Origin of the sequence: Rhizobium esperanzae, assembly GCF_014197615.1 — a bacterium.
Classification (GTDB): domain Bacteria; phylum Pseudomonadota; class Alphaproteobacteria; order Rhizobiales; family Rhizobiaceae; genus Rhizobium; species Rhizobium esperanzae_A.
Genome location: NZ_JACIFY010000010.1, coordinates 57,189 through 237,277 on the forward strand (window position 1 = coordinate 57,189; position 180,089 = coordinate 237,277).

A 180,089-nucleotide genomic window follows, 5' to 3' on the forward strand; every position below is an offset into this window, starting at 1 on the left:
TAACAATTTGCAGAGCTAAACTTTGTTGGGACAGAACTATTGGATGGAGGCATCTCGCTCAGGCGAGGTTCGGCGAGACGCTCACACGTAATCCAATTGCCCTTTGCTGCCGGCTACCGCGCAGCGATTTTAGGACGGTTGCAGCTGTGGTAAAATGTTCCTACATTGTTCTTGTTCCTCCAAGGGTAGAATAAGCGCGCAGACGAACTCCGATAGTAGTGTGAGCCGCCCGACATAGACGAGTTCAATAGATGGAAAATACAATATCGGTGGATGACGTTGTAAGAATGTCGATTGAGGATTTATTCCGTGATCAGTTGATACCTGATGAGATGAACCGCCTTGGCAATGGCAAGCAACATAAAGCCCCGGACCATCTCATCTTAGATGGTGAAATCGCCATCGAAAGGAAATCACGGAACGCTGTTGACCAGTCTCAATTTTACGAAAAGCTGCAAAAAATTGCCGATCAGCAAGGCGCACCATTTTGGGCGGTCGGCAGAATGAATTTCAAAGCGATCATTAGGCAGCTACCAGATCCGGACAGTGCCACAAAGAAGATGACCGACTTCATGATGAACCAAGTCATGAAAACAGTACGCAAATCCGAAAAAAAATTCGAAGAGTACGAAAAATTCGTGCCGAAAGACGGGCAGCTGCGCGTGCTGATTATATCCGACAACACCAAGATTAGAGAAGGAACAGCTTCCATTGAGCACTTTATTGGTCGCAAAGTGGGAGCGCTTAGCTCAACTAATGACCCAGCCCAAATTCTCGATGCGATCTTTTATATAAAGGACCCGCGATATACATTAGACGAGCGAGACAGCTATTGGTTCAAAGTACTTATACGAGAAAGGCTGTCCGCGGACCGACGACAAAGAGCAAACGGGTTAGCAGCGGCGTTACATCACCGAATTTCTCACTATGGACCGTATTTCCAAGCTGCCGGCGCGTTCACGCGTTCATCGTTTCGAACCTGCTTTGTCTGACGCACGCAGGCTCGCGCGGGAACAATATGGGAACGCCCGGTGGGACTTCTCGCTCCCAAAGTCCCACCAGTAGGATTTTTATGCCGATTTGTTCTGTGGGCACGAAAATAAGGGCTTGCATCCGAAAGCCCGAAAGACTAGGGAAATCCTGCTCATAAGAGCTGGTCGGGGCGTAGCGCAGCCCGGTAGCGCACTTGACTGGGGGTCAAGGGGTCGCTGGTTCGAGTCCAGTCGCCCCGACCATTTATCCCCTTGAAATCCAGTCAAAACATCACGTTTCATGTGGCGGCCACTCTCGCAGTCATGGCGAAGAACGGCGGACCTTCAGTGCGGTTTCTGGGCGACCGCGATCATCGATTTTGCCAGCAGCGGAATTCTCCCGACATATTCGAAGTCGACGTCTTCGAAACCTGTGTCCAGCAGCAGCGTGCTCAATGTTCCGGGAGACCAGAATTTGATGTGGCCATGGTCTTTGAGCGGCATGAAATGGTCGTCCATCTTGCCGCTGACGGCCAAGGCCAGATTTTTCCAGTAGCCGTGAAACGGCGTCGACATCACCGCGATGCCGCCGGGCTTCACCAGATCGTACATGGTGGCCGAGAAAGCCTTGGGATCATAAACATGCTCCACCACTTCGAGGCTGATCACCGCATCGAAGGTCCCATACCGGCTGGAGAGATCTTCGTAGCCTGAGCCGATTTCCAGCGGAAGATCGGGGTGGGCCGTTCTTGCTTTGGCAATACCGTCCGCGGACGGATCGACGCCGACGACGTCATAACCTTTTCCGGCAAGCACGGCTGCAGCACCGCCGGTACCGCAGCCGAGGTCGAAGACCGCCGTTTCATTTGCCTCCTGAAAACTGTTCTCGAGAACATCGACAACGGCCGGCAAAATATAGGAATGGGCGGTCGTCTGCTTGGCATGCACATAGGTCGTCGCGTCTAGTTCGATAGACATTTTGCCTCCTGGAGTCGTGGGCCCGTCAACCCGATGATACGCAAACGCAATGGTACGGCGGACTTTGACGGCAGTGTGGTCCCCCTGTGGTATTAAAGTGATTAGCACCGAAGGCGCTCGAAGCGGCTGGGGGCGCCCGGCCGTTGGCTGTGCCGTTTGCGCGGCATCCTCCAGCCCGTTCATCGTGGGCAACTGGCGCTCGAGGATCGCCTTTATGAAAGATCCGAAGCTGATTGACAGGGGGCAGGGAAGGTGCTGAAAACGGGGCCACAATGTTCCCGTCGTGGCTCAAATGGTTGCTGGGTCGATGCCCGCGCTTTAACTATTTAAAATAAATAACGTGATGAAACACCATTTGAAGGTGTATAGTGAATAAATCCAATAGTTCTTTTTTGTGCTGTTTCAATCCAGAAAGGCGGTATTTGTTGAAATTTGTTAAGACTGCATCAAGTCTAGAGTAGATAACCCGTTTTTGACGTTAAGAAAACGTGAAATCTCTTCGCATTCCTGTGAATATGTGTAGATTAACATTATCCTTGGTCACAATAGCCTAGTGCGAACCCATGGCGGATATGAAGCAGAATCTCACTTGCAGACAGGCCCTCTCCAGTGCGTTCCAGGCCCTGTCGGATGAGGCCGTCAAAGCCGGCTGGTCGGAGGGTGATGTCGCCCTGGCGCTCGCCGAACTCGCCGAGGAACGGGTGATCGAGCTTACCGCCAAGGTGATCACCGAAGGCTTTATCCAGCCCCAGTTCGCCGCCGGCGGCCGCCGCAGCTAATCCCACAGCAACAATCCCGCCGTTTTTGCCGCCGTGATGAAGAAGCCCACCGCGCGGGCTGCGCAGCCCGTCGAGCGCATCCAGGCAGTGCCGGCGCGACGATAATGATGCCCTGGCTTGCTTGGCCATGGTTTGAGATAATCGACGGCTTCCCTGACGGTGGAAACGATCAGGCTGCTCCGGAGAAAAGACCCGGACGGGGAGGGAAGGCGTGTTTTACCCAACCTCCGGACCAGCTGGTTTCTGCCTCAAAGGCCGCCGCAACGCGCGAGACGAAATTTTGTTCCCTAATTTTGTTTTGGGGAATTTGCATAGTTGCTAAAGTTCAAGCCCTCGCGCATAATCGTTTTTGCCGGTTGCGGAGGGCGGCCGGCAATGCAAGCGTGAATGCGTTTGCCCTCGGAGGAAATGCGGCGTGATGTTACGATCATCAATCCATCCGCATGATTTACCGCTGTTTTCGGAAGATCTCGATCTGTTGTCTGGGGTGCTCGACAAGGTTTGCGACGAGCGCGGCCTCGTCAGGACGACGCCCGAGGCCGAGCGGATCGGTGCGGTCATTATTCAGCTTTACCGGCAGGGCGTGAAGGACAGCGGTAAACTCGCCGATCTTGCAAAGACCTATCTCTGATATTCAGTTCTGCTCGATCGCTGGCGGATTGGTTCCGTCAGTCGTCGTTGGCGGCGTTGAGGTTTTCCGGCCGGATGCCGTCGTCGCTGGAGGTGCGCGCACGCAACCGAATGCCGGGGCCGCCTTCATCCTGATTGCCGCTCGACAGGAAGATGATGCCGTGCGCCTCGAGCGTGCTGCGCACATCGAACAGCGCATGCGGCTCGCCCGTAAACTCGCCTGTCTCGAGCGCCGCTACGGTCTCGACCGGCAGGCCGCTTGCCGCGGCCAGCTCTTCGATGCTCATGCCGATCATGGCGCGTGCGCCGCGTATCTGTGTTGCTGTTATCATGACCGAAAATCTAGCGCATTCACCGTAGTTCTCAAGTGGTGCGGGCCGATCAGGCGTCCTTCAATTTCACCCCAAACAGATCGTCATGCATGCGCTCGACCGCGATCCCCATGCCTCCCATCAGGGCGGCCCGGTTGCCGAAGCGGCTGATCTCGATGCGCGGCGGATAGGGCGTGCAACGCGGCAGGAAATTCCGGATGGCGTTTACCAGTTCCGGTCTTGCGCCGATGCTGCCGCCGGTGATCACCAGCTCGGGATCGAGAGTTGCGCCGATGGCCGCAATGGCGACCGCCACCAGCCTTGCCGTCTCTTCGATTGCGGCCGCAGCACTGGCCTCTCCTGCGTTGAACGCGGCGAAGAGATCGGCCACGGTGGATGCGTTGCGCCCGCCGAAACCGATGTAGCGGCGCAACATCGCGACGCTGCCGACCGCGCTCTCAAAGGTCCCAAGCGTAAACCCGCCGGGATCGAAAGCATCTCCGCCGATCGGAAGATAGGCGATCTCGCCGGCCGCGCCACGCGCGCCGCGCAACAGGGCGCCGTTGGCGATGATGCCCATGCCGACGCCCGTTCCGAGCGCAATGAATGCAAAATCGCCGGTCTCGACCCCATGTCCCCGCCATCTCTCGCCTTGCGCGGCCAAGTTGACGTCATTTTCGACGATCACCGGTATGCCCATCTTGTCGCTGAAGACCTGGCGCAGATTGATGGCGTCGATGCCGGGAATGTTCGGCGCGACATTGATATGGCCGGTGGCGGGATCGAGCACGCCGGGGCTGCCCAGAACGGCGAGACGGAGCTTGTCGGCAGTGGTCCCGGCCGCAGAGGCGAGTTCGACGATAATGTCGCTGAACTGATTGACGAGATGCATTCCGCCACGCGGATCGGTGGCCACTTTGGTTTCGGCAACCACATTTCCCAAGAGATCGCAGATAGCCGCAGCAATCTTGGTGCCCCCGAGATCGATGGAGGCGGCCAGTCCCGCCCTGGCATTGATCTCGTAGATGATCGCATTGCGGCCGGGGCGACCATCGGTCTGCCCGATCGCTTTCAGCCATCCATCATCCTCGAGGTCGCGCACGACATCGGAGATCGTCTGTTTCGATAGGCCGGTGAGCTTGGCGATATCGGCGCGAGAGATCGACCCGCTCGCCAACACGGTGCGGATCACGGCATTGGTTGAAATTTTTCGTGCGATCGGAGTCTGTACGACAGAAGGGGTCATTGCCATCCCGCTAACTCGGTCCAATTAGTTCGGAGCATATACTTAATTAGGGCGATATTGGCTGGCCATTATCGCGGCACGGCGCATTCTTGGCGTTATCTAAGCGTGCGTACCCATTTTCAGTACACCGCGGCCATCGTTTTGTCTATGTCCTTGACAAAAGGAGGTCGGCCTGTAGGCTGGGATCAAACGTGCGGGGATTGCCAATGATAAAGCCCTCGACTGATGGACAGCTTTTCGCCGAAGACGGCGTTTTACTGCCGATAATGGCGCCACGCCTTCAGGCGGATGTTCATCCGGACGGATATGCCGATCTCGCCCTTTGGGGCGCCGGAAGCCTGGGGCGCGTGAGATTTTCTGCAATCGGGGGCCCTTATAGCTATGCCCCGAACCGTATGGTGTCCAACGATGGCGGCGTCTTCGTCGCGCAGTCGCTGCCGGTGATGTTGATCCGCGGTGTCAGCCTTCAGGGCGTCTATCCCGCACGTCGTTGCGCCTGGTGGCACGAGCCGGATGGGCAAAGTGCGAGGGTGAAGCTCACTCGGACCCAGCATCGGCGGACTTTCGAAATGGCCTGGGGCGTTCTCATTGTCGACGCTCTCGGTCCGGATCTGCGGATTGCCGTCGGCGCTTCGAGAGACGAAGCCGAGAGCGCTCTCAACCTCACCAGCGAAGCGATCATTGCCGAAGCCGCCGAATATGTGGCGCGGTGCGATCTGACGCCCGAGGCCGACCCGCTGATGCGCAGCATGGTCAGCCAGGGGATCCATGCCGCCCTTTCCAGCATCCGGCGCGACGAAAACGGCGCCTTTGCCGGCCTTGCCGCCGGGCAGGCCTATAGTGCTCCGGCACGGACCTATTACCGCGATGGCTACTGGACGATGCAGCCGCTGCTGACGCTTGCCCCCGAGGCGGTGCGCGACGAAATCCGGCTGCTGGCCAAGGGGGTGCAGCCGGATGGAGAAGCCCCAAGCGGCGTGATCTTGACAGGGCCTGCGCAATCGGAGGCCTGGCAGCGTTTTGTCGCCGATAGCAAGGCCAATCCCAAAACCCACAAAAGAGCCGTTCCGGAGTACCATAACCGACCGCAGGATTGGTGGAGCGACCACTTCGACAGCCCGCTTTTCTTCGTTCTTTTCCTGAGCGACTATTTCAGCGCAACGAAAGATTTAGCCGAGGTGCAACTGCACTGGCCAACGGTTCGGGCTATAGCGGATCGCTATCTCAGCCTGGCCGGCCCCGACAGCGTTCTGCCGCTGAAGGCGCGCAACGACCGGGACTGGGCCGACAACGTCTATCGCGAGGGCCTTGTCTCATACGATCTGGGTCTTTTCGTCGGCGCCATGGATGCGATGGCAAGGCTCGGCGAGGATTTCGATCCGACGCTTGCCGAGCGCGCCCGCAGGACAGCGGACCTTGCCCGCCGGGAAATCGAGGCCAAACTCTTCGTCCCGGCGACGGGGGGATATGTCGACTACGGAACGCCCGGCGCTTTTGTCGAGGATCATCTGGCCCTCGACAGCCTGACCTTGTCGCGATTTGCTGCGATTTCGCAGCAGAAGGCCGTCGGCATGCTGAAAGCTTTTGAAAGCAAACTGGAAACGCGCCACAATCAGGAACAGCCCTATGGCAGTTGGGGGGTGATGTGCGCCTATCCGCCCTTCAAGCGGCAAAGCGATCTGCGATCCAAGACCGCGTTTCCCTACCGCTACCATAATGGCTCGGACTGGCCCTATTGGGATGGCGCCTATGCCGAGGAACGCCTTCGTCATGGACTTGGTGGTGCGCGCTATGCGCTGACGCGCTGGTGGGAAACCTGTCTCGACAATGGCTGGATCGGTGCGGTGGAATATTTCTCGCCGCCTTACGGGCGCGGATCCCTGCTTCAGGGCTGGAGCACCATGCCGGCGGCAGTTGTTTTGAAATACGGGCTTGACGCTGCAAATTCGGAGCCAATGTCATGAGCATGACGGCACCGTCGCTTCCAGAGCAATTCCAGCAAAACCGTGCCGCGGTTTTGCCGGGAAAAGCACTTTTGCCCAGGCAAAGCGCGAGGCGCTTTTGCCGGGAATCGCGTGAAAACAAAAGGCTGGAGCGGTTTCGTGATTCAAAGAATGACGGAAAGGCTCTCGCCGGATCCCTCATCGAGCCGCATGGCAAAGGCGACGGAGCCATCGCGCTCGAATTCGGAAAAGCCGAGGTGACGGTAAAAACCTCTGGCGCGTTGGTTGTTTGGATCGACACCAAGATGCACCGCTTTGATCCCGTGCTTTCGAAGCGCCTGAAGCTCGGTGCTGATCATCCTGCGCCCCCAGCCGCCCGACTGAAGACCGGGAAGAATGTTGATGTGAAGATGCGCGGGATAATCTTCTTGAAGCCACGTCGTTCCGCTGCGCGGATTTTGAATGCGTTCCACCACGTCGGCATCGCGCGCACAGGTGGGCGTCAGTCCGGCGATCTGTTGGCGCACGAACGGCCACCAGTTTGCGGCCAGGTCTTTGTCGAACCCGCTGGTATCGGGCGCCCCGACGACATAGCCGACCGGCCGGTTGTCCTCAACGAGAACGAAGGCAAAGTCTCTGGCAAATTTGAGATAGGGTACCGACCAGATGTAACCGGGCAGATGCGGGTCGCTGTAAAGCGCGCTGGCATCCTCGCCGCCATTGGCGGTTTTCAGGCAGATGTCGAAAAGAGCTTCGGTATCGGCTTCAATCGCCGGACGGATGAAGCAGTCGGTGTCCATCGCTTTGCCACCTCCTGCGTGGCGCTTTGTCGTCATAGGTCGCGAGAGAGACTCAATGCGTTGACGATTACCTCAGATTCGCAGGCCCGGCAAAGGCCTGGGCAAGGAAACGTTCGGCCGGTGCCATAGGCAAGGTTCGGACGGGGGAGTGGAGAATAAACCAAATGAGGTGGAGCAGATGAAAAGAACCGTGAAATCGATCAGCATACTGCCGGCATACCGATTGAAAGCCGCTGTCGCGCTTGCTGGCGCGGCGCTTATGAGTTTCGGCCTTTCCGCCGCCCGCGCCGACGATCTGGCCGTGTGGGACGACCAAACCTTCGAAGGCCAGAGCGCCGTCATCGAGCAACTGAACAAGGAGTTCGAAGCCGCGCATCCCGGTGTCACGATCAAACGCACCGCCCGCACCTTCGACGACATGAAGCTGACGCTGAAGCTTGCGGTTTCGGCAGGCGATGGCCCTGTCATCACCAAGGTCAACCAGGGCGCCGGCGACATGGGCGCGATGGTCAAGGAAGGATTGCTCCTGCCGGTCGACGAGTACATCAAGAAATATGGCTGGGATAAGCGTCAGTCGGATTCCGTGCTTGCCCGGGATCGCTGGGACGGACCGAAATTCGGGGTCGGCAAGACCTATGGCATCTCAGGCCTCGGCGAGATCGTCGGTCTCTATTACAACAAGAAGATCCTCGACGACGCCGGCGTGGCGCTGCCGAAGACCTTCGAGGAACTCTTGGCCGATCTCGACAAGCTGAAGGAAAAAGGCGTCGCGCCCTTCATGATGGGCTCGGCAAAGCAGCATCTGGCCCTGCACATGATCGGCGCCATCGATCAGGCACATATCGACGCTGGCAATCGCGCCGAACTTGACGACCTGATCTACGGCAAAGGCGGCTCCTGGAACACCAAGGGCAACATCGAATCGGCCAAACTCGTGCAGAAATGGGCGCAAGGCGGCTATTTCTACCCGGGGTTCGAGGGCATCTCCGGTGACGACGCCGTCCAGCTTTTCATATCGGGGCAGGGCGCATTCCTGATCTCCGGAACCTGGTACTTCGGCGACATGCAAAATAATCCGGATATCGGCTTCATGGCCATTCCCGCTCCGAAGGGTGTTTCCAAGCCCATGAGTGTCGGCGGCGTCGATCTTGCCTGGGCGATCACGAGCCTGGCCAAAGACAAGGCAAAGCAGGACCTGGCCGGCGAATACATCGACTATATGGTTTCGGAAAAGGCCGCTGAAAGCTGGGCCGCTGCCGGTTATCTTCCGGCAACATCGCTGCCGGCGGATGCAAAGCCCAAGCTCACGCCGCTCCTGACCTCCGGCATCGAGATGTGGAAGACGCTCAACGCCAACGACGCGCTCGGCCATTACCCCGATTGGTCCAGCCCGACGATGCTGAAGACGATCGACGACAACACGCCACTTCTTCTGTCAGGCAAGATCACGCCCGAAGCCTTTGTCGATGCGATGGACAAGGATTATCAGGCCTATCTGAAGGACAAGAAGTAATAGCACGGGCGCACGTCACGGCCGCCCGCCCGGCGGTCGTGGCCTGCGTCTCGCCGATCCTGAAAGAGCGCCGAGAGCTCTGGCTTGCCGCGCGACGACCAGAGCTTTGGCTTCATGGAGTACTGGATGAAACGCTCCGCACTTGATGGCTCGCAGCATACCAATTTTATCTATCTATTGCCTGGATTGCTGCTCTACGTGGCTTTTGTCTTTGGGCCGATTATCGCGGCTTTGGGTTTGAGCCTGACCAGCTGGGACGGCTTGACCATGCCCAGGTGGGTAGGTCTCGGCAACTACGCCGATCTCTTTGCCGACAGTCGTTTTTACATCGCCTTGCGCAACAATGCCGAGCTGATGATCTTCTACTGCGTCCTGCCGCTCGTACTCGGCATCACGCTTGCCGCCTGCGTCTGGAATTTGAAGCAACGCGAACAGCTCGCCCTGCGGACGTTCCTGTTCCTGCCCTACATCATGCCGACGGCGGTGTTGGGCATCATCTGGGCATGGCTCTACAATCCTGCATTCGGTCCGTTCAACCAGTTTCTGAGAGCCGTCGGATTGGGCAGCTTCGCATTGCCCTGGCTGGGAGATTTCAATTTCGTGCTTCCCGCGGTCGGGATCGTTGCCACCTGGTATTTCTTCGGTTTTTGCATGGTCATCTTCCTCACCGGAATTCAGCGCATCGACCCGTCTCTTTTCGACGCTGCCAAGGTCGACGGCGCTTCGGCGCGAAAGACCTTTTTCTGGATAACGCTGCCGCTTCTCATGCCCGAGATAAGGGTGGTTTTGCTGTTGACGGTTATCGCGTCGATCAAAAGCTTCGACCTGATTTTTACAATGACCCGCGGCGGCCCCGCCAATGCGACGCTGGTGCCGAATATCTACATGTATCAGCTCGGCTTCGAGCTCAATCGGTTCGGCGCCGCAGCCGCCATCGCCATTGTCGGCGCGTTGCTGACCTTCGCAATCAACTTTGCAATTCACCGGCTGGTGGGCTCAAAAAGTAAAGGATTGGCTTGATGAGCCGTTCGTCCAACATCCCAGGCGCCACGTTATTCCTTCGCATTGTCCTCTGGCTTCTTGCTTTCGTCACGATCACGCCGTTCCTGCTTCTGCTGCTGACGTCGATAAAGAGCAAGCCTGACGTTCTCAGGGGCGCATTCGCTTTGCCGGCCTATCCGCATTTCGAAAACTACGTCGATGCTTGGAATGCCGGGCATTTCAACATCTACTTCTGGAATTCGATCACCGTTGTCATCCCCGTCGTTGCCGCCAGCGTCTTTCTCGGCCTGCTGACCGGTTTTGCCTTCGCCTACCTGTCGTTTCCGTTCCGGCGCACGCTGTTCGCCATTCTGACGCTCGGCATGATGGTGCCGGCGGAGGCCTTCATCATCCCGCTTTATTATGAAATGCGGTATCTCGGGCTGATCAATACCTATGCGGCTCTCATCGTGCCGCAGATCGCGATGTCGATCCCATTCTCGACGATCTTCCTCGCCAGCGCGATGCAGCAATTGCCGGAGGAAGTTCTCGAAGCGGCGGTCCTCGATGGCGCCGGACGCTTCTATATCCTGCGCAAGATCGTGATCCCGCTCATGATACCGGCAATGTCGACGCTGGCGCTCTTCCTGTTCATCTGGACCTGGAACGAGTTTCTCATTCCGTTCATTCTGGTCAATGACGACGCCTACCGGACGCTGCCCCTCGGTATGCTGTTTTTCCAGGGACGCTACACCGTCAACACGCCGGTTCTGACCGCCGGCGCGGTGATCGTGATTTTCCCGCTCATTCTGACCTATCTGGTTTTCCAGCGGCGGTTTATCGTCGGCTTGACGGCGGGAGCGGCGAAATAGACCGACATGCGCTCGGCGCTATTGTCTCTGGTTACGCTTGTGGCGCACTTCCAGCGCCGCGCAGCCCCAGACCGTGCCGAGCAGCAGATAGACGTGGCGCCAGTGATCGATATCGATGACGTTGCCGATCGTCGCATGGCCGAGGACCGAGATCCAGGCGATCATCAGAAAGGGCTGCCACGGCCGGTCGAGCAGCAGGTATCGGAAGCCGAGCGCCAGCGTCCAGGCGAGCATGCCGACATAGCTGACGAAGCCGAGCCAGCCATAGGTGGTGAGCGATTTCAGCCAGATATTGTGCTCGTCCTCGGGAAACATCGTGCCGAACACCAGCGGGCCGATGCCGAGCGGGCGCTCCATCATCATGGTGAAGCCGATCCGGTGGCGCTCGAAGCGGCCGAGATGTTCGCCGTCATATTGCTGCACCAGCTGGGCGCGTGTCGAAAACAGTTCGGCGACCTTGGGGATCTGCAGCGCCACCAGTAGCGAGGCGACCAGCATGATGATCGCCGCCAGCGACAGGACCAGCACCCGCAGGCGAAAGGCGCCGCTGCGCTCTTTCAGCAGCATGATGAAAATCAACAGTCCCACGCCGAGGGCGAACAGCCCCCAGGCGGCGCGGGAAAAAGAAAGGAAGATGCCGAGCGCCAGCACCAGCAGGGCGGCAGCCTTCAGCGGCGATTTCCTCAGGTCGCCGACCAGGATGCCATGGACGAGATAGAGTGACGGCGGCACCAGGAAGGGACCGAAGACGTTGGGGTCCTGGAAGGCGCCCTTGGCGCGGTCGTAGAGCGTGAAGATTTCCGCGCCGGGAAAGGCGTGGAAATAACCGAGTATCCCCAGCGCCGACGTGGCGACGGCAGCAAAGGCCCAGGCGTTGAAGATCAGCGGCAGCCGCTTGTGGCTGTCCTCGATGATCGCCGCGTAGAAGACTGCCGTCAGCGCCAGGAAGGTCGAAACCGCAATATACATCGGCCCCGTCGCCAGATCCCTCATCTGCGTCAGCGACAGCATGCCGCCGATGTTGAAGGTGAGCAGCAGGGCAAGCAGCGGTGCCACGCCGCGGGAGATCTTGAGGCCGAGGATGAACCAGAGGCCGATCAGCCCCGCCATCCAGAGTTCATAGGGCGCCGGCTCGTCGATCACGAAACCGGAGAGGAAGACGCCGAAGGCGACGAAGGCCGAGCCGATCAGGCGCAGCGTCATCCGCTGCGGTTGGGCGACACGGGGATATGTCGCCTCGATCGCGCTCAATAGGCGTTTTCCGTGTTGAGCAGCCGAATCGGCGTCAGGAACAGGATTTTCAGATCGAACCAGAGCGACCAGTTTTCGATGTAATAGAGGTCGTAGGCCGTACGGAACTTGATCTTCTCATCATTGTCGACTTCGCCGCGCCAGCCGTTGATCTGCGCCCAGCCGGTGACGCCGGGCGTGACGCGGTGACGGGCGAAATACCCCTCGACGACATCGGAAAAGGCACGATCGCGGGCCTGGGCGAGAACGGCATGCGGGCGCGGGCCGACCAGCGAGAGTTCGCCCCTCAGCACGTTGAAAAGCTGTGGCAATTCGTCGATCGAGCTCTTGCGGATGATACGGCCGACGCGGGTAACGCGCGGATCGGCCTTGGTCACCGCGGCCTTGCCCGTGGGGTCGGCCATGTTGGTGTACATCGAGCGGAACTTGAAGACGTTGATGACTTCGTTGTTGAAGCCATGCCGCTTCTGCATGAAGAAGACGGGGCCTTCGGAGGTCGCCTTGATGGCGATCGCCGTCGCCACCATCACCGGCCAGAGCAGCGCCAGCGCGACAAGGGTGAAGAAGATATCGAAGCCGCGTTTGGCGACGGAATCCCAGTCGCGGATCGGCTTCTTGAAAATGTCGAGCATCGGCACCGAGCCGACATGGGAATAGGCGCGCGGTCGGAAGCGCAGCCGGTTGGCATGCGCGGCAAGGCGGATATCGACCGGCAGAACCCAGAGTTTCTTCAAAAGGTCGTAGATACGCGCCTCGGCCGAAAGCGGCAGCGCGATGATCAGCATGTCGATGCGCGTCAGCCGCACGAATTCGACGAGCTCGGCCACGGTACCGAGCTTCGGATAACCGGCGACCATGATCGGCGAGCGCTTTTCGCCGCGATCGTCGAAGATGCCGCAGATGCGGATGTCATTGTCATCCTGCTGTTCGAGGATGCGGATCAGCTCCTTGGCCGGCTCGCCGCCACCGACGATGACGGCCCGCCGCTCCATGATGCCGTTGCGCGCCCAGTTGCGGATGCCGTAGGCGACGAGGAAGCGTTCGGCCGCAAGGAAGAGGGCGCCTGCAACGAACCATGGGGTATAGGCATCGATCATTGCCCAGGTGGTGCCGCGAACGAGCGCGAACAGGCCGACGGTCAGAAGAAGTGCGATCGTCCACGACGCCAGAATGCGCGGCATCAGCCGCAGCTTCGCCCGAAGTGCGGGAATGGTGTAGGCATCGGCAAGCTGCAGGCCGATAACGGTCAAGGCCGCAGCGATCGCCGCCATGCCTGCCCGCATCAGCGAGGAATCATTGCCGTCGCCGGACCAGAAAAAGTGGGTGATCAGGGCGATCGAAAAGAGTGCGATGAATTCCAGCAGCCGCAATTGCCCGATGATGATCACAGGCGAATTGGTCCCATCGCGGAACTGTTCGGCGATCTGCCGGGCAAAGGGATTGATTTCGGTCGGATCGGAAGGTTTTTCCTGACCCGTATCGCCGCGCGCCTCGATGTCGGAGACCTGCCTGCGCAGGGCTTCCACGTCGAATTGATCGCCTTTTTCCAGCTTGTTCATGGGGGCTTTTCGCTCGTTGTCAGCAAGCGAGTACCAGAAAGCCCCTAAGAAATATTTACGAGGCGGTGGGCATTGCCCGGCCGGCGTGCGGGATCGACGAGCTCATGGTATAATTTCAACACATCGCGCGCCATGACGGCGGAGGAAAACACCGCTTTCACCGCCTCCGGCTTCGGCATCGTCCTGGCGTGCCAGTCGGGTGTGCTCAGCGTTTCCGCCATGACGCGGGCGAGATCGTCGGAATTGCCGGCCTCGACCAGTGCCGCGCTGTCTGCGCCGAGCACCTCGGGAATACCGCCGACACGGCTGGCGATGATCGTCTTGCCGGCGCCGAGCCCCTCGAGCACGATATAGGGCATGGCTTCGGCACGCGAGGGAACGACGAGGTTCTGCGCCATGGCGAAAGCTTCGTGGACACGCATCGCCGGCAGCATGCCGATGCGCTTGCCGAGGCCGCGTTCGACCATCATCTCGCGGTAGCGGTCGCGATCCGGCCCGTCGCCGATCATCAGCGCCGACAGCGGCCTGCCGAGCAGCCGTTCGGTCTTGGCGAAGGCATCGACAAACAGATCGGGACCCTTGAGGTCCCGGAGCATTCCGACATAGATGAAATGTACGGCATCCGAGCGGGTGGGGATCGGCTCGAAATCGCGCTCGCCGATGCCGTTATAGATCAGTTTGGTCTTCGTCCGCGGTTTGCCCACCTTGCGCGTATAGGTGTCGCGCTCATATTCGCAGATGAAGACCAGCGCATCGGTGAAATATTCCTGCAGGCGCTCCATCCTGAGGACGAACTGTCCCCCGAGCGAGGAGCGCGAATAATGCAGGCTTCCGCCATGCGCGGTATAGAGGCGGGCTACGCGATACCTGTTCACCCGCAGGGCTGAGCCGGCAAGTCGCGCGAGCACGCCGCCCTTGGCGCCGTGTCCGTGCAGCACATCCGGCCGCAAACTTTTGATTTTCTTATACGTATCCCACATCGTCGCAATGTCGGACGGGCTGATCGAGCGCCGGATCGGCACGCGTGTCAGGCCGAGCGAGAGATAGGGACGGATATCGTCGAACAGGCTGTCCTCATATTCGCCGCCGGTCGAGCTGTCGCAGAGGATGCCGATGTCGTGACCGGCCTTGCTGTGCTCCTCGACGAGATCGCGGACATGGCGGAAGATCCCGCCGACCGGCGACCTGAAGCAATGGAGGATGCGGAGCGGCGGCTGTTCTGTCATCGCTCAGAAGAGCCGTTCGCGGACGTAGATCGTGTCGCCGGCGATGATCGGCCCCGATATGTTGATGCGGCCGGTCAGCACCTGTCCGTTGATCTTGCGGGTAACGTCGACCATGTTCTGGTTGGCGCGATTGGTAAAGCCGCCGGCAACGGCAATGGCATTCTGCACCGTCATGCCGGGAACATAGGCATACTGGCCGGGCTGGCCGACTTCACCCATGAGGAAGATTGAACGGTAGCGATCGACATCGATGGTGACGTCGGGATCGCGAAGATAGCCCTGCTTGAGTTTCTGGGCGATCTGCCCGGAGAGTTGCTGCAAGGTCCGGCCGCGGGCAGGGACCTGGCCGATGAGCGGGAAGGCGATATAGCCGGCCTGATCCACCGTATAGGTGTTGGTCAGGCTCTGCTGGTCGAAAACGGTTACACGCAACCGATCGCCGCTGTCGAGCGTATAGGGCTGGATGGTCGCCTCGTTAAAGGCCTTCGGCGCCGGCTTATACGTCGTGCAGCCGCCCAATGCCGCCGTCATGGCAGCAAGGCTCAGGGCCAGAAGAATCTTGGGCTGGACGACAGACATCCGTTCGTGCTCACAGAAAATGAACTTGGTAGAGCCGTTATCGATCCGTTAGGGTTAATGCCGGGTAAATACCGCTTGCAATTTCCCGCGTTCCTTCACCGGAGTTGCTCATTACTCTGTGAGATTGCCATTAACCGTTGAGTTACCATGGTCGTTTACGCTTGCGGCACCTTTGTTGTGGAGTAAGAGCATGTCCGGCGTAGTGCGTGATCAGGATGTGGACATCGACCTCGGCCAGTTGGTCCGCGCTGTCTGGGCGCGGCGGCTCAGGATTTTGACGATTACTCTCGTAGGGGCGGGCGTCGCCTTTGCCGGCGCCAAGATCATGTCGCCGCAATATCGCAGTGAAACCCGCGTCCTGATCGAACCGCGTGCGCCGGCCTTTGCCAGCACCCAGCAGGTCAACGACGCCGGCGCCGGTCCGCTGATGGATGAACTGAATATCGCCAGCCAGGTGCAATTGCTGCAATCGGCCGATCTTCTCAAGAAGGTCATCAACGATCTGAAGCTCTACAATCTGCCGGAATTCGACGACGCCGCCAACGGCTCGGCGATGGCCAGCATCCTGGTGAAGCTGCATCTGAAGAAGAATCCGCTGGAAAATCCGCCGGAAGAGCGGGTGATCGACGCCTTCGTCGAACGCCTGCAGGTCTACCAGGTGCCGGGTTCGCGCGTCATCGGCATCAGTTTCACCTCGAAGGACCCGAAGCTCGCCGCCGCCATTCCGAACGCCATGGCGAATGTCTATCTGTCGACGCAGAGCGGCGCCAAGCTCGATTCCAATTCCGAAGCGACGCGCTGGCTGGAGCCGGAGATCGAGGGCCTGCGCCGCAAGGTCAGCGAAGCCGAGAAGAAGGTCGCCGAATATAGAACCACGCACGGGCTGCTGCAGACGAACGGCACGACCACCTTTCCGGCCCAGCAGCTGAACGATATCTCCGCCGAGCTGACCCGCGTGCGCGGCGACAAGGCCAATGCCGAGGCGAGGGCGCAGGCTGTGCGCAATGCGCTGTCTTCGGGCGAGGCCTCCGATACGCTGCCCGACATCATGTCGTCCCAGGCGATCCAGCGGCTGAAGGCGACGGAATCCGGCCTGCAGTCGCAAATATCCGATCTGCAGACCAGTCTCCTCAACAGTCATCCGCGGCTGAAAAGCCTGCGTGCCCAGCTTGCCGATATCCGGGGCCAGATCCGCCAGGAGACGCAGAAGATCCTGGCGAGCATCGAGAATGAATCCAAGGTCGCGGATCTGCGCGCCAGCGAACTCGAGCGCCAGTCGGTCACGGTGCAGGCCAACAGCGCCCGCGCCGGCGAAGACGAGGTCGGTCTCAATGCGCTGGAGCGCGAGGCCACCGCCCAGCGCCAGCTGCTCGAAACCTATCTGGTGCGCTACCGCGAGGCCGCGTCCCGCGCCGACAGCAATTCGAGCCCGGCGGATGCCCGGATCGTTTCCAAGGCGATCGAGCCGGTCGATCCCTATTTCCCGAAGGTGGTGCCGATCGTCGTTGTCGCCGCCGTCGCGACGCTGATCATGAGCGCCATTATCACCATGCTCGCCGAACTTTTCAGCGGCCGGGCGCTCCGCCCCGTTGCTGCGTCTCCTGAAACAATCGAGGCGGAAGAGGTCGTCGAGGAGAAGGATGTCCCGCAGGCCGCGCCGATCGCAGCCATCGCCAGAAAGCCCGTCCAGCCGAGTATGCTTGCCGTGGTCGCTGACGAAGAGGATACGGTCGAGGATGTGACGGTTGCTGATGAGGCGACCGTGGACGACAACGAATTCTCCGTCGCCTCGGTTGCGGACTATCTCAGCGACAGCCGCGCGCCGCTGGCCATCGCGATATCTCCGACCGGTGATGACGGTTCGGCGGCGACAGTCTCGCTGACCCGCATGCTCGCCGATGCCGGCCGCCGCGTCATTCTGATCGACATGACCGGTTCCGGTTACCCCACGGAACTGATGGCCGAGGATCAGGCCGCTCCTGGCGTCACCGATCTGCTGTGCGGCGAGGCCGCCTTCGGCGACACCATCCACGGCGACCGCCTTTCCGATGCCCATCTCATCCCGCAGGGTCAGAGCGACGTGCGCCGCGCCATGCGCGGTGTCGACCGGCTGTCGCTGCTGCTCGATGCGCTCGCCGCCGCCTATGACCTCGTGGTGGTCGAATGCGGTTCGGCCGATGTCGCCGGCGTCTCGCGGCTGACGCGCAGCCGGGATGTCGAAATCATCCTCTCGCTGCCTGCGCTAGAGGAGACCATTTTCGTGGCGCTGATGACGGAATTTCAGGCGGCGGGCTACGAACGCGTCGTGCTGATGTCTGGCGGCGACGGGGCCGAGCAGATGCTCGGCCAGGCGGCCTAAACTAAAGCGCGTTGCGATCTTTCAGATTCGCTCCTCGCGCTTTAGGTCTTTGTTTTTACGCATGTCGTTATCGTAAAACCGCGGGCCACTTTTGCGCGACATGCTCTAGGTGTGAGCTTCCAATAGGTTGTCCATTCGATTCGGACCGGGAAAGCTGAGGTTGTCGAAGCTTCAGTGATTCTCGGGGGACCGAATGGACATCCATATGAATGCCCGCCTCACGCCGCGCAGTCGAGCGGTAATTGCGCACCGCGTGCTGATCGAAGGACAGCGCCCGATGGCCGTCGCCGCGGCTTTCGGCGTCTGCGTGAAGACCGTTTACAAATGGGTGAGGCGCTATCGACAGGAGGGCGAGGCCGGTCTCGATGATCGCAGTTCCCGGCCGCACCGCCTGTATCATCCGACCTCGCAGGCCACCGCCGCCCGGATCGAGACGTTACGCCGCCTGCGCATGACCGGCCAACACATCGCCAAGGAGACGGGTGTCTCACCAGCCACAGTCAGCCGCATCCTCAAGCGCCTTGGCCTGAACAAGCTCAAGGCCTTGGCTCCGGCTGAGCCAGTGCGGCGCTACGAACGCGACCAGCCCGGCGAGCTCATCCATATCGACATCAAGAAACTCGGCAAATTCAACCGGACCGGCCACCGCATTACCGGCGATCGCACCGGGCAGAGCAACAGCCGCGGCATCGGTTGGGAATACGTCCATCTGGCCATCGACGACCACTCACGCCTGGCCTATTTGGAAATATTACCCGACGAGACGCGACGCTCCTGTCTGCGCTTTCTCTTCAATGCCTTGCGCTTCTTCAAAGCCCATGGCGTCAAGGTGCAGCGCGTCATGACCGACAACGGTACAAGCTTCCGTTCCCATCGATACGCCAAGGCGCTGCGGCGGCTCAGCATCAAACACATCCGCACCAAACCCTATACGCCAAAGACAAATGGTAAGGCCGAACACCTCGTCCAGACCGCGCTACGCGAATGGGCCTATGCCAAGGCCTACGAAACCTCGCAGCAGCGCGCCACCGACCTGCCGCTCTGGCTCCACCGTTACAATTGGCATCGCCCGCACGGCAGCCTACAATCCAAACCGCCTGTCAGTAGACTCGGTCTGATCGGGGACAACCTGTTGAGGCTCCACATCTAGCCGATCCGCGCCCGGATGCTCTGGGCGAATTTGTAGAGCTTGGGGCGCGCCTTGATATGCGCCTTGCCGCGGGTGACGATCCGGTGCGCCGCACCGGCAGCGACGCCCAACGGCGAGACCGGCAGCACCACGTCGTAATGCGCGGTCTCCACCGGCGCCCAGGAACGCTTGTAGGTCTGGTCGCCGAGGCCGAAATCGAACAGCGCGATACCCTTGTCATGCAGTGCCGAGATGGTCTGCCAATAGAGGAATTCGCCGGGGCTTGTATCCGGCACCAGTTCTTCGTCGATCGCGCCGAACTGGCAGATGATGTGGTCACCCTTGCGTGAAATCCCTGAAATCGCGGCGACGCGGCCCTGATGTTCGCCCTTGAGCCGCAGCACATGCATCTGCAGCCCAAAATATCGGTTGGAGTCATCCAGCTTGTCGATAAGGCCGTGCAGGAAGGCTTGGGTCTCCTTGTCGGCGAAGACGTCGGGCAGGCCGAGGCTGGCGAAGCGGGCGCTCTTCAGCCGGAAGAACGTATCGAGCAGGCCGTGCTGTTCTTCCGATGTCTCGGGGACAAGGTATTCGAAGCCGCCGGCCGCCTCGAGACGTTTCGACTGAACACGGAATTTCTTGCGCCGGTTCTTGGCGTTGAGTTGCTTCAGCGTCTCTTCGAAAGTGGAGAGGAACGGTAGTTGGTAGGCGTGATTCTGGTTTTGCACCATCGGCAGCCCCGCAAGCGGGCTCTGCCGCCCACGCCATTCCAGCGGAATGTTCTGCAAGAGCAGCAGATCGGCGCGGCCCTTCAGCGCCTGCTGGAGCCGGCCGGCGAAGTCGTCGGGATCAATGGTTCCACCGGTTTCGGCAAAGCCTTCCGAGAACAGGCCGGTATTGATGTTGCTATGATCGGCGGCGATGAATTTTGCGACGGCAAGCCCACGGGATTTGACGATTTCGACCGGCAGAATGAACGCTGCCTTGCCGGAATAGGTGCCTTTGAGGATCGCAAGCGGCCGCTGAAAGGCGTTCACCCAGGCGGCGCACCAGTCGTAACTCTGATGCAGCGACTGGAGATTGTCGCGCTCCAGCGCCCGCCATTCCTCCTCCAGCGGCTGCATCGCGTCGAAAACACTGATGTCGACTTCGGCCATCGCGAGTTTCATGCTCAGCTGGCGCAGGCGCGAAATGGCCGTTTGGGCCAGCGCCCCGTCCTCCGACGGCTGTTCATGAACATCGAGCTTTTGCGTCTGCACGGCTTTTCTCCGGTCAAGAATGCTGAACGGGAAAGTAGGAATGCAGGACGTATATTTGGTTTACTCGCAGGCGATGGGCGAGGTTTTCCGCCGATCACGGTTATTCGGCCGTTAATGGCCTATTGCTGCCGCGGCCCGGCCATCCATTTGATGATCACCATTGCCGGCAGGACCCAGAGCAGGCCGGTCAGCAGGAAATAGAGCAGGTGTCCCCACCAGGGCGCGTTGCCGAGCGTTGCCACTGCGATCGTATTCGCCACCAGCGCATAGCCGAGCACGAGCACGATGATCAGGATCGTGCCGATGAATTTGCGGAGGTGGACAGGCATCGGTTATCTCTCGGAAGGGACGGGACGAACCGGCGCGACGGCATGCCGCAAAGGTTCGGGGCTTGTTTTGCATGAGCCGGTGGGGCAAATCAACTGCCGGATAGAAGGAGACATCATGGCCGTCGCAAACTTGACCACGGAACAGGCGATCCTGAGCGAAGTGCGCAAGCAGAACCGCGACCGCCGCGCCTTGCGCTTCTGGCTTGGTTTCGTGCTTTTGGCGCTCTTCTGTCTCGTGCTCGTCGGCGGCGCGACGCGGCTGACCAATTCCGGCCTGTCGATCACCGAATGGAAGCCGATCCACGGCGTCATCCCGCCGCTCTCGGCCGCCGAATGGGAGGAAGAATTCCGCCTCTACCAGCGTATTCCCGAATTTCAGCAATTGAACAGTTCCATGACCGTCGACGAGTTCAAGGGCATCTTCTGGTGGGAATGGGCGCACAGGCTGATCGCCCGCGGCATCGGCGTGATCTTTGCGCTGCCGCTCCTCTATTTCTGGCTGACCGGGCGGATCGAAAAGCGCCTGCGCTGGCCGCTTCTGGGCATCCTGGCGCTTGGCGGCCTGCAGGGCTTCATCGGCTGGTGGATGGTGTCGTCAGGTCTGTCCGTGCGCACCGACGTCAGCCAATACCGGCTGGCGACGCACCTCGTCATGGCCTGCCTGATCTTTGCCGGCTGCATGTGGATCATGCGCGGCCTCTCGCCACATTCGGATGATCCGGCGCCGGCCCGCAGTTCGCGCGGTTTTGCCGCCGCGATCGCCGTTTTCGCGCTGTTCCAGATTTATCTCGGCGCCCTGGTGGCCGGGCTCGACGCCGGTTTTTCCTACAATACCTGGCCGCTGATGGACGGCGCCGTCATCCCTTCCGATCTGCTGATTCAGCAGCCCTTCTGGATCAATGCCTTCGAGAACCCGAAGACGGTGCAGTTCATTCATCGCATCGGCGCCTATACGCTCTTCGCGCTGACCTTGATCAACATGGTGATCGCGCTTCGCGCCGCATCGTGGACCACCCATGCACGCCGCGCCGTGCTGCTCTTCTCTCTGGTGACGCTGCAGGCGGCGATCGGCATCGCCACGCTGCTGATGCAGGTGCCCCTTCACTGGGGCCTGCTGCATCAGGCCGGCGCCCTGGTGGTTTTCGGTTTCGCCGTCGCCAACTGGCGCGGCTTTTACGGCGAATACCCGCACGGCACGATGATCGCCGAGCACGATTGAGCGAAGAGCCTTCGTTCTACCGCAGCACCCCATCGAGCAGCGGCATGCCGATGATCGCCGCCGCGGCGATCAGAACGTAGCAGCTGATGCGGAAAGTCCGTTCCTCGGCGAGGCCGAACAGTTTCGAGCCGCCGTAGAGCCCGACCGCATAACTCGGCAGGATGACGGCGGTGAGCGCGAAGACGGCAGGCACGAACAGTCCGCCGACATAATAGCTGATGGCGCTGAAGACGGACGAAATCGAGAAATAGAGCACGACATTCGCCCTGACGCGGGTGAAGTCGCTCTTGCCGCCAAGCCAGTAGGCGACGACAGGCGGTCCGCCGAGCTGTGCCGCGCCGCTGAAAAGCCCGGCGATCAGGCCGACGCCGCTGGTGAGCGGCGCCGATGGGGCGCCGTGGTAGCGCCATCCCGATGCGAGGAGCGCGAGCAGGCTGATCGCAATGACGGTGATGCTCCAGCGCAAGAGCAGTGGATCGAGCAGCGCCAGCATCGCCGTCCCGGCCGGCACGCCGAGCGCAGCACCTGCCGCCATGACGAAAACTTCTCTCCGGTTGGCGCCGCGCCAGGCCGGCGGGATCATTCCGAGTGACGCAATGCCGTCGATGACGAGCAGGATCGGCGAGATCAGTTTTGGACCGACGATCGCGCCGCCGAGCGGAACGAAGATCAGTGCGGCGCCGAAGCCCGAAAAGCCGCGGGCGAGCCCGGCGATGAAGGCAAACGCCATCAGCGCATAGATGCCGTGGTCGGGCGGGGCTGTGGTAAACCATGCGTGCACGCCATCGACGAGCGCATCGAGCGTCATGACATCAGGCTCCGTGATTCTGGGATCGGCGGCGGGGACGGTTTGCTCTCATAGCCCATTCGGCACCGATGATCGAGCCGAAAGCGGTATTGCGGCCGCCGACGAGGCGAGCGGCCGCAAGGAAAATTCCTGAGGAAGAACTCGGCGCAAAGCCCGAGCGGCATCCTTATCGATGCCGCCGCTCACGCCTTACGAGGCGAGCATCAGGTCCATGTTCTGGACGGCGGCGCCCGATGCACCCTTGCCGAGATTGTCGAGCAGTGCCACCAGATTGACCTGCGCAGCGCCCGGAGTGCCGAAGACGAAGAGCTTCATCGTGTCCTTGCCTTCGAGCTCGACGGCGTTGACCCGGGAGAGCGCCTTGCTTTCGGCGAGCGGCACGACGGTAACGATATCCTGGCCGGCATAATGGGCGGCGAGGGCGGCATGAATGCTTTCCATCGTCGTGCCTTCGGAGAGGTCGCCGAGATGCAGCGGCACCTGCACGATCATGCCCTGTGCGAACTTGCCGACAGACGGCGAGAAGATCGGCGCACGGTCGAGCAGGCCGTGCACGGTCATTTCCGGCACGTGCTTGTGGGTCAGCGGCAGGCCGTAGAGGAAATGCGGCGCGGTGATCGCATCCGGGTGATCCGCATTTTCCATCTGCGCGATCATCTGCTTGCCGCCGCCGGTATAGCCGGAGACCGCGTTGACCGTGACCGGATAGCCGTCCGGCAGGATGCCGGCGGCCCGCAGCGGCCGGATGAGGCCGATCGCGCCCGTCGGATAGCAGCCGGGATTGGCGACGAAACGGGCGGCTTTGATCCTGTCGGCCTGCGCGCCGTCCATTTCGGCAAAACCATAGGCCCAGCCGGGATTGACGCGGAAGGCGGTCGAGGTGTCGATGACGCGCACATTGTTGTTGGCCGAAACCATCTGAACCGCTTCCTTAGACGCATCGTCGGGCAGGCAGAGAATGGCAATGTCGGCACTGTTCAGCATGTCCTCGCGCATGGTGGCGTTGCGCCGCTCGGCTTCCGGAATGGACAGAAGCTCGACATCGCGGCGGCCGGCCATGCGCGTGCGGATCTGCAGACCCGTCGTGCCGTGCTCGCCGTCAATGAAGATTTTCGGTGCCATGTTAAACCTGCGCTTTCAAGGGGTTCTGAAGATTTCCGGATTCAATTTCAACGATGATAAATCAGCCTTGTGACACCGCGATGGCGCGTCGCTCGGCATGAAGGCCAAGCATATACATTGCCACCGTTGCCCCCGCAATGGCGGTGATATCGGCATGGTCGTAGGGCGGTGACACCTCGACCACGTCGGCGCCGCGGATATCGAGCTGGTGCAGGCGCTGCAGCACCGAGAGGATCTTGGCGCTCGACGGGCCGCCGGCAACCGGCGTGCCGGTGCCCGGCGCAAAGGCCGGATCGAGGCAATCGATATCGAAGGTCAGATAGGCAGGGGCACCGCGGGTGTGGGAGATGATCGCCGAAGCGATGTCGCCGGCGCTCATCTCCTCGACCTGGTGACCGTAGAGAATATTGACGCCGCAATCCTCCGGCGCATGGGTGCGGATGCCGATCTGGATCGAGCGGTCGGGATCGATGATGCCCTCGCGGACCGCCCGTGCCACGAAGGAGCCGTGGTCGATGCGCCGGTCTTCGTCGAACCAGGTATCCTGGTGCGCGTCGAATTGCACGAGGGCAAGCGGCCCATGTTTTGCAGCATGGGCTTTCAGCAGCGGCCAGGTGACGTAGTGATCGCCGCCAAGCGTCAGCAGAAAGGCGCCGCTGTCGAGGATGGCATTGGCCTGGCGTTCGATGGCCGCGGGCGTATCCTGGTGATTGCCGTAGTCGAGCAGGCAATCGCCGTAATCGATCACCGCCATCTCGGCGAAGAGATCGCGATTGAACGGATATTGCGGATCATTGTCGAAGATCGCCGAGGCGCGCCGGATCGCCTGCGGTCCGAAGCGCGTGCCCGGCCGGTTCGAGGTCGCGGCATCGAAGGGAATACCCCAGACGGCAACGTCGACGCCGGCAAGTTCCTTGGTGAAGCGGCGGCGCATGAAGGACAGCGCCCCGGCAAAGGTCGGATCGCCGGCGGCGGAGGTAAGGCTGGTCGCCGTGAAGGCGTGGTCAATCGATCTGTTCGCCAAGTCATGCTCCTTTTTCGGTCGCAGAACTACAGCCGCGTTCGATGCGGATGATGCGTTGCATGACGCCGTTCGACACCGGAGCGTCGGGCGTCGGGTCTGCGCGACGATTTGGCGATCCGCTCGCGCGCAGAAAGGGGTAGGCGAGGTGCGGGCAGATTTCAAGCAATCGTTCGGATGACGGCCGCTCATTGTCATCGAGCGGCCGTCCTTTTCCGTTTGTCTCAGACCGATTTTCGCAGGCACCGCAGTCCAGCCAGGGTCGTCAGCGCCGTCACGCAGACATAGCCCACGAGTGGCCAGGCGCTGTCGCCGCCGAGCAGAAACACGAAGAGGGTTCCGGCAAAGCCGACGATGATGCTCTCGACGCAGAAATAGATCGCGACCGCCGTTCCTGCCGTATCGCCAAAGGCATCGAGCGCGCCGTTGGCGGTGACCGCCGTCGCAAAGACGATGCCGATCGCGATGACCCACATCGGCACGACGAAGCTGACCAGGGAGGGTGGCAGAAACAATTCTCCAAAGGCAAGCAGGGCGGCGCCGAGGAGCAGTATCGCCATGCCTCTGGCAAGGCTGCCTGCAATGCCCCAGCGCATGACGAAACGTTTGGTGAGCCGAGCCGTCACGATCATCACCAGCGCCACCGTGGCAAAGACGAAGCTGAAGCCGGTGCCGGAGAAACCGGCTTTATCGATCAGGATACGGGGTGCCGTCGAGAAGAAGATGAAGAAGGCGCCCATCGCCGTGCTGAAACCTGATGTATAGACCCAGAAGGGAAAGCTGGAGAGGATCGGGCCGGCAGCGATCTTGGCGGTGACGGCGGGACGAGTTTCATGCCACCGCATGCCGGCGTTGAAAAGTGCGGCAACCGAAAGGAGGCCGATGACCAGGAAGATGGCGCGCCAGCCGAAGTGATCGGCGATCAAGGCTCCGGCGATCGGGCCCACCGCGGGCACGAAAGAGAGGATAGAGCCGAGAAGGCCGTAGATCGTGCTGCTTTCGGGATGCCCGGCATAGACGTCACGCACCGTTGCGAATGTTGCGACAAGGGCCGCCGAGGCGCCGACGGCCTGCAGCAATCGCAGCACGACGAACAGTGGCGCCGACGAGGAGCCGGCAAGCAGGAAAGAAGAGGCGGCAAAGAGTGCCGTTCCTGCGAGCAGCACGGGCCGTCGTCCGACAAGATCGGAAATCGGGCCGAACACGATCTGCCCGGCGCCGAGCACGAGCATGTAGAGGCTGAGGGTCAGTTGGATGACTTCGGGCGAGGTGCCGAGCGCCTCCGGCATAAGAGGCACGATCGGCAGATAGATATCCATGGCCAGGGAGGTCAGAATGTCGAAAGGCGCCATCAGCGCCAAGGTTGCCGGCACGGAATAGGTCCAGCGCCGGATTTGGGAATAAGACATGGGAAAGTACCCGCTCAAATGATTTCATTCGGCGGCGATCTGTCTTTTCATCCATATCGAGATTGGCCGGACAGACGCCGCAACAACAGGGCAGAGTTGTTGCGGCCTATTTGTCTGCGGACTTGGTTGTTCCCATCATGCGCCCCTGCTGCGGCTCCGTTCGTTGCCGAAGCGCTTTGCCCAATTTCTACCAACAGAACCGGATTGCGGCAATGGCGGGCCTTTACGCTTCTGCTTGGGCTTCAAGCCGCGCAAAACAAAAAAAAGGCCGGGTTGCCCCGGCCTTCGTAATTTCGTCTGTCCGAAGCGATTAACGCTTGGAGAACTGGAACGAGCGGCGGGCCTTTGCCTTGCCGTACTTCTTGCGTTCGACGACGCGGCTGTCGCGGGTCAGGAAGCCGCCCTTCTTCAGCACCGAGCGAAGGCCCGGTTCGAAGTAGGTGAGCGCCTTGGACAGGCCGTGGCGAACGGCACCGGCCTGGCCGGAGAGGCCGCCGCCGGCAACGGTTGCGATGATGTCGAACTGGCCGTCACGGGCAGCCGCAACGATCGGCTGGCGCAGGATCATCTGCAGCACCGGACGAGCGAAATATTCCGCGAATTCCTTGCCGTTGACGATGATCTTGCCGGAGCCCGGCTTGACCCAGACGCGGGCGACGGCGTTCTTGCGCTTGCCGGTCGCGTAGGAGCGGCCGAGCGAATCGACCTTGCGGACGTGAGCCGGAGCAGCAGCTTCGGAAACCGTGCCGAGATCCTTCAGGGAGGAGAGGTCAGCCATGATCAGGCGCTCCTTACGTTCTTTTTGTTGAGCGCGGCAACGTCGAGGGCGACCGGCTGCTGGGCTTCATGGGGATGGTTGGAGCCGGCGTAAACGCGCAGGTTCTTCATCTGGCGACGGCCGAGCGGGCCACGCGGAACCATGCGTTCGACGGCCTTTTCGAGGACGCGCTCCGGGAAGCGGCCTTCGATGATCTGGCGCGCGGTGCGTTCCTTGATGCCGCCGGCAAAACCGGTGTGCCAGTAGTAGACCTTGTCGGAATACTTCTTGCCGGTGAAAACCACCTTGTCGGCATTGATGACGATGACGTTGTCGCCGTCGTCAACGTGGGGGGTGAAGGTTGCCTTGTGCTTGCCGCGCAGGCGCATAGCGATGATGGAAGCGAGACGGCCAACGACCAGCCCTTCGGCGTCGATGATCACCCACTTCTTCTCCACCTCTGCAGGCTTCTGGGAGAAGGTTGCCATAGTGAATACTCTCTTTTGAGACCCTTGGCCCGAGGGCTTGAAGGGCGTTTCTTGTTGCTTGGATTGGCAGGCTTGCGGCATGCCAAAAAGAAAGCAGCCCGGACAGGCTGCGTTCTGGGGCGGTCTATAGAGGGAATGTGACATCAGGTCAATATCGGCGCTCTGGAGACCTGGAAAAATGCGCAAGCAAAAACAATAGGTTAGATATATGGTATTATGTTACCACACATTTGTCGGCTGAACGGCTGCCGTGCCTGACACTTTTCGCACCTTTGCAGGGGTTGAAAGAGCATGGCGGCCGCTAATCCTTAAAGGCGCGCAGGCATTTCATCATTTCGCGAAGGCCGCGCGTCAGATGTTTGTCCCGGCGCACGACCATGCCGAGGCGGCGCGTCAGTTTCGGCTGCAGCGATGACGTGGTCACCAGGCCGGCGCGCTCGCGCTTCAGCGCCAGCCCCGGCAGGATCGACCAGCCGAGGCCGACGGCCACCAGTTCCTTGATCGCCTCGATGCTGCCGAACTCCATCGCCGGCCGGATCCTAGCCTCCGGTGCGGCCAGCCACGCATCGATTGCCCGCCGCGTATTGCCGCCCTCATAGAGCAGCAGCGTCCTGTCGCGCATGAAGGCGGCGTCCGGTCCGCCGTCGGGTATGAGACTGCCCGCCGGAGCGACGGCCAGCAATTCCTCCTCGTAGAACGGTTCGATCTCGAAGTTGCGCCCCGCGGCCGGCAGGGCAACAACGGCGATATCGAGGCTGTTGGCCTCCAGATCGCGCAGGACGTCGTCGGCATCGCCGATGCGCACGGTGATTTCGAGGCCGGGCATGGATTTTCTGGCAGCAGCAATGGCGCGCGGCAGCAGGTGGATCGACGCCGTGCCGCCGCTGCCGATGCGCACGCGGCCGCTGGCGCCATCCCTGTAGGGCATCATCGCTTCTTCCGCGGCGGCCGATTCCTGCAGCAGGCGCCTTGCATGGGCGAGCAGGTCGAGGCCTGCGGCGGTCGGCTGCGCGCGCCGCCCGACGCGCTCGATCAGCCGGACGCCGAGCCGCTGTTCGAGCCCCTTGACCTGCAGGCTGACGGCCGGTTGCGTCAGCCCCTCCTTGTCGGCGGCGGCCGTGAAGCTGCCGAGATCGGCGACGTTGACGAAGGTTGCGAGCTGATCGAGGTTCAGCGCCATACCAAAATTTTCCTTATGTAAATCATAATATCCATAAGCTTCCTTCGCAGGGTTTTCCAGCCCATCCTTCAGCCGTTCAAAAAGGTAGAAGAGATGGCCATGGAACTAAGCGAAACCCTTGAGACGCCTCGCGATATCGTTCGATCGAATATACGCCGGACGGCGCGCTGGGGCCGGCTGCTGCTGGCCACCATCGAGCATCGCCTGGAAAAGCGCCGCAGCCGCCGCACGCTTTGCGAGCTTACCGACGACGAGCTTTGCGATGTCGGCCTGACCCGTGCGGAGGCGAAGGCCGAGATATCGAAATCCTGGTTCTGGTCTTGACGTCGCCGCTGCGGAAAGAGTGTATCCCGCTCGAAATTACCGGCGCGTTGTGGCAGAACACCTGTCTGAAAATCGAGCGCAGGGAGCATCATCATGGCCGAAATCGTATCCTTCCCGGACGCAGGCAGGTCGGACGGGTTGCTGCTGCGCTCGCTGCACGACGGCGTGCTGCGCCTGGTGCTGAACGACCCGCCGGCCAATGCGCTTTCGATCGCGCTTCTCGAAGCGCTGACGGCAGAGCTGGATAAGGCCGGACCGGATGCGGATATCCGCGTCGTCGTCATCGCCTCGACCGGCAATGTCTTTTCCGCCGGCCATGATCTCAAGGAACTCACCGCCCATCGCGCCGATGAAGATCAGGGCGCCGCTTTCTTCGAGAGGACCTTTCGGCTCTGCGCCGATCTGATGCTGAAGATCGCGCATCTGCCGAAGCCCGTCATCGCCGAGGTCGACGGGCTGGCAACGGCGGCCGGCTGCCAGCTCGTCGCCTCCTGCGATCTGGCGATCTGCACCGACACGTCGACATTCTGCACGCCGGGCGTCAATATCGGCCTGTTCTGTTCGACGCCGATGGTGGCCGTTTCCCGTGCTGCCCATCGCAAGCAGGCGATGGAGATGCTCTTGACCGGCGAGACGATCGACGCCTCGACCGCCAAGGATTTCGGCCTCATCAACCGTATCGTGCCGAAGCAGTATCTGGCGCAGGTGGTTTCCAAATATGCCGGAGTGATCGCCAGCAAATCGCCGCTGACCCTGAAGATCGGCAAGGAAGCCTTCTACCGGCAGCTCGAACTGCCGGTCGAGGCAGCCTATGATTATGCCGCCAAGGTGATGGTCGACAATATGCTGACGCAGGACGCGCAGGAGGGGATCGGCGCCTTCCTCGGCAAGCGCAAGCCCGAATGGAAAGATAAGTGACTATGCCAGCTTCAGGATCAGCCCGCCGAGCGCGATGACGACGCCGGCGACGTAGCGCCAGACGCTGGCCTTTTCCTTGAAGACGGTGATCGAGATCACCAGCGCAAACAGGATTGCGGTTTCGCGCAGGGCCGCGACGGTTGCGACCGGGGCTTTTGTCATCGCCCAGAGCGCCAGCCCGTAGGAAGCGATCGAGCCGGCGCCGCCGATGAGGCCGCGCCACCAGTTGCGGCGGACGTGACGCGCCACGGCGAAAGCGCCGCGCTGGGAAGCCGCCCAGGAAAACAGCAGCACCGGCGGCAGCAGCGACATCCATAATGTGTAGGAAACCGCATTGCCGGAAAGACGTGCGCCGATGCCGTCGACATAGGTGTAGCTGGCGATGACGCAGGCATTGGCAAGCGATAGCAGCACGGCGCGGCTGCTGCCGCGCCGCGCCTCCAGCGCGAGTGTCAGGACGCCGGCGCAGATCGTCATCGTGCCCGCGAGAGCGCCGGCGGAAAGATTTTCCTTCAGGATGAAGCCGCTTGTCGCGGCGATCAGCAGCGGCGCGCAGCCGCGCATCAGCGGATAGACCAGGCCGATATCGCCGGCCCGGTAGGCAGCGGCGACCAGCTGGAAGTAAGCGAACTGCAGGATGGCCGAGATGCCGATGAACGGCCAGGCCGCGCTGTGCGGCAACGGCAGAAATGCCAGGAACGGCAGTGCTGAAACCGCGCCGCCGGCCGAGATCAGCGCCGCATCGAGGGACTTATCGCTGCCGGCCTTGACGATAGCGTTCCATGTCGCATGCAGCAGTGCGCCGAATAGAACGAGCAGGATGACGTCGAGAGGCAAGGGGGTAATCCGCAAACAGGTAGGGAAGAGAAAACGCCTCGCCTTGGACGGGGCAAACTCTTGAAAAGACAACTGGCATTTGCACGAAAATGTACGGGAGACGGTCCCGGATACGTTCCTATGTCGAATATCATCCTTTCAATATGCAGACAATGTTGGGCTGCCATGGCAATTTTTACGTGCGCGCGATATGCGTTCAATCGGCGCCACGCTTTCAACTATGAGCTGTTTCTAATTTACGTGAGAACGTGAAGGGGGTTTATCATGAACAAAAGAAGAAATGGCTTGGCAGGAATTCGAAGTGGTTTATTCTATGCTACTGAAATACAGATATTATTCTATAACTTTGATATAGGTGAAAAGCAAAGCCGCTGGTTGTGTTATCTTGAATAAATCGCAGCGCGCGATTGAGTTCGAAACGCCCGCAACCGCGAAAGCGTCGCGGTTCGATATCCCGTGCGATGGTGAAAAATATCAGAGCTGATACTGCGGAACGAACAGCATCCCGTCCAGGTTGTCTATGTTCTGGCAGTTCAGAACGGGGCAGCGCGGATCGTCTTTCGAGGGAATGTGGGTCCACTCCGCATAATCGGTCGCATCGCAATAATGGCTGTTGCGCACGTAACGATCATAGAGAGGCAGACCGCGGGGCGACTGGTAACGGAAGATCACGGCGCCCTGATTGTGGATGGCGGCGCGCACGCTGGCGCAGCTCATGGTGAGCGGGTTGTAGCGCGAGATCGCCAGCGCCGGCGAGGCGGCGAGCACGAAGATGAGGGCAAGAGCGATTTTTTTCATCGAATCATCCTCAGAAAGTGTCCAATCATATATACGGAAAAGCCACGCAGCCGGTTTCACGGAAATGCAAAAAAACTGCGGGCCGTGCCGGCGGGCTTTCGGGAATGGAGAAGCGACCATGAACCACGACGCCTATACGGATGATTATCTCGCCGGAATCCTGCATTCCGTAAAGACCATTGCGCTGACCGGAGCCTCGCCCAATCCGGCGCGGCCGAGCAACGGCGTCATGGGCTATCTGCTGTCGCGCGGCTACGAGGTCATTCCCGTCAATCCGGGGCAGGCGGGCAAGCAGATCCACGGCCGCACCGTTTATGCCCGGCTCGCCGACGTTCCCGTGCCGATCGACATGGTCGACGTGTTTCGCGCCGCCGAATATCTGGACGGGGTGGTCGAGGAGGCGCTGGCGCTGCAGCCGCTGCCGCAGATCATCTGGGCCCAGCTTGGCGTCCGGGACGATGCCGCCGCCGCAAAGGCGGAGGCCGCCGGGCTCAAGGTGGTGATGAACCGCTGCCCGGCGATCGAGTACCCCCGTCTCATTGCCTGATCATTGCCTGAGTTGCGGTTCGCTGAGACGGATTTTCCATCGAACGCCCATGGGTTGAAACGGATCGCGATTAACTTTCATTCGCGGCAGGCTATGATCCTGCCCGTCAGCAACAACTGGAGGACGACATGGCCAAGAATGATCCGGGATTCAACACGTTGGCGATTCATGCCGGCGCCCAGCCCGACCCGGCGACCGGAGCGCGGGTGACGCCGATCTACCAGACGACCGCTTTCGTCTTCGATGATTCCGATCATGCCGCCGCCCTCTTCGGCCTGCAGGCCTTCGGCAACATCTACTCCCGCATCATGAACCCGACGCAGGCCGTGCTCGAGGAGCGCGTCGCAGCGCTCGAAGGCGGCACGGCGGCACTTGCCGTCGCCTCCGGCCATGCGGCACAGATGATCGTCTTCCACACCATCATGCGCCCCGGCGAGAATTTCATCGCCGCCCGCAGGCTCTATGGCGGCTCGATCAACCAGTTCGGCCATGCCTTCGAGAATTTCGGCTGGCAGGTGCGCTGGGCCGATTCCGCCGATCCGGCAAGCTTCGAAAGCCAGATCGACGAGAAGACGCGCGGCATCTTCATCGAGAGCCTCGCCAATCCCGGCGGCACCTTCGTCGATATCGCCGCCATCGCCGATGTCGCCCATCGCAACGGCCTGCCGCTGATCGTCGACAATACGATGGCGACCCCCTATCTCATCCGCCCGATCGAGCACGGCGCCGATATCGTCGTGCATTCGCTGACGAAATTTCTCGGCGGCCACGGCAATTCCATGGGCGGCCTCATCGTTGACGGCGGCACCTTCGACTGGTCGAAGTCAGGCAATTATCCGATGCTGTCGAGCCCGCGGCCGGAATATAACGGCATGGTCCTGCATGCGACCTTCGGCAATTTCGCCTTTGCGATCGCCGCCCGCGTGCTCGGCCTGCGCGACCTCGGCCCGGCGATCTCGCCCTTCAACGCTTTTCTGATCCTGACCGGCATCGAGACGCTGCCGCTCAGGATGCAGCGCCACAGCGACAATGCGATCGCCGTCGCAAAATGGCTGAAGGCGCACAGCAAGATCGCCTGGGTGAATTATGCCGGCCTCGACGACGACCCGAACCACGCGCTGCAGCAGCGCTACTCGCCGAAGGGCGCAGGCTCCGTCTTCACCTTCGGCGTCAAGGGCGGCTATGAGGCGGGCAAGGCGCTGGTCGAAGGGCTGGAACTCTTCTCCCATCTTGCCAATATCGGCGACACCCGCTCGCTCGTCATTCATCCGGCCTCGACGACGCACCGGCAGCTGACCGACGACCAGAGGATCGCGGCCGGCGCCGGCCCCGACGTGGTGCGCCTTTCCGTCGGCATCGAGGACGTCAAGGACATCATCGCCGATCTCGAACAGGCGCTTTCGAAGACTTGACTGTCCTGGGCGCGGCGCCGTTTGTAATTTCGCAGACTACGCTTGCCTGACACACCCATAGGATCAGCGTCCGATTCGAGCAGAATTGGGCGCTGATCTCGTTTTGGAAGGGCGGAAAAAGGAGCGACTTGCAATCAGCCGCCTCCTTTGCCGTTGTCATCGGTGAACGACAGTCAGCGCAGCGATTCCGGCTTCATCGGCCGCACGCAGGAACGCGTCCCAAAATTGCTCCGGAGCGATCTGACCGCTGATCGCATCGACGCAAGCCTTCACCGCAGTGACATATTCTTCGCCGTCATCGGAAGGCCAGTCCTTGAGCAGCATATACGCCGCGTCGCCGAGGGTGCGGACGATCCTGTGAGCTGGTTGGCCGCGCAGAGCCAGCCCGACGGGCGTGAATGCAGAGGTTGCGTCCCAATCCATTATCGTCGACCTCAGGGCAGGGGATCGCAATCCCCGAGGGGTAATATACGCGTCTATTCCAAAATGGTAATTGACGATTGGTTACCTGGAGTGACCCGGCGTGAAGGTGTGGCGAACGGGGCTTCGACGATGGGGTCGGACGAACGTACATCATTTGTTACTTCGCATCTGCGGTAATTATCATACGATTCAAAGCGCTAAATAATCACAAAAATCAGTTGCTTGCTCGAAGTTTCTCGACTACGTTTTTTACAGAAGCGTTCCGAAATAACCGGCCCTTGCCGGCGATACTCAGCGGTCGGTTGACCTCGCTTGAGGGAGGATGATGACGTTGTTTGTCCGACTTCGTTTCTTCGCAATGGTGCAGCGAATGCGTGATCTCGTCTCGATCCGATACCGACCTGCGACGGCAATCTGACGCGTCGTAAACCCCTTGTTCCACTTTTTTAAGATGGTGCCCCGTGTGGCGTGCCCGAGGTTTGTTATGCAAAAGCAAGCTGTCGTATTCAATGGTCAGGAAGTCGGGATCGCGGTCCCTGTCGAAAACCGCCTCAAATTCATCGCTGTCCGCTTCAATGTCATCGACCTGGACAACAGGCTCTTCGACACGGTTACCGAAATCCGGCGCGCCATTACGGAGCATCTCGCATCCAGCGGGCGTGCAATCATCTCTCACTGAGTGGCATAAACTCTGACCACCATCCCGAAGGCGGACTTCGAACGCCTTCAGGTACGCCTTCTCGGACGACGATGGCGGGGGCGTGGAGTCACGCTGACCGCGGAAGGAGCGGACATCGTCCTCACCGTGGCAGACAACGGGGCAGGGTGCCCGCCTGACCTTGGGCGGTGGGATTGGATCGAAACTCGTCAAGCTGATGGCGGCGCAGTTCGATGGCGAGGTGATCAGGCATCCCTCGGAGAAGGGGTGCCGTGTCGAGGTCAGGCTGAGGTAGTCGACGAGAAATCGCAGGCTTTGTTCTTTGTATCGAATATGGTTGTCGGGGCAGGGATTCGAACCCCGCGTCACAGCTCGAAAGCTGGAAGCAACCTCGGATACCCGAGGGATGAGGAGAGCGCCGCGCTCCAATTACGCTTACGCCCGACTGAAGCATTAACTCCCGGGCCTTGCGATTGTTCCTGATGGCATATTCTGCTGCGAAGACGGTTGTAAGCTTCCTGCTTGGGGATTTGAGTTCCGATAGCCGAAGTGACGGCGGGCACGACATCGCTGGACTTTGGGAGCCGGTGCGGCGTGTTAAACGCCGCCATGGCCACACAGCAGCGAGGCGCCCCTCTAGCCAACTCTCCTGAGGGACGATGCCTCTGCCGCTTGATCGCTCCCGTCATGTCTAGGACGTCCACAACGGTGGCGTCGTCATATCCGGACATTTCCGAGGGCATTGTCCACGAATTGAGATAGCCACACGTCTTTGTCCGCGCCGATCTCAGCCAGTGGGCCACGCGTTTGCATCAGAGATTTCCACGACGAATGCTCCGTATTCATTTATCGGTGAAAATGGGGAGCACCGCAACGCCGGCACGATGATCTATGCGACGGGATACAGAATCGCTAATGACTTCAAACGATCCCGCGCAAGCATTGGCTGCGAGGGATCCCGGCATCAGAGAGGTCCAAGACGACGATGGCAAATTTCATCACCTTCGATATCGATGGCGTCGAAGCCGAGTTCGGCGCGCCGCAGCCCGACCGGATCATCTCAGGCGATCCGCAGTTCCGCAGCTGGAACCTGGAGGAAGCCGAAGGCGGCCTCTATTCCGGTATCTGGGAGGCGACGCCGGGCAAGTGGCGGATCGCTTACGAGGAATGGGAATATTTCAGCCTGCTGTCCGGCCATTCGATCGTGACGGAAGACGGCGGCGAGCCGGTTCACCTGAAGGCGGGCGACCGGATGATCCTGAGACCCGGTTTCAAGGGAACCTGGGAAGTCGTTGAAACGACTCGCAAGGACTATGTGATCAAGGTCTGAGCCGCGGCTGCACCCGGCTCTGACGATGCCGGGTCTGTGCCGGTTTGCGGCGATTGCGGTTCTTTTTCCCCAAACGGTCGCGCTTCTTTGCCGGATAGGCGGCATTTGACCTTTCCTATTAATGGGACCTACATCGTCAAATGCTAGACCTTATCTGCAGCGCATTGCGGACATGATGTCTCCTGCCGTCACCACAGACATGGCCTCACAATTGATCTTTTCGGGATTGGCATGTCGTCGAATCTTGCGGGTAGGCACGTTCGGACCCAAACGTCTTCCATCATCGCAACAACCGTTTGCTTTCTCGTCGTCGCCCTCGTGCTGACCGGCCTCATGGCCCATGTCGTTGCCACGATGACCCGGTCGGCGAACGAGATCGATGATGCCAGGGCCAGCCGCGCCGCCCATGCGGCGATCGCCGCCTTTGTGGCCCGGCTGGGCTCAACGACGACTGATAATGCAGTGTGGGACGATGCCTATAAAGCGATGTCGTCTCCGACCGCCACCGACTGGGCCTATGAGAATTGGGGAAAGACCAGCGAGGATTACGCGCTCTATGACGGCGCGATCGTCATCGGTCCCGACCGGTCTTCGATCATCTCTGCCTATGCCAAAGGCAAATCCTTCGAGCCGGGCGCATTTTTCGGCGAAGCCTTCTATCGCCAGATCGGTGCTGCGGCCGATCCGGCGCGGGAGCCGGTGGTCAATTTCATCAAGACCGAAAGCGGTATCGCGCTGCTTGCATCGCAGGCGATCCAGCCATTCGAGGCCGCCGGCGAGCTTCCGAAGCTGAGCACGCTGAGCTTCTATAAGGAATTTACCCAGGAAGTTCTCGACACGCTCTCGAACGAACATGAGCTCGATGGCCTGCACCTCGAAGCGGCGCCGAAACCAGGATTTCTGAGCACGCCGATCACGGACATGAAGGGGGCCGTTGTCGGCTATCTCGTCTGGCCCAGCAAAGCGCCGGGAAGCACGGTGTTTCGTCAGGTCACCCCTTATGTCGCGGCCGCTATTGCCATCCTTGTGCTGTTCCTGGTCGCCGTTCTGCTGGCCGGCGCGTCCGAGGCGCGGCGGCTGCGCCAATTGGCGCAAGCAGCGCTTTTCGAAGCGGGCCACGACAGCCTGAGCGGCCTGTTGAACAGGCACGGGCTTCTCAGCCTGCTGGAGGATCTGCAGAGCTCGGATTCCTCACCACTCCAGCTCTATCTGGTCGACCTCGACGGCTTCAAGGCGGTCAACGATGCCTGGGGACATGCGGTGGGCGACGATTTGATCCGGATGGTTTCGAGCGCGCTGACGGCCTGCCACCCCGAAGTCGTTGCCGCAGCCCGGCTGGGTGGCGACGAATTTGCGCTCGTGCATGTTGGATCCGCAACGTGCCAGGATATGGAAAAGACCATCCTGGCGCTGTTTGCCGAGCCCTTCAAAATCGACGGACGGACGATCGAGGTCGGAGCAAGCATCGGCGCTGCGGCGCGCGACGGAGCCGTCGAGCCGTTGGAGCTTCTGCGCAGAGCGGATATGGCTCTCTATCGTGCCAAGGCCAATGGCAGGGGCCAGGCGATTGAATACGACCCGGAACTCGATCAGGAGCGCCAACGGGTCGCCGAGCTGGAAAGCCTGTTGAAGAATGCCATCAGCACCGGCGCCATCGAAGCGGTTTTCCAGCCTCTCGTTTCCGCCTCGACCGGTGCCGTGACCGGCCTTGAAGCGCTGGCGCGCTGGCGAACGGAAACAGGAAATGTCAGCCCGGAGATTTTCATTCCGCTCGCCGAGCGGTGCGGCCTTATCGATGCGCTCGGCGTTCATATGCTGAGAACATCGATCGAGCACGCGAAGAACTGGCCCGATCTGGCATTGTCGGTGAATGTTTCGCCGGTTCAGCTCTGCAATCCGGAATTTGCCGCCGAGGTGATCTCGGTGCTGCAGGAGCTCGATTTCGATCCGAACCGCCTGACGCTGGAGATCACCGAAGGCGTTCTGATGACGAACCCCGATCAGGCCCGGCGCTCGATCGATCAGCTCAAGCGCGTCGGCACCAAGTTCGCGCTCGATGACTTCGGCTGCGGCTACGCCAGCATCGGCGCACTGCGGCAGTTCGGCTTCGACCGCATGAAGATCGACCGCTCGCTCGTCTCGGCACTCGACCAAGGCGCAAATGGCGCCGACGTTCTTCGGGCAACCATCTCGCTGGCGAGCGCTCTCCAGATTCCCGTGACTGCCGAAGGCATCGAAAATTCCCATCAGGCCGCGATCCTGCGAGATGCCGGGTGCGATCAGCTTCAAGGCTATCTGATTGGAAGGCCCATGTCGGCGCACGATATATCCGGAAAGCTGCGGGAAGAGGCGGCGGCGTGATGCCGCTGGGATTTCGGCATCTGCCCGGCTATCGATGGCGTGTGGCTGCTAACTCCCTTCCGAAAGCCTGAAAACGACATTTCCACGCATGGCTGCGGCAATCCACCACAGTCGTGCGTCAATCTATCCCGATGTTTTTGCTAAGGCTTTGTTTCATCCCGCATTCGACGGGAATACGCCAGGCGCAGTGTTTGATGCATGGCCGGCTACGGCCAAAAGCCGTCATCAGACTGTAATAATACGCGCCTAGCCCGCCTGACGTGACGTGAATTTCAGCGCCCCAGACAATGGATACCCCCTCCATGGCGCTGATCTCGTCATCCCGTCAAATCCATTAGGGAAGCGCCTCATATGCTCACCAGGAAACTCCTTTCGGCCTGCCTCGGTGCGGGCCTTGTTGCCGCTCTGGCGGTCTCGGCCTCGGCTGCCGATATCACCGGCGCCGGCTCCACCTTCGTCTATCCGGTTCTGTCCAAGTGGTCTGCCGACTATAACAAGCAGACCGGCGACAAGCTGAACTACCAGTCGATCGGTTCGGGCGGCGGTATCGCCCAGATCAAGGCTGCAACGGTCGATTTCGGTGCGTCCGATAAGCCGCTCGAGCCGAAGGAACTCTCCGATGGCGGTTTCGGCCAGTTCCCGCTCGTCGTCGGCGGCATCGTTCCCGTCATCAACGTCAAGGGCATCAAGTCGGGCGAACTGAAGCTGACCGGCAAGGTTCTCGCCGATATCTATCTCGGCAACGTCACCAAGTGGAACGACAAGGCCATCACCGATCTGAACCCCGGCCTGAAGCTGCCCGACAGCCAGATCGCCGTCGTCCATCGTTCGGACGGTTCGGGCACTTCCTTCAACTGGACCAACTACTTCTCCAAGGTCAACGAGGACTGGAAGAGCAAGGTCGGCGAAGGCACCGCCGTCAACTGGCCGGTCGGCATCGGCGGCAAGGGCAATGAAGGCGTTGCCGCCTACGTCACCCGCGTCAAGGATTCGATCGGCTATGTCGAATATGCCTATGCCCTGCAGAACAAGCTGCCCTACGTTCTGATCCAGAACGCCGCCGGCCAGTATCCGAAGCCGAATGCCGAAAGCTTCTCTGCCGCTGCCGCCAGCGCCGAATGGACCAAGGCCCAGGACTTCTACCTGATCATGACCAACGCTCCGGGTGAAAAGGCCTGGCCGGTGACCGCCACGACCTGGGCGATCATGTACAAGGATCCGAAGGATGCGGCACGCTCCAAGGCTGCCTTCGCCTTCTTCAAATGGGCGCTTGAAAACGGTCAGAAGGAAGCCTCTTCCCTCGATTACGTTCCGCTTCCCGAAACCCTCGTGAAGCAGATCGAGGACTACTGGACGGCTTCCTTCAAGGGCTGATCCCTGCAGGACGCAAGGTCGGGGCGGAAAGCGAGGCTTTCCGCCCCGAACGCCGTTGATACCCACTCAAAGCAGTCGAGCCTATTGATATGAGCGAAGCATTGGCATCGCTGCCCGCCTCCGGAGCGGGCGTGAAGCGTCGCGATGGTGCGACCGGCGATCGTATTTTCTATTGGATAGTTTTGGGCTGCGGCCTGTTCGTTCTGGCGGCATTGCTGGCAGCGGCGATTTCCATGGCCGTGAGCGGGTTTCAGGCGTTCCGGACCTTCGGCCTCGGTTTCCTCACCGGCACGGAATGGGATCCGGTTGCCGGGCAGTTTGCCGGGCTCGTGCCGATCTACGGCACGCTGGTCACCTCGGCGCTCGCCATGCTCATCGGCGTTCCCGTCAGCCTCGGCATCGCCGTGTTCATTACCGAAGTCGCGCCGCGCTCCGTTCGCGGCCCGATCGGCGGCGCCGTCGAGCTTCTCGCCGGCATCCCGTCGATCATTTACGGCATGTGGGGTCTGTTCACCTTCGCCCCCTTCATGTCGGATTACGTCCAGCCGGTGCTGATCGACTGGCTGGGCCCGATCCCGATAATCGGCGCGCTGTTCTCAGGCGCTCCGCTCGGCATCGGCATGCTGACGTCGGGCATCGTGCTGGCGATCATGATCATCCCCTTCATCTCCTCGGTCATGCGCGACGTCTTCCTGGTCGTCCCCGCGCAGCTGAAGGAATCGGCCTATGCGCTGGGTTCGACCCGGTGGGAAGTGGTGCGCGACATCGTCATCCCGCATACCCGCACCGCCGTCGTCGGCGGCATCTTCCTCGGTCTCGGCCGCGCGCTCGGCGAGACGATGGCGGTGACCTTCGTGCTCGGCAACACCCACAATATCGCCGTGTCGCTGATGGAGCCCGGCACGTCGATTGCCGCCACACTCGCCAACGAGTTCGCCGAGGCTTCGGACGATCTCTACCGGTCGTCGCTGGCAGCTCTCGGCCTCATCCTCTTTGTCGTCACCTTCATCGTTCTGGCGGCCGCCAAGCTCATGCTGGTGCGCATGGCAAAGCAGAGAGGGGAGTAATATGGCCAGCTATTCCGGTTCCCTCTACCGCCGCCGCCAGATCCGCAGCGCAATCGCGCTGACGCTTTGCGGCTTCGCGACCGTGGTCGGCCTCATCTTTCTGGTCTGGATCCTGTGGACGACGCTGATACGCGGCCTGTCCGCGCTCAGCCCCAGTCTCATCACCGAAATGACGCCGCCGCCCGGCGAAGACGGCGGCGGCCTCGCCAACGCCTTCATCGGCAGCCTGCTGATGGTGGTGCTGGCCGTCGTCATCGGCACGCCGATCGGCGTGCTCCCCGGCACCTATCTGTCGGAGTTCAGTCGCGGCAAAAAGCTTGGCGAGGCCATCCGCTTCGTCAACGATATCCTGCTTTCCGCACCGTCGATCATCATCGGCCTGTTCGTCTACGAGCTGGTCGTGCGCCCGACGTCACGCTTCTCCGGCTTTGCCGGCGGCATCGCGCTTGCCTTCATCTTCCTGCCGGTCGTCGTGCGCACGACCGACGAGATGCTGCGGCTGGTTCCCGATGTCATGCGCGAGGCGGCACTGTCGCTCGGCATCCCGCGCTGGAAGGTGACGGTCAACGTGCTTTATCGCGCCGCTTCCACCGGCATTCTGACCGGTATCCTGCTGGCGATCGCCCGCATTTCCGGCGAAACCGCGCCGCTGCTCTTCACCGCTCTGAACAACCAGTATTGGAGCCTGGATATGTCGCAGCCGATGGCGAACATTCCCGTCGTCATCTTCCAGTTCGCTATGAGCCCCTATGAGCAATGGCAGAATCTCGCCTGGGCCGGTGCCTTCGTGATGACCGCCGTCGTTTTGATCCTGAGCGTCGTCTCGCGCTCCGTCCTGAACCGAAAAGGTGGGAAATGATGCTTCAGTCCGCAGACACATTCGATGCCGCCGGCAGGACGGAAAAACACCTGGCCAAAGACAAGATCGCGCTGGAGAAGGTCAATTTCTATTACGGCGACGCCCATGCGATCAAGGATGTGAGCCTGAACTTTCCCGAGCGCCAGGTCTCGGCCCTGATCGGCCCGTCCGGCTGCGGCAAGTCCACGCTGCTGCGCATCCTCAACCGCATCTACATGCTCTATCCGAAGATGCGCGCCACCGGCTCGATCAAGCTCGACGGCAAGAACATCCTCGACCCCGGCTTTTCGATGAACGAGCTGCGCGCCCGCGTCGGCATGGTGTTCCAGAAGCCGGTGCCGTTCCCGATGTCGATCTACGACAACATCGCCTATGGCATTCGCCATCACGAGCGCCTCAGCAAGGCCGAGATGGACGTCCGCGTCGAGCAGGCGCTGCGTCAGGCCGCCCTCTGGGATGAGGTCAAGGACAAGCTGAAGGGCAGCGGCCTCGGCCTTTCCGGCGGTCAGCAGCAGCGTCTCTGCATTGCCCGCGGCGTGGCGCTGCGCCCGGAGGTCCTGCTTCTCGACGAGCCGACCTCGGCCCTCGATCCGATCTCGACCGCCAAGGTGGAAGAGCTGGTCGCGCAGCTGAAGGCCGAATTCACGATCGTCATCGTCACCCACAATATGCAGCAGGCAAGCCGCATCTCCGACAATACCGCCTTCATGTATCTCGGGGAGCTGATCGAATACGGCCCGACCGCGCAGATCTTCCAGTCGCCGAAGGTCAAGCGCACCGAGGACTACATCACCGGCCGTTACGGCTGACCTGCGATCCCGGGATCACCACTGCAGATCCAGCCGGTCGAGCCCGTGGAAATGGTAGACGTCCTTGACCACGGGCGTCTTTGCCAGCCTCAGGCCGGCAAGCCTTGCAAACAGGATCGGCAGCACGACGTTGAGTTCCAGCCGTGCCAGCGGTGCGCCGATGCAGAAATGGATGCCGGCGCCGAAGGAGAGGTTGGCTGCCTCGTTGCGGTCGGGGCGGAAGGTGAGGGGATCGGTGAATTTCGCCGGGTCGAGATTGGCGGCGGCGAGAACGAGGCTGACCTTGTCTCCGCGCTGGAAGGAGACGCCATCGATTTCGGCCGGCTCGAGTGCCCAGCGCTGGAAGATGTGGACCGGCGCGCAGATGCGCAAGGTTTCCTCGACGGTGCGCTCCGTCGCTGCTTCGTCGCGGAAGAGTTCCGCCGGATCCGAGCCGCTGTCGAGGATGGTGCGCACCGAATTGCCGATCTGGTGCACGGTCGCCTCATGCCCGGCGTTGAGCAGCACGATCGTCGTCGAGATCAGCTCCTCCTCGCTCAGATACTGGCCCTTGTGCTCGGTGTGGATCATGTGGGTCAGCAGGTCGTCGCGCGGCTCGGCGCGGCGCTCTGCGATCACAGTCCTGACATAGTCGGAAAATTCCTTCGCCGCCCGTTCGGCCTCGTCCTCCTGTTCGCGCGTGCGGCTGAACATGTACATACGGACATAGGCGTGCGACCAGGCGAGCAGTTGCGGTCCCATCTCCTCGGGAATGCCGATCATCCGGGCGATCATCGTCACCGGGATGATGTCGGCAAAGGCCGAGAGCAGCTCGACCTCGCCCTTCTCCGCGAAGCCGTCGATCAGCCGGTTGGCGAGTTCGGCAAGCTCGGGTTTCATCTTCTCGACATGGCGCGAGACGAAGGCGCGGTTGACGAGCGTGCGCAGCCGCGTGTGCTCCGGCGGTTCGAGTTCGAGCAGGGAATAACGCTCCGAGAGGTCGAAACTGGCAAGATGCGGCATCGGCTCGGCAAGGCCGAGTTCCTCGCGGCTGGCGATATGCAGGATCTGCCGGCCGAAGCGGCGGTCGCGCAGCAGTCCGTTCACATGGTCGTAGCCGCTGAAGAACCACTGCTTCTGCTCGCTCCAGTAGAATGTCGGGCAATGGGCGTGAAGCGCGGCATAGACGGCATTCGGATTGCTGTAGAAGCCCGGATTGCGGGCGTCCAGCGAGACGTGGCGGCGGGCAGGGTCGATCGAAAGAAAGGGCGGTATCATCATGCCCCGAGGCTTAGCGGATTTGCCGGGCCTCGAAAAGATGTCGGGGCAGGGGCGTTCTCGACCGCACGTCCAAGGCTCGCGCGGTCGGATGCTTCATCACTTGAAGATTTGCTCACAACCCCGAGAATCGATTCCGGTTTCCGGAATCTTGAGTTAGCCGGCGCGCGACAGCGTGCCCATGCGCCGCAAAGCCTCGACCTGATCGTCGACCGTCGGCACGAGTTCGCCGGCGGTGCTGCTCGGCGTGGCCGGCGCCGGTGCTGCGGCCTCGGCTTCGCCGAAGGTGACCGTACAATTGCGGCCGGCGGCCTTCGCCGCATAGAGCGCCCGGTCGGCAGCCGAGATCAGCTTGTCGATATTGGCGTCGATCGAGGCCGCGAGCGCGATGCCGATGCTGACGGTCGCCGGAACGATCGCCTCGCCGGTGCTGATGGGAAGACGGCAGAATTCGGTGCGGATCGCTTCGGCGATCGCCTCGGCTTCCGTCTGGTCGGCGACGGCGGCAAAGGCTGCGAATTCTTCGCCGCCCATACGGCCGAAGATGTTGTTCGGAATATACTGGCGGGCCATCCGCGCGAAGGCGGTCAGCACGGCATCGCCGGACTGGTGGCCGAAACGGTCGTTGACGCGCTTGAAATGGTCGAGATCGAAGAGCATCACCGCGACCTGGCGCTGGTCGTCATGGGCTTTTTCCTGGATGGCGCCGAAATAGCCGAGCAGACCGCGGCGGTTGAGGACGCCCGTCAGCGAATCGGTCAGGGTGAGGGCGCGCAGGTGCCGTTCGGAGCGTTCCATGATCAGCCGGCAGGTGAAGGCGAAGGCAATGGTCAGCAGGAAGGCGCTTGCCATGGCGGAGGCGCCGCCGAGATTGGTTGCCTCGATATCGCTCGGCAGGGTCAGCGCCATCGTCAGCGCCGAGCCGAAGCACAGGCAGCCCTGGATGACGAACACGCCCATCAGCTTGATCCGCGTGCGCTCACGGCGCATGTCGCCGGCGGCGACAGCGAGCGCCAGCGCCGTCGCACCCGTCGCCGAAGCGAGGTTGTAGAGCACCACCCGGTTTGAATAGTCGTTGTTGACCCAGGGCAGGAAGACACCGGCCAGCCAGATTGCCGGCGGCAGCAGCGCCCACCATTCGATCCGCTTGCGGTCGAGCGCCAGAAAACCTGCCACCCAGGCGCTCTGGCCGAGCAGGGCAATGGCATTGCCGATCTCTATGGACAGCACGCTCGGCACCTGGCCGCGCAGCGCGATCATCGCAAAGCCGATGCCGGTCAAAAGGAAGCCGAGGCCCCAATAGAGATAGGCCTCGTTCCGGACATTGTGGCGCCAGGCGACGAACAGCACCAAAGCGAGCGTCATGGCCTCCGAACACCAGATGGCGAGACCTGTAGCGATATTGAACACGGCAGCAACCCCTTGCCCGTCGGCCCCCTGTTGGGCCTTTGTCTGTCGGCCCTGATTAGACCTGTCTGTTGGGTCGCATCCTTGCCGAGGAAGTTCGCCACTTCCTTAATGTTGCCGCACTGCGGCATGGTTTTCGGCCGATATCTGCCGGTAGGCTTTCCGTCGGGTAAACGTGTGTGAGCATCGTCGAATGGAGTAAGGCTTCCTTCATCCTGTCGCGGAGAAAAGCCGGGGGAGGCGGCGCCTAGGGCTCGCCGTCGGCGGGCGTTTGGGAGAAAGAGGCTCCGAACGGCCGCCTTGCCCCGCCTTCTTAATGTTATCCCAATGCGTGTCTTGAAGAGGAGGGCCGGGACACTCTATGTAGGGATAAGACATTTTCTTTGATTCCCGGCGCCGGCCGGCGAGACGTTGACAAAGGACGCACATGAGAAACCCAGTCGATACCGCAATGGCCCTCGTGCCGATGGTCGTGGAACAGACCAACCGCGGTGAACGCTCCTACGACATCTATTCCCGCCTGTTGAAGGAACGCATCATCTTCCTGACGGGTGCCGTCGAAGACCACATGGCGACGCTCGTCTGCGCCCAGCTTCTCTTTCTCGAGGCCGAAAACCCGAAGAAGGAAATCGCCCTCTACATCAATTCGCCGGGCGGCGTCGTCACCGCCGGCATGGCGATCTACGACACGATGCAGTTCATCAAGCCCGCGGTTTCGACGCTCTGCATCGGCCAGGCCGCCTCCATGGGCTCGCTGCTTCTGGCCGCCGGCCACAAGGACATGCGCTTCGCCACCCCGAATTCCCGCATCATGGTGCATCAGCCCTCGGGCGGCTTCCAGGGCCAAGCTTCGGACATCGAGCGCCACGCCCGCGACATCCTCAAGATGAAGCGCCGCCTCAACGAGGTCTATGTCAAGCACACCGGCCGTACCTATGAGGAAGTTGAAAAGACGCTCGATCGTGACCATTTCATGGATGCGGACGAAGCCCAGGGCTGGGGCGTCATCGACAAGGTTCTGACGTCGCGCCTCGAAATGGAAGGCGAACAGGCCTAGTAATTAATTGGGATGGTGTTTTCGTCGCCACAGTTCTATCTCATTTGTGATCGAACAAGGCTTTCAACTGGCGACGAAGACGCTAATAGTAACTATTAATGCTATGTTGAATTTTTATGACATAGCATTCGGCATTCGAAGGGGAATTCGTTGCCGCCGGAACCCGGACATGATTGATTGGGAACCGGTTCGTAGCCCCTGAAGCCCTTCTCGGCAAAGGCTCCGGAAACGGAGTGCCGCCAGGAGCTGATAGAGTGGACCGCGATTTCGCCTTGAAATGCGGCGTGCTGGAAGGAAAGTGATATGAGCAAGGTCAGCGGCAGCAACGGCGGCGACTCCAAGAACACGCTTTATTGTTCGTTCTGCGGAAAGAGCCAGCACGAAGTCCGGAAACTGATTGCCGGACCGACCGTCTTCATCTGCGATGAATGCGTCGAATTGTGCATGGACATCATCCGCGAGGAGAACAAGTCCTCGATGGTCAAGTCCCGCGACGGCGTTCCGACGCCCCAGGACATCATCAAGGTCCTCGACGAATACGTCATCGGCCAGCGGCAGGCGAAGAAGATCCTGTCGGTCGCCGTTCACAACCATTACAAGCGCCTGGCGCACGCCTCCAAGAACGGCGAAGTCGAGCTGGCCAAGTCGAACATCATGCTCGTCGGCCCGACAGGCTGCGGCAAGACCTATCTTGCCCAGACGCTCGCCCGCATCATCGACGTTCCCTTCACCATGGCCGATGCGACGACACTGACCGAGGCCGGTTACGTCGGTGAAGATGTCGAAAACATCATCCTGAAGCTCCTGCAGGCGGCCGACTACAATGTCGAGCGTGCCCAGCGCGGCATCGTCTACATCGACGAAGTCGACAAGATTTCGCGCAAGTCCGACAACCCGTCGATCACTCGCGACGTCTCGGGCGAGGGCGTGCAGCAGGCGCTCTTGAAGATCATGGAAGGCACGGTTGCCTCCGTTCCGCCGCAGGGCGGCCGCAAGCACCCGCAGCAGGAATTCCTGCAGGTCGACACGACGAACATCCTGTTCATCTGCGGCGGTGCCTTCGCCGGTCTTGACAAGATCATCTCCGCCCGCGGCGAAAAGACGTCGATCGGCTTCGGCGCCACCGTCAAGGCCCAGGACGACCGCCGCGTCGGCGAAGTCCTGCGCGAACTGGAGCCGGAAGACCTGGTCAAGTTCGGCCTCATCCCCGAATTCATCGGCCGTCTGCCGGTTCTGGCGACGCTCGAGGATCTCGACGAGGATGCGCTGATCCAGATCCTGTCGGAGCCGAAGAATGCGCTGATCAAGCAGTATCAGCGTCTGTTCGAGATGGAAGACGTCGAACTGACCTTCCACGAGGATGCGTTGCGCGAAATCGCCCGCAAGGCGATCGTCCGCAAGACCGGCGCCCGCGGCCTTCGCTCGATCATGGAGAAGATCCTGCTCGATACGATGTTCGAACTGCCGACGCTGGAAGGCGTGCGCGAAGTAGTCATCTCCGAGGAAGTGGTACGCGGTTCGGCCCGTCCGCTTTACATCTATGCCGATCGTCAGGAAGAAAAGGCCAACGCCTCGGCGTGACCTTGAGACTTTCGCACGATTATTTTGAGGGGCTTGCCATAGGCGAGCCCCTTTCTATTTGAAAAACCATCCAAGGCGCTGTTAGTATTTTGCCGGTGGGACCGAAATTGACTTTGCCGATGTTTCGCAAGGGCCGATGTTGCGTAAGGTAGAGTGCTTGGCAATGATGCGGTGATTCCGTAGGCCTATTGGTGGTGTTTGTATTTTAGCCGGGTCGGAAGTGGTAAGCGCCGGTCCAGCCACGCGTTTCATAGTGTTGGCGTTCCGTTGTAACAAAGCTGTCACATCCGGGGAACGCGGGCGTTAGCGTGGCTTGAAAAGCGTAGTCAGGACCTCCACTTGTAGAACCAAGTGAGAGTGCCGGCCGGTCCCAAGCGGCCGTGCAGAGAGCCCGGCAACGGGACGATGGAAAGGACTTAAAATGACAAAGAAAACGTCTGTAGCGAGCAGTACTGCCTATCCTGTTCTGCCCTTGCGCGACATCGTGGTTTTCCCGCATATGATCGTGCCGCTGTTCGTCGGACGGGAAAAGTCGATCCGTGCGCTCGAAGAGGTCATGGGCTCCGACAAGCAGATCATGCTGGTGACGCAGATCAACGCCAGTGACGACGATCCGGATCCTTCCGCGATCCACAGTGTCGGCACCGTGGCGAACGTGTTGCAGCTCCTGAAGCTGCCCGACGGCACCGTCAAGGTTCTGGTCGAAGGCCGCGCCCGCGCCGAGATCGACACCTATACCAGCCGTGAGGATTTCTATGAGGCGCTCGGCCATGTGCTCGAGGAGCCGCATGACGATCCGGTCGAACTGGAAGCCTTGTCGCGTTCGGTCGTCTCCGAATTCGAGAGCTATGTGAAGCTCAACAAGAAGATTTCGCCTGAAGTGGTCGGTGCTGCCAGCCAGATCGACGACTATTCCAAGCTCGCCGATACGGTCGCCTCGCATCTGTCGATCAAGATCACCGAGAAGCAGGAGATGCTGGAAACCACCAGCGTCAAGGCTCGCTTGGAAAAGGCCCTCGGCTTCATGGAAGGCGAGATCTCGGTCCTGCAGGTCGAAAAGCGCATCCGCTCGCGCGTCAAGCGCCAGATGGAGAAGACCCAGCGCGAGTACTACCTGAACGAACAGATGAAGGCGATCCAGAAGGAACTCGGCGACGGCGAGGAAGGCCGCGACGAGATGAGCGAACTGGAAGAGCGCATCGCCAAGACCAAGCTCTCCAAGGAGGCCCGTGAAAAGGCCGATGCCGAGCTGAAGAAGCTGCGCCAAATGAGCCCGATGTCGGCTGAAGCCACCGTCGTGCGTAATTATCTGGACTGGCTGCTCGGTATTCCCTGGGGCAAGAAGTCGAAGATCAAGGCCGATCTCAACAATGCCGAGAAGATCCTCGAAGCCGATCACTTCGGTCTCGACAAGGTCAAGGAGCGCATCGTCGAATATCTGGCTGTGCAGGCCCGCGCCACCAAGATCAAGGGTCCGATCCTGTGCCTCGTCGGCCCTCCGGGCGTCGGCAAGACCTCGCTCGCCCAGTCGATTGCCAAGGCGACCGGCCGTGAGTACGTCCGCATGGCGCTTGGCGGCGTTCGCGACGAAGCCGAAATCCGCGGTCACCGCCGCACCTATATCGGCTCGATGCCCGGCAAGGTCATCCAGTCGATGAAGAAGGCGAAGAAGTCCAACCCGCTCTTCCTGCTCGACGAGATCGACAAGCTCGGCCAGGATTATCGTGGCGACCCGTCTTCGGCCCTGCTCGAGGTGCTCGATCCGGCTCAGAACTCGACCTTCATGGACCACTATCTGGAAGTCGAATACGACCTGTCGGACGTGATGTTCATCACGACGGCGAATACGCTGAATATTCCGGCGCCCCTGATGGACCGCATGGAAATCATCCGTATCGCCGGCTACACCGAAGACGAAAAGCGCGAGATCGCCAAGCGGCATCTGCTGCCGAAGGCCATCAAGGAACATGCGTTGCAGCCGGAAGAATTCTCGGTCAGCGACGACGCCCTGATGGCGATCAGCCAGCAGTACACCCGTGAAGCCGGTGTGCGCAGCTTCGAACGCGAACTGATGAAACTCGCCCGCAAGGCGGTCACCGAGATCATCAAGGGCAAGACGAAGTCCGTTCACGTGACGGCCGCCAACATCTCCGACTATCTGGGCGTTCCGCGCTTCCGCCACGGCGAAGCCGAGGGCGAGGATCAGGTCGGCGTTGTCACCGGTCTTGCCTGGACGGAAGTCGGCGGCGAGCTGCTGACCATCGAAGGCGTGATGATGCCGGGCAAGGGCCGCATGACGGTCACCGGCAATCTGAAGGACGTCATGAAGGAATCGATCTCGGCGGCGGCCTCCTATGTCCGCTCGCGCGCTGTCGATTTCGGCATCGAGCCGCCGCGCTTCGACAAGAGCGACATCCACGTGCACGTGCCGGAAGGCGCAACACCGAAGGATGGCCCCTCGGCCGGTGTCGCCATGGCGACTGCGATCGTCTCGATCATGACCGGTATCCCGGTGAACAGGCATGTGGCCATGACCGGTGAAATCACCCTTCGCGGCCGGGTGCTGCCGATCGGCGGTCTCAAGGAAAAGCTGCTCGCAGCGCTTCGCGGCGGCATCAAGAAGGTGCTGATTCCGGAAGAAAACGCCAAGGACCTGGCGGAGATTCCCGATAACGTGAAGAACAGCATGGAGATCATCCCGGTCTCCCGCATGGGCGAGGTGATCAAGCATGCGCTGATCCGGCGCCCGGAGCCGATCGAATGGGACGGCACGGTGGAAACGCCTGTCATCACATCGGTCGAAGGCCTTGATGAGACAGGCGCAACCATAGCGCATTGAATGGCCTGGGCCACATTTATGCCCCATTGGAGCAAAACACGAAAAAAGGCTGGCGTTTTCGCCAGCCTTTTTTGTGAAAACGTCATGGAGACGCTTGCTTTTCCTTGATTTGCAGGGCTTTTGGGTTCCCGGCGGGCCTGATGAAACCTATTCGGCGCCTAGCTTACTATTGAGTCGTTTCATACCATTTAGAAAGGGGTGGAAACATGAACAAGAATGAACTCGTGTCCGCAGTCGCCGAAAAGGCAGGACTGACGAAGTCTGACGCGGCTTCCGCTGTTGACGCGGTTTTTGACGTTGTCCAGGCTGAACTCAAGAACAAGGGCGACATCCGCCTCGCGGGTTTCGGCAGCTTCACCGTTTCTCATCGCGCCGCAACGAAGGGCCGCAACCCGTCGACGGGTGCTGAAGTCGACATTCCGGCTCGCAACGTGCCGAAGTTCACGCCCGGCAAGGGCCTGAAGGACGCCGTCAACGGCTGATTTAAGATTATCCGCCAGCCGTAAACGAGACCGGCTGTGCAGGATTTTTAGAGGGGTTCGGCTTTGCCGGACCCCTTTTTGCTTGGCAGACGCTTTACTTCGGTAGGTCTTGCCGTCGCGCCGGCTTTGATCTACGAGATTTCTATTCTCAGGGCGGGGTGAAACTCCCCACCGGCGGTAGAGGGTCTCGGCCCAAGCCCGCGAGCGCCTGCTTCCGCGCCCATGCGGGGGAAGGGTCAGCAGATCCGGTGCGATTCCGGAGCCGACGGTTAAAGTCCGGATGGAAGAGAATGAGCATGGCCGCGTGCGGGCAGGGGACTGCCGGCATTGTGTGCCGTCGCCTCATGCGTCCTGATTTATGTTGGTCCCTAGTTGCGGATGAAGAGCATGAATCAGAAATCCCTTGCAGCCTCGCAGTCCCGCGCCTTTGCCGGCGCCGCTTTCATGGTGCTTGGAGGTGTGGCCTTCTCGCTCCTTAACGTCGTCACCCAATGGCTGACCATGAAGCTCGCCTTTCCCCCGGCCTCTGCGGCCTTCTGGCAATACGGCTTCGCCTTCCTTTTCTCCTTGCCCTTCCTGCGCAAGGTCGGCCTTTCCGCCATGCGTACCGATTACCCGTGGCGGCATGTCGTGCGGGTGGTCTTCGCTGCGCTCGGCGTCGAGGCCTGGGTGTCCGGCCTCGCTACGGTTCCGATCTGGCAGGCGATCGCCCTCGTCATGACCTCGCCCTTCTTCATCATTCTCGGTGCCCGGCTTTTCCTCGGCGAACGCGTCGGTCCCGCCCGCTGGACGGCGACCGGTGTCGGTTTTGCCGGAGCAATGATCATCCTGCAGCCCTGGTCGGACAGCTTCTCCTGGTCGGCGCTGTTGCCCGTTCTCTCGGCGCTGCTCTGGGGCGCGTCGTCGCTGATCACCAAGAACCTCACCGGCATCGAGAAGCCGGAGACGATCACCGTCTGGCTGCTGGTGCTGCTGACGCCGATAAACGGCGGGCTGGCGCTTGCGGCGGGTTTTGCCGTGCCGACGGGCGCAACGCTTGCGCTTTTCCTGCTGGCGGGCCTGCTGACGGTCGTGGCGCAATATCTGCTGACCCTTGCCTATGCCAGTGCCGACGCCGCCTATGTGCAGCCCTTCGACGACCTGAAGCTGCCGCTGAACGTGCTCGCCGGCTGGCTGTTCTTCGGTTACGCGCCGGCCGGCTATTTGTGGCTGGGGGCCGCGCTTATTCTCTCCGCGTCGCTGTTCATCATGAGGAACGAGATGCGTCGGGAAAGGCAAGCTGGCTGAGGCGATCCGCTGCAAAATGTCGCAGCTGTCATGTGTCTGTCATGGCAGTCCCGCAAAAAACCTCTGTTCGATCTTTCGACATTGGGGGTTTCCATGACAATTTCATCGCGCAAGGCAGCGCTCGCTGCCGTGCTTCTCGCATCCGTTGCCTTTCCGGCCGCGGCCGAACCGGTCTTCAACCGCATCGCCTCTTTCCCGGTCGCAGAGAACCTGCCTGCGGACAAGGACAAGCTTTCGGCGACCTCGGCCGAAATCATCACCGCGACCGACGATGGTAACACGCTGATCTATAGCGACAGCCCGCTCGGCGCGATCGGCTTCATCGACATTACCGACGCCAAGGCGCCGAAGGCCGGCGGCGCGCTGATGATGGATGGCGAGCCGACCTCGGTCACCGCAAGCGCCGGCAAGGCGCTCGTCGCCGTCAACACCTCCGAAAGCGAGGCCAAGCCCTCGGGCCGCCTTTCGATCGTCGACGTGGCGACGAAGACGATCGAAAACAGCTGCGATCTCGGCGGTCAGCCGGATTCGATCGCGCTCAACAAGGACAAGACGCTCGGCACTATTGCGATCGAAAACGAGCGCGACGAGGAGGTCAATGACGGCAAGATCCCGCAGATGCCGGCCGGCGACCTCGTCGTCTTCCAGCTCAAGAACGGCACTGTGGATTGCGGCACCATCAAACACGTGGCGCTGACCGGTCTTGCCGGCGTCGCCCCGGAGGATCCGGAGCCGGAATTCGTCGCCTTCAACGGTCTCAACGAAATCGCACTGACGCTGCAGGAAAACAACGAGATCGTCATCATCGACGCCAACACGGCCGAGGTGAAGACGCACTTCTCCGCCGGCAGCGTCGATCTCTCCGGCATCGACACCAAGCGTGACGGCGCCCTGAAATTCACCGGCGAATCGAAGGGCGTTCCGCGCGAGCCCGACGCGGTGAAGTGGCTTGATGATAACCGCCTCGTCGTTGCCAATGAAGGCGACTACCAGGGCGGCTCGCGCAGCTTCACCATATTCGACAAGACAGGCAAGCTTCTCTACGAATCAGGCGCGTCCTTCGAGCGCGCCGTCGCCCATATCGGCCACTATCCGGAAAGCCGATCGGGATCGAAGGGCGTCGAGCCGGAAGGCCTCGAAGCCGCCAGGTTCGGCGACGACCAATATTTCTTCCTGCTCGCCGAGCGTGCCTCGGTCGTCGGTGTCTATAGGGATACCGGCGCCGATCCCGAACTCGTGCAGCTTCTGCCGTCGGGGATTTCGCCGGAAGGCGGGATCGCCATTCCCGCGCGCAATCTCTTCGCCACAGCCAACGAACTCGACCTCGGCAAGGACGGCGGCGCCCGCTCGCATGTCATGATTTATGAGCGCGGAGAGGGTGAAAAGGCCTATCCGCAGATCGTCTCCGCCGACAAGGACGGCAACCCGATCGGCTTTGCAGCCCTTTCGGGCCTTGCCGCCGTTCCGGGCAAGCCGGGCATGCTCTACGCCGTCAGCGACAGCGTTCTCGGCTCGCAGCCGACGATCTATACGATCGACGCCAGCAAGAAGCCGGCGGTCATCACCGACGCTCTCATCGTCAAGCGTGACGGCGCCCCGGCCCAGAAGCTCGACATCGAAGGCATCGCTGTTGCCGCCGACGGCTCCTTCTGGCTCGCATCTGAAGGCTACAGCGAGCGTCTCGTCCCGCACGCCCTCTACAACGTCAACGCCAAGGGCGACATCAAGGCCGAGATCGCCCTGCCGAAAGAACTCGCCGCCAACGAAATCCGCTTCGGCTTCGAAGGTGTGACCATTGTCGGCACCGGCGACGACGCGACGCTCTGGATGGCGGTTCAGCGCGAGTGGGCCGATGATGAGAAGGGCTTCGTCAAGCTCGCCTCCTACAATCCGAAGAAGAAGGAATGGGGTGCCGTGCGCTATCCGCTCGACAAGACGGAAAGCGGCTGGGTCGGCCTGTCGGAAATCTCGGCTCAGGGCGACAGCGTCTACATCATCGAGCGCGACAACCTCGTCGGCGATGCCGCCAGGCTGAAGAAGCTCTATAAGGTGGCGATCTCGGAGCTGAAGCCCGCCAAGCTCGGGACCGAGCTGCCTGTTGTCAAAAAGACCGAAGCCCACGACTTCCTCGGCGAACTCAAGAGTGCGACCAACGGCTATGTGCTCGACAAACTCGAAGGCTTCACCTTCGACACATCGGGCAAACCTTACGCCGTCACCGACAACGACGGCGTCAGCGACTCCTCCGGCGAGACTTTGTTCTTCCCGGTCGAGCTGAACGCGACGAACTGAGTCGCCGTAGAGGGGACAAAAAGAACAGGCCGGGGGAAGGCCCGGCCTGTTCCTTTGAATGCCGCAATAACCCTCGCTTCCTTCGTCCTCGGCCTTGCCGAGGATCCATAGGGCGCCTGTATTCGCAGCAAAAAGGCGAAGGCGTCCGGCTGAAGAAATTTGCAACAGAGTGCTTTGGCATGGATGCTCGGGGCAAGCCCGAGCACGACAGAGATTGGGACGACGCGACTGGCAGGAGGCGAGATGTTGGAGCAATTTCAACAGTGTGCAGGCGCGACGAGGATGGAGTTTGGCACCGACACTTCCCCACACTCTGTCATCGGCCTTGAGCCGAGGATCCATGCAGCGGCCTCTCATTGATGCCTCGCCGCAACCCTTATGAAAAGCTTCCAGCCCTACCAGCGCTGATGCACATGCGGCGCGATCAGCCGCTCGTAGATCTCGCGCGTTGCTGCCATGACATCGGCCGAAAGCGGCGCAAGGTCGGCAGCTGCCGCGTTGGCTCTTGCCTGCTCGCCATTGCGGGCGCCGGGGATGACGACGGTGACGGCTTCAGCCATCAGGATCCAGCGCAGCGCAAAAGCCGCCATTGTGGCGCCGGCCGGTACCAGCCTGCGCACCTCTTCCACCGCCTGCAGGCCGACCTCGAAGGGTACGCCGGCAAAGGTCTCGCCGACATCGAAGGCTTCGCCGTGGCGGTTGAAATTGCGGTGGTCATCGCTGGCGAAGTGCGTCTCCCGAGTGATCTTGCCGGAGAGAAGGCCGCTTGCGAGCGGCACGCGGGCGATGATCGCCACGTTCCTGCGGCGCGCTTCCTGGAAAAACAGGTGGTCGGGGCGCTGGCGGAAGATGTTGTAGATGATCTGGATGCTGACGACGCCGGGATATTCGATCGCCTTCAGCCCATCCTCGACCTTTTCGACGCTGACGCCGTAGCCCTTGATCTTGCCGGCCTGCTGCAGCGCGTCGAGAGCCTCGAAGACTTCGGGCTGGTAAAGCACGTCGCGCGGCGGGCAATGCAGTTGCACGAGGTCGAGGCTGTCGACGGCAAGATTTGTCAGGCTGCGGTCGATGAAGCCTTCGAGATTGGCCTTGCTGTAGCCTTCCGCCACATGTGGATTGAGGCGGCGGCCCGCCTTGGTGGCGACCATCGGGCGGACGCCGCCACGCGTCTTCAAGACGTCGGCGATGATCTTTTCCGAGCGGCCGTCACCATAGACGTCAGCGGTATCGATGAAGGTCATGCCGGCATCGAGCGCGGCATTGAGCGCCGCGCGTCCATCCGCCTCGCTGATGTCGCCCCAGGAGCCGCCGATCTGCCAGGCCCCGAAGCCGACATTGGTGACGGTAAACGGCATGCGGCCGAAAGCATGGTGTTTCATGAAAAAATCCTTCGTAAGTGATGAAAGATATTGGCCTATCAGCCGGGCGATCATGCGGCAATTGCCGATCCGGTCTTGATTGGTCGCCTCGATGAAATATCGTCAGGCGACAAGGCTTCAACCGCAATCAATGGAAAAGGAACGATCATGGAGATCAAACCCGCAGGCTCCAGCCCTTCGATGAAGCCACCGGCCGACTATTTCACCGGCGCCGTCCGCCAGGATCCGCTGATGGAGGCGCCCGAACCGGCCCGGATGAGAGCAACCTCGGTCACCTTCGAGCCCGGCGCCCGCACGGCCTGGCACACGCATCCGCTCGGACAGACGCTGATCGTCACGTCAGGCCGGGGCCTCGCCCAAAGCTGGGGCGGCGAGATCCACGAAATCCGCGCCGGCGACACGGTCTGATTCGCGCCGGGCGAAAAACATTGGCATGGCGCTGCCCCGGATACGGCCCTGACGCATATCGCCATTCACGAGGCGCTTGATGGCAGGCATGTCGACTGGATGGAGCAGGTCACCGACGAACAATATTTGGGCCCAGCCTGAGCAAATCAGAGCCGCTTCAGGCAATAGGAAAAATGCGCGTGTGATTCGACCGTCAAAAACTCGAATTGCCAGCCGTAATCCTTGCAGAACTTGGTGACCGCCTCGACGACGCCATAGACGATCGGCTTGACCGTATTGCCGGTGCAGAAGTCATGGCCGGCGATGCGCCCGGTCCGCTTCACCTTCTTGTCGCACAGCAGCAGCTCCTGCCAGGTGAGTTCGAAGGAATGGTCGGTGTCGATATAGGCCCAGTCGAGGAAATCGTCCTCGAATTCGGCCAGCTTGTCGAGCGACGTGCCTTGCATCAGGTGCAGCCGGCCGGCCTCGATCTCGGCCGCGAATTTCGTATGGATTGCGTCAAGCCCGGAGCTGTAGCGATCCATCGACCAGGGGTCGATGAGGTATAGCCGCGCCGGGCGGTTCTTCTCCAGGATCTCCGCCGTATATTCGCCGAAGGCCGCGCCGACCTCGACGCCGATGCCGCCGTTCGGGATGCGGTAGAGCAACTCGCCGCGATCCGGCAGCAGGCGGGCGTGTTCCATATGATGGGCGCTGAGCGGGGTGCGCGGCATGCTCGCCCGAAGCGCCTGCCTGTCTTCACGTGTCTTCATCTCTGATCTCGGGATTGCGGGCGGCTGACGGCCCGGATGCGGTATAACGGGAACGTAGGAGCAGCCGCGGCCGATGACAACCACATGACAGGAATTTGCTTCTTTCGAACAAATCGCTAAGTTTCACCTGTGGACTGACGAGAGCCCCGGGAGGAGCGATTTCATGAGACGCATGTGGCCTGAAGAATTCAACGCCATCATCAGTGGAGCCGAGGAGGTGATGTTGGAAGCACCCGCCGATGCCGGTGAAGCACCGCTGCATCGCAAGGCGCTGAAGGCGCGCATCAGCATGGACGATTATGAGCGCATCTGGCCGCTCGCCGAAATGCGCTTCCGGCTTGGCGAAAAAGATGGCAAGGCCATCACCCTGATCACCACCAATCCCCATTACCACGCCTGGCACCCGAAGGACGGCGGCAGCGTCGATTCGGTGTCGGACAGCGGCCGCCATTACAAGACGGATTATATCGTCGTGCACTTCCTGCTCGACGACGTGAAGGAAACATCTCCTGCCTGAGGTTGCTGAGGCCCGGTGCGGCCGGAAGCCGCACCGGCGTTTTGTTGACGCCAAGTTGATCCCGACGCTGATGACAGCGGCGGCGATATCGCTAAGTTTGGCGACCATGTTCCCATGAAGTTGGAGGTTCCCGTGACGGGCAATGTGCTGGATATCCCGGTCAAGACCGTGGATGGTCGTGAAACCACGCTGAACGACTACAAGGGCAGGGTGCTGCTGGTCGTCAATGTCGCCTCGAAATGCGGGCTCACGCCGCAATATGAGGGGCTCGAAAAGCTCTATGGCCAGAAGCGCGAGCGTGGCTTCGTCATCGCCGCTTTCCCTGCCAACGATTTCAAGGGCCAGGAGCCCGGCACTGACGCCGAGATTCTCGATTTCTGCACCAGCACCTACGACGTTACCTTTCCGATTTTCTCGAAGATCTCGGTCAAGGGCGATGCCCAGCACCCGCTTTACCGCCAATTGACCAAATCGGGCGTGGCGACCACAGGCGACGGCCCGATGCGCGAACGCCTGAAATCCCACGGCATATCCGGCGGCGGCGAGGACGACATCCTCTGGAACTTCGAAAAATTCCTGATCGGCCGCGACGGCAAAGTCGCCGCTCGATTCGCGCCTGACGTGACGGCGGATGATTCGCGGCTGGTTTCGGCGGTGGACAAAGAACTGGCAAAGGGATGAATGGCGGGCGATGAGCCCGGCTGTTACCAATTCCAGAACGCCACTTCGGAATCCCGAAATCCCCCGCTTCGGGATTCCGAAATTCGTCGAGCTTGGCGCCGTGTCGACGGAAAAAATCATGCAATGATTTCAATCCCGCCACCAATTTCGGGATTCCGAAGGGCTATATAGAGTCTGGTGGGGGGCTGGCCCAAGGCATGTGGTCGCAGTCACAGAGCCACGGATGCCATCGGACGACCAAACGCGTCCGGGCTGCCATGATTCGCAAAAGCGGAGCAGGGACTTCAGATCCCAAGCACGGTCACAAGCGGTGGCGTAAAGTCCTTGAAGCCCAGTCTCGGCCAGTCGCACCTGATGTCAAACTGCGTCTTCGGCACGTGGCGCTGGCATTTCGGATTCGTCTTGAAGGCGTATCCGGGCAGGCTGACATAGATGGCACTTGGTGTGCAAAGGGCAATCGCGATGCACAGGGTCAATGCGGAGCTGAGAGCCCTCACGGCACACCTCCAGGCGTCATAAGCCTCCAAACGCGGAGACTTTCCGGGGAGCGATTCTCCCACTTTTGCCAGCCCCCATCCATTCGCCCAATAGGAGGTGGCCCGGCGGCTGGAGTAGTCCGTTCTGGTGGAGCTGACTTTCAGGCGGCACGCCGTATCACGACCTGCCGGGCGCTCCGGTGGATCCAATTGGAATTCCAGATATGATGACGACGCAACTGAGGCATCTGCCTGAGAAAGCTGTTATTTGACGCTTAAGGAAAAAATGGTGGGCGATGAGAGACTCGAACTCCCGACATCCTCGGTGTAAACGAGGCGCTCTACCAACTGAGCTAATCGCCCATCGCTAACGAAACCGGATCGGCCTGCCGCGTTGGTGGCCGTGATCTATGCGGATCGCGGCGAAACCGCAAGAGTGTTTGTGAAGATTTTTTGATTTTTTTGATGGCGGTTCCGCTCCTGCGATCTCGCTCGGGCGCCGCCGGGCTGTGGATAAAGGGGAGGGGACGGCGGCGGCCATGGCGGCTTCGGCTGTGCCGGCGGCTTCGATCGGGCGCCGCTGCCGCTGCAGGAAATGGAATTGCCGGCTTTTCCTTTGCTCCGCGCGGGCCTTGTCGAAACAATTCAACGACTGTCATGGTTTTGTCTCCAAACCTGCTTGACACTAAAAGGCGAACCCCGTAGTTAGCCGCTCATCGAAACGGGCAGCCGTTTTGGTGAGGGTGCGAAGGCATCCGGACTGCTTGAAATGAATTGCGGGTGTAGCTCAGTCGGTTAGAGTGCCGGCCTGTCACGCCGGAGGTCGCGGGTTCGAGCCCCGTCACTCGCGCCATTTCAAGTCTTGTAGAACGCAAATGCGATTTGTCGTTCGTCCGGTTTTCTTCATCCCCGCGGCCGCAAATGGCCGGTCCTATGCGCGGGTGTAGCTCAGTCGGTTAGAGTGCCGGCCTGTCACGCCGGAGGTCGCGGGTTCGAGCCCCGTCACTCGCGCCATTTTCTTCGCAAAGTCATGCAGTTTCCAGGGGTCAGGCATGCAGCTTCAGGCGGCTTGGGCGGATTTGTCGCGACATCGTTGCATCTGCTTGATAATGTCCGCGCGCGACGCGTCGAATTGCCTCTGTAAATCTCTTGCGCCGGGGCTTCGGCTGCGCTAACCACGGCTTGTTGCAACGCACGTTCGCTTGCCGGGCATTTGCCCAAATGCGCCGCCTGGCGCCTCCGGCAAGCAGGGATGAACATGATGACTGAACTGCTCAGTTCCTATATTCCGATCGCTATCTTCATTGCTATCGCGCTCGTGATCGGCCTGGCGCTGCTTATCGCGCCGTTTGCCGTCGCCTTCAAAGCGCCCGATTCGGAAAAGCTTTCGGCTTACGAATGCGGCTTCAACGCTTTCGACGACGCCCGCATGAAGTTCGACATCCGCTTCTACCTCGTGTCGATCCTCTTCATCATCTTCGACCTCGAAGTCGCCTTCCTCTTCCCCTGGGCCGTTTCCTTCGGCGCCATCGGCTGGTTCGGCTTCTGGTCCATGATGGTCTTCCTCTTCGTGTTGACCATCGGCTTTATCTATGAATGGAAAAAGGGAGCCCTGGAATGGGAGTAGCCCCTGTGAGCAATCAGCCGCTCGTCGCCCAGCAGCCGAAGGGGATCATCGATCCCTCCACCGGCAAGCCGATCGGCAGCAACGACGCGTTTTTCGGCGAGATCAACAACGAACTCGCCGATAAGGGTTTCCTCGTCACCTCGACCGACGAACTGATCAACTGGGCCCGTACCGGCTCGCTGATGTGGATGACCTTCGGTCTTGCCTGTTGCGCCGTCGAAATGATGCAGCTGTCGATGCCGCGTTACGACGTCGAGCGCTTCGGTTTTGCGCCGCGCGCCTCGCCGCGCCAGTCCGACGTCATGATCGTCGCCGGCACGCTGACCAACAAGATGGCGCCGGCGCTGCGCAAGGTCTACGACCAGATGCCCGAGCCGCGCTACGTCATCTCGATGGGCTCCTGCGCCAATGGCGGCGGTTACTATCACTATTCCTATTCGGTGGTGCGCGGCTGCGACCGCATCGTGCCGATCGATATCTACGTGCCGGGCTGTCCCCCCACGGCAGAGGCGCTGCTCTACGGCGTGCTTCTGCTGCAGAAGAAGATCCGGCGCACCGGCACGATCGAACGCTAAGGGTTAAGGACTAGGCATATGAGTGAAGCCCTGACTGAGCTTGCGTCCTACCTTGGCGAAGCGCGCGGCAATCTGATCGCCGCATCGCAGATGAAGTATGGCGAGCTGACGCTGACGGCGACGGGTGAAAACCTGATCGCGCTGCTGACCTTCCTGCGCGACGACGCCAAATGCGGCTTCGTCAACCTGATCGATATTTGCGGCGTCGACTGGCCGCAGCGCGAGCTGCGTTTCGACGTCGTCTATCACCTGTTGTCGCCGAAGCAGAACCTGCGCATCCGCGTCAAAGTCGCAACCGACGAGGATACGCCGGTTCCCTCGGCCTGTGCGGTCCATCCCGGCGCCGACTGGTTCGAGCGCGAGACGTGGGATATGTACGGCGTGCTCTTCACCGGCCATCCGGATCTGCGCCGCATCCTGACCGATTACGGCTTCGAAGGCCACCCGCTGCGTAAGGACTTCCCGACCACCGGTTTCGTTGAAGTTCGCTATGACGATGCGGCAAAGCGCGTCGTTTACGAACCTGTAGAGCTGAAGCAGGAATTCCGAAACTTCGACTTTATGTCGCCATGGGAAGGCACCGAATACGTGCTGCCCGGCGATGAGAAGGCGAAGCAGTAGAAGCGAATAGTGAGTAGCGAATAGCGAATAGTTGGAAAGGGTCGGCAGACGATAAACTCCTACAAAGATCTCAAGGTCTGGCAGATGGCGATCGATCTCGCGGTGGATTGCTATCAGTTGACCAGAGGATTTCCCAAGGAGGAGATTTACGGTCTGACGACCCAGATACGCAGGGCGGCGAGTTCGATTGCCGCCAATATAGCTGAAGGACACGGACGTGAGCTCACGGGAAGTTTCATTCAGTTTCTGCGGATCTCCCAAGGTTCGTTGAAGGAATTGGAAACGCATATGCTCATCTCTCATCGTATCGGCCTGATCGACGAGGGAGAGTTCAGGCAGATGACCGGAAAATGCGACGAGATCGGACGGATGATCCGAGCGTTGATACGGAGTCTCCAGGAGAAGTGATGAGACCGAACGAAACTACTCGCTATTCGCCATTCGCTATTCGCTTGATTGGCAGCGCGTTTGGCACGGAGCACGCAGCATGACCGAACATAACGTCCGCAACTTCAACATCAATTTCGGACCGCAGCATCCGGCGGCGCACGGCGTTCTTCGTCTTGTCCTGGAGCTTGACGGCGAAATTGTGGAGCGGGTCGATCCGCATATCGGCCTGCTGCATCGCGGCACCGAGAAGCTGATCGAGACCAAGACCTATCTGCAGGCCGTGCCCTATTTCGATCGCCTCGACTATGTCGCGCCGATGAACCAGGAGCATGCCTATGCGATGGCGGTGGAAAAGCTGCTCGGCATCGAGATTCCGATCCGCGGCCAGCTGATCCGCGTTCTCTATTCGGAGATCGGCCGCATCCTCTCGCATCTCCTGAACGTCACGACGCAGGCCATGGACGTCGGCGCGCTGACGCCGCCGCTCTGGGGCTTCGAAGAGCGTGAAAAGCTGATGGTGTTCTACGAGCGTGCCAGCGGTTCGCGCATGCACGCCGCTTACGTCCGTCCGGGCGGCGTCCATCAGGACCTGCCGGAACAGCTGGTGCAGGATATCGGCGACTGGTGCGATCCCTTCCTGAAGGCGCTCGACGACATCGACAATCTGTTGACCGGCAACCGCATCTTCAAGCAGCGCAACGTCGATATCGGCGTCGTCTCGCTGGAGGATTGCTGGGCCTGGGGCTTTTCCGGCGTCATGGTGCGCGGTTCGGGTGCGGCCTGGGATCTGCGTCGCGCCCAGCCCTATGAATGTTATTCCGATCTCGAATTCGACATTCCGATCGGCAAGAACGGCGATAACTACGACCGTTATCTGATCCGCATGATCGAGATGCGCCAATCGGTGCGCATCATGAAGCAATGCGTCAATCGCCTGTTGTCGGATGCCAAGACCGGTCCTTATTCGTCGATCGACGGTAAGGTCGTGCCGCCGAAGCGCGGCGAGATGAAGCGCTCGATGGAAGCGCTGATCCACCACTTCAAGCTCTATACCGAAGGCTACCACGTGCCGGCCGGCGAAGTTTACGCCGCCGTCGAGGCGCCGAAGGGCGAGTTCGGCGTCTATCTCGTCTCCGACGGCACCAACAAGCCCTATCGCTGCAAGATCCGCGCTCCGGGTTACGCCCATCTGCAGGCGATGGACTTCATGTGCCGCGGCCATCAGCTTGCCGACGTCGCAGCCGTTCTCGGCTCGCTCGACATCGTCTTCGGCGAGGTGGACCGCTGATGCAGCGTCTGCCGCTTGCCGTCGCACTCCTTCTTGCGGCATCCGGGGTTTCGGCTCAGGAGGCCGATACCCTCGGCACGCCGCTCGGCCATAAGGAAGTGACGCCGCCGGCGGCGCAAACGTCCATGGGCGATCTTTTGTCCAAGGGCTATCAGATCAAGGCTGCCATTCCGAATGGCAGCAAATTCGTCGTATTTATGCAGAAAGACCAGTCGGCCTATGCCTGCGAAATGCAGTCTTTGACCGCTTCGCGGTGTGGAACCCTAAACTGATAAGGCGTGAGGAAGAATGTCCGTTCGTCGATTAGCCGAAGATCAATTTCAGCCTGCCGCATTCGCTTTCAGCGATGAAAATGCGGTCTGGGCGGACAAGACGATCCAGAAATACCCCGCCGGCCGCCAGCAATCGGCGGTCATCCCGCTGTTGATGCGGGCGCAGGAGCAGGACGGCTGGGTCACGCGCGCGGCGATCGAAAAGATCGCCGACATGCTCGACATGGCCTATATCAGGGTGCTCGAAGTCGCGACCTTCTATACGCAGTTTCAGCTGCATCCCGTCGGCACCCGCGCCCATGTCCAGGTCTGCGGCACGACGCCCTGCATGCTGCGCGGCTCGGAAGCGCTGATGTCGGTCTGCAAGAGCAAGATTCATGCCCATGCCTTCGAGCGCAATGCCGAAGGCACGCTGTCCTGGGAAGAGGTCGAATGTCTTGGCGCCTGCGTCAACGCCCCTATGGTGATGATTGGCAAGGACACCTATGAGGACCTGACCCCCGAGCGCCTCGAAGAGATCATCGATACCTTTGCCGCCGGCAATGGCGCCAGCATCAAGCCGGGCACCCAGATCGATCGCATATTCTCGGCACCCGAAGGCGGCCTGACCTCGCTGACGACGGAAGAGCCGAAGGCAAGGACACGCGCCAAGAAGACCGATGCCGAAACCATTTCGGCCCCGGTCGACGCCGCCCCGGTTCCGCCGTCGGAGGCCGCCCGCCCGAAGAGCACCGATGCCGAGACCAATGCCGCCTTGAAGACGCCAGCAACGGCGCCGAAGGCCGCGGCCAAGAATGCCAAGGCCGCCGAGCAGCAGCCGATATCGGGCACTGCGGCTGCCGAGCCGGCGCCGGTCAAGGCCGAAGCCGCCTCGGCGGCAAAGCCTGCCCTGACCGACAAAAACCGTCCGGCCGGCATCGAAAAGCCTGCCGCAGCGGACGATCTGAAGATGATCTCCGGCGTCGGCCCGAAGATCGAGGCGACGCTGAACGAAATCGGCATCTTCACCTTCTCGCAGGTCGCGGGCTGGAAGAAGGCCGAGCGCGAATGGGTCGACGGCTACCTGAACTTCCGCGGCCGCATCGAGCGCGACGACTGGGTCAAGCAGGCCAAGGCGCTCGCCAAGGGCGGCGAAGCGGAATATATCAAGGTCTTCGGCAAGAAGCCGCGGTAAGAGGTGAAGCATGTTACAAGATAAAGACCGCATCTTTACCAACATCTACGGCCTCAAGGACAAGTCCCTGAAGGGCGCGATGAGCCGCGGCCACTGGGACGGCACCAAGCAGATCCTCGAAAAGGGCCGCGACTGGATCATCAACGAGATGAAGGCATCGGGCCTGCGCGGTCGCGGCGGCGCCGGCTTCCCCACCGGCCTCAAATGGTCCTTCATGCCGAAGGAAAGCGACGGCCGCCCGCATTACCTCGTCGTCAACGCCGACGAATCGGAGCCCGGCACCTGCAAGGATCGCGACATCATGCGCCACGATCCGCATACGCTGATCGAAGGCTGCGTCATCGCGAGCTTCGCCATGGGCGCCAATGCGGCCTATATCTACGTGCGCGGCGAATATGTAAGAGAGCGCGAAGCGCTGCAGGCGGCGATCGACGAATGTTATGACTACGGCTTGCTCGGCAAGAACAACAAGCTCGGCTGGGACATGGACATCTTCGTCCATCACGGCGCCGGCGCCTATATCTGCGGCGAGGAAACCGCGCTGCTCGAAAGCCTGGAAGGCAAGAAGGGCCAGCCGCGCCTGAAGCCGCCATTCCCGGCCAATATGGGCCTCTACGGCTGCCCGACGACCGTCAATAACGTCGAATCGATCGCCGTCGCGCCGACCATCCTGCGCCGCGGCGCCGGCTGGTTCTCGGCCATCGGCCGTCCGAACAATGTCGGCACCAAGCTGTTCATGCTCTCCGGCCACGTCAACAAGCCGTGCACGGTCGAAGAGGAAATGGGCATCACCTTCCGCGAGCTGGTCGACCGCCACGCCGGCGGCATCCGCGGCGGCTGGGACAATCTGCTCGCCGTCATTCCGGGCGGCGCATCCTGCCCGATCGTTCCGGCCAAGGACATTATCGACTGCCCGATGGATTTCGACGGCCTGCGCGGCGTCGGTTCCTCCTTCGGCACGGCCGCCGCGATCGTCATGGACAAGTCCACCGACGTCATCAAGGCGATCGCCCGCATCTCCGCCTTCTTCAAGCATGAGAGCTGCGGCCAGTGCACGCCCTGCCGCGAAGGCACGGGCTGGATGTGGCGCGTGATGGAGCGCATGGCCAAGGGCAATGCCCAGAAGCGCGAAATCGACATGCTGTTCCAGGTGACGAAGCAAATCGAAGGCCACACTATCTGCGCCCTCGGCGACGCCGCCGCATGGCCGGTGCAGGGTCTGATCCGTAACTTCCGTCCCGAGATCGAAAAGCGCATCGACCAGTATACGGCGAGCGCGCTCGATCACGGCGCGGTTCTGGAGGCGGCTGAATAATCATGGCGGACAAGGCATCCGACAGCAGGAAGAAGGAAGAGGCAGCCGATTTCGCGGCCGGCTTTGGCCGGCTTGCTGCCGAGATGCTGGAAAATGCGCGGGCAATGCCGGTGCATCCGCTGATGGCGCAACCCGCCGCAGCCTTTGCCGCCGCGACCGCGATCGGCTTCGGCCTGTCGACCCAGATGGCCGGCGCCTTTTTCGGCGCCTTCCAGAGCGCGCTGGAAACGACCGGCAAGGTCGCTGCCGCCCTCGACGATACGCCGCCGGATGCGCTGGCGCCCGACGTCGAGATCCGGCCGGAGAATATTCGCCCGCCCGTCAAGGCTGACGCCAGGCCGGCGGCCGAGAAGAGGGCAGGGCCGAGACTGACGGTCGTCAGGCCGGTCAGCGAGCCGGCGCCGGCAAGCCAGCCGCAGCCCGCCGTCAAGGCCAAGCCGGTGGCACGGACCAGAAAGACCGACGATCTGAAGCTGATCGCCGGCATCGGCCCGAAGCTCGAGCAGGTGCTGAACGGCAAGGGCATTCGCAGCTTCGCCGAGATTGCCGCCTGGAGCGACGAGGAAATCGTCAAGCTCGATGCTGAACTCGGTTTCAACGGCCGCATCGGCCGCGACGACTGGACTGGCCAGGCGAAAGTTCTGGCCGGACGGGGCCGTAGAAGGAAATGAACTGTCCGGCCGGATCAATCGGCCGGAAATAAGGGCAGATCGGCGGACGGGCGGGGGCCTCAAGCTGCAGATGCCGGTGCGGGTTCCGGACCTGGAACGCGCGATAGAGAATTTGGGCGACATCCGCTGTCGGCAGGACGAAAGATCCGGCTTGGCAATGAGACTGTTGCAAAAATAGGTTTGTTTGCCGTCATCAGGCAAACGGGAAACAGGACTGAGCGACGATGGCAAAACTGAAGATTGACGGCAACGAGATCGAAGTTCCGGATCATTTCACGCTGTTGCAGGCGTGCGAAGACGCCGGCGCCGAGGTTCCGCGCTTCTGCTTCCACGAGCGCCTGTCGGTTGCCGGCAACTGCCGCATGTGCCTTGTCGAAGTGAAGGGCGGCCCGCCGAAGCCGCAGGCTTCCTGCGCCATGAGCGTGCGCGACATCCGCGGCGGCCCGAACGGCGAACTGCCCGAGGTCTTCACCAACACCCCGATGGTCAAGAAGGCCCGCGAAGGTGTGATGGAATTCCTGCTGATCAACCATCCGCTCGATTGCCCGATCTGCGACCAGGGCGGCGAATGCGACCTGCAGGACCAGGCGATGGCCTTCGGCATCGACACCTCGCGCTATCAGGAAGACAAGCGCGCCGTCGAAGACAAGTATATCGGCCCGCTGGTCAAGACGGTGATGAACCGCTGCATTCACTGCACGCGCTGCGTCCGCTTCACCACCGAAGTCGCCGGCATTTCCGAACTCGGCCTGATCGGCCGCGGCGAGGATGCGGAAATCACCACTTATCTCGAGCAGGCGATGACCTCCGAGCTGCAGGGCAACGTCGTCGATCTTTGCCCGGTCGGCGCGCTCACCTCCAAGCCCTTCGCCTTCACCGCCCGCCCGTGGGAATTGAACAAGACCGAATCGATCGACGTCATGGACGCCGTCGGTTCTGCGATCCGTGTCGACACCCGCGGCCGTGAAGTCATGCGCGTCCTGCCGCGTGTCAACGAGGCGATCAACGAAGAGTGGATTTCCGACAAGAGCCGTTTCATCTGGGACGGCCTGAAGACCCAGCGCCTCGACCGGCCTTATGTGCGCCGCGACGGTCGCCTGCAGCCGGCGACCTGGGCCGAAGCCTTCGGCGCCATCAAGGCCGCCGTCGGCGCTACCTCGGGTGACAAGATCGGTGCGATCGCAGGCGACCTCGCTTCGGTCGAGGAAATGTATGCGCTCTCCGAACTGGTGAAGTCGCTGGGATCGGCCAATCTCGACTGTCGCCAGGATGGGACGGCACTCGATCCGTCGCTCGGCCGCGCCAGCTACCTCTTCAACCCGACGATATCAGGCATCGACCAGGCCGACGCGCTGCTGATCATCGGCGCCAATCCGCGCTTCGAGGCGGCGATCCTCAACGCCCGTATCCGCAAGCGCTGGCGCCGCGGCAAGTTCCCGATCGGCGTGATCGGCGAGCCGGGCGAACTGCGTTACAGCTATGATTACCTCGGCAGCGGTCCCGACACGCTGAAGGATCTGGTCGATGGCGGCCACGCCTTCGCCGACGTCTTGAAGAATGCCGCCAAGCCGATGATTATCATCGGCCAGGGAGCGCTGTCGCGCACCGATGGCGCCGGCGTTCTCGCCAGTGCCGCCAAGCTTGCCGGTTCGGTCGGCGCTGTTGTCGAAGGCTGGAACGGCTTTGCGGTCCTCCATACCGCAGCGTCCCGCGTCGGCGGCCTCGACCTCGGCTTCGTGCCGGGTGCTGCGGGCGTCAACGCCGCCGAAATGCTGACGGCGATGGATGTACTCTTCCTGCTCGGTGCCGACGAACTCGACTTCACCGCCAAGAAGGCCAAGCTCACCGTCTATATCGGCTCGCACGGCGATAACGGCGCGCACCATGCCGACGTCATCCTGCCGGCCGCAGCCTATACCGAAAAGTCCGGCACCTGGGTCAACACCGAAGGCCGCGTCCAGATGGGCAGCCGCGCAGGTTTTGCGCCGGGTGATGCCCGCGAGGACTGGGCCATCATCCGCGCCCTTTCCGACGTGCTCGGCAAGAAGCTTCCCTTCGATTCGCTGAGCGAATTGCGCGTCCGGCTCTATGCCGCTTTCCCGCATTTCGCCGCCATCGACGAGATCGCCGAAACCGATAGCGCCCAAATTGCCGCAGTCGCGAAAAAAGCCGGCAAGATGAACAAGTCAGGGTTTGCGTCGCCGGTGAAAGACTTCTATTTGACGAACCCGATCGCGCGTGCCTCGGCTGTCATGGCCGAGTGCTCGGCATTGGCCCGCAACAACTTCAAAGTCGCGGCAGAGTAAGGGCAGGGGACTATGGATTCTTTCTTTTCGACCTATGTCTGGCCGGCGATCATCATGATCGGTCAGTCGCTGCTGCTTCTGGTCTGCCTGCTCGTCTTTATCGCCTATGTGCTGCTTGCTGACCGCAAGATCTGGGCGGCCGTACAGCTGCGCCGCGGCCCGAACGTCGTCGGCCCCTTCGGCCTGTTCCAGTCCTTCGCCGACCTTCTGAAGTTCGTCTTCAAGGAGCCGATCATTCCGGCCGGCGCCAACAAGGCAGTGTTCCTGCTGGCCCCGCTGGTGACCGTGCTGCTGGCGCTGTCCACCTGGGCGGTGGTGCCGCTCGCCGACGGATGGGTGATCGCCAACATCAATGTCGGCATCCTCTATATCTTCGCGATCTCCTCGCTCGAGGTCTACGGCATCATCATGGGCGGCTGGGCTTCGAATTCGAAGTATCCGTTCCTCGGTGCGCTGCGCTCGGCGGCACAGATGGTGTCCTATGAAGTCTCGATCGGCTTCGTCATCGTCACTGTGCTTCTCTGCGTCGGCTCGCTGAACCTGACCGATATCGTCAATGCGCAGCATACCGGCCTCGGCACCATGCTCGGCCTGCCGGCGTCGTTCCTCGACTGGCACTGGCTGTCGCTGTTCCCGATGTTCATCATCTTCTTCATTTCGGCGCTTGCCGAGACGAACCGTCCGCCCTTCGACCTTCCGGAAGCCGAATCGGAACTCGTCGCCGGCTTCATGGTCGAATATGGCTCCTCGCCATACATGATGTTCATGCTCGGCGAATATGCGGCCGTCTGCCTGATGTGCTCGCTGACGACGATCCTGTTCCTCGGCGGCTGGCTGCCTCCGGTCGATATCTGGATCCTCAACTGGGTTCCCGGCATCATCTGGTTCATGCTGAAGGCCTGCTTCGTGTTCTTCATGTTCGCGATGGTCAAGGCTTTCGTCCCGCGCTACCGCTACGACCAGCTCATGCGCCTCGGCTGGAAGGTCTTCCTGCCGCTGTCGCTCGCCATGGTCATCATCGTTGCATTCGTGCTGAAGCTGATGGGTTGGGCATGATGATGCCAGCTCTCGTTTCCGGCAAAATTGGAGGTTGAAGATGGGAAGCTTGTCCAGCTCCATCAGCTCGCTGTTCCTCAAGGAATTCTTCGGCGCATTCTTTCTGTCGATGCGCTATTTCTTCCGCCAGAAGGCGACGATCAACTATCCCTTCGAAAAGGGTCCGGTCTCCCCGCGCTTCCGCGGCGAGCACGCGCTACGCCGTTATCCGAACGGCGAGGAACGCTGCATCGCCTGCAAGCTCTGCGAGGCGATCTGTCCTGCCCAGGCGATCACCATCGAGGCCGGTCCGCGCCGCAACGACGGCACGCGCCGCACGGTGCGCTACGACATCGACATGGTGAAGTGCATCTATTGCGGCTTCTGCCAGGAAGCCTGCCCGGTCGACGCGATCGTCGAAGGCCCGAATTTCGAATTTGCGACGGAAACCCGCGAAGAGCTCTATTTCGACAAGGCGCGCCTTCTCGATAACGGCGACCGGTGGGAGCGCGAAATCGCCCGCAACATCGCGATCGATTCGCCGTACCGCTGATTGGGTTTTGAAATGCCGCGATGGAGCACTGCTGCTCCTGTCGCGGTCAATATGCACAGGAGCTTTGCCGGTCAGCCGCGCAAGGCTCTATCGGGCAGAAAAACTCCCGGCTGCCCGGGGGAAGATGAAAAAGGCACCAACATGGGTCTGCAGGCTCTATTTTTCTATCTTTTCGCCTTTATCGCGATAGCGTCGGCGTTCATGGTCATCTGGGCAAAGAACCCGGTTCATTCGGTTCTGTTCCTGATCCTGGTGTTCTTCAATGCGGCCGGCCTCTTCCTGCTGGCCGGTGCCGAATTCCTGGCAATGATCCTGCTCGTCGTCTATGTCGGAGCCGTTGCCGTTCTCTTCCTCTTCGTGGTGATGATGCTCGACATCGACTTCACCGAATTGAGGGCAGGGGTTCTCGAATATGCGCCGATCGGCGGGCTGATCGGGGTGATCCTGGCGGCCGAGCTGATCGTCGTCATCGGCGGCAGCGTCATCTCGCCTGAGATCGCCAAGTCGGTCGCCATGCCGATCCCGGCGCTGACGGAGCGCACCAATACCGCCGCCCTCGGCGACGTGCTCTACACCAACTACGTCTATTTCTTCGAGATCGCCGGTCTGGTGCTGCTGGTCGCGATGATCGGCGCGATCGTGCTGACGCTGAGGCACCGCACCAATATCAAGCGGCAGAATATCTCGAGGCAGGTTGCCCGCACGCCCGCCACCGCCGTCGAGGTGGTTTCGGTCAAGCCCGGGCAGGGCGTCTAAGGCAGGTCAAGGAACAAAGAACATGGTCATCGGACTTTCCCACTACCTGACGGTCAGCGCCATCCTCTTCACGCTCGGCGTCTTCGGCATCTTCCTGAACCGGAAGAACGTCATCGTCATCCTGATGTCGGTCGAACTGATCCTGCTTGCCGTCAACATCAACATGGTCGCCTTCTCCCACTTCCTGAACGACATCGTCGGCCAGGTCTTCGCGCTGTTCATTCTGACGGTGGCGGCTGCCGAAGCGGCGATCGGTCTTGCAATTCTCGTTGTCTTCTACCGCAACCGCGGCTCGATCGCGGTCGAAGACGTCAATATGATGAAGGGCTGAGTGGCTCATGTTCCTCTATAAGGCTATCGTCTTTCTTCCCTTGATCGGTGCGATCGTCGCCGGCCTTTTCGGCCGCGCCATCGGCGCCAAGGCTTCGGAATATGTCACCAGCGGCCTGATGATCATCGCCGCCATCCTGTCCTGGATCGTCTTCTTCAACGTCGGCATGGGCCACGTCGAAGGCGGCCCGATCAAGGTCGAGGTGCTGCGCTGGATCCAGTCCGGCGGCATCGACGTCTCCTGGTCGCTGCGCGTGGATACGCTCACATCCGTCATGCTGATCGTCGTCAACACGGTCTCGACGCTGGTGCATATCTATTCGATCGGTTACATGCACACCGATCCGCATCGCCCGCGCTTCTTTGCCTATCTCTCGCTCTTCACCTTCGCCATGCTGATGCTGGTGACCGCCGACAACCTCGCCCAGATGTTCTTCGGCTGGGAAGGCGTCGGTCTCGCCTCCTATCTCTTGATCGGCTTCTGGTTCAAGAAGCCGTCGGCCACTGCTGCGGCGATGAAGGCCTTCATCGTCAACCGCGTTGGCGACTTCGGCTTCGTGCTCGGCATTGCCGGCGTCTTCGTGCTGTTCGGCGCGATCAACTTCGACACGATCTTCGCCAATGCCTCGAACTTCGCCCCGCATGAAGGCGGCGGCGAGGCGAGCGAAGTGATCCTCAACCTCTTCGGCATGCAGCTCGACAAGGCGCACGCGCTGACCGGCGTCTGCCTGCTGCTCTTCATGGGCGCGATGGGCAAGTCGGCGCAGTTCCTGCTGCACACCTGGCTGCCGGACGCGATGGAAGGCCCGACCCCGGTCTCGGCCCTCATCCATGCCGCGACCATGGTCACCGCCGGCGTCTTCCTCGTTGCCCGCATGTCGCCGCTGTTCGAACTGTCGCCGGATGCGCTTACGGTCGTCACCGTGATCGGCGCGATCACCGCCTTCTTCGCGGCAACCGTCGGCCTGGTGCAGAACGACATCAAGCGCGTCATCGCCTATTCCACCTGCTCGCAGCTCGGCTACATGTTCGTGGCGCTCGGGGTAGGGGCCTATGGCGCGGCGATCTTCCATCTCTTCACGCATGCCTTCTTCAAGGCGCTGCTCTTCCTCTGCGCCGGCTCGGTCATCCACGCCGTCGATGGCGAGCAGGACATGCGCTACATGGGTGGCCTGCGGCCGCACATCAAGGTAACGTTCTGGATGATGATCATCGGTACGCTGGCGATCACCGGCGTCGGCATTCCCTTCACGCCGATCGGCTTTGCCGGCTTCTTCTCCAAGGACGTGATCATCGAGGCGACCTATGCATCGCATTCGCCGGTCTCGGGCTTCGCCTTCTCGCTGCTGGTCATTGCGGCTCTGTTCACCAGCTTCTATTCCTGGCGTCTGATCTTCATGACCTTCTTCGGCAAGCCGCGCGCTTCGCACGAGGTGATGCATCACGTTCACGAGTCGCCCCAGGTCATGCTGGTTCCGCTCTACATCCTCGCCATCGGCGCGGTCGTGGCCGGCTTCCTGTTCGAAGGCCGCTTCTACGGCGAGGAATATGCTGAGTTCTGGAAGGGCGCGCTCTTTACCGGCGCCGAAAACGAACTGGTCGAACAGTTCCACCATGTGCCGGCGCTCGTGGGCTTGAGCCCCTTCATCGCCATGGTGCTCGGTTTCGTCACTGCCTGGTACATGTATATCCGCTCGCCGCAGACGCCGCGCGTCCTCGCCAAGCAGCACCGCGTGCTCTACCACTTCCTGCTCAACAAGTGGTATTTCGACGAACTCTACGACTTCCTCTTCGTCCGCACGGCCAAGGCGCTCGGCCGCTTCCTGTGGAAGAAGGGTGACGTCGGCGTCATCGACACCTACGGCCCGAACGGCGTTGCCGCCCGCGTCGTCTCCGTCACCGACCGCGTCGTCCGCCTGCAGACCGGTTACCTCTATCACTATGCCTTCGCCATGCTGATCGGCATTGCGGCGCTTGTTACCTGGATGATGCTCGGGAGTTCCTTCTGATGACCGATTGGCCTATTCTTTCAACGGTCACCTTCCTGCCGCTCGCCGGCGTGGTGCTCCTGCTCTTGATGAATGGCGACAGCGAAACCGGCCGGAAGAACGTGCTGGGAATCTCGCTGATCACCACCGTCTTCACCTTCATCGTCTCGCTCGTCATCTGGATCGGCTTCGATAATGCCAATCCGGGTTTCCAGATGGTCGAAAAGCATGACTGGCTCGGCACCGGCATCGGCTACCACGTCGGCGTCGACGGCATCTCCATGCTGTTCGTCATCCTGACGACCTTCCTCATGCCCTTCTGCGTGCTGGCCAGCTGGCTCTCGATCGAGAAGCGCCTGAAGGAATACATGATCGCCTTCCTCATCCTGGAAGTGATGATGATCGGCGTCTTCGTCTCGCTCGATATCGTGCTCTTCTACGTCTTCTTCGAGGCGGGCCTCATTCCGATGTTCCTGATCATCGGCGTCTGGGGCGGCAAGGACCGCGTCTATGCGAGCTACAAGTTCTTCCTCTATACGCTGCTCGGCTCGGTGCTGATGCTGCTCGCCATCATGGCGATGTACTGGCAGGCCGGCACGACCGATATCACCGCGCTGCTGGCCTACAAGTTCCCGCCGGCGCTGCAGACCTGGTTATGGCTTGCCTTCTTCGCCTCGTTTGCCGTGAAGATGCCGATGTGGCCGGTTCATACCTGGCTTCCGGATGCGCACGTTCAGGCGCCGACGGCAGGCTCGGTGATCCTGGCCGGCGTGCTCCTGAAGCTCGGCGGCTACGGCCTCATCCGCTTCTCGCTCGGCATGTTCCCTGTGGCGTCCGATTATTTCGCGCCGCTCGTCTTCGCCATGTCCGTCATCGCCATCATCTACACCTCGCTGGTGGCGATGATGCAGGACGACATCAAGAAGCTGATCGCCTATTCCTCGGTGGCGCACATGGGCTACGTGACCATGGGCATCTTCGCCGCCAACATGCAGGGCGTTCAGGGGTCGATCTTCCAGATGCTGTCGCACGGCATCGTCTCCGGCGCGCTCTTCCTCTGCGTCGGCGTCGTCTACGACCGCACCCACACCCGCGAGATCAACGCCTATGGCGGCCTCGTCAACAACATGCCGAAATATGCCGTCGCGATGATGGTCTTCACCATGGCCAATGTCGGGCTTCCCGGCACGTCGGGCTTCATCGGCGAATTCCTGACGCTGATGGGTGTCTTCCGGGTCAATACCTGGGTCGCGCTCTTTGCCGCCACCGGTGTCATCCTCTCGGCCGCCTACGCACTCTGGCTCTATCGCCGGGTGATCTTCGGCGCGCTGGAGAAGGAAAAGCTGAAGGCGCTGCTCGATCTTTCGCCGCGTGAACAGCTGATCCTCTATCCGCTGGTCGCACTGACCATCTTCTTCGGCGTTTACCCGGCTCCGGTCTTCGATGCGACGGCCGCCTCGGTGGATCTGCTGGTCAACAACTACACGGCCGCCGTGCACGCAGCGCAGAATATTGCGCTGTCTATGAATTGATGACGGGACTTATCGGACATGACCGCTGAAACAATTCTCCTCAGTCTGCATCTTTCCGCGCCGGAGCTCATTCTCGCGGTCGGCGCCCTTGTCCTGTTGATGGTCGGCGTCTTCTCAGGCGAGCGGTCGGGCCTTGTCGTCACCGGCCTCGCCATCGTCCTGCTGCTGGCCTCCGGCCTGTGGCTGCTCTTCGTGCCTGCAGAAGGCCTTGCCTATGGCGGCGTCTATATGGCCGACGGCTTCTCCCGTTTCATGAAGTTGGTGGCGCTCATCGGTTCGCTGGTCGCCCTGTTCATGACGATGGGCCACGCCCGCGAAAACCAGCTCGACAAGTTCGAGTTCCCGGTTCTGCTGGTGCTGGCGACCCTCGGCATCCTGCTGATGATCTCGGCCAACGACCTGATCTCGCTCTATCTCGCGCTGGAACTGCAGTCGCTGGCGCTCTATGTCGTCGCCGCGATCAACCGCGACAGCCTGAAGTCGACCGAAGCGGGCCTGAAATATTTCGTCCTCGGTGCGCTGTCCTCCGGCATGCTGCTCTACGGCATGTCGCTGGTCTACGGCTTCACCGGCCACACCCACTTCTCCGAGATCGCCCAGGCGCTTTCGGTCGAGGGTGCGCGTTCGCTCGGCCTCGTCTTCGGCCTGGTCTTCATCCTCGCCGGCATCGCCTTCAAGATCTCCGCCGTTCCCTTCCACATGTGGACGCCGGATGTTTATGAAGGCGCCCCGACGCCGGTCACCGCCTTCCTGGCCGCCGCCCCCAAGGTTGCCGCCATGGCGATGATGACCCGCATCGTCATCACCGCCTTCCAGCCGGTCCTGGCCGACTGGCAGCAGGTCGTCGTCTTCATCTCGATCGCCTCGATGCTGCTCGGCTCGTTCGCCGCCATCGGCCAGAAGAACATCAAACGACTGATGGCCTATTCGTCGATCGGCCACATGGGCTATGCGCTGGTCGGCCTTGCCGCCGGCAACCAGACCGGTGTTTCCGGCGTCATGCTTTACATGGTCATCTACATGGTCATGACCCTCGGCACCTTCGCGATCATCATGTCGATGCGCCGCAAGGACGGCACCGTCGTCGAAAACGTCGACGATCTCGCCGGCCTCTCGACAACGAACCCGTTCATGGCCGTCGTGCTGACGGCGCTGATGTTCTCGCTCGCCGGCATCCCGCCGCTGGCCGGCTTCTTCGCCAAGTACTTCGTTTTCGTCGCCGCCATCGAAGCCAAGCTCTATGCGCTCGCCATCATCGGCGTTCTCGCCTCGGTCGTCGGCGCCTACTACTATCTGCGCGTCATCAAGCTGATGTGGTTCGATGAGGCGACCGGCGAATTCGCCCGGGTTTCCGGCGCGCTGCGTCTGGTCTTCGGTCTCTCCGGCCTCTTCGTCACCGCCTATGTCCTCATCGGCGGCCCGATCGGCGGTGCGGCAGAGCTTGCCGCCGCGACGCTGTTTTAATGGCTTCCGACGGACGGCGCCGGATATCGCTCGGCGATTTCAGGCACGATGCTCTGTCGGAAACATCGTCCACCAATAACGAATGCCTTGCCCGGGCCCGGGCAGGCGATGGCGGCAATCTCTGGGTGACTGCCGAACGACAGACCGGCGGCCGCGGCCGCCGCGGCAGGCTCTGGGTTTCCGAACGCGGCAATCTTTACGCCTCTCTTTTGCTGATCGACCCGGCGCCGATGGAGCGCCTCGGCTCTCTGCCGCTGGCAATCGCCGTTGCCGTGCACCAGGCGATCCGCCGGGTGCTGCCGCTGGGCGCCGAGCCGCTCGAGGTCAAATGGCCGAACGATATCCTCATCGGCCGAAAGAAGACCTGCGGCATCCTCGTCGAAGGCGAAAGGCTGGCGGACGGCCGCTATGCGCTGATCGTCGGCATCGGCATCAATGTCTCGGTGATGCCGGATAATCCGCTCTACCCTGCCACCTGCCTGCGTCAGCAGGGAAGCACGGCCTCTGCGGAGGAACTCTTCGCCCATCTCTTCGCGGAGATGGCCGAAGTGCTCGATATATGGGATCAGGGCCGCGGCATCGCCGAGATCACGGCGCTGTGGCGCGCGATCGCCTGCGGCATCGGCGAAAAGATCACGGTGAATTTGCCGGACCGATCGATTTCCGGCCAATTCGCCGGAATTGATGATAATGGCTTGTTGATGCTCGATACCGGCACTGGCAGGATGATGCCCATTGCTGCCGGTGATGTGTTTTTTGGATAGCGGAAAAAACGAAAATTATGGCGAAACAGGACGAGTTGGTATTCCTGCCTCTGGGCGGCGTTGGCGAGATCGGCATGAATCTCGCTCTTTATGGCTACGGCCCGCCCGAACATCGCCAATGGATCATGGTCGATTGCGGCGTCACTTTTCCAGGCCCGGACCTGCCGGGTGTCGATCTCGTGCTGCCCGATATCCGCTTCCTCGCCAGCGAGCGCAAGAACCTCAAGGCGATCATCATCACCCATGCGCATGAAGATCATTACGGCGCGCTCGCCGATCTCTGGCCGGGTCTCAACGTGCCGGTCTATGCCTCGGGCTTTACCGCAGGTCTGCTCGAAGCCAAGCGCAATTTCGAGAAGGCGGCGATCGGCGAAGTGCCGGTGACGCCGTTCAAGGCTGGCGATACGATCAATGCCGGCCCCTTCAGCATCGAGGGTGTGGCCGTCAACCATTCGATCCCCGAGCCGATGTCGCTGATGATCCGCACGCCGGCCGGCAACGTTATCCACACCGGCGACTGGAAGATCGACCATGAGCCCTCGCTCGGGCCGCTGACCGACGAGACGCGGTTCCGCCAGCTCGGCGACGAAGGCGTGCTGGCGCTGATGTGCGATTCCACCAATGCGCTGCGCGACGGTGTTTCGCCCTCCGAGAAGGATGTATCGGAAAGCCTGCGCAAGATCATCGAGGATGCCGAGGGCCGGGTGGCGATCACCACCTTCTCGTCGAATGTCGGGCGTATCCGCACCATCGCCGAGGCGGCCGAGGCGGCTGGCCGCGAAGTGCTGCTGCTCGGCAGTTCGCTGAAGCGCGTCGTCAACGTCGCTCAGGACATCGGCCTGATGGAAGGCGTGAAGCCCTTCATCGCCGAGGAGGAATACGGCTATATCCCGCGCGACAAGGTCGTCGTCATCCTGACCGGCAGTCAGGGCGAGGCACGCGCAGCCCTTGCCAAGCTCTCCCGCGACGAGATGCGCAATGTGGCGTTTGCCGCAGGCGATATCGTCGTCTTTTCCTCGCGCGCCATCCCCGGCAACGAGAAGGCGATCCAGGATATCAAGAACGGCCTCGTCGAGCAGGGCGTGCACATCATCACCGATACCGAAGCCCTGGTCCACGTTTCCGGCCATCCGCGCCGCAACGAGTTGCAGCGGATGTACGAGTGGACGCGGCCGAAGATCGTCGTTCCCGTGCATGGCGAGGCGACGCACCTGACGGCGCACAAGGAGCTTGCCGAGCAATCCGGCATCGCGATCGTGCCACGGGTGCGCAACGGCGATATCCTGCGGCTGGCGCCCGGTCCCGTCGAGGTGATCGGCGAGGCGCCGCATGGCCGCATCTACAAGGACGGCTCGCTGATCGGCGATTTCGACGAGATGGGCATCGGCGAACGCAAGAAGCTCTCCTATGTCGGCCATGTCGCGGTCAACGTCGTGCTGGACGCCCGTTATGACATCGTCGGCGATCCCGATCTCGTTGCTATCGGCCTGCCTGTCTATGACGATGAGGGCGAGGAGATGGAAGATACGCTTTTCGACGCGGCGATCAGCGCCATCGAAAGCATTCCGCGCGCCCGTCGCAAGGATCTCGACATGCTGCAGGAGGCCGTGCGCCGGGCCATCCGTTCGGCCGCCAACCACGCCTGGGGCAAGAAGCCCGTCGTCACCGCCTTCGTCACCAAGGTCTGACCATGCTCGGCCGGGTCAACCATATCGCCATCGCCGTTCCCGACCTGGCGGTGGCGACGGCCGCCTATCGCGACACGCTGGGGGCTTCCGTATCGCAGCCGCAGCCTCTGCCGGAGCACGGCGTCACCGTCGTCTTCGTCGAATTGGAAAACACCAAGGTCGAATTGCTCGAGCCGCTTGGGCAGGCTTCGCCAATAGCAGCCTTCCTCGAAAAGAACCCGTCCGGCGGCATGCACCACATCTGCTACGAGGTGAAGGATATCATTCTCGCTCGTGACCGGCTGGTCGAGGCGGGCGCCAGAGTGCTCGGCGACGGCAAACCGAAGACCGGTGCGCATGGCAAGCCGGTGCTCTTTCTGCACCCGAAGGATTTCTTCGGCACGCTGATCGAACTCGAACAGGTTTGAGCCGCGACCCGCTTTAGCTGGCTGCGGCAGAGTGACCCGAAGACGGTGAAATGTTTCGTACGCTTTGAATTGGCCGCGGTTCCGCCGTATAAGGGCGCCAACTCAAAATGACAGAACGTCTTTCGCGTCCTGTCGGTGCGACACCAACGGAACTCATATGCTCGAAATCTTTCTTCAGGGATTTGCCGTCTACTTCATCATCTGGTGGATGACGCTTTTCGCGGTCCTGCCGATCGGGTTGCGCACCCAGGCGGAAGACAATGATGTCGTGCTCGGCACCATTCCGAGCGCACCCAGCCGGTTTCGCGCCGCCTTCGTCTTTTCGCTGACGACGGTGATTTCGGCGGTGATTTACGGCCTCTGGTATGTCTGCGACACCTATTTCGGCTGGGGCTTCGATGCCCTTCCACAGCTCGGGCCGAGCTTCTATTAAAAGCTGGCTTTTGCTCAAACTTTGGGCAGATGTAAATTCGGCAGACGGTATACCGTCATACCAATGTCATGCTTTTACGGCAAAGAGCTCACCTAACGGAATGAGACCCATCTCCTAACGGAAGGCGGGTGGGTTTTTGAGTGGGATCGGGAGCCGAAAAACCAAAAAAAAACAAGGCTAAAAGCCTTGTTTTAAGTATCGCGTGATCTGTAACCGTTGCCGGGGCTGCGACGAGCGCGCCTAAGATCTGATCCTCCCAAGACTTGACCGCGAATTCGGCAAGAATTTATCCTTCTTGCCTGTTTTGTGAGCTAAAGCTAGCTCAAACATTGGGCTTTGTCATCAGCTTTTTTTGCATTTTTGCTACACTCTAGCAAATTTTTTCTGTTGACAAGATTTTCGTTCAAGTCCTTATAAACACGCGCTTTTTCACGCCCTTTCATTTTGCGGGTGCGAACATGCGCATGCGGGAGGTTGCCGACACCAGTTGCGGGTTTCCTTCCCGCCGCGAAGCGGCTATGAACGCTCCCGACATTAACCATTGTCTTTCGATTCCGCCTGTTGCGGGATCCAACCGCCTCGGAATCCGCCATGCGTCTGTCCCGCTATTTCATGCCCATCCTCAAGGAAAACCCCAAAGAGGCGGAAATCGTCTCCCACCGGCTGATGCTGCGCGCCGGCATGATCCGGCAGCAGTCGCAGGGCATCTATTCCTGGCTGCCGTTGGGTAAGAAGGTTCTCGACAAGGTCAACAATATTATCCGCGACGAGCAGAACCGCGCCGGCGCCATCGAGCTTTCGATGCCGACCCTGCAATCGGCCGAGCTCTGGCAGGAAAGCGGCCGTTACGACGCCTACGGCAAGGAGATGCTGCGTATCAAGGACCGTCAGGATCGGCCGATGCTGTATGGTCCCACCAACGAGGAGATGGTAACGGATATTTTCCGCTCCTCCGTCAAGTCCTACAAGGACCTGCCGCTCAATCTCTATCACATCCAGCTGAAGTTCCGCGACGAGATCCGGCCGCGCTTCGGCACCATGCGCTCGCGCGAATTCATGATGAAGGATGCCTATTCCTTCGATCTGACGCGCGAAGGGGCCGAGCATTCCTATAACAAGATGTTCGCCGCCTACCTCAGAACCTTCGATCGGCTCGGCCTGCGCGCCATTCCGATGCGCGCCGATACCGGCCCGATCGGCGGCAATCTCAGCCATGAATTTATCATCCTCGCCGATACCGGCGAATCCGAAGTCTTCTGCCACAAGGACTTCGTCGGCTTCGATACCCCCGGCGAAAACACCGATTTCGACAGCGTCGAAGGCCTGCAGGCGATCTTCGACAAGTGGACCTCGCTCTATGCGGCGACATCGGAAATGCACGACGAGGCGGCTTTCAACGCCGTGCCCGAAGGCGACCGCCTTTCGGCCCGCGGCATCGAGGTCGGCCACATCTTCTATTTCGGCACGAAATATTCCGAGCCGATGGGCGCGAAAGTGCAGGGGCCTGACGGCAAGGAACACTTCGTCCACATGGGTTCCTACGGTATCGGCCCGACACGCCTTGTTCCCGCCATCATCGAAGCATCGCATGATGAGAACGGAATCATCTGGCCGGCATCGGTCGCGCCCTTTGATGTCGTGGTGATCAACATGAAGGCGGGCGATCAGGCCTGCGACGATACGTGCGAGCTGATCTATGCCGCGCTGAGCAAGGCCGGCAAGGATGTGCTCTACGACGATACCGACGACCGGGCCGGCACGAAATTCGCGACCGCCGACCTGATCGGAGTGCCTTTCCAGATCATCGCCGGCCCGCGCGCGGTCGCAAACGGCGAAGTCGAGGTGAAGGACCGCAAGACCGGCGCGCGCGAAACGATGACCATCGAAGCGGCGATCAACAGGTTCGTGGCTTAAGGAAACGGAGGCGAAATGGCAGAGGCAGCAGTGGACCGGAGTTCAAAATCCGGCTTGGGTCCGGCTGGCAAGCCATTTTCCACCTTCGAACGCCTCGTGGCGTGGCGCTATCTGCGCGCCCGCCGTAAGGAGGCCTTCATCTCGGTGATCGCCGGCTTCTCCTTCGTCGGCATCATGCTCGGCGTGGCGACGCTGATCATCGTCATGGCCGTCATGAACGGCTTCCGCACCGAGCTCGTCTCGCGCATCCTCGGCATCAACGGCCATATGATCGTCCAGCCGTCCGATGGTCCCTTCACCGATTATGCGGATCTCGCCAGCAGGCTCGCCGCCGTGCCCGGCGTCAAGATGGCGCTGCCGCTGGTGGAAGGCCAGGTGCTCGCTTCCGCCCAGGCTGGCGGCAGCACCGGTGCGCTGGTGCGCGGTGTCCGCGCGGAAGATCTGACCAAACTCAAAGCCGTTTCTGAGCATATTAACCCGGGCGACATGGTGGGTTTTGCTTCCGGCCAGGGCGTGTTGATCGGCACCCGCATGGCCGAGCAGCTTGGTCTGCGTGTCGGCGACCTGATTACACTGACGTCACCGGATGGTGACATTACCCCAATGGGCGTCAGCCCGCGCGTCAAGTCCTACAAGATCTCCGGGCTGTTCGAGATCGGCATGTCCGAATATGATTCCTCGATCATCTTCATGCCGCTCGAGGAGGCGCAGCTTTATTTCAATGCCGAGGGGCTGGTGCAGTCGATCGAGCTGTTCGTCGATCATCCCGACGATATCAATGATCTCAGAGCCAAGGTTGTGGAAGCGGCGGGCCGTCAGATCAACCTCACCGACTGGCGCCAGCGCAACCAGACCTTCTTTTCTGCGCTGCAGGTCGAGCGCAACGTCATGTTCATGATCCTGACGCTGATCGTGCTGGTGGCGGCGCTGAACATCATCTCAGGCCTGATCATGCTGGTGAAGGACAAGGGCAGCGATATCGCCATCCTGCGCACCATGGGCGCCAGCGCTGGCGCGATCATGCGCATCTTCTTCATGACCGGGGCGGCAATCGGGATCGTCGGCACCCTGGCCGGTGTCTTGCTCGGCGTCCTCGTCTGCGTCAACATCGAATCCATCCGCCAGTTCTTCTCCTGGATCTCCGGCACCGTGATCTTCAATCCGCAGGTCTATTTCCTCAGCCAGCTGCCGGCCGAGATGCAGCTCAGCGAAACCATTTCGATCGTGGTCATGGCGCTGACGCTCTCCTTCATCGCGACCATCTTTCCGGCCTGGCGCGCCTCCAAGCTCGATCCGGTGCAGGCCCTGCGCTACGAATAAGGAATGCCGACTTCATGAATCGCAACGTCGTTCTCAAGCTTACCGGCGTCGAGCGCCATTACGGGCAGGGCGATACGCTGCTCCCGATCCTGAAGGGTGCGGATTTTTCGCTGTCGAGAGGCGAGATCGTCGCCCTCGTCGCTCCTTCCGGCACCGGCAAGTCGACCCTGCTGCATATTGCCGGTCTCCTGGAACATCCCGATGGGGGTGAGGTCACCATCAACGGCCATGCCTGCGACGGTCTTTCAGACGACAAACGCACGGCGATCCGCCGCAGCGAGATCGGTTTCGTCTATCAGTTCCACCATCTCCTGCCCGAATTTTCGGCGCTCGAAAACATCATGATGCCGCAGCTGATCGCCGGGCTGTCCTGGAAGGAAGCCGGCGAGCGGGCCGGCCAGCTTCTCGATTACATGCGCATCGGCCATCGTGGCGCCCACCGGCCCGGCGAACTTTCCGGCGGCGAGCAACAGCGCGTCGCGATCGCCCGCGCTGTCGCCAATGCGCCGAGCTTGCTTCTGGCCGACGAGCCGACCGGCAATCTCGACCCGGAAACGGCAGCTTACGTCTTCGACGCACTGGAGGCGCTGGTGCGCCAATCCGGCCTCGCCGCCCTCATCGCCACCCACAATCACGACCTCGCCCGCCGCATGGATCGGCGCGTGACGATTTCGGACGGCAAGATCGTCGATTTTTGAGACGGTGGTCCGTGGCTGTTTGGTTTGCACCGATGCCGGCAGGCGGATGAGGGACTGATCTCGCCGACCTGCTCGCCGGACTCAGGGAATAACCAGCCCGCCGCGATAGTCGAGCACGTAGGCCTTCCGGCCCTCGACCATGATATATTCCTGGCCGCTGAAGCTGTCACAGCCGCCATCGCTGCTATCGACGTAGCGGCCGAACGGATGGTCGAATTCCATGCCGCCCAGAAACCGGCCCTCACGATACATCGCCGACAATGCCGCCTTGATCACTGTCCCGGCCGCACCACCATTGATGAGATCAGGCGCAATGACGCAGCCGAAATAGTTCATCGCCCAGACCGGCTCGCCGGCAAACCACACCACCTCCTGGCCGGCGAAATCGGTGCCGCCGAAATAGCTGTCGAGATAGCGCCAGTCGCCGCTCTCATAACCGATATCATGGGAACCCGGCCGGCAGGGCGCGCGCGGCACGCCGCCGCCGACATAGGTCGCAGCCTTTGCCTCCACGATGAATTCGTTCAGCATCGCAATGTCGAGCATGTCATTCTCCTCTCGGCCGGATGCTGGCAAATATGCTGCAGCATGTAAAGAACATAAAGAGAACATAGGTCGGAATCTGCGCTGCTGCTCATCAGATCGAGCGCGGGCTCCATGCGAATCGACACGTGCTTCCCGAGATTCTTCAAACACAAGAAAGGAGGAAAAGATTCCTGTTGACAATGGAACATACATCGAACAAATTGAAAACATAACGAGTAAAGGAGAGCCAAATGACTGACATGATCCGTGATATCGCAGCATTCACCTCCATCGCAATGTTCGTTGCCAGCTTCTCGCTGATCGTCATGGCGATCTAAAGTTTTCAGGGGACCGCATGGCTGTCATGCGGTCCGGGCGAGGGACTTCGTCTGGACATCATCGCCCTCTATGCCGACAATACGTCCGATTCATTCGGGTAATTGGGAAGGCATGTCATGGCGGATACGGCAAAGGGTTCTACGGCTGAGGCGACCGGCGGCACGCCGGGCTTCATCCACCTGAGGGTCCATTCCGCCTATTCGCTTCTCGAGGGCGCCCTGCCGCTGAAGAAGATCCTCTACAAGGCAACCGGCGACAGCCAGCCGGCCATCGCCATTACCGACACCAACAACCTGTTCATCGCCCTGGAATTTTCCCAGAAGGCGATGGACGAGGGCCTGCAGCCGATCATCGGCTGTCAGGTCTCGATCGACATGGAAGACGGGTTGGAGACGGAAAAGCGCGGCGGCCAGCAGGCCCTGGTCAAGCTGCCGTCGATCGTTCTTCTCGCTGCCACGGATGCCGGTTACGAACGGCTGGTCGATCTCGTCAGCCGCGCCTATCTCGGCGGTGAAAGCAACCAGGCCATTCATGTCAGAGCCTCCTGGCTGGCCGAGGCCGGCACGGAAGGGCTGATTGCCTTGACCGGCGCTCTGACCGGGCCGGTCGATGCGGCGATCAGGGACGGTCATACCGCCCAGGCGGAAGCCCGGCTGCTGACGTTGAAGCGTCTCTTCGGCGACCGGCTCTATGTCGAATTGCAGCGGCATGGCACCTATGACAAACGCCACGAACAGAAGATCGTTGGGCTCGCCTATGCCAATGATCTGCCGCTGGTTGCGACCAATGAGGCCTTCTTCCCGACCCGCGACGATTACGATGCCCATGATGCGCTGATGGCGGTCGCCCACAACGCCATCGTCTCCGACGACAGTCGTTTTCGCCTGACGCCTGACCATTATCTGAAGAGCCGGGCGGAGATGGCCAAGCTCTTCGCCGACCTGCCGGAAGCGCTGGAGAATACGATCGAGATCGCCAGGCGCTGCTCCTTCGTGCTGAAGACGCGCAAGCCGATCCTGCCGCGTTTCACCGGGGCGACCGACGATGCCGAAGAGGCCGAACGCGCCGAGGCGAGCGAATTGCGCCGCCAGGCGGTCGAAGGGCTCGACATGCGGCTTGCAACGCTCGGCATGTCGCCGGGTTACGAGGAAAAGGAATATCGCGAGCGGCTGGATTTCGAGCTCAGCGTCATCGAGCGCATGCGTTTTCCCGGCTACTTCCTGATCGTTGCCGACTTCATCAAATGGGCCAAGCAGCATGACATTCCTGTCGGTCCCGGCCGCGGTTCGGGCGCAGGCTCGCTGGTCGCCTACGCCTTGACGATCACCGACGTCGATCCGCTGCGGTTTTCGCTGCTGTTCGAGCGCTTCCTCAATCCCGAACGCGTCTCGATGCCGGACTTCGACATCGACTTCTGCCAGGACCGCCGCGAAGAGGTGATCCGCTACGTCCAGGCCAAGTATGGCCGCGAGCAGGTGGCGCAGATCATCACCTTCGGTTCGCTGCAGGCGCGCGCGGCCCTTCGCGACGTCGGCCGCGTGCTGGAGATGCCCTACGGCCAGGTCGACAAGATCTGCAAACTCGTGCCGAACAACCCGGCCAATCCGACGCCGCTCTCCAAAGCGATCGAGGAGGAGCCGAAGCTGCAGGAAGAGGCAGCGAAGGAACCGGTCGTCGCGCGCCTGCTCGACATCGCCCAGAAGATCGAGGGGCTTTATCGCCATGCCTCGACCCATGCCGCCGGCATCGTCATCGGCGACCGTCCGCTCTCCAAGCTCGTGCCGATGTATCGCGATCCGCGCTCCGACATGCCGGTCACCCAGTTCAACATGAAATGGGTGGAGCAGGCCGGCCTCGTCAAATTCGACTTCCTCGGCCTGAAGACACTGACGGTGCTGAAGGTCGCCGTCGATTTCGTCGCCAAACGCGGCATCGCGGTTGATCTCGCCGCCATTCCGCTCGACGACAAAGCCACCTACGAGATGCTGTCACGCGGCGAAACGGTCGGCGTGTTCCAGGTGGAAAGCGCCGGCATGCGCAAGGCGCTGATCGGCATGAAGCCGGACTGCATCGAGGATATCATCGCGCTGGTGGCGCTCTATCGCCCGGGCCCGATGGAGAACATCCCGACCTACAATGCCCGCAAGCACGGCGACGAGGAGCTGGAATCGATCCATCCGATGATCGACCACCTGCTCAAGGAAACCCAGGGCGTTATCGTCTATCAGGAACAGGTGATGCAGATCGCCCAGGTTCTGTCCGGCTATTCGCTAGGGGAAGCCGACCTTCTGCGCCGCGCCATGGGCAAGAAGATCAAGGCCGAGATGGACCAGCAGCGCGAACGCTTCGTCGTCGGCGCCGTCAAGAACGGCGTCTCGAAGCCGCAGGCCGACAACATCTTCGAACTGCTGGCGAAGTTCGCCAATTACGGCTTCAACAAATCGCATGCGGCCGCCTACGCCATCGTCTCCTACCAGACGGCCTATATGAAGGCGCATTATCCGGTCGAATTCCTCGCCGCCTCGATGACGCTCGATATGTCCAACACCGAAAAGGTCAACGATTTCCGCCAGGATGCCAAGCGCCTGGGCATCGAGGTGATCGCACCCTCGGTGCAGACCTCCTTCCGCCATTTCCAGACCGGCGACAACCGCATCTATTATGCGCTCGCCGCCCTCAAGGGGGTGGGCGAATCCGCCGTCGACCACATTGTCGAGGTGCGTGGCGACAAGCCGTTTGCCGGCATCGAGGATTTCTGCCTGCGCATCGATCCGCGCCAGGTCAATCGCCGCGTGCTCGAAAGCCTGATCTTTGCCGGCGCCTTCGATTGTTTCGACATGGACCGCGCCCAGCTCGCCGCCGGTCTCGACCGCATTCTCGGTTATGCCCAGCGCGCCCAGGAAAACAAGCTGAGCGGCCAGTCGGATATTTTCGGCAGCACATTGACGTCGGGGCCCGAAAAAATCTCGCTGCCGCCGTTTTCGCCCTGGCTCCCCTCGGAGCGGCTGCTCAAGGAGTTCCAGGTACTGGGCTTCTATCTCACCGCCCATCCGCTCGATTCCTACAACAACATCCTGCAGAAGATGCGGGTGCAGACCTTTGCCGAATTTTCCCAGGCGATCAAACAGGGTGCGGCCAATGCGCGCCTTGCCGGCACCGTGATCTCCAAGCAGGAGCGCAAGACCCGTACCGGCAACAAGATGGGCATCATCGTCTTTTCGGATTCGTCCGGCCAGTTCGAAGCGGTGCTGTTTTCGGAAATGCTGAACCAGTATCGCGACATTCTGGAGTCGGGAAAATCCTTCGTGCTGACGGCGACGGGGGAGGAGCGGCCGGAAGGCATCGGCCTGCGCATCCAGACGATCCAGTCGCTTGAGGAAAAGTCGCTGCAGATGCAGAAGGCGCTGCGCGTCTATGTCAGAGATTCCGGGCCGCTGAAGATGGTCGCCGGCCATCTGAACGCCAAGGGCGACGGCCTCGTTTCCTTCATCGTCATCAAGGAGGACGGCAAACGCGAGGTGGAAGTGGCGCTGTCGGAGAAATACCGCATCACGCCGGAGATTGCCGCTGCCCTTCGCGCCGCCCCCGGCGTCGTCGACGTCGAGCTTGTCTGATCAACCCGGGCTGATCGTGATCAGCCCCGGGTAATGGTGATGAAATCCGTGCCTTCGCCGGTTTCGCGGCCAAGGCCGGTATCGGAGATCGTCAGGGTCGAGCCGGGCGCGATCAGCGCGTCGATCCTGCGGCGTGTGTCGTCGGGGATGGTGATGCGGCTGAGCGAACGGGCGATCGGCCTGCCTGTGACGATCGAGCTTTCCTGATTGCTGATCCCGAGCCGCTTCATCGTCTCGCGGGGGAGATTGTTCTCGAGCGTGATGCCGAGCCAGTCCGCCGTGCCGGCCTTTTCGTCGACGGCATGCAGCGTGAAGAAATGCGTGCCGAGTGCCAGGCCTGGATCGGCGATCGTCACCGGGGCTTCGAAGATCGGCTTGAAGGCCCGGCGCACCATGATGACGCCGTTGGGCGGCTCACCCTTGCCGGTTGCGGCATAGACAGATTTGAGCAGCGCGTCGGAGACCAGGCTCCTGTCGCCGGCAAATTCCGCCGGCCGCAGCGTCTTGAATTCCTTGATCGCCTGCACGGTCGACGGCCCGAGCAAGCCGTCCGGATCGCCGGCGGAAAAGCCGAGCTGGTTGAGCAGCGCCTGGATGTCGAACACCGTCTCGCGCAGCGTGCGGCGGGTGATCAGCATGCTGATCGGCTCGGACGGCGGCTCGGCTTCGGGCGCTGCAATCGACGGATTGGCCGGCATCGGCATCGCCGCGGTATCGTTCATCGCCACCTGCACCGGTATCCCGGCACTGTCGGGCATCGAGGGCCGCAGTTCGACATCCGAAAGCAGCGGCATGGCCGCCGGCGCCTCGGGGTGGAAAAGCGTCGGATGGTCGATCGGCTGCGGCACCACTTCGCCGTCGCTGATGATCACGGGGATGCCGGGCTCGGTCATCCCGTAGAGCATTTTTGCGAATGCGCCCGGCATGCGCACGCAGCCGTGCGAGGCCGGATAACGCGGCACGGAATTGGATTCGTGCAGCGCAATGCCCGACCAGGTCAACCTCTGCATGAATGGCATCGGCGCTGCCGAATAGAGGTTGGATTCGTGGTATTTCTGCTTTTCTAGCACCGAGAAGATGCCGCTCGGCGTCGTGTGCCCGTCCTTGCCGGTCGAAACCTTCGAGGTCGCGACGACCTCGGTGCCGTCATAGACCGCAAGCGACTGCTTGTCCTTCGAGACGATGATCTGCAGCGTGCGTGCATCCGCGGCGAGAGCAGGATGCACGAGTGCGGTGGCCGACAGCAAGCCGAGGCCGAAGACAAGACGCGAGAACATGATACCCAACCATACGCAATACTGGTCCGGTACATTATGAGACGAAGTTTAAGGAAGATTTTAAAGGCCGTGCGGCAGCCCAGGCTCACGCTTTAGTGATCGCGCTTGCCGCTGCCGAAGGTGTAGCCGGTTTCGACCGTGTTCTTGCCGAACTTGTCGCGCAGCTTGTCCATCGCCGCTTCGGCCGCCGCCCGCCGGCCGGATTGCCGGTCGATGAGATCGGGCGGATCGGCGCGTGCGGCATCGCCGAGATCGGTCACGCCGATGCCGAGCAGCCGGAACTTGGTGCCGTCGGTCTCCTTTTCGAGAAGCTCCAGCCCGGTGCGGAAGATCTTGTCGGCAAGCTGGGTCGGGTCTTCGAGCTTGCGGTTGCGCGTGCGCAGCTTGAAGTCGGCGGTCTTCATCTTCAGGACCACGGTGTGGCCGGCGATATCGTTTTTCTTCAGCCGCCAGGAGACCTTTTCGGAGAGGTTTCGCAGGATCGGCACCAGCTCGTCATATCGCGAGATGTCGTCGAAAAAGGTCGTCTCGGCCGATACGCTCTTGGCCGCATCGTTGAGATGCACTTCACGGTCGTCGATCCCGCGCGACAGCCGGGCGAGCCGCTGGCCCATGCTGCCGTAGCGGCGCATCAGGTCGTTTTCTTCCATCTGCTGCAACTGGCCGATGGTGCGGATGCCGTCCGCCTCGAGCGTCGCTGCGAACGCCTTGCCGACGCCCCAGATCGTGGTGACGGGACGCGGCGCCAGGAACTCGACCGCTTCCTCACGGCCGATGACCGAAAAGCCGCGCGGCTTCTGCAGGTCGGAGGCGACCTTGGCGAGGAATTTGCAATAGGAAAGCCCGACCGAGACGGTGATGCCGATCTCGCGTTCGATGCGGCGGACGAATTTGGCGAGTGTACGCGCCGGCGGATCGTGATGCAGCCTCTCTGTGCCGCCGAGCTCCAGGAAGGCCTCGTCGATTGACAGCGGCTGCACCAGCGGCGTCAGCTCCTGCATCAAGGCCCGCACCTGCCGCCCGACCTGCACATATTTCTCCATGTCGGGGCGGATGACGATCGCCTGGGGACATGCCTCCAGCGCCTTGAACATCGGCATCGCCGAACGCACGCCGTGAATGCGGGCGATATAGCAGGCGGTGGAGACGACGCCGCGTTTGCCGCCGCCGATGATCACAGGCTTGTCGGCCAGTTCCGGATTGTCGCGTTTTTCCACAGCCGCGTAAAAAGCGTCGCAATCGATATGCGCAAGCGTCAATGCGTAGAGTTCGCGATGGCGCACGAGGCGGGGGCTGCCGCAGGAAATGCAACGGCGCGCTTCGCCCTTCTGCTCGGCAAGGCAGTCGCGACAGAAGCCGGGTGTCTTGTCGGGCGCGGGTGTCATCATGAGAACAAAGATTGAACGCCGGGACATTACGCCTTAAGCTTGCGAGTCTCAAGAGAGGGCGGGAGCTTTGCCTTGGATAACGATCTTCGTTTCGAGCCGGTGACGGCAGAACGCTGGAGCGACTTCGAAACCCTGTTCGGCCCGCAGGGGGCTTTCTATAATTGCTGGTGTGTGGCGCTGCGCCTGCCGCATGCGATAAGGACCGGGATGGCGGCCGACGAGCGCAAGGCGCATATGCGGGATCGGATCAAGGCAGGCCCGCCACCGGGCATTCTCTGCTATGCCGGCGGAGCGCCGATCGCCTGGGTGCAGGTCGGGCCGCGCCACGACGTACCGCAGTTCAATTCGCCGCGCACCGTCTCGCGGCCGCTGGAGGAGGGCGATGCGCATGATCCCTCCATCTGGGCCGTCAGCTGCTTCTTCCTGCTGCCCGGACTGCGCGGCAAGGGAATGAGCCATCGCCTGCTGTCCCTGGCGATCGACTATGCGCGCCGCAAAGGCGCGCGGCGGCTCGAAGCCTGTCCGATCGATCATGTGAAGCAGTCGAAATCCGTGACGCTCTGCATCGGCTCGACGGCAATCTTCGATGCAGCCGGTTTCGAAACGGTGGCACGGCGCAAGGATGGCCGCCCGCTCATGCGGCTGGAACTGCGCGACTGACCGGGCCGGACAGAAAATGCGCCTGGATGAGCTCTGCCGCATGCGCCCAGTCGGTGGCGCGGGTGATGTCGGCGGCCGCTGCCGGTGCGAAACGATGGACGGGCGAGTTCGGCATCAGGTGAATGAGCAGGCAATCGGCGACATGATCCCTGACGGAATGCAGATTGCGCGCCATATCGTCGATGAAGACAACGGGAAGGGAGCGGCTGGCATGCAAGGCGTGGACGATCGGCCCCTTGGGCTCTTCGCTGGCAAGCAGTGGAAACAGCAGGCCCATCCTGTCGAGCAGGCGACGGCGCTGCTCCTGGAACCGCGGCTGCATGGCCGTCAGAAACAGGACATCGGCCTCTTGCGAAAGCCGGTCGAGGGTTTCGACGACGCGGTCGAGTGGCGTCTGCCACAGCTCCTGTGCCTCGAAGAATTCCTCGATCAGCCGGCTGACCTGCTGGTCCCCGATCTCCGTACCATCCGCCTGCGAGACGATGTTGCCGTGAAGCTTGAACGAGCGCGGCAGAAACGCGTGCCCCTGGCTTTGGAGGAAAAGCTGGAAGGGGCCGATGAACTGCAGCACGACGTCGTCGACATCGCAGACGATCAGCGGCCTTTCGCCGAGACGGATATGCGAGATATCGAATTCCCCGCCGCTCACCGTCAATATTCCCCGGAATCGAGGCCGGGCGAAGAGAAATGCCGCCAGGCGGCGGTCACCGTCTCCGGGCTTATGCCGCTCGCCGCGCAGAAAGCCATCGCCGTCGGTTCATGGTTCATCAGGAAATCCATCATGCCGGCGAGGAAGCCTGGATCGTTGACGGCGCTGCGTACCTGGCCGGGCGCAACACCGGTGAGCGCAAGGAAGCGGCCGAACATATCGGGATCGTCGGCAAGCCAGCCGAGCACGGCGATCGCGGTTGCGTGCGGGTCGGCGGCCTGTTGTTTCGAAGTCTTGAAGTTGCTTTGCATTTCGAGGGGTAAGTTACCTTTTCTTCAACCAAATACCGCTAGCGTGCGCTATCGGTTTCACGGAGCTATTCGTCCGCATGGGCCTTCCTCATGGGACGAACGACTGCGCGAACGGACGTAGGGACAGCTTGTCATGCCCAAACAGGTGATGATTGTAGAAGATAACGAGCTCAACATGAAGCTCTTTCGCGACCTCATCGAGGCGTCCGGCTATACGACGATCCAGACCAGAAACGGCATGGAGGCGCTCGATCTGGCGCGCAAGTATCGCCCCGACCTCATCCTGATGGATATCCAGCTTCCCGAGGTCTCCGGCCTCGAAGTCACGAAATGGCTGAAGGAGGACGACGAGCTGCACGTGATTCCCGTCATCGCCGTCACGGCTTTCGCGATGAAGGGCGACGAGGAGCGGATCCGCCAGGGCGGCTGCGAGGCCTATGTTTCCAAACCGATCTCGGTTCCGAAATTCATCGAGACGATCAAGACCTATCTGGGCGATGCCTGACGCATCGGAAAGACACCTATGACTGCGCGAATACTGGTGGTTGACGATATTCCGGCCAACGTGAAGCTGCTCGAAGCGCGGCTGCTTGCCGAATATTTCGACGTGTTGACCGCGCCCGACGGCTACACGGCGCTGGCGATCTGCGAGCGCAACCAGGTCGATCTCATCCTGCTCGACATCATGATGCCTGGCATAGACGGTTTCGAGGTCTGCGAGCGGCTGAAATCAAGCCAGAAGACTGCGCATATTCCGGTCGTCATGGTCACCGCGCTCGACCAGCCGGCCGATCGCGTGCGCGGCCTGAAGGCCGGCGCCGACGATTTCCTCACCAAGCCGGTCAACGATCTGCAGCTGATCTCGCGGGTGAAGAGCCTGCTGCGACTGAAGACGTTGAGCGATGAGCTGCGCATCCGCGCCGACACCGCCCATACGATGGGCATCGACGACCTCGCGCGCTCGGGCGAGGGCCGCGCCGACGAGACGGCTCAGGTGCTGCTCGTCGACGGCCGCGCCAATTCGCAGGAGCGTCTCATCAAGGCGCTGAAGCCCGTCGCCGACGTGCTAGCCCTCTCCGATCCGCAGGCCGCCCTGTTCGAGGCGGCTGAAAGCGCGTTCGATCTCGTCATCGTCAACGCCAATTTCGACGATTACGATCCGCTTCGCCTCTGCTCGCAGCTGCGCTCGCTGGAGCGCACGCGCTTCCTGCCGATCCTGATCATCACCGAGCAGGGCGCCGACGAGATGGTCGTGCGCGCGCTGGATCTCGGCGTCAACGATTACATCATCCGCCCGGTCGATCCCAACGAACTGGTTGCCCGCAGCCTGACGCAGATCCGCCGCAAGCGCTACAACGACCGCCTGCGCGCCAGCGTCAAGCAGACGATCGAGCTTGCCGTCACCGATCCGCTGACCGGCCTCTACAACAGGCGCTATCTCGACAATCATCTGAACGTGCTGTTCAACCGTTCGATGGCGCGGGGCCGGCCGCTTTCGGTGCTGATCACCGATATCGATCGCTTCAAGCAGGTGAACGACACTTTTGGCCATGATGGCGGTGACGAAGTGCTGCGGGAATTTGCAAACCGCGTCCGTTCGACCATTCGTGGCGCCGACCTCGCCTGCCGCTATGGCGGGGAAGAATTCGTCGTCGTGATGCCCGACACCTCGCCGGAGATCGCCGCCACTGTCGCCGAGCGCCTGCGCGCGGCCGTGGAAAGCACGCCCTTCATGCTGAAACGCGCCGGTGAGGCGCTGAACGTCACCGCCTCCTTCGGCATCGCCTCGCGAATTGCAGCAGTGCTGACGCCGGACCAGCTGATGAAGCAGGCGGATCTCGCCCTTTACGAGGCCAAGAATACCGGCCGCAACCGCGTGGTCGCCGCAGCCGCCTGACGAATCAGTTGCGGCCATGGTCGCCGTTTGCGAGTTATCCACTGCGGTAAGTAAAGTGTTACCGATTTTTAATTTCACCTCCGCAATGCGAGGCGAAAATTTTAGAACTCTATCGGCCAAAAATGGACTTTCGGCTTTGCTGACGATATGTCGCCGCGCGATAGTCTTGGGGGTGTCGACGCCTTTGCCCCCGATGAAATGAAGACTATAAAAATGCCCCCGTCGCCCGCAGGCGCAAATAGAGTGCGGCGACGTCACCTAACGTAAGGGGAGGGGAGGCGTAAGTTATTACGTTATAGTGTCGATTTTCTTGGCGCGATCCGGCATTAGGCTTCAGTTCCAAGCAGAGCCGAGAAATCTTTGTATGTCCCAAAATCGGACTTTTAACCATAGAATCAAGCTAAGAAATTTCACCATTAAGAATTTGTTGATTTTCTTTCATTTTTGCGCAAATTATCGGCTCATAAGAGAAGCGCTCCCGATGAGGAGTTGTCGATACCCCATGATGCTCAGGTCCGCCGCATCTCCTGGGTCGTGGGGTCGGTCGGCTGGTACGCAAATTATAGCGGTTCCTCGTGCCGTTTTGCATGCTGGTCGACCCCCTTACACGAAAACGCCGCCACTTCCCGAAGATGGAAGGGCGGCGTTTTTCTGTTTGCGCTATCATCTTTCGGTGAGGATCAATCCAGGCAACAAAAAACGCGCGACCCGAAGGCGCGCGCTTTTTAAAAGCCCGGAGATCAAGTGATTACTTGATCTTGGTTTCCTTGAACTCGACATGCTTCTTTGCAATCGGGTCGTACTTCGTCTTCGTCATCTTGTCCGTCATCGTACGGCTGTTCTTCGTCGTGACGTAGAAGAAACCGGTGTCGGCTGTCGACAGCAGCTTGATCTTGATTGTTGTAGCCTTGGCCATAGTCGTCCTGCCTTTAAGAAAATGAAAGCCGTGGAAGCCGGATGGGCTCCACGGCAAATTCTGGCGCGAAACTACGAATCTTGTCCGAAAAGTCAAGTCCGTTTTCGAATGAACATCAGTCTGATGCCGGAAAGTAGGGCGTAAAGACCGAAGAAGGCGGCAATCGCCCAGGCAAACCCGTTATTTCCAGCGACATCGATCGCCGCGCCGATCGCCTGCGGCCCGGCCACGGTTCCCATTGCATAACAGAAGACGAAGGCGGCATTGGCGGCGGCAAGGTCGGATCCCGTCAGCCGCGAGCCGAGATGGCTGAGGCCGACCGTATAGAGGCCGGAGACACAGCCGCCCCAGAAGAGCAGGAGCCCGGCCATCAGCAGCCAGTTGTCGAGCAGCACGGGCAGCATCATCGAGCCGATGAAGCCCATCAGCGCCATGCCGGCCAGAAGCGGCCGCTTGTCGCCGATGCGGTCGGAAAGCAGCCCGAGCGGGATCTGGAAGATGACGTTGCCGACGCCCATCATGGTGAGCAGAAGGGCTGCCTGTGATTCGGTGAAATGGGCGCGCACCGCAAAGACCGGGAAAAGCGACAGCCCGCCCGCTTCGACCGCGCCGAAGATGAAGACCGCCGCCGTCGCCGTCGGCACCAGGAAGACGTAGCGCATGAAATGCAGCTCCGGTTTTTCCTCGAGTATCGGGCTTTCGTCGCGGGCGATGAAGATCGGAATGGCGGCAAGCAGAATGGCGCCGGCGCCGATCAGGAAGGGGAAGATGCCGTCGCTGCCGAGGATCGAAAACAGCAGCGGCCCGGCCGCAAAACCGAGCGACAGCACGGTCGCATAGATGCCGAGCACGAAGCCGCGTTTGGAAGGCGGCGAAGCGGCGTTGATCCAGAATTCCGAGAGGATGAACAGCGTCGTCGTCGCGCCATGGAAGGCGAAACGCAGCGGAAACCACATCCAGAAATCCTCGGCATAATAAAAACCGAGTGCACTCAGCGCCGAAATCAGCACGGCCCAGAGCATTGTCGGTGCAACGCCGTATTTATGGGCGAGCTTGGTGGTGATCGGGGCGGCAGCCATCGCCGCGACCCCGGCCATCGCCGTGTTGAGCCCGATCAGAGTGGACGAGATGCCGCGTTTTTCGAGGATGATGCTGAGAAGCGGGAGCCCGAGGCCGATTGCTATGCCGACGGCTGAGATCGACGAGATGGCTGCCACCAGAGAAGGCCAATGGATTTCCTCGACATCGCCTGGTGTGCCGTTTCTCGGCTGAGACATTTATCCATCCTTAGAAAAGCTACGCGAGCGAATCGGCCGGCCACCTCACACAGAAAGACACAGGCGTGCCAAATCCGGGTGACGGGCGGAGTTTCGCAGTATTTCCGATGTGAGTGACCACCTGCGGAATGTAAAGCCTGTTCAGACAAGAAAAGCTTCATGTCAAGTCGTTGAGCATCGTCGGCTGCCGCGTTCGGGTGGTGATCGGTGGAGCGCTGCCACTACACGTCAAATATGTCTGGAAGGTGAAGGCGCTATTCCGGCCGGCCCGGGATGTCGTAATCGTCGGGATCGTCGCTTTCTCCACCGAAACCGTGCATGCGCAACGCCCATTGCAGGCCGATGACACCGCCCTTGATCGGCTGGATCGAGGCCAGCGCCGTCACGACGGTGATCGGCGCCCAGATGGCAAGATGCACCCATACCGGCAGTATGAAAGTCATGTCGGTCAGCATATAGCCGCCGACCACGACGTGGCCGAGAACGAGGATGACGATATAGGGCGGCAGGTCGTCCGCGCGTTGGTGATGCATCGCCTCGCCGCAGGCCGCGCAATGATCGACAGGCTTCAGGAAGGCGCGGAAGAGCCTGCCGTTGCCGCAGGCCGGGCAGCGGTTCATCAGCCCGCGCATGATGGAGCGCCCGACCGGGCGCTCGACCTCGGGCGCATCCCTGTAGCGGACAGCCGGATCGGTCGGTGTGCTCATCGTATGTTCCTCTTCGGCGCTTCCGTGAAACCTGAACCGCTCTAATGCATGTCGCCTGGAAATGGCAGCGTTTCCGTGACAACGACATGCATGAAAATAAGAGTTGAGCCGCGTCGCATGAAGCAAATGTGACGCGACGCGCGTCAGCGCCGCCCGCGCGGCGGCCTCGTTCCGGGCTTCTTGCGGACCTGACCCTTGTCGCGGCGGCCGGCTTTGTGGAAGGAGCGCACCGCCGTCGGCATCTGGCGCCCTTCGCTGATCATCTCGAAACGCAGCGCGCCGGCAAGCGGGATTGCCTCGGCGAGCTTCACCGTGACGGTGTCGCCAAGGCGATAGCCGAGCCCTGTCCGTTCGCCCGAGAGCGCCTGATGTGCCTCGTCATAGATGAAATAATCGCTGCCAAGCGTAGATATGGGGACGAAACCGTCGGCGCCATAGTCCGGCAGGGCGACAAAAAGCCCCGACTTCGTCACACCTGAGACCCGTCCTGCAAATTCTTCGCCGACTCGCCCGGCAAGGTGATGGGCGATCAGCCGGTCGACCGTCTCGCGCTCGGCTGCCATGGCCCGGCGCTCGAAGGTCGAGATTTCGGCGGCGATATCGTCGAGCGTGGCTTCTTCCTCGGGGGTGATGCCGCCTTCGCCGAAGCCGAGCGAACCGACGAGGGCGCGATGCACGATAAGATCGGCGTAACGGCGGATCGGCGAGGTGAAATGCGCGTATTTCATCAGGTTGAGGCCGAAATGGCCGATATTTTCCGGGCCGTAGATCGCCTGGCTCTGCGAGCGCAGCACCATCTCGTTGACCATGGTCTGATGCGGCGTGCCGTCCGCCTTCGCCAGGATGCCGTTGAAATTGTTGGCGCGCATGTTGCCGCCCTTGGCGAGCGGGATGCCGAGCGTGGCCAGGAACTCGCGCAGGATTTCCTGCTTGGCGAGCGTCGGGCCGTCATGGATGCGGTAGATCAGCGGCTGGCGTTTCTTTTCCAGCGTCTCGGCGGCCGAGACGTTCGCCTGGATCATCATCTCTTCGATCAGCTTGTGCGCATCGAGGCGCGGCGGCACGACGACGCGGTCGACCGTGCCGTCGGGTTTCAGCTGGATCTTGCGCTCCGGCATGTCGAGTTCCAGCGGCTGGCGCCGGTCGCGTCCGCGCTTCATCACCTCATAGGCGTGCCAGAGCGGCTTCAGGATCGGCTCGAGCATCGGTCCGGTCCGATCGTCCGGCTGACCGTCGATCGCCGCCTGCGCCTGCTGGTAGGAGAGCTTTGCCGCGCTCTTCATCATGATGCGATGAAATGTGTGGCCGATCTTGCGGCCTTCGCCGGAAAAGCTCATGCGCACGGCAAGCGCCGGGCGGTCGACGCCTTCCTTCAGCGAGCAGAGATCGTTGGAGATGCGCTCCGGCAGCATCGGCACGACGCGATCCGGGAAATAGACGGAGTTGCCGCGTTTCAGCGCCTCGCGGTCGAGCGGCGACTTGGGGCGGACATACCAGGAGACGTCGGCGATCGCGACGGTGACGACGACACCGCCGGGATTGTCGGGCGAGGGGTCGAGCTCGGCATAGACGGCATCGTCATGGTCCTTGGCGTCGGCCGGATCGATGGTGATCAGCGGCACGTCGCGCCAATCCTCGCGATGCGACATCGTCGCCGGTTTCGCATCTTCCGCCTCGGCCATGACGGCGGGCGGGAAGACATGCGGGATGCCGTGCGCATGGATGGCGATCATCGAGATCGCCTTTTCCGAACCGACGGAGCCGACGACGGAGAGCACCTTGGCACGCGGCAGGCCGAAACGGCCGAGGCGGGCGATTTCGACTTCGACCAGATCGCCGTCTTCAGCGCCGCCGGTGAAGTCGGGATCGATCACCATCTCCTCGCCGCGCCGTTCGATCGGCAGCAGCCGGCCGCCGCCGCCGGGTGCTGTGCGGAAAACGCCCATCGAGGCGCCGCGGCGTCTGTCGATCACCTTGATGATCCGCGCCGTATAGGCCGGCCCGCCGCGATCGACGGCCGGGAAGATCTTTGCGAGGATCCGGTCGCCGAGGCCGGCGACGGGTGCCTTGCCCTTGCCCTGGCGGCCCGCCGGCGATTGCTGGCGGATGGCGACGGCAGGCGCCACACCCTGGTCCTCCGGCCATTCCGCCGGCCGGCCGATCAGATCGCCGTCCTTGTCGCGTGTGGTGATATCGAGAACGGTGACGGGCGGCAGTGCGCCGGGACGAATGAGCGACTTGCGGCTCTTCTGCAGCATGCCTTCCTGCTCGAGCTCCTGCAGCATGTGCTTGAGCTCGACGCGGTTGTCGCCCTTCAGGCCGAAAGCCTTGGCGAGCTCGCGTTTGGAGGCTTTCTGCGGATGATCGGCGATGAAGCGCAGGATCACCTCGCGCGACGGCAGGGCGCCGTGCACGATGTTCAGCGGCTCGACGGCGGGTGCATCCTTGCCGGCGCGGCCGATCTTGCCCGGACGCTTGCCCGCAGGGTTCGTTCTGTCGCGCGGTATTCTGCTCACGTCAGCTCTTTTTCGATTTCGCGGGCGCTTTCGCCTTCGTTGTCTTCGGCTTGGCCGCCGTCTTGGTGGTCTTGGTTTCGGCCGCGGCCGCCTTCGGCTTGGCTTTCGCCTTGGATGCCTTGCCGGCGGGCGCCTTGCCGGCCTTTTCGGTGATCAGGGCCAGCGCCTCCTCGACGGTGATCGCCTGCGGATCCCTACCCTTCGGCAGCGTGGCGTTGACTTTGCCCCAGTTGACATAGGGACCGTACTTGCCGTCGCGAACGGTGATGGCGCCGCCGTCGGGATGATCGCCGAGCGTCTTCAGCGCCGCCGGCGTGCCGCGGGCACCCCGGCCTGGCGCCTTGTTCGCCTTTTCGGCGATGACAGTCACGGCGCGGTTGAGGCCGACCGAGAACACGTCCTCGACGGTTTCCAGATTGGCATAGGAACCGTCATGCAGCAGGAAAGGCCCATAGCGCCCGATGCCTGACGAAATCATCTTGCCTGATTCCGGATGTTTGCCGATATCGCGCGGCAGCGAGATCAAAGCCATCGCCTTTTCGTAGTCGATCTCTTCGGGCTTCCAGCCCTTCGGCAGCGAGGCGCGTTTGGCTTCCTTACCGTCGCCGCGCTGGATATAGGGGCCGAAGCGGCCCGAGCGCAGTGTCAGCTCCTCGCCGGTCGTCGGATCGGTGCCGAGGTTCTTCGGCTCGTTGAGAGCGACACCTTCCGCTTCGCCGCCGTTTTCGGAGGAGAGCTGGCGGGTATAATTGCATTCCGGATAGTTCGAGCAGCCGACGAAGGCGCCGTATTTGCCGAGCTTCAGCGACAGGTTGCCGGTGCCGCAGACCTGGCAGATTCTCGGATCGCTGCCGTCCTCCCGCTTCGGGAAGACCAGCGGCGCCAGCGCCTCGTTCAGCGAATCCAGCACATTGGTGACGCGCAGTTCCTTGGTGTCTTCGATCTGGGCGAAGAAATCCTTCCAGAAATCACGCAGCACCTGCTTCCAGTTCAATTCGCCGGCGGAAATCCGGTCGAGCTTTTCCTCCAGAGCGGCGGTGAAGTCGTATTCGACATATTTGGTGAAGAAGCTTTCGAGGAAAGCCGTCACCAGCCGGCCCTTGGCCTGCGGGATCAGCTTGCGCTTGTCGATCGTCACATAGTCGCGGTCGCGCAGTGTGGCCAGCGTCGCGGCATAGGTGGAGGGGCGGCCGATGCCGAGCTCTTCCATCTTCTTGATCAGCGAGGCTTCCGAATAGCGCGGCGGCGGCTCGGTGAAATGCTGCGTCGAATTGATCTTCTGCTTGGCGAGCGTCTCGCGTGCATTGATCTCCGGTAGGCGGCCATCCTCGTCGCCGTCGTCGCTCTGCTCGCCGTCTTCCTTCTGATCGGTATAGGCGGCGATGAAGCCGTCGAAGCGGATGACCGAACCGACGGCGCGCAGGCCGGCCTTCTCGCCTTTGTTGTCGGCGGTGATTTCAGCCGTGGTGCGCTCGATCTCGGCCGACGCCATCTGGCTGGCGATGCCGCGCTTCCAGATCAGGTCGTAGAGCCGGATCTGGTCGGCATCGAGGAATTTGCGCACGCGGTCGGGCGAGCGGTAGAAATCGGTCGGACGGATCGCCTCGTGCGCCTCCTGGGCGTTCTTGGCTTTGGTGGAATAGAAGCGCGCTTTCTCAGGCAGATAGCGGTCGCCGAACTGGTCGACGATGGCGCTGCGCGCAGCATCGATCGCCTCCGGCGCCATTTGCACGCCGTCGGTTCGCATATAGGTGATGAGACCGACGGTCTCGCCGCCGATATCGACGCCTTCATAAAGCTTCTGGGCGATCTGCATGGTGCGCGAGGCGGAGAAGCCAAGATTGGAGGAGGCGGCCTGCTGCAGCGTCGAGGTGGTAAAGGGAGGTCCCGGGTTGCGCTTGACCGGTTTGGCCTCGACCGTGTCGACGACATAGCTTGCGCCGTCGAGCAGGGCCTTCAGCCGGCCCGCATCCTCGCCGTTGCCGATCGCCCGCGGCTGCAGCCGTTTGCCGTTGGCCGAAACCAGCCTTGCCTCGAACTCGTCGCCGCGCGGCGTCTTCAGAAGTGCGGAGATGTTCCAGTATTCTTCCGAAATGAAGCGCTCGATCTCGGATTCGCGGTCGCAGACCAGGCGAAGCGCGACCGATTGGACACGGCCGGCGGAACGTGCGCCGGGCAGCTTGCGCCACAGCACCGGCGAGAGATTGAAACCGACGAGATAGTCCAGCGCCCGGCGCGCCAGATAGGCGTCGACCAGCGGCACGTCGATGTCGCGCGGATCTGCCATGGCGTCGAGCACCGCCTTTTTGGTGATCGCGTTGAAGACGACGCGCTTGACCGGCTTGCCGTTCAGCACCCGCTTCTTGTTCAGCATGTCGAGAACGTGCCAGGAAATCGCTTCGCCTTCGCGATCCGGGTCGGTCGCGAGAAACAGGCCGTCGGAGGATTTCACCGCGTCGGCAATGTCCTTCATCCGCTTGGCCGAGGCGCCGTCCACCTCCCAAAGCATTTCGAAATCCTGATCGGGGAGGACCGAGCCATCCTTGGCAGGCAGATCGCGCACATGGCCGAAGGAGGCGAGCACCTTGTATCCCGAACCCAGATACTTGTTGATCGTCTTGGCCTTGGCAGGCGATTCCACCACTACAACATTCATGATGATTCTCTAAAAAGGAAACGACGCCAGCGTTTAAGCCAGCGCAACACACACCGCAACATGGATCTCGGCCCTCCGACATGGACAGGGAAATCGCTGCGGTCAAGGGGTTTGCTACAATTTTACCTCTTGCATCCGCTGCGTCCAAAGCAGGAATTCAAGAAAAATACAATTTTAGATGGGTTTTCCATCGCTTTTGGCGCGGTTCTGCGGTTTTCGACGCCGCGCGCGGATATCGCGTAGAGTTCAATCGGAAAGCGAGACGAGACCGCCCTGATGCCGATACAGCCTGCCTGATATATCGAGCTCCAGAAGGATGAGATAGACCGCGGATGCCGACAGGCCGGTATGGCGGATGACGTCGTCGATCTCGACCGGGGTCGGCCCGAGCGCATCGATGATGCGGGCCCGGTCTGAATCGCCCGGCGGCATCGTCATCGCCTTTCCGTCACCTGCCGGTTGCTCCGCCATCGATGACGGGAAGAGCTCGAATTGCGTCAGCGGCGCCAAAGCCTCGACGACATCGGCGGGTGTGGTAACGATAGAAGCGCCGTCCTTCAGCAGGCCGTTGGTGCCGTGGCAGCGCGGGTCGAGCGGTGAGCCGGGCACGGCAAACACCAGCCGGCCGAACTCGCCGGCAAGCCGTGCGGTGATCAGCGAGCCCGAGCGCGTTGCCGCTTCGATGACCACGAGGCCGAGCGCGATGCCGGCGATCAGCCGGTTCCGGCGCGGAAAATCGCGGGCGCGGGGCTCCCAGCCGAAGGGCATTTCGCTCACCGCCAGGCCGTTGCCGCCGGTTATTTCCTGGAGCAGGCCGATATTCTCAGGCGGATAGGGCTGGTCGAGGCCGCCGGCGAGTGCTGCGATCGTGCCTGTTTCGAGGCTTGCCCGATGCGCTGACGTATCGATGCCGCGCGCAAGACCCGAGACCACGGTATAGCCGGCCCGGCCGCAGTCACGCGCCACCATTGCCGCGAATTTGGCGCCGGCGACGGAGGCGTTGCGGGAGCCGACAATGCCGACCGCCGGTCGTTTGGCGGCGGCAAGCGTGCCCTTGACGGCGAGCAGCGGCGGCGCGCCGTCGATCTGCTTCAGTGCCTGGGGATAGTCCGGCTCGCCGATGCCGACGAAGCGGGCGCCGAAGCGATGCGCGGCTTCGAGTTCCCGATGCGCCTCGGCCTCGCTGGCGATGCGGATGGCCCGCGTCGCGCCGCCGCGCGCCGAAAGCTCCGGCAGGGCTGCGAGTGCCGCCTCGGCCGAGCCGAAATGATTGATCAGATCGCGAAAGGTGGCTGGGCCGATATTGTCGGAACGGATGAGGCGCAGCCAGGCAATTCTCTGCCGTTCGCTCAGCACGACGCCTTTTGGTCCGGCGCTCAGCGCATCCATTATCCCTTCGCCCCGATCTTGCTTTCCGTCCCGCTCATCAGGCGCGAAATATTCGCCTTGTGCTTCCAGTAGGAAATCAGCGTCATGATCGCCATGACAGCCGCAACCTTTTCATTGCCGAGGATCCAGAGCGCGACGGGCGTGACGAGCATGGCGACCAGGGCCGACAGCGAGGAGTAGCGGGTGGTGAAGGCGACCGCCAGCCAGACGGCGGCAAAGAGCACGACCATGATCGGCGCTACGCCGAGCAGGGTGCCGATATAGGTGGCGACACCCTTGCCGCCCTTGAAGCCGATCCAGACCGGGAAGAGATGGCCGATGAAGGCGAAGAAGCCGGCGATGATCGCTGCCTCCTCACCGAGGAAATAACCGACGACCCAGGCCGCCGCCGATGCCTTCAGCGCATCGAGCAGCAGCGTTGCTGCGGCAAGCTTGCGGTTTCCGGTTCTTAAGACGTTGGTCGCGCCGATATTGCCCGAGCCGATGCTGCGCACATCGCCGAGGCCGGCGGCGCGCGTCAGGATCAGGCCGAAAGGAATGGAGCCGAAGAGATAGCCTATGACGGCGGCGGCAAGCGCAATCGGCAGCGTGATCTGCCATGACATGAGATTGGATAACATATGCCCCCTCGGCCCTCCGTGGCCTGGCCGTCTCCTAGAGTGCGTGGACGAGCTTTCCCGAGACATATGTCGCGACTGCCCGCCCGCTGAAGCGCGCATCTTCGAACGGCGTGTTCTTCGAGCGGGAGAGAAGCATGTCTTTGGCGACAAGCCAAGGCTCATCGAGATCGATCAGCGCGATATCGGCCTTGGCACCCGGCTTCAGCGTGCCGGCATCAAGCCCGAAAATCTGAGCGGGGCGGGTGGACATGGCGTCGATCAGGCGCATCAGGCTCACCTGGCCGCCATGGTGAAGCCTGAGCGCTGCCGCCAGCATGGTTTCCAGGCCGACGGCGCCATCCTCTGCCTCGCCGAAGGGCAGGCGCTTGGTATCGACGTCCTGCGGGTCGTGCGAGGAGACGATGATGTCGATCGCGCCGCGCGCGAGCGCCTCGACCATGGCCGCCCGGTCGTCTTCCGGACGCAGCGGCGGATAGAGCTTGAAGAAGGTGCGGTATTCGCCGATGTCGTTTTCGTTGAGCGCCAGATTGTTGATCGAGATACCTGCGGTGACCTTGGCGCCGCGGCTGCGGGCGCGTTCGATCGCCTCGACCGATTGCGGCACCGAAATCATCGCTGCGTGATAGCGGCCGCGTGTCAGTTCGGCGATCCTGAGATCGCGTTCGAGCGGGATGAGTTCGGCTTCCCGAGGGATGCCGGAGAGCCCGAGCCAGCTGGCGAAAAGCCCCTCATGCATGACGCCGTTGGCGCCGAGATATTTGTCGCGCGTTTCACAGCAGACGACGGCGCCGAATTCGCGCGCATAGGTCATGATCCGGCGCAGCACCTGCGTGTCGTGAACGCTGGAATGGGCATCGGTGAAGGTGACGGCGCCCGCCTGCATCAAGAGGCCGATCTCGGTCATCTCCTCGCCGGCAAGGCCTTTGGTGATGGCGGCTGCCGGATAAACGTTGACGGCGGCCGTATCCCGCGCCGTCTTCTTGACGAATTCGACCAGCGCGATGTCGTCGATGACGGGATCGGTGTCCGGCATCATGATGATCGAGGTGACGCCGCCGGCAGCCGCTGCCCGGCTCGCCGAGGCGATCGTCTCGCGATGCTCGCCGCCGGGTTCGCCGATATGGACGCGCGCATCGACGAGGCCGGGTGTGGCGACAAGGCCGGTGCAGTCGCGGATATCGGCGCCTTCGGGCGCACCCTGGTTCAGGGCATCGCTGCCGGCGGCCAGGATCAGGCCGTTTTCTGTGATGATCGTGCCGACTTCGTCGAGATTGCGCGAGGGATCGACGATGCGGACGTTCTTGAGGACGATCGGGTTGCTCATGCCTTCATTCCATCGGTTCGGGGACCCTGGTTCTGCGAGACGAGCAGCGTCTCCATCACGGCCATGCGCACCGCGACCCCCATTTCCACCTGTTCGGCAATCACGCTCTGCGGGCCGTCGGCCACCTCGGAGGCGATCTCGACGCCGCGATTCATCGGGCCGGGATGCATGACCAGCGCATCCTCCTTCGCCGCCTTCAGTGTTTCGCCGTCGAGCCCGTAGAAATGATAGTATTCGCGCACCGACGGCACGAAGGCGCCGGACATGCGCTCGCGCTGCAGCCGCAGCATCATCACCACGTCGGCGTCCTTCAGCCCTTCCTTCATCGAATGGAAGACCTCGACGCCCATATCGGCGATGCCGGCGGGCAGGAGAGTGGCGGGCGCGACGACACGGACGCGGGCGCCCATCGCATTGAGCAGCAGGATATTGGAGCGCGCCACCCGCGAATGCAGCACGTCGCCGCAGATCGCCACGATGATGCGCGAGAGCTTGCCCTTGGCGCGGCGGATCGTCAGCGCGTCGAGCAGTGCCTGGGTCGGATGTTCATGCTGCCCGTCACCGGCGTTGACGACCGAGCAGGAGACTTTCTGGGCGAGGAGGGCAGCGGCCCCCGCGCTTGAATGGCGGATCACCAGCACATCGGGGCGCATCGCATTCAGCGTCATCGCCGTATCGATCAGCGTTTCGCCTTTTTTCACCGAGGAATTGCCGACCGACATGTTCATGACGTCGGCGCCGAGCCGCTTGCCGGCAAGCTCGAACGAGGCCTGCGTGCGGGTCGATGCCTCGAAGAACAGGTTGATCTGCGTCAGCCCGCGCAGCGTCGACGTCTTCTTCTCTCGCTGGCGGCTGATCTTGACGGCTTCGTCGGCCTTGTCGAGCAGATAGGTGATATCCTGCTCGGTGAGGCCCTTGATGCCGATGAGGTGGCGGTGGGGGAAAAAGACCATGACACTGCCTCTTGCTGTCTCTGGCGGGTCTATAAAGAGTGCGGCCCGCCGGGGCAAGCATGCGCTGTGGGCAAAGGCTTATGTCCCCATGCATTTTCGCCGGAATTCCGATAGAGCAGAATGAACCGAATCATAACTTCCGGTTTCCCTTTGCCGGGTTCTTACACTAGAAGCGAATTATGACCTCCGCCAACCGGACTGACGACAAACTCGCAGAACTCAACCAGCCGAGCCTGTGGTCCGGCATCAACGCCTATCGATCCGATCCGCTGATCGTCGATCTGACGGCAGCCCTGCCGCGCGGCATCCGCGAGGACCTGGAAAACATGGGCCGCTACGTCACCTCCCCGGAGGCGCAGGAGCTGGCGCGCATGGCAAACCAGGGCGCGCCGCAGCTGCGCACCCATGGTCCGCGCGGCGAGCGCCTCGATGTCGTCGAATTCCATCCCGCCTGGCACGCGCTGATGCGCCGCTCCATGTCGGTCGGCCTGCATTCCTCCGTCTGGGACCCGCAGGCCGATACCGAAGCCAAGGACGAGGCCCACAAGGTTCGCGCCGCCCGCTTCTATCTGACGTCGCAGCTGGAATCCGGTCATCTCTGCCCGCTGACGATGACCAGCGCCTCCGTTGCCGCGCTCTCGGCCTCGCCCGCGGTGCAGAAGGATTGGGCGCCGAAGATCCTGTCGCGCAAATATGATTCGTCGAACAAGCCGGCCATGCAGAAGTCCGCTGTCACCATCGGCATGGGCATGACGGAAAAGCAGGGCGGCACGGATGTGCGGGCCAACCGCAGCGCGGCGGAAAAGGTCAGCGAAGGCATCTACCGGCTCTCCGGCCACAAATGGTTCATGTCCGCTCCGATGAGCGATGCCTTCATCATGCTGGCGCAGACCAAGGACGGCATGGGTTGCTTCCTCGTGCCGCGCCTGCTGGAAGATGGCTCCGCCAACGGCCTGCAGTTCCAGCGGCTGAAGGACAAGGTCGGCAACCGCTCCAACGCCTCTGCCGAAGTAGAATTTTCAGACACCTTCGGCTTTCTGCTCGGCGGCCCGGATGCCGGCATCCGCACCATTCTCGACATGGTGACGCTGACGCGGCTCGATTGCGCGCTGGCCTCTTCAGGCATGATGCGCGCCTCGCTGGCCGAGGCCGTGCACCATACCCGCGGCCGCAGCGTCTTCGGCAAGATGCTCGTCAACCAGCCGATCATGACGCGCGTACTCGCCGACATGGCGCTCGATGTCGCCGCCGCCACCGCGCTGTCCTTCCGCCTTGCCGATGCTTTCGACAAGGCGCGCGGCAATGCCGAGCAGGCGGCCTATGCCCGCGTCATGACGCCGGTCGCCAAATACTGGTGCTGCAAGATCGCCCCCGCGCTGATCTACGAAGCGATGGAATGCATCGGCGGCAACGGTTACATCGAGGAACGCCCGATCGCCCGCCATTACCGCGAGGCGCCCGTCAACGCCATCTGGGAAGGCTCCGGCAACGTCATGGCGCTCGACGTGCTGCGCGTGCTCAACCGTGGCAAGGATCTGTTCGAAACGGTCTTTGCGGGCCTTGCCCGCGATCTCGGCCCCGCCGGCAAGAAGACCATCGACGTCCTGCGCGCCGCAATCGCGCTGTGCGAACAGGATGAGGGCGCCGCGCGCCTGCTCGTCGAGCAGCTGGCGCTCGCCGCCGGCGCCGCCGAACTCTATCGGCTGGGCGCTGGGCGCATCGCCGATGCCTTCATCGAGACGCGCCTTGCCGGCGGCTGGCGCTCTACCTACGGCATGCTCGATTCCCGCTTCGACGCCAGCTACATCGTCGACCTGCTCTATCCGCCGGCGGCCTGATTGCAGGCGGGGAATGATCGCTATGAGGGCCTTGTCTCCGCGATCTCCTTGGGCTGCGCGTCTTTTGAGACGCGCGAAAGACGCTGGATGGTCTCAAGACCAATGACGATACCCTTGCCATAAACGAAAATCCGGCCGCGTTGCCGCAGCCGGATTGATTATTTACGTCCGAAAATCAGCGTTCAGAAGAAGCCGCGGCGCTGCCACCAACCGGCCTTCTTCGGTTTGCCGTCGTCGCTGTCGCCATTCTCGACGCGGGTGGTGGATTTCACCGTCGGCTCGGAGGAGGAGATGTTGGATTCGCGGTTGGCGCGAACCGGCTTTGCCTCTTCCTGAACGGGCGTTTCGAGATCGGCGGAGGCTTCGACCAGTTCCGGTTCTGCCTCGGCTACAGGTGCCGTCTCCACGACCGGCTCTTCGACCGGTGCTGCGGCGGGTTTGCGGCGGCCACGGCCACGAGCGGGCTTCACATCCTCGGTGACGACGGCCACACCCTCGACGGCAGCCGCTGCGGCCTGACCTTCGTCAGCCTGCTCGGCAACCGCCTCGACCACTACGGCCTCGCTCGGTGCGCTTTCGCTCGAAGCGTCGTCGCCTTCGTCCTCGCCGCCGCCATTGTCTTCTCCGGCTTCGCCGGCCGTCAGTTCGGAACCATCCTCGGCGCGGTTGCGGCGACCGCCGCGCTTGCCGCGACGGCGGCGCTTGCGGCGCTGCGATTCTTCGCTTTCAGCCTGTGTTTCAGGCGTGCCTTCGGCGATTTCATCGCCTTCGCCGCCCTCGTCGTCACCATCCTCATCCTCGTCGCCGGCCTCACCAGCAGCCGATACCGGCTGCTCGGCATTGCCGTTGCGGCCGCGGCGGCGCCGGCGGCGCTTGCGCTTGCGGTTGCCGTCGCCTTCGCCTTCCGAGCGTGCAGCGACGGGGCGCTCGGAAGCGGCCGGCTTTTCTTCGAGTTCCTCGTCTTCGTCCTCATCCGCCTCGATGACGATATCGTCGTCGTCATCCTCGGGAATGGCCGCGAAGTTGAAGAGCGTTTCGATCTTGACGGGGTTTTCGACAGCCTCGCCGCGATCGATCGCGAAATGCTGCGCGCCGACCGAACCGTCCGCATCGATGACGATCGCCACGCCGAAGCGGTTCTCGTAATCGATGATCGTCTGGCGCTTGTGGTTGAGCAGGTAGAGCGCGATGTCAGGCGTCGTGCGCACGGTGATGTTGTGCGTGGTGTTCTTCAGCAGATATTCCTCGATGCCACGCAGCACATGCAGCGCGACGGAGGACTGCGAACGTACATGGCCGCTGCCGCCGCAATGCGAGCAGACCTGCGTGGTCGATTCGAGAACCGATGCGCGGATACGCTGGCGCGACATTTCGAGAAGGCCGAAATGCGAGATCCGGCCGACCTGGATGCGGGCGCGGTCGTTCTTCAGGCATTCCTTCAGCTTCTTCTCGACGGCGCGGTTGTTGCGCTTCTCTTCCATGTCGATGAAGTCGATGACGATCAGGCCGGCAAGGTCGCGCAGGCGAAGCTGGCGGGCGATTTCTTCCGCGGCTTCGAGGTTGGTCTGCAGCGCGGTGTCCTCGATCGAGTGTTCGCGCGTCGAGCGGCCGGAGTTGACGTCGATCGAGACCAGCGCTTCCGTCTGGTTCATGATCAGGTAGCCGCCGGAACGCAGGGTCACCTGCGGCTGCAGCATGCGGTCGAGCTGGGCTTCGATGCCCGAGCGCGAGAAGATCGGGTGGATGTCGCGATAGGGCTGAACCACCTTGGCATGGCTCGGCATCAGCATCTTCATGAAGTCTTTCGCTTCACGATAGCCTTCTTCGCCGGCAACGATGATCTCGCCGATATCCTTATTGTAGAGGTCGCGGATCGAGCGCTTGATCAACGAGCCTTCCTCATAGACGAGGCAGGGAGCGGTGGAAGCGAGCGTCAGCGTGCGGACGTTTTCCCACAGGCGCATCAGATATTCGAAGTCGCGCTTGACCTCGACCTTGGTGCGATTGGCGCCGGCGGTGCGAAGAATGACGCCCATGCCCTGCGGCACTTCGAGCATGCGCGCGATTTCCTTCAGGCGCTTGCGGTCGGCAGGGTTGGTGATCTTGCGGGAAATGCCGCCGCCGCGCGCCGTGTTCGGCATCAGCACGGAATAGCGGCCGGCGAGCGAGAGATAGGTGGTAAGCGCTGCACCCTTGTTGCCGCGCTCTTCCTTGGCGACCTGCACGAGCAGGATCTGGCGGCGCTTGATGACTTCCTGGATGCGGTACTGCTTGCGCGGCTTGCGCTGCACGCGGTCCGGCACTTCTTCCATGGCGTCTTCGGCGCCGACCGATTCGATGACTTCCTCTTCGCCGTGGTCGTCATCGTCGTCGTCATCGTCGTGGCGACGCTTGTTGGTATCGATGTCCTCGGAGATCTCGTCGGTTTCCACCATCGCGGCCATCGTGCCGCCGGTCGAACCGTCATCCTCGTTGTCGACGCTGGAGGCGCCTTCGGCCTCGACGTCGGTCGGGACGGCATCCTCGGTCGCGGTCGTCTCGGCAGCCGGCTCGGCAACCTTCTTGCGGCTGCGGCGCGGCCGTGCCTTCTTGGCAGGCGCTTCCTCGGTGGCTTCGGGCGATGCCGCGGCCTCGACCGCTGCCGGCTCTTCCGTTACGGCAGCCGTTTCCGGCGCCTCTGCCGGCACGATGCCGACATCCGGCTGATCCTGCGTGGACAGATCGACCATCGGCGCGGTTTCGACATGCTCGACATCGTCGTCGCGGCGATGCTCCTCGGCTTCGGCCCGAAGCAGCGCCTGACGGTCGGCGAGCGGTATCTGATAATAGTCGGGATGGATTTCGGCGAAGGCCAGGAAGCCGTGCCGGTTGCCGCCGTAATCGACGAAGGCGGCCTGCAGCGAGGGCTCGACCCTCGTTACCTTTGCAAGATAGATGTTGCCGCGAATCTGCTTCTTGTGCTGGGACTCGAAGTCAAATTCTTCTATGCGGTTCCCGCGAACGACAACGACGCGCGTCTCTTCCTCGTGAGACGCATCGATAAGCATTTTGTCTGCCATGTAAGCTGTGCTCCTCGGCGTGGCCGCGAGAGCGCATTCCCGACTGCTGTTGAAACAGAAGGAATGCGGTCCACTGTAGCCGCGCCGGATAATGAAAGTCGCGCCTGATGCGAGGGGGAGGGCAGCAGCCAGACCGCAGCCGGAACCATGTCGGTCCGGGGCCTGTACACTTCAGATAAAACCTGCTGCGAAACCATCAACAACCAAGCGTGATCGACAAATACGAAGACCCGTTCGGGTCCGATGAGTTTGCTCCCTGAGAGCGTGGTGGCTGATCCACCAATGAATTCCGACAATAAGCCGGAAAATCAGGATCCAGTTCTAGGGATGAAGCGCATGAGACGGCGGACGATGACCGGTGTGGCGCCAGGTCCTGATCTGGCTGGCAGCCTCTGCGGCGACTCTATCCCGTCAACACTTTACCCTAAAATTCGTTGTATGTTTTCTGTGTCACAATAGCAAGGGAAAAGCCAAATGTGCCATAATATTGATGGATTTCAGAACGCATAGAAGCTGGGGATAAAGTGATAGCGATTCGGCAGGCCGCAACCGGTGTTTCGTCACGGCGACGTTCGCCGCGGCCGTGTCGGCTCCATCGCAGTACAGATAGGGTGTGGCGGTTTATTGTTTAAGAGGGCTCGGAACACGGCGAAATCCGCGGATTGGCGATCGACATTCGCAAGGCGGGTTCTGACGGCGCTTCTGGCGGTTGTTCTCCTGCCGGCCGTCGCTGCTTCCGTCGAGGCCGGGGATCCGTTGCTTGCCTATGGCGCGCGCATCGTCGGCGACGATGCAAGGACGCGCATCGTCATCGATTTCGATCGCGAGCCGCGCTTCTCCGTCCACTATATCGCCAATCCGGAACGCATCGTCATCGACCTGCCGGCGACCGCCTTCGGTTTTCCGGCCAAGGATCTCGCCGCCCGCGGCCTGTTCAAGGATATCCGTTACGGCAAGATGGACGAGGAAAGCGCGCGCATCGTGCTGACGACGGCCGGGCCGGTGAAGCTGGCGCTCGCCAAGGTGCAGGCCGACGAGGCCGGCAAGGGGCATCGTCTCGTGCTCGATGCCGAGATGATCGACAAGCAGGCCTTTGCCGAGCTGGTCAAGACGCAATCCTGGAGCGACCGGACCGAGGCGGCCCAGACGACCAGTGCCATTCCGGCGCCCGAGAAGGCTGCTCCCGGCGATTTCGTCATCGCCGTCGACGCCGGCCATGGCGGCATCGATACCGGCGCGATCGGCGTCGACACCAAGACCGAGGAAAAGCAGGTGACGCTCGCCTTCGCCAAGGCCCTGACCGACCGGTTGAACAAGGAGCCGGGCATCAAGGCTTTCCTGACGCGCGAAGATGACGAGTTCCTGTCGCTTTCGCAGCGTGTCCTGATCGCCCGCCAGAACCATGCCGGGCTGTTCATTTCGCTGCATGCCGACACGCTGAAGCAGAAGGATATCCGCGGGGCCACCGTCTATACCATCTCCGACAAGGCATCCGACAAGCTCGCCGCCGACCTTGCCGAACGTGAAAACCTTTCCGACCAGATCGCCGGCAAGGAGACCGTCGCCGAGCCGCCCGAGGTTGCCGATATCCTGCTCGATCTGACGCGGCGCGAGACCCAGGCCTTCTCGATCTCGCTGGCCGAGAGCGTGCTGAATTCCTTCAAGGATCAGGTCGGCACCATCAACAATCCGCACCGTCATGCCGGCTTCCGCGTGCTGCAGGCCCCCGACGTGCCGTCGATCCTTCTCGAACTCGGCTTCCTTTCGAATGCCGAGGACGAAAAACTGCTGCTCGACGAGACCTGGCGCGGCAAGACCGTCGGTCTGTTGACCGAGGCGGTGAAGCGATACCGCGCCGCCGTCATGGCGAATGGCGGCTGATGCATTTTGCCCGGAAATCCAGTCGCGGTTGCGGGCGGCGGCATCCATGAAAACAAAGACTTAAAGTGCTTCGTATGAATCGAATTCTGAAGCGGACGCTTTAAGATTGGCGGCGGGGAGGGGGCGTTGCTTGGATGTGACAGTCCCTCGGAAACGCCGAGTTGGCGGCGAATGCGGCGGACAGAGCCCTATTTTCCTCACAATCGCGCCGTTACTCCGGCTTATGTTTCCTAAGCCTTGAGCGCGGAATCGGCTTGTGGCGGTAGCGCTCATGGAGTAAGCCGCGCAACGTGCAAATTGCCTTGATCTATGCAATCGTTGCGTCCGCGCCGATTGAAGATCGAAGAGACCGGTAGCTGAAAATATGGTTAGACTTTTTGGATATTTCTTCGGAATGGCCTGCGTCCTGTTTCTGGTCGCGGCGGCGGGTGTTGCCATCTATCTCGCCAACGTCGCGAAGGATCTCCCGGACTATGCCGTTCTGAACAGCTACGCGCCGCCGGTAACCACCCGCGTCCACGCCGGCAACGGCGCTCTGATGGCCGAATACGCCAAGGAAAAGCGCCTCTTCCTGCCGATCCAGGCCATCCCCGACCGCGTGAAGGCCGCTTTCCTCTCGGCAGAAGACAAGAACTTCTACAATCATCCGGGCGTCGATCTCACCGGTCTCGGCCGCGCAATCCTCGTCAACCTGCAGAATTTCGGTTCCGGCCGCCGCCCGGTCGGCGCCTCGACGATCACCCAGCAGGTGGCCAAGAACTTCCTTTTGAGTTCCGACCAGACGATCGACCGCAAGATCAAGGAAGCGATCCTCTCCTTCCGTATCGAGCAGGCCTACAGCAAGGACAAGATCCTCGAACTCTATCTGAACGAGATCTTCTTCGGCATGAATTCCTACGGCATTGCCGGCGCCGCACTTACGTATTTCAACAAATCCGTCACCGAACTGACCGTCGCCGAGGCCGCCTATCTCGCCTCGCTGCCGAAGGGGCCTGCCAATTACCATCCTTTCCGCCACCCGGAAGCAGCGCTTGAGCGCCGCAACTGGGTGATCGACCGCATGGTCGAGAACGGCTATGTCAGCCAGAGCGACGGCGAGGAAGCCAAGAAGCAGCCGCTCGGCGTCACCGCCCGCTCGACCGGCCCGTCGCTTTTCGCTTCGGATTATTTCGCCGAGGCGGTGCGCCGCCAGCTGATCGACCAATACGGCGAGAAGGTCCTCTATGAGGGTGGCCTTTCGGTGCGCACGTCGCTCGATCCGCAAATGCAGCTCGCTGCCCGCAAGGCGCTGCAGGACGGCCTTGTCACCTATGACGAGCGCCGCGGTTTCCACGGCCCGATCAAGCAGATCGATGCAAGCGGTGACTGGGGCAAGGCGCTTGCCGATATTCCCGCCCTGTCCGACGTGCCGGAATGGCAGCTTGCCGTCGTGCTCGCCGTGTCCGACGCCAACGTCGACATCGGTCTGCAGCCGGCCAAGGATGCAAGCGGCAAGGTTTCCGCCGACCGTCAACGCGGCACGATCGAGGCCAAGAACATGCAATGGGCTTTCCGTTCGTCCGACGGCGCCCGCAAGACCACGAAATCGCCGGTCGGCGCCGTCGCCCCAGGTGATGTCGTCTATGTCGCCAAGCTCGGCGGCGACGCCTCGACCTCCTATCGCCTGCAGCAGCCGCCGAAGGTGCAGGGCGGCCTGGTCGCCATGGACCCGAAGACCGGCCGCGTGCTCGCCATGGTCGGCGGCTTCTCCTATTCACAGTCCGAATTCAACCGCGCCACCCAGGCGATGCGCCAGCCGGGCTCGTCGTTCAAGCCCTTCGTCTACGCCGCGGCGATGGACAATGGCTATACGCCGGCTTCCGTCATCATGGATGCGCCGATCGAGATCGTCTCCGGCGGTCAGGTCTGGAAGCCGGAAAACTACGGCGGCGAAGTCGGCGGCCCGTCGACGCTGCGCTCGGGCATCGAGCATTCACGCAACCTGATGACGGTGCGCCTCGCCAACGATCTCGGCATGAATATCGTCGCCGAATATGCCGAGCGCTTCGGCATCTACGATCACATGCTGCCGGTTCTCTCCATGTCGCTCGGCGCCGGCGACACAACGGTGCTGCGCATGGTCTCGGCCTATTCGGTCATCGCCAATGGCGGCAAGCAGATCAAGCCGACCTTGATCGACCGCATTCAGGACCGTTACGGCAAGACGATCTTCAAGCATGAGGAGCGTCTCTGCGAGGGCTGTAATGCCGGCGACTGGCAGAACCAGGAAGAGCCCAACGTCGTCGACAACCGCGAAACCGTTCTCGACCCGATGACCGCCTATCAGATCACCTCGATGATGCAGGGCGTCATCCAGCGCGGCACCGCCGCCGGCAAGGTCGATCTCGGCGGCCGCGATGTCGCCGGCAAGACCGGCACCACCAACGACGAGAAGGACGCCTGGTTCGTCGGCTTCACGCCGGATCTGGTCGCCGGCCTTTATATGGGCTTCGATACGCCGGCCCCGCTCGGCCGCGGCGGCACCGGCGGCGGTCTTTCCGCGCCGATCTTCAACGAATTCATGCAGGCTGCCGTCAAGGATACGCCGGAATCGAAATTCGTCATCCCGGCGGGCATGAACCTGATTTCGATCGACCGCAAGACCGGCATGGCCGCCGCCGATGGCGATCCGAACACCATCATCGAGGCCTTCAAGCCCGGCACCGGCCCGGCCGACAGCTTCTCCGTCATCGGCATGGATGGCACCATGGCGCCGGAGGAGATCCTGAAGACCTCGCCGCAGGCCAATCAGGCCGTCCAGACCGGTACGCCCGGCCTGTTCTGACCGCCGAATTTTTGAACGCCCGCTGCGGCCTTTACATCCGCGGCGGGCGTCTCTACAGCAATTCCAGCAAAAGTGCACAGCGGTTTTGCGTCCGGAATTGCGTCAAACACAGACGCAAACCAGAATTCGAAGAAGACCGTTACAGAGAAGCAGGAAAATGCGAGCCGAAATCGAAAACGTGGTCGATGAAACCAAGCAGGCTATCACCCTGCTGAGGAGGCATCTTTGACTGGGACCAGGCGATAAGACGACTGGACTGGTTGAATAACAAGGCAGAGGATCCGAACCTCTGGAACGATGCGCAGGAAGCGCAGAAGCTGATGCGCGAGCGCCAGCAGCTGGATGACGGCGTCAACGGCGTCAAGCAGCTGGAACAGCAGCTGAACGACAATATCGAGCTGATCGAGCTCGGCGAGGAAGAGGGCGACCAGAGCGTCGTTAGGGAAGCCGAGGATGCGCTGAAGGCCCTGAAGGCCGAGGCCGCCCGCCGCCAGGTGGAGGCGATGCTCTCCGGCGAAGCCGACAGCAACGACACCTATCTCGAAGTGCATTCCGGCGCCGGCGGCACCGAAAGCCAGGACTGGGCGAACATGCTGCTGCGCATGTACACCCGTTGGGCCGAGCGCCAGCGTTTCAAGGTCGAGCTTCTCGAAGTTCACGACGGCGAAGAGGCGGGCATCAAATCCGCAACCCTGCTCGTCAAGGGCCACAATGCCTACGGCTGGCTGAAGACGGAATCGGGCGTGCACCGGCTGGTGCGCATCTCGCCCTACGACAGCAACGCGCGCCGCCACACCTCGTTCTCGTCGATCTGGGTCTATCCCGTCGTCGACGACTCGATCCAGATCGAGATCAACGAAAGCGACTGCCGCATCGATACCTATCGTTCGTCGGGCGCCGGCGGCCAGCACGTCAACACGACGGACTCGGCCGTGCGCATTACCCATATCCCGACCAATATCGTCGTGCAGTGCCAGCAGGAGCGTTCGCAGCACAAGAACCGCGCCAAGGCCTGGGACATGCTGCGTGCCCGCATGTACGAAGCGGAGCTGAAGAAGCGTGAGGACGCCGCCAACGCCGAAGCCGCTTCCAAGACGGATATCGGCTGGGGCCACCAGATCCGCTCCTACGTGCTGCAGCCCTACCAGCTGGTCAAGGACCTGCGCACCGGCGTTGCCAGCACCGCGCCTGATGATGTGCTCGACGGCGATCTGAACGAGTTCATGGAAGCAGCCCTTGCCCACCGCATCAGCGGCGCCGCCGACGCGGTCGTCGAGGATGTCGACTGACAGGTAAAAGCAGGATCGAGACAAAAGCCCCGGAAACGGGGCTTTTCCTTTACTCAGGCCATTGCGCCGATGTTTTGAAACAGCGCCGCCGACAGATCGGCAATCTCGTCATGAACGGCCGCGCGCTCGATCCCCGGGGGATCGGTGAAGAGTTCTGCGGCGAAGGCAAAGCCCAGCCCCGAGCCCTCCGGCACGAAAACATAATGTCCAAGCCCGCCGCCGAAGATTTTGAGGGCGCTGCGCGAAAGCCGTGCATGCAGCCATGACGAACATTCCTCAGCCGGCGCCGCCCTGTCGGCATCACCGACCAGGATAAGGACGGGCGCCTCCACGGCTTTCAGGCTTTCCTCGCTGAAGCCAAGAACCGATCGGCCCGGCGCGCAAAGGAGCGCGGCCTTGATTCTCTTATCTCGATACGATTTCGACATGCGCGACCATGAATCGCGAAACACGGCGCTGGTGCGAAGCAGCGCCGTGATATGATCGGCAAGGTCAGGAAATTCTCTCGGTCCGCGCACGCCGCCCGGCTTCATCCTCGACGGTTCGAACTGCGAAAACTGGGCGACAGCGCCAAGAAGCAGCATCACGCTGTAGGCGCCGGCCGAAAATCCGGCCGCGAAAACACGGGATGTATCGATATGGCTGAAGAGATCGCCGAGCCAGTCGTCACGCCTGTCGAGCATGAAGCTCAGATCCGGCGCCCGTTCCCAAAGGCAGGCGAAGCCTTCGGCCCGATAGGGCTCGATGCCGGTATTACCGTGATGGCTGACGCCGAGCGCTGCAAATCCGCGATCGACCAGGCGTCGGGCCAGCCACTCCAGTCCGGCCGCAGATCCACCGGTGCCATGCGACAACAGGACGAGGGGGTAGGGCCGGGCAGCCGGCCGGGCGGGCGCGTTGCGGGCGACTGCCGCCTTTCGGAACCAGCTTCTTTCCGCTGTAGCGCCTTCTCGCGCCTCATCGGCAGCGGGATACCACAGCGACCAGTTGATGGGCCTGGGGCCGTCTGCGTCCCAGTTCGACCTGTGCTCGTCGTAAAGCACGCCGTCGCGAAAACCGAGCTTCATCGCTTGCGGGCCTCTCCGAACAGATCCCGGCTGTTCAATTCGTCGCCTTCTCCACGGTGATTTCGCCGAATTCGTCGATCAGCACGGTCCAGCTATCCGGCTCGGCGGCGGGGTCGGTCTTCAGATAGATCGTGGCAAACAGCCCCGGCTGCTTGATGATGCCGTTCGAATTCTCGGGACGTATATCGGTCACATAAGGCTTCAGGTCGCTGATCTCCTGCAGCTCGACGGTTGAGGCGATCGCCGGGCCGGTCTCAGTCTGGGCAATCTGCTGAAGATAGACTTTCGAGGTCTTGTCGGCCTGGCGGACGGCAAAGAGCTTGTAATAGCCGTGGCGCTGCGCGGCCTTTTCCTCGGGGTTGGCAACGCTCTCGGTGCTCTTGGGTGCCCGCTCGACATCAGGTGCGTTGCCGTCATCCTGCCAGTAGCCGGTGCTGGTTGCGAAAATCACCGATGCCGGCAGGATGGCATCCTGCGCCGGCAAGGCTGCGGCCGACCACCCGATGAGGAAAACGGTGGTCATCAATGTCAGGCGCATTGCCATGTCTCAATCCTTGAACTGCTCGGCGAGAATACGGTCGGACCAGGAGCGGTCGGGATCGGAGAGGATACGGGCGGTCATATGCTCCGACTGGGCAATGCGGACATGCAGCACCGATTTGACCTCGGTATTGTCCGCCACCGCGTTCACCGGCCGCTTGACCGGCTCGAGGACGTCGATATCGACGGTCACCTTGTTGGGCAGCAATGCGCCCCTCCAGCGCCGCGGCCGGAAAGCGCTGACCGGCGTCATGGCGAGCAAAGGCGCCTCGAGCGGCAGGATCGGGCCATGGGCGGAAAGATTATAGGCCGTCGACCCAGCAGGCGTCGCCACCATCAGCCCGTCGCAGATCAGTTCCTCCAGGCGCACGCGCCCGTCCACCGTGACCTTCAAATTGGCGGCCTGATAGGACTGGCGGAAAAGATAGACCTCGTTGATGGCGAGCGCGGTCGAATTGGTGCCGTCGGCATTGGCCGTCGTCATCTGCAATGGCCGGAAGACGTTTTCAACGGCGAGGCAGATGCGCTCTTGTAGGTGCTCGCTGCGATAGTCGTTCATCAGAAAGCCGACCGAGCCGCGATTCATGCCGTAAACCAGCTTGCCGGAGTTCATGGTGTGGTGCAGCGTCTGCAGCATGAAACCGTCGCCGCCGAGCGCGACGATGACATCGGCATCGTCAGACGGCACGTCGCCATAGATACGAATCAACTCCTCGCGCGCTGCGAGCGCCTCTGTCGTGGGTGAGGCGAGAAAGGAAAGCGTTTGAAATGAACGGCCCATGCAATGCCCTTTGTGAAGCTGCTCTAGCTAAAGGATAAAGGGCAGGGGCGACAAGGACGTTTTCGCCAGCGAAGCGTTTTGAACGGCGGCCGACCCCCAAATAGGCACCGATTTTCCTTTACAGAATCATAGAATCTGCTAGTTGGGCACCGGTTGCCCTTGTAGCTCAGTCGGTAGAGCACCTGATTTGTAATCAGGGGGTCGCGGGTTCGAACCCTGCCGGGGGCACCAGCCTACGCTCTGTGAGCTTCGGCTCGGCTAGCCGCTGCACCAGTTTTCTCCATCTGCTATTGCCTGTCCAGACCATCGGCCCCGGTTCGATGTCGGTTTGTCGAACGTACTTGCAGATTTTTCCCGCTTCCTTTGATGAACCTTGTCTGAAGAGCTGCTTCAGCGTCAATTCAGCCGTGCGCTCTTATCTTCGCCTCATCATCAATGAGGAAACTGCCATGAGGCTCGTACATCTCTTTCTCGCCGCAACCCTTTCTGCCGGTGCGGTTTTCGCTTCCGTCGCACCGGCGGCGGCCATGTCGGCCGAGCGGCCGGCGGTTTCAGTTCAGGGCGATATCATTCAAGTTCGTGATGGCTGGCGCCGCGATCGCGACCGGGACGAGAGTGACGACCGCGGCTGGCGCGACGACCGTGGTTGGCGCGATGACCGCGATTGGCGCCGGTCCGACTGGCGCGATGATGACCGTCGCTGGCGGCGGTGGCGCGCCGAACGTTGGCAGGAACGCCGCGAGTGGCGTGATCGCGATCGCTATATCCCCTTCTGGCTCTACCGCGGCTGAGACAAACGCATCGGCAGTTTAAACTGCGTCTGAAAAGACGACGCTCTTGGCGGCCCGGATCATCCGGGCCGTTTTTCAATGTGTGGGGGGTTCGTTGACGCTCGCTTCGATCCTGTCGCCATTGCCGGCCTGGCCGGCGCCGGAGGGCGACATCACGGCGATGCTGAGTACGGAGGCAACCATGAAGGCAATGACGGCGATCATTATGCGCATAGCGTTCAATCCTCGTTCAATTGCGGATTAACGCGTGATCGCCGTCGGCGTTCCTGCCGGGACTATTGCACCTGTCCCGGCGTCGCCGCGCCGGGCGCTGTCGGCGACAGGGGATCGGGCTGGTGAATCGGGTGCGACTTGTCCACCCAGATCATGCTGAGGATAATCACGACGAAGACCGAGACAAAGAGGATACCGAAAATCAGCGGTCGAATGGCCATGATGGGATCGTTCCTTCTTGCTTCCGACCGGTCGCGACAACCGATCATTGCCCGATCATAGTGTTCCGGAAGGTCTTTCCAAGGCAAAAGTGGATTTCTCTGTCATCGGCAGGTGCTGCGCCGCTGTTGCCGCCTCCGTTTTTCCATCTGTCGCACGGCTTCGAACCATGCCAGAGATAGCGAAGAAGTTGGAGGCGAAACTGTCATGAAGCGGACGATCACGACATCGATTATCCTTGCGGCGCTGATTGCCTGCGCCGGCGCGTCCGAAAAACCGGCCCCCTTCGACAGGCCGGTGAAAGTGGATGTTGTCGCGCTGCCGAAGGATGAATTCAATCCCGATGCAAAGCCGAAGATCACCTGCAGCCGCTATCCCGCTTTCATGGTCAAGGAGGTCGATCTCGGCGAGGTCGGCGCCGAAAAGCTGGCGCTGCTTGCCGCCGATGCGCCCTGCGAGCGCGCCGGCGAGCGCGAGCGGGTGATCGAGGACGATACCGCCGGTTATCTCCTGGGCGTCAGCGGCGGCTTCGTGTTTTTCCGCGCGGCGGATGGATGGAACGGCGGGCTGCCCTTCGTCGTCTACGATACGGCGACGGGCGAGCGGTTGCTCGACGATGCCCTTGAGGGTGACGATTTTACCACGATCAGCAGCGGGAAGGGGAAACTCACTCTCGATTTCCGCCGCGTCTACACGGCTTCCTGTTCGCTCTATCTCGATGCTGCCTGCGCCAAGACCATTGCCGCCGACACCGGCCTGTCGCCGAAGCAACTGCCGGATTGTGCCGCAGCCTATAAGGCGGAAATGAAGCGCAGCCCCGATCACGCCGGCGAAATCGAGAAATTGCCGAGCGTGATCGTCTACCCTGTCGAACTTGCCTATGCGGCGGGCGATACGACGCGCCGGCCGATGGATGGGCGAACCAGTTGCGGGACGCCCGACTGAGCAGAGAAGACTCTGAGATTAGCGGCGCACGAGCGAAAGCGGCTTGCCGCCTTCCTGCTTCGATTTGTCGAAATTGCCGTCGGCGCGCATGTCGAAACCAAGCGACGAACCGTCATGGCCCATCAGCGTCAGCCCGAAACCCTCGACATGCCAGACCGCAAGCTTGAGCTTGGCGACGTTGGCAGGGCAGTCACCAGAAGGTGACAATGGCGCATTGCCGTCCGTCCCGACGCCGCTGTCAAGCACGATGCCGCAGAGCCTTTCGCCATCCGGCCGCTGCATTGTCCATGCCCCGGCAAGGCTCGCGAAGGTCGGCAGGTGATCGACGCCGTCGGGTGCTGCGATCAGCAGCAGCGGCCTCTCGTCTTCCGTCTTCATGGGAGAGCCCTCGTTTTCGACGAAACGGGCGAGCACCTTGCGCGTCGGATCGATCAGGATGAGGCCGCCATTGCCGTCGAAATTCCACGAAGCGGCCTCCGCCAGTGCCGGCAGCGGCTTGGCGCAGGCTTCCTGCCCCGAAAGCGAAAAGCCGCCGATCGCCATCTCGGTTTCGAGCGTCATCCGGCATCCCGCGCGCCCGTCTTCCGGCGCGATGAGATAGGTTCCGGCCTGCGCCTTGAGAATATCGGGATCGATCTCCTGCCCGTGGGCCATGCCTGAGAAAAGCAACGCGGCTGCCGGAGCCGCGAACCGAAGGATGAAACGGATCATGACAGTTCCCCTTTTGCCGCGGCCCGTCTGTGGACCGGCCTATGCCTTCAAATGGAGCCGCGCCGCATAAAGCGCGATCGCCGCCGCATTCGAGACGTTGAGTGATTTGATCGCCCCCGGCATGTCGAGACGGGCAAGGGCATTGACGGTTTCCCGCGTTTTCTGTCGCAGGCCCTTGCCCTCGGAGCCGAGCACCAGCGCCAGTTTCTCCCCCGAGAAGGTGCCTTCGAGCGGCGCCGGCCCTTCCGAATCGAGGCCGATGGTGGAGAAACCGAGCTTGTGCAATTCACCGAGCGCATCGGCGAGATTGGTGACCTGTATATAGGGGATCAGTTCCAGCGCGCCGGAGGCGGATTTGGCCAGCACGCCGGATTCGGTCGGGCTGTGTCTCTGGGTGGTGATAACGGCGCCGGCATTGAAGGCAACGGCCGAGCGCATGATCGCGCCGACATTGTGCGGATCGGTGACCTGGTCGAGGACAAGCAGGAGAGGGCTGTCCTTCAGCGCTTCGAGCCGGCGCACCGGCAGCGGCCGCGTTTCCAGCATGACGCCCTGATGGATCGCCTCGGGGCCAAGCACCTTGTCGATATCCTGCGGCGAGACGATCTCGAAGGGAATGCCAAGGGTCTCGGCGTCGATTTCGAGCCGCGCCAGCGCGTTCTGCGTTACGAAGAGCTTGATCTTCTTGCGCTCGGGATTGTCGAGCGCTGCGCGCACCGTATGCAGGCCGTAGAGATGCACCTGGTCGGGCGCCAGCGCCGGCGGCTTCCAGTCATCGCCCCCACGCCTGCGCTTCTGCGGCGGAGGTGTCGGAATCTCGCCGCGTTCGCGCTTGGCGTCACGGTGCGCGCGCCGCAGCGTGGCGTAATGCGTATCCTTGGCGGATGGGTCTGTCGCGGCCTTGCCGCCGGATTTCTTATCTTTGCTCATGCGGCTTTATAGCCATGGCGCTCGCTGCCGCATAGGCTTTCTTTCATGTGCCGGCTTTCGGCAGAGAATGAAATTTTTCGTGTTTTTTCCGTTGTCATCGTGTTGACAGACGGAAATGCTCCGGTCATATACGCGGCGCAGACGACGGGGCGGCAACGCTTCGAAGTCTAGCAAACTTGGTCTTCTAGATCCGGACGAAAAACTGGAGAGATGCCCGAGTGGTTAAAGGGGACGGACTGTAAATCCGTTGGCTCAGCCTACGTTGGTTCAAATCCAACTCTCTCCACCATTCGTCATCGGATCGGACCACCCCGCGGGTATAGCTCAATGGTAGAGCAGCAGCCTTCCAAGCTGAATACGCGGGTTCGATTCCCGCTACCCGCTCCAGTTTTCCTCAGCTCCGTTCAAGTGTCCTTTGCTGCCGCGATCATTCGGTGGGCAGATGTTTCCCACGTGGTTGGCGATAGCGGCTGGCGGCTGGCAGGCGAGGGTGCTCGACCCCGAGCAGTCCAGGCGATTTTCTTCAAGGATTTCAGCGATTTTCAAGGGGGCTTCGGCGAATCGCCTTGCAGGCGGCGAATTATCCCCCATATGCGCTGTCACACCAAGAATGGCGTCTGCAATTAAGTCTTGCGCAATTTCGCCGAAAGCCTTAAACGGCGGCACTAAACCGGTTCGCCGGGGTCCACTATTTCGTTCACAGGAAGCATTCAAATGGCAAAGAGTAAGTTTGAGCGCAACAAGCCGCACGTCAACATCGGCACGATCGGCCACGTTGACCACGGCAAGACGTCTCTGACGGCAGCGATCACGAAGTACTTCGGTGAGTTCAAGGCGTACGACCAGATCGACGCGGCTCCGGAAGAAAAGGCCCGTGGCATCACCATTTCGACGGCACACGTCGAATATGAGACGCCGGCCCGCCACTACGCGCACGTCGACTGCCCCGGCCACGCCGACTACGTCAAGAACATGATCACCGGTGCTGCCCAGATGGACGGCGCGATCCTGGTTTGCTCGGCTGCTGACGGCCCGATGCCGCAGACGCGCGAACACATCCTGCTGGCCCGCCAGGTCGGCGTTCCGGCGATCGTTGTGTTCCTGAACAAGGTCGACCAGGTTGACGACGCCGAGCTTCTCGAACTGGTCGAGCTCGAAGTTCGCGAACTTCTGTCGTCCTACGACTTCCCGGGCGACGATATCCCGGTCGTCAAGGGTTCGGCGCTTGCTGCTCTTGAAGATTCTGACAAGAAGATCGGCGAAGACGCGATCCGCGAGCTGATGGCAGCGGTTGACTCCTACATCCCGACGCCTGAGCGCCCGATCGACCAGCCGTTCCTGATGCCGATCGAAGACGTGTTCTCGATCTCCGGCCGTGGTACGGTTGTCACCGGCCGCGTCGAGCGTGGCATTGTCAAGGTTGGCGAAGAAGTCGAGATCGTCGGCATCCGCGCGACCTCGAAGACGACGGTGACCGGCGTTGAAATGTTCCGCAAGCTGCTCGATCAGGGCCAGGCCGGCGACAACATCGGCGCACTGGTTCGCGGTGTGAACCGTGACGGCGTCGAGCGTGGCCAGATCCTGTGCAAGCCGGGCTCTGTCAAGCCGCACAAGAAGTTCATGGCAGAAGCCTACATCCTGACGAAGGAAGAGGGTGGCCGTCATACGCCGTTCTTCACCAACTACCGTCCGCAGTTCTACTTCCGCACGACCGACGTGACGGGCATCGTGACGCTGCCGGAAGGCACGGAGATGGTTATGCCTGGCGACAACGTCACGGTTGCCGTCGAGCTGATCGTTCCGATCGCGATGGAAGAAAAGCTGCGCTTCGCCATCCGCGAAGGCGGCCGTACCGTCGGCGCCGGCATCGTGGCATCGATCGTCGAGTAATCCTGGATTACCTTCAATTCCTGAAAAACCCCGCTGGAAACGGCGGGGTTTTTGCGTTTTGATGCCCGTCGGTTGGCTTAACAACTGTTGTAAAAATATCGTTAAATTTGCCCGTCACAGTATTTTGTTCATCTAGCATTCAGAAACCGGTTGTGATTGCTCCATTTTAGTCCAGAATCCTCCTTGCAAAGAGGAGAGCCGGATGATTCCAAAGGCCACATTCGCTGCGACGATATTCGCAATGTATGTTTTCACGATGTTTTTCATCGCTGCAATTCCGCAAGAGGTTGTTCAGGCAGCCGGAGTGCAGGTCAACGAGATAAGCGTCGTCAAGTGACGACGTTGGAGGTGAGGGTCGTCACTTGACGATCCTTGCAGAGCATCGCAGGCTTCTGCGGTGATTGGAAATGATCGGCCAGGGTGCTCCGGATAGGATGCTCCTGGTGACGCAGGGATGAACCCTTGCCGGACGCTCGCTTGCTCTTCGCGCCGAAGCGTCTAACTATGCCTCCGATTTCATCACGCGGAGGATATCTTCATGAAGAAGCGAATTCTGTTCACGGGCGGCTCGGGCAAGGCAGGTCGCCATACCGTGCCGTGGCTCGTCAAATCAGGTTACGAGGTGCACAACCTCGATCTCGTGCCGCTGGACAGCCCGGGCGTCACCAATCTCATTGCCGACATCACCGATAGCGGTCAGGTCTTCAACGCGCTCTCGATGCACCGCGATTTTCCCGATCTCGATGCGGGCAGGGGCGTGCAGCCCTTCGATGCCGTCGTGCATTTCGCCGCCATCCCGCGTATCCTGATCAAGCCCGACAACGAGACCTTCCGCATCAACACGATGGGCACCTATAATGTCATCGAGGCGGCGGTGAAGCTCGGCATCAGGAAGATCATCGTCGCATCGAGCGAGACGACCTACGGCGTCTGCTTCGCCGAGGGTCATCGCGATTTCCACCAGTTCCCGCTGGAGGAGGATTATGACGTCAATCCGATGGATTCCTACGGGCTTTCCAAGGTGGTCAACGAAAAGACGGCTCGCGCCTTTGCCGAACGTTCGGGCTTCGACATCTATGCGCTGCGAATCGGCAACGTCATCGAGCCGCACGAATATGAGCGGTTCCCCACCTATTTTGCCAATCCCGAGATGCGCAAGCGCATCGCCTGGAGCTATATCGATGCCCGCGATCTCGGGCAGATCTGCCATCTCTGTATCGAAAAGGACGGTCTCGGCTATCAGGTCTTCAACGCCGCCAACGACACCGTCTCGGCCAATACGCCGTCGAAAGAGCTTGCAAAGCGATTCTTCCCGAACGTGCCCTTCACCCGCGAGATCGGCGAATATGAAGGCCTGCTCTCCAATCGCAAGATCCGCGAGGTGCTGGGATTTAAAGAAGAGCATGATTGGCGCAAATATGTGAAGGTCTGAACCGAGCTTGGCGGCGCGATGAAAAGGCCGATTGCTCGCATATGCATAGAATGGCTTTGAAAATCGAAAATCGTGCTTGCCATTCCGCTGCCGTCGTCTTAAAGGGAGCGCCATGCTTTTCAGCAGCGATTTGCGGGCCTTGGCCCGGACGCTGAATGATCGGTATGAAGGGGTATAGCTCAGTTGGTAGAGCGGCGGTCTCCAAAACCGCAGGTCGTAGGTTCGAGCCCTACTGCCCCTGCCATTTTCCTCGATGCGGGACAGCGCGGACATGCTCGCGGCATTCCGGCCAGGGGATTATTGGTGGTAACTAATTTCGTTAAACTTCGGTTTCCCTCTTGTGTATTCGGAAATCGGTGTTTATTTAGGGTTCAACAGACACGCGGTGCGTGGGGCTGATAGTTTCAGCTTTACGCGCCGTAATTGCGTGGGCAGTCGATGGCATCCAAATCCAATCCGTTTGCGTTTCTGCAGCAGGTTCGCTCCGAGACGTCCAAAGTTACATGGCCGTCGCGCCGCGAGACGATGATCTCGACGGTTATGGTGCTTGTGATGGTGGTTTTCGCTGCGCTGTTTTTCTTTGCCGCTGACCAGCTGATCGGCTGGGTTCTGAGCTTCGTGCTGAATACCGGCAACTGATACGGGTGGAGATGAAAATGGCGGCACGTTGGTACATCGTCCACGCATATTCCAATTTTGAGAAGAAGGTCGCTGAAGACATCGAGAACAAGGCTCGCCAGAAGGGGCTTGAGCACCTGTTCGAGAAGATCCTTGTGCCGACCGAAAAGGTGGTGGAAGTGCGTCGCGGCCGCAAGGTCGATTCCGAGCGCAAGTTTTTCCCCGGCTACGTCATGGTTCGCGCCAATCTGACTGATGAAGCCTACCACCTGATCAAGAATACGCCGAAGGTCACCGGTTTCCTCGGCTCCGACAATAAGCCCGTTCCGATTCCGGATTATGAAGCCGAGCGTATTCTCGGCCAGGTCCAGGAAGGTGTCGAGCGGCCGAAGGCCTCCATCACCTTCGAGATCGGCGAGCAGGTTCGTGTTTCCGACGGCCCGTTCGCTTCGTTCAACGGCACGGTTCAGGATGTGGACGAAGAACGTTCGCGCCTGAAGGTTGAAGTGTCGATCTTCGGCCGCGCAACGCCGGTCGAGTTGGAATACGCTCAGGTCGAGAAGGTCTGATTGCTGGAAATTGGAAGCTGGCCTTGCGGCCTGTTTCCCGCGGACCTTGTCCGCACCCGCGTGGAAGGTGAGGGGTCTTAGCCGGACCCCAATGATCCGCACCACGCAACCGCAGCCGCCGGAGAGATCCGGCATCACGGGCCGGGCGACCGGCCGTTCATGAAAGGCAGAGAGATATGGCTAAGAAAGTTGCAGGCCAGCTCAAGCTTCAGGTCAAGGCAGGATCGGCAAACCCGTCCCCGCCGATTGGTCCGGCGCTTGGTCAGCGTGGCATTAACATCATGGAATTCTGCAAGGCGTTCAATGCCGCCACGCAGGAAATGGAAAAGGGCATGCCGATCCCGGTCGTCATCACCTATTACCAGGACAAGTCCTTCACCTTCGCGATGAAGCAGCCTCCGGTCAGCTACTGGCTGAAGAAGGAAGCGAAGATCACGTCCGGTTCCAAGACGCCCGGCAAGGGCGCCAAGGCCGGTTCCCTCACCAAGGCTCAGATCAAGACGATCGCAGAAGCCAAGATGAAGGATCTGAACGCAGCGGATATCGAAGGTGCAATGGCGATGATCGAGGGCTCTGCCCGCGCCATGGGCCTGGAAGTGGTGGGTTAAGATCATGGCTGGTAAGCGCACGCAGAAGATCAACGAAGGTGTTGATCCCACCAAGCTTTATGCTCTCTCCCTGGCCATCGGCATGGTCAAGGAACGGGCTGTCGCCAAGTTCGACGAAACCATCGAAGTCTCGATGAACCTCGGCGTCGACCCGCGCCATGCGGACCAGATGGTTCGCGGCGTCGTCAACCTGCCGAACGGCACCGGCCGTACGGTTCGTGTTGCCGTCTTCGCTCGTGGCGCCAAGGCCGATGAAGCCAAGGCTGCCGGTGCCGATATCGTCGGCGCTGAAGACCTCGTCGAAATCGTCCAGGGCGGCAAGATCGAATTCGATCGCTGCATCGCCACCCCCGATATGATGCCGCTCGTCGGTCGTCTCGGTAAGGTTCTCGGCCCCCGCGGCATGATGCCGAACCCGAAGGTCGGCACCGTCACCATGGATGTCGCCGGAGCCGTCAAGGCTTCCAAGGGCGGCGCTGTCGAGTTCCGCGTCGAGAAGGCTGGCATCGTCCATGCCGGCATCGGCAAGGCCTCGTTCGACGCCAAGGCTCTGGAAGAAAACATCCGTGCTTTCGCCGACGCCGTCATCAAGGCGAAGCCGGCTGGCGCCAAGGGCAACTACGTCAAGCGCGTGGCGATTTCGTCGACCATGGGCCCGGGCGTCAAGATCGAAGTCGGCTCGGTCACCGCAGCTCCGACTGCATAAGTTGATTGCCGGACCTCGGTCCGGTCACTGAAATTCCGGCCTCGCAAGGGGCCGGAATATTCCGGAGAAATCCGGAATCCTGTCCGAGATTGCAGGTGGTTTTCCCTTAATCACTTCGCCTGCATGAGACGGGTAAGACCCGAATTGCATGAAGTTCGCTTCTCGTAACTCGGTTCGAGCCTTGGATGCCTTGTGCCTCTTTAGCCTTGATTGGCGCGGGAGCGCGGGGGGACAGGATCCTCAAGCGTCGCTTGGGATCTCGCATGATCCCAGGAGGCAAAAGGCAACCCGGCGGGCCCGTTTTCGGTCCCGTCAACTGGAGATAGGCAGTGGAAAGAGCGGAAAAACGCGAATTCGTCACGGAACTGAACGAAGTCTTCAAGGCTTCGGGCTCAGTCGTCGTGGCCCACTATGCTGGTGCTACAGTCGCGCAGATGAACGATTTTCGTTCGAAGATGCGTGCAGCTGGCGGTACCGTCAAAGTCGCGAAGAACCGCCTGGCCAAAATTGCCCTTCAGGGTACGGAAGCGGAAGGGATCACCAATCTCTTCAAGGGTCAGACGCTGATTGCATACAGCACCGATCCGATCACCGCTCCGAAGGTCGTCATGGATTTCGCCAAGACCAATGACAAGATCATTGTTCTGGGCGGCGCCATGGGAACAACCACGCTCAACGCCGATGCAGTCAAGTCGCTTGCGACCCTGCCTTCGCTCGATGAGCTGCGTGCGAAGCTGCTGGGCATGATCCAGACACCGGCTACCCGCATCGCTGGGGTTGTTGCAGCACCGGCAAGCCAGCTTGCCCGCGTGTTTGCGGCCTACGCCAAGAAGGACGAAGCCGCTTAAGGCGGTTTTTCGCTGTTTATAATCAACCGGTTCGAACCGAACAAAAGGAACTAGTAAAATGGCTGATCTCGCAAAGATCGTTGACGACCTCTCCTCGCTGACCGTTCTGGAAGCTGCAGAACTGTCGAAGCTTCTCGAAGAAAAGTGGGGCGTTTCCGCCGCTGCTCCGGTAGCTGTTGCTGCTGTTGGCGGTGGTGCAGGCGCTGCTGCTCCGGTCGAAGAAGAAAAGACCGAGTTCGACGTCATCCTCGCGGATGCCGGCGCCAACAAGATCAACGTCATCAAGGAAGTCCGCGCCATCACCGGTCTCGGCCTCAAGGAAGCCAAGGACCTCGTCGAGGCCGCTCCGAAGGCTGTCAAGGAAGGCGTTTCCAAGGCTGAAGCCGCCGACATCAAGAAGAAGCTTGAAGACGCCGGCGCCAAGGCCGACGTCAAGTAAGCTTGAACTGCTTTTGGGAGGCGGCAATTGCTGCCTCCCATTTGCCGTTTTTCTGAACGAATTACCCAAAAGCCGCGTCAAACCGGCTTTTGGGTAATGGGTTCTTCAAAAGGATAGTCTCGCGCCGAGGGCAGCACAGCAATCCGAGCTGAGCGTTTTCGGGAGTCGGACGAGATTGAACGACCCATTGATTGACGGGATCGACTGGCCATCGGTTCCCGTCCGTTGCAGGCCCGGGTGCAAGATTTTGAAGGAGCGACGATGGCTCAGACCCTTTCGTTCAACGGTCGTAGGCGCGTACGCAAGTTTTTTGGTAAGATCCCCGAAGTCGCAGAAATGCCGAACCTCATCGAGGTTCAGAAGGCGTCCTACGACCAGTTTTTGATGGTTGAAGAGCCGAAAGGCGGCCGGCCCGACGAGGGCCTTCAGGCCGTTTTCAAGTCGGTTTTCCCGATCACCGATTTCTCCGGCGCTTCCATGCTGGAATTCGTGTCCTACGAATTCGAGCCGCCGAAGTTCGACGTTGACGAATGCCGTCAGCGCGACCTGACCTATGCAGCCCCGCTCAAGGTGACGCTGCGCCTCATCGTGTTCGATATTGATGAGGATACCGGCGCGAAGTCGATCAAGGACATCAAGGAACAGTCCGTTTACATGGGCGACATGCCGCTCATGACCAATAACGGCACGTTCATCGTCAACGGCACCGAGCGCGTCATCGTCTCCCAGATGCACCGTTCGCCGGGCGTGTTCTTCGACCACGACAAGGGCAAGAGCCATTCTTCCGGCAAGCTGCTCTTTGCTGCCCGCGTCATCCCGTATCGCGGCTCCTGGCTCGATATCGAATTCGACGCCAAGGATATCGTCTACGCCCGTATCGACCGCCGCCGCAAGATCCCTGTCACGTCGCTCTTGATGGCGCTCGGCATGGACGGCGAGGAAATTCTCGACACCTTCTACACGAAGTCGCTCTACAAGCGCGACGGCGAAGGCTGGCGCATTCCCTTCAAGCCGGAAACGCTGAAGGGCGCCAAGGCGATCACCGAGATGGTCGACGCCGATACCGGCGAAGTCGTCGTGGAAGCCGGCAAGAAGCTGACCCCGCGCCTCCTGCGCCAGCTCTCCGACAAGGGCCTGAAGGCGCTGAAGGCCGGCGATGACGACCTTTACGGCAACTACCTCGCCGAAGACATCGTCAACTACTCGACGGGTGAGATCTATCTCGAGGCCGGCGACGAAATCGACGAGAAGACGCTCGGCATCATCCTGTCGAACGGTTTCGACGAGATCCCGGTTCTCGGCATCGACCACATCAATGTCGGTGCTTATATCCGCAACACGCTGTCGGCCGATAAGAACGAGAACCGTCAGGACGCTCTGTTCGACATCTACCGCGTCATGCGTCCGGGTGAGCCGCCGACCATGGAATCGGCCGAAGCCATGTTCAACTCGCTGTTCTTCGATGCGGAGCGTTACGACCTCTCCGCCGTCGGCCGCGTCAAGATGAACATGCGTCTCGACCTGACCGTTGAAGACACCGTCCGCATCCTGCGCAAGGACGACATCCTGGCCGTGGTCAAGATGCTGGTCGAACTGCGCGACGGCAAGGGCGAGATCGACGACATCGACAACCTCGGCAACCGCCGCGTCCGCTCGGTCGGCGAGCTGATGGAAAACCAGTATCGTCTCGGCCTGCTGCGCATGGAGCGCGCGATCAAGGAACGCATGTCCTCGATCGAAATCGACACGGTCATGCCGCAGGATCTGATCAACGCCAAGCCGGCGGCTGCCGCCGTCCGCGAATTCTTCGGTTCCTCGCAGCTCTCGCAGTTCATGGACCAGGTCAACCCGCTCTCGGAAATCACCCACAAGCGCCGCCTTTCGGCTCTTGGTCCGGGCGGTCTGACCCGTGAGCGCGCCGGCTTCGAAGTCCGCGACGTGCATCCGACCCATTACGGCCGTATCTGCCCGATCGAAACGCCGGAAGGCCCGAACATCGGTCTGATCAACTCGCTGGCGACCTTTGCGCGCGTCAACAAGTACGGCTTCATCGAAAGCCCGTACCGTCGCATCGTCGACGGCAAGGTGACGAACGACGTGCTCTACCTCTCCGCCATGGAAGAGGCGAAGTACTACGTTGCCCAGGCCAACGCCGAAATGAATGCCGACGGCTCCTTCGTCGACGAATTCGTCGTCTGCCGTCATGCCGGCGAAGTTATGCTCGCTCCTCGCGACAGCATGAACCTGATGGACGTCTCGCCGAAGCAGGTCGTTTCGGTCGCAGCCGCTCTCATCCCGTTCCTGGAAAACGACGACGCCAACCGCGCGCTCATGGGCTCGAACATGCAGCGTCAGGCCGTGCCGCTGCTGCGTGCCGAAGCCCCGTTCGTCGGCACCGGCATGGAGCCGGTCGTCGCCCGTGACTCGGGCGCTGCGATCGGCGCTCGCCGCGGCGGCGTGGTCGACCAGGTCGACGCGACGCGTATCGTTATCCGCGCCACGGAAGATCTCGAAGCCGGCAAATCCGGCGTCGATATCTACCGCCTGCAGAAGTTCCAGCGTTCGAACCAGAACACCTGCGTCAACCAGCGTCCGCTGGTCACCGTCGGTGACGTCGTCAACCGCGGCGACATCCTCGCCGACGGCCCGTCGACCGATCTCGGCGATCTGGCGCTCGGCCGCAACGCGCTCGTCGCGTTCATGCCCTGGAACGGCTACAACTACGAAGACTCGATCCTGCTCTCCGAGCGTATCGTTGCCGACGACGTGTTCACCTCCATCCACATCGAGGAATTCGAAGTGATGGCGCGCGACACCAAGCTTGGCCCTGAGGAAATCACCCGCGACATTCCGAACGTTTCGGAAGAAGCGCTGAAGAACCTCGACGAAGCCGGCATCGTCTATATCGGCGCCGAAGTTCAGCCGGGCGATATCCTCGTCGGCAAGATCACGCCGAAGGGCGAAAGCCCGATGACGCCGGAAGAAAAGCTTCTGCGCGCCATCTTCGGCGAAAAGGCCTCCGACGTGCGCGATACGTCCATGCGCATGCCGCCCGGCACCTACGGCACGATCGTCGAAGTTCGCGTCTTCAATCGCCATGGCGTCGAGAAGGACGAGCGCGCGATGGCGATCGAGCGCGAAGAGATCGAACGCCTTGCCAAGGACCGCGACGACGAGCAGGCGATCCTCGACCGTAACGTCTACGGCCGTCTGATCGAAATGCTGCGCGGCCAGGCCTCCATCGCCGGCCCGAAGGGCTTCAAGAAGGGCACCGAGCTTTCGAACGCCGTCGTCTCCGAATATCCCCGCTCGCAGTGGTGGATGTTCGCGGTCGAAGACGAGAAGGTCCAGAGCGAACTCGAAGCGCTCCGCGGTCAGTACGACGAATCCAAGTCGCGCCTTGAACAGCGCTTCATGGATAAGGTCGAGAAGGTCCAGCGCGGCGATGAAATGCCTCCTGGCGTCATGAAGATGGTCAAGGTCTTCGTCGCCGTGAAGCGCAAGATCCAGCCGGGCGACAAGATGGCCGGCCGTCACGGGAACAAGGGCGTGGTCTCGCGCATTGTGCCTGTCGAGGACATGCCGTTCCTCGAAGACGGTACGCATGTCGACGTCGTTCTGAACCCGCTCGGCGTTCCCTCGCGCATGAACGTCGGCCAGATCCTTGAAACCCACCTGGGTTGGGCTTGCGCCGGCATGGGTCGCCAGATCGGCGAACTGATCGAAGCATACAAGGCCAATGGCAACATCGAGCCGCTGCGCAAGACCATCGGCGATGTTGTCGGTGACGGTCCGAAGGCCGAACAGGTCCACGAGTTCGACGACGACTCCGTTCTGCGTCTCGCCGACCAGTGGAAGCGCGGCGTTTCGATCGCGACGCCTGTCTTCGACGGTGCCAACGAAGGCGACGTCAACGACATGCTGCGTCTGGCAGGTCTCAAGGATACCGGTCAGTCGACGCTCTATGACGGCCGTACCGGCGAGCAGTTCGACCGCCAGGTGACCGTGGGCTACATCTACATGCTGAAGCTCAACCACCTGGTCGACGACAAGATCCATGCCCGTTCGATCGGTCCTTACTCGCTCGTGACCCAGCAGCCGCTGGGTGGCAAGGCGCAGTTCGGCGGCCAGCGCTTCGGCGAAATGGAAGTCTGGGCGCTCGAAGCATACGGCGCGGCCTACACGCTGCAGGAAATGCTGACGGTGAAGTCGGACGACGTCGCCGGCCGCACCAAGGTCTACGAAGCCATCGTCCGCGGAGACGACACGTTCGAAGCCGGTATTCCGGAAAGCTTCAACGTTCTCGTCAAGGAAATGCGCTCTCTGGGTCTCAGCGTCGAGCTCGAAAACACCAAGCTTGACGAGGCGCAGGCAGCACAGCTGCCCGACGCGGCCGAGTAAGCACTTGATAAGGCGTGCGCTGCCAATGCGGCGCACGCCGGTCCCGCCGGGCGCCGTATCCGTGTCGGCCCGGAAGGGAAGTTTCGCCGCATCTTGCGGTTATTTTCGTTTAAGCGAGGGAGGCGGCTCCCGGGAAATTGCCGCCGACCATCGCATTTTGAGGGCGCTTTAGCCCATGAAGGAGACAGGCATGAACCAAGAGGTCATGAATCTTTTCAATCCGCAGGTGCCTGCACAGAATTTCGATTCCATTCGGATTTCGATCGCGTCTCCGGAGAAGATCCTCTCCTGGTCCTACGGTGAGATCAAGAAGCCGGAAACCATCAACTACCGCACGTTCAAGCCGGAACGCGACGGTCTGTTCTGCGCGCGCATCTTCGGGCCGATCAAGGACTACGAATGCCTGTGCGGCAAGTACAAGCGCATGAAGTACAAGGGCATCATCTGCGAAAAGTGCGGCGTCGAAGTCACGCTGTCGCGCGTTCGCCGTGAGCGCATGGGCCATATCGAGCTCGCCGCTCCCGTTGCCCATATCTGGTTCCTGAAGTCGCTGCCGTCGCGCATCTCGACGCTGCTCGACATGACGCTGAAGGATGTCGAGCGCGTTCTCTACTTCGAAAACTACATCGTCACCGAGCCGGGCCTGACCGCTCTGAAGGAGCATCAGCTCCTCTCGGAAGAAGAGTACATGCTTGCCGTCGACGAATACGGCGAAGACCAGTTCACCGCGATGATCGGCGCTGAGGCGATCTACGAGATGCTGGCCTCGATGAATCTCGAAAAGATCGCCGGCGACCTGCGCTCCGAGCTTGCCGACACCACGTCGGATCTCAAGCAGAAAAAGCTGATGAAGCGCCTGAAGATCGTCGAGAACTTCATGGAATCCGGCAACCGTCCGGAATGGATGATCATGAAGGTCGTCCCGGTCATTCCGCCGGACCTGCGTCCGCTGGTTCCGCTCGACGGCGGCCGTTTCGCGACGTCGGACCTGAACGATCTCTATCGCCGCGTCATCAACCGCAACAATCGTCTGAAGCGCCTGATCGAGCTTCGTGCGCCTGGCATCATCATCCGCAACGAAAAGCGCATGCTGCAGGAATCGGTTGACGCGCTGTTCGACAACGGCCGTCGCGGTCGCGTCATCACCGGCGCCAACAAGCGTCCGCTGAAGTCGCTCTCCGACATGCTGAAGGGCAAGCAGGGCCGCTTCCGCCAGAACCTGCTCGGCAAGCGCGTCGACTATTCCGGCCGCTCGGTCATCGTCACCGGTCCGGAACTGAAGCTGCACCAGTGCGGCCTGCCGAAGAAGATGGCGCTCGAGCTCTTCAAGCCGTTCATCTATGCGCGCCTCGACGCCAAGGGTTATTCCTCGACCGTCAAGCAGGCCAAGAAGCTGGTCGAAAAGGAAAAGCCCGAAGTCTGGGATATCCTCGACGAGGTCATCCGCGAGCATCCGGTTCTGTTGAACCGCGCACCGACGCTGCACCGCCTGGGCATCCAGGCCTTCGAACCCACCCTGGTCGAGGGCAAGGCTATCCAGCTGCATCCGCTCGTCTGCACGGCCTTCAACGCCGACTTCGACGGCGACCAGATGGCCGTTCACGTGCCGCTGTCGCTCGAAGCCCAGCTCGAAGCCCGCGTTCTGATGATGTCGACCAACAACATCCTGCATCCGGCCAACGGCGCGCCGATCATCGTTCCCTCGCAGGACATGGTTCTCGGCCTCTATTACCTGTCGATCCTGAACCAGAACGAGCCGGGCGAAGGCATGGCCTTCTCCGATCTCGGCGAGTTGCATCACGCGCTCGAAAGCAAGGTCGTGACGCTGCACACCAAGATCCGCGGCCGTTTCAAGTCCATCGGCGAGGATGGCAAGCCCTACTCGAAGATCTATGAGACGACGCCTGGCCGTCTGCTCATCGGCGAACTGCTGCCGAAGAACGGCAAGGTGCCATTCGACATCTGCAACCAGGAAATGACCAAGAAGAACATCTCCAAGATGATCGACACGGTCTACCGTCACTGCGGCCAGAAGGACACGGTCATCTTCTGCGACCGCATCATGCAGCTCGGCTTTAGCCATGCCTGCCGCGCCGGCATTTCGTTCGGCAAGGACGACATGGTCATTCCGGAAACCAAGGCAAAGATCGTTGGCGACACCGAAAACCTGGTCAAGGAATACGAGCAGCAGTACAACGACGGCCTGATTACTCAGGGCGAGAAGTACAACAAGGTCGTTGACGCCTGGGGCAAGGCAACCGAGAAGGTCGCTGAAGACATGATGGCCCGTATTAAGGCTGTCGAGTTCGATCCGAACACCGGCCGCCAAAAGCCGATGAACGCCATCTATATGATGTCGCATTCCGGCGCCCGCGGTTCTCCGAACCAGATGCGTCAGCTGGGCGGCATGCGCGGCCTCATGGCCAAGCCGTCGGGTGAAATCATCGAGACCCCGATCATCTCGAACTTCAAGGAAGGCCTGACCGTCAACGAGTACTTCAACTCGACGCACGGCGCCCGCAAGGGTCTGGCAGACACCGCCTTGAAGACCGCCAACTCCGGTTACCTCACGCGTCGTCTCGTCGACGTCGCGCAGGATTGCATCGTCACGCACGTCGATTGCGGCACCGAAACAGGCCTCACCATGACCGCCATCGTCGATGCCGGTCAGGTGGTTGCCTCGCTCGGCGCCCGTATCCTCGGCCGCACGGCGCTCGACGATATCGATCATCCGGTCACGGGTGAGCGCCTCGTCGATGCCGGCAAGATGATCCTCGAGCCCGATGTCATCGAGATCGAGAAGGCCGGTATCCAGTCGATCCGCATCCGCTCGGCGCTGACCTGCGAAATCCAGACGGGCGTCTGCTCGGTCTGCTACGGCCGCGACCTGGCCCGTGGTACGCCTGTCAACATGGGCGAAGCCGTCGGCGTCATCGCCGCTCAGTCGATCGGCGAGCCGGGCACCCAGCTCACCATGCGTACCTTCCACCTTGGCGGTACGGCAACCGTGGTCGACCAGTCGTTCCTGGAAGCCTCGTATGAAGGTACGGTGCAGATCAAGAACCGCAACATCCTGCGCAACTCCGATGGCAACCTCGTTGCCATGGGCCGCAACATGACCGTCCAGATCCTGGACGAGCGTGGCGTCGAGCGTTCGTCGCAGCGTGTGGCCTACGGTTCGAAGCTGCATGTCGACGAAGGCGACAAGGTCAAGCGCGGCCAGCGTCTGGCGGAGTGGGATCCTTACACCCGCCCGATGATGACGGAAGTGGCTGGTACCGTGCAGTTCGAAGACCTGGTCGACGGTCTCTCCGTTCTGGAAGCGACCGACGAGTCGACCGGCATCACCAAGCGTCAGGTCATCGACTGGCGTTCGACCCCGCGCGGTTCGGACCTCAAGCCGGCGATCGTCATCAAGGATGCCAGCGGCAATGTCGCCAAGCTGTCGCGTGGTGGTGACGCCCGCTTCCTGCTCTCGGTCGACGCGATCCTGTCGGTCGAGCCGGGCACCAAGGTCTCCCAAGGTGACGTGCTTGCGCGTTCGCCGCTGGAAAGCGCCAAGACCAAGGACATCACCGGCGGTCTGCCGCGTGTTGCCGAGCTCTTCGAAGCCCGCCGTCCGAAGGACCACGCCATCATCGCAGAGATCGATGGTACGATCCGTCTCGGCCGCGACTACAAGAACAAGCGCCGCGTCATCATCGAGCCGGCGGAAGACGGTGTCGAGCCTGTCGAATACCTGATCCCGAAGGGCAAGCCCTTCCACCTTCAGGAAGGCGACTATATCGAAAAGGGTGACTACATCCTCGACGGTAACCCGGCTCCGCACGACATTCTGGCGATCAAGGGCGTGGAGGCTCTGGCCTCCTACCTCGTCAACGAGATCCAGGAAGTCTACCGCCTGCAGGGCGTTGTCATCAACGACAAGCACATCGAGGTGATTGTCCGTCAGATGCTGCAGAAGGTGGAGATCACCGATGCAGGCGACTCGACCTATATCGTCGGCGACAATGTCGACCGGATCGAGCTCGAGGACGTCAACGATCACCTGATCGAGCAGGGCAAGAAGCCTGCCTATGGCGATCCGGTTCTGCTCGGCATCACCAAGGCGTCGCTGCAGACCCCGTCCTTCATCTCGGCCGCATCCTTCCAGGAAACGACCAAGGTGCTGACGGAAGCTGCGATCGCCGGCAAGACCGACGGCCTGCAGGGTCTGAAGGAAAACGTCATCGTCGGCCGCCTCATCCCGGCCGGCACCGGCGGCACCATGACCCAGATCCGCCGTATCGCCACGTCGCGCGACGAGCTGATCCTCGAAGAGCGCCGCAAGGGCACGGGTGCTGCCGTTGCCACGCCGATGCTGCAGGACATGGCCGAAAAGGCTCCGGCCGCGGAATAATCCGCGGCTGACGCCGATGAATTGAAAAACCGCCCGGAGCGATCCGGGCGGTTTTTGTTTTTGGTCTGCTTTGATTGCTGGGGGAGGGGCGGTGTTGCTTTCGCCCATGCTGCTTTGGCGACCGGCAGCTCCCTTCAGTTGAAGCGGATGATCGCGACCTCGCCGTCGACGGCGCCCTGATAGGCAGAGGCGTGCGGCTCTTCGGCAGGCACCTCGGTCAGCATGCCGATCTGGTCGAGATCGGCCTCGATGAAGCCCTCCTCGGCAAGCGCGTTCAGCGCCTCGCGTACAGCCGTGTCGTCGTCGGGCGCCTTGAGCATGATGTGCAGGTCGATGCCCTCGCTGGCGTCGGACTCGTAGCCCTTGCCGATGATGATGAAGATCATCGGCCCGTCGAAATTGTTGTCGTTGTCAGGTGTCGTAATCATCGCCTGTCCTTCGGCTCTTTGACGATTCGGTCGCTCGAATCCTGCTGTGAGGGCCGTACGCCGTAATTGCTGATTCCTTAACTGCTTTTACCGCAATGCCCAAGTTTTTATCTTGGCGCACGGCCGCCATTTCGTCTAGAAGGGTGAAATCAGGGCGTCAGGCCCTGAGATCAAGGCGATACGGCGAGTTTATTTCTTAACCGGCCTTGACGAGACAGGTGGAAACCAGTAGTACCCCGGCCATCAGATCCCATGTGAGGCTTGGCTTTTCGGGGCGACGCGCCCTGAAGTTCACCTCAAACAAGGTTCTAAACGCACGTTGAAGTCATGATGCTGCACGCATGACGCATATTTTATGCGTCCTCTGCTCCTTGTGGTCCATCTGCGGAAGCGGATCGGGCCATATTTTGCGCATTGACGGAAAGCATGCGTCACTGCCGGAGACGGCGAGAGTTCAAGCCCGCAAGGGTACTGAGATAAACGTAAGGGATGGTTGAATGCCTACCGTAAACCAGCTGATCCGCAAGCCACGCCAGGCGAACGTAAAGCGTAATAAGGTTCCCGCACTCCAGGAGAACCCGCAGAAGCGCGGCGTTTGCACGCGCGTTTACACGACCACGCCGAAGAAGCCGAACTCGGCTCTGCGTAAGGTCGCCAAGATCCGCCTGACCAACGGCTTCGAAGTCATTGGTTACATCCCCGGCGAAGGTCACAACCTTCAGGAACACTCCGTCGTCATGATCCGTGGCGGCCGCGTCAAGGACCTTCCGGGCGTCCGTTATCACATCATCCGCGGCGTTCTCGATACCCAGGGTGTCAAGAACCGCAAGCAGCGACGCTCCAAGTATGGCGCGAAGCGTCCGAAGTAATTCGGTTTTGAATAATTCGGCGCTGCGCGAGGTCCTCCGCGTGATGAAGCGCCTTAACGGTTGAAGAGACGAAAACTATGTCCAGACGTCATAAAGCAGAAAAGCGCGAGATCAATCCGGATCCGAAGTTCGGCGATCTCATCGTCACCAAGTTCATGAATGCCATCATGCTCGACGGCAAGAAGTCCGTTGCTGAAAGCATTGTCTATGGCGCGTTCGACGTCGTCCAGGGCAAGTCCAAGCAGGAGCCGTTGACGGTTTTCCATTCCGCGCTCGACAACATCGCCCCGCACGTTGAAGTCCGCTCGCGCCGCGTCGGTGGTGCGACCTATCAGGTGCCGGTCGACGTTCGTCCGGAGCGCCGCCAGGCTCTCGCCATTCGCTGGCTGATCGCCGCCGCCCGTAAGCGCAATGAAACCACCATGATCGATCGCCTGTCCGGTGAACTGCTCGATGCGTCCAACAACCGCGGCTCCGCCGTCAAGAAGCGCGAAGACACGCACAAGATGGCTGATGCCAACCGTGCGTTCTCGCACTATCGCTGGTAATTCCGAACGGTATCGAAAGGCAGTCCACAATGGCTCGCGAATATAAGATCGAAGACTACCGTAATTTCGGTATCATGGCGCACATCGACGCCGGCAAGACCACGACCACCGAGCGTATTCTTTACTACACCGGCAAGTCGCACAAGATCGGCGAAGTCCACGACGGCGCAGCCACCATGGACTGGATGGAGCAGGAGCAGGAGCGTGGCATCACGATCACCTCTGCTGCCACCACGACCTTCTGGAAGGGCCGTGACGGCAAGATGCGCCGCTTCAACATCATCGACACCCCCGGCCACGTCGACTTCACCATCGAAGTCGAGCGTTCGCTGCGTGTTCTCGACGGCGCCATCGCGCTGCTCGACGCCAACGCCGGTGTCGAGCCGCAGACGGAAACCGTCTGGCGCCAGGCCGAGAAGTACAATGTCCCGCGGATGATCTTCTGCAACAAGATGGACAAGACCGGCGCTGACTTCTACCGCTCCGTCGAGATGATCAAGACCCGTCTCGGCGCAACGGCTGTCGTCATGCAGCTGCCGATCGGCGCTGAAAGCGACTTCAAGGGCGTCATCGATCTGATCGAGATGAATGCTCTCATCTGGCGCGACGAATCGCTCGGTGCCCAGTGGGATGTCGTCGAGATCCCCGAGGACATGAAGGCCAAGGCCGAAGAATATCGCGAAAAGCTGATCGAAACGGTCGTCGACATCGACGAAGCCGCGATGGAAGCCTATCTCGAAGGTGTTCTGCCCGACAACGACAAGATCCGCGAGCTCGTTCGCCGCGGCACGATCGACGTCAAGTTCCACCCGATGTTCTGCGGCACCGCCTTCAAGAACAAGGGCGTACAGCCGCTGCTCGACGCCGTTGTCGACTACTTGCCGTCTCCGATGGACATCCCGGCGATCAAGGGCATCGACTTCAAGACGGAAGCCGACATCGAGCGTCATGCCGATGACAACGAGCCGCTGTCCATGCTCGCTTTCAAGATCATGAACGACCCCTTCGTCGGTTCGCTGACCTTCGCCCGTATCTACTCCGGCAAGCTCGAAAAGGGCGCATCGGTCATGAACACGGTCAAGGACAAGCGCGAGCGCGTCGGCCGCATGCTGCAGATGCACTCCAACTCGCGTGAAGACATCGAAGAAGCCTTCGCAGGCGACATCGTCGCTCTCGCCGGCCTCAAGGAAACCACGACGGGCGACACGCTCTGCGATCCGCTGAAGCCGGTTATCCTCGAGCGCATGGAATTCCCCGAGCCGGTCATCCAGATCGCCATCGAGCCGAAAACCAAGGGCGACCAGGAAAAGATGGGTCTCGCGCTCAACCGCCTGGCTGCAGAAGATCCGTCCTTCCGCGTCAAGACCGACCAGGAATCCGGCCAGACGATCATCGCCGGCATGGGCGAACTGCATCTCGACATCATCGTCGACCGCATGCGTCGTGAATTCAAGGTCGAAGCAACCGTCGGCGCGCCGCAGGTTGCCTACCGCGAAACCATCACGCGCCAGCACGAAGAAGACTACACGCACAAGAAGCAGTCCGGTGGTACCGGCCAGTTCGCGCGCGTCAAGATCGTCTTCGAACCGAACCCGGATGGCGACGAATTCAAGTTCGAGTCCAAGATCGTCGGCGGTGCTGTTCCGAAGGAATACGTCCCCGGCGTCCAGAAGGGCATCGAAAGCGTTCTGTCTTCGGGTCCGCTCGCGGGCTTCCCGATGCTCGGCGTCAAGGCGACCCTCATCGACGGTGCCTTCCACGATGTCGACTCCTCGGTTCTCGCCTTCGAAATCGCCTCGCGTGCCTGCTTCCGTGAAGCAGCCAAGAAGGCCGGCGCTCAGCTGCTCGAGCCGATGATGAAGGTCGAAGTCGTGACCCCGGAAGATTATGTCGGCGACGTCATCGGCGACCTGAACTCCCGTCGTGGTCAGATCCAGGGCCAGGAAAGCCGTGGTATCGCCGTTGTCATCAACGCGAACGTTCCGCTCGCGAACATGTTCAAGTACGTCGACAACCTGCGCTCCATGTCCCAGGGCCGCGCCCAGTACACGATGACCTTCGATCACTATTCGCCGGTCCCGTCGAACGTCGCAACTGAAATCCAGGCAAAGTATTCCGGTCAGAAGTGACCGGAATACCAATTGACCGATAACAAGAATTAGCTCCCCTCGGGGACTAGCAAAACGGAGAGCCGAAAATGGCAAAGAGTAAGTTTGAGCGCAACAAGCCGCACGTCAACATCGGCACGATCGGCCACGTTGACCACGGCAAGACGTCTCTGACGGCAGCGATCACGAAGTACTTCGGTGAGTTCAAGGCGTACGACCAGATCGACGCGGCTCCGGAAGAAAAGGCCCGTGGCATCACCATTTCGACGGCACACGTCGAATATGAGACGCCGGCCCGCCACTACGCGCACGTCGACTGCCCCGGCCACGCCGACTACGTCAAGAACATGATCACCGGTGCTGCCCAGATGGACGGCGCGATCCTGGTTTGCTCGGCTGCTGACGGCCCGATGCCGCAGACGCGCGAACACATCCTGCTGGCCCGCCAGGTCGGCGTTCCGGCGATCGTGGTGTTCCTGAACAAGGTCGACCAGGTTGACGACGCCGAGCTTCTCGAACTGGTCGAGCTCGAAGTTCGCGAACTTCTGTCGTCCTACGACTTCCCGGGCGACGATATCCCGGTCGTCAAGGGTTCGGCGCTTGCTGCTCTTGAAGATTCTGACAAGAAGATCGGCGAAGACGCGATCCGCGAGCTGATGGCAGCGGTTGACTCCTACATCCCGACGCCTGAGCGCCCGATCGATCAGCCGTTCCTGATGCCGATCGAAGACGTGTTCTCGATCTCCGGCCGTGGTACGGTTGTGACCGGCCGCGTCGAGCGTGGCATTGTCAAGGTTGGCGAAGAAGTCGAGATCGTTGGCATCCGCGCGACCTCGAAGACGACGGTGACCGGCGTTGAAATGTTCCGCAAGCTGCTCGATCAGGGCCAGGCCGGCGACAACATCGGCGCACTGGTTCGCGGTGTGAACCGTGACGGCGTCGAGCGTGGCCAGATCCTGTGCAAGCCGGGCTCTGTCAAGCCGCACAAGAAGTTCATGGCTGAAGCCTACATCCTGACGAAGGAAGAGGGTGGCCGTCATACGCCGTTCTTCACCAACTACCGTCCGCAGTTCTACTTCCGCACGACCGACGTGACGGGCATCGTGACGCTGCCGGAAGGCACGGAGATGGTTATGCCTGGCGACAACGTCACGGTTGCCGTCGAGCTGATCGTTCCGATCGCGATGGAAGAAAAGCTGCGCTTCGCCATCCGCGAAGGCGGCCGCACCGTCGGCGCCGGTATCGTGGCTTCGATCGTCGAGTAATTCATTCGGCCGCTCCGGTGGGGCGGCCGATTCGATGACATTATTATGATGCAGGCGGCGCAAGCCGCTTGCTTATTACACAGAAATGTAGCAAATGGCGCGCGAGCGCGATTTGCGCACTGCTTTGGGTGACAAAGCGGCGAGTAAACAAGCAATAAGGTGGGCTAGAAGGCCCTGAAGACTGGATAGGGTTCCGCTATCGGCGCCCTCTCGATCTTTGAAACCGGTGGTCCGCCTTAGGAAGAAAGAACAACCCGTGTCTTGTCCAGAGATACGTGGAAAACAAACACAAGGATAACGTCGAATGAACGGCCAAAATATCCGCATTCGCCTGAAGGCGTTCGATCACCGGATTCTCGATGCTTCTACGCGCGAGATCGTGTCGACGGCGAAGCGCACCGGTGCAAGCGTCCGGGGCCCCGTTCCGCTTCCGACCCGCATCGAGAAGTTTACGGTCAACCGGTCCCCGCACATCGACAAGAAGAGCCGCGAACAGTTCGAGATGCGCACGCATAAGCGCCTTCTCGACATCGTAGACCCGACCCCGCAGACGGTGGACGCGCTGATGAAGCTCGATCTCGCCGCCGGTGTCGATGTTGAGATCAAGCTCTGAGCTTGCTCGAGCTGAGTTGGAAGGATTGAACCGATGCGTTCAGGTGTGATTGCACAGAAGGTGGGAATGACCCGCGTCTATAACGACGCCGGCGAGCATGTCCCGGTAACGGTATTGCGCATGGAGGCCGTCCAGGTCGTTGCCACGCGTACTGTCGAAAAGAATGGCTATACCGCAGTTCAGCTCGGTGCCGGCCAGGCGAAGGTGAAGAACACGTCGAAGGCGATGCGCGGCAACTTTGCTGTCGCCAACGTCGAGCCGAAGGCGAAGCTTCAGGAATTCCGTGTCTCCGAAGACAATCTTCTGGAGATCGGGACTGAGCTTAAGGCCGGTCACTTTGCAGCCGGTCAGCTCGTCGACGTGACGGGCACGACAATCGGTAAGGGTTTTGCCGGCGCCATGAAGCGCCATGGTTTCGGCGGTCTCCGCGCCACGCACGGTGTGTCGGTTTCGCACCGTTCGCACGGTTCGACCGGCTCGCGCCAGGATCCGGGCAAGGTTTTCAAGAACAAGAAGATGGCTGGTCACATGGGCCAGACGCGCGTAACGACTCAGAACCTGGAAGTGGTTTCGACCGATGAAGATCGCGGTCTGATCCTGATCAAGGGTGCAGTACCCGGTTCCAAGGGTGCCTGGATCATCGTGCGCGATGCCGTCAAGTCGGCAGCGAAGTAAGGGAGCCGGACCAATGGAATTCAACGTCAAGACCCTCGAGGGAAAAGACGCAGGGAAGGTTTCTCTTTCTGATGCGATTTTCGGCCTCGAGCCCCGCGAAGACATTCTCGCCCGCGTCATCCGCTGGCAGCTTGCCAAGAAGCAGCAGGGCACCCACAAGGCAAAGGGCCGCGCTGAAGTTTCGCGCACCGGCGCCAAGATGTACAAGCAGAAGGGTACGGGCCGCGCCCGCCACCATTCGGCTCGCGCTCCGCAGTTCCGCGGCGGCGGCAAGGCTCACGGCCCGGTCGTTCGCAGCCATGAGCACGACCTTCCGAAGAAGGTTCGCGCCCTCGGCCTTCGCCACGCCCTTTCGGCCAAGATCAAGGCCGATGACGTCATCGTCATCGACAACCTGGTTGCTGCTGAAGCCAAGACCAAGGCTCTCGCGTCCGCTTTCGAGACGCTCGGCCTGACCAACGCCCTCTTCATCGGCGGCGCAGAACTTGATGGCAACTTCAAGCTCGCAGCTCAGAACATCCCGAACATCGATGTTCTGCCGATCCAGGGCATCAACGTTTACGACATCGTGCGCCGCGGCAAGCTCGTGCTTTCCAAGGCTGCGGTTGAAGCGCTAGAGGAGCGATTCAAGTGACCGATCTTCGCCACTACGATGTGATCGTCTCTCCGGCGATCACCGAAAAGTCCACGCTGGTCTCCGAAAACAACCAGGTTGTTTTCAATGTCGCCAAGCAGGCGACGAAGCCGGAAATCAAGGCTGCTGTCGAGGCGCTGTTCGGCGTCAAGGTCACGGCTGTCAACACTCTGCTGCGCAAGGGCAAGACCAAGCGGTTCCGCGGTTTCGTCGGCAAGCAGAAGGACGTGAAGAAGGCTGTTGTGACCCTGGCTGAAGGCCAGACGATCGACGTCTCCACCGGTCTCTGAGGTATAAGAAAATGGCATTGAAAACATTCAATCCGATCACCCCGAGCCAGCGCCAGCTGGTCATCGTCGACCGTTCGGCCCTCTACAAGGGCAAGCCGGTCAAGGCGCTGACGGAAGGCCTGACCAAGAGCGGCGGTCGTAACAACCTCGGCCGCATCACCGCCCGCTTCATCGGCGGCGGTCACAAGCGCACCTATCGTCTGATCGACTTCAAGCGTCGCAAGTTCGACGTCGAAGGCACGGTCGAGCGTATCGAATACGACCCGAACCGCACGGCGTTCATCGCGCTGGTGAGCTATGCTGACGGCGAGAAGGCTTACATCCTCGCTCCTCAGCGCCTCGCTGCCGGTGACAAGGTCATCGCTTCCGAGAAGGCTGTCGACGTCAAGCCCGGCAACACCATGCCGCTGCAGTTCATCCCGGTCGGCTCCATCATCCACAATGTGGAAATGAAGCCGGGCAAGGGTGGTCAGATCGCTCGCTCCGCCGGTGGCTACGCACAGCTCGTCGGCCGCGACCAGGGCATGGCGATCCTTCGCCTGAACTCCGGTGAACAGCGTCTCGTGCATGGCTCCTGCCTTGCTTCGATCGGCGCCGTCTCCAACCCTGATCACGCCAACATCAACGACGGCAAGGCCGGTCGTACCGTTTGGCGCGGCAAGCGTCCGCACAACCGCGGTGTCGTCATGAACCCGGTCGACCATCCGCACGGCGGTGGTGAAGGCCGCACCTCCGGTGGTCGCCATCCGGTGACACCATGGGGCAAGCCGACCAAGGGCAAGCGCACCCGGTCGAACAAGTCGACCGACAAGATGATCATGCGCTCGCGTCATCAGCGTAAGAAGTAAGAGAGGAAGTCTCCAATGGCTCGTTCAGTATGGAAAGGTCCGTTCGTTGACGGCTATCTTCTCAAGAAGGCTGAGAAGGTTCGTGAAGGCGGACGTGCAGAAGTGATCAAGATCTGGAGCCGTCGCTCCACGATCCTGCCGCAGTTCGTCGGTCTTACCTTCGGCGTCTACAACGGCAGCAAGCATATCCCGGTCAGCGTCAATGAAGACATGGTCGGTCACAAATTCGGTGAGTTCTCTCCGACCCGCACCTACTACGGTCACGGCGCGGACAAGAAGGCGAAGAGGAAGTAACAATGGGCAAGGCAAAAGCCGAACGCCGGCTGAAGGACAACGAGGCGCAAGCAGTCGCCCGCACGCTCCGCGTCAGCCCCCAGAAGCTCAACCTGGTTGCTGCGGCTATCCGCGGCAAGAAGGTGGAGCGTGCACTCGCTGAGCTGGAGTTCTCCCGCAAGCGTATCGCAGGCGCCGTCAAGAAGACGCTCGAATCTGCGATCGCCAACGCCGAGAACAACCACGATCTCGACGTCGACGCTCTTGTCGTCGCCGAGGCCTATGTCGGCAAGTCGATCGTCATGAAGCGTTTCCACGCTCGTGGCCGCGGTCGCGCGTCGCGCATCGAAAAGCCCTTCGCGCACCTGACGATCGTCGTCCGTGAAGTGCAGGCAGTAGAGGAGGCCGCATAATGGGTCAGAAAATCAATCCAATCGGTTTCCGTCTTGGCATCAACCGTACCTGGGATAGCCGCTGGTTTGCGGACAATGCCGAGTACGGCCAGCTGCTGCACGAAGACCTGAAGATGCGCAAGTTCGTCATGAGCGAACTGAAGCAGGCCGGGATCTCCAAGGTGGTCATCGAGCGTCCGCACAAGAAGTGCCGCGTCACGATCCACTCTGCACGTCCGGGCCTGATCATCGGCCGCAAGGGCGCAGACATCGACAAGCTCCGCAAGAAGCTGTCTGATATGACCAACTCGGAAACGCACCTCAACATCGTCGAAGTGCGCAAGCCCGAAGTCGACGCAACGCTGGTCGCTCAGTCGATCGCCCAGCAGCTCGAGCGCCGCGTGGCTTTCCGCCGCGCCATGAAGCGCGCCGTTCAGTCCGCGATGCGTCTTGGCGCCGAAGGCATCAAGATCACCTGCGCAGGCCGTCTCGGCGGCGCTGAAATCGCCCGTACGGAATGGTACCGCGAAGGTCGTGTGCCGCTGCACACGCTGCGCGCCGACATCGACTACGGCACGGCCGAAGCAGAAACCGCATTCGGTATCTGCGGCATCAAGGTCTGGATCTTCAAGGGCGAAATCCTTGAGCACGATCCGATGGCTTCCGAACGCCGCGCGCTGGAAGGCGACGCACAGGGCCCGGCAAGCCGCGAACGCGACCGTGGCGATCGTCGCCGCGAACGCGACAACGCGTAATTAGCGCTGGCGAAAGATAAGCTCGGAGAAGTAAGAAAATGTTGCAGCCAAAGCGTACTAAGTACCGCAAGCAGTTCAAGGGCCGCATCAAGGGCGTTGCCAAGGGCGGTTCCGACCTTGCCTTCGGTGAATTCGGCCTGAAGGCCCAGGAGCCGAACCGCGTCAACGCGCGCGAGATCGAAGCGGCACGCCGCGCGATCACGCGTTACATGAAGCGCGCCGGCCGTGTTTGGATCCGCGTGTTCCCGGACGTTCCGGTAACCGCAAAGCCTACCGAAGTCCGTATGGGTAAGGGTAAGGGTTCCGTGGAATACTGGGCATGCAAGGTCAAGCCCGGTCGTATGATGTTCGAGATCGACGGTGTCTCCGAGGAAATCGCGCGCGAAGCGCTTCGCCTCGGCTCGGCCAAGCTCTCGGTCAAGACGCGCTTTGTACAGCGCATCGCAGAGTAAGGAGAAGGCACGATGAAAGCCGAAGAAGTACGCGGCCTCACGGCCGACCAGCTCAAGGACAAGCTTGCCGACCTGAAGAAGGAGCAGTTCAACCTGCGCTTCCAGAAGGCGACCGGCCAGCTCGAAAAGTCCTCGCGCATCAACGAAGTCCGCAAGGACATCGCCCGCGTGAAAACCATTGCCCGCCAGAAGGCGGCAGCAGTTAAGGCCTAAAGGAAGAAAAATATGCCGAAGCGCATCCTGCAGGGCGTCGTCGTTGGCGACAAGAACGAGAAGACGGTAGTGGTTCGCGTTGAGCGTCGTTTCGCTCACCCGCTGCTCCAGAAGACCGTTCGTCGTTCCAAGAAGTACAAGGCCCACGACGAAAACAACCAGTACAAGATTGGCGATACCGTATCCATCGAGGAATGCGCGCCGATCTCCAAGGACAAGCGCTGGACGGTCATTGCCGCCCAGGGCAAGTAAACAGAATTTTGCGCGAGGCCTTGCGTCTCGCCGAAATATCTGTATGAAGCAGCGTCAGAACGCTCGAATGCCGGGCGTTCTTTTGCTTTGAGCGCACGGAAGGTCCCGTTCGGGAAACCACCCTGGCACGATCGATCCCGCGCTATTCAGCTATTGCCGCGTCTGTGTTGCCGTCATGGCAGTTCGGCCGGCGAAAATTTTCATAAGCCGGAGTAGGGGGCTAGCCCAACCATTCCGGTAAACCAAGAAGGCGACCTGATATGATTCAGATGCAAACAAACCTCGACGTCGCGGATAATTCCGGCGCACGTCGTGTCATGTGCATCAAGGTGCTGGGCGGCTCGAAGCGCAAGTATGCCTCGATCGGCGACGTCATTGTCGTTTCGATCAAGGAAGCGATCCCGCGCGGCCGTGTGAAGAAGGGTGACGTGATGAAGGCGGTTGTCGTTCGCACCGCCAAGGACATCCGTCGTCCGGATGGCTCCGTCATCCGCTTCGACACCAACGCAGCAGTCCTCATCGACAACAAGAAAGAGCCGATCGGCACCCGTATCTTCGGACCGGTTCCGCGCGAACTTCGCGCCAAGAACCACATGAAGATCATCTCGCTGGCTCCCGAAGTACTGTAAGGAGCGAAGCGATGCAGAAGATTCGTAAGGGCGACAAGGTCGTCATGCTCGCCGGCAAGGACAAGGGCCGTACCGGCGAAGTTGTCCAGGTCATGCCGAAGGAAGATCGTGCCGTTGTTCGTGGCGTCAACGTCGTCAAGCGCCATCAGCGCCAGACGCAGACTCAGGAAGCCGGCATCATCAACAAGGAAGCCCCGGTTCACCTGTCCAACGTTGCAATCATCGACAAGGACGGCAAGCCGACCCGCGTCGGTTTCAAGGTTGTTGACGGCAAGAAGGTCCGTGTGGCCAAGCGTTCTGGAGAAGTGATCGATGGCTGAGGCAAAATACGAGCCGCGGCTCAAGAAGGAATATGTCGAGCGCATCCGCAAGGCGATGCAGGAGCAGTTCTCCTACGCCAACGAGATGATGATCCCGAAGCTCGACAAGATCGTGATCAACATGGGTGTTGGCGAAGCCACCGCTGATTCGAAGAAGCCGACGGTTGCTGCCGCCGACCTCGCAGCGATCGCCGGCCAGAAGCCGGTCATCACCCGTGCACGCAACTCCATCGCAGGCTTCAAGGTCCGCGAACAGATGCCGATCGGCGCGAAGGTTACCCTGCGCGGCGCCCGCATGTACGAGTTCCTGGACCGTCTCGTGAACATCGCGCTGCCGCGCGTTCGCGACTTCCGCGGCCTGAACCCGAAGAGCTTTGACGGCCGTGGCAACTTTGCCATGGGCATCAAGGAGCACATTGTGTTCCCTGAGATCAACTACGACAAGGTTGATCAGATGTGGGGCATGGACATCATCGTTTGCACGACGGCGACGACCGACGACGAAGCACGGGCTCTTCTGAAAGAGTTCAGCTTCCCGTTCCGTCAATAACCGTAACGACGAGCGTAGAAAAGGAACCTGACATGGCGAAGACAAGCGCAGTTGAAAAGAACAAGCGCCGCCGTACTACGGTCGCAAACCAGGCCGCGAAGCGGGCTGCGTTGAAGGCGATCATCATGAACCAGGCTCTTCCGATCGAAGAGCGGTTCAAGGCCTCGATCAAGCTGGCATCCCTGCCGCGTGATGGATCGAAGACCCGTATTCGCAACCGTTGCGAAGTTTCGGGGCGTCCGCGCGCATATTACCGCAAACTGCGCATGTCGCGTATTGCGCTGCGTGAACTGGGCAATCTCGGCAAGGTGCCGGGTATCGTCAAGTCGAGCTGGTAAGGAGCAGGTTACATGACAATGACTGATCCGTTGGGCGATATGCTCACCCGTATCCGTAACGGCGCTTCCCGCCGCAAGTCGTCGGTCTCGACGCCTGCGTCCAAGCTCCGTGCACGTGTTCTCGATGTCCTGCAGTCCGAAGGCTACATCCGTGGCTACTCCGTTGTCGATTTCGGCAATGGCAAGTCGGAACTCAGCATCGAGCTGAAATATTATGAAGGCGCATCGGTGATCCGCGAGATCGGCCGTGTGTCCAAGCCGGGCCGCCGGGTTTATGTCTCGGTCAAGTCCATTCCGCAGGTCGCGAACGGCCTCGGCATCACCATCCTTTCGACTCCGAAGGGTGTGATGGCCGATCACCAGGCTCGCGAACAGAACGTTGGTGGCGAGGTTCTTTGCTCGGTCTTCTAAGATCGAGCAAGGATCTCCATAGCGAACAGACAGGATTGAAACATGTCTCGTATCGGTAAAAAGCCCGTTCAGGTGCCTGCTGGGATCACGGCTACGGTCGATGGCCAGAAGGTGACTGCAAAGGGCCCGAAGGGCGAGCTGTTTTTCGTCGCAAACGACGAAATCAGCCTCAAGCTCGAAAACAACGCGGTCGTCGTGACGCCCGTCAACCAGACCAAGGATGCACGTTCGAAGTGGGGCATGTCCCGCACGATGATCGAAGGCATCTTCAAGGGCGTCAAGGACGGCTTCGAGCGCAAGCTTGAAATCAACGGCGTCGGTTACCGCGCCTCGCTGCAGGGCAAGAACCTGCAGCTGGCTCTCGGTTTCAGCCATGACGTGATCTATGAGCCGCCGGTCGGCATCACGATCGCCGTTCCGAAGCCGACTGAAATTGTTGTCTCCGGCATCAATAAGCAGCAGGTCGGTCAGGTTGCCGCTGAAATCCGCGAATATCGCGGTCCCGAGCCCTACAAGGGCAAGGGCGTCAAGTACGCTGACGAGCGGATCGTCCGCAAAGAAGGCAAGAAGAAGTAAGGATCACGCGAAATGGCTAGCAGGAAAGAAGCACTTGCACGTCGTGCCAACCGCGTGCGCCGTCATCTCAAGTCGGTGGCCAACGGCCGTCCGCGCCTGTCGGTTCATCGCTCCTCGAAGAACATCTACGCCCAGGTCATCGACGATGTGGCCGGTAAGACGCTCGCGTCTGCCTCCACCCTCGATAAGGATCTGCGCGGTTCTCTGAAGACCGGTGCCGATACCGCCGCCGCTGCCGTTGTCGGCAAGCTCGTCGCCGAGCGCGCCTCCAAGGCCGGTGTTACGGAAGTCGTATTCGACCGTGGCGCCTTCATCTATCACGGCCGCATCAAGGCTCTCGCCGATGCAGCCCGCGAAGGCGGTCTCACCTTTTGATCAGTTTCCGGCCGGACGCTTTTGGCGCCGGCCGGATTTTCGCCGGACCGCAGGCGCTCTCCGAAAGGGGAGGCTGATGCGGTCCACATTCGTTTGCCGATTGCACCCGGAAAAGAAAAAGGAAGAGGACAATGGCACAGGAAAGAAGGCCGCAGCGGGAAGACCGCCAGGCCCGTGAAGAGCGCGATAGCGAATTCGTCGACAAGCTGGTCGCGATCAACCGCGTCGCCAAGGTCGTCAAGGGCGGCCGTCGTTTTGGTTTCGCAGCACTCGTCGTCGTTGGCGACCAGAAGGGCCGCGTCGGCTTCGGCCATGGCAAGGCACGCGAAGTGCCGGAAGCCATCCGCAAGGCAACCGAAGCCGCCAAGCGCGAACTGATCTTCGTACCGCTGCGTGACGGCCGTACGCTGCATCACGACGTTCATGGCCGCCACGGCGCCGGCAAGGTTCTGCTGCGCTCGGCCAAGGTCGGTACCGGCATCATCGCCGGCGGTCCGATGCGCGCCGTATTCGAAACGCTCGGCATGCATGACGTCGTCGCCAAGTCGACCGGTTCGTCGAACCCCTACAACATGGTTCGCGCCACCTTCGACGCTCTCAAGCACCAGGTTCACCCGAAGGACATCGCAGCTCAGCGCGGCATCAAGTATGCAACGCTGCAGGCTCGTCGTAGCGCCTCCGGCAACGCCTCTGAAGAATAAGAGGAGTTTGACAGATGGCCAAGGCTACCAAGAAGGCTGAAGCGAAGACTGTCACGATCGAACAGATCGGCAGCCCGATTCGCCGTCCGGATGTTCAGCAGCGCACGCTGATCGGTCTCGGACTGAACAAGATGCACCGTCGCCGCACGCTGGAGGATACGCCTTCGGTTCGTGGCATGATCCGTGCTGTCCAGCATCTCGTTCGCGTCGTCGACGAGAAGTGAGACGGAGGAAACGCTCATGAAACTCAATGAAATTAAAGACAACGAAGGCTCGACTCACAGCCGCAAGCGTCTCGGCCGCGGTATCGGCTCGGGCTCGGGCAAGACTGCCGGTCGCGGCGTGAAGGGTCAGAAGTCCCGTTCGGGCGTCGCCATCAACGGCTTCGAAGGCGGCCAGATGCCGATCTATCGTCGCCTGCCGAAGCGCGGCTTCAACAACATTTTCGCTTCCGATTTTGTTGTCGTGTCGCTCGCCCGTATCCAGGCGGCAATCGACGCCGGCAAGCTCGACGCCAAGGCGACCGTTGACGCAGCTGCTCTCAAGGCAGCCGGCGTCATCCGCCGCCCGAAGGACGGCGTTCGCGTTCTTGCCGACGGCGAGCTCAAGACCAAGATCACCATCGTCGTTGCAGGCGCTTCCAAGCCTGCCGTCGAAAAGATCGAAAAGGCCGGCGGCACCGTGACGCTGCTTTCGGCTCCGGCTGCAGCCGAATAATAATCTGATGATATATCGCCCGGGGTGCTTCACACCGGGCGATTTTGCTCCCATATGTGGGCCTCACAAAAACTTGGCTGGCGCGCCCGCGTCATGCCGGTAAGACTAAAACGAGGGTGAGGCATGGGGTTGCATTGCAATCCGTTCTGAACCCGGTTTTGAATAATTTCATACTGATTCCGGGGCCGGCCTATCCCCTGAGACGCCGGAATTGGTAGCGCGGAGAATCGCATGGCTTCTGCAGCGGAACAATTGGCATCCAACCTCAATTTTTCGACCTTTGCCAAAGCCGAGGATTTGAAGAAGCGCCTGTGGTTCACACTGGCAGCTCTCCTCGTCTACAGGCTCGGTACCCATATTCCGCTTCCGGGCCTCAATCCCGAAGCCTATGCCCAGGCTTTCCGCGGCCAGGCAGGCGGCATTCTCGGCCTCTTCAACATGTTTTCGGGCGGCGCTGTCCAGCGCATGGCGATCTTCGCGCTCGGCATCATGCCCTACATCTCTGCTTCGATCATCGTGCAGCTTATGACCTCGGTCGTGCCGGCGCTCGAAAACCTCAAGAAAGAGGGTGAGCAGGGCCGCAAGATCATCAACCAGTATACCCGCTACGGCACTGTCATCCTCGGCGCGCTGCAGGCCTACGGCATTGCCGCCGGCCTCGAGAGCGGCCAGGGCCTCGTCGTCGAGCCGGGCTGGTTCTTCCGTGTTTCCACCGTTCTGACGCTGCTCGGCGGCACCATGTTCCTGATGTGGCTCGGTGAGCAGATCACCTCGCGCGGCATCGGCAACGGCATCTCGCTGATCATCTTCGCCGGCATTGCCGCCGGTCTTCCGACAGCTCTTGCCGGCACGCTGGAACTGGGCCGTACCGGTGCGCTGTCGACCTTCCTCATCCTGCTTGTCATCGTCGTCGCGATCGGCGTCATCGGCGTCATCGTCTTCGTCGAGCGGGCGCAGCGCCGGCTGCTGATTCAATATCCGAAGCGCCAGGTCGGCAACCGCATGTTCCAGGGCGATACCTCGCACCTGCCGCTGAAGCTCAACACCTCGGGCGTCATCCCGGCGATCTTCGCCTCGTCGCTGCTGCTGCTGCCGGCAACGCTTGCAGGCTTTGCCAGCAGCACCGCGATGCCTGCCTGGGCAACCTCGATCGTCGCGGCGCTGGGCCATGGCCAGCCGCTCTATATGGTGCTCTATGCGGCGCTGATCGCCTTCTTCGCCTTCTTCTACACGGCCATCGTCTTCAATCCGAAGGACACGGCCGACAATCTGAAGAAGCATGGCGGCTTCATTCCCGGCATCCGCCCGGGCGAACGCACCGCCGAATATATCGACTACGTGCTGACCCGAATCACCGTGATCGGCGCGATCTATCTCGTCTTCGTCTGCATCCTTCCGGAGATCTTGGTGTCGCAAACCGGCATCCCATTATCCCTTGGTGGGACTTCGCTTTTGATCGTGGTTAGCGTAACTCTTGATACGGTTGCACAGATCCAGGGTCACCTGATCGCGCAGCAATACGAAGGCCTGATCAAGAAATCGAAGTTGCGTGGAGGAAAGAGGGGGAGATGAGACTTATCCTTTTGGGGCCGCCGGGCGCGGGTAAGGGAACCCAGGCCCAGCGGATCGTGGAAAAGCACGGCATTCCGCAGCTTTCCACCGGGGACATGCTGCGTGCGGCGGTTAACGCCGGCACCGATGTCGGCAAGCGTGCCAAGGCGGTCATGGACGCCGGCAAACTCGTCTCGGATGAGATCGTTATCGCCATCGTCTCGGAGCGAATCGATCAGCCCGATTGCGCCAACGGCTTCATTCTCGACGGCTTCCCCCGGACGCTCGTCCAGGCGGACGCCACCGAAGCGATGCTGAAGGCAAAGGGTCTCGGCCTGTCCGTCGTCATCGAATTCCGTGTCGACGATGAGGAACTGGTCCGTCGTGTTGCCGGTCGCTATTCCTGCGCACAGTGCGGCAGCGTCTATCACGATACCGATAAGGTTCCGGCTGCCGAAGGCGTGTGCGACAAGTGCGGTTCCACGCACTTCAAGCGCCGCCCGGATGACAACCCGGAGACCATGACGGCTCGGCTGCAGGTCTACTACAAGGAAACCTCGCCGCTGATCGGCTATTACCATGCCAAGGGCAAACTCAGGTCCGTGGACGGCATGGCGGAGATCGATCGGGTGACGGCCGAGGTCGAAAGCATTCTTTCCAAGCTTTAAGGCTTTGAAAATAAACTTGGCGGAACGGTTGCTTTTCAGCAGTGATTCCGCTAAACACCGCGCCAACTCGCGACATTCCATGCGATCGGCGCGGATTTCCCAGGGAAGTCCGGGTGCGGTCGTTTTGACATGTTGCGGACGTAAATCTGAACGAGCGGTTCCAAAGACCGCATAACGAAGCCCACTTGCCGGATGGCAACTGGAATGCAAGGAGAACAGGCGTGGCACGTATCGCTGGCGTCAACATCCCGACTGCAAAGCGCGTTGTTATCGCGCTGACCTACATTCACGGGATCGGTCCGAAATTCGCACAGGAAATCGTCGAGAAGGTCGGTATCCCGGCTGAACGTCGTGTGCATCAGCTGACGGACGCCGAAGTCCTTCAGATCCGCGAAGCCATCGACCGCGACTATCAGGTCGAGGGTGATCTTCGTCGCGATACCGCGATGAACATCAAGCGCCTGATGGACCTCGGCTGCTACCGCGGCCTGCGTCATCGCCGCGGCCTTCCGGTCCGCGGTCAGCGTACGCACACCAATGCCCGCACCCGCAAGGGCCCGGCAAAGGCAATCGCTGGTAAGAAGAAGTAATTTCCGGGAAACCGGGGTGGGGAGGCTGGCGGTCTGCGCCGGCCTCTTTTGAGTTTGGAGCGGGACCATGTAGGCGCCGTTCCGGTGTAGCCGCTGGCATTACGGCGGTGAAGAGATCAACGAAAGGAATACCATGGCTAAGGAAGCCGTCCGCGTTCGCCGTCGTGAGCGCAAGAATATCTCGTCGGGTGTCGCTCACGTCAACTCGACCTTCAACAACACGATGATCACCATCACCGACGCGCAGGGCAATGCGATTGCATGGTCGTCGGCTGGCGCCAAGGGCTTCAAGGGCTCGCGCAAGTCGACCCCGTTCGCCGCCCAGATCGCTGCCGAAGACTGCGCCAAGAAGGCCCAGGAGCACGGCATGAAGTCGCTGGAAGTCGAAGTCTGCGGTCCGGGTTCGGGTCGTGAATCGGCTCTGCGCGCGCTCCAGGCTGCAGGTTTCATGATCACGTCCATCCGCGACGTGACCCCGATCCCGCACAATGGCTGCCGTCCGCGCAAGAAGCGCCGCGTCTGATCATCGCTCTCGTCACTGGTGAGCGCGCTCGCGCTCCCGGTGGTTTTCAAGCTCGGTTGCCACGATTGGATGGTGGCAACGAACGGAAGGCAAACTCATGATTCAGAAGAACTGGCAGGAACTGATCAAGCCGAACAAGGTCGAGTTCTCTTCGAGCTCGCGCACTAGGGCGACGCTTGTTGCTGAACCGCTGGAGCGCGGCTTCGGCCTGACCCTCGGCAATGCGCTTCGCCGCGTTCTGCTCTCCTCGCTGCGCGGCGCTGCCGTCACGGCGGTGCAGATCGATGGCGTGCTGCATGAATTCTCCTCGATTCCGGGCGTCCGTGAAGACGTGACGGACATCGTGCTCAACATCAAGGAAATCGCCATCAAGATGGATGGCGACGACGCAAAACGCATGGTCGTGCGCAAGCAGGGCCCGGGCGTTGTCACGGCTGGCGACATCCAGACGGTCGGCGATATCGAAATCCTCAACCCCGAGCATGTCATCTGCACGCTCGACGAGGGCGCCGAAATCCGCATGGAGTTCACCGTCAACAACGGCAAGGGCTACGTTCCGGCCGAACGCAATCGTGCGGAAGATGCTCCGATCGGTCTCATCCCGGTCGACAGCCTCTACTCGCCGGTCAAGAAGGTGTCCTACAAGGTTGAAAATACCCGCGAAGGACAGGTTCTCGATTACGACAAGCTGAACATGACCATCGAAACCGATGGCTCGATCACCGGCGAAGACGCCGTCGCTTTTGCGGCGCGCATCCTCCAGGATCAGCTTGGCGTCTTCGTCAACTTCGACGAGCCGCAGAAGGAAACCGAAGAGGAAGCAGTCACCGAACTCGCTTTCAACCCGGCTCTCCTCAAGAAGGTGGACGAACTCGAACTGTCGGTCCGTTCGGCAAACTGCCTGAAGAACGACAACATCGTCTACATCGGCGACCTCATTCAGAAGACCGAAGCAGAAATGCTCCGCACGCCGAATTTTGGTCGCAAGTCGCTGAACGAAATCAAGGAAGTTCTCGCTTCCATGGGCCTGCACCTCGGCATGGAAGTGCCGGCATGGCCGCCCGAGAACATCGAAGATCTCGCCAAGCGTTACGAAGACCAGTATTAAAAACCAAAAAGGCAGGCTCTTTACGACTGCCTTTCCCCGTCAAACAGCAGGCCGATCGCCTGCATGTGCCAGGAAACGGCAGGCCCGGTAACGAAGCTAGGGCACTGCACTAAAGGAGAATAGCAATGCGCCACGCAAAGGCCGGCCGCAAGCTGAATAGAACTGCAAGCCACCGCAAGGCGATGTTCGCCAACATGGCGGCTTCGCTCATCACCCACGAGCAGATCGTCACGACCCTGCCGAAGGCCAAGGAAATCCGTCCGATCGTCGAGAAGCTTGTCACGCTCGGCAAGCGCGGCGACCTGCATGCTCGCCGTCAGGCGATCTCGCAGATCCGCGACGCCGCTGTCGTTTCGAAGCTGTTCGACGCGATCGCAACGCGCTACGCCACCCGCAACGGCGGCTATCTGCGCATCATGAAGGCCGGCTTCCGCCAGGGCGACAATGCCGCTATGGCCGTTGTCGAATTCGTCGATCGCGACACCTTCGCCAAGGGCGCAGCCGACAAGGCCCGCGTCGCTGCCGAAGAGCAGGCCGTCGCCGCTTAATCTTCCGCTCTGGCGGATAGAAAAAACAGCCGGGCTCACAAAGCCCGGCTGTTTTTGTTTGTGCATCGGCCGCGGAAGAACGTGGCAGCGCCGGTTTTCCGGCGACAGACGGCGCCCCGCCGGCAATTCGATATCTCCACCGTTCAACGGGCTGATTGATAGAGGACAGGTCCCATTGCGCGAAATCATGCAAACCCGCTCTCACGCGCAGCTCCTTCGCCTCGCAGCCCTGCTTGTGGTAATCGTGCTCGGGCTGGCGCTCAGACGGTTCGGCTATGCGGTCGATCTGCCCTTTGTCGTCGTCAAATATGGCGGCTCGGCGCTCTGGGGGACGATGGTCTATCTGCTCGTGGCGCTCATCGCTGCACGGTTCCGACCGGCCGGCATTGCCATCATCGCCCTGTTTGTCGCGATCTCAGTGGAATTGTTCCGGCTCTATCACACGCCCTGGCTCGACGCGTTTCGGCTGACGACGGCAGGCGCGCTGCTGCTTGGCCGGATATTCTCGCTGTGGAATATGCTGGCTTATGCAATCGGCATCGCCGCAGCCTGGGCGGTCGATCCTGCCCGTCGGGCGGCCGTCTCACGAAGCTGACGCCACCGCGCGATCGCGCGTCCGCCCCTGGCTCTTCTTCCGGCTGCGGCCAATCGGTCGCCAGGAGCGGTAGAGGATGAGCGCGATGATCAGCCCGACATAGATATATTGCTCGAGATCGAGGATCTTGGTCGAGAGCGCGAAGTGCAGCGCCCCGCAGGCGGCGATGATATAGACGAGACGGTGCAGCCAGATCCAGTTCTTGCCGAGGCGGCGGATCGAGAAATTGTTGGATGTCGCAGCCAGTGGCGCGAGCATCGCAAGTCCCGCCATGCCGAACATGATGAAGGGCCGCTTCAGCACGTCGTTGATCACGGCATTTATATCCATCGCCTGATCGAGGACCATGTAGACGGTGAAATGCATCAGCGCGTAGTAGAAAGTCAGTAGCCCGAGAGCGCGGCGATAACGCAGATAGTTCCAGCCGAAAAGCTCGCGGGCAGGGGAGACGGCAAGGGTTGCGATGAGGAAACGGATCGTCCAGATGCCGAGGAAGAGTTCGAAGGTCTTGACCGGATCGGCGCCGAGCTGATCGGTCGCCCCGAGATAGAATGTCCAGGCCGCCGGCACGAGCCCGACGCCATAAAGCAGCCAGACGGTGGCGGGCTGCCAACGCTTGGGGATGGCGAGCGACAGTTGCGCCATCAGAAATTCGCCTTCAGATCCATGCCGGCATAGAGGCTCGCCACCTCATCCGCATAGCCGTTGAAGGGCAGGGTGGGGTGGCGGCTTGCGCCGAAGAAACCGCTTTCGCCGATGCGCCGTTCGCTCGCCTGGCTCCAGCGCGGATGGTCGACGGCCGGATTGACGTTGGCGTAGAAGCCGTATTCCTGCGAATTGGTCACCTGCCAGGTGTTCTTCGGCTGCTGGTCGGTAAGGGTGATCCTGACGATCGACTTGATGCCCTTGAAGCCGTATTTCCACGGTACGACAAGGCGGATCGGCGCGCCGTTCTGGTTCGGCAGCGTTTCGCCATAGAGCCCGACGGCAAGCAGCGTCAGCGGATGGCGGGCCTCATCCAGCCGCAGCCCCTCGACATAGGGCCAGTCGAGCGACTGGAAGAAGCCCTTCTGCCCCGGCATCTCCTCCGGCCGCACCACGGTTTCGAAGGCGACATATTTGGCGCTGCCGAGCGGCTCCACCTTGTCGAGCAGCGATGCCAGCGGAAAGCCGTCCCAGGGAATGACCATCGACCAGGCCTCGACGCAGCGCATCCGGTAGGTGCGCTCCTCGACCGGGAACTCCTTGATCAGCGCCTCGAGGTCGAACGTGCCTGGCTTGTTGACCATGCCGTCGACCTTGATCGTCCAGGGCAGCGGCTTGAAATCGCCGGAATTGGCCGCAGGATCGCCCTTGTCGAGGCCGAATTCGTAAAAGTTGTTGTAGGTCGTGACGTCCTTGATCGGCGTCGGCTTCTCGTCGACCTTGTACTTGCTCTCGACGGCGGAAAGGGCGGCGGCACTCGCCTTGCCGGCGCTGTAGAGCCCCATGGCGCCAAGTGCTGCCGCGCCGAGGAATTCCCGGCGGCGCATATAGATCTGACGTGGTGTGATCTCAGATGACGCGATCTTCGGTGGGCGATAGCTTGGCATGGCGAAACCTCCTGGGCGGATTTCTCACTATAGTTCTTAAACGCACCGCCCGCATGTACGGACCAGTGTCTAAGCCTTGAATATTGCAGACGGGAAGCCAATTTTTTGTGTTCGGTTGTGATGGAATAGGCTGTAACGAAAACGCGCGCCGAACCGTATATCATCAATTGTCCTGAAGGGGCGTTTCCGGCAGCGTACCGGATTTGACCTTGCCGGTAGTGACAGCCCCTATCGATTGGATTAGGACAATTCCAAAAGCCAGCGTTTGCCCGGCCGGCAGGCTCCATTGCCGTTCCGCTTCGCTTGATCATTTCCGACACGTCGAGGAAGACACCGATGCCAGCTTACCGTTCCAGAACCACGACCCACGGCCGCAACATGGCAGGCGCGCGCGGCCTTTGGCGCGCCACGGGCATGAAGGATTCGGATTTCGGCAAGCCGATCATCGCTGTGGTGAATTCCTTCACCCAATTCGTGCCCGGCCACGTCCACTTGAAGGATCTCGGTCAGCTCGTCGCCCGCGAAATCGAGGCGGCCGGCGGCGTCGCCAAGGAATTCAACACCATCGCCGTCGACGACGGCATCGCCATGGGCCATGACGGCATGCTCTATTCGCTGCCCTCGCGCGAGCTTATCGCCGACAGCGTCGAATACATGGTCAATGCCCATTGCGCCGATGCCATGGTCTGCATCTCCAACTGCGACAAGATCACCCCCGGCATGCTGATGGCGTCGCTGCGCCTCAATATTCCGACGGTCTTCGTCTCGGGCGGCCCGATGGAAGCGGGCAAGGTCGTGCTGCACGGCAAGACGCATGCGCTCGACCTCGTCGATGCGATGGTCGCCGCTGCCGATGACAAGATCAGCGACGAGGACGTCCAGACCATCGAACGCTCGGCCTGTCCGACCTGCGGTTCGTGCTCCGGCATGTTCACCGCGAACTCCATGAACTGCCTGACCGAAGCGCTCGGCCTGTCGCTGCCCGGCAACGGCTCGACGCTTGCCACCCACGCCGACCGCAAGCGCCTTTTCGTCGAGGCCGGCCACCTGATCGTCGATCTCGCCCGCCGTTATTACGAGCAGGACGACGTCAAGGCGCTGCCGCGCACCATCGCCTCCAAGCAGGCCTTCGAGAATGCCATGGCGCTCGACATCGCCATGGGCGGTTCCACCAATACCGTCCTGCACATTCTGGCTGCTGCCCATGAGGGCGAGATCGATTTCACCATGGCCGATATCGACGCGCTGTCGCGCCGCGTGCCGTGCCTGTCGAAGGTCGCACCCGCCAAGAGCGATGTTCATATGGAAGACGTGCATCGCGCCGGCGGCATCATGTCGATCCTCGGCGAACTCGATAAGGGCGGTCTCTTGAACCGCGATTGCCCGACCGTGCATGCCGAGACGCTGGGCGACGCGATCGAGCGCTGGGATATTACCCGCACCAACAGCGACACTGTCCGCAAATTTTATCGTGCTGCTCCCGGCGGCATCCCGACCCAGGTCGCCTTCAGCCAGGAAGCGCGCTGGGACGAACTCGACACCGACCGCCAGAACGGCGTCATCCGTTCGGTCGAACATCCTTTCTCCAAGGACGGCGGCCTTGCCGTGCTCAAGGGTAACCTCGCGGTCGACGGCTGCATCGTCAAGACGGCCGGTGTCGATGAATCGATCCTGAAATTCTCCGGCCCGGCACGCGTCTTCGAAAGCCAGGATGCCTCCGTCAAGGCGATCCTGGCCAACGAGGTCAAGGCTGGCGACGTCGTCGTCATCCGCTACGAAGGCCCGAAGGGCGGCCCCGGCATGCAGGAAATGCTCTATCCCACAAGCTATCTGAAGTCGAAGGGCCTGGGTAAAGCCTGTGCGCTGATCACCGATGGCCGCTTCTCCGGCGGCACCTCCGGCCTGTCGATCGGCCACGCCTCGCCGGAAGCGGCAAATGGCGGCACGATCGGCCTGGTGCGCGAAGGCGACATGATCGACATCGACATCCCGAACCGCACGATCAGCCTGCGCGTCGACGAGGCCGAGCTTGCCGCCCGCCGCGCCGATCAGGACGCCAAGGGCTGGCAGCCGACGGAAGTGCGCAAGCGCAACGTTACCACGGCGCTGAAGGCCTATGCCGCCTTCGCCACGAGTGCCGATCGCGGCGCCGTGCGCGATCTGAACGCTCGCTGATTTGCCCGAAAACCGACTGATTAAAAGTCAGCTGTTTTGCCAACCGGTCGCTTTCAAAGCGGCCGGTTGATGTTTTTGTAGGTCTCGCCGAGTTGCTTCAGCCGCTCGTCATAGGCGCCTTGCAGGCAGGCGGCATCTGCTCCGCACGCCTGCCGCTTCTTCAGCCAGACTGTCTGTTCGTCCTGCAGCGTGCCGCGCGAACCCATGGCCAGCAGGCCGGAGAGCAGCTCGAAGGTGGTCGCCATCTTCACATCGGCATCGTTGAGCGTGCGCTTGTCGCAGATCGTCTTTTCGTCCGGCTTCAATTCCTGCCCATCGCAGTCGAAGCTTGCAGACCATGCCGGACCGGATGTGGAAATCAGCACCGCCAAACCGAGAGCGGCCGACATTCGCCGTGTCATCATCTTCTTCCCTTTTGCCGCCGGTCAAACCAGCTTTCGTAGCGCCAGAGCCAGGAAGATGATGCAGGCGAGCCAGACGGCAAGGATGAAAATCAGTCCGGCCCTGCCGGAAGGGCGTTCGATGCGTCTTGCCGCCTCGGCACGAAGCTCGCTCATCACCTCAGCCGGCACAAGCCGCGTCGCCAGCAGGATGCCGAGCGGCACGATCAGCAGATCGTCGAGATAGCCGAGCACGGGAACGAAATCGGGGATGAGATCGACGGGCGACAACGCATAGGCCGCAACGGCGCCGGCCACCGCTTTCGCATACCAGGGCACGCGGCGGTCTCGGGCTGCAAGCCACAGCGCAACGATGTCACGCTTCAGTGACCTTGCCCAGGTTTTAGCTTTTGATATCAGCTGCATGGCTGGTTTCCCTGAATCGAATTCATGATGAGTTCAAGACGTTCCCTTGCCTTATTCTTCCATGCTTCCGCCCTCTTTCCTTTCTAGCGTCGGGCGCTACAACGTGCTCAAGAGGATTCAAAAAGGGATACCCATGCAAGGCCTGTTCAAACGCGCCTCCGTCTCGCTACTTGCTCTGACGCTCCTACTGCCGGCGGCTGCTTACGCCCAGACGGCCAAGACCGTGCCTGAGAGCCAGATGCAGATGCAGCTCTCCTTCGCGCCGCTCGTCAAGCAGACATCCGGCGCCGTCGTCAATGTCTATGCGGAGAAGATCGTCCAGCGCCAGTCGCCCTTCGCCGGCGACCCCTTCTTCGAGCAGTTTTTCGGCCAGCAGATGCCGAACCGTTCGGAGAAGCAGTCCTCGCTGGGCTCGGGTGTCATCGTCGAGGCGAACGGCACTGTCGTCACCAACAATCACGTCGTCGAAGGCGCCGACGACATCAAGGTGGCGTTGCCGGACGGCCGCGAATTCCCCTGCAAGGTGGTGCTGCGCGACGACCGCGTCGATCTCGCCGTGCTGAAGATCGAGACCAAGGAGAGCTTCCCGACACTGCCGATCGGCAATTCCGATGCCGTCGAGGTCGGCGATCTGGTGCTGGCGATCGGCAACCCCTTCGGCGTCGGCCAGACGGTGACGAGCGGCATCGTCTCTGCTCTTGCCCGCAACCAGGTGGTCAGGAACGAGTTCGGCTTCTTCATCCAGACCGATGCCTCGATCAATCCCGGCAATTCCGGCGGCGCGCTGATGAACATGAAGGGTGAACTGATCGGCATCAACACGGCGATCTTCTCGCGCGGCGGCGGCTCGAACGGTATCGGCTTTGCCATTCCCGCCAATCTGGTCAAGGTCTTCCTTGCCTCGGCCGATGCCGGGGTCAAAACCTTCGAACGGCCCTATGTCGGCGCGAGCTTCGATGCGGTGACCTCGGAAGTCGCCGAAGCGCTTGGGCTCAACAAGGCGCGCGGCGCGCTGGTCGTCAAAGTTTCGGAAGGCGGACCGGCGGCCAAGGCCGGATTGAAGGCCGGCGAAATCGTCACTGCCGTCGACGGCATATCCGTCGAACATCCGGATGCGCTGCTCTACCGCCTGACGACGGCTGGTCTCGGCAAATCGGTCAAACTCACCGTCGTCGAGAACGGCCGCGAGCAGCAACTGCCGCTGACGCTCGATCGCGCCCCGGAAACCTCGCCGCGCGACCAGCGCACGATCGGCGGGCGCACCCCCTTCAGCGGTGCGGTCGTCGAGAACCTGTCGCCGCGGGTCGCCGACGAGCTGCGCATGCCGCCGGAATCGGCAGGCGTCGTGGTATCCGAGGTGAAGGAGGATTCGCCTGCCGCCCGTCTCGGTTTCGAGCCGAAGGATATCATCGTCTCGATCAACGGCACCGATGTGAAGTCGACCAGCGAACTCTCCGAAATCGCCGATAGCGACCCCGGCCTCTGGCGGGTCGAGATCGAGCGCGACGGTCAGCGCATCCGGCAGTTCTTCCGATGAGCAACGATCTCTTCGCACCGCGTGTTCCGGAAGAGGTGGCCGCCAGGCGGCCGCTTGCCGACCGGCTGCGGCCGAAGACGCTTGCCGATGTCACCGGTCAGGAGCATCTGACCGGTGAAGACGGCGTCTTGAAAAGAATGATCGAGAGCGGGTCGCTCGGCTCGATGATCTTCTGGGGCCCGCCCGGCACCGGCAAGACGACGGTGGCCCGGCTGCTGTCGGGCGAGGCGGGGCTGGCCTTCGAGCAGATATCGGCGATCTTTTCCGGCGTCGCCGATCTGAAGAAGGTGTTCGAGACGGCCCGCCTGCGCCGCATGGATGGCCGCCAGACGCTGCTCTTCGTCGACGAGATCCACCGTTTCAACCGCGCCCAGCAGGATAGTTTCCTGCCTGTTATGGAGGACGGCACCGTCATTCTCGTCGGCGCCACGACGGAAAATCCATCCTTCGAGCTCAACGCCGCCTTGCTATCGCGCGCCCGCGTGCTGACCTTCAAGTCGCATGACGAAGAGAGCCTGGAGGAGTTGCTGAAGCGGGCCGAGGCGATCGAGCAGAAGCCGCTGCCGCTGACCGAAGAGGCGCGTATCAGCCTGATCCGCATGGCCGATGGCGACGGCCGCGCGGTGCTGACTCTGGCCGAGGAGGTCTGGCGCGCCGCGCGCGAGGGCGAGAGCTTCAATACCGAGGGCCTGACGCGCATCGTCCAGCGCCGCGCCCCCGTCTACGACAAGGCGCAGGACGGCCATTACAATCTGATCTCGGCGCTGCATAAATCCGTGCGTGGTTCGGATCCGGATGCGGCGCTCTATTATCTCGCCCGCATGTTCGATGCCGGCGAGGACCCGCTCTATCTCGGCCGGCGGCTGGTGCGCATGGCGGTGGAAGATATCGGCCTTGCCGATCCGCAGGCGCTGGTGATCTGCAATGCCGCCAAGGATGCCTACGAGTATCTCGGCTCGCCGGAAGGCGAACTGGCGCTTGCTCAGGCCTGCGTCTATCTCGCCACCGCGCCGAAATCCAATGCCATCTACACCGCCTTCAAGGCAGCCACCCAGGCCGCCAAGCAGAACGGTTCGCTGCTGCCGCCGAAGCATATCCTTAACGCGCCGACCAAGCTGATGAAGGGCGAGGGCTATGGCGACGGTTATCGCTACGACCACGATGAACCGGACGCCTTTTCCGGCCAGGATTATTTCCCGGAGAAGATGGGCCGCCAGACCTTCTACGATCCGCCGGAGCGCGGCTTCGAGCGCGATATCCGCAAACGGTTGGAATGGTGGGACAAACTGCGCAAAGACCGCAATCCGCGCTGACGCGCCTGTTCGGCTGGTGAATGGGGCTCAGCCGCCAAGCGCGATCGCGATTGAGACCAGAACCAATCCGAGACCCGTCATCGTCATCCCGGCATAAAAAGGCCTGCCTCCCGAAAGTTTCGCCCACGCATAACCCGTCACAAATAGCAGCATGATGAGAAACAGGTTGCTGGTTCTCAGCGCAAGGTGCGCGTTGTCGATGAAAAAGAATGGGATAACGGCCGGAATTGATGTGGCCGAGACCAGAGCGAAGACCGCGATTGCGGCCAACAGATCACCCTTCGAGAGGGACGCCTTCACAGGATCTGCCCTGCACGCGAGCGTCAGCAGTGATCGATAGAGCGCGTCCGCATCACCAGCCTTTGCAGAAAACGGTGCTTCTTCGATTGGAAATTCTTTCGCGAGCATCTCAAGGGCCGCAGTCTCGCTTCCCGCGGCTTTGATTTGCCGAAAAAGGCGCAGCCGCCTGCTCTTGTAAAACGTTGTTCCCAGAACGAACAAGACGGCGTCGATGATCCCCCAGGCGAGGTTGCATCCGATTGTTGCGGCGATCAATTCCTGGGTATCCAAGCCCTCTTCGTTAACAACAAGCCTCGCCCCGACCGTGAATGTCAGCGCCATGATCAATCCGAAAAGAACTTCGCCGAGCGCATCGCCTGGATCGATGATATCGGTGATATGATCGATCGGGTTCGAAGTCATGGACTGCCCCAGGTGATGAAGATCATTGTCTGCTGCTCCTCGCTGCGCCATCAGAGCATGGATGGGAAGCCGACCTGCAGCTGGCGGCGCGGGATAAGCCTCACCACCGGAGAATTCTGACCGACGTCGCGGCCTGTTTCATTGATCGTGATCAAGATCAACACGATCGGGCGTCACGCGATCACGGTTTTTCCCCGCCATTACGCGTCGGAAAAGTGCTGCAAAGCTCAGGAAGGGCGCGGCGTCTTCTGATTGACAGGCGCGGCGATAACCTTGACGGCGGATTCCGCCAATCCGTGATGGCCTTCCATATCGACGACGACATGCCAGTGGCCGCTTTCGGGGACGGCGATCTTGACCGGTGATTTACGCGCCACGCCGCCGATATATTTGAAATCGAGAACCTCGGTGAAGCGCTGGAAATTCGGCGCCGTCATCAGGCGAACATTGTTCACCGCATTCAACGACACCTCGACGATCGTTCCGGCGCGCTGTTCCTTGAGATCGTAATGGGTGAAGCGGAAGTTCGGTTTCGGCATCGGTCTCGTGGCGTCTGAAGTCTCTGCTACCAGATTTTACCAGCATGCGGGTTAAGGAAAAGTTGGAACCCGGTTTTCGGCTCGCCGCTTCACGCGCGCGCCTTAGAGCGCGGCGTAGACGATGTAGACTTCGACGCAGGCGAGCACCACGCCGAAGACGATCAGCGCCCAAGCCGTACGCTTCTCGCGCACCTGCTGGCTGTTGCGTGTGATCTTATGGGGGCGACGGGGCTGGAAGCCGGAGGACATGACATTTCGCATGGTGTTTGACCTTTGCAATGACGGCAAGAGTCTACTGCCGACCGCGATAGGAAATCCATTCGGGTGAGGGGGCGAAAATATAGGAATGGTATAAAGGCCGATGGGAAAAATCTCGAAACGCACCGTCGGGAAGCCGTGACCGCCGCCATCCTTGTGCATGTCGAAGAACCGGCTGGCGATCCTGCCCGATCTCACCCATTACGAGACCTTCGCTTCGCCGCTGGTGGCGAATATTCGGAAAGTAAGCGAGGGCGGCCGGGGTTTCCCTGGCCGCGTTTCCATCTCATCAACTGCCGCGCCGGCTTTCCCGATCGAGCTGCGCGACCAGCGCCAGGATCGTTTCCGATACCGGGGTTCGGCCCAAGACGAGTGCCGATTTTGCCCTATCGGTATTGGCCGCCATCGGCCCGCATGCCGGCGATCGCCTGAAGCGCCGCAAAATAAACCGTCAGGTCGCGGGCAGGATCTGCCGGGAGCGCGGCTGCACGAAACATCCTGCCTCCTGTCGCCTCGATCCCACCGTCGATCATCAGGTTGTCGGCCATGCCGTGATTTTCGATCGCGATGCCATCCGGTCCGCGAGGGCGCCCGCTCGTCTCGTCGATATCAAGTCCCGCATACCAGATCGAGCGAACGCGCAGCCCATAGTCGTCGGGGTGGTTGGTATAGGCAAAGACCGCTTTTCCGAGCGCAATCATGAAGCCGATCTCGTAGACGGTGCCCGGATCGGCACTGACGCCGCGAAAGGGAGTGACATTGGCAAGGCAGATCTCGGCTCGACGCATGGCGTCGTCATTGCGGGCGTAGATCTCGGCGGCCGTCCGCTTTACCGGCGTCTGGTTTTCGTCGCTGCCGGGACCGGTGGGCTCGAAGCCGAACTGGCGGGCCAATCGACGTTTTTCGGCCATGATGGGCATGGCATCCGGAAGAAAGACTTCCGGGCCGGCAAGGTAAATGGTGGTCATCGACATTCTTCACTCACGCGCGAGACGAAGCGCCGGGGTTGGGGCAGGCAGGCGCGGAACCCATTTCCGATGGATGTGCCGCAAATGGCAAGCCGTGCCCGGCGGGCATTGTCGATTTTTTTGAGGAGCAGGCTGATGAAGCCCATGGTGGACGGGCAGCAGCCGACCTGGATGCCCACCACGGCAGAGAGAATGAAAAAGCTAGAGGATCCGCCTGTCCCTTTTGACTCCGCCGGTCGAACCGGCCAAAGATGCCGCATGGCCAGCATCGTCGGGAGAAGTTGATGAGTGGTGGGATTTTGCCAGCCGGTATTCGAAGAACCCCAAAGCGGCTTGCTTGTCTGTTTGCCGCCCTGGCTGCGTCGATGCTCGCGGCATCGGCAGCGGTCGGAAACGACATCGGACCGCAAAGCCAGGTCTCGCGCGAGCAGGTCGAAAAACTCGTCGGCCTCTGGAAGGATCATTTTGCCGGCGCCGACAGCCTGCAGCAGCAGCGGACGGCCTTTCGGACGCTGATGGAGACGATGCCGGGGCCGACACGCGTCCAGGTTCGGCACGTCGATGCCGACGGCGTCGATGCCGAGCTGATGTGGCCCGCCCGTCTGCATCACCCGATCGGCGAAAGGGTGATTCTCTATATCCATGGCGGCGGCTTTTCCGGCGGTTCCATCCGCACGCACAGCCTGCTTGCCGGCTCGCTCGCCAAGGCCGCATCCTGCGACGTTCTTCTGATCGAGTATCGGCTGACGCCTGAATATACCTATCCCGCGCAGATCAACGACGCGCTGACGGCCTATCGCTGGCTTCTCGACAATGGCTATCGCAGCGAGAACGTCGTCGTTGCCGGAGACGGCGCCGGCGGCAATATCGCCATCGAGACGGTGCTGCGGCAGAGGCAGGCGGCAAAGCCGTTGCCGGCGGCCGTGGTGGCGCTCAGCCCCATTACCGATCTTGCTGCGACCGGCGGATCGATGACAGCGAATGCCGATAGCGATCCGATGGTCGGCAGGGCATCGATCGAGACCTTGCGCAAGGCCTATCTTGGCAGCCGGTCTCCGACCGATCCTCAGGCATCGCCGCTTTATGCCGATATGGCGGGTTTTCCGCCGCTGCTGCTGCAGGTCGGCTCCGGTGAAGCCCTGCTCGACGATACGCTGCGGCTCGCCGACAAGGCGCGCCAGGCGGGTGTGGATGTCACCACCGAGGTCTGGCCGGGCATGCCGCATCAGTGGCAGCTGTTTCCATCGCTGCTCGACGATGCCGATCGCTCGAGCCAGAATATCGCCGAATTTGCGATCCGGCATTTTGCCGACAAACCGGAATAGGGGCGGGAGGAGCAGGGTCACAAAAGCCGCCCGAACATCCTCCTCTTACCCGATCATTGCGATGTGCCGCGTGACGGTGACGGCGCCAGAGGCCGTTCGACTTCCCGGCCGACGCTGAGCGTTTTGCGCACGCTCGGCTCCAGTCGCTCGATATAGGCGTGGTCGGGTGCGGCCCCCAGCGCATCCAGCATTTTTGAGAAGAAGCAGCGGGCGGCGGCCGCAGCCGTGACGTCGAAGACCTCTGCATCGCTCAGCCCGTGTTTCTTCAGCCCATCTATGTCCTGCTGAGTGACCGACGTCGCATCGCGCGCCACCTTGGCGGCAAAGGCCATGATGGCGCGTTCGCCGGCATCGATCGGCGCCTTCTCCGTCTCGTTGACGACAGCCGTCAGCCCGTCGCTGGTAAAACCCTCGCGCAGCAGCACCGAGCCATGCGCCAGCATGCAATAGGAGGATTTCAGCTCTTTGGCGGCCGCCAGCGTCACCAGCTCATAGCGCCTGAGGCTCATATGGCCGCGAATGCTGGAAAGCAGCGCTGCCCAGTTCTCCATCACCTCCGGCCGGTGTCCGAAGGCCCGGTACATATTCGGCAGATAACCATAATTCGCCTCCGCCGACGCATACATCGACGTCGTCTTTTCGCTGGCGGATGCATTGGGGGTGTGAATGAAAGCCATGGCATGGTCCTCCTCTATAGCGAGAAGGATAGGGTAGATAATGAGGACAGCAATCCTGAAATATCAGGCAGCGTCACTGTTGTCGGAAGCGTTATCGGTTCGCTTGATCGGAAGGGTGACGGTGAACGTCGATCCGCATCCTCTTGCGCTTCGAACTTCTATCGAGCCGTGGTGCAGTTCGACGATCTGCTTCACCAGATTGAGACCGATGCCCGTTCCGGCAATCCCGGTCGACGTGCCGGCACGAAAATAGCGCTGGAACAGCCGGGGCAGGTCTTCGGGATCGATCCCCACGCCGTCATCGCTGATCGAGACTTTGACGTTTCCCGTTTCCTCCCATGCCGTGACGCGAATTTCCGAGGTTCCGGGCGCGTATTTGACCGCATTGGACAGCAGGTTGGTAAAGACCTGCGCCAAAGTCCGGGGATCGGCGTCGATGAACTCCGGCAGTCCATCGATATCAAGCACAAAGGCGTGTGTCTTGGCGATCGTCGACTGCCGCTCGCAGCAGCTTCTGATCAGCGATCTCAATGCGCAGGCGTCGTAGCTGATATCGATCTTGCCGGTGTCGAGGCGCCCGGCCGACAGGATGCTCTCCATGAGATCGACGATCCGGTTCACCGATGCGCGGATCTGGTCGACCTTGTCGCCGAGAAATTCCGGCTCGACTGCTCCTCTCTTACGCAGCAGCCGCTGGGCGGCGGCGTCGATGATGGCGAGCGGGGTTCGGAACTCGTGGGATGCCATTGCCACGAACTGCCGCTGCAATTCGTTGATGTTTCGCTCCTGCGCAAGCATTCGCTCGAGTTCCCGCGCCTGGCGCTCAACCTCGGCCGTGCGGCTCTGCACCGTCGTTTCGAGCTGATCGTGATGCCAGCGCAGTTCTTCCGCAAGCCGCACCGTCGTGGTGACGTCTTCGTGGGTGGCCACGTAACCACCGTTTTGCATCGGATTGTGGGTGATTTTGATGACGCGGCCATCGGTGAGCACGATATTCTGGCTGGCCACCGCACCGCGCGCGGTGGCTTCGAATACCACATCGAAATAGGTCGCGGTGTCGGCCGGTCCATTTCCCTCGCGGCTGCGATAGGCCAGGATATCGACAAGCGGCGTCCCTGGTTGCCTCAGCAGATTCGGCAGATTGTACATCCGAGCATAGGATGGGTTGCATAGGATCAGGTTCTTTTTCGAATCGAACATGCACAGCCCATGCGGCATGTTGCTAAGGGCCGCGTCGAACCTGTGATGTTGTTCGGTCAGGCTGTCTTCGACGCGGATGAGGGTAGAGATGTCTTCATAGCTCAGGATCCAGCCTCCATCCTTCGAGGGGGCCGATGTCAACGAGACCATCCGTCCGTCGGAAAGCGCAAACTGGGATATGTATGGTTTCCCGGTCGCGGACCGCCTGGATGCCTCGGCACGGCAGTCCGTGGTGCCCGGCAATTCCTCGATCGTCATTCCCTTGCGGATCGCGCCTTCCGCAAGACCGAGAATATCGAGCGTGCGGGCATTGAATGCCGTCACCGTGCTGGCAGGATCGAGAAGAACGATGCCCTGCGGCAGGTTCTCCAGAATGGATTCAAACGAATGTGGCATCAACCGGCCCTGCTTCAGATCTGGTGCTTTGCACGTATGCGTAGCATTCGTCAGAAACGATAAAGTTTCGCTAATGCCTGTCGGCGGGAGATCCTCGACGGAAACTTGGGGAGAGGGTCATCGGCCACATCGCTCGAGGCGACCGCTGATGGCAGGAACATGCGTCGTCCGGCTCACTTCATGCCGGTCAAAATATTGAACGGTGCCGCTTGATTGAGATCGGTTTTTAGAACGTTCCAATTTTTGAGCGAAAGATACTGCGGCGAAGAAAAGAAATAAATCAATGAAAATGGAGTTTGATAATATCTCATTTAGATTCCGCTTGACAGAATTGGAACGTTCCAAATACTTATCCCTAAGTCGACGTTGAGGTCGGGAGGAAAAATGACAAAGGCGCGGGTCACCGTCATTGATATCGCGAAAGCCGCCGGCGTCTCCAAGTCGACGGTGTCGCTGGTGCTTCAGGGCTCCTCCCTGGTCAATGAGGGGACGCGCTCCAAGGTCAATGCGGTGATGCGCGAACTCGGCTACGTCTACAATCGCGGCGCCGCCAATCTTCGGCAGGCCGGCGCCAAGTCGCGGATCGTCGGGGTCGTCGTCAACGACCTGACGAACAGCTTTTTTGCCGAGCTGGCGGTCGGTGTCGATATGGTCGTCCAGTCGGCCGGCTTCGTGCAGTTCCTGTCGAACACCGGCGAGAGTATCGACCGGCAGCGGGAGGTTGTCGCATCGATGCGGGAGCACGGCATTTCCGGCCTTATCGTCTCGCCGGCCCGTGCCACCGATGCCGCCGACTTCAAGCCGCTCGTCGCCGCCGGCATTCCAGTCGTGGTCGTCGTGCGAAACCTGCCCGGCGCCAAGGTCTCGTCGATCGTCTCCGACAACCGGGCCGGCATGATGTCGGCGGTCAGGCATCTGGCCGGGCTCGGCCACAAACGCATCGCTTTCCTCGGCGGCTTTCCCGACACCGCCGTCTTCGACGACAGGCTTGCCGGCTACCGGAGCGGCGTGGAGGCAGCCGGGCTCGACTATCACGAAGAACTCGTCATCTCGTCGGCGCCGTCGCGGGCCGGCGGGGTGGAAGCGATCGGAAAGGCGATTGCTCTTGCCCGTCGGCCGACCGCCGCCGTCTGCTTCAACGATGCCGTCGCTTTCGGTGTCTGCGACGGATTGCGCGCCCGCCGCCTGGAACCTGGCGTCGACTTCGCCGTAGTGGGGTTCGACGACGTCATCGAGGCGCAGGCAGCCGTCCCGGCGCTGACGACGGTCTCGGTCGATCCGCAGGGGATCGGGCGTCGCGGCGCACAGATGCTGCTCAAGCAGATCAATGCCGGCAAGGCCGAGGCGGAGACGGTGACGACAGCCGTTCGGCTGGTCGTTCGCGAGAGCTGTGGCGCCGGCAGGGCCGCGCCGGCAAGGACCGGCAAGAGCGTAAAATCGAAACAGGACGCTGAGTAATGCAGACGAAGAAGCATCTCACCCCAGCCGAGGCGGCTGCGCTCATCCCGGATGGCGCTGTCGTCACGGTCTCGTCTTCGAGCGGTCTCGGTTGCCCGGATCTCATGCTGAAGGCGATTGGCGAGCGTTTCGAGGCGACCGGCCATCCGAGCGATCTCACCACCCTTCATCCGATCGCCGCCGGCGATATGAGCGGCATCAAGGGCGTCGATTACATCGCCAGAAAGGGTCTGCTCAAGTGCATCATCGGCGGTTCCTATCCGTCGGGGCCGTCATCGTCCGAGCCGCCGCTGATCTGGCAGATGATCACCAACAACGAGATCCCGGCCTACAATATTCCTTCCGGCATCCTGTTCGACATCCATCGCGAAGCCGCCGCCAAGCGGCCGGGTGTGCTGACCAAGGTCGGCGTCGACACATTCGTCGACCCCCGGCGGCAGGGCTGCGCGATGAACGAACGGGCTTCGGAACATCCCGTGGTCAAGCGCGTCAGCTTCGAGGGTGACGACTGGCTGTTCTTTCCCTCGATCGTCCCTCAGGTCGCCATTATCCGCGCCACCACCGCCGACGAGCGCGGCAACCTGACCTACGAACATGAAGGCGCCTATCTCGGCGGCCTCGACCAGGCGCTCGCCGCCCGCAACAACGGCGGCATCGTCATCGCCCAGGTCAAGCGGATCACCAAGGAGGGCTCGCTGAAACCCCATGACGTCCGGGTGCCGGGAATGCTGGTCGATTATATCGTCGTCGATCCCGAACAGAAGCAGACGACGCAGACGCTATACGATCCGGCGATTTCGGGGGAGATCTTCCGACCGCTCGACAGCTTCCATGTCCCTGAGTTCAATGTTCAGAAAGTCATCGCGCGCCGCGTCGCGCAGGAGCTGCAGGCGGGAAGCTGCGTCAATCTCGGTTTCGGCATCTCGGCCAACGTCCCGCGCATTCTGCTGGAGGAGGGGCTGCATGGCGCCGTCACCTGGGTCATCGAACAGGGAGCGGTTGGCGGCGTGCCGCTGCTCGATTTCGCCTTTGGCTGCGCCTCCAATGCCGACGCCTACATGCCGTCTCCCTATCAGTTCACCTATTTCCAGGGTGCCGGCTTCGATGCGTCGCTGCTGTCCTTCCTCGAGATCGGCAGGGATGGTTCGGTCAACGTCTCCAAACTCTCCTTCCGCCCGCATGTGACGGCCGGCGCCGGCGGCTTCGTCGACATCACAGCGCGGGCAAGGAAGATCGTCTTCTCCGGCATGTTCAACGCCGGAGCGAAGCTGTCGATCGCCGATGGGGCTCTCGCCATCGAGAGGGAAGGCAAGCTGAAGAAGCTCGTCAACGAGGTCGAGCATGTCACCTTCAGCGGCAGGCAGGCGATCGAGCAGGGGCAGGATATCATCTATGTCACCGAGCGGTGCGTGATGAAGCTGACGCCTGATGGCATCGTCCTCACCGAGATTGCGCCCGGCGTCGATCTCCAGTCCCAGATCCTCGATCAGTCAGAGTTTGCGCTGATCGTCGCGCCCGATCTGAAGGTCATGGATGCAGCCCTCTTCGGCGAGGCAGCGATCGGCCTGTCGCTTCCAGCCAAAAGGGCACGGACGCTGGAGGGCACCTTCCATGGCTAGCGGAACGGTCAAAGTAGACGTCGACGGACATGTTGCGACCTTGACGATTTCTCGTCCGGAGAAGCTGAACGCGCTCGATCTCGATATGCTGAAAGCCTTGGCGGATGCCGCCGACGCTGTGGAAGCGAACCCGAATGTACGCGCTGCCGTTCTCACCGGCGAAGGAAAGGGCTTTTCCGCCGGGGGCGATATCAAGGCCTGGGGCGGAATGCGGCCTCAGGAATTCGGTCATGCCTGGGTTCGTCACGGTCACCGCATCTTCGAAAGACTGGCGACGCTGAGGGTGCCGCTGGTCGCGGCCTTGAACGGCCACGCTCTCGGAGGCGGGCTCGAGCTGGCGGGTGTTGCCGACATTCGCCTCGCAGAGGAACACATCAAGATTGGCCTGCCGGAGACCGGCCTTGGAATGGTGCCGGGCTGGTCGGGGACCCAGCGTCCCGTGCGCCGCTTCGGCGCACAGGCCGTCCGGCGCATGGCGCTCGGCGGCGAGATTTTTACCGCAGAAGAGGCCCGCCTGCTCGGGATTGTCGACGCGGTGATTGCAACCGGAAACGCGCTGGCCGCCGCCAGGGTCTATGCCGAGCGGATCGCCGCCAGGGGGCCGGCGGCCATCGAGATCGTCAAGTTGATGATCGCATCGGCGAACGGCGAAGACAACGGAACCGCGGTCGAAGCCCTCGGCTCGATCCTCGCCGCCAAGACCGGCGATCTGAAAGAGGGCGTCGCGTCGTTCAGCGAGAAGCGCCCGGCAACATTCAAGGGAGAATGGTAATGACGGTTCTCGTCAACCCCACCGCGCTGAGCAATGACAAAGCACGCGATTTCAGGATGCTCATCGACGGCAAATGGGAGGCCGGCGCCTCCGATCCGATCGAGCGTATCGCGCCGAGCCATGGCGTCGTGGTCAGCCGTTTCCCGACCGGCAGCAGGACGGATGCCGAACGCGCCATCGCCGCCGCACGCAAGGCCTTCGATCTCGGGCCATGGCCGCGGATGACCGCCTCCGAACGGTCCGCCATTCTTCTCAAGGCCGCCGATCTGATCGCCGCACGTGCGGAAGAGCTGGCATTTCTCGACGCGATCGAGGCAGGAAAGCCGATCACGCAGGTGCGGGGCGAAATTGCCGGTTCCGTCGACATCTGGCGCTACGCGGCGGCCCTTGCCCGTGACCTCCACGGTGAAAGCTACAATACGCTCGGCGACGGCACGCTCGGCGTCGTCCTGCGCGAAGCGATCGGCGTGGTCTCGATCATCACGCCCTGGAATTTTCCGTTCCTGATCGTCGGCCAGAAGTTGCCATTCGCTTTGGCCGCAGGCTGCACGACCGTCGTCAAGCCCTCGGAACTGACATCGGGATCGACGCTGGTGCTGGGAGAAATCCTGCAGGAAGCAGGCATTCCGGATGGCGTCGTCAACATTGTCACCGGTACGGGACCTGAGGTCGGCGCGATGATGACGGCCCATCCCGACGTCGACATGGTGTCCTTCACCGGCTCGACAGGTGTGGGAAAACTGACGATGTCGAATGCGGCGCAGACGCTGAAGAAGGTCTCGCTCGAACTCGGCGGCAAGAACCCGCAGATCGTCTTCCCGGATGCCGATCTCGACGCCTTCGTCGATGCCGCGGTCTTCGGTGCCTATTTCAATGCCGGCGAGTGCTGTAACGCCGGCTCGCGGCTGATCCTCCACAAATCGATCGCTGCCGATGTCGTCAAACGGATCGCCGAATTGTCGAAGGCGGTCAAGGTCGGCGATCCGCTCGATCCTTCGACGCAGCTCGGCGCGATCATCACGCCGCAGCATCTGGAGAAGATCTCGGGCTATGTCACCGGCGCGAGAAGCAGCGGCGCCCGTATCGCCCATGGCGGCGAGAGGCTCGACCTCGGCATGGGACAGTTCATGTCGCCGACGATCCTCGAAGCGGTGACACCCGATATGGCGGTGGCGCGCGAGGAAGTCTTCGGCCCGGTCCTGTCGGTTCTGACATTCGAAACGGCTGCCGAAGCGATCCGGATTGCCAATTCCATCGATTACGGCCTTTCGGCCGGTGTCTGGAGCCGCGATTTCGATACCTGCCTGACGATCGGCCGGTCGGTGCGGGCGGGCACGGTCTGGATGAACACCTTCATGGACGGCGCCTCGGAGCTGCCTTTCGGCGGCTACAAGCAGAGCGGCCTCGGCCGCGAACTCGGTCGCCATGCGGTCGAGGACTACACGGAAACCAAGACGCTGAACATGCATATCGGCAAGCGCACCAATTGGTGGATGCCGAGAACCTAAGGCCGGCTTGGCCGGCAATGAACTACGCCTGAGGAGGGCGGGTGATCGGTGCGGGAATAGGTTCCGCATCTTCCAAACGGAACTGGGAGGTTCTTCGATGAATAGGTTTCTGACCACGACTGCCGTGATCGCATTGGCTTTGGCCGGCGCGCATGTGTCCGCTCGCGCTGCCGACGTGAAGGAAGTTCAGATGCTTCACTGGTGGACGTCTGGCGGCGAGGCAGCGGCGCTGAACGTTCTGAAGCAGGATCTGTCGAAGGAAGGTTTTGCCTGGAAGGATGTCCCCGTTGCCGGCGGCGGCGGTGATGCGGCGATGACGGCGCTGAAGGCGATGGTTGCGGCGGGCACCTACCCGACGGCCTCGCAGATGCTGGGTTATACCGTGCTCGATTATGCCCAGGCCGGCGTCATGGGTGATCTGACGGAGACGGCGAAGAA

The 180,089-nt window shown here is 61.2% G+C and carries 173 protein-coding genes, 8 tRNA genes, 5 pseudogenes and 1 riboswitch; of the genes and pseudogenes, 124 read left to right on the forward strand and 62 right to left on the reverse strand.

Features of this window, described 5'->3' with window-relative positions; translation table 11 throughout:
- The first annotated feature begins 251 nt into the window (after positions 1–251).
- On the forward strand, positions 252–992 hold the full coding sequence (locus GGD57_RS14835) for a hypothetical protein (RefSeq protein ID WP_184470944.1): 741 nt from the start codon (positions 252–254) through the stop codon (positions 990–992).
- Positions 993–1,158: 166 nt separating this feature from the next.
- Positions 1,159–1,235 (forward strand) — tRNA-Pro (locus GGD57_RS14840).
- Positions 1,236–1,316: 81 nt separating this feature from the next.
- Here GGD57_RS14840 and GGD57_RS14845 read toward each other — a convergent pair.
- Complete coding sequence (locus tag GGD57_RS14845) at positions 1,317–1,949, reverse strand: class I SAM-dependent methyltransferase (RefSeq protein WP_184470946.1); 633 nt, start codon at positions 1,947–1,949, stop codon at positions 1,317–1,319.
- Positions 1,950–2,512: 563 nt separating this feature from the next.
- Between GGD57_RS14845 and GGD57_RS14850 the strand changes: the two genes are divergently transcribed.
- Positions 2,513–2,728 carry a hypothetical protein gene (locus tag GGD57_RS14850; protein ID WP_184470948.1) on the forward strand — a complete coding sequence of 72 codons (216 nt, stop codon included), beginning with the start codon at positions 2,513–2,515 and terminating at the stop codon, positions 2,726–2,728.
- Here GGD57_RS14850 and GGD57_RS14855 read toward each other — a convergent pair.
- Positions 2,725–2,929 (reverse strand): annotated as a pseudogene (locus tag GGD57_RS14855) (DUF982 domain-containing protein); the annotation flags it as partial. The gene GGD57_RS14850 and the pseudogene GGD57_RS14855 overlap by 4 nt on opposite strands.
- A 217-nt stretch (positions 2,930–3,146) precedes the next feature.
- Between GGD57_RS14855 and GGD57_RS14860 the strand changes: the two are divergent.
- On the forward strand, positions 3,147–3,359 hold the full coding sequence (locus tag GGD57_RS14860; protein ID WP_085736835.1) for a hypothetical protein: 213 nt from the start codon (positions 3,147–3,149) through the stop codon (positions 3,357–3,359).
- A gap of 37 nt (positions 3,360–3,396) precedes the next feature.
- On the opposite strand, the gene GGD57_RS14865 is transcribed toward GGD57_RS14860, so the two are convergent.
- Both GGD57_RS14865 and GGD57_RS14870 read right to left on the reverse strand, forming a co-directional pair.
- The gene (locus GGD57_RS14865) at positions 3,397–3,690 is read right to left on the reverse strand and encodes a helix-turn-helix domain-containing protein (RefSeq protein WP_085736836.1); all 294 of its coding nucleotides are present in this window, start codon (positions 3,688–3,690) and stop codon (positions 3,397–3,399) included.
- Between the two features lie 49 nt (positions 3,691–3,739).
- A complete protein-coding gene (locus GGD57_RS14870) occupies positions 3,740–4,921 on the reverse strand; it encodes an ROK family transcriptional regulator (RefSeq protein WP_184470952.1) in 1,182 nt (393 codons plus the stop codon).
- A 200-nt stretch (positions 4,922–5,121) separates the two neighbouring features.
- On the opposite strand from GGD57_RS14870, the gene GGD57_RS14875 reads away from it, so the two are divergent.
- Entirely contained in the window at positions 5,122–6,879 is a 1,758-nt protein-coding gene (locus GGD57_RS14875; protein ID WP_184470954.1) for a glycogen debranching protein, read from the forward strand.
- A 143-nt stretch (positions 6,880–7,022) separates the two neighbouring features.
- Here the strand turns inward: GGD57_RS14875 and GGD57_RS14880 are convergent, their stop codons facing one another.
- Positions 7,023–7,658, reverse strand: coding sequence for a GNAT family N-acetyltransferase (locus GGD57_RS14880; protein ID WP_184470956.1), 636 nt, complete (start codon positions 7,656–7,658; stop codon positions 7,023–7,025).
- A 178-nt stretch (positions 7,659–7,836) separates the two neighbouring features.
- Between GGD57_RS14880 and GGD57_RS14885 the strand changes: the two genes are divergently transcribed.
- The 3 genes from GGD57_RS14885 (at position 7,837) to GGD57_RS14895 (ending at position 11,024) form a co-directional block, all read left to right on the forward strand.
- Positions 7,837–9,171 carry an extracellular solute-binding protein gene (locus GGD57_RS14885; RefSeq protein WP_184470958.1) on the forward strand — a complete coding sequence of 445 codons (1,335 nt, stop codon included), beginning with the start codon at positions 7,837–7,839 and terminating at the stop codon, positions 9,169–9,171.
- Positions 9,172–9,297: 126 nt separating this feature from the next.
- Positions 9,298–10,191 carry a carbohydrate ABC transporter permease gene (locus GGD57_RS14890; protein WP_184471172.1) on the forward strand — a complete coding sequence of 298 codons (894 nt, stop codon included), beginning with the start codon at positions 9,298–9,300 and terminating at the stop codon, positions 10,189–10,191.
- On the forward strand, positions 10,191–11,024 hold the full coding sequence (locus GGD57_RS14895; protein WP_184470960.1) for a carbohydrate ABC transporter permease: 834 nt from the start codon (positions 10,191–10,193) through the stop codon (positions 11,022–11,024). Before GGD57_RS14890 ends, GGD57_RS14895 begins: the two co-directional genes overlap by 1 nt.
- Before the next feature lie 18 nt (positions 11,025–11,042).
- On the opposite strand, the gene GGD57_RS14900 is transcribed toward GGD57_RS14895, so the two are convergent.
- From GGD57_RS14900 to GGD57_RS14915, 4 genes and pseudogenes are all read right to left on the reverse strand, one after another.
- Positions 11,043–12,275 carry an O-antigen ligase family protein gene (locus GGD57_RS14900; protein WP_184470962.1) on the reverse strand — a complete coding sequence of 411 codons (1,233 nt, stop codon included), beginning with the start codon at positions 12,273–12,275 and terminating at the stop codon, positions 11,043–11,045.
- Positions 12,272–13,834 (reverse strand): undecaprenyl-phosphate glucose phosphotransferase, encoded by a 1,563-nt coding sequence (locus GGD57_RS14905; RefSeq protein WP_184470970.1) that lies wholly within the window; start codon positions 13,832–13,834, stop codon positions 12,272–12,274. The genes GGD57_RS14900 and GGD57_RS14905 overlap by 4 nt, the downstream gene beginning before the upstream one ends.
- A 55-nt stretch (positions 13,835–13,889) precedes the next feature.
- Positions 13,890–15,060, reverse strand: a pseudogene (locus GGD57_RS14910) (glycosyltransferase family 4 protein).
- Positions 15,061–15,063: 3 nt separating this feature from the next.
- Positions 15,064–15,639 (reverse strand): polysaccharide biosynthesis/export family protein, encoded by a 576-nt coding sequence (locus tag GGD57_RS14915; protein WP_184470973.1) that lies wholly within the window; start codon positions 15,637–15,639, stop codon positions 15,064–15,066.
- Positions 15,640–15,829: 190 nt separating this feature from the next.
- On the opposite strand from GGD57_RS14915, the gene GGD57_RS14920 reads away from it, so the two are divergent.
- Together GGD57_RS14920 and GGD57_RS14925 are read left to right on the forward strand one after the other, a co-directional pair.
- Positions 15,830–17,998: a GumC family protein gene (locus GGD57_RS14920; protein ID WP_184470975.1), complete on the forward strand. Its 2,169-nt coding sequence runs from the start codon at positions 15,830–15,832 to the stop codon at positions 17,996–17,998.
- 193 nt (positions 17,999–18,191) lie between these two features.
- Positions 18,192–19,148: an IS481 family transposase gene (locus GGD57_RS14925; protein ID WP_184470977.1), complete on the forward strand. Its 957-nt coding sequence runs from the start codon at positions 18,192–18,194 to the stop codon at positions 19,146–19,148.
- Here GGD57_RS14925 and GGD57_RS14930 read toward each other — a convergent pair.
- Positions 19,145–20,386 carry a GNAT family N-acetyltransferase gene (locus GGD57_RS14930; protein WP_184470979.1) on the reverse strand — a complete coding sequence of 414 codons (1,242 nt, stop codon included), beginning with the start codon at positions 20,384–20,386 and terminating at the stop codon, positions 19,145–19,147. The genes GGD57_RS14925 and GGD57_RS14930 overlap by 4 nt on opposite strands.
- Positions 20,387–20,505: 119 nt before the next feature.
- Positions 20,506–20,715 carry a DUF2842 domain-containing protein gene (locus GGD57_RS14935; RefSeq protein ID WP_184470981.1) on the reverse strand — a complete coding sequence of 70 codons (210 nt, stop codon included), beginning with the start codon at positions 20,713–20,715 and terminating at the stop codon, positions 20,506–20,508.
- Positions 20,716–20,830: 115 nt separating this feature from the next.
- On the opposite strand from GGD57_RS14935, the gene GGD57_RS14940 reads away from it, so the two are divergent.
- Positions 20,831–21,934 carry a COX15/CtaA family protein gene (locus GGD57_RS14940; RefSeq protein ID WP_184470983.1) on the forward strand — a complete coding sequence of 368 codons (1,104 nt, stop codon included), beginning with the start codon at positions 20,831–20,833 and terminating at the stop codon, positions 21,932–21,934.
- Between the two features lie 16 nt (positions 21,935–21,950).
- On the opposite strand, the gene GGD57_RS14945 is transcribed toward GGD57_RS14940, so the two are convergent.
- The 7 genes from GGD57_RS14945 to GGD57_RS14975 all read right to left on the reverse strand — a co-directional run bounded on the left by GGD57_RS14945 (position 21,951) and on the right by GGD57_RS14975 (position 28,719).
- Positions 21,951–22,742 (reverse strand): sulfite exporter TauE/SafE family protein, encoded by a 792-nt coding sequence (locus tag GGD57_RS14945; protein WP_184470986.1) that lies wholly within the window; start codon positions 22,740–22,742, stop codon positions 21,951–21,953.
- 189 nt (positions 22,743–22,931) lie between these two features.
- Positions 22,932–23,864: an N-acetyl-gamma-glutamyl-phosphate reductase gene (gene argC, locus GGD57_RS14950; protein WP_184470987.1), complete on the reverse strand. Its 933-nt coding sequence runs from the start codon at positions 23,862–23,864 to the stop codon at positions 22,932–22,934.
- Positions 23,865–23,925: 61 nt separating this feature from the next.
- Positions 23,926–24,888 (reverse strand): agmatinase, encoded by a 963-nt coding sequence (gene speB / locus GGD57_RS14955; RefSeq protein WP_126909832.1) that lies wholly within the window; start codon positions 24,886–24,888, stop codon positions 23,926–23,928.
- Between the two features lie 221 nt (positions 24,889–25,109).
- Positions 25,110–26,294: a CmlA/FloR family chloramphenicol efflux MFS transporter gene (gene cml / locus GGD57_RS14960; RefSeq protein ID WP_184470990.1), complete on the reverse strand. Its 1,185-nt coding sequence runs from the start codon at positions 26,292–26,294 to the stop codon at positions 25,110–25,112.
- Positions 26,295–26,604: 310 nt separating this feature from the next.
- On the reverse strand, positions 26,605–27,072 hold the full coding sequence (rpsI, locus tag GGD57_RS14965; RefSeq protein ID WP_003573972.1) for a 30S ribosomal protein S9: 468 nt from the start codon (positions 27,070–27,072) through the stop codon (positions 26,605–26,607).
- Positions 27,073–27,074: 2 nt separating this feature from the next.
- A complete protein-coding gene (rplM, locus tag GGD57_RS14970; protein ID WP_010069368.1) occupies positions 27,075–27,539 on the reverse strand; it encodes a 50S ribosomal protein L13 in 465 nt (154 codons plus the stop codon).
- Positions 27,540–27,840: 301 nt separating this feature from the next.
- Entirely contained in the window at positions 27,841–28,719 is an 879-nt protein-coding gene (locus GGD57_RS14975) for a LysR family transcriptional regulator (RefSeq protein WP_184470991.1), read from the reverse strand.
- Positions 28,720–28,812: 93 nt separating this feature from the next.
- On the opposite strand from GGD57_RS14975, the gene GGD57_RS14980 reads away from it, so the two are divergent.
- Entirely contained in the window at positions 28,813–29,043 is a 231-nt protein-coding gene (locus GGD57_RS14980) for a DUF1127 domain-containing protein (RefSeq protein WP_184470993.1), read from the forward strand.
- A gap of 93 nt (positions 29,044–29,136) precedes the next feature.
- Positions 29,137–29,961, forward strand: coding sequence for an enoyl-CoA hydratase (locus tag GGD57_RS14985; RefSeq protein WP_184470995.1), 825 nt, complete (start codon positions 29,137–29,139; stop codon positions 29,959–29,961).
- Here GGD57_RS14985 and GGD57_RS14990 read toward each other — a convergent pair whose 3' ends face one another.
- Both GGD57_RS14990 and GGD57_RS14995 read right to left on the reverse strand, forming a co-directional pair.
- Complete coding sequence (locus tag GGD57_RS14990) at positions 29,962–30,798, reverse strand: EamA family transporter (RefSeq protein WP_184470997.1); 837 nt, start codon at positions 30,796–30,798, stop codon at positions 29,962–29,964.
- A gap of 474 nt (positions 30,799–31,272) precedes the next feature.
- On the reverse strand, positions 31,273–31,596 hold the full coding sequence (locus GGD57_RS14995; protein WP_184470999.1) for a hypothetical protein: 324 nt from the start codon (positions 31,594–31,596) through the stop codon (positions 31,273–31,275).
- Between the two features lie 118 nt (positions 31,597–31,714).
- Here GGD57_RS14995 and GGD57_RS15000 point away from each other — a divergent pair, with 118 nt between their 5' ends.
- Both GGD57_RS15000 and GGD57_RS15005 read left to right on the forward strand, forming a co-directional pair.
- Entirely contained in the window at positions 31,715–32,143 is a 429-nt protein-coding gene (locus tag GGD57_RS15000) for a CoA-binding protein (RefSeq protein WP_184471001.1), read from the forward strand.
- A 128-nt stretch (positions 32,144–32,271) separates the two neighbouring features.
- On the forward strand, positions 32,272–33,555 hold the full coding sequence (locus tag GGD57_RS15005; protein WP_184471003.1) for an O-acetylhomoserine aminocarboxypropyltransferase: 1,284 nt from the start codon (positions 32,272–32,274) through the stop codon (positions 33,553–33,555).
- 156 nt (positions 33,556–33,711) lie between these two features.
- On the opposite strand, the gene GGD57_RS15010 is transcribed toward GGD57_RS15005, so the two are convergent.
- The gene (locus tag GGD57_RS15010; RefSeq protein WP_184471005.1) at positions 33,712–33,978 is read right to left on the reverse strand and encodes a DUF982 domain-containing protein; all 267 of its coding nucleotides are present in this window, start codon (positions 33,976–33,978) and stop codon (positions 33,712–33,714) included.
- A 484-nt stretch (positions 33,979–34,462) separates the two neighbouring features.
- Between GGD57_RS15010 and GGD57_RS29230 the strand changes: the two genes are divergently transcribed.
- The 7 genes from GGD57_RS29230 (at position 34,463) to pstB (ending at position 42,436) form a co-directional block, all read left to right on the forward strand.
- Positions 34,463–34,657: a hypothetical protein gene (locus tag GGD57_RS29230; protein ID WP_011424906.1), complete on the forward strand. Its 195-nt coding sequence runs from the start codon at positions 34,463–34,465 to the stop codon at positions 34,655–34,657.
- Positions 34,658–35,621: 964 nt separating this feature from the next.
- Entirely contained in the window at positions 35,622–35,966 is a 345-nt protein-coding gene (locus tag GGD57_RS15020; protein ID WP_184471008.1) for a cupin domain-containing protein, read from the forward strand.
- Between the two features lie 231 nt (positions 35,967–36,197).
- Positions 36,198–38,327 (forward strand): bifunctional diguanylate cyclase/phosphodiesterase, encoded by a 2,130-nt coding sequence (locus tag GGD57_RS15025; RefSeq protein WP_184471010.1) that lies wholly within the window; start codon positions 36,198–36,200, stop codon positions 38,325–38,327.
- A gap of 351 nt (positions 38,328–38,678) precedes the next feature.
- Entirely contained in the window at positions 38,679–39,701 is a 1,023-nt protein-coding gene (gene pstS, locus GGD57_RS15030) for a phosphate ABC transporter substrate-binding protein PstS (RefSeq protein WP_184471012.1), read from the forward strand.
- Positions 39,702–39,790: 89 nt separating this feature from the next.
- A complete protein-coding gene (pstC, locus tag GGD57_RS15035) occupies positions 39,791–40,768 on the forward strand; it encodes a phosphate ABC transporter permease subunit PstC (protein WP_184471014.1) in 978 nt (325 codons plus the stop codon).
- Position 40,769: 1 nt separating this feature from the next.
- Complete coding sequence (gene pstA / locus GGD57_RS15040) at positions 40,770–41,627, forward strand: phosphate ABC transporter permease PstA (RefSeq protein ID WP_184471016.1); 858 nt, start codon at positions 40,770–40,772, stop codon at positions 41,625–41,627.
- On the forward strand, positions 41,627–42,436 hold the full coding sequence (gene pstB, locus GGD57_RS15045; RefSeq protein WP_432443364.1) for a phosphate ABC transporter ATP-binding protein PstB: 810 nt from the start codon (positions 41,627–41,629) through the stop codon (positions 42,434–42,436). Before pstA ends, pstB begins: the two co-directional genes overlap by 1 nt.
- A gap of 15 nt (positions 42,437–42,451) precedes the next feature.
- Here the strand turns inward: pstB and GGD57_RS15050 are convergent, their stop codons facing one another.
- Both GGD57_RS15050 and GGD57_RS15055 read right to left on the reverse strand, forming a co-directional pair.
- Positions 42,452–43,696, reverse strand: coding sequence for a cytochrome P450 (locus tag GGD57_RS15050; protein WP_184471020.1), 1,245 nt, complete (start codon positions 43,694–43,696; stop codon positions 42,452–42,454).
- A 153-nt stretch (positions 43,697–43,849) separates the two neighbouring features.
- On the reverse strand, positions 43,850–45,103 hold the full coding sequence (locus GGD57_RS15055; RefSeq protein WP_184471022.1) for a diguanylate cyclase: 1,254 nt from the start codon (positions 45,101–45,103) through the stop codon (positions 43,850–43,852).
- 424 nt (positions 45,104–45,527) lie between these two features.
- On the opposite strand from GGD57_RS15055, the gene clpP reads away from it, so the two are divergent.
- From clpP to GGD57_RS15085, 6 genes are all read left to right on the forward strand, one after another.
- A complete protein-coding gene (clpP, locus tag GGD57_RS15060; RefSeq protein WP_003573944.1) occupies positions 45,528–46,157 on the forward strand; it encodes an ATP-dependent Clp endopeptidase proteolytic subunit ClpP in 630 nt (209 codons plus the stop codon).
- 303 nt (positions 46,158–46,460) lie between these two features.
- On the forward strand, positions 46,461–47,738 hold the full coding sequence (clpX, locus tag GGD57_RS15065; RefSeq protein WP_004680013.1) for an ATP-dependent Clp protease ATP-binding subunit ClpX: 1,278 nt from the start codon (positions 46,461–46,463) through the stop codon (positions 47,736–47,738).
- 421 nt (positions 47,739–48,159) lie between these two features.
- Positions 48,160–50,577 (forward strand): endopeptidase La, encoded by a 2,418-nt coding sequence (lon, locus tag GGD57_RS15070; protein ID WP_085736863.1) that lies wholly within the window; start codon positions 48,160–48,162, stop codon positions 50,575–50,577.
- Positions 50,578–50,783: 206 nt separating this feature from the next.
- Positions 50,784–51,059, forward strand: a complete 276-nt coding sequence (hupB, locus tag GGD57_RS15075) for a DNA-binding protein HupB (RefSeq protein ID WP_003558438.1) — start codon at positions 50,784–50,786, stop codon at positions 51,057–51,059.
- A 140-nt stretch (positions 51,060–51,199) separates the two neighbouring features.
- A riboswitch (FMN riboswitch) is annotated at positions 51,200–51,355 on the forward strand.
- Between the two features lie 82 nt (positions 51,356–51,437).
- On the forward strand, positions 51,438–52,346 hold the full coding sequence (locus tag GGD57_RS15080) for a DMT family transporter (RefSeq protein ID WP_432443362.1): 909 nt from the start codon (positions 51,438–51,440) through the stop codon (positions 52,344–52,346).
- Positions 52,347–52,439: 93 nt separating this feature from the next.
- The gene (locus GGD57_RS15085; protein ID WP_184471026.1) at positions 52,440–54,638 is read left to right on the forward strand and encodes an esterase-like activity of phytase family protein; all 2,199 of its coding nucleotides are present in this window, start codon (positions 52,440–52,442) and stop codon (positions 54,636–54,638) included.
- Between the two features lie 395 nt (positions 54,639–55,033).
- On the opposite strand, the gene GGD57_RS15090 is transcribed toward GGD57_RS15085, so the two are convergent.
- Positions 55,034–56,020 carry an aldo/keto reductase gene (locus GGD57_RS15090; RefSeq protein ID WP_184471028.1) on the reverse strand — a complete coding sequence of 329 codons (987 nt, stop codon included), beginning with the start codon at positions 56,018–56,020 and terminating at the stop codon, positions 55,034–55,036.
- Positions 56,021–56,167: 147 nt separating this feature from the next.
- Between GGD57_RS15090 and GGD57_RS15095 the strand changes: the two are divergent.
- Positions 56,168–56,569, forward strand: a pseudogene (locus GGD57_RS15095) ((R)-mandelonitrile lyase).
- A gap of 5 nt (positions 56,570–56,574) precedes the next feature.
- Here the strand turns inward: GGD57_RS15095 and GGD57_RS15100 are convergent.
- The gene (locus tag GGD57_RS15100) at positions 56,575–57,180 is read right to left on the reverse strand and encodes a class I SAM-dependent methyltransferase (RefSeq protein WP_184471030.1); all 606 of its coding nucleotides are present in this window, start codon (positions 57,178–57,180) and stop codon (positions 56,575–56,577) included.
- Positions 57,181–57,343: 163 nt separating this feature from the next.
- Between GGD57_RS15100 and GGD57_RS15105 the strand changes: the two genes are divergently transcribed.
- Together GGD57_RS15105 and GGD57_RS15110 are read left to right on the forward strand one after the other, a co-directional pair.
- Positions 57,344–57,697 carry a hypothetical protein gene (locus GGD57_RS15105; protein ID WP_184471032.1) on the forward strand — a complete coding sequence of 118 codons (354 nt, stop codon included), beginning with the start codon at positions 57,344–57,346 and terminating at the stop codon, positions 57,695–57,697.
- 132 nt (positions 57,698–57,829) lie between these two features.
- Positions 57,830–58,378 (forward strand): glutathione peroxidase, encoded by a 549-nt coding sequence (locus tag GGD57_RS15110; protein WP_184471034.1) that lies wholly within the window; start codon positions 57,830–57,832, stop codon positions 58,376–58,378.
- 284 nt (positions 58,379–58,662) lie between these two features.
- Here the strand turns inward: GGD57_RS15110 and GGD57_RS29470 are convergent, their stop codons facing one another.
- Together GGD57_RS29470 and GGD57_RS15115 are read right to left on the reverse strand one after the other, a co-directional pair.
- Entirely contained in the window at positions 58,663–58,875 is a 213-nt protein-coding gene (locus GGD57_RS29470; protein ID WP_126909810.1) for a hypothetical protein, read from the reverse strand.
- A gap of 266 nt (positions 58,876–59,141) precedes the next feature.
- A tRNA-Val gene (locus GGD57_RS15115) sits at positions 59,142–59,217 on the reverse strand.
- A gap of 413 nt (positions 59,218–59,630) precedes the next feature.
- On the opposite strand from GGD57_RS15115, the gene GGD57_RS15120 reads away from it, so the two are divergent.
- The 23 genes from GGD57_RS15120 (at position 59,631) to GGD57_RS15230 (ending at position 80,043) form a co-directional block, all read left to right on the forward strand.
- Positions 59,631–59,707, forward strand: a tRNA-Asp gene (locus GGD57_RS15120).
- 84 nt (positions 59,708–59,791) lie between these two features.
- Positions 59,792–59,868: transfer RNA gene (locus GGD57_RS15125), tRNA-Asp, on the forward strand.
- A 247-nt stretch (positions 59,869–60,115) separates the two neighbouring features.
- Positions 60,116–60,481 (forward strand): NADH-quinone oxidoreductase subunit A, encoded by a 366-nt coding sequence (locus GGD57_RS15130; protein WP_007626195.1) that lies wholly within the window; start codon positions 60,116–60,118, stop codon positions 60,479–60,481.
- Complete coding sequence (locus GGD57_RS15135) at positions 60,472–61,056, forward strand: NuoB/complex I 20 kDa subunit family protein (protein WP_003578567.1); 585 nt, start codon at positions 60,472–60,474, stop codon at positions 61,054–61,056. Before GGD57_RS15130 ends, GGD57_RS15135 begins: the two co-directional genes overlap by 10 nt.
- 18 nt (positions 61,057–61,074) lie before the next feature.
- Complete coding sequence (locus tag GGD57_RS15140) at positions 61,075–61,677, forward strand: NADH-quinone oxidoreductase subunit C (protein ID WP_003573914.1); 603 nt, start codon at positions 61,075–61,077, stop codon at positions 61,675–61,677.
- 84 nt (positions 61,678–61,761) lie between these two features.
- Positions 61,762–62,085: a four helix bundle protein gene (locus GGD57_RS15145; protein ID WP_210303883.1), complete on the forward strand. Its 324-nt coding sequence runs from the start codon at positions 61,762–61,764 to the stop codon at positions 62,083–62,085.
- Positions 62,086–62,164: 79 nt separating this feature from the next.
- Complete coding sequence (locus GGD57_RS15150) at positions 62,165–63,355, forward strand: NADH-quinone oxidoreductase subunit D (RefSeq protein ID WP_085736871.1); 1,191 nt, start codon at positions 62,165–62,167, stop codon at positions 63,353–63,355.
- Positions 63,355–63,627, forward strand: a complete 273-nt coding sequence (locus tag GGD57_RS15155; RefSeq protein WP_010068055.1) for a hypothetical protein — start codon at positions 63,355–63,357, stop codon at positions 63,625–63,627. The genes GGD57_RS15150 and GGD57_RS15155 overlap by 1 nt, the downstream gene beginning before the upstream one ends.
- 16 nt (positions 63,628–63,643) lie before the next feature.
- Positions 63,644–64,801 carry an NADH-quinone oxidoreductase subunit E gene (locus GGD57_RS15160; protein ID WP_184471036.1) on the forward strand — a complete coding sequence of 386 codons (1,158 nt, stop codon included), beginning with the start codon at positions 63,644–63,646 and terminating at the stop codon, positions 64,799–64,801.
- Positions 64,802–64,811: 10 nt separating this feature from the next.
- Complete coding sequence (nuoF, locus tag GGD57_RS15165) at positions 64,812–66,116, forward strand: NADH-quinone oxidoreductase subunit NuoF (RefSeq protein WP_184471038.1); 1,305 nt, start codon at positions 64,812–64,814, stop codon at positions 66,114–66,116.
- Between the two features lie 2 nt (positions 66,117–66,118).
- Positions 66,119–66,787, forward strand: a complete 669-nt coding sequence (locus tag GGD57_RS15170; RefSeq protein WP_184471040.1) for a 5' DNA nuclease — start codon at positions 66,119–66,121, stop codon at positions 66,785–66,787.
- Positions 66,788–67,011: 224 nt separating this feature from the next.
- Entirely contained in the window at positions 67,012–69,093 is a 2,082-nt protein-coding gene (gene nuoG, locus GGD57_RS15175; protein WP_184471042.1) for an NADH-quinone oxidoreductase subunit NuoG, read from the forward strand.
- Positions 69,094–69,105: 12 nt separating this feature from the next.
- A complete protein-coding gene (gene nuoH, locus GGD57_RS15180) occupies positions 69,106–70,149 on the forward strand; it encodes an NADH-quinone oxidoreductase subunit NuoH (RefSeq protein WP_085736875.1) in 1,044 nt (347 codons plus the stop codon).
- 40 nt (positions 70,150–70,189) lie between these two features.
- A complete protein-coding gene (gene nuoI / locus GGD57_RS15185) occupies positions 70,190–70,681 on the forward strand; it encodes an NADH-quinone oxidoreductase subunit NuoI (RefSeq protein WP_003587270.1) in 492 nt (163 codons plus the stop codon).
- Between the two features lie 141 nt (positions 70,682–70,822).
- The gene (locus GGD57_RS15190; protein WP_184471044.1) at positions 70,823–71,437 is read left to right on the forward strand and encodes an NADH-quinone oxidoreductase subunit J; all 615 of its coding nucleotides are present in this window, start codon (positions 70,823–70,825) and stop codon (positions 71,435–71,437) included.
- Between the two features lie 22 nt (positions 71,438–71,459).
- On the forward strand, positions 71,460–71,768 hold the full coding sequence (gene nuoK, locus GGD57_RS15195) for an NADH-quinone oxidoreductase subunit NuoK (RefSeq protein WP_010066755.1): 309 nt from the start codon (positions 71,460–71,462) through the stop codon (positions 71,766–71,768).
- 7 nt (positions 71,769–71,775) lie between these two features.
- Entirely contained in the window at positions 71,776–73,776 is a 2,001-nt protein-coding gene (gene nuoL / locus GGD57_RS15200) for an NADH-quinone oxidoreductase subunit L (RefSeq protein ID WP_184471046.1), read from the forward strand.
- Entirely contained in the window at positions 73,776–75,287 is a 1,512-nt protein-coding gene (locus GGD57_RS15205) for an NADH-quinone oxidoreductase subunit M (protein WP_184471048.1), read from the forward strand. The genes nuoL and GGD57_RS15205 overlap by 1 nt, the downstream gene beginning before the upstream one ends.
- 18 nt (positions 75,288–75,305) lie before the next feature.
- Positions 75,306–76,751 (forward strand): NADH-quinone oxidoreductase subunit NuoN, encoded by a 1,446-nt coding sequence (gene nuoN / locus GGD57_RS15210; protein ID WP_184471050.1) that lies wholly within the window; start codon positions 75,306–75,308, stop codon positions 76,749–76,751.
- The gene (locus GGD57_RS15215; protein WP_184471052.1) at positions 76,751–77,515 is read left to right on the forward strand and encodes a biotin--[acetyl-CoA-carboxylase] ligase; all 765 of its coding nucleotides are present in this window, start codon (positions 76,751–76,753) and stop codon (positions 77,513–77,515) included. The genes nuoN and GGD57_RS15215 overlap by 1 nt, the downstream gene beginning before the upstream one ends.
- Before the next feature lie 17 nt (positions 77,516–77,532).
- A complete protein-coding gene (locus GGD57_RS15220; RefSeq protein WP_184471054.1) occupies positions 77,533–79,203 on the forward strand; it encodes a ribonuclease J in 1,671 nt (556 codons plus the stop codon).
- A gap of 2 nt (positions 79,204–79,205) precedes the next feature.
- Entirely contained in the window at positions 79,206–79,610 is a 405-nt protein-coding gene (gene mce / locus GGD57_RS15225) for a methylmalonyl-CoA epimerase (protein ID WP_184471056.1), read from the forward strand.
- 157 nt (positions 79,611–79,767) lie between these two features.
- Complete coding sequence (locus GGD57_RS15230) at positions 79,768–80,043, forward strand: DUF1467 family protein (protein ID WP_184471058.1); 276 nt, start codon at positions 79,768–79,770, stop codon at positions 80,041–80,043.
- A 317-nt stretch (positions 80,044–80,360) separates the two neighbouring features.
- Here the strand turns inward: GGD57_RS15230 and GGD57_RS15235 are convergent, their stop codons facing one another.
- On the reverse strand, positions 80,361–80,636 hold the full coding sequence (locus GGD57_RS15235; protein ID WP_184471181.1) for a hypothetical protein: 276 nt from the start codon (positions 80,634–80,636) through the stop codon (positions 80,361–80,363).
- Between GGD57_RS15235 and proS the strand changes: the two genes are divergently transcribed.
- From proS to GGD57_RS15250, 3 genes are read left to right on the forward strand one after another with little or no spacing between them, the layout of a single operon-like run.
- A complete protein-coding gene (gene proS, locus GGD57_RS15240) occupies positions 80,635–81,957 on the forward strand; it encodes a proline--tRNA ligase (RefSeq protein ID WP_184471060.1) in 1,323 nt (440 codons plus the stop codon). The genes GGD57_RS15235 and proS overlap by 2 nt on opposite strands.
- Before the next feature lie 15 nt (positions 81,958–81,972).
- Positions 81,973–83,277, forward strand: a complete 1,305-nt coding sequence (locus tag GGD57_RS15245) for a lipoprotein-releasing ABC transporter permease subunit (protein WP_184471062.1) — start codon at positions 81,973–81,975, stop codon at positions 83,275–83,277.
- 14 nt (positions 83,278–83,291) lie between these two features.
- Positions 83,292–83,975, forward strand: a complete 684-nt coding sequence (locus GGD57_RS15250) for an ABC transporter ATP-binding protein (protein WP_184471065.1) — start codon at positions 83,292–83,294, stop codon at positions 83,973–83,975.
- 81 nt (positions 83,976–84,056) lie between these two features.
- Here the strand turns inward: GGD57_RS15250 and GGD57_RS15255 are convergent, their stop codons facing one another.
- Positions 84,057–84,521: a DUF5680 domain-containing protein gene (locus GGD57_RS15255; protein WP_184471067.1), complete on the reverse strand. Its 465-nt coding sequence runs from the start codon at positions 84,519–84,521 to the stop codon at positions 84,057–84,059.
- Between the two features lie 434 nt (positions 84,522–84,955).
- Between GGD57_RS15255 and dnaE the strand changes: the two genes are divergently transcribed.
- A complete protein-coding gene (gene dnaE / locus GGD57_RS15260) occupies positions 84,956–88,453 on the forward strand; it encodes a DNA polymerase III subunit alpha (protein WP_184471069.1) in 3,498 nt (1,165 codons plus the stop codon).
- Between the two features lie 20 nt (positions 88,454–88,473).
- Here the strand turns inward: dnaE and GGD57_RS15265 are convergent, their stop codons facing one another.
- The gene (locus GGD57_RS15265) at positions 88,474–89,730 is read right to left on the reverse strand and encodes a L,D-transpeptidase family protein (RefSeq protein WP_184471071.1); all 1,257 of its coding nucleotides are present in this window, start codon (positions 89,728–89,730) and stop codon (positions 88,474–88,476) included.
- A gap of 92 nt (positions 89,731–89,822) precedes the next feature.
- A complete protein-coding gene (locus GGD57_RS15270) occupies positions 89,823–91,115 on the reverse strand; it encodes a DNA polymerase IV (protein ID WP_184471176.1) in 1,293 nt (430 codons plus the stop codon).
- A gap of 75 nt (positions 91,116–91,190) precedes the next feature.
- Between GGD57_RS15270 and GGD57_RS15275 the strand changes: the two genes are divergently transcribed.
- Entirely contained in the window at positions 91,191–91,778 is a 588-nt protein-coding gene (locus GGD57_RS15275; protein WP_184471073.1) for a GNAT family N-acetyltransferase, read from the forward strand.
- Here the strand turns inward: GGD57_RS15275 and GGD57_RS15280 are convergent.
- Together GGD57_RS15280 and GGD57_RS15285 are read right to left on the reverse strand one after the other, a co-directional pair.
- Entirely contained in the window at positions 91,753–92,427 is a 675-nt protein-coding gene (locus tag GGD57_RS15280) for a hypothetical protein (RefSeq protein ID WP_184471075.1), read from the reverse strand. The two genes, GGD57_RS15275 and GGD57_RS15280, sit on opposite strands and share 26 nt — an antisense overlap.
- Positions 92,428–92,429: 2 nt before the next feature.
- Positions 92,430–92,738 (reverse strand): DUF3572 domain-containing protein, encoded by a 309-nt coding sequence (locus tag GGD57_RS15285; RefSeq protein WP_085736889.1) that lies wholly within the window; start codon positions 92,736–92,738, stop codon positions 92,430–92,432.
- 133 nt (positions 92,739–92,871) lie between these two features.
- Here GGD57_RS15285 and GGD57_RS15290 point away from each other — a divergent pair, with 133 nt between their 5' ends.
- A complete protein-coding gene (locus tag GGD57_RS15290; protein WP_010065708.1) occupies positions 92,872–93,243 on the forward strand; it encodes a response regulator in 372 nt (123 codons plus the stop codon).
- An 18-nt stretch (positions 93,244–93,261) separates the two neighbouring features.
- On the forward strand, positions 93,262–94,635 hold the full coding sequence (locus tag GGD57_RS15295; protein ID WP_184471077.1) for a PleD family two-component system response regulator: 1,374 nt from the start codon (positions 93,262–93,264) through the stop codon (positions 94,633–94,635).
- 748 nt (positions 94,636–95,383) lie between these two features.
- Here the strand turns inward: GGD57_RS15295 and rpmG are convergent.
- The 9 genes from rpmG to GGD57_RS15340 form a co-directional block, all read right to left on the reverse strand.
- Positions 95,384–95,551, reverse strand: a complete 168-nt coding sequence (gene rpmG, locus GGD57_RS15300) for a 50S ribosomal protein L33 (RefSeq protein ID WP_003587245.1) — start codon at positions 95,549–95,551, stop codon at positions 95,384–95,386.
- Positions 95,552–95,643: 92 nt separating this feature from the next.
- Positions 95,644–96,828: an MFS transporter gene (locus GGD57_RS15305; protein ID WP_184471079.1), complete on the reverse strand. Its 1,185-nt coding sequence runs from the start codon at positions 96,826–96,828 to the stop codon at positions 95,644–95,646.
- A gap of 254 nt (positions 96,829–97,082) precedes the next feature.
- Positions 97,083–97,535, reverse strand: a complete 453-nt coding sequence (locus tag GGD57_RS15310; RefSeq protein WP_184471081.1) for a DUF983 domain-containing protein — start codon at positions 97,533–97,535, stop codon at positions 97,083–97,085.
- A gap of 143 nt (positions 97,536–97,678) precedes the next feature.
- Positions 97,679–100,051 carry a ribonuclease R gene (gene rnr, locus GGD57_RS15315; RefSeq protein WP_184471083.1) on the reverse strand — a complete coding sequence of 791 codons (2,373 nt, stop codon included), beginning with the start codon at positions 100,049–100,051 and terminating at the stop codon, positions 97,679–97,681.
- Between the two features lies 1 nt (position 100,052).
- Positions 100,053–102,707 carry a type I DNA topoisomerase gene (gene topA, locus GGD57_RS15320; protein WP_184471085.1) on the reverse strand — a complete coding sequence of 885 codons (2,655 nt, stop codon included), beginning with the start codon at positions 102,705–102,707 and terminating at the stop codon, positions 100,053–100,055.
- Between the two features lie 246 nt (positions 102,708–102,953).
- Positions 102,954–104,096 carry a DNA-processing protein DprA gene (gene dprA / locus GGD57_RS15325; RefSeq protein WP_184471087.1) on the reverse strand — a complete coding sequence of 381 codons (1,143 nt, stop codon included), beginning with the start codon at positions 104,094–104,096 and terminating at the stop codon, positions 102,954–102,956.
- On the reverse strand, positions 104,096–104,716 hold the full coding sequence (gene plsY, locus GGD57_RS15330; RefSeq protein ID WP_085736895.1) for a glycerol-3-phosphate 1-O-acyltransferase PlsY: 621 nt from the start codon (positions 104,714–104,716) through the stop codon (positions 104,096–104,098). Before plsY ends, dprA begins: the two co-directional genes overlap by 1 nt.
- A 34-nt stretch (positions 104,717–104,750) precedes the next feature.
- Positions 104,751–106,040 carry a dihydroorotase gene (locus GGD57_RS15335; protein WP_184471090.1) on the reverse strand — a complete coding sequence of 430 codons (1,290 nt, stop codon included), beginning with the start codon at positions 106,038–106,040 and terminating at the stop codon, positions 104,751–104,753.
- Complete coding sequence (locus tag GGD57_RS15340; RefSeq protein WP_184471092.1) at positions 106,037–106,993, reverse strand: aspartate carbamoyltransferase catalytic subunit; 957 nt, start codon at positions 106,991–106,993, stop codon at positions 106,037–106,039. The genes GGD57_RS15335 and GGD57_RS15340 overlap by 4 nt, the downstream gene beginning before the upstream one ends.
- A gap of 179 nt (positions 106,994–107,172) precedes the next feature.
- Between GGD57_RS15340 and GGD57_RS15345 the strand changes: the two genes are divergently transcribed.
- Positions 107,173–108,831 (forward strand): acyl-CoA dehydrogenase family protein, encoded by a 1,659-nt coding sequence (locus tag GGD57_RS15345; protein ID WP_184471094.1) that lies wholly within the window; start codon positions 107,173–107,175, stop codon positions 108,829–108,831.
- A gap of 182 nt (positions 108,832–109,013) precedes the next feature.
- On the opposite strand, the gene GGD57_RS15350 is transcribed toward GGD57_RS15345, so the two are convergent.
- Complete coding sequence (locus tag GGD57_RS15350; RefSeq protein WP_184471095.1) at positions 109,014–111,890, reverse strand: Rne/Rng family ribonuclease; 2,877 nt, start codon at positions 111,888–111,890, stop codon at positions 109,014–109,016.
- A gap of 624 nt (positions 111,891–112,514) precedes the next feature.
- On the opposite strand from GGD57_RS15350, the gene GGD57_RS15355 reads away from it, so the two are divergent.
- From GGD57_RS15355 to prfB, 3 genes are all read left to right on the forward strand, one after another.
- Entirely contained in the window at positions 112,515–113,771 is a 1,257-nt protein-coding gene (locus tag GGD57_RS15355) for an N-acetylmuramoyl-L-alanine amidase (RefSeq protein ID WP_184471097.1), read from the forward strand.
- Between the two features lie 364 nt (positions 113,772–114,135).
- The gene (locus GGD57_RS15360; RefSeq protein WP_184471099.1) at positions 114,136–116,595 is read left to right on the forward strand and encodes a penicillin-binding protein 1A; all 2,460 of its coding nucleotides are present in this window, start codon (positions 114,136–114,138) and stop codon (positions 116,593–116,595) included.
- A 157-nt stretch (positions 116,596–116,752) separates the two neighbouring features.
- Positions 116,753–117,884, forward strand: a protein-coding gene (gene prfB, locus GGD57_RS15365) for a peptide chain release factor 2 (protein ID WP_184471101.1) whose coding sequence is annotated in 2 segments (ribosomal slippage) — positions 116,753–116,821 and positions 116,823–117,884 — 1,131 coding nt in all. Because the reading frame shifts where the segments join, the coding sequence is not laid out codon by codon here.
- A 53-nt stretch (positions 117,885–117,937) separates the two neighbouring features.
- Here prfB and GGD57_RS15370 read toward each other — a convergent pair.
- The 3 genes from GGD57_RS15370 to GGD57_RS15380 are packed head-to-tail and all read right to left on the reverse strand — an operon-like array spanning position 117,938 to position 120,272.
- Entirely contained in the window at positions 117,938–118,951 is a 1,014-nt protein-coding gene (locus tag GGD57_RS15370; RefSeq protein WP_184471103.1) for an alpha/beta hydrolase family protein, read from the reverse strand.
- A gap of 34 nt (positions 118,952–118,985) precedes the next feature.
- Complete coding sequence (locus GGD57_RS15375; RefSeq protein WP_184471105.1) at positions 118,986–119,495, reverse strand: hypothetical protein; 510 nt, start codon at positions 119,493–119,495, stop codon at positions 118,986–118,988.
- Between the two features lie 3 nt (positions 119,496–119,498).
- Entirely contained in the window at positions 119,499–120,272 is a 774-nt protein-coding gene (locus GGD57_RS15380) for an NAD kinase (protein WP_184471107.1), read from the reverse strand.
- Between the two features lie 155 nt (positions 120,273–120,427).
- Between GGD57_RS15380 and GGD57_RS15385 the strand changes: the two genes are divergently transcribed.
- Positions 120,428–120,503: transfer RNA gene (locus tag GGD57_RS15385), tRNA-Thr, on the forward strand.
- A gap of 110 nt (positions 120,504–120,613) precedes the next feature.
- Positions 120,614–121,063 (forward strand): hypothetical protein, encoded by a 450-nt coding sequence (locus GGD57_RS15390; RefSeq protein WP_184471109.1) that lies wholly within the window; start codon positions 120,614–120,616, stop codon positions 121,061–121,063.
- Between the two features lie 75 nt (positions 121,064–121,138).
- Here GGD57_RS15390 and GGD57_RS15395 read toward each other — a convergent pair whose 3' ends face one another.
- A complete protein-coding gene (locus GGD57_RS15395; protein WP_184471111.1) occupies positions 121,139–121,276 on the reverse strand; it encodes a hypothetical protein in 138 nt (45 codons plus the stop codon).
- Between the two features lie 62 nt (positions 121,277–121,338).
- Positions 121,339–121,497 (reverse strand): hypothetical protein, encoded by a 159-nt coding sequence (locus tag GGD57_RS15400; protein WP_184471113.1) that lies wholly within the window; start codon positions 121,495–121,497, stop codon positions 121,339–121,341.
- Positions 121,498–121,702: 205 nt separating this feature from the next.
- Between GGD57_RS15400 and GGD57_RS15405 the strand changes: the two genes are divergently transcribed.
- Positions 121,703–122,440: a hypothetical protein gene (locus tag GGD57_RS15405; protein ID WP_184471115.1), complete on the forward strand. Its 738-nt coding sequence runs from the start codon at positions 121,703–121,705 to the stop codon at positions 122,438–122,440.
- 18 nt (positions 122,441–122,458) lie between these two features.
- On the opposite strand, the gene GGD57_RS15410 is transcribed toward GGD57_RS15405, so the two are convergent.
- On the reverse strand, positions 122,459–123,151 hold the full coding sequence (locus GGD57_RS15410) for an AprI/Inh family metalloprotease inhibitor (RefSeq protein ID WP_184471117.1): 693 nt from the start codon (positions 123,149–123,151) through the stop codon (positions 122,459–122,461).
- Positions 123,152–123,190: 39 nt separating this feature from the next.
- Complete coding sequence (gene rlmB / locus GGD57_RS15415; RefSeq protein ID WP_184471119.1) at positions 123,191–124,081, reverse strand: 23S rRNA (guanosine(2251)-2'-O)-methyltransferase RlmB; 891 nt, start codon at positions 124,079–124,081, stop codon at positions 123,191–123,193.
- Between the two features lie 204 nt (positions 124,082–124,285).
- Here rlmB and GGD57_RS15420 point away from each other — a divergent pair.
- The 14 genes from GGD57_RS15420 to rpoC all read left to right on the forward strand — a co-directional run bounded on the left by GGD57_RS15420 (position 124,286) and on the right by rpoC (position 139,991).
- Positions 124,286–124,370: transfer RNA gene (locus GGD57_RS15420), tRNA-Tyr, on the forward strand.
- Positions 124,371–124,394: 24 nt separating this feature from the next.
- A tRNA-Gly gene (locus GGD57_RS15425) sits at positions 124,395–124,468 on the forward strand.
- A gap of 327 nt (positions 124,469–124,795) precedes the next feature.
- Positions 124,796–125,971: an elongation factor Tu gene (gene tuf / locus GGD57_RS15430; RefSeq protein ID WP_010069472.1), complete on the forward strand. Its 1,176-nt coding sequence runs from the start codon at positions 124,796–124,798 to the stop codon at positions 125,969–125,971.
- A 202-nt stretch (positions 125,972–126,173) separates the two neighbouring features.
- A complete protein-coding gene (locus GGD57_RS29390; RefSeq protein ID WP_010069473.1) occupies positions 126,174–126,308 on the forward strand; it encodes a hypothetical protein in 135 nt (44 codons plus the stop codon).
- Positions 126,309–126,509: 201 nt separating this feature from the next.
- Complete coding sequence (locus GGD57_RS15435; RefSeq protein WP_184471121.1) at positions 126,510–127,403, forward strand: NAD-dependent epimerase/dehydratase family protein; 894 nt, start codon at positions 126,510–126,512, stop codon at positions 127,401–127,403.
- A gap of 168 nt (positions 127,404–127,571) precedes the next feature.
- Positions 127,572–127,647: transfer RNA gene (locus GGD57_RS15440), tRNA-Trp, on the forward strand.
- A 194-nt stretch (positions 127,648–127,841) separates the two neighbouring features.
- Positions 127,842–128,042: a preprotein translocase subunit SecE gene (gene secE / locus GGD57_RS15445; protein ID WP_003573826.1), complete on the forward strand. Its 201-nt coding sequence runs from the start codon at positions 127,842–127,844 to the stop codon at positions 128,040–128,042.
- Between the two features lie 17 nt (positions 128,043–128,059).
- Complete coding sequence (gene nusG, locus GGD57_RS15450; RefSeq protein WP_003547516.1) at positions 128,060–128,590, forward strand: transcription termination/antitermination protein NusG; 531 nt, start codon at positions 128,060–128,062, stop codon at positions 128,588–128,590.
- Between the two features lie 176 nt (positions 128,591–128,766).
- Positions 128,767–129,198, forward strand: a complete 432-nt coding sequence (rplK, locus tag GGD57_RS15455; protein WP_047620024.1) for a 50S ribosomal protein L11 — start codon at positions 128,767–128,769, stop codon at positions 129,196–129,198.
- Positions 129,199–129,202: 4 nt separating this feature from the next.
- Complete coding sequence (gene rplA / locus GGD57_RS15460) at positions 129,203–129,904, forward strand: 50S ribosomal protein L1 (protein ID WP_184452880.1); 702 nt, start codon at positions 129,203–129,205, stop codon at positions 129,902–129,904.
- A 329-nt stretch (positions 129,905–130,233) separates the two neighbouring features.
- Positions 130,234–130,752 carry a 50S ribosomal protein L10 gene (gene rplJ / locus GGD57_RS15465; protein WP_184471123.1) on the forward strand — a complete coding sequence of 173 codons (519 nt, stop codon included), beginning with the start codon at positions 130,234–130,236 and terminating at the stop codon, positions 130,750–130,752.
- A 58-nt stretch (positions 130,753–130,810) separates the two neighbouring features.
- The gene (gene rplL, locus GGD57_RS15470) at positions 130,811–131,191 is read left to right on the forward strand and encodes a 50S ribosomal protein L7/L12 (protein WP_085736909.1); all 381 of its coding nucleotides are present in this window, start codon (positions 130,811–130,813) and stop codon (positions 131,189–131,191) included.
- Positions 131,192–131,452: 261 nt separating this feature from the next.
- Entirely contained in the window at positions 131,453–135,592 is a 4,140-nt protein-coding gene (rpoB, locus tag GGD57_RS15475) for a DNA-directed RNA polymerase subunit beta (protein ID WP_085736910.1), read from the forward strand.
- Positions 135,593–135,782: 190 nt separating this feature from the next.
- The gene (gene rpoC / locus GGD57_RS15480) at positions 135,783–139,991 is read left to right on the forward strand and encodes a DNA-directed RNA polymerase subunit beta' (protein ID WP_184471125.1); all 4,209 of its coding nucleotides are present in this window, start codon (positions 135,783–135,785) and stop codon (positions 139,989–139,991) included.
- 134 nt (positions 139,992–140,125) lie between these two features.
- On the opposite strand, the gene GGD57_RS15485 is transcribed toward rpoC, so the two are convergent.
- Entirely contained in the window at positions 140,126–140,419 is a 294-nt protein-coding gene (locus tag GGD57_RS15485; RefSeq protein WP_028757598.1) for a hypothetical protein, read from the reverse strand.
- Between the two features lie 497 nt (positions 140,420–140,916).
- Between GGD57_RS15485 and rpsL the strand changes: the two genes are divergently transcribed.
- The 32 genes from rpsL (at position 140,917) to GGD57_RS15645 (ending at position 160,806) form a co-directional block, all read left to right on the forward strand.
- Positions 140,917–141,288 (forward strand): 30S ribosomal protein S12, encoded by a 372-nt coding sequence (gene rpsL / locus GGD57_RS15490; RefSeq protein ID WP_003547537.1) that lies wholly within the window; start codon positions 140,917–140,919, stop codon positions 141,286–141,288.
- A 77-nt stretch (positions 141,289–141,365) separates the two neighbouring features.
- A complete protein-coding gene (gene rpsG, locus GGD57_RS15495; protein WP_085736912.1) occupies positions 141,366–141,836 on the forward strand; it encodes a 30S ribosomal protein S7 in 471 nt (156 codons plus the stop codon).
- Positions 141,837–141,865: 29 nt separating this feature from the next.
- Positions 141,866–143,965, forward strand: coding sequence for an elongation factor G (fusA, locus tag GGD57_RS15500; RefSeq protein WP_184471127.1), 2,100 nt, complete (start codon positions 141,866–141,868; stop codon positions 143,963–143,965).
- A 68-nt stretch (positions 143,966–144,033) separates the two neighbouring features.
- A complete protein-coding gene (gene tuf / locus GGD57_RS15505; protein ID WP_010069472.1) occupies positions 144,034–145,209 on the forward strand; it encodes an elongation factor Tu in 1,176 nt (391 codons plus the stop codon).
- Positions 145,210–145,513: 304 nt separating this feature from the next.
- Positions 145,514–145,822, forward strand: a complete 309-nt coding sequence (rpsJ, locus tag GGD57_RS15510; RefSeq protein ID WP_003547547.1) for a 30S ribosomal protein S10 — start codon at positions 145,514–145,516, stop codon at positions 145,820–145,822.
- 33 nt (positions 145,823–145,855) lie between these two features.
- Positions 145,856–146,497 (forward strand): 50S ribosomal protein L3, encoded by a 642-nt coding sequence (gene rplC, locus GGD57_RS15515; protein ID WP_003573801.1) that lies wholly within the window; start codon positions 145,856–145,858, stop codon positions 146,495–146,497.
- A 13-nt stretch (positions 146,498–146,510) separates the two neighbouring features.
- The gene (gene rplD, locus GGD57_RS15520) at positions 146,511–147,131 is read left to right on the forward strand and encodes a 50S ribosomal protein L4 (RefSeq protein WP_085736914.1); all 621 of its coding nucleotides are present in this window, start codon (positions 146,511–146,513) and stop codon (positions 147,129–147,131) included.
- Entirely contained in the window at positions 147,128–147,421 is a 294-nt protein-coding gene (locus GGD57_RS15525; protein ID WP_003547550.1) for a 50S ribosomal protein L23, read from the forward strand. Before rplD ends, GGD57_RS15525 begins: the two co-directional genes overlap by 4 nt.
- A gap of 11 nt (positions 147,422–147,432) precedes the next feature.
- Complete coding sequence (rplB, locus tag GGD57_RS15530; RefSeq protein ID WP_010067087.1) at positions 147,433–148,269, forward strand: 50S ribosomal protein L2; 837 nt, start codon at positions 147,433–147,435, stop codon at positions 148,267–148,269.
- A 15-nt stretch (positions 148,270–148,284) separates the two neighbouring features.
- Positions 148,285–148,563 carry a 30S ribosomal protein S19 gene (gene rpsS, locus GGD57_RS15535; protein WP_003573797.1) on the forward strand — a complete coding sequence of 93 codons (279 nt, stop codon included), beginning with the start codon at positions 148,285–148,287 and terminating at the stop codon, positions 148,561–148,563.
- A 2-nt stretch (positions 148,564–148,565) separates the two neighbouring features.
- On the forward strand, positions 148,566–148,955 hold the full coding sequence (gene rplV / locus GGD57_RS15540) for a 50S ribosomal protein L22 (RefSeq protein ID WP_003573794.1): 390 nt from the start codon (positions 148,566–148,568) through the stop codon (positions 148,953–148,955).
- Complete coding sequence (gene rpsC, locus GGD57_RS15545) at positions 148,955–149,689, forward strand: 30S ribosomal protein S3 (protein WP_003573793.1); 735 nt, start codon at positions 148,955–148,957, stop codon at positions 149,687–149,689. The genes rplV and rpsC overlap by 1 nt, the downstream gene beginning before the upstream one ends.
- Before the next feature lie 38 nt (positions 149,690–149,727).
- Positions 149,728–150,141, forward strand: a complete 414-nt coding sequence (gene rplP / locus GGD57_RS15550) for a 50S ribosomal protein L16 (RefSeq protein WP_003573792.1) — start codon at positions 149,728–149,730, stop codon at positions 150,139–150,141.
- Between the two features lie 12 nt (positions 150,142–150,153).
- On the forward strand, positions 150,154–150,354 hold the full coding sequence (gene rpmC, locus GGD57_RS15555; RefSeq protein ID WP_184471129.1) for a 50S ribosomal protein L29: 201 nt from the start codon (positions 150,154–150,156) through the stop codon (positions 150,352–150,354).
- 12 nt (positions 150,355–150,366) lie between these two features.
- A complete protein-coding gene (gene rpsQ / locus GGD57_RS15560) occupies positions 150,367–150,606 on the forward strand; it encodes a 30S ribosomal protein S17 (protein WP_004674926.1) in 240 nt (79 codons plus the stop codon).
- Positions 150,607–150,866: 260 nt separating this feature from the next.
- Positions 150,867–151,235 (forward strand): 50S ribosomal protein L14, encoded by a 369-nt coding sequence (rplN, locus tag GGD57_RS15565; protein WP_003573790.1) that lies wholly within the window; start codon positions 150,867–150,869, stop codon positions 151,233–151,235.
- Between the two features lie 11 nt (positions 151,236–151,246).
- Positions 151,247–151,555, forward strand: coding sequence for a 50S ribosomal protein L24 (gene rplX, locus GGD57_RS15570; protein WP_003547559.1), 309 nt, complete (start codon positions 151,247–151,249; stop codon positions 151,553–151,555).
- Positions 151,548–152,105: a 50S ribosomal protein L5 gene (gene rplE, locus GGD57_RS15575; protein ID WP_003573788.1), complete on the forward strand. Its 558-nt coding sequence runs from the start codon at positions 151,548–151,550 to the stop codon at positions 152,103–152,105. The genes rplX and rplE overlap by 8 nt, the downstream gene beginning before the upstream one ends.
- A 32-nt stretch (positions 152,106–152,137) precedes the next feature.
- Positions 152,138–152,443 carry a 30S ribosomal protein S14 gene (gene rpsN / locus GGD57_RS15580; RefSeq protein ID WP_003573787.1) on the forward strand — a complete coding sequence of 102 codons (306 nt, stop codon included), beginning with the start codon at positions 152,138–152,140 and terminating at the stop codon, positions 152,441–152,443.
- 12 nt (positions 152,444–152,455) lie between these two features.
- Positions 152,456–152,854: a 30S ribosomal protein S8 gene (rpsH, locus tag GGD57_RS15585; protein ID WP_003547562.1), complete on the forward strand. Its 399-nt coding sequence runs from the start codon at positions 152,456–152,458 to the stop codon at positions 152,852–152,854.
- 42 nt (positions 152,855–152,896) lie between these two features.
- Complete coding sequence (rplF, locus tag GGD57_RS15590) at positions 152,897–153,430, forward strand: 50S ribosomal protein L6 (RefSeq protein WP_003578670.1); 534 nt, start codon at positions 152,897–152,899, stop codon at positions 153,428–153,430.
- Positions 153,431–153,442: 12 nt separating this feature from the next.
- Positions 153,443–153,805, forward strand: a complete 363-nt coding sequence (gene rplR, locus GGD57_RS15595) for a 50S ribosomal protein L18 (RefSeq protein WP_097615811.1) — start codon at positions 153,443–153,445, stop codon at positions 153,803–153,805.
- Positions 153,806–153,936: 131 nt separating this feature from the next.
- Positions 153,937–154,506 carry a 30S ribosomal protein S5 gene (rpsE, locus tag GGD57_RS15600; RefSeq protein WP_085736917.1) on the forward strand — a complete coding sequence of 190 codons (570 nt, stop codon included), beginning with the start codon at positions 153,937–153,939 and terminating at the stop codon, positions 154,504–154,506.
- 14 nt (positions 154,507–154,520) lie between these two features.
- Positions 154,521–154,730, forward strand: a complete 210-nt coding sequence (gene rpmD, locus GGD57_RS15605; RefSeq protein WP_003547566.1) for a 50S ribosomal protein L30 — start codon at positions 154,521–154,523, stop codon at positions 154,728–154,730.
- Positions 154,731–154,746: 16 nt separating this feature from the next.
- Positions 154,747–155,223 (forward strand): 50S ribosomal protein L15, encoded by a 477-nt coding sequence (rplO, locus tag GGD57_RS15610; protein ID WP_097615810.1) that lies wholly within the window; start codon positions 154,747–154,749, stop codon positions 155,221–155,223.
- Positions 155,224–155,454: 231 nt separating this feature from the next.
- On the forward strand, positions 155,455–156,795 hold the full coding sequence (gene secY, locus GGD57_RS15615; protein WP_097615809.1) for a preprotein translocase subunit SecY: 1,341 nt from the start codon (positions 155,455–155,457) through the stop codon (positions 156,793–156,795).
- Positions 156,792–157,442, forward strand: a complete 651-nt coding sequence (locus tag GGD57_RS15620) for an adenylate kinase (protein WP_184471130.1) — start codon at positions 156,792–156,794, stop codon at positions 157,440–157,442. The genes secY and GGD57_RS15620 overlap by 4 nt, the downstream gene beginning before the upstream one ends.
- Before the next feature lie 221 nt (positions 157,443–157,663).
- Positions 157,664–158,032, forward strand: a complete 369-nt coding sequence (rpsM, locus tag GGD57_RS15625) for a 30S ribosomal protein S13 (protein WP_003573772.1) — start codon at positions 157,664–157,666, stop codon at positions 158,030–158,032.
- A gap of 133 nt (positions 158,033–158,165) precedes the next feature.
- Positions 158,166–158,555: a 30S ribosomal protein S11 gene (gene rpsK / locus GGD57_RS15630; protein WP_003547577.1), complete on the forward strand. Its 390-nt coding sequence runs from the start codon at positions 158,166–158,168 to the stop codon at positions 158,553–158,555.
- Between the two features lie 97 nt (positions 158,556–158,652).
- Entirely contained in the window at positions 158,653–159,663 is a 1,011-nt protein-coding gene (locus GGD57_RS15635) for a DNA-directed RNA polymerase subunit alpha (protein ID WP_003547579.1), read from the forward strand.
- Positions 159,664–159,788: 125 nt separating this feature from the next.
- Complete coding sequence (gene rplQ / locus GGD57_RS15640; protein ID WP_184471132.1) at positions 159,789–160,211, forward strand: 50S ribosomal protein L17; 423 nt, start codon at positions 159,789–159,791, stop codon at positions 160,209–160,211.
- Positions 160,212–160,386: 175 nt separating this feature from the next.
- On the forward strand, positions 160,387–160,806 hold the full coding sequence (locus tag GGD57_RS15645; protein WP_184471134.1) for a DUF2809 domain-containing protein: 420 nt from the start codon (positions 160,387–160,389) through the stop codon (positions 160,804–160,806).
- Here the strand turns inward: GGD57_RS15645 and msrQ are convergent.
- Both msrQ and msrP read right to left on the reverse strand, forming a co-directional pair.
- Positions 160,795–161,451 (reverse strand): protein-methionine-sulfoxide reductase heme-binding subunit MsrQ, encoded by a 657-nt coding sequence (gene msrQ, locus GGD57_RS15650; RefSeq protein WP_184471136.1) that lies wholly within the window; start codon positions 161,449–161,451, stop codon positions 160,795–160,797. The genes GGD57_RS15645 and msrQ overlap by 12 nt on opposite strands.
- Positions 161,451–162,398, reverse strand: coding sequence for a protein-methionine-sulfoxide reductase catalytic subunit MsrP (gene msrP / locus GGD57_RS15655; RefSeq protein ID WP_184471138.1), 948 nt, complete (start codon positions 162,396–162,398; stop codon positions 161,451–161,453). The genes msrQ and msrP overlap by 1 nt, the downstream gene beginning before the upstream one ends.
- A gap of 336 nt (positions 162,399–162,734) precedes the next feature.
- Here msrP and ilvD point away from each other — a divergent pair, with 336 nt between their 5' ends.
- Positions 162,735–164,573 (forward strand): dihydroxy-acid dehydratase, encoded by a 1,839-nt coding sequence (ilvD, locus tag GGD57_RS15660; RefSeq protein ID WP_184471140.1) that lies wholly within the window; start codon positions 162,735–162,737, stop codon positions 164,571–164,573.
- A 53-nt stretch (positions 164,574–164,626) separates the two neighbouring features.
- Here the strand turns inward: ilvD and GGD57_RS15665 are convergent, their stop codons facing one another.
- Together GGD57_RS15665 and GGD57_RS15670 are read right to left on the reverse strand one after the other, a co-directional pair.
- Complete coding sequence (locus tag GGD57_RS15665; RefSeq protein ID WP_184471142.1) at positions 164,627–164,977, reverse strand: lysozyme inhibitor LprI family protein; 351 nt, start codon at positions 164,975–164,977, stop codon at positions 164,627–164,629.
- A gap of 21 nt (positions 164,978–164,998) precedes the next feature.
- Positions 164,999–165,379: a YkvA family protein gene (locus tag GGD57_RS15670; RefSeq protein ID WP_184471143.1), complete on the reverse strand. Its 381-nt coding sequence runs from the start codon at positions 165,377–165,379 to the stop codon at positions 164,999–165,001.
- 133 nt (positions 165,380–165,512) lie between these two features.
- Here GGD57_RS15670 and GGD57_RS15675 point away from each other — a divergent pair, with 133 nt between their 5' ends.
- Entirely contained in the window at positions 165,513–166,916 is a 1,404-nt protein-coding gene (locus tag GGD57_RS15675) for a DegQ family serine endoprotease (RefSeq protein WP_184471145.1), read from the forward strand.
- On the forward strand, positions 166,913–168,229 hold the full coding sequence (locus tag GGD57_RS15680; protein ID WP_184471147.1) for a replication-associated recombination protein A: 1,317 nt from the start codon (positions 166,913–166,915) through the stop codon (positions 168,227–168,229). Before GGD57_RS15675 ends, GGD57_RS15680 begins: the two co-directional genes overlap by 4 nt.
- A 27-nt stretch (positions 168,230–168,256) precedes the next feature.
- On the opposite strand, the gene GGD57_RS15685 is transcribed toward GGD57_RS15680, so the two are convergent.
- The 3 genes from GGD57_RS15685 to GGD57_RS15695 all read right to left on the reverse strand — a co-directional run bounded on the left by GGD57_RS15685 (position 168,257) and on the right by GGD57_RS15695 (position 169,731).
- On the reverse strand, positions 168,257–168,931 hold the full coding sequence (locus GGD57_RS15685; RefSeq protein ID WP_184471149.1) for a VIT1/CCC1 transporter family protein: 675 nt from the start codon (positions 168,929–168,931) through the stop codon (positions 168,257–168,259).
- 227 nt (positions 168,932–169,158) lie between these two features.
- On the reverse strand, positions 169,159–169,470 hold the full coding sequence (locus GGD57_RS15690; RefSeq protein ID WP_184471150.1) for a DUF1883 domain-containing protein: 312 nt from the start codon (positions 169,468–169,470) through the stop codon (positions 169,159–169,161).
- Positions 169,471–169,572: 102 nt separating this feature from the next.
- Positions 169,573–169,731, reverse strand: a complete 159-nt coding sequence (locus tag GGD57_RS15695) for a hypothetical protein (RefSeq protein ID WP_184471184.1) — start codon at positions 169,729–169,731, stop codon at positions 169,573–169,575.
- Between the two features lie 157 nt (positions 169,732–169,888).
- Here GGD57_RS15695 and GGD57_RS29530 point away from each other — a divergent pair.
- Positions 169,889–169,993 (forward strand): annotated as a pseudogene (locus tag GGD57_RS29530) (alpha/beta hydrolase); the annotation flags it as partial.
- A gap of 121 nt (positions 169,994–170,114) precedes the next feature.
- Here GGD57_RS29530 and GGD57_RS15700 read toward each other — a convergent pair.
- A complete protein-coding gene (locus GGD57_RS15700) occupies positions 170,115–170,696 on the reverse strand; it encodes a nucleoside 2-deoxyribosyltransferase (protein WP_184471152.1) in 582 nt (193 codons plus the stop codon).
- Positions 170,693–170,956 (reverse strand): hypothetical protein, encoded by a 264-nt coding sequence (locus GGD57_RS15705; protein ID WP_184471154.1) that lies wholly within the window; start codon positions 170,954–170,956, stop codon positions 170,693–170,695. Before GGD57_RS15705 ends, GGD57_RS15700 begins: the two co-directional genes overlap by 4 nt.
- A 93-nt stretch (positions 170,957–171,049) precedes the next feature.
- On the opposite strand from GGD57_RS15705, the gene GGD57_RS15710 reads away from it, so the two are divergent.
- Positions 171,050–172,021 (forward strand): alpha/beta hydrolase, encoded by a 972-nt coding sequence (locus GGD57_RS15710; RefSeq protein ID WP_184471178.1) that lies wholly within the window; start codon positions 171,050–171,052, stop codon positions 172,019–172,021.
- A gap of 53 nt (positions 172,022–172,074) precedes the next feature.
- Here GGD57_RS15710 and GGD57_RS15715 read toward each other — a convergent pair whose 3' ends face one another.
- Together GGD57_RS15715 and GGD57_RS15720 are read right to left on the reverse strand one after the other, a co-directional pair.
- Positions 172,075–172,698: a carboxymuconolactone decarboxylase family protein gene (locus GGD57_RS15715; protein WP_184471156.1), complete on the reverse strand. Its 624-nt coding sequence runs from the start codon at positions 172,696–172,698 to the stop codon at positions 172,075–172,077.
- A 63-nt stretch (positions 172,699–172,761) separates the two neighbouring features.
- Positions 172,762–174,297: a sensor histidine kinase gene (locus tag GGD57_RS15720; RefSeq protein WP_184471158.1), complete on the reverse strand. Its 1,536-nt coding sequence runs from the start codon at positions 174,295–174,297 to the stop codon at positions 172,762–172,764.
- 381 nt (positions 174,298–174,678) lie between these two features.
- On the opposite strand from GGD57_RS15720, the gene GGD57_RS15725 reads away from it, so the two are divergent.
- From GGD57_RS15725 to GGD57_RS15745, 5 genes and pseudogenes are all read left to right on the forward strand, one after another.
- Complete coding sequence (locus tag GGD57_RS15725; RefSeq protein WP_184471160.1) at positions 174,679–175,752, forward strand: LacI family DNA-binding transcriptional regulator; 1,074 nt, start codon at positions 174,679–174,681, stop codon at positions 175,750–175,752.
- On the forward strand, positions 175,752–177,371 hold the full coding sequence (locus GGD57_RS15730) for an acyl CoA:acetate/3-ketoacid CoA transferase (RefSeq protein WP_184471162.1): 1,620 nt from the start codon (positions 175,752–175,754) through the stop codon (positions 177,369–177,371). The genes GGD57_RS15725 and GGD57_RS15730 overlap by 1 nt, the downstream gene beginning before the upstream one ends.
- Positions 177,364–178,143, forward strand: coding sequence for an enoyl-CoA hydratase/isomerase family protein (locus GGD57_RS15735; RefSeq protein ID WP_184471164.1), 780 nt, complete (start codon positions 177,364–177,366; stop codon positions 178,141–178,143). The genes GGD57_RS15730 and GGD57_RS15735 overlap by 8 nt, the downstream gene beginning before the upstream one ends.
- Positions 178,143–179,651, forward strand: coding sequence for an aldehyde dehydrogenase family protein (locus GGD57_RS15740; RefSeq protein WP_184471166.1), 1,509 nt, complete (start codon positions 178,143–178,145; stop codon positions 179,649–179,651). Before GGD57_RS15735 ends, GGD57_RS15740 begins: the two co-directional genes overlap by 1 nt.
- A 97-nt stretch (positions 179,652–179,748) precedes the next feature.
- Positions 179,749–180,089, forward strand: a pseudogene (locus GGD57_RS15745) (sugar ABC transporter substrate-binding protein); the annotation flags it as partial.

Coding starts and splice junctions, on each gene's coding strand:
- GGD57_RS14925 (WP_184470977.1), top strand. CDS start 18,192: ATGGACATCCATATGAATGCCCGCCTCACGCCGCGCAGTCGAGCGGTA.
- GGD57_RS15220 (WP_184471054.1), top strand. CDS start 77,533: ATGGCGAAACAGGACGAGTTGGTATTCCTGCCTCTGGGCGGCGTTGGC.
- GGD57_RS15410 (WP_184471117.1), bottom strand. CDS start 123,151: ATGATCCGTTTCATCCTTCGGTTCGCGGCTCCGGCAGCCGCGTTGCTT.
- GGD57_RS15000 (WP_184471001.1), top strand. CDS start 31,715: ATGAACCACGACGCCTATACGGATGATTATCTCGCCGGAATCCTGCAT.
- GGD57_RS15345 (WP_184471094.1), top strand. CDS start 107,173: ATGACCTCCGCCAACCGGACTGACGACAAACTCGCAGAACTCAACCAG.
- GGD57_RS15400 (WP_184471113.1), bottom strand. CDS start 121,497: ATGGCCATTCGACCGCTGATTTTCGGTATCCTCTTTGTCTCGGTCTTC.
- GGD57_RS15085 (WP_184471026.1), top strand. CDS start 52,440: ATGACAATTTCATCGCGCAAGGCAGCGCTCGCTGCCGTGCTTCTCGCA.
- rplO (WP_097615810.1), top strand. CDS start 154,747: ATGAAACTCAATGAAATTAAAGACAACGAAGGCTCGACTCACAGCCGC.
- GGD57_RS15295 (WP_184471077.1), top strand. CDS start 93,262: ATGACTGCGCGAATACTGGTGGTTGACGATATTCCGGCCAACGTGAAG.
- GGD57_RS15670 (WP_184471143.1), bottom strand. CDS start 165,379: ATGCAGCTGATATCAAAAGCTAAAACCTGGGCAAGGTCACTGAAGCGT.
- rplD (WP_085736914.1), top strand. CDS start 146,511: ATGGAATTCAACGTCAAGACCCTCGAGGGAAAAGACGCAGGGAAGGTT.
- GGD57_RS15380 (WP_184471107.1), bottom strand. CDS start 120,272: ATGGGCCGTTCATTTCAAACGCTTTCCTTTCTCGCCTCACCCACGACA.
- rpoC (WP_184471125.1), top strand. CDS start 135,783: ATGAACCAAGAGGTCATGAATCTTTTCAATCCGCAGGTGCCTGCACAG.
- GGD57_RS15360 (WP_184471099.1), top strand. CDS start 114,136: ATGGTTAGACTTTTTGGATATTTCTTCGGAATGGCCTGCGTCCTGTTT.
- clpX (WP_004680013.1), top strand. CDS start 46,461: ATGAGCAAGGTCAGCGGCAGCAACGGCGGCGACTCCAAGAACACGCTT.
- GGD57_RS15135 (WP_003578567.1), top strand. CDS start 60,472: ATGGGAGTAGCCCCTGTGAGCAATCAGCCGCTCGTCGCCCAGCAGCCG.
- cml (WP_184470990.1), bottom strand. CDS start 26,294: ATGTCTTATTCCCAAATCCGGCGCTGGACCTATTCCGTGCCGGCAACC.
- GGD57_RS15250 (WP_184471065.1), top strand. CDS start 83,292: ATGAATCGCAACGTCGTTCTCAAGCTTACCGGCGTCGAGCGCCATTAC.
- GGD57_RS15255 (WP_184471067.1), bottom strand. CDS start 84,521: ATGCTCGACATTGCGATGCTGAACGAATTCATCGTGGAGGCAAAGGCT.
- GGD57_RS15700 (WP_184471152.1), bottom strand. CDS start 170,696: ATGACCACCATTTACCTTGCCGGCCCGGAAGTCTTTCTTCCGGATGCC.
- rpsS (WP_003573797.1), top strand. CDS start 148,285: ATGGCTCGTTCAGTATGGAAAGGTCCGTTCGTTGACGGCTATCTTCTC.
- rpsL (WP_003547537.1), top strand. CDS start 140,917: ATGCCTACCGTAAACCAGCTGATCCGCAAGCCACGCCAGGCGAACGTA.
- nuoH (WP_085736875.1), top strand. CDS start 69,106: ATGGATTCTTTCTTTTCGACCTATGTCTGGCCGGCGATCATCATGATC.
- GGD57_RS15205 (WP_184471048.1), top strand. CDS start 73,776: ATGACCGATTGGCCTATTCTTTCAACGGTCACCTTCCTGCCGCTCGCC.
- secE (WP_003573826.1), top strand. CDS start 127,842: ATGGCATCCAAATCCAATCCGTTTGCGTTTCTGCAGCAGGTTCGCTCC.
- GGD57_RS15370 (WP_184471103.1), bottom strand. CDS start 118,951: ATGAAGCTCGGTTTTCGCGACGGCGTGCTTTACGACGAGCACAGGTCG.
- GGD57_RS15485 (WP_028757598.1), bottom strand. CDS start 140,419: ATGATTACGACACCTGACAACGACAACAATTTCGACGGGCCGATGATC.
- GGD57_RS15695 (WP_184471184.1), bottom strand. CDS start 169,731: ATGCGAAATGTCATGTCCTCCGGCTTCCAGCCCCGTCGCCCCCATAAG.
- GGD57_RS15435 (WP_184471121.1), top strand. CDS start 126,510: ATGAAGAAGCGAATTCTGTTCACGGGCGGCTCGGGCAAGGCAGGTCGC.
- GGD57_RS15145 (WP_210303883.1), top strand. CDS start 61,762: ATGGCGATCGATCTCGCGGTGGATTGCTATCAGTTGACCAGAGGATTT.
- mce (WP_184471056.1), top strand. CDS start 79,206: ATGCTCGGCCGGGTCAACCATATCGCCATCGCCGTTCCCGACCTGGCG.
- GGD57_RS15230 (WP_184471058.1), top strand. CDS start 79,768: ATGCTCGAAATCTTTCTTCAGGGATTTGCCGTCTACTTCATCATCTGG.
- rpsH (WP_003547562.1), top strand. CDS start 152,456: ATGACAATGACTGATCCGTTGGGCGATATGCTCACCCGTATCCGTAAC.
- GGD57_RS15020 (WP_184471008.1), top strand. CDS start 35,622: ATGGCAAATTTCATCACCTTCGATATCGATGGCGTCGAAGCCGAGTTC.
- rplE (WP_003573788.1), top strand. CDS start 151,548: ATGGCTGAGGCAAAATACGAGCCGCGGCTCAAGAAGGAATATGTCGAG.
- clpP (WP_003573944.1), top strand. CDS start 45,528: ATGAGAAACCCAGTCGATACCGCAATGGCCCTCGTGCCGATGGTCGTG.
- GGD57_RS15245 (WP_184471062.1), top strand. CDS start 81,973: ATGGCAGAGGCAGCAGTGGACCGGAGTTCAAAATCCGGCTTGGGTCCG.
- GGD57_RS15310 (WP_184471081.1), bottom strand. CDS start 97,535: ATGAGCACACCGACCGATCCGGCTGTCCGCTACAGGGATGCGCCCGAG.
- GGD57_RS15170 (WP_184471040.1), top strand. CDS start 66,119: ATGGCGGACAAGGCATCCGACAGCAGGAAGAAGGAAGAGGCAGCCGAT.
- GGD57_RS14835 (WP_184470944.1), top strand. CDS start 252: ATGGAAAATACAATATCGGTGGATGACGTTGTAAGAATGTCGATTGAG.
- nuoN (WP_184471050.1), top strand. CDS start 75,306: ATGACCGCTGAAACAATTCTCCTCAGTCTGCATCTTTCCGCGCCGGAG.
- GGD57_RS15190 (WP_184471044.1), top strand. CDS start 70,823: ATGGGTCTGCAGGCTCTATTTTTCTATCTTTTCGCCTTTATCGCGATA.
- GGD57_RS15010 (WP_184471005.1), bottom strand. CDS start 33,978: ATGGATTGGGACGCAACCTCTGCATTCACGCCCGTCGGGCTGGCTCTG.
- GGD57_RS14875 (WP_184470954.1), top strand. CDS start 5,122: ATGATAAAGCCCTCGACTGATGGACAGCTTTTCGCCGAAGACGGCGTT.
- GGD57_RS15100 (WP_184471030.1), bottom strand. CDS start 57,180: ATGAAGACACGTGAAGACAGGCAGGCGCTTCGGGCGAGCATGCCGCGC.
- nuoG (WP_184471042.1), top strand. CDS start 67,012: ATGGCAAAACTGAAGATTGACGGCAACGAGATCGAAGTTCCGGATCAT.
- GGD57_RS15270 (WP_184471176.1), bottom strand. CDS start 91,115: ATGACACCCGCGCCCGACAAGACACCCGGCTTCTGTCGCGACTGCCTT.
- GGD57_RS15235 (WP_184471181.1), bottom strand. CDS start 80,636: ATGGCGGATTCCGAGGCGGTTGGATCCCGCAACAGGCGGAATCGAAAG.
- GGD57_RS15160 (WP_184471036.1), top strand. CDS start 63,644: ATGTCCGTTCGTCGATTAGCCGAAGATCAATTTCAGCCTGCCGCATTC.
- GGD57_RS15635 (WP_003547579.1), top strand. CDS start 158,653: ATGATTCAGAAGAACTGGCAGGAACTGATCAAGCCGAACAAGGTCGAG.
- nuoI (WP_003587270.1), top strand. CDS start 70,190: ATGGGAAGCTTGTCCAGCTCCATCAGCTCGCTGTTCCTCAAGGAATTC.
- GGD57_RS15735 (WP_184471164.1), top strand. CDS start 177,364: ATGGCTAGCGGAACGGTCAAAGTAGACGTCGACGGACATGTTGCGACC.
- GGD57_RS14945 (WP_184470986.1), bottom strand. CDS start 22,742: ATGACGCTCGATGCGCTCGTCGATGGCGTGCACGCATGGTTTACCACA.
- GGD57_RS15155 (WP_010068055.1), top strand. CDS start 63,355: ATGCAGCGTCTGCCGCTTGCCGTCGCACTCCTTCTTGCGGCATCCGGG.
- plsY (WP_085736895.1), bottom strand. CDS start 104,716: ATGTTATCCAATCTCATGTCATGGCAGATCACGCTGCCGATTGCGCTT.
- GGD57_RS15340 (WP_184471092.1), bottom strand. CDS start 106,993: ATGGTCTTTTTCCCCCACCGCCACCTCATCGGCATCAAGGGCCTCACC.
- GGD57_RS15215 (WP_184471052.1), top strand. CDS start 76,751: ATGGCTTCCGACGGACGGCGCCGGATATCGCTCGGCGATTTCAGGCAC.
- GGD57_RS14915 (WP_184470973.1), bottom strand. CDS start 15,639: ATGTCTGTCGTCCAGCCCAAGATTCTTCTGGCCCTGAGCCTTGCTGCC.
- GGD57_RS15025 (WP_184471010.1), top strand. CDS start 36,198: ATGTCGTCGAATCTTGCGGGTAGGCACGTTCGGACCCAAACGTCTTCC.
- rpsC (WP_003573793.1), top strand. CDS start 148,955: ATGGGTCAGAAAATCAATCCAATCGGTTTCCGTCTTGGCATCAACCGT.
- GGD57_RS15140 (WP_003573914.1), top strand. CDS start 61,075: ATGAGTGAAGCCCTGACTGAGCTTGCGTCCTACCTTGGCGAAGCGCGC.
- rplX (WP_003547559.1), top strand. CDS start 151,247: ATGCAGAAGATTCGTAAGGGCGACAAGGTCGTCATGCTCGCCGGCAAG.
- dprA (WP_184471087.1), bottom strand. CDS start 104,096: ATGGATGCGCTGAGCGCCGGACCAAAAGGCGTCGTGCTGAGCGAACGG.
- GGD57_RS15675 (WP_184471145.1), top strand. CDS start 165,513: ATGCAAGGCCTGTTCAAACGCGCCTCCGTCTCGCTACTTGCTCTGACG.
- GGD57_RS15395 (WP_184471111.1), bottom strand. CDS start 121,276: ATGCGCATAATGATCGCCGTCATTGCCTTCATGGTTGCCTCCGTACTC.
- GGD57_RS14885 (WP_184470958.1), top strand. CDS start 7,837: ATGAAAAGAACCGTGAAATCGATCAGCATACTGCCGGCATACCGATTG.
- GGD57_RS15405 (WP_184471115.1), top strand. CDS start 121,703: ATGAAGCGGACGATCACGACATCGATTATCCTTGCGGCGCTGATTGCC.
- GGD57_RS15680 (WP_184471147.1), top strand. CDS start 166,913: ATGAGCAACGATCTCTTCGCACCGCGTGTTCCGGAAGAGGTGGCCGCC.
- rpsI (WP_003573972.1), bottom strand. CDS start 27,072: ATGGCTGACCTCTCCTCCCTGAAGGATCTCGGCACGGTTTCCGAAGCT.
- rpsN (WP_003573787.1), top strand. CDS start 152,138: ATGGCGAAGACAAGCGCAGTTGAAAAGAACAAGCGCCGCCGTACTACG.
- GGD57_RS14850 (WP_184470948.1), top strand. CDS start 2,513: ATGGCGGATATGAAGCAGAATCTCACTTGCAGACAGGCCCTCTCCAGT.
- GGD57_RS14895 (WP_184470960.1), top strand. CDS start 10,191: ATGAGCCGTTCGTCCAACATCCCAGGCGCCACGTTATTCCTTCGCATT.
- rplC (WP_003573801.1), top strand. CDS start 145,856: ATGCGTTCAGGTGTGATTGCACAGAAGGTGGGAATGACCCGCGTCTAT.
- rpsE (WP_085736917.1), top strand. CDS start 153,937: ATGGCACAGGAAAGAAGGCCGCAGCGGGAAGACCGCCAGGCCCGTGAA.
- GGD57_RS15740 (WP_184471166.1), top strand. CDS start 178,143: ATGACGGTTCTCGTCAACCCCACCGCGCTGAGCAATGACAAAGCACGC.
- GGD57_RS15305 (WP_184471079.1), bottom strand. CDS start 96,828: ATGTCTCAGCCGAGAAACGGCACACCAGGCGATGTCGAGGAAATCCAT.
- GGD57_RS15725 (WP_184471160.1), top strand. CDS start 174,679: ATGACAAAGGCGCGGGTCACCGTCATTGATATCGCGAAAGCCGCCGGC.
- GGD57_RS14935 (WP_184470981.1), bottom strand. CDS start 20,715: ATGCCTGTCCACCTCCGCAAATTCATCGGCACGATCCTGATCATCGTG.
- GGD57_RS14975 (WP_184470991.1), bottom strand. CDS start 28,719: ATGGCGCTGAACCTCGATCAGCTCGCAACCTTCGTCAACGTCGCCGAT.
- GGD57_RS14940 (WP_184470983.1), top strand. CDS start 20,831: ATGGCCGTCGCAAACTTGACCACGGAACAGGCGATCCTGAGCGAAGTG.
- GGD57_RS14865 (WP_085736836.1), bottom strand. CDS start 3,690: ATGATAACAGCAACACAGATACGCGGCGCACGCGCCATGATCGGCATG.
- rpsQ (WP_004674926.1), top strand. CDS start 150,367: ATGCCGAAGCGCATCCTGCAGGGCGTCGTCGTTGGCGACAAGAACGAG.
- GGD57_RS14870 (WP_184470952.1), bottom strand. CDS start 4,921: ATGGCAATGACCCCTTCTGTCGTACAGACTCCGATCGCACGAAAAATT.
- GGD57_RS14860 (WP_085736835.1), top strand. CDS start 3,147: ATGTTACGATCATCAATCCATCCGCATGATTTACCGCTGTTTTCGGAA.
- GGD57_RS15050 (WP_184471020.1), bottom strand. CDS start 43,696: ATGATGATACCGCCCTTTCTTTCGATCGACCCTGCCCGCCGCCACGTC.
- rplN (WP_003573790.1), top strand. CDS start 150,867: ATGATTCAGATGCAAACAAACCTCGACGTCGCGGATAATTCCGGCGCA.
- GGD57_RS15105 (WP_184471032.1), top strand. CDS start 57,344: ATGAGACGCATGTGGCCTGAAGAATTCAACGCCATCATCAGTGGAGCC.
- GGD57_RS14995 (WP_184470999.1), bottom strand. CDS start 31,596: ATGAAAAAAATCGCTCTTGCCCTCATCTTCGTGCTCGCCGCCTCGCCG.
- GGD57_RS15130 (WP_007626195.1), top strand. CDS start 60,116: ATGACTGAACTGCTCAGTTCCTATATTCCGATCGCTATCTTCATTGCT.
- GGD57_RS15685 (WP_184471149.1), bottom strand. CDS start 168,931: ATGACTTCGAACCCGATCGATCATATCACCGATATCATCGATCCAGGC.
- GGD57_RS15005 (WP_184471003.1), top strand. CDS start 32,272: ATGGCCAAGAATGATCCGGGATTCAACACGTTGGCGATTCATGCCGGC.
- GGD57_RS14845 (WP_184470946.1), bottom strand. CDS start 1,949: ATGTCTATCGAACTAGACGCGACGACCTATGTGCATGCCAAGCAGACG.
- GGD57_RS15690 (WP_184471150.1), bottom strand. CDS start 169,470: ATGCCGAAACCGAACTTCCGCTTCACCCATTACGATCTCAAGGAACAG.
- rlmB (WP_184471119.1), bottom strand. CDS start 124,081: ATGAGCAAAGATAAGAAATCCGGCGGCAAGGCCGCGACAGACCCATCC.
- GGD57_RS15620 (WP_184471130.1), top strand. CDS start 156,792: ATGAGACTTATCCTTTTGGGGCCGCCGGGCGCGGGTAAGGGAACCCAG.
- rpoB (WP_085736910.1), top strand. CDS start 131,453: ATGGCTCAGACCCTTTCGTTCAACGGTCGTAGGCGCGTACGCAAGTTT.
- GGD57_RS15265 (WP_184471071.1), bottom strand. CDS start 89,730: ATGTTCTCGCGTCTTGTCTTCGGCCTCGGCTTGCTGTCGGCCACCGCA.
- GGD57_RS15090 (WP_184471028.1), bottom strand. CDS start 56,020: ATGAAACACCATGCTTTCGGCCGCATGCCGTTTACCGTCACCAATGTC.
- GGD57_RS15080 (WP_432443362.1), top strand. CDS start 51,438: ATGAAGAGCATGAATCAGAAATCCCTTGCAGCCTCGCAGTCCCGCGCC.
- rpmG (WP_003587245.1), bottom strand. CDS start 95,551: ATGGCCAAGGCTACAACAATCAAGATCAAGCTGCTGTCGACAGCCGAC.
- rplP (WP_003573792.1), top strand. CDS start 149,728: ATGTTGCAGCCAAAGCGTACTAAGTACCGCAAGCAGTTCAAGGGCCGC.
- GGD57_RS15290 (WP_010065708.1), top strand. CDS start 92,872: ATGCCCAAACAGGTGATGATTGTAGAAGATAACGAGCTCAACATGAAG.
- rplQ (WP_184471132.1), top strand. CDS start 159,789: ATGCGCCACGCAAAGGCCGGCCGCAAGCTGAATAGAACTGCAAGCCAC.
- rpmD (WP_003547566.1), top strand. CDS start 154,521: ATGGCCAAGGCTACCAAGAAGGCTGAAGCGAAGACTGTCACGATCGAA.
- lon (WP_085736863.1), top strand. CDS start 48,160: ATGACAAAGAAAACGTCTGTAGCGAGCAGTACTGCCTATCCTGTTCTG.
- msrP (WP_184471138.1), bottom strand. CDS start 162,398: ATGCCAAGCTATCGCCCACCGAAGATCGCGTCATCTGAGATCACACCA.
- pstS (WP_184471012.1), top strand. CDS start 38,679: ATGCTCACCAGGAAACTCCTTTCGGCCTGCCTCGGTGCGGGCCTTGTT.
- nuoF (WP_184471038.1), top strand. CDS start 64,812: ATGTTACAAGATAAAGACCGCATCTTTACCAACATCTACGGCCTCAAG.
- rplB (WP_010067087.1), top strand. CDS start 147,433: ATGGCATTGAAAACATTCAATCCGATCACCCCGAGCCAGCGCCAGCTG.
- nuoL (WP_184471046.1), top strand. CDS start 71,776: ATGTTCCTCTATAAGGCTATCGTCTTTCTTCCCTTGATCGGTGCGATC.
- rplL (WP_085736909.1), top strand. CDS start 130,811: ATGGCTGATCTCGCAAAGATCGTTGACGACCTCTCCTCGCTGACCGTT.
- dnaE (WP_184471069.1), top strand. CDS start 84,956: ATGGCGGATACGGCAAAGGGTTCTACGGCTGAGGCGACCGGCGGCACG.
- GGD57_RS14980 (WP_184470993.1), top strand. CDS start 28,813: ATGGCCATGGAACTAAGCGAAACCCTTGAGACGCCTCGCGATATCGTT.
- rplV (WP_003573794.1), top strand. CDS start 148,566: ATGGGCAAGGCAAAAGCCGAACGCCGGCTGAAGGACAACGAGGCGCAA.
- rpsJ (WP_003547547.1), top strand. CDS start 145,514: ATGAACGGCCAAAATATCCGCATTCGCCTGAAGGCGTTCGATCACCGG.
- rpmC (WP_184471129.1), top strand. CDS start 150,154: ATGAAAGCCGAAGAAGTACGCGGCCTCACGGCCGACCAGCTCAAGGAC.
- secY (WP_097615809.1), top strand. CDS start 155,455: ATGGCTTCTGCAGCGGAACAATTGGCATCCAACCTCAATTTTTCGACC.
- GGD57_RS15375 (WP_184471105.1), bottom strand. CDS start 119,495: ATGGCAATGCGCCTGACATTGATGACCACCGTTTTCCTCATCGGGTGG.
- GGD57_RS29390 (WP_010069473.1), top strand. CDS start 126,174: ATGATTCCAAAGGCCACATTCGCTGCGACGATATTCGCAATGTATGTT.
- GGD57_RS15715 (WP_184471156.1), bottom strand. CDS start 172,698: ATGGCTTTCATTCACACCCCCAATGCATCCGCCAGCGAAAAGACGACG.
- rplK (WP_047620024.1), top strand. CDS start 128,767: ATGGCTAAGAAAGTTGCAGGCCAGCTCAAGCTTCAGGTCAAGGCAGGA.
- rplR (WP_097615811.1), top strand. CDS start 153,443: ATGGCTAGCAGGAAAGAAGCACTTGCACGTCGTGCCAACCGCGTGCGC.
- GGD57_RS15665 (WP_184471142.1), bottom strand. CDS start 164,977: ATGATGACACGGCGAATGTCGGCCGCTCTCGGTTTGGCGGTGCTGATT.
- msrQ (WP_184471136.1), bottom strand. CDS start 161,451: ATGGCGCAACTGTCGCTCGCCATCCCCAAGCGTTGGCAGCCCGCCACC.
- argC (WP_184470987.1), bottom strand. CDS start 23,864: ATGGCACCGAAAATCTTCATTGACGGCGAGCACGGCACGACGGGTCTG.
- GGD57_RS15285 (WP_085736889.1), bottom strand. CDS start 92,738: ATGCAAAGCAACTTCAAGACTTCGAAACAACAGGCCGCCGACCCGCAC.
- tuf (WP_010069472.1), top strand. CDS start 144,034: ATGGCAAAGAGTAAGTTTGAGCGCAACAAGCCGCACGTCAACATCGGC.
- rplM (WP_010069368.1), bottom strand. CDS start 27,539: ATGGCAACCTTCTCCCAGAAGCCTGCAGAGGTGGAGAAGAAGTGGGTG.
- rpsK (WP_003547577.1), top strand. CDS start 158,166: ATGGCTAAGGAAGCCGTCCGCGTTCGCCGTCGTGAGCGCAAGAATATC.
- topA (WP_184471085.1), bottom strand. CDS start 102,707: ATGAATGTTGTAGTGGTGGAATCGCCTGCCAAGGCCAAGACGATCAAC.
- tuf (WP_010069472.1), top strand. CDS start 124,796: ATGGCAAAGAGTAAGTTTGAGCGCAACAAGCCGCACGTCAACATCGGC.
- GGD57_RS15730 (WP_184471162.1), top strand. CDS start 175,752: ATGCAGACGAAGAAGCATCTCACCCCAGCCGAGGCGGCTGCGCTCATC.
- GGD57_RS15705 (WP_184471154.1), bottom strand. CDS start 170,956: ATGCGGCATCTTTGGCCGGTTCGACCGGCGGAGTCAAAAGGGACAGGC.
- GGD57_RS29230 (WP_011424906.1), top strand. CDS start 34,463: ATGCAAAAGCAAGCTGTCGTATTCAATGGTCAGGAAGTCGGGATCGCG.
- rplF (WP_003578670.1), top strand. CDS start 152,897: ATGTCTCGTATCGGTAAAAAGCCCGTTCAGGTGCCTGCTGGGATCACG.
- pstB (WP_432443364.1), top strand. CDS start 41,627: ATGCTTCAGTCCGCAGACACATTCGATGCCGCCGGCAGGACGGAAAAA.
- nuoK (WP_010066755.1), top strand. CDS start 71,460: ATGGTCATCGGACTTTCCCACTACCTGACGGTCAGCGCCATCCTCTTC.
- rpsG (WP_085736912.1), top strand. CDS start 141,366: ATGTCCAGACGTCATAAAGCAGAAAAGCGCGAGATCAATCCGGATCCG.
- pstC (WP_184471014.1), top strand. CDS start 39,791: ATGAGCGAAGCATTGGCATCGCTGCCCGCCTCCGGAGCGGGCGTGAAG.
- GGD57_RS15335 (WP_184471090.1), bottom strand. CDS start 106,040: ATGAGCAACCCGATCGTCCTCAAGAACGTCCGCATCGTCGATCCCTCG.
- pstA (WP_184471016.1), top strand. CDS start 40,770: ATGGCCAGCTATTCCGGTTCCCTCTACCGCCGCCGCCAGATCCGCAGC.
- fusA (WP_184471127.1), top strand. CDS start 141,866: ATGGCTCGCGAATATAAGATCGAAGACTACCGTAATTTCGGTATCATG.
- GGD57_RS14880 (WP_184470956.1), bottom strand. CDS start 7,658: ATGGACACCGACTGCTTCATCCGTCCGGCGATTGAAGCCGATACCGAA.
- hupB (WP_003558438.1), top strand. CDS start 50,784: ATGAACAAGAATGAACTCGTGTCCGCAGTCGCCGAAAAGGCAGGACTG.
- GGD57_RS14890 (WP_184471172.1), top strand. CDS start 9,298: ATGAAACGCTCCGCACTTGATGGCTCGCAGCATACCAATTTTATCTAT.
- ilvD (WP_184471140.1), top strand. CDS start 162,735: ATGCCAGCTTACCGTTCCAGAACCACGACCCACGGCCGCAACATGGCA.
- GGD57_RS14920 (WP_184470975.1), top strand. CDS start 15,830: ATGTCCGGCGTAGTGCGTGATCAGGATGTGGACATCGACCTCGGCCAG.
- GGD57_RS14905 (WP_184470970.1), bottom strand. CDS start 13,834: ATGAACAAGCTGGAAAAAGGCGATCAATTCGACGTGGAAGCCCTGCGC.
- proS (WP_184471060.1), top strand. CDS start 80,635: ATGCGTCTGTCCCGCTATTTCATGCCCATCCTCAAGGAAAACCCCAAA.
- GGD57_RS15350 (WP_184471095.1), bottom strand. CDS start 111,890: ATGGCAGACAAAATGCTTATCGATGCGTCTCACGAGGAAGAGACGCGC.
- GGD57_RS15150 (WP_085736871.1), top strand. CDS start 62,165: ATGACCGAACATAACGTCCGCAACTTCAACATCAATTTCGGACCGCAG.
- nusG (WP_003547516.1), top strand. CDS start 128,060: ATGGCGGCACGTTGGTACATCGTCCACGCATATTCCAATTTTGAGAAG.
- GGD57_RS14985 (WP_184470995.1), top strand. CDS start 29,137: ATGGCCGAAATCGTATCCTTCCCGGACGCAGGCAGGTCGGACGGGTTG.
- rplA (WP_184452880.1), top strand. CDS start 129,203: ATGGCTGGTAAGCGCACGCAGAAGATCAACGAAGGTGTTGATCCCACC.